This is a genomic window from Janthinobacterium sp. SUN118 (assembly GCF_030397695.1).
In the GTDB taxonomy this organism is placed as follows: Bacteria; Pseudomonadota; Gammaproteobacteria; order Burkholderiales; family Burkholderiaceae_D; genus Janthinobacterium.
Map to the genome: position 1 here is coordinate 1,158,815 of NZ_JAPUBV010000001.1, position 230,686 is coordinate 1,389,500.

Annotated in this window: 194 protein-coding genes and 1 tRNA gene (2 of these 195 cut by a window edge); 122 read left to right on the top strand and 73 right to left on the bottom strand. The window is 64.3% G+C overall.

Annotated features, from left to right (window positions below; genetic code table 11):
- Nucleotides 1-685, top strand: the 3' portion of a protein-coding gene (gene dapA / locus O0880_RS05305) for a 4-hydroxy-tetrahydrodipicolinate synthase (protein WP_071322487.1). 194 nt of this gene lie to the left of the window's left edge; only the last 685 of its 879 coding nucleotides appear in the window; its start codon lies beyond the left edge, outside the window; the stop codon is at nt 683-685.
- 80 nt (nt 686-765) lie between these two features.
- On the top strand, nt 766-1,959 hold the full coding sequence (bamC, locus tag O0880_RS05310) for an outer membrane protein assembly factor BamC (protein WP_289885464.1): 1,194 nt from the start codon (nt 766-768) through the stop codon (nt 1,957-1,959).
- 174 nt (nt 1,960-2,133) lie between these two features.
- On the opposite strand, the gene O0880_RS05315 is transcribed toward bamC, so the two are convergent.
- Nucleotides 2,134-2,388 (bottom strand): hypothetical protein, encoded by a 255-nt coding sequence (locus tag O0880_RS05315; protein WP_034783358.1) that lies wholly within the window; start codon nt 2,386-2,388, stop codon nt 2,134-2,136.
- 354 nt (nt 2,389-2,742) lie between these two features.
- Nucleotides 2,743-3,864, bottom strand: a complete 1,122-nt coding sequence (locus tag O0880_RS05320) for a cupin domain-containing protein (RefSeq protein ID WP_289885468.1) — start codon at nt 3,862-3,864, stop codon at nt 2,743-2,745.
- Nucleotides 3,865-3,957: 93 nt separating this feature from the next.
- Between O0880_RS05320 and O0880_RS05325 the strand changes: the two genes are divergently transcribed.
- Nucleotides 3,958-4,503, top strand: a complete 546-nt coding sequence (locus tag O0880_RS05325) for a peptidylprolyl isomerase (protein ID WP_071322490.1) — start codon at nt 3,958-3,960, stop codon at nt 4,501-4,503.
- A gap of 185 nt (nt 4,504-4,688) precedes the next feature.
- Here the strand turns inward: O0880_RS05325 and O0880_RS05330 are convergent, their stop codons facing one another.
- The 10 genes from O0880_RS05330 to cphA (O0880_RS05375) form a co-directional block, all read right to left on the bottom strand.
- Nucleotides 4,689-5,735 carry a hypothetical protein gene (locus O0880_RS05330; RefSeq protein WP_289885470.1) on the bottom strand — a complete coding sequence of 349 codons (1,047 nt, stop codon included), beginning with the start codon at nt 5,733-5,735 and terminating at the stop codon, nt 4,689-4,691.
- Nucleotides 5,732-8,422, bottom strand: a complete 2,691-nt coding sequence (gene mutS, locus O0880_RS05335) for a DNA mismatch repair protein MutS (RefSeq protein ID WP_289885471.1) — start codon at nt 8,420-8,422, stop codon at nt 5,732-5,734. Before mutS ends, O0880_RS05330 begins: the two co-directional genes overlap by 4 nt.
- 245 nt (nt 8,423-8,667) lie before the next feature.
- A complete protein-coding gene (locus O0880_RS05340; RefSeq protein WP_156894696.1) occupies nt 8,668-9,204 on the bottom strand; it encodes a hypothetical protein in 537 nt (178 codons plus the stop codon).
- Nucleotides 9,205-9,221: 17 nt separating this feature from the next.
- Nucleotides 9,222-11,480 carry a serine/threonine-protein kinase gene (locus tag O0880_RS05345; protein ID WP_289885474.1) on the bottom strand — a complete coding sequence of 753 codons (2,259 nt, stop codon included), beginning with the start codon at nt 11,478-11,480 and terminating at the stop codon, nt 9,222-9,224.
- Between the two features lie 214 nt (nt 11,481-11,694).
- On the bottom strand, nt 11,695-13,020 hold the full coding sequence (locus tag O0880_RS05350; protein ID WP_289885477.1) for an aspartate aminotransferase family protein: 1,326 nt from the start codon (nt 13,018-13,020) through the stop codon (nt 11,695-11,697).
- Between the two features lie 81 nt (nt 13,021-13,101).
- On the bottom strand, nt 13,102-13,998 hold the full coding sequence (locus tag O0880_RS05355; protein ID WP_289885479.1) for a MurR/RpiR family transcriptional regulator: 897 nt from the start codon (nt 13,996-13,998) through the stop codon (nt 13,102-13,104).
- 45 nt (nt 13,999-14,043) lie between these two features.
- Nucleotides 14,044-14,328 (bottom strand): hypothetical protein, encoded by a 285-nt coding sequence (locus O0880_RS05360; protein WP_156894697.1) that lies wholly within the window; start codon nt 14,326-14,328, stop codon nt 14,044-14,046.
- Nucleotides 14,329-14,629: 301 nt separating this feature from the next.
- On the bottom strand, nt 14,630-17,308 hold the full coding sequence (locus tag O0880_RS05365) for a TonB-dependent receptor (protein WP_289885480.1): 2,679 nt from the start codon (nt 17,306-17,308) through the stop codon (nt 14,630-14,632).
- Nucleotides 17,309-17,682: 374 nt separating this feature from the next.
- Entirely contained in the window at nt 17,683-20,253 is a 2,571-nt protein-coding gene (cphA, locus tag O0880_RS05370) for a cyanophycin synthetase (protein WP_289885483.1), read from the bottom strand.
- Nucleotides 20,254-20,434: 181 nt separating this feature from the next.
- Complete coding sequence (cphA, locus tag O0880_RS05375) at nt 20,435-22,612, bottom strand: cyanophycin synthetase (RefSeq protein WP_289885484.1); 2,178 nt, start codon at nt 22,610-22,612, stop codon at nt 20,435-20,437.
- 513 nt (nt 22,613-23,125) lie between these two features.
- On the opposite strand from cphA (O0880_RS05375), the gene O0880_RS05380 reads away from it, so the two are divergent.
- Both O0880_RS05380 and O0880_RS05385 read left to right on the top strand, forming a co-directional pair.
- A complete protein-coding gene (locus O0880_RS05380) occupies nt 23,126-25,396 on the top strand; it encodes an ABC transporter ATP-binding protein (protein ID WP_083411659.1) in 2,271 nt (756 codons plus the stop codon).
- 2 nt (nt 25,397-25,398) lie between these two features.
- Complete coding sequence (locus O0880_RS05385) at nt 25,399-25,869, top strand: DUF1854 domain-containing protein (RefSeq protein WP_071322501.1); 471 nt, start codon at nt 25,399-25,401, stop codon at nt 25,867-25,869.
- A 51-nt stretch (nt 25,870-25,920) separates the two neighbouring features.
- Here the strand turns inward: O0880_RS05385 and O0880_RS05390 are convergent, their stop codons facing one another.
- Nucleotides 25,921-27,435, bottom strand: a complete 1,515-nt coding sequence (locus O0880_RS05390) for an AMP nucleosidase (RefSeq protein ID WP_232251057.1) — start codon at nt 27,433-27,435, stop codon at nt 25,921-25,923.
- A gap of 121 nt (nt 27,436-27,556) precedes the next feature.
- On the opposite strand from O0880_RS05390, the gene O0880_RS05395 reads away from it, so the two are divergent.
- The 4 genes from O0880_RS05395 (at nt 27,557) to O0880_RS05410 (ending at nt 30,229) form a co-directional block, all read left to right on the top strand.
- Nucleotides 27,557-28,156 (top strand): TetR/AcrR family transcriptional regulator, encoded by a 600-nt coding sequence (locus tag O0880_RS05395; RefSeq protein WP_071322503.1) that lies wholly within the window; start codon nt 27,557-27,559, stop codon nt 28,154-28,156.
- Nucleotides 28,157-28,171: 15 nt separating this feature from the next.
- Complete coding sequence (gene map / locus O0880_RS05400) at nt 28,172-28,975, top strand: type I methionyl aminopeptidase (protein WP_289885493.1); 804 nt, start codon at nt 28,172-28,174, stop codon at nt 28,973-28,975.
- Nucleotide 28,976: 1 nt separating this feature from the next.
- Nucleotides 28,977-29,501 (top strand): hypothetical protein, encoded by a 525-nt coding sequence (locus O0880_RS05405; protein WP_289885495.1) that lies wholly within the window; start codon nt 28,977-28,979, stop codon nt 29,499-29,501.
- A gap of 77 nt (nt 29,502-29,578) precedes the next feature.
- Nucleotides 29,579-30,229 (top strand): heme-binding beta-barrel domain-containing protein, encoded by a 651-nt coding sequence (locus O0880_RS05410; protein WP_071322506.1) that lies wholly within the window; start codon nt 29,579-29,581, stop codon nt 30,227-30,229.
- 157 nt (nt 30,230-30,386) lie between these two features.
- Here the strand turns inward: O0880_RS05410 and O0880_RS05415 are convergent, their stop codons facing one another.
- On the bottom strand, nt 30,387-32,846 hold the full coding sequence (locus O0880_RS05415; RefSeq protein ID WP_289885497.1) for a hypothetical protein: 2,460 nt from the start codon (nt 32,844-32,846) through the stop codon (nt 30,387-30,389).
- A gap of 82 nt (nt 32,847-32,928) precedes the next feature.
- Complete coding sequence (locus O0880_RS05420; RefSeq protein WP_289885498.1) at nt 32,929-33,708, bottom strand: helix-turn-helix transcriptional regulator; 780 nt, start codon at nt 33,706-33,708, stop codon at nt 32,929-32,931.
- A gap of 96 nt (nt 33,709-33,804) precedes the next feature.
- Here O0880_RS05420 and O0880_RS05425 point away from each other — a divergent pair, with 96 nt between their 5' ends.
- Complete coding sequence (locus O0880_RS05425; protein ID WP_289885499.1) at nt 33,805-34,695, top strand: DMT family transporter; 891 nt, start codon at nt 33,805-33,807, stop codon at nt 34,693-34,695.
- Nucleotides 34,696-34,732: 37 nt separating this feature from the next.
- Nucleotides 34,733-35,329: a class I SAM-dependent methyltransferase gene (locus tag O0880_RS05430; RefSeq protein ID WP_289885500.1), complete on the top strand. Its 597-nt coding sequence runs from the start codon at nt 34,733-34,735 to the stop codon at nt 35,327-35,329.
- Nucleotides 35,330-35,341: 12 nt separating this feature from the next.
- On the opposite strand, the gene O0880_RS05435 is transcribed toward O0880_RS05430, so the two are convergent.
- Both O0880_RS05435 and O0880_RS05440 read right to left on the bottom strand, forming a co-directional pair.
- Nucleotides 35,342-35,851 carry a GAF domain-containing protein gene (locus O0880_RS05435; protein ID WP_289887292.1) on the bottom strand — a complete coding sequence of 170 codons (510 nt, stop codon included), beginning with the start codon at nt 35,849-35,851 and terminating at the stop codon, nt 35,342-35,344.
- Between the two features lie 66 nt (nt 35,852-35,917).
- On the bottom strand, nt 35,918-36,808 hold the full coding sequence (locus O0880_RS05440; protein WP_289885502.1) for a LysR family transcriptional regulator: 891 nt from the start codon (nt 36,806-36,808) through the stop codon (nt 35,918-35,920).
- Nucleotides 36,809-36,891: 83 nt separating this feature from the next.
- Here O0880_RS05440 and O0880_RS05445 point away from each other — a divergent pair, with 83 nt between their 5' ends.
- The 13 genes from O0880_RS05445 to O0880_RS05505 all read left to right on the top strand — a co-directional run bounded on the left by O0880_RS05445 (nt 36,892) and on the right by O0880_RS05505 (nt 53,329).
- Nucleotides 36,892-37,884, top strand: coding sequence for an aldo/keto reductase (locus O0880_RS05445; protein ID WP_289887293.1), 993 nt, complete (start codon nt 36,892-36,894; stop codon nt 37,882-37,884).
- Nucleotides 37,885-38,037: 153 nt separating this feature from the next.
- Nucleotides 38,038-38,859 carry a CheR family methyltransferase gene (locus O0880_RS05450; RefSeq protein WP_071326275.1) on the top strand — a complete coding sequence of 274 codons (822 nt, stop codon included), beginning with the start codon at nt 38,038-38,040 and terminating at the stop codon, nt 38,857-38,859.
- A complete protein-coding gene (locus O0880_RS05455; protein ID WP_289885504.1) occupies nt 38,852-39,472 on the top strand; it encodes a chemotaxis protein CheB in 621 nt (206 codons plus the stop codon). Before O0880_RS05450 ends, O0880_RS05455 begins: the two co-directional genes overlap by 8 nt.
- 106 nt (nt 39,473-39,578) lie before the next feature.
- Nucleotides 39,579-40,706 (top strand): hybrid sensor histidine kinase/response regulator, encoded by a 1,128-nt coding sequence (locus tag O0880_RS05460; protein ID WP_071322513.1) that lies wholly within the window; start codon nt 39,579-39,581, stop codon nt 40,704-40,706.
- Nucleotides 40,703-44,092 (top strand): PAS domain S-box protein, encoded by a 3,390-nt coding sequence (locus O0880_RS05465; protein ID WP_289885505.1) that lies wholly within the window; start codon nt 40,703-40,705, stop codon nt 44,090-44,092. Before O0880_RS05460 ends, O0880_RS05465 begins: the two co-directional genes overlap by 4 nt.
- 48 nt (nt 44,093-44,140) lie before the next feature.
- A complete protein-coding gene (locus O0880_RS05470; RefSeq protein ID WP_071322515.1) occupies nt 44,141-44,539 on the top strand; it encodes an MAPEG family protein in 399 nt (132 codons plus the stop codon).
- Between the two features lie 106 nt (nt 44,540-44,645).
- Nucleotides 44,646-46,361 (top strand): ATP-dependent DNA helicase RecQ, encoded by a 1,716-nt coding sequence (locus tag O0880_RS05475; protein ID WP_289887294.1) that lies wholly within the window; start codon nt 44,646-44,648, stop codon nt 46,359-46,361.
- Between the two features lie 90 nt (nt 46,362-46,451).
- Nucleotides 46,452-47,495 (top strand): ligase-associated DNA damage response exonuclease, encoded by a 1,044-nt coding sequence (locus O0880_RS05480; protein ID WP_289885507.1) that lies wholly within the window; start codon nt 46,452-46,454, stop codon nt 47,493-47,495.
- Nucleotides 47,488-49,119 (top strand): ATP-dependent DNA ligase, encoded by a 1,632-nt coding sequence (locus O0880_RS05485; RefSeq protein ID WP_289885509.1) that lies wholly within the window; start codon nt 47,488-47,490, stop codon nt 49,117-49,119. Before O0880_RS05480 ends, O0880_RS05485 begins: the two co-directional genes overlap by 8 nt.
- 10 nt (nt 49,120-49,129) lie before the next feature.
- The gene (locus O0880_RS05490; protein WP_289885510.1) at nt 49,130-51,607 is read left to right on the top strand and encodes a ligase-associated DNA damage response DEXH box helicase; all 2,478 of its coding nucleotides are present in this window, start codon (nt 49,130-49,132) and stop codon (nt 51,605-51,607) included.
- On the top strand, nt 51,604-52,272 hold the full coding sequence (gene pdeM, locus O0880_RS05495) for a ligase-associated DNA damage response endonuclease PdeM (RefSeq protein WP_289885511.1): 669 nt from the start codon (nt 51,604-51,606) through the stop codon (nt 52,270-52,272). The genes O0880_RS05490 and pdeM overlap by 4 nt, the downstream gene beginning before the upstream one ends.
- 200 nt (nt 52,273-52,472) lie before the next feature.
- Nucleotides 52,473-52,838 (top strand): KGG domain-containing protein, encoded by a 366-nt coding sequence (locus O0880_RS05500; RefSeq protein WP_289885513.1) that lies wholly within the window; start codon nt 52,473-52,475, stop codon nt 52,836-52,838.
- Between the two features lie 221 nt (nt 52,839-53,059).
- A complete protein-coding gene (locus O0880_RS05505; protein WP_289885516.1) occupies nt 53,060-53,329 on the top strand; it encodes a hypothetical protein in 270 nt (89 codons plus the stop codon).
- Between the two features lie 16 nt (nt 53,330-53,345).
- Here the strand turns inward: O0880_RS05505 and O0880_RS05510 are convergent, their stop codons facing one another.
- Nucleotides 53,346-53,945: a DUF2239 family protein gene (locus O0880_RS05510; protein ID WP_289885517.1), complete on the bottom strand. Its 600-nt coding sequence runs from the start codon at nt 53,943-53,945 to the stop codon at nt 53,346-53,348.
- Between the two features lie 91 nt (nt 53,946-54,036).
- Nucleotides 54,037-54,534, bottom strand: coding sequence for a pyridoxamine 5'-phosphate oxidase family protein (locus tag O0880_RS05515; RefSeq protein WP_289885519.1), 498 nt, complete (start codon nt 54,532-54,534; stop codon nt 54,037-54,039).
- A 263-nt stretch (nt 54,535-54,797) separates the two neighbouring features.
- On the opposite strand from O0880_RS05515, the gene O0880_RS05520 reads away from it, so the two are divergent.
- The 6 genes from O0880_RS05520 (at nt 54,798) to O0880_RS05545 (ending at nt 59,894) form a co-directional block, all read left to right on the top strand.
- The gene (locus O0880_RS05520) at nt 54,798-55,451 is read left to right on the top strand and encodes a PepSY-associated TM helix domain-containing protein (RefSeq protein WP_289885520.1); all 654 of its coding nucleotides are present in this window, start codon (nt 54,798-54,800) and stop codon (nt 55,449-55,451) included.
- A gap of 32 nt (nt 55,452-55,483) precedes the next feature.
- Complete coding sequence (locus O0880_RS05525; RefSeq protein WP_071322526.1) at nt 55,484-55,999, top strand: DUF2271 domain-containing protein; 516 nt, start codon at nt 55,484-55,486, stop codon at nt 55,997-55,999.
- Between the two features lie 12 nt (nt 56,000-56,011).
- On the top strand, nt 56,012-56,836 hold the full coding sequence (locus O0880_RS05530; protein ID WP_071322527.1) for a DUF4198 domain-containing protein: 825 nt from the start codon (nt 56,012-56,014) through the stop codon (nt 56,834-56,836).
- A gap of 30 nt (nt 56,837-56,866) precedes the next feature.
- Nucleotides 56,867-57,895 (top strand): FAD:protein FMN transferase, encoded by a 1,029-nt coding sequence (locus O0880_RS05535; protein ID WP_289885521.1) that lies wholly within the window; start codon nt 56,867-56,869, stop codon nt 57,893-57,895.
- Between the two features lie 13 nt (nt 57,896-57,908).
- Nucleotides 57,909-59,273, top strand: coding sequence for a sulfite reductase subunit alpha (locus tag O0880_RS05540; RefSeq protein ID WP_289885522.1), 1,365 nt, complete (start codon nt 57,909-57,911; stop codon nt 59,271-59,273).
- 69 nt (nt 59,274-59,342) lie between these two features.
- Nucleotides 59,343-59,894 (top strand): glutathione peroxidase, encoded by a 552-nt coding sequence (locus O0880_RS05545; RefSeq protein ID WP_071322530.1) that lies wholly within the window; start codon nt 59,343-59,345, stop codon nt 59,892-59,894.
- Between the two features lie 37 nt (nt 59,895-59,931).
- On the opposite strand, the gene O0880_RS05550 is transcribed toward O0880_RS05545, so the two are convergent.
- The 6 genes from O0880_RS05550 to O0880_RS05575 form a co-directional block, all read right to left on the bottom strand.
- On the bottom strand, nt 59,932-61,158 hold the full coding sequence (locus tag O0880_RS05550) for a DUF2325 domain-containing protein (RefSeq protein WP_289885523.1): 1,227 nt from the start codon (nt 61,156-61,158) through the stop codon (nt 59,932-59,934).
- Nucleotides 61,159-61,190: 32 nt separating this feature from the next.
- Entirely contained in the window at nt 61,191-61,529 is a 339-nt protein-coding gene (locus O0880_RS05555) for a hypothetical protein (RefSeq protein WP_289885524.1), read from the bottom strand.
- An 88-nt stretch (nt 61,530-61,617) separates the two neighbouring features.
- A complete protein-coding gene (locus O0880_RS05560; RefSeq protein ID WP_071322532.1) occupies nt 61,618-61,815 on the bottom strand; it encodes a hemin uptake protein HemP in 198 nt (65 codons plus the stop codon).
- 277 nt (nt 61,816-62,092) lie between these two features.
- Complete coding sequence (locus tag O0880_RS05565) at nt 62,093-62,899, bottom strand: helix-turn-helix domain-containing protein (RefSeq protein ID WP_071326277.1); 807 nt, start codon at nt 62,897-62,899, stop codon at nt 62,093-62,095.
- Between the two features lie 354 nt (nt 62,900-63,253).
- Complete coding sequence (locus O0880_RS05570; RefSeq protein WP_034750556.1) at nt 63,254-63,898, bottom strand: response regulator transcription factor; 645 nt, start codon at nt 63,896-63,898, stop codon at nt 63,254-63,256.
- Between the two features lie 155 nt (nt 63,899-64,053).
- The gene (locus tag O0880_RS05575; protein ID WP_289885525.1) at nt 64,054-64,521 is read right to left on the bottom strand and encodes a universal stress protein; all 468 of its coding nucleotides are present in this window, start codon (nt 64,519-64,521) and stop codon (nt 64,054-64,056) included.
- A 457-nt stretch (nt 64,522-64,978) separates the two neighbouring features.
- On the opposite strand from O0880_RS05575, the gene O0880_RS05580 reads away from it, so the two are divergent.
- Complete coding sequence (locus tag O0880_RS05580) at nt 64,979-65,848, top strand: protein phosphatase CheZ (protein ID WP_071322534.1); 870 nt, start codon at nt 64,979-64,981, stop codon at nt 65,846-65,848.
- A complete protein-coding gene (locus O0880_RS05585) occupies nt 65,848-67,722 on the top strand; it encodes a chemotaxis protein CheA (protein ID WP_071322535.1) in 1,875 nt (624 codons plus the stop codon). The genes O0880_RS05580 and O0880_RS05585 overlap by 1 nt, the downstream gene beginning before the upstream one ends.
- A gap of 76 nt (nt 67,723-67,798) precedes the next feature.
- Here the strand turns inward: O0880_RS05585 and O0880_RS05590 are convergent, their stop codons facing one another.
- Entirely contained in the window at nt 67,799-68,929 is a 1,131-nt protein-coding gene (locus O0880_RS05590; protein WP_289885527.1) for a S41 family peptidase, read from the bottom strand.
- Nucleotides 68,930-69,267: 338 nt separating this feature from the next.
- Here O0880_RS05590 and leuC point away from each other — a divergent pair, with 338 nt between their 5' ends.
- From leuC to O0880_RS05670, 16 genes are all read left to right on the top strand, one after another.
- The gene (gene leuC, locus O0880_RS05595; protein ID WP_071322537.1) at nt 69,268-70,671 is read left to right on the top strand and encodes a 3-isopropylmalate dehydratase large subunit; all 1,404 of its coding nucleotides are present in this window, start codon (nt 69,268-69,270) and stop codon (nt 70,669-70,671) included.
- A 68-nt stretch (nt 70,672-70,739) separates the two neighbouring features.
- A complete protein-coding gene (locus O0880_RS05600; protein WP_010400408.1) occupies nt 70,740-70,862 on the top strand; it encodes an entericidin A/B family lipoprotein in 123 nt (40 codons plus the stop codon).
- Between the two features lie 51 nt (nt 70,863-70,913).
- On the top strand, nt 70,914-71,561 hold the full coding sequence (gene leuD, locus O0880_RS05605; protein ID WP_071322538.1) for a 3-isopropylmalate dehydratase small subunit: 648 nt from the start codon (nt 70,914-70,916) through the stop codon (nt 71,559-71,561).
- A gap of 11 nt (nt 71,562-71,572) precedes the next feature.
- Nucleotides 71,573-72,643 carry a 3-isopropylmalate dehydrogenase gene (leuB, locus tag O0880_RS05610; RefSeq protein WP_289885536.1) on the top strand — a complete coding sequence of 357 codons (1,071 nt, stop codon included), beginning with the start codon at nt 71,573-71,575 and terminating at the stop codon, nt 72,641-72,643.
- Between the two features lie 45 nt (nt 72,644-72,688).
- Nucleotides 72,689-73,816, top strand: a complete 1,128-nt coding sequence (asd, locus tag O0880_RS05615) for an aspartate-semialdehyde dehydrogenase (RefSeq protein ID WP_289885537.1) — start codon at nt 72,689-72,691, stop codon at nt 73,814-73,816.
- A 244-nt stretch (nt 73,817-74,060) separates the two neighbouring features.
- The gene (locus tag O0880_RS05620) at nt 74,061-76,532 is read left to right on the top strand and encodes a FimV/HubP family polar landmark protein (protein WP_289885538.1); all 2,472 of its coding nucleotides are present in this window, start codon (nt 74,061-74,063) and stop codon (nt 76,530-76,532) included.
- 46 nt (nt 76,533-76,578) lie between these two features.
- A complete protein-coding gene (gene truA, locus O0880_RS05625) occupies nt 76,579-77,409 on the top strand; it encodes a tRNA pseudouridine(38-40) synthase TruA (RefSeq protein WP_198043876.1) in 831 nt (276 codons plus the stop codon).
- Nucleotides 77,410-77,437: 28 nt separating this feature from the next.
- The gene (locus tag O0880_RS05630; RefSeq protein WP_289885539.1) at nt 77,438-78,121 is read left to right on the top strand and encodes a phosphoribosylanthranilate isomerase; all 684 of its coding nucleotides are present in this window, start codon (nt 77,438-77,440) and stop codon (nt 78,119-78,121) included.
- On the top strand, nt 78,114-79,364 hold the full coding sequence (gene trpB, locus O0880_RS05635; protein ID WP_289885540.1) for a tryptophan synthase subunit beta: 1,251 nt from the start codon (nt 78,114-78,116) through the stop codon (nt 79,362-79,364). Before O0880_RS05630 ends, trpB begins: the two co-directional genes overlap by 8 nt.
- 81 nt (nt 79,365-79,445) lie before the next feature.
- Nucleotides 79,446-80,243 (top strand): tryptophan synthase subunit alpha, encoded by a 798-nt coding sequence (trpA, locus tag O0880_RS05640; protein WP_071322543.1) that lies wholly within the window; start codon nt 79,446-79,448, stop codon nt 80,241-80,243.
- Nucleotides 80,244-80,439: 196 nt separating this feature from the next.
- Nucleotides 80,440-81,312: an acetyl-CoA carboxylase, carboxyltransferase subunit beta gene (gene accD / locus O0880_RS05645; protein WP_071322544.1), complete on the top strand. Its 873-nt coding sequence runs from the start codon at nt 80,440-80,442 to the stop codon at nt 81,310-81,312.
- Nucleotides 81,313-81,415: 103 nt separating this feature from the next.
- The gene (folC, locus tag O0880_RS05650) at nt 81,416-82,714 is read left to right on the top strand and encodes a bifunctional tetrahydrofolate synthase/dihydrofolate synthase (RefSeq protein WP_289885541.1); all 1,299 of its coding nucleotides are present in this window, start codon (nt 81,416-81,418) and stop codon (nt 82,712-82,714) included.
- Nucleotides 82,715-82,738: 24 nt separating this feature from the next.
- On the top strand, nt 82,739-83,713 hold the full coding sequence (locus O0880_RS05655) for an SPOR domain-containing protein (protein ID WP_289885542.1): 975 nt from the start codon (nt 82,739-82,741) through the stop codon (nt 83,711-83,713).
- Between the two features lie 20 nt (nt 83,714-83,733).
- Nucleotides 83,734-84,222 (top strand): CvpA family protein, encoded by a 489-nt coding sequence (locus tag O0880_RS05660; protein WP_289885543.1) that lies wholly within the window; start codon nt 83,734-83,736, stop codon nt 84,220-84,222.
- 39 nt (nt 84,223-84,261) lie between these two features.
- Nucleotides 84,262-85,785: an amidophosphoribosyltransferase gene (gene purF, locus O0880_RS05665; RefSeq protein ID WP_071322548.1), complete on the top strand. Its 1,524-nt coding sequence runs from the start codon at nt 84,262-84,264 to the stop codon at nt 85,783-85,785.
- A gap of 69 nt (nt 85,786-85,854) precedes the next feature.
- Nucleotides 85,855-87,096, top strand: coding sequence for a cystathionine gamma-synthase family protein (locus tag O0880_RS05670; RefSeq protein ID WP_289885544.1), 1,242 nt, complete (start codon nt 85,855-85,857; stop codon nt 87,094-87,096).
- 85 nt (nt 87,097-87,181) lie between these two features.
- Here O0880_RS05670 and lexA read toward each other — a convergent pair whose 3' ends face one another.
- Entirely contained in the window at nt 87,182-87,817 is a 636-nt protein-coding gene (lexA, locus tag O0880_RS05675; protein ID WP_071322550.1) for a transcriptional repressor LexA, read from the bottom strand.
- A gap of 250 nt (nt 87,818-88,067) precedes the next feature.
- Between lexA and O0880_RS05680 the strand changes: the two genes are divergently transcribed.
- From O0880_RS05680 to O0880_RS05715, 8 genes are all read left to right on the top strand, one after another.
- Nucleotides 88,068-90,389: a zinc dependent phospholipase C family protein gene (locus tag O0880_RS05680; RefSeq protein WP_289885545.1), complete on the top strand. Its 2,322-nt coding sequence runs from the start codon at nt 88,068-88,070 to the stop codon at nt 90,387-90,389.
- A 134-nt stretch (nt 90,390-90,523) separates the two neighbouring features.
- The gene (rpsF, locus tag O0880_RS05685) at nt 90,524-90,910 is read left to right on the top strand and encodes a 30S ribosomal protein S6 (RefSeq protein WP_010400028.1); all 387 of its coding nucleotides are present in this window, start codon (nt 90,524-90,526) and stop codon (nt 90,908-90,910) included.
- A 20-nt stretch (nt 90,911-90,930) separates the two neighbouring features.
- Nucleotides 90,931-91,239 (top strand): primosomal replication protein N, encoded by a 309-nt coding sequence (gene priB / locus O0880_RS05690; protein WP_071322552.1) that lies wholly within the window; start codon nt 90,931-90,933, stop codon nt 91,237-91,239.
- A gap of 15 nt (nt 91,240-91,254) precedes the next feature.
- Nucleotides 91,255-91,545, top strand: coding sequence for a 30S ribosomal protein S18 (gene rpsR / locus O0880_RS05695; protein WP_010400024.1), 291 nt, complete (start codon nt 91,255-91,257; stop codon nt 91,543-91,545).
- 27 nt (nt 91,546-91,572) lie between these two features.
- Complete coding sequence (rplI, locus tag O0880_RS05700) at nt 91,573-92,028, top strand: 50S ribosomal protein L9 (protein ID WP_034783456.1); 456 nt, start codon at nt 91,573-91,575, stop codon at nt 92,026-92,028.
- 135 nt (nt 92,029-92,163) lie between these two features.
- Nucleotides 92,164-93,549 carry a replicative DNA helicase gene (locus O0880_RS05705; protein WP_071322553.1) on the top strand — a complete coding sequence of 462 codons (1,386 nt, stop codon included), beginning with the start codon at nt 92,164-92,166 and terminating at the stop codon, nt 93,547-93,549.
- Between the two features lie 94 nt (nt 93,550-93,643).
- Complete coding sequence (locus O0880_RS05710) at nt 93,644-94,270, top strand: DUF47 domain-containing protein (protein ID WP_010400015.1); 627 nt, start codon at nt 93,644-93,646, stop codon at nt 94,268-94,270.
- Nucleotides 94,271-94,309: 39 nt separating this feature from the next.
- The gene (locus O0880_RS05715) at nt 94,310-95,323 is read left to right on the top strand and encodes an inorganic phosphate transporter (protein ID WP_071322554.1); all 1,014 of its coding nucleotides are present in this window, start codon (nt 94,310-94,312) and stop codon (nt 95,321-95,323) included.
- Between the two features lie 46 nt (nt 95,324-95,369).
- Here the strand turns inward: O0880_RS05715 and O0880_RS05720 are convergent, their stop codons facing one another.
- Nucleotides 95,370-96,266 (bottom strand): MBL fold metallo-hydrolase, encoded by an 897-nt coding sequence (locus tag O0880_RS05720; protein WP_071322555.1) that lies wholly within the window; start codon nt 96,264-96,266, stop codon nt 95,370-95,372.
- A 189-nt stretch (nt 96,267-96,455) separates the two neighbouring features.
- Here O0880_RS05720 and O0880_RS05725 point away from each other — a divergent pair, with 189 nt between their 5' ends.
- The 8 genes from O0880_RS05725 to O0880_RS05760 all read left to right on the top strand — a co-directional run bounded on the left by O0880_RS05725 (nt 96,456) and on the right by O0880_RS05760 (nt 112,238).
- Nucleotides 96,456-98,078 (top strand): HD family phosphohydrolase, encoded by a 1,623-nt coding sequence (locus tag O0880_RS05725; RefSeq protein WP_071322556.1) that lies wholly within the window; start codon nt 96,456-96,458, stop codon nt 98,076-98,078.
- Nucleotides 98,075-100,330 (top strand): adenylate/guanylate cyclase domain-containing protein, encoded by a 2,256-nt coding sequence (locus O0880_RS05730; RefSeq protein WP_289885551.1) that lies wholly within the window; start codon nt 98,075-98,077, stop codon nt 100,328-100,330. Before O0880_RS05725 ends, O0880_RS05730 begins: the two co-directional genes overlap by 4 nt.
- Before the next feature lie 219 nt (nt 100,331-100,549).
- Complete coding sequence (locus tag O0880_RS05735) at nt 100,550-102,160, top strand: ShlB/FhaC/HecB family hemolysin secretion/activation protein (RefSeq protein WP_289885552.1); 1,611 nt, start codon at nt 100,550-100,552, stop codon at nt 102,158-102,160.
- Between the two features lie 16 nt (nt 102,161-102,176).
- On the top strand, nt 102,177-107,798 hold the full coding sequence (locus tag O0880_RS05740) for a YDG domain-containing protein (RefSeq protein ID WP_289885554.1): 5,622 nt from the start codon (nt 102,177-102,179) through the stop codon (nt 107,796-107,798).
- Complete coding sequence (locus O0880_RS05745; RefSeq protein ID WP_289885555.1) at nt 107,767-108,525, top strand: FecR family protein; 759 nt, start codon at nt 107,767-107,769, stop codon at nt 108,523-108,525. Before O0880_RS05740 ends, O0880_RS05745 begins: the two co-directional genes overlap by 32 nt.
- A 105-nt stretch (nt 108,526-108,630) precedes the next feature.
- Entirely contained in the window at nt 108,631-111,063 is a 2,433-nt protein-coding gene (locus O0880_RS05750; RefSeq protein ID WP_289885556.1) for a heavy metal translocating P-type ATPase, read from the top strand.
- Nucleotides 111,060-111,485 carry a Cu(I)-responsive transcriptional regulator gene (gene cueR, locus O0880_RS05755; protein ID WP_071322562.1) on the top strand — a complete coding sequence of 142 codons (426 nt, stop codon included), beginning with the start codon at nt 111,060-111,062 and terminating at the stop codon, nt 111,483-111,485. Before O0880_RS05750 ends, cueR begins: the two co-directional genes overlap by 4 nt.
- A gap of 24 nt (nt 111,486-111,509) precedes the next feature.
- The gene (locus tag O0880_RS05760) at nt 111,510-112,238 is read left to right on the top strand and encodes a glutathione S-transferase (RefSeq protein ID WP_289885557.1); all 729 of its coding nucleotides are present in this window, start codon (nt 111,510-111,512) and stop codon (nt 112,236-112,238) included.
- Between the two features lie 48 nt (nt 112,239-112,286).
- Here O0880_RS05760 and O0880_RS05765 read toward each other — a convergent pair whose 3' ends face one another.
- The 3 genes from O0880_RS05765 to yidD all read right to left on the bottom strand — a co-directional run bounded on the left by O0880_RS05765 (nt 112,287) and on the right by yidD (nt 114,303).
- Complete coding sequence (locus tag O0880_RS05765; protein ID WP_071322564.1) at nt 112,287-112,487, bottom strand: heavy-metal-associated domain-containing protein; 201 nt, start codon at nt 112,485-112,487, stop codon at nt 112,287-112,289.
- Nucleotides 112,488-112,571: 84 nt separating this feature from the next.
- Nucleotides 112,572-113,513 carry a bestrophin family protein gene (locus tag O0880_RS05770; RefSeq protein ID WP_289885559.1) on the bottom strand — a complete coding sequence of 314 codons (942 nt, stop codon included), beginning with the start codon at nt 113,511-113,513 and terminating at the stop codon, nt 112,572-112,574.
- Between the two features lie 268 nt (nt 113,514-113,781).
- Nucleotides 113,782-114,303: a membrane protein insertion efficiency factor YidD gene (yidD, locus tag O0880_RS05775; RefSeq protein WP_289885560.1), complete on the bottom strand. Its 522-nt coding sequence runs from the start codon at nt 114,301-114,303 to the stop codon at nt 113,782-113,784.
- Between the two features lie 196 nt (nt 114,304-114,499).
- Between yidD and O0880_RS05780 the strand changes: the two genes are divergently transcribed.
- Complete coding sequence (locus O0880_RS05780; RefSeq protein WP_289885561.1) at nt 114,500-116,182, top strand: serine hydrolase; 1,683 nt, start codon at nt 114,500-114,502, stop codon at nt 116,180-116,182.
- A gap of 63 nt (nt 116,183-116,245) precedes the next feature.
- Here the strand turns inward: O0880_RS05780 and O0880_RS05785 are convergent, their stop codons facing one another.
- The 10 genes from O0880_RS05785 to O0880_RS05830 all read right to left on the bottom strand — a co-directional run bounded on the left by O0880_RS05785 (nt 116,246) and on the right by O0880_RS05830 (nt 127,082).
- Entirely contained in the window at nt 116,246-116,920 is a 675-nt protein-coding gene (locus O0880_RS05785) for a site-2 protease family protein (protein ID WP_289885562.1), read from the bottom strand.
- A 140-nt stretch (nt 116,921-117,060) separates the two neighbouring features.
- Complete coding sequence (locus O0880_RS05790; RefSeq protein WP_289885563.1) at nt 117,061-118,878, bottom strand: PhoH family protein; 1,818 nt, start codon at nt 118,876-118,878, stop codon at nt 117,061-117,063.
- Between the two features lie 290 nt (nt 118,879-119,168).
- Nucleotides 119,169-119,612: a peroxiredoxin gene (locus O0880_RS05795; RefSeq protein ID WP_198043953.1), complete on the bottom strand. Its 444-nt coding sequence runs from the start codon at nt 119,610-119,612 to the stop codon at nt 119,169-119,171.
- 101 nt (nt 119,613-119,713) lie between these two features.
- Nucleotides 119,714-120,673 carry a xylanase gene (locus O0880_RS05800; RefSeq protein WP_289885564.1) on the bottom strand — a complete coding sequence of 320 codons (960 nt, stop codon included), beginning with the start codon at nt 120,671-120,673 and terminating at the stop codon, nt 119,714-119,716.
- A complete protein-coding gene (locus O0880_RS05805) occupies nt 120,673-121,725 on the bottom strand; it encodes a bifunctional UDP-4-keto-pentose/UDP-xylose synthase (protein WP_071322573.1) in 1,053 nt (350 codons plus the stop codon). Before O0880_RS05805 ends, O0880_RS05800 begins: the two co-directional genes overlap by 1 nt.
- A gap of 22 nt (nt 121,726-121,747) precedes the next feature.
- Nucleotides 121,748-122,665, bottom strand: coding sequence for a formyltransferase (locus tag O0880_RS05810; protein ID WP_289885565.1), 918 nt, complete (start codon nt 122,663-122,665; stop codon nt 121,748-121,750).
- On the bottom strand, nt 122,665-123,660 hold the full coding sequence (locus tag O0880_RS05815; protein WP_289885566.1) for a glycosyltransferase: 996 nt from the start codon (nt 123,658-123,660) through the stop codon (nt 122,665-122,667). The genes O0880_RS05810 and O0880_RS05815 overlap by 1 nt, the downstream gene beginning before the upstream one ends.
- 11 nt (nt 123,661-123,671) lie before the next feature.
- Nucleotides 123,672-124,808, bottom strand: a complete 1,137-nt coding sequence (locus tag O0880_RS05820) for a DegT/DnrJ/EryC1/StrS aminotransferase family protein (RefSeq protein WP_289885567.1) — start codon at nt 124,806-124,808, stop codon at nt 123,672-123,674.
- A gap of 211 nt (nt 124,809-125,019) precedes the next feature.
- The gene (locus O0880_RS05825) at nt 125,020-126,693 is read right to left on the bottom strand and encodes a glycosyltransferase family 39 protein (protein ID WP_289885568.1); all 1,674 of its coding nucleotides are present in this window, start codon (nt 126,691-126,693) and stop codon (nt 125,020-125,022) included.
- Nucleotides 126,690-127,082 (bottom strand): Mth938-like domain-containing protein, encoded by a 393-nt coding sequence (locus O0880_RS05830; protein ID WP_071322578.1) that lies wholly within the window; start codon nt 127,080-127,082, stop codon nt 126,690-126,692. The genes O0880_RS05825 and O0880_RS05830 overlap by 4 nt, the downstream gene beginning before the upstream one ends.
- Nucleotides 127,083-127,504: 422 nt before the next feature.
- Here O0880_RS05830 and O0880_RS05835 point away from each other — a divergent pair, with 422 nt between their 5' ends.
- Nucleotides 127,505-128,734 carry a pyridoxal phosphate-dependent aminotransferase gene (locus O0880_RS05835; RefSeq protein WP_071322579.1) on the top strand — a complete coding sequence of 410 codons (1,230 nt, stop codon included), beginning with the start codon at nt 127,505-127,507 and terminating at the stop codon, nt 128,732-128,734.
- Nucleotides 128,735-128,808: 74 nt separating this feature from the next.
- On the top strand, nt 128,809-130,131 hold the full coding sequence (locus tag O0880_RS05840) for a homoserine dehydrogenase (protein ID WP_071322580.1): 1,323 nt from the start codon (nt 128,809-128,811) through the stop codon (nt 130,129-130,131).
- Nucleotides 130,132-130,194: 63 nt separating this feature from the next.
- On the opposite strand, the gene O0880_RS05845 is transcribed toward O0880_RS05840, so the two are convergent.
- The 4 genes from O0880_RS05845 to O0880_RS05860 all read right to left on the bottom strand — a co-directional run bounded on the left by O0880_RS05845 (nt 130,195) and on the right by O0880_RS05860 (nt 133,672).
- Nucleotides 130,195-130,560 (bottom strand): ribonuclease E inhibitor RraB, encoded by a 366-nt coding sequence (locus O0880_RS05845; protein WP_083411661.1) that lies wholly within the window; start codon nt 130,558-130,560, stop codon nt 130,195-130,197.
- A 146-nt stretch (nt 130,561-130,706) separates the two neighbouring features.
- Complete coding sequence (locus tag O0880_RS05850) at nt 130,707-131,270, bottom strand: outer membrane beta-barrel protein (RefSeq protein ID WP_289885569.1); 564 nt, start codon at nt 131,268-131,270, stop codon at nt 130,707-130,709.
- A 168-nt stretch (nt 131,271-131,438) separates the two neighbouring features.
- On the bottom strand, nt 131,439-132,929 hold the full coding sequence (locus O0880_RS05855; RefSeq protein WP_289885570.1) for a sensor histidine kinase: 1,491 nt from the start codon (nt 132,927-132,929) through the stop codon (nt 131,439-131,441).
- A gap of 8 nt (nt 132,930-132,937) precedes the next feature.
- Complete coding sequence (locus O0880_RS05860) at nt 132,938-133,672, bottom strand: response regulator (RefSeq protein ID WP_071326280.1); 735 nt, start codon at nt 133,670-133,672, stop codon at nt 132,938-132,940.
- A gap of 214 nt (nt 133,673-133,886) precedes the next feature.
- On the opposite strand from O0880_RS05860, the gene O0880_RS05865 reads away from it, so the two are divergent.
- The 25 genes from O0880_RS05865 to O0880_RS05985 all read left to right on the top strand — a co-directional run bounded on the left by O0880_RS05865 (nt 133,887) and on the right by O0880_RS05985 (nt 158,777).
- On the top strand, nt 133,887-134,948 hold the full coding sequence (locus O0880_RS05865) for a porin (protein WP_289885571.1): 1,062 nt from the start codon (nt 133,887-133,889) through the stop codon (nt 134,946-134,948).
- A 3-nt stretch (nt 134,949-134,951) separates the two neighbouring features.
- Nucleotides 134,952-135,944: a tripartite tricarboxylate transporter substrate-binding protein gene (locus O0880_RS05870; RefSeq protein WP_289885572.1), complete on the top strand. Its 993-nt coding sequence runs from the start codon at nt 134,952-134,954 to the stop codon at nt 135,942-135,944.
- Between the two features lie 47 nt (nt 135,945-135,991).
- Nucleotides 135,992-137,089, top strand: a complete 1,098-nt coding sequence (locus tag O0880_RS05875) for an ABC transporter substrate-binding protein (protein WP_071322585.1) — start codon at nt 135,992-135,994, stop codon at nt 137,087-137,089.
- A gap of 203 nt (nt 137,090-137,292) precedes the next feature.
- Nucleotides 137,293-139,083: an iron ABC transporter permease gene (locus O0880_RS05880; protein ID WP_289885573.1), complete on the top strand. Its 1,791-nt coding sequence runs from the start codon at nt 137,293-137,295 to the stop codon at nt 139,081-139,083.
- A gap of 20 nt (nt 139,084-139,103) precedes the next feature.
- A complete protein-coding gene (locus tag O0880_RS05885; protein WP_289885574.1) occupies nt 139,104-140,177 on the top strand; it encodes an ABC transporter ATP-binding protein in 1,074 nt (357 codons plus the stop codon).
- Between the two features lie 893 nt (nt 140,178-141,070).
- Entirely contained in the window at nt 141,071-141,832 is a 762-nt protein-coding gene (locus O0880_RS05890) for a beta-ketoacyl synthase chain length factor (protein WP_289885576.1), read from the top strand.
- Complete coding sequence (locus tag O0880_RS05895) at nt 141,825-142,616, top strand: lysophospholipid acyltransferase family protein (protein WP_289885577.1); 792 nt, start codon at nt 141,825-141,827, stop codon at nt 142,614-142,616. The genes O0880_RS05890 and O0880_RS05895 overlap by 8 nt, the downstream gene beginning before the upstream one ends.
- Nucleotides 142,609-142,863 (top strand): phosphopantetheine-binding protein, encoded by a 255-nt coding sequence (locus O0880_RS05900; protein ID WP_071322591.1) that lies wholly within the window; start codon nt 142,609-142,611, stop codon nt 142,861-142,863. Before O0880_RS05895 ends, O0880_RS05900 begins: the two co-directional genes overlap by 8 nt.
- Before the next feature lie 29 nt (nt 142,864-142,892).
- Nucleotides 142,893-143,150, top strand: a complete 258-nt coding sequence (locus O0880_RS05905) for an acyl carrier protein (protein WP_071322592.1) — start codon at nt 142,893-142,895, stop codon at nt 143,148-143,150.
- Between the two features lie 3 nt (nt 143,151-143,153).
- Nucleotides 143,154-143,699 (top strand): hypothetical protein, encoded by a 546-nt coding sequence (locus tag O0880_RS05910; RefSeq protein ID WP_289885578.1) that lies wholly within the window; start codon nt 143,154-143,156, stop codon nt 143,697-143,699.
- Nucleotides 143,692-145,536, top strand: a complete 1,845-nt coding sequence (locus O0880_RS05915; protein ID WP_289885579.1) for an AMP-binding protein — start codon at nt 143,692-143,694, stop codon at nt 145,534-145,536. The genes O0880_RS05910 and O0880_RS05915 overlap by 8 nt, the downstream gene beginning before the upstream one ends.
- Nucleotides 145,530-146,618, top strand: coding sequence for a class I SAM-dependent methyltransferase (locus O0880_RS05920; protein ID WP_289885580.1), 1,089 nt, complete (start codon nt 145,530-145,532; stop codon nt 146,616-146,618). Before O0880_RS05915 ends, O0880_RS05920 begins: the two co-directional genes overlap by 7 nt.
- Entirely contained in the window at nt 146,611-147,366 is a 756-nt protein-coding gene (locus O0880_RS05925) for a glycosyltransferase family 2 protein (RefSeq protein ID WP_289885581.1), read from the top strand. Before O0880_RS05920 ends, O0880_RS05925 begins: the two co-directional genes overlap by 8 nt.
- Nucleotides 147,363-148,334: an acyltransferase gene (locus tag O0880_RS05930; protein ID WP_289885582.1), complete on the top strand. Its 972-nt coding sequence runs from the start codon at nt 147,363-147,365 to the stop codon at nt 148,332-148,334. Before O0880_RS05925 ends, O0880_RS05930 begins: the two co-directional genes overlap by 4 nt.
- Nucleotides 148,321-149,889 (top strand): aromatic amino acid ammonia-lyase, encoded by a 1,569-nt coding sequence (locus tag O0880_RS05935; protein WP_071322596.1) that lies wholly within the window; start codon nt 148,321-148,323, stop codon nt 149,887-149,889. The genes O0880_RS05930 and O0880_RS05935 overlap by 14 nt, the downstream gene beginning before the upstream one ends.
- Nucleotides 149,882-150,337, top strand: coding sequence for an acyl-CoA thioesterase (locus O0880_RS05940; protein ID WP_071322597.1), 456 nt, complete (start codon nt 149,882-149,884; stop codon nt 150,335-150,337). Before O0880_RS05935 ends, O0880_RS05940 begins: the two co-directional genes overlap by 8 nt.
- On the top strand, nt 150,334-150,945 hold the full coding sequence (locus O0880_RS05945; RefSeq protein WP_289885583.1) for an outer membrane lipoprotein carrier protein LolA: 612 nt from the start codon (nt 150,334-150,336) through the stop codon (nt 150,943-150,945). Before O0880_RS05940 ends, O0880_RS05945 begins: the two co-directional genes overlap by 4 nt.
- Before the next feature lie 5 nt (nt 150,946-150,950).
- The gene (locus tag O0880_RS05950) at nt 150,951-153,335 is read left to right on the top strand and encodes an MMPL family transporter (protein ID WP_289887299.1); all 2,385 of its coding nucleotides are present in this window, start codon (nt 150,951-150,953) and stop codon (nt 153,333-153,335) included.
- Complete coding sequence (locus O0880_RS05955; protein ID WP_289885584.1) at nt 153,335-153,889, top strand: DUF3261 domain-containing protein; 555 nt, start codon at nt 153,335-153,337, stop codon at nt 153,887-153,889. Before O0880_RS05950 ends, O0880_RS05955 begins: the two co-directional genes overlap by 1 nt.
- Nucleotides 153,890-155,080, top strand: coding sequence for a beta-ketoacyl-ACP synthase (locus O0880_RS05960; RefSeq protein ID WP_289885585.1), 1,191 nt, complete (start codon nt 153,890-153,892; stop codon nt 155,078-155,080).
- Entirely contained in the window at nt 155,077-155,550 is a 474-nt protein-coding gene (locus O0880_RS05965; protein WP_071326285.1) for a hotdog family protein, read from the top strand. Before O0880_RS05960 ends, O0880_RS05965 begins: the two co-directional genes overlap by 4 nt.
- Nucleotides 155,543-156,268, top strand: a complete 726-nt coding sequence (gene fabG / locus O0880_RS05970) for a 3-oxoacyl-ACP reductase FabG (RefSeq protein ID WP_232251060.1) — start codon at nt 155,543-155,545, stop codon at nt 156,266-156,268. The genes O0880_RS05965 and fabG overlap by 8 nt, the downstream gene beginning before the upstream one ends.
- Entirely contained in the window at nt 156,265-157,497 is a 1,233-nt protein-coding gene (locus O0880_RS05975) for a beta-ketoacyl-ACP synthase (protein ID WP_289885586.1), read from the top strand. Before fabG ends, O0880_RS05975 begins: the two co-directional genes overlap by 4 nt.
- Nucleotides 157,498-157,571: 74 nt before the next feature.
- Nucleotides 157,572-158,021 (top strand): excinuclease ATPase subunit, encoded by a 450-nt coding sequence (locus O0880_RS05980; RefSeq protein ID WP_071322602.1) that lies wholly within the window; start codon nt 157,572-157,574, stop codon nt 158,019-158,021.
- A 144-nt stretch (nt 158,022-158,165) separates the two neighbouring features.
- The gene (locus O0880_RS05985) at nt 158,166-158,777 is read left to right on the top strand and encodes a 4-phosphopantetheinyl transferase (RefSeq protein WP_289885587.1); all 612 of its coding nucleotides are present in this window, start codon (nt 158,166-158,168) and stop codon (nt 158,775-158,777) included.
- Here the strand turns inward: O0880_RS05985 and O0880_RS05990 are convergent.
- Genes O0880_RS05990 through O0880_RS06000 form a run of 3 tightly spaced genes read right to left on the bottom strand, consistent with a single transcriptional unit; the run spans nt 158,774 to nt 160,426 of the window.
- Nucleotides 158,774-159,559, bottom strand: coding sequence for a DUF2145 domain-containing protein (locus tag O0880_RS05990; protein ID WP_071322604.1), 786 nt, complete (start codon nt 159,557-159,559; stop codon nt 158,774-158,776). The genes O0880_RS05985 and O0880_RS05990 overlap by 4 nt on opposite strands.
- A 3-nt stretch (nt 159,560-159,562) precedes the next feature.
- Entirely contained in the window at nt 159,563-159,997 is a 435-nt protein-coding gene (locus O0880_RS05995) for a hypothetical protein (RefSeq protein ID WP_156894705.1), read from the bottom strand.
- Nucleotides 159,998-160,003: 6 nt separating this feature from the next.
- A complete protein-coding gene (locus tag O0880_RS06000; RefSeq protein WP_289885588.1) occupies nt 160,004-160,426 on the bottom strand; it encodes a hypothetical protein in 423 nt (140 codons plus the stop codon).
- Between the two features lie 160 nt (nt 160,427-160,586).
- On the opposite strand from O0880_RS06000, the gene O0880_RS06005 reads away from it, so the two are divergent.
- Nucleotides 160,587-161,330: a helix-turn-helix transcriptional regulator gene (locus tag O0880_RS06005; RefSeq protein ID WP_071322607.1), complete on the top strand. Its 744-nt coding sequence runs from the start codon at nt 160,587-160,589 to the stop codon at nt 161,328-161,330.
- A gap of 24 nt (nt 161,331-161,354) precedes the next feature.
- On the opposite strand, the gene O0880_RS06010 is transcribed toward O0880_RS06005, so the two are convergent.
- Both O0880_RS06010 and O0880_RS06015 read right to left on the bottom strand, forming a co-directional pair.
- Entirely contained in the window at nt 161,355-162,812 is a 1,458-nt protein-coding gene (locus tag O0880_RS06010) for a DUF3999 family protein (protein WP_289885589.1), read from the bottom strand.
- Complete coding sequence (locus O0880_RS06015) at nt 162,809-166,048, bottom strand: DUF2339 domain-containing protein (protein ID WP_289885590.1); 3,240 nt, start codon at nt 166,046-166,048, stop codon at nt 162,809-162,811. The genes O0880_RS06010 and O0880_RS06015 overlap by 4 nt, the downstream gene beginning before the upstream one ends.
- 231 nt (nt 166,049-166,279) lie before the next feature.
- Here O0880_RS06015 and O0880_RS06020 point away from each other — a divergent pair, with 231 nt between their 5' ends.
- Nucleotides 166,280-168,166 (top strand): MFS transporter, encoded by a 1,887-nt coding sequence (locus O0880_RS06020; protein WP_071322610.1) that lies wholly within the window; start codon nt 166,280-166,282, stop codon nt 168,164-168,166.
- Nucleotides 168,167-168,169: 3 nt separating this feature from the next.
- Here the strand turns inward: O0880_RS06020 and O0880_RS06025 are convergent, their stop codons facing one another.
- Both O0880_RS06025 and O0880_RS06030 read right to left on the bottom strand, forming a co-directional pair.
- Nucleotides 168,170-169,711: an ATP-binding protein gene (locus tag O0880_RS06025; protein ID WP_289885591.1), complete on the bottom strand. Its 1,542-nt coding sequence runs from the start codon at nt 169,709-169,711 to the stop codon at nt 168,170-168,172.
- An 8-nt stretch (nt 169,712-169,719) separates the two neighbouring features.
- Nucleotides 169,720-171,207, bottom strand: coding sequence for an ATPase domain-containing protein (locus tag O0880_RS06030; protein ID WP_071322612.1), 1,488 nt, complete (start codon nt 171,205-171,207; stop codon nt 169,720-169,722).
- Nucleotides 171,208-171,789: 582 nt separating this feature from the next.
- On the opposite strand from O0880_RS06030, the gene O0880_RS06035 reads away from it, so the two are divergent.
- The 5 genes from O0880_RS06035 (at nt 171,790) to O0880_RS06055 (ending at nt 178,358) form a co-directional block, all read left to right on the top strand.
- Entirely contained in the window at nt 171,790-172,866 is a 1,077-nt protein-coding gene (locus O0880_RS06035) for an efflux RND transporter periplasmic adaptor subunit (RefSeq protein WP_289885592.1), read from the top strand.
- Between the two features lie 15 nt (nt 172,867-172,881).
- A complete protein-coding gene (locus tag O0880_RS06040; protein ID WP_289885594.1) occupies nt 172,882-176,046 on the top strand; it encodes an efflux RND transporter permease subunit in 3,165 nt (1,054 codons plus the stop codon).
- Nucleotide 176,047: 1 nt separating this feature from the next.
- Nucleotides 176,048-177,496: an AdeC/AdeK/OprM family multidrug efflux complex outer membrane factor gene (gene adeC, locus O0880_RS06045; protein WP_289885595.1), complete on the top strand. Its 1,449-nt coding sequence runs from the start codon at nt 176,048-176,050 to the stop codon at nt 177,494-177,496.
- A 68-nt stretch (nt 177,497-177,564) separates the two neighbouring features.
- A complete protein-coding gene (locus O0880_RS06050) occupies nt 177,565-178,179 on the top strand; it encodes a TetR/AcrR family transcriptional regulator (RefSeq protein WP_289885596.1) in 615 nt (204 codons plus the stop codon).
- Nucleotides 178,180-178,281: 102 nt separating this feature from the next.
- Nucleotides 178,282-178,358: transfer RNA gene (locus O0880_RS06055), tRNA-Pro, on the top strand.
- 351 nt (nt 178,359-178,709) lie between these two features.
- Here the strand turns inward: O0880_RS06055 and O0880_RS06060 are convergent.
- Nucleotides 178,710-178,955, bottom strand: a complete 246-nt coding sequence (locus O0880_RS06060) for a hypothetical protein (protein ID WP_289885597.1) — start codon at nt 178,953-178,955, stop codon at nt 178,710-178,712.
- A 291-nt stretch (nt 178,956-179,246) separates the two neighbouring features.
- Here O0880_RS06060 and O0880_RS06065 point away from each other — a divergent pair, with 291 nt between their 5' ends.
- The 3 genes from O0880_RS06065 to O0880_RS06075 all read left to right on the top strand — a co-directional run bounded on the left by O0880_RS06065 (nt 179,247) and on the right by O0880_RS06075 (nt 183,659).
- A complete protein-coding gene (locus O0880_RS06065) occupies nt 179,247-180,629 on the top strand; it encodes a PLP-dependent aminotransferase family protein (protein WP_289887301.1) in 1,383 nt (460 codons plus the stop codon).
- Nucleotides 180,630-181,237: 608 nt separating this feature from the next.
- Complete coding sequence (locus tag O0880_RS06070; RefSeq protein WP_289885599.1) at nt 181,238-183,250, top strand: S9 family peptidase; 2,013 nt, start codon at nt 181,238-181,240, stop codon at nt 183,248-183,250.
- Between the two features lie 118 nt (nt 183,251-183,368).
- Nucleotides 183,369-183,659, top strand: coding sequence for a hypothetical protein (locus O0880_RS06075; RefSeq protein WP_071322649.1), 291 nt, complete (start codon nt 183,369-183,371; stop codon nt 183,657-183,659).
- 77 nt (nt 183,660-183,736) lie between these two features.
- Here O0880_RS06075 and O0880_RS06080 read toward each other — a convergent pair whose 3' ends face one another.
- The 3 genes from O0880_RS06080 to O0880_RS06090 all read right to left on the bottom strand — a co-directional run bounded on the left by O0880_RS06080 (nt 183,737) and on the right by O0880_RS06090 (nt 185,480).
- Nucleotides 183,737-184,270, bottom strand: a complete 534-nt coding sequence (locus O0880_RS06080) for a tail fiber protein (protein ID WP_289885602.1) — start codon at nt 184,268-184,270, stop codon at nt 183,737-183,739.
- A gap of 36 nt (nt 184,271-184,306) precedes the next feature.
- Nucleotides 184,307-184,840 carry a tail fiber protein gene (locus O0880_RS06085; protein ID WP_289885603.1) on the bottom strand — a complete coding sequence of 178 codons (534 nt, stop codon included), beginning with the start codon at nt 184,838-184,840 and terminating at the stop codon, nt 184,307-184,309.
- A gap of 106 nt (nt 184,841-184,946) precedes the next feature.
- Entirely contained in the window at nt 184,947-185,480 is a 534-nt protein-coding gene (locus tag O0880_RS06090) for a tail fiber protein (RefSeq protein WP_289885604.1), read from the bottom strand.
- Between the two features lie 611 nt (nt 185,481-186,091).
- On the opposite strand from O0880_RS06090, the gene O0880_RS06095 reads away from it, so the two are divergent.
- Nucleotides 186,092-191,236, top strand: a complete 5,145-nt coding sequence (locus O0880_RS06095) for a putative Ig domain-containing protein (RefSeq protein WP_289885605.1) — start codon at nt 186,092-186,094, stop codon at nt 191,234-191,236.
- Between the two features lie 84 nt (nt 191,237-191,320).
- Here the strand turns inward: O0880_RS06095 and O0880_RS06100 are convergent, their stop codons facing one another.
- The 9 genes from O0880_RS06100 to O0880_RS06140 all read right to left on the bottom strand — a co-directional run bounded on the left by O0880_RS06100 (nt 191,321) and on the right by O0880_RS06140 (nt 200,148).
- Nucleotides 191,321-192,034, bottom strand: coding sequence for a glycosyltransferase (locus tag O0880_RS06100; protein ID WP_289885606.1), 714 nt, complete (start codon nt 192,032-192,034; stop codon nt 191,321-191,323).
- Nucleotides 192,031-192,675 (bottom strand): class I SAM-dependent methyltransferase, encoded by a 645-nt coding sequence (locus tag O0880_RS06105; protein ID WP_289885607.1) that lies wholly within the window; start codon nt 192,673-192,675, stop codon nt 192,031-192,033. The genes O0880_RS06100 and O0880_RS06105 overlap by 4 nt, the downstream gene beginning before the upstream one ends.
- Nucleotides 192,672-193,442: a PIG-L family deacetylase gene (locus O0880_RS06110; protein ID WP_289885608.1), complete on the bottom strand. Its 771-nt coding sequence runs from the start codon at nt 193,440-193,442 to the stop codon at nt 192,672-192,674. The genes O0880_RS06105 and O0880_RS06110 overlap by 4 nt, the downstream gene beginning before the upstream one ends.
- 1 nt (nt 193,443) lies before the next feature.
- Nucleotides 193,444-194,487, bottom strand: a complete 1,044-nt coding sequence (locus tag O0880_RS06115) for an acyl-CoA dehydrogenase (protein ID WP_289885609.1) — start codon at nt 194,485-194,487, stop codon at nt 193,444-193,446.
- A 125-nt stretch (nt 194,488-194,612) separates the two neighbouring features.
- Entirely contained in the window at nt 194,613-195,221 is a 609-nt protein-coding gene (locus O0880_RS06120) for a hypothetical protein (RefSeq protein ID WP_289885610.1), read from the bottom strand.
- A gap of 673 nt (nt 195,222-195,894) precedes the next feature.
- Nucleotides 195,895-197,982 (bottom strand): methyl-accepting chemotaxis protein, encoded by a 2,088-nt coding sequence (locus tag O0880_RS06125; protein ID WP_289885611.1) that lies wholly within the window; start codon nt 197,980-197,982, stop codon nt 195,895-195,897.
- Nucleotides 197,983-198,040: 58 nt separating this feature from the next.
- Complete coding sequence (locus O0880_RS06130; RefSeq protein ID WP_289885612.1) at nt 198,041-198,838, bottom strand: TorF family putative porin; 798 nt, start codon at nt 198,836-198,838, stop codon at nt 198,041-198,043.
- Between the two features lie 284 nt (nt 198,839-199,122).
- On the bottom strand, nt 199,123-199,536 hold the full coding sequence (locus O0880_RS06135) for a hypothetical protein (protein WP_289885613.1): 414 nt from the start codon (nt 199,534-199,536) through the stop codon (nt 199,123-199,125).
- 432 nt (nt 199,537-199,968) lie between these two features.
- On the bottom strand, nt 199,969-200,148 hold the full coding sequence (locus tag O0880_RS06140; protein ID WP_071326290.1) for a DUF3563 family protein: 180 nt from the start codon (nt 200,146-200,148) through the stop codon (nt 199,969-199,971).
- A 503-nt stretch (nt 200,149-200,651) separates the two neighbouring features.
- On the opposite strand from O0880_RS06140, the gene fucP reads away from it, so the two are divergent.
- Nucleotides 200,652-201,959, top strand: coding sequence for an L-fucose:H+ symporter permease (gene fucP / locus O0880_RS06145; RefSeq protein ID WP_289885614.1), 1,308 nt, complete (start codon nt 200,652-200,654; stop codon nt 201,957-201,959).
- A gap of 50 nt (nt 201,960-202,009) precedes the next feature.
- Here the strand turns inward: fucP and O0880_RS06150 are convergent, their stop codons facing one another.
- Complete coding sequence (locus O0880_RS06150) at nt 202,010-202,903, bottom strand: LysR substrate-binding domain-containing protein (RefSeq protein ID WP_289885615.1); 894 nt, start codon at nt 202,901-202,903, stop codon at nt 202,010-202,012.
- A 160-nt stretch (nt 202,904-203,063) separates the two neighbouring features.
- Between O0880_RS06150 and O0880_RS06155 the strand changes: the two genes are divergently transcribed.
- Complete coding sequence (locus tag O0880_RS06155) at nt 203,064-204,560, top strand: acetyl-CoA hydrolase/transferase family protein (protein WP_289885616.1); 1,497 nt, start codon at nt 203,064-203,066, stop codon at nt 204,558-204,560.
- A gap of 117 nt (nt 204,561-204,677) precedes the next feature.
- Here O0880_RS06155 and O0880_RS06160 read toward each other — a convergent pair whose 3' ends face one another.
- On the bottom strand, nt 204,678-205,334 hold the full coding sequence (locus O0880_RS06160; protein WP_289885617.1) for a TetR/AcrR family transcriptional regulator: 657 nt from the start codon (nt 205,332-205,334) through the stop codon (nt 204,678-204,680).
- A gap of 298 nt (nt 205,335-205,632) precedes the next feature.
- On the opposite strand from O0880_RS06160, the gene O0880_RS06165 reads away from it, so the two are divergent.
- Both O0880_RS06165 and O0880_RS06170 read left to right on the top strand, forming a co-directional pair.
- Entirely contained in the window at nt 205,633-206,754 is a 1,122-nt protein-coding gene (locus O0880_RS06165; RefSeq protein ID WP_071322667.1) for a M14-type cytosolic carboxypeptidase, read from the top strand.
- A gap of 12 nt (nt 206,755-206,766) precedes the next feature.
- The gene (locus O0880_RS06170) at nt 206,767-207,231 is read left to right on the top strand and encodes a CYTH domain-containing protein (protein ID WP_289885618.1); all 465 of its coding nucleotides are present in this window, start codon (nt 206,767-206,769) and stop codon (nt 207,229-207,231) included.
- 196 nt (nt 207,232-207,427) lie between these two features.
- Here O0880_RS06170 and O0880_RS06175 read toward each other — a convergent pair whose 3' ends face one another.
- The 5 genes from O0880_RS06175 to O0880_RS06195 all read right to left on the bottom strand — a co-directional run bounded on the left by O0880_RS06175 (nt 207,428) and on the right by O0880_RS06195 (nt 214,371).
- Nucleotides 207,428-208,681, bottom strand: a complete 1,254-nt coding sequence (locus O0880_RS06175; protein ID WP_289885619.1) for a DUF2863 family protein — start codon at nt 208,679-208,681, stop codon at nt 207,428-207,430.
- Nucleotides 208,682-208,894: 213 nt separating this feature from the next.
- Nucleotides 208,895-211,615, bottom strand: coding sequence for an aconitate hydratase AcnA (acnA, locus tag O0880_RS06180; protein ID WP_071322669.1), 2,721 nt, complete (start codon nt 211,613-211,615; stop codon nt 208,895-208,897).
- A gap of 88 nt (nt 211,616-211,703) precedes the next feature.
- The gene (locus tag O0880_RS06185) at nt 211,704-212,255 is read right to left on the bottom strand and encodes a hypothetical protein (RefSeq protein ID WP_289885620.1); all 552 of its coding nucleotides are present in this window, start codon (nt 212,253-212,255) and stop codon (nt 211,704-211,706) included.
- A 13-nt stretch (nt 212,256-212,268) separates the two neighbouring features.
- Entirely contained in the window at nt 212,269-213,267 is a 999-nt protein-coding gene (locus O0880_RS06190) for an aldolase/citrate lyase family protein (RefSeq protein WP_289885621.1), read from the bottom strand.
- Between the two features lie 114 nt (nt 213,268-213,381).
- Nucleotides 213,382-214,371, bottom strand: coding sequence for a malate dehydrogenase (locus O0880_RS06195; RefSeq protein WP_034789110.1), 990 nt, complete (start codon nt 214,369-214,371; stop codon nt 213,382-213,384).
- A 455-nt stretch (nt 214,372-214,826) separates the two neighbouring features.
- On the opposite strand from O0880_RS06195, the gene O0880_RS06200 reads away from it, so the two are divergent.
- The 9 genes from O0880_RS06200 to O0880_RS06240 all read left to right on the top strand — a co-directional run bounded on the left by O0880_RS06200 (nt 214,827) and on the right by O0880_RS06240 (nt 222,256).
- On the top strand, nt 214,827-215,561 hold the full coding sequence (locus O0880_RS06200) for a GntR family transcriptional regulator (RefSeq protein WP_289887303.1): 735 nt from the start codon (nt 214,827-214,829) through the stop codon (nt 215,559-215,561).
- A 306-nt stretch (nt 215,562-215,867) separates the two neighbouring features.
- Nucleotides 215,868-216,290 carry a succinate dehydrogenase, cytochrome b556 subunit gene (gene sdhC, locus O0880_RS06205; protein ID WP_071322672.1) on the top strand — a complete coding sequence of 141 codons (423 nt, stop codon included), beginning with the start codon at nt 215,868-215,870 and terminating at the stop codon, nt 216,288-216,290.
- Nucleotides 216,290-216,655: a succinate dehydrogenase, hydrophobic membrane anchor protein gene (gene sdhD, locus O0880_RS06210; RefSeq protein ID WP_071322673.1), complete on the top strand. Its 366-nt coding sequence runs from the start codon at nt 216,290-216,292 to the stop codon at nt 216,653-216,655. Before sdhC ends, sdhD begins: the two co-directional genes overlap by 1 nt.
- A gap of 2 nt (nt 216,656-216,657) precedes the next feature.
- Nucleotides 216,658-218,439, top strand: coding sequence for a succinate dehydrogenase flavoprotein subunit (gene sdhA / locus O0880_RS06215; RefSeq protein ID WP_071322674.1), 1,782 nt, complete (start codon nt 216,658-216,660; stop codon nt 218,437-218,439).
- 9 nt (nt 218,440-218,448) lie between these two features.
- Nucleotides 218,449-219,159, top strand: coding sequence for a succinate dehydrogenase iron-sulfur subunit (locus tag O0880_RS06220; protein ID WP_071322675.1), 711 nt, complete (start codon nt 218,449-218,451; stop codon nt 219,157-219,159).
- Nucleotides 219,160-219,276: 117 nt separating this feature from the next.
- Nucleotides 219,277-219,558: a succinate dehydrogenase assembly factor 2 gene (locus tag O0880_RS06225; RefSeq protein ID WP_071322676.1), complete on the top strand. Its 282-nt coding sequence runs from the start codon at nt 219,277-219,279 to the stop codon at nt 219,556-219,558.
- A gap of 122 nt (nt 219,559-219,680) precedes the next feature.
- Nucleotides 219,681-220,985, top strand: a complete 1,305-nt coding sequence (gene gltA, locus O0880_RS06230) for a citrate synthase (protein WP_071322677.1) — start codon at nt 219,681-219,683, stop codon at nt 220,983-220,985.
- A 160-nt stretch (nt 220,986-221,145) separates the two neighbouring features.
- On the top strand, nt 221,146-221,487 hold the full coding sequence (locus O0880_RS06235; protein WP_289885625.1) for a helix-turn-helix domain-containing protein: 342 nt from the start codon (nt 221,146-221,148) through the stop codon (nt 221,485-221,487).
- 229 nt (nt 221,488-221,716) lie between these two features.
- Nucleotides 221,717-222,256 carry an NAD(P)H-dependent oxidoreductase gene (locus tag O0880_RS06240; protein WP_289885627.1) on the top strand — a complete coding sequence of 180 codons (540 nt, stop codon included), beginning with the start codon at nt 221,717-221,719 and terminating at the stop codon, nt 222,254-222,256.
- 15 nt (nt 222,257-222,271) lie between these two features.
- On the opposite strand, the gene O0880_RS06245 is transcribed toward O0880_RS06240, so the two are convergent.
- Nucleotides 222,272-222,772 carry a hypothetical protein gene (locus O0880_RS06245; RefSeq protein ID WP_289885628.1) on the bottom strand — a complete coding sequence of 167 codons (501 nt, stop codon included), beginning with the start codon at nt 222,770-222,772 and terminating at the stop codon, nt 222,272-222,274.
- A 117-nt stretch (nt 222,773-222,889) separates the two neighbouring features.
- Here O0880_RS06245 and O0880_RS06250 point away from each other — a divergent pair, with 117 nt between their 5' ends.
- The 6 genes from O0880_RS06250 to zapE all read left to right on the top strand — a co-directional run.
- Nucleotides 222,890-223,864: a LysR family transcriptional regulator gene (locus O0880_RS06250; RefSeq protein WP_071322681.1), complete on the top strand. Its 975-nt coding sequence runs from the start codon at nt 222,890-222,892 to the stop codon at nt 223,862-223,864.
- A gap of 255 nt (nt 223,865-224,119) precedes the next feature.
- The gene (locus tag O0880_RS06255; protein ID WP_071322682.1) at nt 224,120-226,972 is read left to right on the top strand and encodes a 2-oxoglutarate dehydrogenase E1 component; all 2,853 of its coding nucleotides are present in this window, start codon (nt 224,120-224,122) and stop codon (nt 226,970-226,972) included.
- Nucleotides 226,973-227,089: 117 nt separating this feature from the next.
- Entirely contained in the window at nt 227,090-228,346 is a 1,257-nt protein-coding gene (gene odhB, locus O0880_RS06260) for a 2-oxoglutarate dehydrogenase complex dihydrolipoyllysine-residue succinyltransferase (RefSeq protein ID WP_071322683.1), read from the top strand.
- Nucleotides 228,347-228,440: 94 nt separating this feature from the next.
- Entirely contained in the window at nt 228,441-228,830 is a 390-nt protein-coding gene (locus O0880_RS06265) for a PspC domain-containing protein (protein ID WP_289885631.1), read from the top strand.
- Nucleotides 228,820-230,250: a dihydrolipoyl dehydrogenase gene (gene lpdA / locus O0880_RS06270; protein WP_289885632.1), complete on the top strand. Its 1,431-nt coding sequence runs from the start codon at nt 228,820-228,822 to the stop codon at nt 230,248-230,250. The genes O0880_RS06265 and lpdA overlap by 11 nt, the downstream gene beginning before the upstream one ends.
- A gap of 92 nt (nt 230,251-230,342) precedes the next feature.
- Nucleotides 230,343-230,686, top strand: partial view of a cell division protein ZapE gene (gene zapE, locus O0880_RS06275; RefSeq protein WP_071322686.1) — the 5' portion only. 754 nt of this gene lie beyond the right edge of the window; 344 of the gene's 1,098 nt are visible here — the first part of the coding sequence; it begins with the start codon at nt 230,343-230,345; its stop codon lies beyond the right edge, outside the window.

A 230,686-nucleotide genomic window follows, 5' to 3' on the forward strand; every position in this document is an offset into this window, starting at 1 on the left:
GCACGCCAAGGGACGCATTCCTATCATCGCCGGCGCCGGTGGCAATTCCACGGCCGAGGCCATCAAGCTGACGCGCTATGCGAAAGAAGCGGGCGCAGATGCTGTTCTGCAAGTAGTGCCGTACTACAACCGTCCTACCCAGGAAGGCATGTACCAGCACTTCAAGGCCATCGCCGAAGCCGTCGACATTCCCGTCATCCTGTACAACGTGCCGGGCCGCACCGTTGCCGACATGAGCAACGAGACCATCGTGCGCCTGTCCGCCATCCCGAATATCGTCGGCGTGAAAGATGCGACCGGCAATATCGGCCGCGGCATCGACCTGCTGCGTTTGGTGCCGGCCGACTTCGCCGTGTATTCGGGCGATGATCCGACGGCCATGGCGCTGATGTTCTGCGGCGGCCACGGCAATATCTCCGTCACGGCCAACGTCGCGCCGCGCGCCATGCACGAGCTGTGCGTTGCCGCCATGGCGGGCGAGCGTGCCACGGCCATTGCCATCAATAACAAAGTTTTCCCCCTGCACCAGAAATTGTTTGTCGAGCCCAACCCGGTGCCCGTCAAATGGGCGCTGGCCGAAATGGGCATGATGCCGGCCGGCATACGTTTGCCGCTGGTGCCGCTGGCTGATAATTGTCATGCCACCGTGCGCGATGCCTTGCGTGACGCTGGCGTCCTGTCTTAAGCCCGGACTTCAAGCCCGGACTCGTATAGTCCGGACCTTCCCTGATTCAGCTGCTACTTAGCTTCTTATCCAGTAACGACATGACTAATTGCAAGAAAACCCAATCGGCGCCTGCCACCTTCGCCGTCCGCGGCATCGTCATCGGCGCCATCGCAGCCAGCCTCGCGGGCTGCGGCATGATCAGTTCGGTGGTCGGCGGCGACAAAGTCGACTACAAGTCGGTCAAGAAGGCCGGCACCCTGGACGTGCCGCCTGACCTGACGCAATTGCAGCAGGACAACCGCTATTCCTTGCCGGATTCGAAAAATGGCGTTGCCACGGCATCCGGCTACAACGCGCAGCGCAGCGCAGCGGCAGGCACGCCTGTCGTCGTGGGCGCCGATGGCGTGGTGGGCGTTGTGCCGGTGACGGCGGGCGGCGTCAAGGTCGAGCGCGCGGGCAACCAGCGCTGGCTGGTGGTCAAGCAGTCGCCTGAAGTGCTGTGGCCGCAGCTGAAGCAGTTCTGGGAAGATTCCGGCTTCACGGTCGCCATCGACCAGCCGACGGCTGGCATCATGGAAACCGAGTGGAACGAGAACCGCGCCAAGGTGCCGCAAGACTTTATCCGCAGCACCATCGGCAAGGCTTTCGATTCGCTGTACTCGACTGGTGAAAAAGACAAGTTCCGCACCCGCGTGGAACGCCTGGCCGATGGCTCGACCGAGATCTACATCAGCCACCGTGGCGTGGAAGAGGTCGTCACGGGCCGCGACAAGGAAACCACCACCTGGACCGCGCGTCCCAACGATCCGGGCCTGGAAGCGCAATTCCTCGCCAAGCTGATGACGCGCCTGGGCGCGGCCAGCGACGACGCGCAGGCGAAGACGGCTGTCGACGCCGCCATCGTGCAGCCGCAGCACGCCAAGCTGGTCGGCGACGCCGCCACGCCAACGCGCGCCATCGAAGTCGATGAAGGGTTCGACCGCGCCTGGCGCCGTGTCGGCCTGGCGCTGGACCGCGTCGGCTTCACGGTGGAAGACCGCGACCGCACGCAAGGCACGTATTTCGTGCGTTACGTCGATCCGGATGCGGTCAAGAAAGATGGTTTCTTCTCGAAACTGTTCAGCTGGGGCTCGTCGTCCGACAAGGACAAGGAAGCGCAGCGCTACCGCGTCCTGGTCAAGGCCGGCAATGGTTCGACCAGCCTGGTCAGCATCCTCAGCAACGAAGGCCAGCCGGCTACATTGCCAGTAGCCGAGAAGATCCTGGGCTTGCTGAACGATCAGTTGAAATAAGCCGTCCCTTGGCGGCAGGGCGTAAAACCTGCCGCATATTAAAAAGGCCGATCCGGGGAACCGGGCCGGCCTTTTTTAATATGCGGCTTCGTCCGTGGTTTTATCCTGCGGATAAAATCGCGGACGTAAAAAAGCCGGCCCGAAGGCCGGCTTTCTCTAGTGCAGGGTGCTAAATTACTTAGCAGCCGATGCAGCAGCCGAAGCAGCCGAAGCAGCGTCGGTAGCGGCCGAAGCGGCAGCCGAAGCAGCAGCAGCAGCGTCGGTAGCGGCCGAAGCAGCAGCGTCAGCAGCAGCAGCTGGAGCAGCTTCAACTGCTGGTGCTGGTGCTGGGGTTTCAACTACTGGTGCTGGTGCAGGAGCTTCTTCTTTTTTGCTGCAAGCAGCCAGAGCAACAACCATCAGGGAGGCGATCAGCAGGGATTTTTTCATTTGTTTTCCTTAATTATTTCAAAAAATAAATCAACATTGTTGCGATGAATAATTACCGGTAATTATCGCTCGTTAGGTCGTCTTCGAAGGCTTTTCGTACCAGGTGGTGCCTGCCAGACAACGGAAACTTCCTAACCGAATATTATAGCGATTTTTGGTGCGTCGCAATAGGAGCAAGAGGCAAATTCGCAACTATTTTGTGATATCGCAATAATTGCCACGGCAAATTGCAAGCAAGTGTAAGTGTTTTGCGAAAGCGCGACAAAACGATATAAAAATAATATGTTTTATTGCGCTAGCGCAGAAGCCGTTATCCCTGCTGCGGTAATACCACTTTTCCTATGCTGCACGCATTCAGGCCAGTTCGATCCAGCCATCCTGATACCAGGTATATAAGGCTTCCATCACATCGTCGGAAGCCTGGGCCACGGCGGCGCCGTCGAGGGCGCGGTCGTTGGCCAGGGTTTCCAGTGTCGCTTTGTCGGCCTTGCCAATGGCAAACGACTCGCCATTGATGAAGACATTCTTGCCACGATACAGCATTAGCGTCTTGCGCGACAACACGACACCCTTCTTCTGTGCGGCGTCCGCGAAGCGGCCCACCGTCAGGGGCTTCGACAGTGGCGTGAAAAACACATTGTGCTTCGGTTCGGACAGGTGTTCGCCCAGGAAGATGGTGACGTCCTCTTCCGTGAAGCGCACCTTGTTCATTTCTTCCGTGATGGTGGCGAGCATTTCGCGGGGAATCTCGGCCGGCTTGGCCGAGGCTTTCAGTTCCGGGTCGCTATAGATGCCCGGCAAGTCGATGGAATCGGCCATGAATTGCAGGAAGGCTTCGCCCAGTTCCTGGAACGATGGCGAACGGAAGCCGATCGAGTAGGTCTGGCAGTCGCCGATGGCGACGCCGTCGTGCGCGTAGTGGGGCGGCAGATACAGCATGTCGCCCGGTTCCAGCGTGAATTCTTCGTCGGGCGTGAAATTGCTGAGAATTTTCAGCGGCAAGCCGTCGATCAGGCTCAGGTCCTTCTGGGCGCCGATGCGCCAGTGGCGCTTGCCCTGGCCTTGCAGCAGGAACACGTCGTAGGAATCGAAGTGCGGGCCCACGCCGCCGCCGTCGGTGGCGAAGCTGACCATCAGGTCGTCCAGGCGCGCATCCGGCAGGAAACGGAACTGGCGCAGCAGGGCGTCGGCCTTGGCGCTGTGCAGGTTGGCGCCCTGCACCAGCAGGGTCCATTCCTTCTGTTTCAGCGAGGGCAGGCTGGTCAACGGACCTTGCTGCATGTTCCAGTGGCCGTCGGCATGGCTGACGAGGCGCGATTCGACGTGGTCCAGGGTGGCCAGCTCGGCCAGGGCCTTGAAATCGAACAGGGCCTTGAAGCCAGGCACGGCCTGACGGATCAGCAGGGGTTTTTTATGCCAGTAGTCGCGCAGGAATTGCGCTGGCGTGATATCGCCGAGGAGAGTTAATTTTTTCATGCGCCCATTATAACAACCGGAAATGCAGGAATGCGCCTGCCGTTGGCGGCGTAAAGGTATAATTTGCCAGCTTATACAATGAAAGGAAGCATAATGAAGATTGCCAAGAATACGGTCGTGACTGTCAACTACAAACTGTCAGACGCGCAAGACAATCTGATCGAAGACGGTCGCCAGCCTATGGTCTACCTGCATGGTGATTATGAAAACACCCTGCCGAAGATCGAAGAAGAGCTCGACGGCAAGGAAGTCGGCTATTCCAACACGATCCAGATCGAACCGGATGATGCTTTCGGTGAATACGATCCAGCCCTGGTCAAGGTAGAGCCGCGCAATCGCCTGCCTGAGCCGCTGGAAGTGGGCATGCAGTTCGAAGGCATGCCGGAAAGCGATTCGCCGGACGAAGAAGCGATGATCTTCACGGTCACCGATATCGCCGACGACAAAGTCGTGCTCGATGGTAACCATCCACTGGCCGGCATCGCGCTGCGCTTCTCGCTGACCGTCGCTGACGTACGCGAAGCCACCGACGAAGAAATCGCCCATGGCCACGTGCATGGCGCACACGGCCATGATCATGGCGACGAAGATGATGAAGGCGAAGACGGCGATCACTTCCGCACTCACCCAATCCACTAACACCTGACCAGACCTGCTGCGCGGCGCGCTTTGCGGCCGGCGATGCTCACCGTACTCCAGTACGGTTGCGCTTCCCGGCCGCGCCGCGCAGCTGCTCGCGACGGTTTTGTCGGGCGTCGTGGCGTTTGCTGGTCGTGACGCCTGTTGTTGGATAGATAAAGGCTGGCTGCGTGCCGGCCTTTATCTTATCGGCGCAGCGTCGATGCCCTGGCGCGTGCCTGGGCCGATGGCCTGACGGCACGTTGACGCACCTCAAAGAAGGGCGTCTTGCCGGGCCGTACGGCGATGGCGGCCCAGTCGTTGTCGATGCTGACGTGGCCCAGGTTGCCTTTCCAGCTGATTTTCGGCCCGCCGGCCCTGGCGGCGGCTTTCCTGGCCTTGCCTTCCTTGTTGTCCGCTTCGCCTTCCGTCCGTGTATCGACCAGCAAGACCTTGCCGCTGAATTTTTTCGCCAGGGTGCGGATCTGCTTGCGCGGGCTGGCAAAGCCATCCTGCTTCGAACTAAAGCTGGGCAGCAGCGAATTGTCGTCTTCATCGAGCACGCCCACGTCGCCGTCCGAGAACAGGACGATGCCGTCCAGTTGCTTGCGCTGCGCCATGGCGAACAGCCGTTGCAGCCACGAGCGGTTGGCCACCAGGCGGTCCTCGAACTCGCTGTTGCGTCCTGCTTCCGGCAAGAAATGGTTGTTATTCGCCGGCAGGTTCACGGTGGCAAACAGCACGCCGCCGTACTCCCAGTGGGCATTTTCCGCATAGCTGCGGAACTTCGCCGTCGATGACAGCCGCGACAGGGTCAGCTTGCGCTGGCCCAGGCTCTGGTCGTCGGCAAAATACACGTCGCGCAAGCGGTTCAGGCGCTCGATGGCGTTGATGCGGCCGCGCGAATTGCGGCAGTTGGCCCAGTCGCTGGCCGACAGCGAGACGATCAGCGGCGGTCCGCTGGCGTCGAGCAAGTCCTTGCGCTGGCCATACAGCTTGTCGCTGCACGATTCGCTGGCCGCCTTGATGCCCGTCGCCACGACGAAGGAGGCATTGAAGGTGCTCGTGTCGGCGATGGCTTTTTTCAGGGGGCCATCGTCCGGCCCCGCCTTGAAGGAGTGACCCAGCACGGCAAATTCGAAGCCGGCCTGGTCGCCCGGGGCGGCAAGCGCCATCTGCCCCTGCAGGCAGGCGGCCAGCAGGCCGGCCGCCAACAGGGGCAGGCGAACGATGCTGCGCCGCAGGATGGTCATGCGGCAGCCAGCCGTTTCAACTGATACAGCTGCTCCAGCGCATCGCGCGGCGTGAGCGCATCCGGATCGAGGTCGGCGATGGCGTCGAGCAAGGCTTGCTGCGCCGCGTTCAGTGCCGCCAGCGGCGCCGCCTCTTCTTCCTCTTCCTGCGCATACGGATCGGCTGACGGCAGGGCGAACAGGTCGCGCTGCGGCGTGGCGTCGAGCGCCTGCGCTTCCAGGCGCGCCAGGTGCTTGCGCGCGGCCTTGATCACGGGTTGCGGCACGCCGGCCAGCTGCGCCACCTGCAAGCCGTAGCTTTGCGATGCCGGTCCTGCCTGCACGGCGTGCAGGAAGACGATGCTGTCCTTGTGCTCGACGGCGGACAGATGCACGTTGGCGGCGCTCGGGTGACTGTCCGGCAGTTGCGTCAGCTCAAAGTAATGCGTGGCAAACAGGGTGAAACTGCGGCTGGTGTCGATCAAATGGCGCGCGATGGCCCACGCCAGGGCCAGGCCGTCGAAGGTCGAGGTGCCGCGGCCCACTTCATCCATCAGCACCAGCGAGTGTTCGGTGGCGCCGTTCAGGATGGCGGCCGATTCCGTCATTTCCACCATGAAGGTCGAGCGTCCGCCCGCCAGGTCGTCGGTGGCGCCGATACGCGTGAAGATGCGGTCGATGGGGCCGATGGTGGCGGAAGCGGCCGGCACATAGCTGCCCACGTAGGCCAGCAGCGTGATCAGGGCCACCTGGCGCATGAAGGTCGATTTACCGCCCATGTTCGGACCGGTAATCAGCAGCAAACGGCGCTCGTTGACGAAGCGGCAGTCGTTGGCGATGAAGCGTTCGATCTGCTTTTCCACCACCGGGTGGCGGCCTTCGACGATGTTGATGCACGGTTCGTCGACCAGTTGCGGCGCGGCCCAGTTGTGCTGCTGCGCGTGCTCCGTCAGCGCATTCAGGGTGTCGAGCTGGGCCAGGCCCTGTGCAATCGTCTGCAAAGTCCCGATGTGCGGCGCCAGCTCGGCCAGCAGCAGGTCGTACAGCAGCTTTTCGCGCACCAGGGCCTTGTCCTGCGCCGACAGGGCCTTGTCTTCGAACACTTTCAGTTCGGGCGTGATGTAGCGCTCGGCGTTCTTCAGGGTCTGGCGGCGGCGGTAGTCGTCCGGCACCTTGTCCGTCTGGCCGTGCGTGACTTCGATGTAGAAGCCGTGCACCTTGTTGTATTCGACGCGCAGGTTGGCGATGCCCGTGCGCGCGCGTTCGCGCGTTTCCAGGTCGAGCAGGAACTGGCCCGCGTTTTCCGACAGCGCGCGCAGTTCGTCGAGCTCGGCATCGAAACCGGTGGCGAAGACGCCGCCGTCGCGCACCATGGCCGCCGGTTCCTGCGCCACGGCGCGCACCAGCAAGTCCAGGCAGGCGGCAGGCGTCGCCAGCGCCGCGTGGATGGCGGCCAGCAAGCCGGTTTCGCCGCCCTGGCCAGGGCCATAGCAGCGGACCACGTCGCCGCGCAGGGCCGGCAGTTGCAGCAAGCCGTCGCGCAGGGCGGCCAGGTCGCGCGGACGCGCCGACAGCAGCGCGATGCGCGTGGTGATGCGTTCGATATCGGGCACTTGCGCCAGGGTGGCGGCCAATGGCCCCGCCGCTTCGCTCTGTGCCAGCGCGGCGATCGCTTCATGGCGCGCGCGCGCCACGTTCTGGTCGCGCCGTGCGTGGTGCAGCCAGTGGCGCAGCATGCGCGAACCCATGGCCGTGCGGCAATGGTCGAGCAGGGAAAACAAGGTGGGCGATTCCTGGCCGCGGATGGTTTCCGTCAATTCCAGGTTGCGTCGCGTGGCCGCGTCCAGGCCGATGAATTCGCTTTCCGTTTCCGTCGTCAGCGAGCGCACGTGCTGCAAGCCGCGTCCCTGCGTCGATTGCGCATAGCGCAGCAGGGCGCCGGCCGCGCCAAACGCGGCGCCGAGGCCATCGGCGCCAAAACCGGTGAGTGTCGCCACGCCCAGCTGGTCGAGCAGGGCCTTGTGGCCGCCCACCATGTCGAAATGCCAGTCCGGCACGCGGTTGATGTGCGTGCCCGCGTAGTCGTCGAACAGGTTGCCATTGTCGCCGCTCAGGATTTCCGCCGGCACGATGCGCTCGAGCTCCTGCTGCAATCGCACGGCCACGGTGGCGCTGTCACCGGAAAACTCCATCAGTTTCAGGGCGCCGCTGGCCAGCGACAGCCAGGCCAGGCCCGTCGTCACCGTCTTGCGCTGCGTGATGCTGCACATGGCCAGCAGCGGGCGCTCGGCCTTTTCCGGCAGCAAGTCCGCATCCGTCAGGGTGCCGGGCGTGACCACGCGCATGACCTTGCGCTCGACGGGACCCTTGCTGGTGGCCGGATCGCCGATCTGTTCGCAAATGGCCACCGACTCGCCCAGCTTGACCAGCTTGGCCAGGTAGCCGTCGAGCGAATGGAACGGCACGCCGCACATCTTGATGGGATTGCCGCTGGCCACGCCGCGCGCCGTCAGGGTAATGCCCAGCAGGCGCGAAGCTTTTTCCGCATCTTCGAAAAACAGCTCGTAGAAATCCCCCATGCGGTAGAAAACCAGCATCGTCGGATGGTTTTCCTTGATGCCCAGATATTGTTGCATCATGGGCGTGAGCTTTTCAGCCGTATTTTTCTTTGCCGCGGCGGCGTTGATTTCTTTTGGGACGGTGGTCATGTGTTCTTTGTCGTTGGTCCGGCGGCAGGGAAACGCATGCCTGCCGGGCTGTGGGTGGTGCTGTGCGCGCTCAAGTCCGGGCCCGTGGGCGAGGCTTGAGTCCAAGGCCGTCATTTTACCGCTTTCGGCCGCGGGGGCGACGTATTGCGTGCGGATGTGAAAAAGCCGCGCCGACAGAGGTCGGTGCGGCCTGGAAACTGCAGTTGATCCGGCCGGGGCAAGCTGCCCGCCGGCGAGCGCAGCGATTACATCTCGACGGAGCCGCCCACCGATGCTTCCGGGTCAAAACTGAAGACGCGCAATTCCGGCAAGTCCTGTTCGCCACGAATGATGCGCACGGTCAGTACGAACGAGAGTTCCCAGCGGCCCTTGCTCTGACCGACGTCCAGGTTGTGTTTCCATTCCTGGCGGATGCGGCGCAGGTCGGGCAGGGCAGGGTCTGGCGGCAGCAAGTGGGATTCGAAATCCAGCGGCACCTGATAGGTGGCGCCGACCGCCTGCAGGAAGGGCGACGGCAGCGAGTAGCGGGTGGGGACATCGGGTCCGATCTGGGTCAGCTGGGGCACGCTGATGAGGCAGCAATCGACGATCTGGAAGCTGGTAAAGCCACTCGCCTTGGTGCCGCAGCAATTGACTTCCAGGTAGACGTGCTGGCCTTGCTGGAAGTGCACGCCGCCCATGTACGGGCCGTGGCGCGGGTCGGCGCTGCCGTCGCAGGAAGTAAACGCATAGTCGAGTTGGTTGGTGATTTGGTCTGCATCGAAGTGGACAGATAACTTCATCCAGGGTTTTTCATACGTCATGTTTTCTGATTTCTTTCCATGTCAATAAGGAGCTTTTGGTAGCGAGCATCTCGCCGTAATGTCAACAGATCGGGTGCGGATTCGATCAGGTTGAGGGGGTAGCCGCGCTCTATCGCCTGGCTCAAGGCCGCCAGCGCTTCGTTGCGCCTGCCTATCAGCTCATAGGTCAGCGCTGCCCTGAAATGGATGTCTGGCAAGGTGTGCGCCAGCAGGACGGCTTGCGCCACGTGCTTGAGCGCATCGTCTTGCGAGCCCGCATAGGCCGAGTAGAGTGCCAGCCGCGAATTGATTTTCGGATCGTCCGGAGAGCGCTGCAGAATGACTTTGATCAGGGCGATTGCACGACGGTAGGAGTCGCGCGATAGTTCGACCTGGCCGGGAACCCAGCGCTGAGAGTCGCCCAGGTTGGCCCAGAGCAGGTAGTTGCCCGGATTGCCTTTGTTTTCCGAGACGGCATTTTTGAATGCCTGCATGGCTCCCAGATAGTCGCCCCGGTTAAACAAGGCATTGCCCAGGTTGGTATACAGTTCCCAGTCGGGATGCACCTGCAACCCTTGCTGCAGCACTTGCAGGGCTTCCTCACTGCGGTTCAGGCGCTCCAGGGTGGCGCTCAGCTGTGCGTACGCATTGGCCACGTGCGTGTCGAGCTGTATGGCTTGCCGAAACAGTCTTTCAGCTTCCGCGTAGTTGCCCTTGTTGTAATTAATCCTGCCCAGCATCGAAATGAAAGGACGGTCGTGCGGATAGCGCGCGATGGCCCTGTCCAGCAATTCGCGCGCCAGGTCGAACTGTTGTGCATGGGCGAGCAGGCGAGCCTTGCCGTACATGCCCAGCCGATTGTTCGGTTCCAGGTTCAATGCCGCCGTGATTTCCTGCAAGGCTTGCGGCTGCTTGCCCTGATGTTCGAGGACCCAGGCTTGCGCCACATGGGCCAGCGCCAGTTGATCGTCGGCCGCCAGCGCCTGCTTCGCGGCGATATCCGCGCGTTGCAGCCAGGTTTCATCGCGGCCGCTACCGATATAGCGCAAGGTGTAGGCCAGCGACAGGCCGGCATTCGCAGCGGCATGCTCCGGATTGTGCTTGAGGATGGTGCTGAAATGCCCGATCGCCTGCTTCTGCGCACTTTCCTGGTCAAAGGCGCGCATGGCCTCCATCCCGGCCGCCATGCTGGCCATTTCCGAATACGGCGCGGGCGCTTTCTCTCCCGTGATGAACGACTTGATGGCGGGAATTGCCTTGGGCAGCTGCCACCCCGCCAGCACGGCCAGCAGCGCCACGCCGGCGCCCCACTGCACGGTGCGCTTGCGCGGCACGGGCAGGTGGATGGCGATGGTGGACGGCGCATCCTCCTGTGCCGGTGCGGCCTCGGACTCAGGCACGGACACGGACGCGGGCGCGGCAGGCGCAGCCAGTTCGCCGCGCTGCGCGCCGATGGCTTCGCGTACGTCGCGCATGGTGCGTGGGCGTTCGGCCGGGTCGTGCGCCGTCATCGCGCGCGCGAGGGCGTCGATGGCGGGCGGCACCGTATCCGGCAGCGCGGGCCACGGCGCCGTCGCCTGCATGTGGGCGGCGGCCAGGGCCAGGCCGTTCAGGTGCGCAAAGTGGCGCTGGCCGGCCAGCATTTCGTACAGCATGGCGCCCAGCGCATATACGTCGCCGCGCGTGTCGGGCAGGCGGCCCATCAGGCGCTCGGGCGCCATGTAGGCGATGGTGCCCTGCAAGTCGCACAGGGTGGTCGTTTGCGTGGCTTGCGGATCGATGTGGCGCGCCAGGCCAAAGTCGAGGATGCGCACCTTGCCATCGGCCTCGAGCATCAGGTTCGACGGTTTCAGGTCGCCATGCACGAGATCCATGGCATGCGCCTCGTCCATCGCGTCGGCGATCTGGTAGGCGATGTCGAGCGCCGCTGCCAGGCTGGCTGTGCCGCCATGCATGAACTGGCCCAGGGTCTGGCCTTCGACCAGCTCCATGACGATGGACTGGCCCGTGCCCTGGCCCTCGATGGCGAAGATGCGCACGAAGGCCGCATGCTTGAGCGAGGCGGCCAGGCGCGCTTCATTGATCAGTTTTTGCGGATGCAGCACATCGGCTTGCGGCTTCAGGCGCTTCAGGGCCACGCTGCGGCACAGCTTGCTATCCCAGGCTTCGAATACATGGCCAAAACCACCTTCGCCCAGCAAGCGGCGCACTTCGTAGTGCTCGCTGATATTGTCGTCTTGCAGCAGGGGCTGACGCAGGGAGTCGAGCAGTTCCATATACCTTGGCGTGAGAATGCGGCGTCGCGGCATTCAGCATCGCTGGGGGTGAATGCGCAACTAGATTGATTTTGAGTAACTTCCTGATTTAAAACGATTGTTTCGGATAAGTCAATTCATATTGACAAGGAATGAACAAAAGACGCCGCAGGCCCTGCCTTGACGGCACTGCCTGCGGCGTCTTGCGCCCCTTTCTGGAAATGCCTTGCCGCCGCTATGGCGCCAGGCAGGCATCGATGGCCAGGCCCAGCCTGTCGACGATTTCATCGACATGGCGGGCGTCGATGATGTAGGGCGGCGCCAGCAGGATGTGGTCGCCGTGCAGGCCGTCGATGGTGCCGCCCATCGGGTAGCACATCAGTCCCGCCTGCATGGCTTGCGTCTTGATGCGCGCGTGCAGGCGCCGGGCCGGCTCGAACGGCCGCTTGCCGGTCCGTTCCTGCACCAGTTCCAGGCCCAGGAACAGGCCGCGGCCGCGGATGTCGCCCACGTGCGGGTGCTCGCCGAAGCGCTGGCGCAGGCGTTCTTGCAGCAGCTGGCCCATGGCGCGCACATTGTCCAGTAAATCGCGGTCCTCGATCTGTTGCTGCACGGCCAGCGCGGCGGCGCAGGCGGTGGCGTGGCCGATGTAGGTGTGGCCGTGCTGGAAGAAACCCGTGCCGGCGCGCAGGGTGTCGCGGATGGCGTGCGACACCAGCACGGCGCCGATGGGCTGGTAGCCGGCGCCCAGGCCCTTGGCGACGCAGATCAGGTCGGCCGTCACGCCTTCCTGCTCGCAGGCGAACAGGCTGCCCGTGCGGCCCATGCCGCACATGACTTCATCGAGGATCAGGAGGATGCCGTGGCGCTGGCAAATGTCGCGCATGCGCTGGAAGTAGCCGTGTACTGCGGGCAGGGCGCCGGCCGTGGCGCCGACCACGGGTTCGGCGATGAAGGCCATGACGTTCTCCGCGCCCAGCGCGGCGATATTGTCTTCCAGCTCCCGGCCCAGGCGCGCCACGTAGTCGCCGTCGGTCTCCTGCGCTTGCTGGTCGCGGTACGCATAGCACGGCGAGACGTGGGTGACGCCGATCAGCAACGGTTCGAATTGCTGGCGGCGCCAGGCGTTGCCGCCCGTGGCCAGCGCGCCCAGCGTGTTGCCGTGATAGCTCTGGCGGCGCGCGATGACGTGGCGTCGTTGCGGCTGCCCCTGTTCGACAAAATACTGGCGCGCCATTTTGAGCGCGCTTTCCACCGCTTCCGAGCCGCCCGAGACAAAGTAGACGCTGTCGATGCCGGCCGGCGCCCTGGCGACGAGGAAATCGGCCAGCTGTTCCATCGGCTCGCTGGTGAAAAACGCGCTGTGCGCATACGCCATGGTTGCAACCTGGTGTTGCACGGCCGCGATCACGGCCGCATCCGAATGGCCGAGGCAGGAGACGGCCGCGCCGCCGCAGGCGTCGAGATAGCGCTTGCCGCCGGCGTCGATCAGGTAGGGGCCGTCGCCGCCCACGGCGAGGGGATAGCTGGTATTCAGGCTGCGGTGGAAGACATGGCTCATGGCATCGCTTTCTTATCGGAAAGGGGAGAGGGCGATTATAGGATGTGCCACGCCGCATTGCAACGTTTGATGTTTTTGTCTTTAATTTACATCATCTGGTGTTTTATGCGCTTGCGCATACGCACCCAGCGCCCGCAGCTGGGCCTCGGCGGCGCCGATGGCGTGCACGGCGTCGTGACCCGCGCGCGCCACCAGCAGCTCGGCCAGGCTTTCCACGGCGGCGATGCCGGCCACGATGGAGGGGAAGAATGAGGGGCTGTCGACGGCGATGACGATGCTGGCGTCGGCCTGCATGGCCAGCGGCGACATGGCGCTGTCGCTGATGGCGACCACCGTGCAGCCGGCCTGGCGCGTCGCCTGCGCCACCAGCAGCGCTTCGCTCGAATACGGCGCGAAGCTGACGACGACCACCGCTTCGCCGGCCTGCAGGGCGCGCAGGTCCATTTCCAGCGTGCCGCCCTGGCCGCTCAGCAACTGCACGCTGGGGCGCAGCAAACGGTACAGGTAATGCAGGGTGTAGGCGATGGGATGGGCGGCGCGGAAGCCGGCCACGTGCACGCGCGACGCCGCCTGCAGCAGGCCGGCGGCCGCATCCAGGGCGGCATGGTTGGCGCTTTCCGTGGCGGCCAGGTTGCGCTGCTGCGCGGCAAATACCTCGGCGACCAGGTCGCCTTCCTTGCCGGCCAGCGCGTTTGCCTTTTCCGCATAGCCGCCGGAGCCGGCGCGCAGGCGCTCGACAAAGATGGCTTTCAGTTCTGGCCAGCCGGCAAAGCCCAGCTGCTGCGCCAGGCGCACCAGGGCGGCCGACTGCACCTGGGCGCGCGTGGCGATGCTGCGCATCGACGACACGGCCACCTCGTCGGGGTGGTCGGCCAGGTAGCGCGCGCCCGCCTGGAATTGCGGACTCAGTTCCGCAAAGCGCGCCTTGATCAGGGCCATCAGTGCCGCATAGGGGTCGTGGGGTGTCGCTGCCTGCATCGCCGTGCCTCAAGTCAATAGGGTGCGCCGATGGTACAGGATTCGTCAGCGCGCCGGTAGCGGCAAGCCCTGCGCCCGGGCGCCCGTGCGGGGGCGCAGGCGGGCGAACAGGTGCGGCCCGGCCGGACGCCGGCGCGGCCCCGTCGTCAGCACGCGCAAGGCTGTGGACAGGGGCACGTCATGGCAATGCAGGAACAGGGCGGCGGCGCCCGTGCCGGCCATTTCCTGCAAGGCCAGCGCATGCTCGACCAGTGCCGCCGTGCGCATGTCGAGCCGTCCGGGTATGTCGGGCTGAAATAATTGTGCATCGACGTGCCGTACATCGCGCATGTTGTCCCCGCCGGGTTCGATAATCGAACTGACAGCATAAAAGTCCCCGGCGGCATCATCTTGTGCCAAATCAATTCCTATGGCGAAGAGATTCCACAAGGCAAAAAAACGCCAACCGTTGCCGGCTGGCGCTGAAAACCCTCGCAAGGAAGAAAAATGATGAATTTCAACGACGTTTCGACGCCTGACAAAACCATCGCGAGCGGCAGCGAGGTGCGGCCGGGAAGCGCGGCGGCATTTTAGTGTCGCGAGCATCGCCGGGCGCAAAGCGCGCCGCGCAGCCGATCTGCTCAGGTGTCCACTAGTAGCTCCAGCGCAAGGACAAGCCTACGACCTTGTCATAGCGGCGCACATCGCGCACATATTCCGGCGAGTCGTGGTAGTCGTGGTAGGTCGAGTCGAGCAGGTTGTTGGCGTCCAGGGTCACCGTGGTGTTCGGGTTGATCTTGTACGAGATCGACGCGTCCAGGGTTTTCGTCGGCGCCACGGTCAGGTGGATGCCCTTGCCGCGGTAGTTGTAGTCATCGACATACTTGTCGCGCCAGCTGTAGGCCAGGCGCGCCGACCATGGACCCTGCTCGTACAGGCCGACGATGTTGGCCGACCACTTCGACATGCCCGTGAACGGGTGCGCGCTGCCGTCGATCTCTTCCAGTTCGCCCGTCATGTAGGTGGCGTTCGCCTGCAGGCCCAGGCCGCTCATCCAGCCCGGCAGCTTGTCGTAGAACTGCTGGTATGCCATCTCCATGCCCTGCAGATGGCCCTTCGACGTGTTGCGCGGACGCGTGATGTCGTATTCGATGCCGCCATACGTTTCCTTGGCCGAACCGGACAGGATGTAGTTCTTGAAGTTGTGGCGGAACACGGTGGCCGTGACGGAGCCCGTCTGCGCGAAATACCATTCCAGCGCCGCATCGAGGTTCTTGCCTTCCACCGGTTTCAGATCCGGGTTGCCGCCGCCGCCGGTCGGGCGCACCATGTCCAGGCTCTGGCTCAGGGTCACGCCCGGATTGAAGTCGGCGAAGTTGGCGCGCTGGATGGCCTTGCCTGCCGTGATGCGGCCGATCAGGTCCTGGCGCAGCATGGCTTTCAGGGTCATGCTGGGCAGGACATCCGTGTCGGAAGTCTGCACGCGCACGGGCGAGATGACGCCGTTTTGCGAGGAATTGCCCTGCAAGTCCTGCTTGGTCTGCACCACGCGCACGCCGAGCGTGCCATCGACGGGCACCTGGCCCAGGTCGAAGCCGATGCGCGCCTTGCCATAGATGGCGTTGGTTTTTTCCACGTCCTGGAAGTGCGTCAGCGGATCGTCCGGGCTGCGTGCGCTGCTGCCCGTGAATAACTGGCGCAGGGCGACCGTGTTATTGAGCATGAAGTCGCGGCACGGCGTGATCCAGCTTTGCAGGCCGAAATTGCCCGTGTTGTCGTGCGAGGTGCACGCCAGGCCGGGAATGGCGTCGGCAGTCATGGTCGACGTCAGGCCGCCCTGCACGTTCTTTTCGCGGATCGATTCGGCCTTGCGCCTGGCCACGCGCACGCCGGCCGAGAATTCGCGGAAGAAGGCCGCGCTCTCCATGTCGTAGGTGACGTCGCCGCGCCAGTCGGTGGAACTGCCCTCGTCGTGGCTGTGGTTATCGTAGAAGCCGAGCAGGGTGTAGTTCTTCGGATCGGCCATGTTGTAGCCGGGGTAGCTGATCTGCGCACCGCCGTTCACGTTCGTGCTGCCGATGACGCTGGCCGGATGCGCGAGGAAGTCGAGGATGGGGAATTCGCGCTCGAAGTTGCTCACCGTGCGCGCCAGTTCCGTGGTGGCGCGCAGCTGCGGCGTGATGTCCCAGCGCGCGCCGATGGCGCCCTGCGAACCGATCGAACGGTCGCGCCGCGCCTGCGTCGAGCCGAGCGTGAATGGCGACCAAGGGCCGTCGATCTTGCCCACCGTGGCTGCCTGGTTGGTGCCGGGGATCAGCGTGATGTCCGGGTCCTGGCCCCAGGGCAGCGAGCCGACGAAGAACTGGCTGTCGAATGCGTGCTTGATCAGCGTCGACATGCCTTCCGCATACACTTCCACCTGCGAGTTCGGGCGCCACTGGAAGGCGGCATTCGCCGCGTAGCGCTTGCGGTCGCCCACGGTGGGGATCATGCCGACGGAATCGGGGCCCGTGATGTTGCCCGCTTCCGGGCGCTTGACCGGTTCGGCGTTCCAGATCGTCTCGTCATAGTATTTGCTGCGCTGGTAGGACAGGCCGAGCAGGGCGCCGAATTCGCCGTACGGGGTTTTCCAGCGGTTCGAGACCATGCCGCTGACGTTCGGGTCCGTCGAGCCGGACTTGTCGCGGTGCTCGGCGCGCACATTGCCCGATGCCGTGAAGCCCTTGAAGTCGAACGGGCGGTTGGTGCGCACGTCGATGACGCCGGCCGTGCCGCCTTCGACCATGTCGGCGCCCTGCGACTTGTAGACGTCCACGCGCTGCAGCATGGCCGTCGGAATGTCGGCCAGGTACAGGCTGCGGCCCACCGAGGTAAACATCTCGCGGCCATTCAGCAGCGTCACCACGCCGGGCAGGCCGCGGATGATGACGGAACCGGCTTCGCCGCCTTCGCGGCGGATCTGCACGCCCGTCACGCGGCCGAGGATTTCGGCCACGTTCTTGTCGGGGAATTTGCCGATTTCATCGGCGACGATGGAGTCGACCACCTGGTCGTTGTTCTTCTTGATCGTCTGCGCGCTTTGGGCGGCGCGGCGTACGCCCGTGACGGCGACGACGGCGATGCCGGCATTGTCGGCTGCCGCCTGCGCGGGTGCCGCCGCTGCCGTCTCTGCCGCTTCTGTCGCCGGGGTCGCCACGGCTAGCGCCTGCTGCGCCCAGACGGAAGCACTGCTCAGCAGGCCGGCGCCGGCCAGCGCGGCCACCGTGGCCTTCAGGGTCAAGCGTGTGTTTTGCCGGGGCGTGGGAATGCCCGCTGCTATCAATCTGTCCATCTTGTCTCCACCTGTATTTTAGTTATGTTGAAAACGCTGCGGCAGCCGCCGCCAGAGCTGAAACGTGCTCGAGAATCATGGTAGGGGGAATGACTTTGCCCCACAAATCACTTCTTTTTCGATTCCCATACCAATTCCGGTATCCCTGCCGCATCCGCGCGCCCTGGCGCCAGGTGCCTGGCTTGGTCATGGCGGCGCGTGTCTGCCGCTGCGCGTTGCAAAGCCTCCACAGGCGGGATAAATGAGTTGGTGTCGTGCGCGGGATGCCGCGCCGAGGTGGCGCTGCAGCGGCGCTGCAGACTGGTGGCGACGGATGCGCGGGGACGAAAAAAAAGGCGGCTCGCAGGCCGCCCTTGTGCGCAACGAAGTCGCGCTTACGCTTCGGCGACGCGCTTGGCGATGTGCGCCAGCGCTTCTTCCACCTGGTCGATCAGGATCAGGCACAGATCGCCGTCGTTCAAGCGCGCCAGGGCCTTGTCGATGGCGACGAACTCGCCGTTGATTTCATCGATATGGCTGGTGCGCGTGGCGCCGTTCAGGCCCTGGCGCAGCAGTGCCACGACTTCGCCGTCGGCGCGGCCGCGCTGGCACTGGTCCTGGTACAGCAGGACGTCGTCGAACGCGGCGCCGAGGATTTCCGTCTGCTGGCGGATGTCTTCGTCGCGGCGGTCGCCGGCGCCGCTGATGACGACAAGGCGGCGCTTGGCCGGCATGCTTTCGACGGCCTGCACCAGCGCCAGGATGGCGTCCGGATTGTGGCCGTAGTCGGCGATCAGCGTGGCTCCACGATAATCGAAGACGTTGAAGCGGCCCGGCGCGTTGTCGGCTTCATTGGCAAAGGTTTTCAGGCCCAGCGCGATGGTTTTCCAGTCCAGGCCCACGGCCCAGGCGGCGGCCAGCGAGGCCATGACGTTGTCGACCTGGAAGCCGATGGCGCCATTGCGCGTGATCGGCACCTGCGACAGGGCGATCTCGTGGCGTTCCTGGCCCTGCGCCGCGACCAGCTTGCCGTCTTCCACGTACACCACGCGGTTGCCTTGCGCGCGGTGCGTGGCCATCACGGGGTGCGTCTTGTCGGCGGCGAAGAAGGTCACCGTGCCGCTGCAGTTCTTGGCCATGCGCGCGACGGCGGGGTCGGTGGCATTCAGCACGGCGACGCCGCTGTCGGCCACGTTCTGCACGATCACGCGTTTCAATACCGCCAGGTCTTCCACGGTGGTGATGTAGTTCAGGCCCAGGTGGTCGCCGGCGCCGATGTTGGTCACCACGGCGACCTGGCAGCGGTCGAAGGCCAGGCCTTCGCGCAGCATGCCGCCGCGCGCCGTCTCGAACACGGCCGCGTCCACGTCCGGGTGCAGCAGCACGTTGCGCGCGCTGCGCGGGCCGCTGCAGTCGCCGCTGTCGATCTGGCGGCCTTCGATGTACACGCCGTCCGTATTCGTCATGCCGGTGCGCAGGCCGGACGTCGTCAGCAGGTGGGCGATCAGGCGCACGGTGGTGGTCTTGCCGTTCGTACCCGTGACGGCGACGACGGGGATGCGGCCATCGTCGCCTTCGGCGAACATGGCGGCGATGATGGCTTCGCCCACGGGGCGCGGCTTGCCGAACGACGGCGCCAGGTGCATGCGCAAGCCCGGCGCGGCATTGACTTCCACGATGCCGCCGTTCTGTTCTTCCAGCGGCTTCAAGACGCTGTCGGAAACCACGTCCACGCCGCAGATATCGAGGCCCACCATGTGCGCGGCCGCGACGGCGCGCGCCGCCACTTCCGGGTGCACGTCGACGGTGACGTCGGTGGCCGAGCCGCCCGTCGACAGGTTGGCGTTATTGCGCAGGATCACGCGCTGGCCCACCGGCGGCACCGAGTCGGCCACATAGCCTTGCTTGGCCAGGCTGGCCAGGGCGATATCGTCGAAGCGGATCTTCGTCAGCGAGGTGGCGTGGCCGCTGCCGCGGCGCGGGTCGAGGTTGACCTGGTCGACCAGTTCGCGCACCGTGTGCTGGCCGTCGCCCACCACTTGCGGCGGGTCGCGGCGGGCTGCCGCCACCATCTTGTTGCCAATGACGAGCAAACGGAAATCATGGCCCGGCAGGTAGCGCTCGACGAGGATGTCGTCGCGGAATTCCTGTGCAGCGATGAAGCCGGCCGTCAGCTGTTCGCGCGTGGTGATGTTGACGGTGACGCCCTTGCCCTGGTTGCCATCCTTGGGTTTCACGACGACGGGCAGGCCGATGTCGCAGGCGGCCGCCCAGGCGTCGTCCGCGTCGACGACGACGCGGCCTTGCGGCACGGGCACGCCGGCCGAATCGAGCAGTTTCTTCGTCAGTTCCTTGTCTTGCGCGATGGCTTCGGCGATGGCGCTGGTGCCGTCCATTTCGGCGGCCTGGATCTTGCGCTGCTTGCTGCCCCAGCCGAATGTCACCAGGCTGCCTTCTGTCAGGCGGCGGAACGGGATGTTGCGGGCCACGGCGGCGTTGACGATGGCGCCAGTCGATGGACCGAGGCGCACGTCTTCATCGAGTTCCTGCAACTGGTGCAGGGCGCCGGCCAGGTCGAACGGCGCGTCCTCCAGCGCGGCGTGGCACAGCTGCTGCGCCAGCTCCAGGGCCAGACGGCCCACGGCTTCTTCCGAGTATTCGACGACGACCTGGAAGATGCCCGTTTCCAGGGTCGGCGTGGTGCGGCTGAAGGTGACGGGGCAGCCGGCTTGCGCCTGCAGGCCCAGCGCCGCCAGTTCCAGCACCTGCGCCATCGGCGCGGCGTTGTAATTGCCCAGCGGTTGCAGCGGGCTCAGTTGCGGAAAGCGCGCACGCAGGCGGGCTTCGAAGCCGGGCAGCTGGGCGATGTCGAGTTCCTGCGTGGTGCAGGAAACAATGGCTTCCACGGCGGTGTCGTGGCTCCAGAGGTTAGGGCCCCGCAAGGCCCGTACGCGAGATACTTCCATAATTAAACCGTAATCCTGTTGTGTTCTTGTGGGCCCGGCCGAAGCCGGACTTTTACGTCAAATTAAACCGTAGCGAGCGGATGGGATTTGTGGCCGAGAAGCGGAGCTGTGCGGATGCACAGTGAGCATCGGCGGCCGCAAATCGCGACGCGCAGTAGGTTTGGTTTGACGTCTCTGGTTTTCAGTTCCCGATGCAGCCGGGGGCCGCGTCGAAGGTGCGCAAGCCGGCGCAAATCAGTTCGACCGGCAGGTTCAGGGACCAGGCGGCGGCGGCCACGGCCAGCACGCTGTCGACGTTGCCGGCGGTGGCCGGTTTCAGCAGGTCCAGGCACAGCAGCACGGTTTCGATCGCGCCTTCGGCCAGCACGATGTGGTTGCCGCGCACGAAAGCGGCGCGCTGGCCAGCTGCCAGCTGCGCCGCGATCGCGGGCAGGCTGCCATCCTGCGCGTACAGCGTCACGGTGCCGTCGCACAGCTCGGCCAGTTCCAGCACTTGCGGGTGCGCCGCGTTGAGCACGGCCACGCCGGTCGGCACGACCACGTCGACCTGGCTGCGCACGACCTTGTACAGGCCGGCTTCGTCCAGCACGTCGAAATCCTTCACGCTATCGAGGCTGCCCATGTCCGTGACGATGCCGATCTGGCACTTGTCATAGGCCAGGCCTTCGGCCAGGATCATGCGCGGATTGCTCTCGAACAGGGCGGTCTGCACTGTGCGGTTGAGCAGCAGGCGCTGACCCGCATCCCAGTTCACGCAATCGCTGCTGACGACGCGGCGCTGGTCCAGGTACATGCCTTCGCTGCAGACGGCGCCCGTGTGCAGGCCCGACAGGTTGAGCAGCTTGCACAGCATGCGCACGATCAGGCTGGCACCGCGCGTGCCCGTCACGCCGATCAGCGGAATGCGGCCCGTTTCCTCGGCCGCGAACAGGTGGTCGACGATGGCCGCGCCGACAGGGCGCGGCTGGCCCACGCCCGGCTTGATGTGCGCCAGCAGGCCAGGGCTGGCATTGACTTCGATGATGGCGCCGCGCTGCTCTTCCAGCGGACGCGTGATGTCGGTGGTGACCAGGTCGATGCCGGCGATATCGAGGCCGACGACGCGCGCGGCCAGCAGGGCCGCATGCACGACGGATGGATGCACGTCGTCGGTGACGTCGATGGCCACGTTGCCGTTCGGCTGGATCAGCACTTTCTGGCCTGCCTGCGGCACGGACAGGGCGGTCATGCCCTGGCGCTGCAGTTCCAGCACGATTTCGCCCGATTCATGCGGCTTGACGGTGCCCAGCGGGAAGTCTTCGCCCTCGCCGCGGCGCGGATCGATATTGATCTGCGCGTTCACCAGTTCGAGCACGCTGGAGACGCCATCGCCATCGACCCACAGCGATTCGCCCTTGGCGGCGGCGATCAGCTTGTTGCCGACGACGAGCAAACGGTGTTCGTCGCCCGTGATGAAGCTTTCCACCAGCACGGCCGAGCTGTCGCCCTTGCGCGCGGCCAGTTCGTAGGCCGCCTTCACGTCGGCTTCCGTCATCAGGTTCAGCGAGACGCCGCGGCCATGGTTGCCGTCATACGGTTTCACGACGACGGGCACGCCGATATCCTGCGCTTCTTCCCAGGCCGCCTCGGCGCTGCGCACCAGGCTGCCTTCGGGCACGCGCACGCCGCACGATTTGAGCAGGAATTTGGTCAAGTCCTTGTCGCTGGCGATGCCTTCGGCAATCGCGCTGGTGCGGTCCGTTTCGGCCGTCCAGATGCGGCGCTGCGCGGCGCCGTGGCCCAGTTGCACCAGGTTGCCGTCGTTCAGGCGCAGCGAAGGGATGCGGCGCTCGGTGGCGGCATCGACGATGCTGGCCGTGCTCGGACCGAGGCAGCGCGCGTCGACCATGTCGCGCAGCGGCGCCAGGGCCGCTTCCAGGTCGAACGCTTCATCGTTGATGGCGGCCATCAGCATGGTGCGCGCGGTGGCCAGGGCGGCGCGGCCGACCTGTTCTTCGCGCGTGCGGAAGGCCATCTTGTAGACGCCGCGCTGGCTGGTCGAACGCGTCTGGCCGAAGCCCGTGCGCATGCCGGCCAGGTTTTGCAGCTCCAGCACCACGTGCTCGAGGATGTGGGCCGACCACGTGCCTTCGCGCAGGCGCTCGAAAAAGCCGCCCCGTTCGCCCACGCCGCAGCGGTGCTCGATCATGCCGGGCAGCCATGCCACCAGCCGTTCGTACAGGCCGGGCAGGGTGTTCGATGGGTAGTCTTCCAGTTCGCCGATGTCGACCCAGGCTTCAATCACCGGGCGGTAAGTCCAGATGTTGGGGCCGCGCAAGTGGGTGACGCGGGCAAATTCGATGTTCTTCTTCTTGATCATGTAAGTGGTTTCTTGATAACAAGCCAGGCGTCTGGGCGCCAGATACTTTATGTTGGCTCTACAGAGACTTTTCAGGCTCGTGCTTGGTTCTTTATCCCGGGTATGCGCAGTGTGCCACTTTTAGTGGCCTCTTGTCGCGTTTGCTGCTCGTATTCTGCTGGTGTTGTCATTCTAATTGTTACTAATTGTTGCCATACTTGTTATAAAGATACCGACTCTGGTCAAAGCTGGAGCATTTGCGCAACAGCGAGCTGTTGTATACTTGCCCATTACCCGGGCCGCGTTGCAAAAGCGCCGCGCCTGCCCGGCACTTCCTGCGACTGACTGGCGTTTTTTTGATGCGTTTTGCTATCCATTCCTTACCGGCATGCATCCATTCGATACAATACAGGAAATTGCCACTGGTGCATCCACCCCGCCATCGCGCAGTACACAAACATTGATCGGGCGTCTGCCCCATCCCCCAAATCCCGCCCCCGAAGGGCTTGGCCTCGAGCCGGAGTATGCTTTACGATGACAACTGAACTGAGTGTTCCTGCAACAACTATTCCCCTCACAGCGCTGCCGGAACACTGGCTGGCGGAAGTGGAAAGCAACCTTTCTCCAGGGGAGAACGTTTTAAGTAGCGTTGAGGTTGACCTCGATGCGCGATTACGTTTCACAAAAGGCATAATTGTTGTCACCGAGAAGCGTCTGCTGGCCCGTTCCCCCGGGGAAACCGCGTGGAAAAGCTGGTCTTTCCGCCCCGGACTGCGCCTGACGCACCACGACCACGCCGGTGTCGGCCACCTGGAACTGTTCGACGACCATGGCCGCCTGGCGTCCTGGCGTTTCACCCTGGGCCAGAATCTGCATGCGATCCGCGTGCTGGAGCAGTTCGTCGAGCGCCTCGACAGTCACCTGACGGGCCAGCCCGTGCTGGAAGCGGAGCAGGAAGTGTGCCCCAGCTGCAAGGCGCCGCTGGAGCCGGAGCAGGAAGAATGCCCGATCTGCGCCAAGGTGCTGCACACGCCGCCGTCGACGTGGACCCTGTTCCGCCTGTGGCGCTTCGCCCATCCCTACCGTGGCCAGCTGGCGCTGGGCTTCCTGTTGATGCTGCTGAGCACCGCCGCGCACATGATTCCGCCCTACCTGACGGCGCCGCTGATGGACAATGTGCTGATTCCATATCAAAACGGCAAGCACATCGATCCGTGGCTGGTGGTGTATTACATGAGCGGCTTGCTCGGTTCGGCCCTGCTGGCCTGGCTGCTGGGCTGGGGCAAGACGTATGTGCTGGCGCTGGTGTCCGAGCGCATGGGCGCCGACCTGCGCTCGGCCACGTATGAACACCTGATGAAGCTGTCGCTGGAATTTTTCGGCGGCAAGCGCACGGGCGACCTGATGGCGCGCATCGGCAGCGGCAGCGACCGCATCTGCGTCTTCCTCTCGCTGCACCTGCTCGATTTCGCTTCCGACGTGCTGATGATCATCATGACGGGCGTGATCCTGTGGTCGATGAACCCCTGGCTGGCCATCATGACCCTGGCGCCGCTGCCCTTCATCGCCTGGATGATCCACCTGGTGCGCGACCGTCTGCGCACGGGCTTTGAAAAGATCGACCGCGTGTGGAGCGAAGTGACCAACGTGCTGGCCGATACGATTCCCGGCATCCGCGTGGTGAAGGCGTTTGCGCAGGAGAAACGCGAAGCGGCCCGCTTCCGCGATGCCAACGCGCACAACCTGGCCGTCAACGACAAATTGAACAAGGTCTGGTCGCTGTTCTCGCCGACCGTCTCGTTCCTGACGGAGATGGGTTTATTGGTCATCTGGTGCTTCGGCATCTGGCAGCTGTCGCGCGGCGAAATCACCGTCGGCGTGCTGACCGCCTTCATCGCCTACAGCACGCGCTTCTATGGCCGCCTTGATTCCATGAGCCGCATCGTCTCCGTGACGCAGAAGTCGGCCTCCGCCGCCAAGCGCATCTTCGACATCCTCGACCACGTGTCGAGCGTGCCGGAGCCGGCGCAACCGGTCAAGCTGGAGAAGATCGAAGGCCGCATCGACTTGCGCGAAGTCGGTTTCCGCTATGGCAACCGCGCCGTCAACCGCGGCATCACCCTGAACATCAAGGCCGGCGAGATGATCGGCCTGGTGGGCCACAGCGGCTCCGGCAAGAGTACCCTGGTCAACCTGATCTGCCGCTTCTACGACGTCTCGGAGGGGGCCATTTTGCTCGACGGCGTAGACATCCGCTCGTTCGCCGTCTCCGACTACCGCCGCAATATCGGCCTGGTGCTGCAGGAGCCGTTCCTGTTCTTCGGCACCATTGCGGAAAATATCGCCTATGGCAAGCCGCATGCGACGCGCCAGGACATCATCGCCGCCGCGCGCGCCGCGCATGCCCACGAATTCATCCTGCGACTGCCGCAAGGCTATGATTCGATGGTGGGCGAGCGTGGCCAGGGCCTGTCCGGCGGCGAACGCCAGCGCATCTCGATCGCCCGTGCGCTCTTGATCGACCCGCGCATCCTGATCATGGATGAGGCGACATCGTCGGTCGACTCGGAAACGGAAAAAGAGATCCAGAAGGCGCTGGACAACCTGGTGCAGGGCCGCACGACGATCGCCATCGCGCACAGGCTGTCGACCCTGCACCGCGCCGACCGCCTGGTGGTGCTGGACCGTGGCCAGGTCGTCGAAGTGGGCAGTCACGACGAGCTGATGGCGAAAGAGGGCGCCTATTTCCGCCTCTACGAAGCACAGGCGCGCAACAACGAACTCGCCCTGGATGACAAGGAATAAGCATGGCCAGTACACACTTTACATTACGCCGCGACAGCTTCGGCAAGCTGGTGATGACGGCCGGGGACGGCCAGGAACACGAGGGCGTGGCGCCCGTGCGCGCCTTCCCCATCCAGTCGCCGGACGAGGGCATTTCGCTGGTGCTGGGCAATGGCAAGGAAGTGGCGTGGATCGACCGCCTCGACGCCTTGCCCGAGCCGACGCGCAGCCTGCTGCAGGAAGAGCTGGAAGGGCGCGAATTCATGCCCGAGATCGCGCGCGTGAAAAGCGTTTCCAGCTTCGCCACGCCGTGCACCTGGTACGTCGACACGGATCGCGGCGAGACGCAGTTCGTGCTGAAGGGGGAGGAAGACATCCGCCGCATCGGCGCCGCGTCGCTGCTGATCGCCGACAACCACGGCATCCACTTTTTGATACGCGACATGTTCAATATCGACAAGACGACGCGCAAGATCCTCGACCGCTTCCTGTAAGCGGCTGCGGATGAAAAACGGCGCCTGCATGGGAATGCAGGCGCCGTTTTTTTATTGGAACGCCACCTCGGCGAAGCTGCGCAGCTTGCGGCTGTGCAGCCGGTCCACGCCCTGGCGGCGCAGCAGTTCCACGGCGCGGATGCCGATGCGCAAATGCTGGTCGACGCGCTCGCGGTAGAAGTGGTTGGCCATGCCGGGCAGCTTGATTTCGCCGTGCAGCGGCTTGTCGCTGACGCACAGCAGGGTGCCGTAGGGGACGCGGAAGCGGAAACCGTTGGCGGCAATCGTCGCGCTTTCCATGTCCAGCGCGATGGCGCGGCTCTGGCTGAAGCGGCGCTCGGGCGTGCGCTGCGGCAGCAGTTCCCAGTTGCGGTTGTCGGTGCTGGCCACGGTCCCGGTGCGCATGATGTGTTTCAGGTCATGCCCGGTCAGCTGCGTGATCTCGGCCACCGCCGTTTGCAGCGCCTGCTGGATTTCCGCCAGCGGCGGGATCGGCACCCACAGCGGCAAGTCTTCGTCGAGCACGTGGTCTTCGCGCACATAGGCATGCGCCAGCACGTAGTCGCCCAGGCTTTGCGTGGTGCGCAGCCCGGCGCAGTGGCCGAGCATCAGCCAGGCGTGCGGACGCAGCACGGCGATATGGTCGGTGATGGTCTTGGCGTTGGCCGGTCCCACGCCGATATTGACCATGGTGATGCCGCTGCCGTCGGCGCGCAGCAGGTGGTAGGCGGGCATCTGCGGCAGGCGCGGCGGCGCGGCGCCCAGCAGGTCGTCGCTTTCGATGGCCAGGCCCACGCGGCGCGTGATCACGTTGCCCGGTTCGACGAAGGCGATGTAGCCGTCGTCGTCCGATGGCGCGGCATCGTCGGGCGCGCGCTCCATCATGGCGTGGCCGAGGCGGATGAACTCGTCGATGTAGAACTGGTAATTGGTAAACAGGACGAAGTTCTGGAAGTGCTGCGGCGAAGTGCCGCTGTAGTGGCGCAGGCGCTGCAGCGAATAATCGACGCGCGGTCCCGTAAACAGCGACAGCGGCTGCGCTTCGCCATGCGCCGGTTCGTGCGTGCCGTTGGCGATGCCGTCGTCCATGGCCGACAGGTCGGGCAGGTCGAACAGGTCGCGCATGGCCACGCGGCGGCCCGCATCCATGTTGCCTTCGATATGGTCATGTTCGGCGAACGAGAAATGCACGGGTATCGGCTGCGCGCTGACGCCCACTTCCAGGTGCACTTTCTGGCCGCGGTTATGGTTTTTCAGCAGCAGGGTAAACTGGTCCAGGTAGTAGTCGCCGAACAGGTCGGGGCGCGTCAGGGTGGTTTCAAACACGCCGGGGCCGGCGACGAAACCGTAGGCCAGCGGCGAGTCGGCGCGCGCCACCGTTTCCGTCTGGATGCGCACGAACGGGTAGCAGGCGCGCACGCGCTCGTGCATGTCCTCGCCGGCGACGAAGCGTTGCAGCGCATCGCGCAAGTGTTCGATGCTGCTGCGGTAAATGGCTTGCACCTGCGCCAGCGCCTGGCGTGGATCGTCGAAGCGGGCGGAGGCAATGAAGGGGGGCGTAAGCAAGCGAGTTCTCCTGTGAGGTTCGTGCATACCATTGTAAGGCAGCAAGGCAACTCTTGTTTGCCCCGTTTTCGCCGGACGGCAGCGCTTGACGAATTCAAATAGAATCTGTATTCTATTTGGTATGGTCAGACTAGCCAAATTCAACGAAAACAATTTCATCGACAGCGCGATCGCCGTCGCCGCCCAGTGCGGCGTGGGCGCCGTGTCGATGGCCGCCATCGCCGTCAAGGCCGGCGCGCCCATCGGTTCCGTGTATCACCGCTTCGATTCGCGCAATGCCATCCTGGCGCGCGCCTGGCTGCGCGTGAAAAGCGACTTCCGCGAGGAGGTGGCCAGCCGCTGGCTCGGCGGCGACACCTGGGCCGGCGTGCACGGCTTGCTCGACTGGTGCCGGCGCAAGCCCGTGTACGCGCGCTTCCTGCTGCAATGCGCGGACAGCCCCGATTTCAACGGCGGCCTCAGCGAGGAGCTGGCGGCCGCCCTGGAAGAGGAACAGGCGGCGCTCGACGCCTGCTTCGCGCGCTGCGCCGAAGCCATGCCCGGCAGCACCGAGCTGGATCTCGATCACATGCTGCTCAAATTCGTGCTGATCGACGCTCCCGTGGCCGTCGTCAAGCCCTACCTGACCCAGGAGCGGCCGATACCGGCCAGCGTCGACGCCATGCTGCGCGCCTCGCACGATGCCGTGCGCGGCTGGGCATTACACACCACCACACACTGAAAAAGAAAAATCTCCATGCGCTATTCCACCCAGCTTGAACACGGCAAGAAAATCCCCCTGCACGACGAAGAAGGCTTCGCCGGCATGCGCGCGGCCGGCCGCATCGCCGCCGACACGCTCGACTACATCACGCCCTTCGTCAAGCCAGGCATCTCGACGGCCAAGCTCGACGCCTTGTGCGAGGAATTCATGCGCGCCGCCGGCGCCATTCCCGCCACCATCGATTACCACGGCTACAAGCACGCCAGCTGCATTTCCGTCAACCACGTCGTCACGCATGGCATTCCGTCCGAGACGAAGATCCTGAAAGTGGGCGACATCCTCAACATCGACGTCACGCCGAAGTTCAACGAGTGGCACGGCGACACCAGCCGCACCTTCAAGGTGGGCGCCGTTTCCATCCTGGCCAACCGCCTCGTCAACACGGCGTATGAATCGATGATGGCCGGCATCAATACCGTGCGCCCTGGCGCCACGCTGGGCGACGTCGGCGCCGCCATCGAGGCGGTGGCCAAGGCGCAGGGTTTTTCCTCGGTGCGCGACTTCTGCGGCCACGGCCTGGGCAAGGTCTTCCACGACGCGCCGCAGGTGCTGCACTACGGCCGCGCCGGCACGGGCATCGTGCTCGAGCCGGGCATGATCTTCACCATCGAGCCGATGCTCAACGTGGGCAGCTACCAGGTCAAGGTCTTGCCCGACAAGTGGACGACGGTGACGAAAGACCGCTCGCTGTCGGCGCAGTTCGAACATTCGCTGGCCGTGACGGAAACGGGTTTTGAAATCTTCACCTTGACCGGCTTGCCGGATCCGCTGGTCTGACATGGATGCGGCGCGCCGGCAGCAGTTGACCGAGATCGTCGCCGCCAGGGCCGGCGTGGACGCGGCCTGCGCGGCGCGCCACCTGGCGCTGCACGATTACGAGGTGGCGGCCGCCCTGCGCGCCATCGATGCCGAGCGCTACACGCTGACGCAGCGCCTGCTGGTTAAATATGGGCGCGATCCCGAAGACGCCTTGCAGCACGTGGCGCTGGCCGTCCTGCAGCATGCGCAGATCGGCACGGACAGCGTGCTGCGCGCCGCGCGCATCGCGGCCCTGGCGCCGGAAGTCGTTTGCGTGGTGAGCCTGGCCGAGTGGCTGGCCTACGTGGACTGGGAAGGCTTCGACAGCGCCCTGTACGCGAATATCGAGGCCGTGGCGGCGCTGATCGCCGGCGAGCTGCAGCTGCCCGACGTCGCCGCCAACCTGCTGCAGGCGCGTGACGAAAGCGTGTTCGAGGCGCGGCGCCCCGCGCTGGCCGCCACCTTGATCGCGTTCATCGAACGCCACATCGCGCAGTTTCCCTGAGGGCCGGCGCTTTGCCGCCGGCGCGGCAGGTCTTACAATGGCGGCAGCACTGTTGCCCCATTTTGAAGACTTCCCCCATGAGCGATTTTCCCGACGATATTTATACCGAGCCGTCCGCCGACGTGCATACCCTGAACAACCTCGGTCCCCTGACCGGCATGGCCGGCATCTGGACGGGTACGCGCGGCCTGGACGTCAAGCCGAAGGCCGACGGCCCGCGCAAGCAGGCCTTCGTCGAGCGCATCGAACTGCAGCCGATCGATCCCGTCACCAACGGCCCGCAGCTGTTCTATGGCTTGCGCTACTACATCCACATCACCAAGCCGGACCAGGTCAAAACCTACCATGAGCAGGTGGGCTACTGGCTGTGGGAGCCGGCCACGGGCGCCGTGATCCAGACCCTGGCCATCCCGCGCGGCCAGATCGCCATGGCATCGGGCACGACGACGGCGGACGCCACCAGTTTCGAGCTGGTCGCCAGGCGCGAGTCGACGGCCTACGGCATCTGCTCGAACCCCTTCCTCGAACACGCGTTCACGACCGTCGAATACCGCATCAAGGTCGACATCCACGCCGACGGCAGCTGGGGCTATGACGAAGACACGGTCATGCTGATCCGCGGCAAGGACGAACCGTTCCACCACACGGACCGCAACCTGCTGACGAAGATCGGCGAGCCGACGCCGAATCCGATGGCGCTGCAGGCGCTGGCGGCAGCCGCAGCGTAAGCGTCACAAGCGGCGGCTCCTGCCGCCGTTCTGTTCCCAGTGGTAGCGCGCCGCGCGCGCCACTTCCCGGTCGCGGTCATCGCAGCCGCTCAGTTCCTCGAGTATTTCCAGCGGCATGCTCTTGTTATGCGCCACCCAGCATCGGCGGAAGCGATCACTATGGCTGTCCCTGCGCGACGGCCTTGATCGCGCGCTCCTCGCCCATGGCGGCGGCGATCTTCCAGCGCTGCATGGCGCTGGCGCGGTCCGGGCGTTTCAGGCCCGCGCCTTCCCAATCCATCAATCCCAGGTTGTAGATATCGCCGGCGCTGCCCTTGTCGGCGGCCAGCGTGAACCATTTGCGCGCTTCCTTGTGGTTGACGGGGATGGGCTGGCCGCGCACGTGGTACAGGCCCAGCACATGCATGGCTTGCAGATTGCCCTTGTGCGCCGCCTGTTTCAGCAGGTCGATGCCGCGCTGTACGTTGCGCGGCTCTTGCCAGCCTTCGGCCAGCATCACGCCTTTCGCCGCCAGCGCGTAGCTGTCGCCCTTCACCAGTCCCTTGCCGACCAGTGGCTTGGCGGCCACCTGGCGCGCCTGGCGCTGCTGCGCCGTCGGCGCGGTGGCGGGGCCGGGTTGGCCTTCGCCCATCAGCAGCATCCAGCCGTACAGGCCATACGCATTCGCATCGCCCTTGCCGACGAGGCTATCGAGCATGGCCAGCGCCTGCACCTTGTCGCCATTGTCGTACAGCTTGAGCGCCTTCGGCATGCTGGCTTCCTGCGGCGGGACGGCCGGCGCGTGCGGCGCCACGGGCGCCGAGGCCAGGGCCGTCGATTGCGGCACGGCAGCGGCGGGCACGCGCACGGGCAAGCCATAGCTGGCGGCCAGCACGGCCAGGCTGGCCGGCGCCAGTATCAGCACCTGGGCCAGCTGGTTGCGGCGGCCCTTGCCGGCGATGCGCATGGCCCGTTCGGCTTGCTGCTCGCCGCCCAGGGCCTCGCTGAGCACGGCCTTGACCTTGCGGTTGAACAGCCAGTAGCCGGCGCCTGCGATGACTAGCCCCGCCAGCGCCGCCATGCCGCGCCCGGCGAAGAACCAGGTGGCGATGGCGACGGCCAGCGCGGCCAGCGCGCTTTTCCACCAGAATTGCTTGGCCAGCCGCGTGTAGACCTGGCGCAGCGCACCGAGCACGCAGGTGCGCACATTGTTCGCATACTCGCTTGAGACGACGTCGACATGCGCGTGCTCCGTCTCGCCGCCGAGCACCGATTCGATCACGTCCGCATTCAGTTCCGAGGCGGCCACGTCGCGCAGCGGCGTCAATAAACCTTGCACGTGGGCCGAGAACAGGCCGTCGTCGGCGCTGCCGGCCAGCGCGTCGCTGAGCGCCTTGAGGTCGCCGCGCAGCAGCTTTTCCACGATGTCGTCGAGGGTCAGCCAGCGCAGGTCCGTGCCATACGCCACCAGGTGGTGTTTTTCCGCGTTGCACGCGGCATCGAGGCGCACGATGCGCAGCTTGCCCGCATACAGGGCGTCGACTTCCTGCGGCTGGTCTTCATTGTAAATGCTCACTTTCGCCAGGGCCACGCTGCTGGCGATCGCCGCCAGCGAGTGCACGCTTTCCTTGTCGCGGATGCGGCGCGCATCGTCGGGCGCCTGCTTGGGCAGGCTGACGCTGTAGCCGGGCGCCACGTGCACGTCGACCCAGGCCGCATTGCCCACCTTGCCGGAGCCGTCGCACGGATTGCAGCGCAAGTCGCCCACGCCGCTGCAGGTGCGGCAGGTGACGCTGCCGCTGGCGCGGCAAGTGCCGCAATTGACGTTGCCGGCGCCGTGGCAGGTGCTGCAACTGACCTTGCCATAGCTGCAATGGTAGCAGGAGCGGTATTCGGTGCGGTACTGCGGCCGCGTTTCGCTGTGGTAGCTGGTGTGCGAACTGCCGTTGCTGTAGGTGGTAGTGGGCACTTGCACCGTGATGTAATCGGTGACTTGCTCGGAGACGGTGCCGCTGCCGCTGCAATACGAGCACGACACCTTGCCGCTGCCGTAGCAGCCGTAGGCGTCGCAGCTGACGGTGCGCCCGCCGTGGCAGCTCCAGCACGTTTCCGTGGTCGCGCCGTGGCAGGTGTGGCAGCTGATGCGGCCCTTGCCATGGCAGTTGCTGCACGTGTCCAGGTGCCAGTGCTTGACGGCGTGCGGCAGATACAGTCCCGCCGCGACACCGTTGTAGGCCTGGGCCGCCTGGCGCAAGGCAGCGTCGAGCTTGCCCGCCGCGCGGCGCAGCCTGTCCTTCTCCTGCGCGTGAGCGAGTGCTCCCACCTCGTGCGGGCCGCAGCGGCAGTCGCTGCCCGACGGCGCGAAATAGCCATTGATGACGCGCTGCTCGAAGCGCGCCTCGAGCGCATAGTTCGCCTGCAGCGAGAATTCCTGCAACGCGTCTTCCTCGCCCAGCGGCGTGATGTCGTGCGGTTCGAAGCGCGTCTTTTCCTGCACCAGGGTGCGCAGCTTGCCCAGTACGGTGGGTGCTTCTTCCTTGTCCAGCTGGATGGGCGCCGCCGCCGTCACGGTCTCTGGCACTGCGGGCACGTCCAGGCTGCCGCCAGTGTCGCTGTCCGTATCGGTGGTTGGATTCATGCACGCATCCTTTTGCTCAGGAGAAAGATGTGGAGATTTTAGCATCCATGGCCTGGAAAGCATGCTGTTTAGTCCACGTTTTTCAGCGCATGCCGCGACGGAACTGGTCGGGCGTGCCGCCGCTCTGGCGGCGAAACATGGCGATGAAGGCCGAGGCCGTGCTATAGCCGAGTTCCAGCGCGATCGCCTGCACCGTGTCGCCCCGTTCCAGCAGCGGCAGCGCCGCCAGGAAGCGCTGGCGCTGGCGCCATTCGCCGAACGGCATGCCCAGCTCGCGCTGGCAGCGCCGGGCCAGGGTGCGCTCGGTCACGTGCAATTGCGCGGCCCACTCGGCCAGTGAGCGGTTACTGCCGGGGTCCGCCTGCAGGGCGGCCAGCAGCGCCGCGATGACGGGTTCGTCGCTGCCGGGCAGGTAGTTGCGGCTGCACGGCGCCAGCCGCAGCTGGTCGACCAGCACCTGCGCCAGCCGCTGGTCGGCGGCGCTGGCGGGCGTGGTGACGCCGCGCTCGGCAAAGTCGCCGAGGATGGCTTTCAGCAAAGGGCTGAGCACCAGCGCGCACGGCCGGGCCGGCAGCTGCGCGCACAGGCTGGCGTCGATGTAGGCGGAGTGAAAGCTCACATCCTGGCGGATATAGCCGTCGTGCAGGGTCTCGGGTGGTATCCATACGGCATACTGGGGTGGCGACAGGTAGCGCTGGCCCGCCACCATCATTTCCATCACGCCCGTGGAGCAATACGTGAGCTGGCCCCACGGATGGGTCTGATAACCGAACTGCTGGTGCGCGTGATAATCGTCGAGGCGAAAGTACACGGGATAGGGCAGGGCGTCGGAAACGGCGGGGAAATGCAGATTGGTGGCCATATTGTCCTGTTCTTCGCATGGATTGTCCGATATTCATTATATCCATGGAATCGGACCATGCGAAAATGGCGCTCATTGAAATCTGGAGTCCGCCGCATGAAAGCCAAGCATTACCTGTTTCCCGTGATCGCCGTGCTGATCTGGGCCATCAATACCATCGTCAGCAAGATGGCCGTCGGCGTGATCGATCCGGCCGCCATCTCCTTCTTCCGCTGGCTGCTGGCCGGCGTGCTGCTGGCGCTCGTGTTTGGCCGCGCCGTGTGGAAGCAGCGGGCCGTGGTGAAACCGTATCTGGGGAAATTGTTTGTGCTGGGTATGCTGGGCATGGTCATGTACCAGTGCCTCGCGTATATCGCGGCGCAGACGACGACGGCCACCAACATGGGCATCCTGGCCTCGCTGATGCCCTTGCTGGCCGTGGGACTGTCGGTGCTGCTGCTGGGCGAGGCAGCCACCGTGGGCGGCGTGTTTGGCGGCCTCGTGTCGCTGCTGGGGCTCGGCTACCTGCTCAGCCATGGCGACCCCGCCGCCCTCGTCGCGCATGGCGCGGCCGTCGGCGATGGCCTGATGCTGCTGGCCTGCCTGTCGTATGCCGGCTACGGCGTGCTGCTCAAGCGCTGGAAGATTCCGCTGAATAACTGGCATTCCTTGCTGATACAGGTGTGGTGCGCCGTGCCCGTGCTGTTCGTGTATTACCTGAGCCAGTCGGCACCGCCCGTCACCGGCGCCGGCTTGCCGCTGGTGCTGTTCGCCGGCATTCCCGCTTCCGTCATCGCGCCGTTCCTGTGGATGCATGGCCTGGCCAAGCTGGGACCCAGCCGCGCCACGACCCTGATGAACTTGCTGCCCGTGTTTACCGTCATCATCGCCATGCTGTTCCTCGGTGAAACCTTGCACAGCTATGATGTGATCGGCGGTGGCGTGACCCTGCTGGGCGTGGTGATGGTGCAATACCTGAAACGTCCGCTGCGCCGCGCGCAGGCGTGATTTTTTGCTATGCTGGCGTTTTCACCAAGGAGCGACCATGCCGAGCAAAGATGCCATCGATACCCTGCTGAGCGAACTGGAAGCGTTCGGCCATGCGAATGACGCCGCGCACACGGAACGCAGCCGGCGCATGCTCAATATCACGCGCGACACGGGCGAATTGCTGGCCGTGCTGATCCACGCGCGCGCTGCCCGCCGCGTGCTGGAAATCGGCACCTCGAACGGCTATTCCACCCTGTGGCTGGCGCGCGCGGCGCAGGCGCTGGGCGGCAGCGTCGTGACGGTGGAAAAGGCGCAGGACAAGTTCGACATGGCGCGCGCCAACTTCGAGCGCGCGCAATTGCAGGGCGTGATCGGCCAGCTGCTGGCCGATGCGGGCGAGGTGCTGCGCGATGCGGCCGACGGCGCCTACGATCTGATCTTCCTCGATTCCGCCCGCAGCCTGTACCAGCAATGGTGGCCGCAGCTGGACCGGGCCCTGGCCGCCGGCGGCGTGCTGGTGGTCGACAATGCCAGCTCGCATTATGCGGACATGGCGGACTTCCTGGACGGTATCCGCGCCGATGCCCGCTACACGAGTTGCCTGGCAAGCGTGGGCAAGGGCGAATTCATCGCCGTCAAGGCCGGCGCGTAGCCGGATGCCGGATCAGGCGGCGACGATGGCCGCTTCCAGCACGCGCACCAGCGATTCCACGCCCTGCACATCGACCTCGTCGAAGCGGCCCGTCAAAGGGCTGTCGAGGTCGAACACGCCGATGATGTGTTCTTGCGCAAACACGGGCACCACCAGTTCCGAGCGCGAATGGACGTCGCAGGCGATATGGCCGGGAAACGCGTGCACGTCGTGCACGACGATGGACTTGCCTTCGACCACGGTGGTGCCGCACACGCCGCGCCCCTTCTTGATGCGGATGCAGGCCGGCTTGCCCTGGAACGGCCCCAGCACCAGTTCATCGCCCTTCAGGAAATAGAAGCCGGCCCAGTTCAAGCCCGGCATGGTGTGGAAGACCAGTGCACTGAAGTTGGCCGTATTGGCGATGAAATCGCTCTCGCCCGCCAGCAGGCCTTGCAGCTGCGAGCGCAGGTCCGCATACATGGCTTGCTTGGCTGCGGGGGTATCGGTGGCGTAGGCGGCGTCGCTGATGGTAAACGTCATGATGGTGGCAGTGAAAAATGGGGAAGCCGCCATGGTAGCGCGTCTGGAGCCGCCGCGTGCGGGCCGTCACCTTTTCAGGTGGCTGGCCGCCAGCCGGCGCAGCACGGGCAGGGCGGCGTGGCCGCCATCGTCGCGCCAGGCCAGCCCGATGCCGGCCGCCAGTTCCTCGCCTTCCGCCAATTGCCGGTAGACCACGCCAGCCAGGCGCAGCGCGCGAAACGAGTCGGCCAGCAGGGCCATGCCCTTGCCGGCGGCCACGTCGCCCAGCAGCACATGGTGGTCGGGCGCCTCGCGCAGGAAGGCGGGCGCGAAGCCGTGGCGGCGGAACACGTGCTGGCAATGGTCGAAGAAGGCGGGCTGGCGCGCCCGTTCGAACCAGTAGACGGAGGCATGGGCAATGTCGGCCAGGCTGATTCTGCGTTTCTTCGCCAGGTGGTGTCCGGCGGGCAGGGCCAGCATCATGGGCTGGCGCGCCAGCGGCTGCACGGCCAGGTCGAACGTGGCGCTCGGCAGGGCGAGCAGCGCGGCGTCGAGCTGGCCCTTGCGCACGGCGGCCACCAGGCGCGGCGACGGCGCCGCCGTCAGTTCCAGGCGGATAGTTCCCAATTCTTGTTCCAGCGCCGCCAGCAGGGGGCGGAACAGGCCCGCTTCCACCGAGCTGGTCAGGCCCAGGCGCAGGCGGGCGGGCGCCGCGTCGCGCTGCAGCGACGCTTGCGCCGCGTCCAGCATGTCGAGGATGCGCAGCGCCTGCGGCAGCAGCGTGCGTCCCGCTGCCGTCAGGGCCACGCCCTGCGTGTCGCGTTCGAACAGGCGCGCCCCCAGCCTGTCTTCCAGCGCCTTGATGGCGCGCGACAGGGGCGGCTGGGTCATGTGCAGCTGCTCGGCCGCCTGGCGGAAATTCAGGCAGCGGGCGACGGCGCAAAACAGGTTCAAGGCATGGGTATCGAGGGCTCTCATACCTTAAAGGTATCACGAAATTGCTCATTCCTTCCCGGCCCGGCACGGTCCAGACTGGCTGCATTGACATGAGGGAGATGATGATGCAACTGCAACAACGACGGATAGGTAATAGCGGTTTGAGCAGCTCGGCACTTGGCCTGGGCTGCATGGGCATGTCGGAATTCTATGGCGCCACGGACGAGGCGCAATCGCTGGCCACGCTGGAAGCGGCGCTGGCGGCGGGCGTGACCCTGTTCGACACGGCCGACGCCTACGGTTTCGGCCACAACGAGCAATTGCTGGGACGCTTATTGCAGGGCCGGCGCGGGCAAGCCCTGGTGGCCACCAAGTGCGGCCTGGTGCGCGAGGCGGGCGGCTACGCGCGCCGCGTCGATAATTCGCCCGCCTACATCCGCCAGGCGTGCGAAGCGTCGCTGGCGCGCCTGGGCGTGGACGCCATCGACCTGTTCTATCTGCACCGGTTGAACCTGGAGACGCCGCTGGAAGCGTCGATGGGCGCGCTGGCGCAATTGCTGCAAGAGGGCAAGATCCGCGCCGTGGGCCTGTGCGAAGTGAGCGCCGCCACCCTGCTGCGCGCGGCAGCCATCTGCCCGGTGGCCGCCGTGCAGAGCGAATATTCGCTGTGGACGCGCGAACCGGAGCTGGGCGTGCTGGCCGCCTGCCGCCACGTGGGCGCCAGTTTCTTTGCCTACAGCCCGCTGGGCCGCGGTTTCCTGACGGGCACGATCACGGCGGCGGACAGCCTGGCCGCAGGCGACTTCCGCCAGTTCAATCCCCGCTTCGCCGCCGCCAACCTGGTGCACAACCAGGCCATCGCCGCCCTGGTCCAAGACATGGCGCGCGCCAAAGGCTGCACGCCGGCCCAGCTGGCGCTGGCCTGGCTGCTGGCGCAGGGGGACGACGTCATTCCCATTCCCGGCACCAAGCGTATCGCGTATCTGCAGGACAACCTTGGCGCGCTGGCCGTGGGCCTCGACGGGGCGGAACTGGCGGCCATGCATGCCGCCTTTCCGCACGGCATGGCGGCGGGCGCGCGCTACACGGACGAAGGCATGAAGGGCGTGGATGCCTGAGAAAAGTGGTCCGAGTGTACGCCAGCGTACTAAACGCCACCTTTTCCTGCGGGATAATCCACGGTGATCTGCTAGCATTCCGGCTGGCCCCATGCGCCCGCGCGGCGATGCAGGGGCCGGGCACGCAGCGTGGATAGAAGGGTGGATGTCAAATTGCTAGATGATGATATTTTCGATATCGAACTGAAGTTGTTGCTGGAAGGAATTTTGCTGAGGTATCAGCATGATTTCCGCGATTATTCCGTGGCCTCGCTGCGCCGGCGCATGCGCCAGGCCATGGAGCGCTTCGGCTGCGCCAGCCTGTCGCAATTGCAGGACCGCATACTGCATGAGCCGACGGTGTTCGCGCAGATGCTGCAGTTTTTCACGGTACAGGTCAGCGAGATGTTCCGCGACCCCGCGTATTTCCGCGCCCTGCGCGAAAAAGTCGTGCCCATCCTGCACACCTATCCCTCGATCAAGATCTGGGTGGCCGGCTGCAGCAGCGGCGAAGAGGTGTGGTCGCTGGCCATCCTGCTGGAAGAGGAAGGCTTGCTGGAGCGCAGCATGATTTATGCGACCGATATCAATGTCGAGGCGCTGGCCGCCGCCGAGGCGGGCATCTATTCGATCGACCGCATCGCCCAGTTCAGCGAGAATTACCAGCTGGCGGGCGGCAAGCGCTCGCTGTCCGACTATTACACGGCGGCCTACAAGGGCGCCATCTTCGACCGGCGCCTGCGCCGCCAGTTCGTCTTCGCCGACCACAGCCTGGCGACGGACAGCGTCTTTTCGGAGGTGCACATGGTGTCCTGCCGTAACGTGATGATTTATTTCAATAAAGACTTGCAGGACCGCGCCCTGGGCCTGTTCCATGAAGCGCTGGTGAACCGGGGCTTCCTGGGACTGGGCATGAAGGAAAGCCTGCATTTCAGCCGCCACGCCGCCAGCTTCCGCGAGCTGTGCCCGGCCGAGAAAATCTTCCAGCGTGCCTGACGCCATGCTGCCGACCTGCGACGTGGCGCCACCGCCGCCCGGCCTGCGCCTGATCGCCATCGGCGCCTCGGCCGGCGGCGTGGAGGCGCTCGGCACCGTGCTGCGCGCCTTGCCCGCCCGCTGCCGCGCCGCCGTGGTGGTGGTGCTGCACCTGGCGCCCGGCCGTTCCAGCCAGCTGCCGCAGCTGTATGCGCAGCGCTGCCAGCTGCCCTTGCGCGAGGCGCAGGACAAGGAACCGCTGCAAGGGGGTGTCGTGTACTTTGCGCCGCCCGACTATCACTTGCAAGTCGAACCCGGCGGCAGCTTTTCGCTGTCGCAGGAAGAACCCGTGCATTTTTCGCGCCCGTCCATCGACGTCCTGCTGGAGACGGCCGCCCAGGCGTACCGGCGCGCCATGCTGGCCATCATCCTGACGGGCGCCTCGGCCGATGGCGCGGCCGGCCTGGCGCGCGTGCGGCAGCTGGGCGGCAGCGCCTGGGTGCAGGACCCGGCGCTGGCCAGTTGTGGCATCATGCCGGCCGCGGCGCTCAAGCGGGCCGGCGCCGACCGCGTGCTGGATCTGCCGCAGATGGCGGCCAGCCTGGCGCTGCTCGAGGTGGCGACGGACAACTGAATGGGGGCGTGACAGTGCGTGTAATATATGCAAAGACTGAAACAATATTAATTTCTATACAGAAACACGATGGCATTCCGCCGTTGCGATGCCTGAAGACGAATCCGTGACCGCACCTATCCATATCCTCGTCGTTGACGACATCGCGCAAAACCTGGTCGCCGCCGAAGCCGTGCTGGCGCGGCCCGGTATTGTTGTCCTGAAAGCTACGTCGGGCGCGCAAGCGCTGGAGCTGTTGCTGACGCATGAAGTGGCGCTGGCCCTGATCGACGTGCAGATGCCGCAGATGGATGGCTTCGAGCTGGCCGAGCTGATACGCGGCAGCGAGCGCACGCGCAGCATCCCGCTGATTTTCCTGACGGCCGCGTCGCGCGAGCCCAGCTACAGTTTCCGCGGCTACGAAGCGGGCGCCGTCGATTTCCTGTACAAGCCGATCGACGTCAAGGCCTTGCAGAGCAAGGTGGCCGTGCTGGTCCAGCTGTATCAGCAGAAACGCGAACTGTCGGCCCAGCTCGACGAGCTGAAACATGCGCTGCACTTGAATGAACTGTTCACGGCCGTGCTGGGCCACGACTTGCGCACGCCGCTGTCGGTGGTGATGAATGGCGCCATGCTGTTGCCGATGATGAGCGACCACCCGAAAGTGATCGTCACGGCGCAGCGCATCGAAAGCAGCGCCAAGCGCATGGCGCGCATGGTCGACCAGTTGCTGGACCTGGCGCGCATCCGTTCGGGCACGATGGAATTGCGCAGCAGCATGCACGATTACCTGGCGCTGGCGCGCGCCATCGTCGACGAATTCGACACGGCCGGCCAGGCGTCGCCCGTCGAGATCAGCAGCGTGGGCGAGCTGCACGGGCAATGCGATGCGGGCCTGCTGTCGCAGGTTATCTCGAATCTGCTCAGCAATGCCATCACGCATGGCGAGGCGGGCACGCCGGTGCAGCTGGCGCTCGATGGCCGGTCCGCCGACAGCATCGAATTGCGCGTGATCAATCGCGGCGTCATCGCCGCCGCCTTGCTGCCGACCCTGTTCGAACCGTTTCAGCAGGCAGGCGAGAAGCGCAAGACGGGCCAGGGCCTGGGGCTGGGCCTGTACACGGTGAATATGTTCGTCAAGGCCCATGGCGGCACGGTCGAGCTGAGCTCGAGCGCCACGCAGGGCACCGTGGCCACCGTGCGCATCCCGCGCCACTGCCACGTCTGCGTGCAGCCTGAAGTGGTTGCCTCATGAATATGCCTGCCTGGCCGCGCGGCGGCGGCATCATGGGCGAGCTGGTGCGCCAGTCCGACTGGTCCGCCAGCGGCCTCGGCGCACTCGACGATTGGCCCGCCAACTTGCGCACCAGCGTAGACATCGTGCTGCATTCGCCGATGGCGATGGTGCTGATGTGGGGCCCGCGGCACGTGATGATTTATAACGACGAATACATCAAGATCGCCGGCGCGCGCCATCCTGAAGCACTGGGCGGCACGGTGCCGGCCATCTGGCCTGAAATCTGGGACTGGAATGCGCGCATCCTGCAGGCCGGCCTGCGCGGCGAGACGCAGGTGCACCGCGAATGCTGCTTGCCGCTGCTGCGCGATGGCCAGCCCGTGGAAGTCTGTTTCGACCTGTTCTACACGCCCGTGCATGGCGCCGACGGCCAGGTCGACGGCGTGCTGTGCACGGCGCTGGAACTGACGGCGCGCATGGAAGAAGGGCGCCAGCTGAAGCTGGTCACGGCCGAACTTGGCGAACGCAACAGCGCCTTGCAAGCCGAGGGCGAAGCCGTGCGCGCGGCGAACCGCCGCCTCGACGAAGAGCGTGCGCTGCTGCGCGCCCTGTTCCAGCAGGCGCCCAGCTTCATGGCCTTGCTGCGCGGGCCGCAGCATGTGTTTGAATTGGCCAACGAGCATTATCTGCGCCTCGTGGGGCGCGGCGAACTTGAGCTGCTGGGCAATTCCGTCGAGACCGCCCTGCCGGAAGTCAAGGGACAAGGCTTCATCGACCTGCTGGACCAGGTCTACCGCAGCGGCGTCGCCTACGAGGGGCGCCAGGTGCGGGTGGACTTGCTGACGGCCGATGGGCGGACGGGGCAGAGGTATGTCGATTTCGTGTATCAGCCGATCAAGGATGCGGATGGCGTGGTCAGCGGCATCCTCGTCGAGGGCATCGACGTCACCGAGCGCATGGAAGGCGAGGAACGCTTGCGCCTGGCCCAGCAGGCGGGCGGCATCGGCACCTTCGAGTGGTTCCCCGACACGGGCGCGATGGTGGTGTCGCCCACGTTCCGCCGCCAGTGGGGCATACCGGACGAGCAGGAAATCACGCAGCAGCTGCTGGTCAGCCTCGTCGATGCGCGCGACTTGACGAAGGTGGGCCCCAGCAAGCTTGAGCTGGCGCAAAATCCCCTTGAATATGTGGAGTACCGCATCCGCCGTCCGCTCGACGGCGAAGTGCGCTGGATCGCGCGCCAGGGCGAGGTGGTCGACGGCCGCGTGCCGGGCCAGCGCCGCTATGTGGGCGTGTCCTTCGACGTGACGGAACGGCGCCACATCGAGGATGAGCTCACTGCCAGCCAGGAGCGCATGGCGGCCATTTTCGGCCAGGCCTCGGTGGGCTTGTCGGAACTGGGTCTCGATGGCCGCTTCCAGCGCGTCAACGGCGCCCTGTGCCGCATGCTGGGCCGCCCGGCCGAAGAGCTGCTGAGCTTGAACATGAACGACATCCTGCATCCCGATGACGTGCCCGGCAACAACGTGCTGTTCCAGCGCCTGGTGGAAACGGGCGAGTCGTTCTCGCTGGAAAAACGCTACCTGAAGCCCGACGGCTCGCAAGTGTGGGTGTCGAGCAATGTCAGCCGCCTGGTCGACGAGCAGGGGCACACGCGTTCCCTGATCGCCGTCAAGACGGACATCACGGACCGGCGCCGCGTGGAAAAAGCGCTGCATGAATTGAACGAAACGCTCGAACACCGAGTCGAACAGGAAGTGAGCGAGCGCACCAAGGCGGAAGACGCCTTGCGCCAGGCGCAAAAGATGGAAGCCGTGGGCCAGCTGACGGGCGGCATCGCGCACGACTTCAATAATGTGCTGCAAATCATTTCCGGGAATTTGCATTTGCTGGCGCACCTGGCCGGTACCGATGGCCTGATGCGCCAGCGGCTCGACACGGCCATTGCCGCCGTCGAACGGGGCGCCAAGCTGTCGTCGCACTTGCTGGCGTTTGCGCGGCGTCAACCGCTGAAGCCCGTGGTGGCGGACCTGGCGCGTGTCGTGCGCAACATGGATGCGCTGCTGCGGCGCGCCTTGGGCGAAGCCATCGACATCGTGCTCGTCGGCGGCGGCGGGCTGTGGAATACCCTGGTCGACCGCAGCCAGATTGAAAACGTCATCCTGAACCTGGCCATCAATGCGCGCGACGCCATGGATGGCGTGGGCAAGCTGACCATCGAGCTCGGTAATGTCGTGCTCGATGAAAACTATGTGCAAAAGCTCGTCGACGTGCCGGCCGGCCAGTATGTGATGCTGTCGGTGACCGATACGGGCCATGGCATGAGCGGTTCCGTGCTGCAGCGCGCGTTCGAACCGTTCTTCACCACCAAGCCGGAAGGGGCGGGCACGGGCCTGGGCCTGTCGATGGCCTATGGTTTCGTCACGCAAAGCCGTGGCCATATCCGCATTTACAGTGAACCTGGCGTGGGCACGGGAGTCAAAATCTATTTGCCCCGCTCCCTGATGGCCGAAGCGGACGAAGAACTGGAATTGAGTGGCGTCGTCACGGGCGGCACGGAAACCGTGCTGGTAGTGGAAGACGATGTCGGCGTGCGCACGACGGTGGTCGACATGCTGGGCGCGCTTGGCTATACGGTGCTCAAGGCCGAGGATGGCGAAAGCGCGCTGGCCGTGCTGCACAGCGGCGCGCAAATCGATTTGTTGTTTACGGATGTGATCATGCCCGGCCCCGTCAGCAGCACGGAGATGGCACGCCAGGCGCGCGAGTTGCAGCCCGATATCGCCGTGCTGTTTACGTCCGGCTACGCGCAGGATGTCATCGTGCACGAGGGACGGCTGGACGCGGGCGTGGAATTGCTCAGCAAGCCGTACCGGCGCGAAGAGCTGGCGCGCAAGCTGCGTCACGTGCTGGCCAACCGCCAGCAGCAATTGCGCGCGCGCCAGTTCGAGCTGGCCGGCACCCCGGTAGCCGGTGGCCCGATGGCCAGCGCGCGCCAGGCCGGCACGCCGGGACTGGACTTGACGGGCCACGCATTGGTACCGCAGGGGGACATGCCGACATCGATGAAAATTCTCGTGGTGGAAGATAACCTCGATTCGCAACTGATGGTGTGCGAGCTGGTGGGCATGCTCGGGCATACGGTGAGCGGCGTGTCCGATGGCGAAGCCGCGTGGCAATTGCTAAGTGAGCAAGACTTCGATATCCTGTTTACCGACGTCAGCCTGCCCGGCATGTCGGGCATCGCACTGGCACGCATGGTGCTGCGCGAGAAACCGGACATGCGCATCATCTTTTCCACCGGCTATGGCAAGGAATCGATGGATGAACTGGGCTTTTCCGCCAGCGTCCTGCGCAAACCGTATGACTTGACGGAGTTGCAAGCGGCACTCGACCAATCCTGACGGGCACGCGCCTTCCCGGGCCGCCTGTCTCACCCTGCAGAGGCAAGCATGACCCCTGAACTGACTATGCTCGGCTGTACCCTGGTGCTGGCCCTCGTGCAAATCCTGCTGCCGGCGATGTTCCGCACGCGCGAAACGGGCACGGCCTACAATGTGGGCGCGCGCGACGACGACGGCCCGCCCGTGGGCAAGGTCACGCGCCGCCTGCAGCGGGCCCAGGCCAACCTGTTTGAAACCCTGCCCCTGTTCGCCACCGCCGTGCTGATCGCCCACGTCACGGCGCAGGAAAGCGCGCTGACCTTGTACGGCGCCGCCCTGTACCTGGCCGCGCGCGTGCTCTACCTGCCCCTGTACGCGTTCGGCGTGCCCGTCGTGCGCACGCTCGTGTGGTGCGTCTCGATCGCCGGCCTGCTGATGCTGTATTGGGCCATACTGTTCGCTTCGTGAATTCCTACAGCGGCTGTGGCGCCTGTCCTATGGCGGCGCGCCAGGCCCGGCCGTAAAGTGGCGGCAAGCTGGCGACGGGCGCCGGCATTTGACGGACCCCACCACGATGGCCACGACCGCTTCCATAGTGAAAGACACGGGCAGCGCCAGCCCCGATTCCCGGCGTGCGCGCCAGATCGCGCGCTTGCTGCGCGCGGTATTTGGCGTGCAACGGCTGCGCGCGGGCCAGCAGGAAGTCATCGACAGCGTGCTGGCCGGGCGCGATACCCTGGCCATCATGCCCACCGGCAGCGGCAAGTCGCTGTGCTACCAGCTGCCCGCCGCGCTGTTGCCGGGCGCAACCCTCGTGGTGTCGCCGCTGATCTCGCTGATGCAGGACCAGCTGGACAAGCTGCAGGCGCTGGGCATCACGGCCGTGCAGCTCAACAGCAGCCTGACGCGCGCCGAGGAAGACGCGGCCACCGCCCGCATAGCCGCAGGCGGCAAGCTCATCATCTTTTGCACGCCGGAGCGCCTGGCGACGGCCGCATTTCTGGCCCTGCTGGCCGGCGCGCCGCCGTCCCTGGCGGTGATCGACGAAGCCCACTGCATCTCCCAGTGGGGCCATGATTTCCGTCCCGCCTACCTGGAGATCGCGGCCGCCCTGCGCGCGCTGGGCCGTCCGCCCGTGCTGGCGCTGACGGCCACGGCCACCGACGACGTCGTGGCCGACATCCGCGCGCAGCTGGACGCGCCGAAGCTGCACGTCGTCAGCACGGGCATCTACCGCGCCAATCTGCGCTATGGCGTGATCCAGGTCACCAATGCAGGCGAGCAACAGGATACGGTCTTGCGCCTGCTGCGCGAAACGGCCGGCACGGGCATCGTCTACGCGGCCACCGTCAAGGCCGTTGTCGATCTGGCGGCACGGCTGGAGGGCCTCGGTGAAAGCGTCACCTGCTACCACGGCAAGCTGGCGGCGCGCGAGCGCAAGCAGAACCAGGAGCTGTTCATGGGCGGCGAGCGCCGCATCATGGTGGCCACCAACGCCTTCGGCATGGGCATCGACAAGCCCGACACGCGCTTCGTGATCCACCTGCAAGTGCCGGCCAACCTGGAAGCGTATTACCAGGAATCGGGTCGGGCCGGGCGCGACGGCTTGCCCGCCGACTGCACCTTGCTGTATTTCCAGGAAGACAAGCGGGTGCAGCAATTTTTCCTGGCGAAACACTATCCCACGGCCGACGAACTGGCCGCCATCGTGGCCGTCGCGCAGGAATTGCCGGCCACGTTCGCTTTTGACGCATTGGCATCGGGCTTGCCCGAGTTGTCCGATGGCCACCTGAAGGTGTGCCTGAAGCTGCTCAAGGATGGCAAGCTGCTGCGCCAGGACCGCCGGCTCGGCTACCGCCTGAAAGCGCCATCGGCCGGCTCGCCCACGTACGCGCAACTGGCGCGCATCTATGTCGACAAGCAGGAGCGCGACAGGCAGGCGCTCGAACAGATGGTGGCGTATGCGCAAAGCGGTTTTTGCCGCTGGAAACTGCTGCTCGATTACTTTGGCGATGCGGGCGACTTCGAGCGCTGCTGCACTTGCGACAATTGCCAGGCGCCGCCCGCGCTGGCCACGCCCATCGACCTGGACGAGGCTGCGGGGCCGTGCATGCGGGCGGATGCCGCGCCGTCGCCACCGCCCGTGCCGCCGATCGCCGTCGGCAGCCGCGTGCGCGTGCCGCGCTTCGATATCGGCACCGTGCTGTCGGTGGCGGGCGACCAGGTCACCATTGCCTTTCCGGAAGAGACGACGCGCACCTTCATGGCGGAATTCGTTGCCCCGGCGTGAGTCCAGTGTGCGCTGCCGGACAGATGGCCTGGCGCCAGCGCGCTAGACTCAAGCCATTCCAACGCTGTTCTTGACCGTGGGGAGCGAGGCATGGCAGACATGGTGGTGGTGCGCAAGGAAGGCCTGTATTGCGTGCCGGGGCAGTTCTACATCGATCCGTGGCGACCCGTCGAGCGCGCCATCATCACGCATGCGCATGCCGACCATGCGCGCGTCGGACACCGGCACTACCTGTGCGCGGCCAGCGGCGTGGCGGTGCTGCGCGCGCGCCTGGGACCGGTATCGATCCAGGGCCTCGCGTATGGCGAGACCGTCGACCATCACGGCGTGACGGTGTCGCTGCATCCGGCCGGCCACGTGCTCGGTTCGGCCCAGGTGCGCATGGAGCACGGCGGCCAGGTCTGGGTGGCGTCCGGCGACTACAAGCTGCAGCCCGATCCCACCTGTGCGCCATTCGAGCCCGTGCGCTGCGACACGTTCATCACGGAATCGACATTCGGCCTGCCCATCTACCGCTGGCAGGCACCGCAGGAAATCAACGACGAGATCAATCAGTGGTGGCGCAGGAACGCGGCCGAGGGGCGCACCAGCGTGCTGTTCTGCTATGCCTTCGGCAAGGCGCAACGCATCCTGGCGGGCCTTGACGCCGCCATCGGTCCCATTATCTGCCATGGGGCGGCGCAGGTATTGACGCAGGTCTACCGCGAATCGGGCGTGGCCTTGCCCGCCACCGTCATGGTGGGCGATGTCACGGACAAGGCCGCCTTGAAGACGGCCATGGTGATCGCGCCGCCATCGGCGGCCGGCTCGCCGTGGATGAAGCGCTTCGGCGATTACAGCGATGCGTTCGCCAGCGGCTGGATGCTGCTGCGCGGCGCGCGCCGGCGGCGTGGCGTGGACCGCGGCTTCGTGCTGTCCGACCATGCGGACTGGCCGGGCCTGATGCAAGCCATCACGGCCACGCAGGCCGAACGCATCATCGTCACGCATGGCTCGATTCCCGTGATGGTGCGCTGGCTGCAGCAGAACGGCTGGCAGGCGGGCGGTTTCGACACGGAGTATGGCGACGACGAGGCCGACGATGGCGCCGATGCGGCACCGGCGACGATGCAGGAGGGCGCGCCCCATGCGTGAATTTGCCCTGCTGTACGCGGAACTCGACGAAACCACGTCCACCAGCCGCAAGCTGGCCGCGCTGCAAGTCTACTTTCGCCGCGCCACGCCCGAGGATGCGGCCTGGGCCGTGTATTTCCTTGCCGGCGGCAAGCCGCGCCAGGCCGTGCCCACCAAGCTGCTGCGCGACTATGCGACCGAATGCGCGGGCCTCGACGCCTGGCTGTTCGACGAGGCCTATCACGCCGTCGGCGACCTGGCGGAAACCATCGCCCTGATCCTGCCCGCGCCCACGCGCCGCAGCGACATCGGCCTGGCCGAGTGGGTCGAGCGGCGCATCGCGCCGTTGCGCGGCGCGGCGCCGGAAGCCATCCGCGCAGCCTTGCTGGCGTACTGGGACGAGCTGGAAACGCGCGAACGCTTCCTGCTCGTCAAACTGATAGGCGGCGGCTTTCGCGTCGGCGTGTCGAAGCTGCTGGTGACGCGCGCGCTGGCCGGCATCGCCGCCATCGACAGCAAGCTGGTCGCGCAGCGCCTGATGGGCTGGACCGATGGCAAGGTCAGTCCCACGGGCGCGGGTTTTCTCAAACTGATAGGCGCGCAGTCGGACGACGAGCATGCGCTGCGCGGCGGCCAGCCATACCCGTTCTTCCTCGCGCATCCGCTGCAGGCCGCGCCGGCCAGCCTCGGCGACGTGGCCGACTGGCTGGTCGAGTGGAAATATGACGGCATGCGCGCGCAGCTGCTGCGCCGCGACGGTGCCAGCTGGCTGTGGTCGCGCGGCGAGGAACTGATCACCGAGCGCTTTCCCGAGCTGGCGCAGCTGTCCCTGCCGGAGGGCTGCGTGCTCGATGGCGAAATCCTCATCTGGCAACCGGGCGACGTGCCGGCGCCGTTTGCCGATCTGCAAAAGCGCATGGGCCGCAAGACGGTGTCGCCCAAGCTCTTGATGGAATTGCCGGCCGTGCTGGTGGCCTACGACGTGCTGGAACTCGATGGCGTCGATATCCGCCACCTGCCGCAGCGCGAACGCAGGGCGCTGCTGGAAACGCTGGTCGCCGGCGTGGCTTCTCCCGCGCTGCGCCTGTCGCCGCGCATCGCCGCCGACAGCTGGGAGGCGCTGGCCGCCATCCGCGCGGAATCGCGCGCGCGCGGCGTGGAAGGCATGATGCTCAAGGCCATGTCGGCCGCATATGGCGTGGGGCGCACGAAGGACGTGGGCACCTGGTGGAAGTGGAAGATCGATCCCTATGCCGTCGACGCCGTGCTGATCTACGCCCAGGCAGGCCACGGCCGGCGCGCCTCGCTGTACACCGACTACACGTTTGCCGTGTGGGATGCAGCAGGGGAGGGCGAACGCAAGCTGGTGCCGTTCGCCAAGGCGTATTCGGGCTTGACCGATGCGCAGATCGCGCAAGTCGACGCGGCCATCCGCAAGACCACCATCGAGAAATTCGGCCCCGTGCGCAGCGTCAAGCCGACCATGGTCTTTGAGATCGGCTTCGAGGGCATCGCCGCCTCGAGCCGGCACAAGGCGGGCATCGCCGTGCGCTTCCCGCGCATCCTGCGCCGCCGCGAAGACAAGGCCATCGCCGACGCCGACACCCTGGCCACCCTGCAGGCGCTGCTGGCCAGTGCCGCATGAGAGGCGACACATGAGCAAGAGCGCGCTGGCGCAGCGCATCGACGCGTGGTTTTCCGGACGCAGCTGGACGGTGTTTCCATTCCAGCGCGCCGTCTGGCGCACCGCCGCGCAGGGCAGCTCGGGTTTGCTGCACGCCAGCACGGGCTCCGGCAAGACGTACGCCGTGTGGTTCGGCGCCTTGCTGCGCGCCGAGCGGCTGCAAGGCCGGGGCGGAAAACAGGGCCGCAAGCAGGGCTTGCGCGTGCTGTGGATCACGCCCATGCGCGCGCTGGCGGCCGACACCGTGCGCGCGCTGCAGGCTTCGGGCGCCGATCTTGCTCCCGGCTGGCGCATCGAGGCGCGCACGGGCGATACCAGCGCCGCACAGCGGGCCCGCCAGGCGAAAGCCTGGCCCGAGGTGCTCGTGACGACGCCGGAAAGCCTGTCGTTGATGCTGAGCCAGGCGGATGCCCAGGCACGTTTTGGCTTGCTGGAAACGGTGATCGTCGACGAGTGGCACGAATTGATGGGCAGCAAGCGCGGCGTGCAGGTGCAGCTGGCGCTGGCCCGCTTGCGCCGCTGGAACGCAGCCGTGATGACGTGGGGGCTGTCGGCCACCCTGGGCAATCTGCGCCAGGCACAGGACGTGCTGCTGGGGGAGGAAAACGACGGCGTGCTGGTCGAAGGCAAGGTGCGCAAGCGCATCGTCGTCGACAGCTTGATCCCCGTCCATCCCACGCGCTTTCCCTGGGGCGGCCACCTGGGCCTGCAGATGCTGCAGCCGCTGATCGCCGAGATCGAGGGCAGCGCCACCACCCTGGTGTTTACCAACACGCGTTCGCAGGCGGAACTGTGGTACCAGCACCTGCTCGATGCGCGGCCCGACTGGGCGGGTCTGATCGCCCTGCACCACGGCTCGCTGGACCGCGCGGTGCGCGAATGGGTCGAGCAGCACCTGAAGACGGGAGCGCTGAAAGCCGTGGTCTGCACGTCCAGCCTGGACCTGGGCGTGGATTTCCTGCCCGTCGAGCGGGTGCTGCAAGTGGGCAGCGCGAAGGGCATCGCGCGCCTGGTGCAGCGGGCCGGGCGCAGCGGCCACGCGCCGGGGCGCATCTCGCGCGTGACCCTGGTGCCCACCAACAGCCTGGAATTGCTGGAAGCGGCCGGCGCCCGCGCGGCGCTGGCGCAGGGCCAGCTCGAGGCGCGGCCGGTGCCGGACAGGCCGCTCGACGTGCTGGTGCAGCACCTGGTGACGGTGGCGCTCGGCGGCGGTTTTCGCGCGCTTGAACTGTATGCGGAAGTGCGCGCGGCCTGGTCGTACCGCCACTTGAGCCCGGACGAGTGGCAATGGGCGCTCGATTTCGTCGCGCGCGGCGGGCAAAGCCTCACCGCGTACCCGGAATACCGGCGCGTGCTGCCCGACGACGACGGCGTGTACCGCGTGCCGGATGCGGCGCTGGCGCGGCGCCACCGCATGGCCATCGGCACCATCGTGTCGGAAGCGGCGATCCAGGTCAAGTTCATGAGCGGCGGGCGGATCGGCAGCATCGAGGAATCGTTCATTGCGCGCCTGAAGCAGGGCGATCATTTTTTGTTTGGCGGACGCATCCTGGAATTCGTGCGCGTGCACGAGATGACGGCCTATGTGCGGCGCGCCACGGGCAGCCGCGGCGCCGTGCCGCGCTGGCAGGGCGGCAAGATGCCGCTGTCGTCGGAACTGGCGCACGCCGTGCTGGACCAGCTGCAACTGGCGCAGCAGGGCCGCGCCAGCGGGCCGGAAATGCGCGCGCTGGCGCCGCTGCTGGCCATCCAGGCGCGCTGGTCCGCCCTGCCCACGCGCGCCACCCTGCTGGTGGAAACCCTGGCCAGCCGCGAGGGCCGGCATTTGTTCGTGTATCCGTTCGCGGGCCGCTCCGTGCATCTGGGCCTGGCGTCGCTGCTGGCCTACCGCATCGCCCGCGTGCAGCCGGCCACGTTTTCCATCGCCGTCAACGACTACGGCCTGGAGCTGCTGTGCGCCGGCGAGCCCGATTATGCGCCGCTGTTCGACGCGTCCACGGGTGCCGGGCTGGCCCTGTTCAGCACCGACCATCTGCTGGAAGACGTGCTGGCCAGCCTGAACGCGACAGAACTGTCGCAGCGGCGCTTCCGTGAAATCGCGCGCATCGCCGGCCTCGTGTTCCAGGGCTATCCGGGCCAGCCGAAAAGCGCGCGCCAGCTGCAGGCGTCGTCGTCGCTGTTCTTTGAAGTGTTCCGCAAGCACGATGCGGCCAATTTGCTGCTGAGCCAGGCGCAGCGCGAAGTGCTGGAGCAGGAGCTGGAACTGACGCGGCTGCGCGCCACCCTGCAGGAGCTGCAGGGCAGGCGGATCAGCCTGCAAGCGCTGGAACGGGCTACGCCGTTTGCCTTCGGCCTGATGGTCGAGCGCTTCCGCGAACAGCTGACGACGGAAAAATTGTCGGACCGCGTGGCGCGCCTGGTGAGCGCGCTGGAAAAGGCGGCCGCATGAACGGCCAGCGGCAAGCGCATTGCGCGGTGGAGCTGGCGGGCGAGAGCCTCTGGCTGCTGGCGCACAAGGCCATGTATTGGCCGGCGCGCAAGATGCTGGTCGTGGCCGACATCCATTTCGGCAAGGCGGCCGCCTTCCGCGCGCTGGGCGTGCCGGTGCCGCGTGGCACCACGACGCAAAACCTGCGGGCGCTCGACGCCTTGCTGGCCGCCCATGCCTGCGAGGAAATCGTCTTTCTCGGCGACTTCCTGCATGCGCGCGCCGCCCACGCGGCGGCCACCGTGGCGGCCATGCAGGCGTGGCGCGCGCGCCATCCGCGCTTGCGCCTGACCCTGGTGCGCGGCAACCACGATGTGCATGCGGGCGACCCGGCCTCCGCGCTGCGCATCCGCATGGTGGATGAGCCGCATACCGTGGGCGCCTTGTCCTTTTGCCACCATCCGGACACCGTGGCGCCCGGCTATGTGCTGGCCGGCCACGTGCATCCCGTATTTCATCTGCGCGCGGCAGCAGGTGGCCTGCGCCTGCCGTGTTTCCTGCTGGGGCCATCGCGCGCCATCCTGCCGTCGTTTGGCGCGTTTACCGGGGGCCACGCCGTGCGGCCGGGCGCCGGCGAGAGCGTCTACGTGACGGCCGACACGGCGATTTTCCGCATTCCGCCATGACCTGATGCGGCATGATACTTGTGGTATTTATTTTGATGTAACTGCGCCACCGGGGGCGGGACTCATCCTACATCAGCGCTTGCCATCCTCCTATTTCTTGCGGCCCATGTGCGCACTAAGATGAGGATTCCCTTGCCATGCGAGGGGACGAATTGCATGGTTTGCACTGTTTTCCGGTTCTATCGATCAAGGAGATCATCATGGCCACATCGAGCGACAATAAACAGCAAGGTAGTAAAAGCGGCAGCGCCAGCAGTGGCGGCAACAAGCAAAGCGATACCAGCAAACGCGGCTTCGCTTCCATGGACCCCGCCCAGCAGCGTGAAATCGCCAGCGAAGGCGGACGGGCCGCGCATGAAAAAGGCACGGCGCATGAATTCACGTCGGAAGAGGCGCGCCGCGCGGGCAGCCAAAGCCATAAAAATGACGCGAACCGGCAAAGCGCCGCCAGTTCGGGAGGCTCGCGCGACAACGCCAGCATGAACCAGGAGGGTAACCGCGACAACGCCAGCAAGCAAAGTGGCGGTGCCGGCTCAAGTTCCGGTTCCGGCTCGCGCAACAAATAGGCAGGCTAAATAGGCAGGCTTTATGGCGTCGTGAGCATGGCTGGCGGGAAGCAGGCATTTCCGCCGGCCGTTACGCATGCGTCTGCATTTTCCTGCATTTTTCGGCAGTGGGAAAATTTTGATGCAATGCAGCAGGCATGGACTATGATGAAATAGCTGCGCTGCCAAGCAGGTTTGTCGCCGGGTCCGCAGCCCACTCGCAGGCAACTCTCAGGGAGAAAATGATGGGCAATGCCAACACGCCGCATCCGGGCAACAGCCAGGGCGGCACGCCGTCCACGGCGGGCAGCAAGCAAAGCACGACGGTCGACGCTGCCGAAAGCTTTGTGCTGGTCGATAGCGAGCAGGGCCTTGATATCGGCGACGATCTGTTTTCCATCGGCGAGGTGCGGCGCGCCGACCGCTTGCCGCATCACCAGTCCGGCGTGGCTGGCCAGAACCGGCAGAGCGCCGATGATGCGCCCGACACGACGGGCAGTACCGGCGTCTGAGCTTCCCGCCCATCTTTTAACTGTCGGACCATCCCCGCTGGGCCAGCCGCAAGACGTGTTCGCGCACGTCGGCTGGCCACTCCTGCACGCAGACAAGGAAGGCGGGCTGCCGGCCCGCGAACAGGGCGCGGCTTGCTTCCTCGAATCCTGCCGCGTCGCCGGCCAGCGCGCTCATGAACTTGTAGGCCGCTTCGCGCGCCTGGCGCTGTTCATCGGCCGCCTTGTTGTCGCGCTGCGCGTGCTCCACCAGCTTGCGCAAGGCCACGGAAGCGCCGCCCGGTTGCGTCGCCAGCCATTCCCAGTGGCGCGGCAGCAAGGTGATTTCGCGCGCCACCACGCCCAGCTTCGGCCGGCCCGCCGTGCGCGCAGGAACGGGCGCCTGGTCTTCCTGCGCCGGCGTCTCGATGCGCGGCTGGGGCAAGCGCTGCAATACCTGTTCCAGGCTGCCATGCAGGTTCAAGTCCACCTGGCTGCCCGTGGCGTCGTCGAAAATCAGGATTTGCGCGGCGGGGTCGCGCGTGACCCATTCTTTCAACAGGCGCGCCACCGCATGCAAGGGGCCGGCGGCCACCTTGTGTTTGCCGGCAAAGGCGGTCAGTTGAGCGGGTGCGTGCATGTCTGGTCTCCAGTGGGTGAACATGCAGGTAATTTTACCCGGATTAAATTGAGTTAATAACACCCGGGTAAAATATTTTTACTGCGTTCCGCTACAGGTCGATGCGGCCATGTTCTCCCAAGTCCTTCGGCGTCTCCCCCGTGATGGCGGCCTTGGCCATCTCGAAGAATTGCGTCATCTTGCTGGCGCTGCTATCCCAGTACTCGGCCGACTGTATCGTCACCTTGATCAGCGACAGCTTCGGATCGTCGAGTCCGCCCGGGAACCACGCTTTCACCAGCGGGCTCCACAGCTCTTCCGCCTTGGCGCGGTCCTTCAGCAATTCCGCATGGCCGCAGACGGACACGTACAGGCTGTCGCCCGTGTCGACGAAGCTGACATTGACTTGCGGGTTGTTCAGCAAGTCGCGCGTATAAGCGGCCTCGTCTGAAACGAAAAACCAGATCCGGCCCTCGCCGTCGACCTGCTGCTGCGTCAGTGGCCGGCTGGTGAGAGTGCGCGTGTCGTCGCTGGTGGTGAGCATGCCGAACTTGACGCTCTTGATCTTGTCGGCGATGCTGGCCAGTTGTTCGCTGGAATACTGTGGCATGGTGTGCTCCCGTCGTGGTTGTCCTGAACAACAGCATAGGTGGACCCCGCGAATGGCTCTGTACGGCAGCTTACGTAGTGGGCGCGCTTTGTTTCAAAGCTGTTACAAAACGCTGCCCTTGCGCCGGCTCCCATGTATTGACTTAATAAATGATAATCATTATCATTTGTTGGATACTTTGCGCATGGACTCTGATTGAAGGATGGGAATGAAGCACAATGACTTGTCGCGCCACCTGGCGCGCTCCTTGCCGGGAGCGGTCCATGGCTAACGCGGGCGCCGCAGACAAGGCCAGGAACAATGCCAGCCGCGCCGTCTGGCTGAAGAATTTGCACCAATGGCACTGGATCAGCTCGGCGCTGTGCCTGCTGGGCATGTTTCTGTTCGCCATCACCGGCATCACCCTCAATCACGCCGGCCAGATCGAAGCCAAGCCGGCGATCACGCGGCAGAAGGCCGCATTGCCGGCGCCGCTGGTCACGGAACTGGCAGCGTATGCCGCCAAGCACGATGGCGCCAACGCCCCGATGCCCGCCGCCGCCGAAACCTGGCTCAAGCAGCAGTGGTCGCTCAACGCGGGCGGCCGTCCCGCCGAATGGAGCATCGATGAAGTGTATCTGCCGCTGCCCAAGGCGGGCGGCGACGCCTGGGTGCGCATCGGCCTGGAAGATGGCGCCGCCGAATATGAATTGACGGACCGGGGCTGGGTGTCCTGGCTCAACGACGTCCACAAGGGCCGCAACACGGGCGTGGCCTGGAGCTGGTTCATCGACATCTTTGCCGCCGCCTGCATCGTGTTTTGCCTGACCGGCTTGCTGATTTTGAAGTTCCATGCGGCCAACCGGCCATTTACCTGGCCGATGGTTGGCCTCGGTATCCTGATACCCTGCGCGATCGCCTTGCTGTTTATCCACTGATCGTTTTTATCCTTACTTTTTACAGGCACACCATGAAATTACGCTACTCCCTGGCGCTTGGCCTTCCCCTGATCGGCACTTCGGCGATGGCGGCCGACCTGGCCCTCAAGATTGAAATCCCACAACTGAACGTGGCCGAGTACCATCGTCCTTACGTGGCGGCCTGGCTGGAAACGGCCGACCAGAAGGTGGTTGGCAACCTGGCCGTGTTGTATGACGTGAAAAAGAAGGACAAGGCCGGTGAAAAGTGGCTGAAGGACATGCGTCAATGGTGGCGCAAGAGCGGCCGTGACCTGGCCATGCCTGTCGACGGCGTCAGCGGCGCCACGCGCGCGCCCGGCGAACATACCCTGACCTTCCCCGGCGCGAAAGCCCTGCTCGACAAGCTGCCGGCCGGTGAGTACCAGTTGGTGGTGGAAGCGGCGCGCGAAGCGGGCGGACGCGAACTGGTGCGCGTGCCGTTCCAGTGGCCCGTGAAGGCAGCCCTGGCCGTGCCTGCCAAGGGCAAGGAAGAACTCGCTAATGTCGTCGTCCAACTCAAACCATAAAGGCGCACCATCATGTTGAAACAACTGAACAAGCCATTGCTCGCGCTGGCCCTGGCCGGCCTGGCCATGAACGCCCACGCCCACCGCGGCTGGATGGTGCCATCGAGCACGATGGTGGAAAGCAAGGACGCCTGGGTGACGGTGGATGCCGCCGTCTCCGACGGCCTGTTCGAGATCGACCACCAGCCGCTGCGCCTGGACGCGCTGCAAGTCATCGGCCCGGACGGCGCGAAAGTGGCGCCGGCGAACACCGTCACGGGCCGTCTGCGCAGCGTCTTCGATGTCAAGATGGAAAAGCCGGGCACCTACAAGGCGGCCATCGTGTCGCAGAACGTGATGGCCAGCTACAAGCAAAATGGCGAACAGAAGCGCTTCCGCGGCAACGAGGAAACCTTCAAGAAAGACTTGCCGGCCGATGCGCAAGACGTGAAAGTCACGCGCACGGCAGCGCGCCTGGAAACCTTCTTCAGCAATGGCGAAACCAGCACGGAAGTATTCAAGCCGACGGGCGTGGGCCTGGAATTCGTGCCGGTCACCCATCCGAACGACTTGCGCGCGGGCGAGAAAGCCACGTGGCGTTTCCTGGTCGACGGCAAGCCGGCGGCGAATCAGGCGTTCAGCCTCGTGCCAGGCGGCGTGCGCTATCGCGGCGTGCTCGGCGAAATCCGCCAGAGTACGGATGCCAAGGGCGAAATCACTTTCACCGTGCCGGCCGCCGGCATGTATTACCTGAGCAGCACCTGGCCTGCAGCCGCTCCGGCAGCCGCCGGCCAGGCGCCAGCCATGCCCGAGCGCCGCATGACGTACGCGGCTACCGTGGAAGTGCTGCCGCAGTAAGCGGCGGTATCTTCGCGAGCGAGAGCGCCGATGCGCCGGGTCCTGCTGCCGCAGCATATTTCCGATCAGCTGGCGCCGCCCGGCGCCGCGATCCGGGATCTGCGCGGCCTGTCGATGGGCACCAGCTGGTCGGTGCGCCTGGTCGATGCCGCCATGCCGGGACGTGCCGGCAGCGCCGACTTGCAGCAGGGCTTGCAGCAGCAGCTGGATCTGGTCGTCGCGCAAATGAGCCACTGGAGCGAAGACTCGGACCTGGGCCGCTTCAACCGGGCCGAGCCGGGCAGCTGGCACAGCCTGCCCGCCGCCTTTTGCGAGGTGCTGGAGTTTGCCATGCAGGTGGCGCAGGCATCCGGCGGCGCCTACGATCCGTGCGCGGGCGCCCTCGTCAACCTGTGGGGCTTCGGCCCCAGCCACCGCTACGACGAGCCCGGTTTTCTTCCCCCCAAGCACGATACCGTCGCCTTGCTGCAGTCGCAGCGCCAGCGGCGCCGCCTGGAGCTGGACTTGCCGGCCCGCCGCGCGCGCCAGCCCGGCGGCTTGCAGCTGGATTTGTCGGCCATCGCCAAGGGCTATGGCGTGGACCGCCTGGCCCGCTACCTCGACAGCCAGGGCATCGGCCATTACCTGGTGGAAGTGGGCGGCGAGCTGCGCGGCGCCGGCAGCAAGCCCGACGGCCAGCCGTGGTGGGTCATGCTGGAACAGGTCGATGGCGCCGAGGCGGGACAGCAGCCGGCGGAAATGATGCTGGCGCTGCATGGCCTGTCGGTGGCGACCTCGGGCGACTACCGGCGTTTCTTCCAGGACGGCACGGCGCGCTTTTCGCATACGATCGACCCGCGCAGCGGCATGCCGATCGCCAATCAACTCGCTTCCGTTACCGTCGTGCATGCGCAATGCATGGCGGCCGATGCCTGGTCGACGGCCCTGACCGTGCTGGGTGCCGAGGCCGGCATGGCGCTGGCCGAGGAACAGGGCCTGGCCGCGCGCTTCCTGCAGCGCGACGGGCGCGGCTACCGCGAATTTTTGAGCAGCCACATGCTGGCCATGCTCGACGAATGAACAGTTTATTTCCATGATTTTTACGCACGATACGACGCGGCTGGCCTTGCTGGCCGCCCTGTCCCTCAGTTACGCGGGCGTCTGTCTGGCGCCGTGGCTGCGCGCGCGCGCCCGGCGCCGCGCATCCGATGCCGCCAGGGCCGCGCTGGCCAACAACCGTCCCTGGCTGGTGGCGTATGCGAGCCAGACGGGCAATGCCGAGGAACTGGCCACGCAAACGGCGCACAGCCTGCAACTGGCCGGCATCCCCGTGCGCCTGTGCGCGCTGGCCGAACTGACGGCCATTGATCTGCAACAAGCGGAACGGGCCTTGTTCCTAGTCAGCACCTATGGCGAAGGCGATGCCCCCGACAATGCGGCCGCCTTCATGGGGCGCCTGATGACGGGCGAGCTGGCGCTGCCGCAATTGCATTACGCCGTGCTGGCCCTGGGCGACCGCAGTTATGGCCATTTCTGCGGCTTTGGCCGCGCGCTCGAAGCCTGGCTGGCGGCGCAGGGCGCGGCGCGCCTGTTCGAACGCATCGAGGTCGACCGCAGCGCCAGCGCCGCCATCGAGCAATGGTTCCAGCACCTGAGCCACCTGGCCGGCACCAGCGATGCGCCGGACTGGAGCGCCCCCGCCTTCGGCGACTGGCGCCTGACGCACAGGCGCTTGCTCAACCCGGGCAGCGCCGGCGGCGCCATCTATCACGTGGAGCTGGCGCCGGCCGCAGGCAGCTTGCCGGAATGGCAGTCGGGCGACCTGGTGCAGGTGGCCGCGCCGCTCGAGCCGTCGCAGCCGCGCGAATATTCGATCGCCTCGGTCCCGCGCGATGGCGGCGTGCACCTGCTGGTGCGCCAGCATGCGCATCCGGACGGCAGCCTGGGCCTGGCGTCGGGCTGGCTGACGGCGCAGGCGGCCATCGGCGACGTGGTGCAGCTGCGCCTGCGCCAGCACCGGCGTTTCCGCCTGGAAGACAATGCCCGGCGCCCCCTGATACTGATCGGCAATGGCAGCGGCATCGCCGGCTTGCGCGGCCACCTGAAAAGCCGCGTGCTGGCGGGCCAGCGGCGCAATTGGCTGATCTTTGGCGAGCGCAACGCGGCCCACGATTTCCATTACCGTGAAGAAATTGAACGCTGGCATGCGAGCGGCGATCTGCCGCGCCTGGACCTGGCGTTTTCGCGCGACCAGGCCGAGCGGACCTACGTGCAGGACCTCCTGCGCGGCAATGCCGACGAAGTCAGGCTCTGGCTGGAGCAGGGCGCCGCCATCTACATCTGCGGCAGCCTGGCCGGCATGGCGGGCGGCGTCGACCAGGCGCTGCAAGAAATGCTGGGCCGGCCCGCGCTCGACGCGCTGGCGGCCGAAGGGCGCTACCGGCGCGACGTCTACTGATTTTTTTCCGGCGCCAGCGCGTTCGCGCGCAGGCGGCTATGATGGCTGTTTCACCCAGGGAGTACCATCATGAGCGAGAGTATCTACGACATTCCCTTGCGCCGCATCAATGGCGAAGCCAGCAGCCTGGACGCGTATCGCGGCAAGGTCGTGCTGGTGGTCAACGTGGCTTCCGCCTGCGGCCTGACGCCGCAGTATGCGGGGCTGGAAAAACTGTATGAAGACAAACAGGCCGACGGCCTCGTGGTGGCCGGTTTTCCCGCCAATGAATTCGGCGCGCAGGAGCCGGGCGGCAACGACGAGATCGCTGACTTTTGCCGTGGCACCTTCGGCGTGCAATTTCCCATGTTTGAAAAGATCGTCGTCAAGGGCCCGGGCCAGCATCCGCTGTACCAGCGCCTGGTGCAGGAGCAGCCGCGCGCGCAGGAAAAGCCGGGCAGCGATTTCCGCGCCAAGCTGGCTGGCTACGGCATCACGCAGGAGCAGCCGGACGACGTGCTGTGGAACTTCGAGAAGTTCTTGATCAGCAAGGAGGGCAAGGTGGTGGGGCGTTTCGCGCCCGACACCACGGTCGACGACGCACTGCTGCGCGACGCCATCGAGCGCGAGCTGCAGGCATAGCGGCGCTGCGGGCGGCATGCGCCGCCCGTGGCTGGTCTTACTCGGCAGCGTCCAGCGCGGCCGGTTCCATCTCGCCGCTCACTTCCTGCAAGCCGCGCGCCAGGCTGGAGATGCTGGGGTTGTCGATGAAGACGCAGCGCTTGCCCGTGCGCTTGCAGTAATCCTTCACGCGCCAGTAGGCGCTGTGGCTGATGCAGCCGGTCTGGCAAATCACCAGGTCGGCCGCCGCCAGGCTCGAATCGAGCAGGTTGGCATTGTCTTCCAGGCCGCCGTCGTGGTGGGCGAACTGCGCGCCGACGCGTTCGATCAGGGCGCGGTAGGTGGCGACATTGCCGCTGCGTCCACCTACGCACAGCACGCTTTGATCGACGAGGCGGATCGGCATCTTCAGCTTGCCGCCCGTGGGCACTTCCAGCTTCGGTGCCGGCGGCGGCGCGGCGGCGCCCGGGCGCGGCTGGGCCTGCTTCAATTCCGTGATTTGCTGGCGCAATTCCTTTTCGCGCTCATCCATCTGCGCCAGGCGCTCGACCAGGCGCGTGCGCGATTCCAGCGCCGGGATGGCCGCCTGCAATTGCGTCAGTTCGGCGCGCAAGCCGTCGATCACGCTATCCTTGCCGATCGATTCGGCCCGCGTGCGCAGCAGCACGGCTTCCTGGCGTTCCAGGTCGCCCGTCTTTTCCAGCAGCATGGCCTGGCTGCGCTGTTGCAGCTTGGCCAGTTCGTGCGTCAGGCGTGTATTTTCTTCCTGCAAGGCCGTAAATTTGCCCATGTCGGCGCGCACGCAGGCGCCGGCCTGGTGCTGGATCATGTGCAGGTCGCGGCACATCTGCTCTTCCAGCTCGGCGTCGCAGCGCGGGTGCGTCAGGCCCGCCCAGAAGGCGCCCGACACGTCGCCATTGGCGACGGCCGTGCGCCACAGCTGGGCCACCTGTTCCGTCGTCTTGGCGCCGCGAAAGCGCAGGATCACGGGAGCGTAGCGGCGTTCGAGTTCCTTTTGCAGCGCTTCCGACAGGCGGTTGCGCGCGCCGCATTCCGTCACGGCGCCCACGTGCACTTCGTAATCGTCGGCCAGCACGCGCCCGCCCGTCATTTTGCCGACCAGCTTGCGCAAGTAACCGAGCGGCAAGCCGACGCCGACCAGCGGGCAATGGCAGGTATGCGACAGTTCCCACAGCCGCCGGCGGCGTGAGGCGAGCGCGGCCGTATCGGCCTCGCCGCTGGAACAATTGCTGATGACTGGCAGGGACTTGTCTTTGTCACACATGGCGATATCCTGTTGGGCGGTGGAGATGGTGTTTACTGCGGCAGCGGCGAAGCGGGGCGCTTGGCGCTCAGCATGCGTGCCAGTCGTTCGAGGAGCGTGCTTTTCGGTGGCATGGGCCGCTGCAGCGCGACGAGCGCGGCCCATTGTTGCGACAGTTGCTGGCAAGTGGCTTGCAGCACCGGCCCCAGGTCGGGCAGGCCGGACAGCACTTGCAGATGGCGTTCGATCACGGACGCCAGTTGCGGACACGGCGCCTGTCCGGCGCTGCCCGCATGGTAATGCGACATCAGGTGCAGCACGGCCGACAGCATCAACTCAGGCTGTTGCCCATTCACGGCAGAAAACTTCGAAGAAGGTCGGTCGGTCGCCATCAAACGCTCCTGTGCGGTGGTTTGGCTGGCTGGCGCCCACGAAGGGCACGACTGGCTAGCGAGTGTGGTGGCTGGCTGCGGTGCTGGATCAGGCAGTCAGGATCAGCTTGTTCAATTGGGTGACGCGCAGGCGGTAAATCTTGCCGCTGTGTTCAATCTCCACTTCGCGGCCCTGTTGCAGCAGCGCTTCGCTGGTGATGCGGCGCGCCGGCTGCGCCACGCTGACGGGAGGGCGGACGTGGGCGCTGGCGGCATCCTGGATCAAGGCTGGTTTTGAGCTTTGCATGTTGGGCTTTCTTTGTCTCAGTTGAGAATGATTCGTATTTGCATTATTGTTGAATGTGGCCCGAAAAGCAAGGCTTATTTGTGGCGAATCCGCGCTTTTTTAGTGCGGCATGGCACGCAAGTTCATTGCGCAGTAGAAATGCTGGCGCGGCTGCGCTGCAGGGGAGGCGCCCGGAAGGCGCGTGCGGGGAGGGCGGCAAAAAAGACCCGGAACGGCGTTGCACGCCGCAGCCGGGTCAAGCCTGTGCCAAGCTTGAAGAAAGAGGGATGGTCCTATCTCAAATGGTGGCCAGCAATTGCGCCGAGACGTCGGCCGCGGCGGCCGTGTCGGCCTTGAGCTTGGCGGCGGCCAGCTGCTTGGCGCGCGAGCGCGAGGGCGGCAGGCGGCGCAGGGTTTTCAGCGCTTCCGGGTCCTTGATGCCGATGGTGCGCTGGTCGACGGTGATCAGGCCGATCTCGTTGAAGGCGGACAGGGTGCGGCTGACCGTTTCCAGCGTCAGGCCCAGGTAGCTGCCGATTTCATGGCGCGTCATGCGCAGGTTGAACAGTTTGCTCGAATAACCCATCTGCGCGAAGCGGTCGGCCAGCGAGACGAGGAAGCGGGCCACGCGCGCCTCGGCGCTGAGGGCGCCCAGCATGCCGATCATGGCCTGTTCGCGCACCAGTTCGCGGCTCATCACGCCGTACATGACGTTTTCCAGCTCCATGTGGACACGGCCCAGCGCCGTGAGTTTCTTGAATGGCAGCAGGATCAGGTCGCAGTCGGACAGGGCCACGGCTTCCGAGGAATAGTGGCGCGAGTGGATGCCGTCGACGCCCAGCATGTCGCCTTTCATGGGAAAGCTCAGTACCTGTTCATTGCCGAACTCATCGATGAGGACGGTTTTCAGGAAGCCCGAGTTGACGATATACAGGGTGTCGAACGGCTGGCCGATCGTGTGCACGCGCTGCCCCGTCTTGAATTGCACGTGCTGGAACAGCAGCTCGTCGGCGGCGATGGTGCAGGCGCTGGAGATATGCAGCAGATCGCATACCTCCTTCAGGTTCGACCACAGCCGCCCCTGGCGCTGGCGTCCCGCTTCCATCGGGGTCGATGGGGCCAGCGGCGACGAGGCAGGGCGGGTTTCAGACGTGTGCGTGGACAGCATGTTCATCTCCTGGTGACAGGTAGTTCAGAGTTGAATGACGGAGTGCGCCAGGGCGGCGGGCACGGCGCGAGGGTCTGCGGCGCGCGTCCTGGCAGTTAATGCTCAATTCGCTGAAGACTTGCTGTGTGATGAAATAACTTCCCAGCAACTTGATTACTGGTTTCAGTATGCCAACAAGCGTATGGAATTCATATCAGCAGTGGCTGAATATGGCGGTAGGAGCTGCGGTAGGGGAAGTAGGATTGTTCCTACAGTTGCCGGCGGTGGCGCGCCGCCGGCCGAGACCGGCTGTCAAGTCTTGAAGGGGGACAGCAGCCGGTGGGCCACCGCGTATTGCACCATTTCTGATAAGGAACTCATGCCCATCTTTTGCATGATGCGTGTCTTGTGCGTGCTGACCGTCTTCACGCTCAGGTGCAGGTTGTTGGCGATCTCGGTGATCGACTTGCCTGCCACCAGCAGGGAAAACACTTCGAATTCGCGGTCCGACAGCTGTTTGTGCAACAAGCTTTCATTCGGCATCATGATGTTGAGCACCAGCTGCTCGGCCACCTCGGCGCTGATGTAGGGGCGCCCCGATGCCACCTTGTGGATGGCGCCCACCAGCTGCGTGCCCGCGCTTTCCTTGGTCAGATAGCCTTGCGCGCCGGCGCGGATGGCGCGCACCGCATATTGCTCTTCCTCGTGCATGGTGAGGATGAGGATGGCCAGCTTCGGCGCTTCGCTGCGGATCTGGCGGATCAGGTCGACGCCGCTGCGGCCAGGCATCGACAGGTCGAGCAGCAGCAGGTCGAAGCCGCCCTGGCGCACATGGTTGAGTACTTCAAAGCCATCGATGGCTTCGCCCACGATGTCGATGTCCGGCGCGCCGTCGAGGATGCGCTTCAATCCTTCGCGCATGATGGTGTGGTCGTCGGCAATCACAATGCGTATCATAGGCGGGCAATCTGGAAGCGTGCAATCTGCTGTGTCCGTTACCGGACAGTCAAATGTTAAGAAACGAGAAATATTGTCATATTAACTGAAAATGGCTGCGGGCTTGCCCTTTTCTCAAGCTGCCGGTGCGCAGCCTCTCCCTGTCATGGGACTCCTCATTTGGGCTGCGGTTCCTTGATCAGCCTGTGCACCAGCACGGGCAGCTTCGAATGCGACAGCACCTTGTTGGTCACGCTGCCCAGCAGCAACTGGCCCCAGCCGCTGCGGCCGTGCGAGCCCATGAAGATCAGGTCGCAGTGCTGGAGTTGCGCCACTTCCACGATTTTCAGGGCAGGACTGTCGGAAAAGGCCGTCAGGCCCGTCGCCTCCAGGCCCCGCTTGGCGGCCGCATCGAGGATCGGCTGCCAGTGGTCGGCGCCCGCCTTGCGCATGGCGATGCGGTATTCCTCTTCGCTGGGATAGCTGGGCGGGATGATTTCGATGTACACGGGATACTGGTATTCCGGCGCCACGTACACGGCGAGGATGTCGGCGTGCATCTGTTCGGCAAAGGCGACACCGGCGCAGGCGGTCAGGTTGGAGACGGTGGAACCGTCCGTGGCGATCAGAATTTTCTTATACATGGCAGCTCCTTTGGCGGTGGACCAGCGCGCGCGACGCCTCTTATTGTAGACGCGGCGACAGCATTGTTTTCATGTAAAGACTTGATAATTGTCAATACTCTTGCACCTTCAGTATAGACAACATTGATAGAAAGATCGTGTTTTTGGCCGCGCAGGCTGTGGCGCGCGTGGCGCGCGGGCCAGGATTTCTCGCGCGATGCGTGGTCTTGCCTGCACGCCAATGGTAGTATTTCAAAATACAACAGCAGGAACACTTATTTCCTGGTGGAAAAGCTCTTGCAGGCCCGCTTTGCACCAGGAAGCGCGTTTTGAGATTTACCAACAGGGCGGCGCCCTGCTACACTCGCACCATCGCAGCGGTATTGCCTCAAATCATCTTAATCGAGAAATTGCGGGTATCAGTCTGTAAAACGCACAGTTCAGGCGGAATTTTGACAAATTATGGAGAAGCAGGGATATGACCAACGCCGCTGATGATTTCGATGCATTATTCGATGAAGTATCTGCGCAAAGCGCGGCCGCGGCCCAGCCCGCGCCTGCCGCCGCGCCCGCCCCCGCCGTGATCGCGGATGACGATTTCGACGCGCTGTTCGACGCCGTTTCGGCCAGCGCCGCCGTGCCGGCCCCGGCTGCCGTCGCCGCGCCTGCCGTGGAAGCGGCCGCCGCGCCGGCAGCGCCAGAGGCGCCCGCCGCAGCTGGCGAAGCCGCCGACCCTGTCGACCAGTCCGACAAGCCGATGTTCGAGCGCCTGGGCGGCATCGTGCGCCTGTTGCACGATTCGTTGCGCGAACTGGGCTACGACAAGGCGCTGACGGAAGCGTCGTCGCAGATCGTCGACGCGCAGGACCGCCTGGAATACGTGGCCACGCTCACCGAGCAGGCGGCCAACAAGGTCCTCAACACGCTCGACGAAGGCATGCCGGCGCAGGATGTGCTGTCGAAGAAGGCCAAGGACATGGACAGCCGCTGGACGGCCCTGTTCGACGGCAAGCTGAGCCTGGAAGAATTCAAGGCCCTGGCCGGCGACTCGCGCCAGTTCGCGCAAGCCGTTGCCGAGGCGACGGAAGCGGAAAAAGCGCGCCTGCTGGAAATCATGATGGCCCAGGACTTCCAGGACATCACGGGCCAGCTGATCAAAAAAGTGGTGAACATCACCAAGACGGTGGAGCACGAGCTGGCGCAGTTGCTGCGCGACAACGCGCCGGCCGAAGTGCGCGAGAAACTCGCGCAGAAGCAGGACGCGCCGCTGATGCAGGGCCCTTCCGTGCCGTCGGTGGCGCTGGACCAGGATAATGTAGACGACCTTCTTGCGGATTTGGGATTCTAATGGACGATATGCTCAAGGATTTCGTCGTCGAGGCGATGGATCTTGCGGTTAATGTTGAAGAGCACTTATTGCGTCTCGAGCGCGATCCGGACAACAAGGAAACACTGAATGCCGTGTTTCGTTCTTTCCACACCATCAAGGGCGGCGCCGGTTTCATGGGCTTGCCTGCGCTGGTGGCGGCTTGCCATCTGACGGAAAACCTGTTCGACGCGCTGCGCACGGGCGCCGCGCCGGTGACCCCCATCGCCATCGAGGCGGCGCTGCAGGCATCCGGCTTCGTTGCCGACCAGCTGACGGAACTGGCGAACGGCGCCGCGCCGGAAAGCCTGCCGGCCATGCCGGAAGAGCTCGAACACATCCTCACCAACGCCATCGAAGGCAAGGGCATGGACGCGCCAGCGCCTGCCGCCGCCGTGGTGGTGGAAGCCGTCGTGGCCGAAGTGATCGTGGCCGCGCCTGCCGCTGCTGCCGCCACAGCCAGCGCCGATGGCCTGGACTGGGAAGGCATGTATAACGCCGTCGTGCCGGAAGGCAGCCAGCTGGCCGCCGCGCCGGCCCCGGTCGCCGCTGCCGTTACTGCCGCTGTTGCCGCCGCGCCTGCCGCTGCGGCCGCCGCCAAGCCGGCCGGCAAGAACTGGGATGGCGTGGACCGCCGCGAAGAGCGTCCCGACGTGCGCCACGCCGCGCCCGTCAAGGAAGACAGCATCCGCGTCGACGCCGTCAAGCTCGACGCGCTGCTGGAAGTGGCCGGCGAATCCGTGCAGGCCGCCAACCAGGCTGCCGTGCTGCTCGAGCGCCTGCTGCAATTCAAGTTCGAAGGCCAGGCCGCCACCCTGATGGCGACGCTGGCGGAAACTTTGGAACGCGCGTCGCGCTACTCGACGGAACTGCAGCGCGCCACCCTGGCCACGCGCATGCAGCCCGTGGGCCGGCTGTTCCAGAAATTCCCGCGCCTGGTGCGCGAACTGGCGAAGGACCTGGGCAAGGATGTCGAGCTGACCATCGAGGGCGCGGAGACGGAAGTCGACCGCGTGGTGGTCGACAGCCTGTACGATCCGCTCGTGCACATGCTGCGCAACTCGCTCGACCACGGCGTCGAATCGCCGGAAGCGCGCCTGGCCGCCGGCAAGCCCGCCAAGTCGTATATCTCGCTGAAAGCATGGCAGGAAGCCAACAGCGTGATGATCGTGCTGCAGGATGACGGCAAGGGCATGGACCCGGTCTTCCTGCGCAGCAAGGCCCAGCAAAAGGGCCTGATCAGCGAAAACGCGCAATTGAGCAACGATGAATGCTTCCAGCTGGTGTTCCTGCCGGGCTTCTCGACCAAGGAAGTCGCGTCCAGCGTCTCCGGCCGTGGCGTCGGCATGGACGTGGTGAAGACGGCCGTGGAGAAAAACCGCGGCGCCATCCACATCGAGTCGGCGCTGGGCAAGGGCACCAAGTTCGCCATCCGCCTGCCGATCGAGCTGTCGATCGTGCCGACCATGCTCGTCTCCACCTCGGGCGCCGCGCTGGCGCTGCCGATGGCGGTGGTGCAGCGCGTCGTCGAGTTGCCGGAAACCTTCATGGAAGTGGGCGGCGCGCCCGTGCTGAAGGACCAGGGGCGTCCATTGCCCGTGCGTTCGCTGGCCGGCGCTCTGGGCTACGAGTCGTGCAGCGAGCGCGTCGGCATTGTCGTCGCCGCGCCGCAGCCGTACATCCTCGCCGTGGAAGCCGTCGATGGCACGGCCGACCTCGTGATCAAGCCGATGACGGCCATCACCGTGGAAGGCATCACGGGCACGGCCCGCTCGGCCGAAGGCGAGCTGGTGCTGGTCGTCGGCCTGTCGTTCCTGATGGATGGTTGCCGGGGCAGTGTCCGCTTGGCGGCCTGAGGACGGCTGACAATATCGTTGTACCCATGAGTAAGCCCGCTACGTGTAGCGGGCTTTTTTCATGGCGCCAGCGGCGTCACATGTTATCCGGACGTAATGTGCCGCCTTCCAGCCAGCGCTGCACGCGCACGATTTCCTGGGCGCGCGCAGCCTCGTCCTTTGGCGGCGGCAAATAGATGTCGGGCATGATGCCGCCCAGGTCCACCTGCAGCTGCGGCAAGCGGGCCGAGCGTGAGGTGGCGTATTGCAGCTGGCGCACGCCGGACGGCAGCGCGTGCAGGCGCAGGTTGGAATAGTCGAGTGCGCCATGGCTGTTACGGCCGATCAATTTCACGTGAAAACTTTGCCGCGCCGCCAGCAGGAATTCCTCGCAGGAACTGGCGCAGTCGCGGTCGATCAGCACGGCCACGCGCACGGGCCGGCGTGGCTCCGGCGTGTCCTGGCGCGCGTAGCTGACGACGTCGTCGCCGTTCTGCGCCACATACTCGCCCGGCTTGACGGAGCGCATCTGTGTCACGGCCTGAGCCGCAAAGTCGGCGCACGCCTTGTCGCCCGGCGCCAGCAAGGCGCAGACGCACTCTTGCCCCGCGATATTGGCCGGCGTGGACAGCCATTCGGCGCCCAGTCTGACCGTTTCGTCCGAGCTGATCCATTGCAGCAGCGGCGCATACGTGCCGTCGCTGCCGCCGCCGTTGCGGCGCACGTCGAGGATCCAGTTGGGGCGTGACGCCAGCGCCGCGCGGTGGGTGTCGAGCAGGGTGGCCACGGCAGTCCGGTAGCGGCCGTGGAAGCTGGGCAAGTTCAGCAGCACGGTATTGTCGGACAAGACTTGCAGCGACGGTTCCTTCGATGGCGCAGGCTGTCCCGGCGCGGCAGGCTGGGCGGGGGATGGCTTGGCCACGTCCTGCGCGCTGCCGCCTTTCACGTGCAGATGGCCTTTGCGCCACATGCCCACATAATTTTCCAGGATGGCATCGCAGGCCTTGGCGTCGGCGGCAGTGGCCGCCGCCGTGCTTGCCGTGGCCAGCGCCAGGTCGAAATACGCCTGCCCTTTTTGTGCCAGGTGGGCGCGTGCGCCCGTATCGTTTTCCAGCAGGAAAGGTGGGATGGCGCGCAAATCCTGCACGCACAGTTCGCCCGGCGTGGCCGCCGCCGCATGCGCGTTGGCCAGGGTGAGGGCGGCCAGCGCCCAGGAATGCAGTTTCATTCAGGTCCCCATCGGATGTGGACGCGTGCGGGTGCGCGCGCCGTTCATTATTGTCGAAACACGATACACGAAAGATTGAGGAAAAAATATCATTTTCTGGCGATGCCGTCGGTCGTTCGGCGGCCCGCCCGCGGATGGGTGCGCCATGCCGCCCATAGGCAGTTATCGGCAATTTTTAGCCCATATCCAACAAATGAGCCGAACTTTGTATCGCCAATCCCACGCTTTTGCCTGTTTCGGTTCTGTATTCCCCGATATATGGCATAATCCTTGTGGATCACCGTATGACTTGGTATCACTTGATCACTTAAACAGGCTGTGGCAACGCTGCATATATCATGATGAAGACGCTTTACGACAAACTTTGGGAATCCCACGTTGTTCGGGCCGAAGATGATGGCACGACAATTCTGTACATCGACCGGCACTTGCTGCACGAAGTCACCAGCCCGCAAGCCTTCGACGGGCTCAGCGTGGCGGGCCGCCAGCCATGGCGCATTTCCGCCAACCTGGCCGTGGCCGACCATAACGTGCCCACCACCAGCCGCGTCGACGGCATCGCCGACCCCGTTTCGCGCCTGCAGGTGGAAACCCTGGACAAGAACGCCCGCAACTTTGGCTTGACGTACTTCAACATGAACGACAAGCGCCAGGGTATCGTGCATGTGATCGGCCCTGAGCAGGGCGCGACCCTGCCCGGCATGACGGTGGTGTGCGGCGATTCGCACACTTCCACGCACGGCGCCTTCGGCGCGCTGGCGCACGGCATCGGCACGTCCGAGGTCGAACACGTGCTGGCCACGCAAACCTTGCTGCAAAAGAAATCCAAGTCCATGCTGGTGCAGGTCGACGGCGCCATGCCGGCCGGCGTGACGGCCAAGGACATCGTGCTGGCCGTCATCGGCAAGATCGGCACGGCCGGCGGCACCGGCTACTGTATCGAGTTCGGCGGCTCGACCATCCGCGCGCTGTCGATGGAAGGCCGCATGACGGTGTGCAACATGGCCATCGAGGCGGGCGCCCGCGCCGGCATCATCGGCGTCGACGACACCACCATCAATTACGTCAAGGGCCGTCCGTTTTCGCCGGCCGGCCCGCACTGGGAACGCGCCGTGAGCTACTGGCGCACCCTGCATTCGGACCCGGGCGCCCGTTTCGACCTCGTCGTCACGCTCAACGCGCAGGACATCGAGCCGCAGGTGACCTGGGGCACGTCGCCCGAGATGGTGGTCGGCATCGATGGCCGCGTACCGGACCCGGACAATGAAAAAGACAGCGTCAAGCGCGACGCCATGGAAAAGGCCCTGGTCTACATGGCCCTGAAGCCGAACACGCCGATTGCCGACATCCGCATCGACAAGGTCTTCATCGGTTCCTGCACCAATTCGCGCATCGAGGACTTGCGCGCGGCGGCCGCCGTGGTGCGCGGCAAGTACCGCGCCTCGAACGTCAGCCTGGCGCTGGTGGTGCCGGGCTCGGGCCTCGTCAAGGACCAGGCCGAACGCGAAGGACTGGACCGCATCTTCAAGGATGCCGGTTTCGAGTGGCGCGAGCCGGGCTGTTCCATGTGCCTGGCCATGAATGCGGACCGCCTGGAGCCGGGCGAACGCTGCGCCTCGACGTCGAACCGCAACTTCGAAGGCCGGCAAGGGCAGGGCGGACGCACCCACCTGGTGTCGCCGGCGATGGCGGCCGCGGCGGGCATCGCCGGCCACTTCGTCGACGTGCGGGGATTGCGATGACGGCAGGGACTGGCGCCGCTGGTTTACACTAGCGCCTTCAGTCCCTTATTGATTATCGAGAAATCATCATGAAAAAACTCTTCGCCCTCCTCATCGCCACCGTCATCCTGTCTGGCTGCAACACCGTCTCCGGCATCGGCCGCGATGTGCAGAAAGTCGGCCAGGTTGTCACTGGCGCCGGCGGAAAATAAACCGCGACGTGCCGGCGCCCTGCGCCGCCCGTCCTACCGAGTAGAAACAGCATGGATAAATTTACGATTTACGAAGGCCTGGTCGCGCCGCTGGACCGCGCCAACGTCGACACCGACGCCATTATCCCGAAGCAATTCCTGAAATCGATCCACCGCAGCGGTTTCGGCCCCAACCTGTTCGACGAATGGCGCTACCTCGACCATGGCGAACCGGGCCAGGACAACAGCCGCCGCCCGCTGAACCCCGAGTTCGTGCTCAACGAGCCGCGCTACCAGGGCGCTTCGATCTTGCTGACGCGCAAAAATTTCGGCTGCGGCTCCTCGCGCGAGCACGCGCCGTGGGCGCTGGACCAGTATGGCTTCCGCGCCATCATCGCGCCATCGTTTGCCGATATCTTCTTCAACAACTGCTACAAGAATGGCCTGCTGCCCATCGTGCTGTCGGAAAGCCAGGTCGACCATCTGTTCAATGAAGTCAAGGCCTTTCCCGGCTACAAGCTGGTGGTGGACCTGGAGCAGCAGTGTGTGCGCACCAGCAATGGCTCCGTCTCGTATCCATTCGAGATCGACGCCTTCCGCAAATATTGCCTGATGAATGGCCTCGACGATATCGGCCTGACCCTGCGCCATGCGGACGATATCCGTGCCTTCGAAGAGCGCCACCTCGCCAACCAGCCTTGGCTCGCCAACGTCATTTAATCGATAAAAATATGAAAATTGCAATCTTACCCGGCGACGGCATCGGTCCTGAAATCGTCGCGCAAGCCGTCAAGGTCTTGAATGTGCTGGGCGAGGCGTTCGAGCTGGAAACGGCGCCCGTGGGCGGCGCCGGCTATGCGGCCCATGGCCACCCCTTGCCGGAAGGCACCTTGGCCCTGGCGAAGGCGGCCGATGCCGTGCTGTTCGGCGCCGTCGGCGATTATCAGTACGACAACCTTGAGCGCCAGTTCCGTCCGGAGCAGGCGATTTTGGGCCTGCGCAAGAACCTGGGTCTGTTCGCCAACCTGCGTCCAGCCATTCTGTATCCGGAACTGGCCGGTGCCTCGACCCTGAAGCCGGAAGTGGTGTCCGGCCTCGATATCCTGATCATCCGCGAATTGACGGGCGACATCTATTTCGGCCAGCCCCGCGGCGTGCGCGAGTGCCCGGACGGTCCGTTCAAGGGCCAGCGCGAAGGCTACGACACCATGCGCTATGCGGAAGGCGAAATCCGCCGCATCGCCCACGTGGCTTTCCAGGCCGCGCAAAAGCGCGACAAGAGGCTCACCAGCGTGGACAAGGCGAACGTGCTGGAAACCTTCCAGTTCTGGAAAGATATCGTCATCGACGTGCACAAGGAATACCCGGACGTTGCGCTCGATCATATGTATGTCGATAACGCGGCCATGCAGCTGGTGCGGGCGCCGAAGAAATTCGACGTCATGGTTACCGGTAACATGTTCGGCGACATCCTGTCGGATGCGGCCGCCATGCTGACGGGCTCGATCGGCATGCTGCCGTCCGCGTCGCTGGACGCCAACAACAAGGGCCTGTACGAGCCATCGCACGGCTCGGCGCCCGACATCGCGGGCAAGGGCATCGCCAATCCGCTGGCGACGATACTGTCGGCGGCCATGATGCTGCGCTATTCGCTGAACCGCGAGGAACAGGCAAATCGCATCGAGGGCGCCGTCAAGCAAGTGCTGGCGCAGGGGCTGCGTACGGCCGACATCCATGAAGCGGGCACGACTTTGGTCGGTACCGAGGCGATGGGTGATGCAGTTGTAAAAGCACTGGGATAAAATAGTCTAATGACGGCAGTCGCCGTCTCATCTTGAGGAATGGTAATGAAATTAGTTGGCTTGGTAGGTTGGCGCGGTATGGTCGGTTCGGTCCTGATGCAGCGCATGCAGGAAGAGGGTGATTTCGCCCACATCGAACCGGTGTTTTTCACCACCTCGAACACGGGTGGCGCGGCGCCAGCCATGGCGAAGAATGAAACCATCCTCAAGGATGCCAACAATATCGCCGAACTGTCCAAGTGCGACATCATCATTTCCTGCCAGGGCGGCGACTACACGAGCGCCGTCTTCCCGCAGCTGCGCGCGGCCGGCTGGAACGGCTACTGGATCGATGCCGCATCGACCCTGCGCATGGAAAAAGACGCCGTCATCGTGCTCGACCCCGTCAACCTGCACGTCATCAAGGATGCGCTGGGCAAGGACGTCAAGAACTACATCGGCGGCAATTGCACCGTCTCGTGCATGATGATGGGCCTGGGCGGCCTGTTCCAGCACGATTTGATCGACTGGATGACGTCGATGACCTACCAGGCGGCATCGGGCGGCGGCGCGCAGCACATGCGCGAACTGCTGACGCAATTTGGCACCATCAACAGTTCCGTCAAGGCGCTGCTGGAAAACCCGGCCTCGGCCATCCTGGAAATCGACCGCCAGGTGCTGGCCACCCAGCACGGCTATTCCGCGGACGAAATCAAGCAATTCGGCGCGCCGCTGGCCGGCAACCTGATTCCGTGGATCGACAAAGACCTGGGCAACGGCCAGTCGAAGGAAGAGTGGAAGGCCGGCGCGGAAACCAACAAGATCCTCGGCCGCGGCATCGACTTTGGCACCAAGGAAATCCCCGTGGACGGCCTGTGCGTGCGCATCGGCGCCATGCGCTGCCATTCGCAGGCGCTGACCATCAAGCTGAAGAAAGACGTGCCGCTCGATGAAATCAACGACATCATCGCCAGCAATAATCAATGGGTGAAATTCGTGCCGAACACGCGCGAAGCGTCCGTGCGCGACCTGTCGCCGGCCGCCGTCACGGGCAGTCTGACCATTCCAGTCGGCCGCGTGCGCAAGATGAGCATGGGCGGCGAGTACCTGTCCGCGTTCACCGTGGGCGACCAGTTGCTGTGGGGCGCGGCCGAGCCGCTGCGCCGCATGCTGCGTATCCTGCTGGACGCGTAATGGCAATAAATTGCTGATCAGAATCAAGCCGGGGCTGTTTTCCCGGCTTTTTTTTCGTCCTGAGCCCGTCAAGGCTCAACCATGCGGAGCTTGCATAGCTCTGGGCATGATGATATGTTGATACCTCTGGAAAAGTAACAGTTTTCCCATGTCAACTAAGATGCCGCCAATTATGCCTGTACACACTCGTCCCCGGGTCGCCTCCCTTGCCATCAAAACACTCAGCAGCGCTGTCGCTTGCGCGGTGTTATTGTCACCGGCGGCATCCGCAGCCGAGCTGGGCAAGATCACGGTGCTGTCCGCCGCCGGTCAGCCGCTGCGCGCCGAGGTCGAATTGTCGGCCGTCAAGCCTGACGAGGCGACAACCCTGCTGGCCAAGCTGGCGCCGCCGGACGCCTACCGCCAGGCCAACGTGGAATTCAACCCCGCGCTGAACGCACTGACGTTTGCCGTGGAAAACCGCAACGGCAAGCCCTTCATCCGCATCAGTTCGGCGCAACCGGTGGCCGAGCCGCTGGTGGACCTGCTGCTGGAGCTGAGCAGCAAGAATGGACGCCAGGTGCGCGAATATGCGTTCGTGCTCGATACGCCCGAGGCGCGCCAGACGCGCGGCGTGCAGGTCATGGCTCCGGCCGAACCCGGAAAGGGCAAGACCGCCGCCACCGCTGCCGCCAATACCGCTCCGCCAGCGGCGCCGAAGAAGGCGGCCGGCGAATACAAGGTCAAGGCGGGCGATACCCTGAGCCGCATCGCCAGCGAGCTGAAACCGTCGGGCGTTTCGCTCGACATGATGCTCGTCGCCCTGTACCGCGCCAATCCCGATGCCTTCAAGGGCGAGAACATGAACCGCATGCAGGCCGGGCGCATCCTGGCCGTGCCAGGCGCGGAAGCCATTCGCGCCACCGACGCGGCCGAGGCGAAGGGCGTGGTGACGGCGCACGCCATCGATTTCGAGGCGTACCGCAACAAGCTGGCGGGCCAGGTGGCGCAGAGCAAGCCGGTCAAGGCGGCGCAGGCGACGCAAAGCACGGCCGGCAAGATCGGCGCGACGAAGGTGCAGGAAAAGCCGACGGCCGTGAGCGAAGCGCAAGACAAGCTGAAGCTGTCGAAAGCGGAACCGGCGGCCAAGGCCCCCGGCAAGAGCGCGGTAGCCAGCGAGGAAGACAAGATCGCCAAGGCCAAGCAGGTGGATGAGGCGGCCGCGCGCGTCAAGGAACTGGAAAAGAACGTCAGCGACCTGGAAAAGCTGATGGCGGTGAAGAGCAAGGCCATGGCCGACAAGAGCGCGCCATCGCCCGCCAAGCCGGCCGAGGCCAGTGCCGCGGCCAGCGCCAGCGCCGTTGCCAGTGCCCCGGCCGAAGCGCAGCCGCCGGTGCCGAAGGCCAAGCCGGTTCCGCTGGTCAAGAAAGCCTCGCCGCTGGAACCGACCATTACAGATAAGATCAACGATCACCTGGGCGCCATCGGCATCGGCCTGGCCGCCTTGCTCGCTGCCGTGGCGGCGCTCGTCGTCGCGCGCCGGCGCAAGGACACGCCGCCGGCCGAGGCCGACGTGGCCCCCGTGCTGGAACCTGAACCGCCAGCCGCGCCGCCGGCGGGCGTGGCGCCGGAAGACCAGCAGTCCGAGGCGAGCAATCATTTGTTCGGCGCCGGCGCTGCCGCCGCCGGAGCCGCTGCCGTGGCGGGCGCCAGTACCCTCGATGTCAATGAGGTGGACCCCGTCGCCGAAGCCGATGTGTATATCGCCTACGGCCGTGATGGCCAGGCGGAAGATATCCTCAAGGAAGCCTTGCGCATCCATCCCGAACGCCATGCGGCGCGCCTGAAACTGCTGGAAATCTATTCGGCGCGCAATGACGTGCGCGCGTTTGAAGACCAGGCCAGCGAGCTGTACAGCCTGACGCGGGGTCAGGGCGAGGAGTGGCCGCAAGCCGCCGCGCTGGGCCTGGCGCTCGATCCATCCAACCCGCTGTATGGCGATACGGACGGCGACGCCGTCGTCAGTCTGAGCAAGGGCGCCGGCGATGACTTGCGCGGCCAGAGCATGGATTTGCCTGACGACACGGCCCTGGCCGACCTGGCGCCAGCCGAGCCGGCGGCCGTTCCCGCGCGCGATGCCCGCGATCCGCTCGACTTTGACCTCGACAGCCTCGATTTCGAGCCCGTCTCCACCAGCGACCCCATCGTCATGCCCGGGCCTGATGCCAAGCCGGCAACGGCTGCGCACGATGCGCAGTACGACGCCAGCATGGATTTCGGCCTGGACCTGGAGCCGCCAGCCGGCCCCGTGAATGGCGTGGGCGCGGGCCTGACGCCGTTGCCCGATCCATTGAAAGACGTGGACCTGGCCCATTTCGACCTCGATGAACCGGTAGCGCCGGCGGCGGCGCCGGTAGTGGCGGCCGAGCCATCGATCGACAACTTGTTTGACGCAGCGCAAACACCGGCCACGCCGCCGGAAACCATCCCGGCCGCGCAGGAGTTCGACCTGTCCGGCATCGACCTGGACCTGAACGACGCCAAGACGGCCAGCGCCGGCGTGGATGACCCGCTGTCGGCCATCCACATGGAAATGGATACCAAGCTGGACCTGGCAATCGCTTACCAGGAAATCGGCGACAAGGAAGGCGCGCGCGAGCTGATCGATGAAGTCATCAAGGGCGGCAGCGAAGAGCAGGTGAAAAAAGCCAATACCATGCGCGCGCTGTTGAGCTAGTGATACCCGCCGGCGCGGCAAGCTGCGGCGCCGGTATAATGCTTCGATGCAAAATATTACGACAGCAACGCCATTGAAGCGCATCGCCCTGGGTCTGCAATACGACGGCATGGCCTGGCATGGGTACCAGAAACAGGAAGATGGGCAAACGGTGCAAGACCAGCTGGAAAATGCGCTGGAGAAGTTTGCCCGCGTGCGCCTGGCCACCACGTGCGCCGGCCGCACGGACACGGGCGTGCATGCGCTCGAGCAAGTCGTGCATTTCGATACCGAGCTCAATCGCGACGTGCACTCCTGGGTGCGCGGCGTCAACGCCTTCCTGCCCAAGTCCATCGCCGTGCGCTGGGCCAAGGAACTCGATGGCGATCCGACGGTCAATGATTTCTTCCACGCCCGTTTCAGTGCGCGCGCCCGCACCTATCATTATGTGTTATATAACAATCCCACGCGTTCGCCGCTGGTGGAAGGGCGCGCCGGCTTCTTTTTCCGCCCGCTGGACGTGGAACTGATGCGCCAGGCCGTGCAGCCCTTGCTGGGCTGGCACGATTTCACGGCGTTTCGCGCCGCACAATGCCAGGCCAAGTCGCCGGTCAAGCTCATGCATGACATCCAGATCGAGCGCCGTGGCGAACTGATCGTCTTTAGCATCACCGCCAACGCCTTTTTGCACCACATGGTGCGCAACCTGGTGGGCTCGCTCGTGTATGTGGGCTCGGGCCGTGAAAAGCCGGAATGGCTGGGGCAGTTGCTGGAACGTAAGGACCGCCATGCGGCGGCGCCCACCTTCATGCCGGACGGCCTGTACCTGGCGAAGATCGATTACGACCCGAAGTGGAACTTGCCGCAAGATGGCAGCAGCGCCTTGCCCTGGTTTTGATTGATATCAAGTCGAATAGAGGAACAACATGCTACGCACACGCATCAAAATCTGCGGGCTGACCCGCGTTGAAGATATCCAGGCCGTTGTGGCGGCGGGCGCCGATGCCATCGGTTTCGTGTTTTATCCGAAGAGCCCGCGCCATGTGACGCCGGAGCAGGCTGCCGCCCTGATCGCCGCCGTGCCGCCGTACGTGACGACGGTGGGGCTGTTCGTCAATGCCAGCGTGGAAGAGGTGCGGGCGACAAAGGCTGTGGCGCCCTTGTCCCTGCTGCAATTTCATGGCGACGAGACGCCCGAGCACAGCGCCGCGCTCGCCAGCGCCGTGAATATGCCATTTACGCAAGTGTTCCGCGTCAAACCCGACACCCGCTTTGAAGATTTGCTAGAATACGAACAGCGCTATCGCGCCGCCAGTCCCTTGTTTGCCAGCCTCTTGCTGGATACCTATGTGGATGCGTATGGCGGTGCAGGAAAGGTATTTGATTGGTCCCTCATTCCAAAAGAACTCGCGCCTCGGGTCGTTTTAAGTGGTGGCTTGAGCGTACAAAACGCGACTGACGCAGTGGTGCGCGTGCGCCCTTACGCCGTCGACATCAGCAGTGGTGTCGAAGCGTCCAAGGGCATCAAGGACGCATCCCGCATCCGCGCGTTCATCGCCGCGGTGCAGGATGCCGATGCCATCATTGCCAGAGGAAACCACCATGAATGACCATACCAACGCGCGCGGCGCCGCCGCCGCACTGTTCCACGCTACCGACTACCCATTTCCTGACCTGCGCGGCCATTTCGGCCCGTATGGCGGTTCGTTTGTCGCCGAAACCCTGACCCACGCGCTGGCCGAGCTGAAAGACGCTTACGCGCGCTACAGCGTCGACCCGGAATTCCTCGAAGAATTCCGCTACGAGCTGAAGCATTTCGTCGGCCGGCCGTCGCCCATCTACCACGCCAAGCGCTGGTCCGGGATGGCGGGCGGCGCGCAAATCTATTTCAAGCGCGAAGACTTGAACCACACGGGCGCGCACAAGATCAATAACGTCATCGGCCAGGCCCTGCTGGCCAAGCGCATGGGCAAGCCGCGCATCATCGCCGAGACGGGCGCCGGCCAGCATGGCGTGGCCACGGCCACCATCTGTGCCCGCTTCGGCCTCGAATGCGTGGTCTACATGGGCAGCGAAGACGTCAAGCGCCAGGCGCAGAACGTGTACCGCATGAAATTGCTGGGCGCCACCGTCGTACCCGTCGAATCCGGCTCCAAGACCCTCAAGGATGCGCTGAACGAAGCCATGCGCGACTGGGTCACCAACATTGAAAACACCTTCTATATCATCGGCACCGTGGCCGGCCCTCATCCGTATCCGATGATGGTGCGCGACTTCCAGTCCGTGATCGGCGAGGAATGCCTGGTGCAGATGCCGGAAATGACGGGCCGCCAGCCCGATTACGTGCTGGCCTGCATCGGCGGCGGTTCGAACGCCATGGGCATCTTTTATCCGTATATCGACCAGAAGGACGTCAAGCTGATCGGCGTGGAAGCGGCCGGCGAAGGGCTGGACACGGGCAAGCACTCGGCCTCGCTGACGGCCGGCTTCCCGGGCGTGCTGCACGGCAACCGCACCTATCTGTTGCAGGACGAGAATGGCCAGATCATCGAGACGCATTCCGTCTCGGCCGGCCTCGACTACCCGGGCGTGGGCCCGGAACACGCGTGGCTGAAAGATTCGGGCCGCGCGCAATACGTGTCCATCACGGATGACGAGGCGCTGCAGGCTTTCCACGACTGCTGCCATATCGAAGGCATCATCCCGGCCCTGGAATCGTCGCACGCGCTGGCCTACGCGGCCAAGCTGGCGGCCACCTTGCCTAAAGACAAAATTGTACTGGCCAACCTGTCGGGCCGTGGCGACAAGGACATGCATACGGTGGCGGAACGCATGGGTTTGAATTTCAGTTAAGCAGCTGACAAGCCCTGGCAGGTCGGGTCGGCGCGCAGGCGCTTCACCCGACATTTCTCACTGACTACACGAAAGCATCCCATGTCCCGTATCGCCACTACCTTTGCCAACTTAAAATCCCACAACAAGACCGCCCTGGTCACGTTTATTACCGCCGGCGACCCCGGCCCCGACGCCACCGTGCCGCTGATGCACGCGCTCGTCGAGGGCGGCGCCGACGTGCTGGAGCTGGGCGTGCCGTTTTCCGACCCCATGGCCGAAGGCCCCGTCATCCAGCGCGCCTGCGAGCGGGCCTTGAAATTCAACGTCGGCATCCACGACGTGTTCGGCTATGTGCGCCAGTTCCGCGAGACCAACCAGACGACCCCCGTGGTGCTGATGGGCTATGCGAACCCCATCGAGCGCATCGGCAGCGCCGCGTTTATTGCAGCGGCGCAAGCGGCCGGCGCCGACGGCGCCATCGTCGTCGACTATCCGCCGGAAGAGTGCGAGGAATTCGCCGCCGCCATGCGCGAGGCGGGCCTCGACCTGATCTTCCTGCTGGCGCCCACCTCGACCGAGGAGCGCATCGCGCAAGTGGCCAAGGTCGGCGGCGGCTTCAGCTATTACGTGTCGCTGAAAGGCGTCACGGGCGCCGGTAACATTGATACGGAACAGGTGGCAGAACGCCTCGCCGCCATCCGCCAGCATGTAAAATTACCCATCGGCGTAGGCTTCGGCATCCGCGATGGCGCCACGGCCCAGGCCGTTGCCAAGGTGGCCGATGCGGTCGTGATCGGCAGCCGCATCATCCAGGAAATTGAAAATGCGCCGGAAGGCGGCGCCGTGGACGCCGTGCGCAGCTTTACGGCCGGTATCCGCGCCGCACTGGATGCCTGAGCAAGCTTGTCGTTTATGCCATCAAGGTGGCGGCAAAGTTCGACAGCCCGGCGATAAACGGCTACACTTCGGCCACTGATTTGCCTGTCATTGTGCAATAGATAAAATTTTTGGCGGCGTCCTGCGGGGCGCTGCCGTTTACCGTCTGCCGGGGGCGTCCACCGACGCCACCCCTACAAGGGCCCAAGGAGAAAATATGAGTTGGTTGGAAAAACTGCTGCCACCGCGCATACAGCGCTCTGATGCTGGCGCACGCAAGACCATGCCGGAAGGCCTGTGGGTCAAGTGCCCGTCCTGCGAAGCCGTGCTGTACCGTACGGACCTGGAATCGAATCTGCACGTGTGCCCGAAATGCGACCATCACATGCGCATCCGCGCCCGTGAGCGCCTCGACAGCCTGCTCGACGCCGGTGGCCGTTATGAAATCGGCCAGGAAATCCTGCCCGTCGATACGCTGAAGTTCAAGGACAGCAAGAAATACCCGGACCGCCTGAAATCCGCCATGGAAGCGACGGGCGAGACGGATGCGATGGTCGTCATGGGCGGCGCCATCATGAGCCTGCCAGTGGTCGTGGCGTGCTTCGAATTCGAATTCATGGGCGGCTCGATGGGCTCCGTCGTGGGCGAGCGTTTCGTGCGCGGCGCGCAGATCGCGCTGGAACAGAAAGTGCCGTTCATTTGCATCACCGCCACCGGTGGCGCGCGCATGCAGGAAGGCTTGCTGTCCCTGATGCAGATGGCCAAGACCACGGCCATGCTGACCAAGCTGTCGGAAAAGAAATTGCCATTCATCAGCGTGCTGACCGACCCGACCATGGGCGGCGTATCGGCCTCGTTCGCCTTCATGGGCGACGTCGTCATTGCCGAGCCCAAGGCGCTGATCGGCTTTGCCGGCCCGCGCGTGATTGAAAACACCGTGCGCGAAAAATTGCCGGAAGGCTTCCAGCGCGCCGAATTCCTCGTCACCAAGGGCGCCGTCGACATGATCGTCGACCGCCGCAAGATGCGCGAAGAAATCGCCCGCCTGCTGGCCTTGCTGCAAAACCAGGCCGTCGAAGTCCTGGCGTAATTCGCCAAAGTAATAGGCCGGGCGGCGTCCCCTGGACCCGCCCGGTTGCCACGTCCTACCGTCTCCGCGCCCGGCGCATCGCATCCTCATCAAGAAGTCTCCCATGCAAAACCTCCCCATCACCCTGCCAGACTGGCTCGCCATGCTGGAAACCCGGCATTCGGAAACCCAGATCAACATGGGCCTGGACCGCGTGCAAGCCGTCAAGGCGCGCATGCAGCTGGCTTTTACCTGCCCCGTGATCATGGTGGCGGGCACGAATGGCAAGGGTTCCACCTGCGCCATGCTGGAATCCGTGCTGTTGCGTGCCGGCTACAAAGTGGGGCTGTACATCAAGCCGCATTTCCTCGATTTCAACGAGCGCGCGCGCGTGCTGGGCGAGATGGCCAGCGACGAACAGCTCGTCGCCAGCTTCAACTTTGTTGAAGCCGTGCGCGGCGACACGCCACTGACGTATTTTGAATTCACCACCCTGGCCATTTTGCAGCTGCTGTCGCAAGCAAAGCTGGACGTGGCCATCCTGGAAGTGGGCCTGGGCGGGCGCCTGGACGCCGTCAACGTGATCGACGCCGACGTGGCCATCGTCACCAGCGTCGATATCGACCATACGGATTACCTGGGCGACACGCGCGAAGCCATCGGCTTTGAAAAGGCCGGCATCTTCCGTCCGGGAAAGGCGGCCATCTGCAGCGACCCCGTGCCGCCGCAGTCGCTGATCGACCATGCCGAAGCCATCGGCGCCGACCTGTGGCTGATGGGCCGCGACTTCAATTATTCGGGCGACAAGCAGCAGTGGAACTATGGCGGGCGCGAACAGCGCCGCAATTCGCTGGCCTACCCGAGCTTGCGCGGCGCCAACCAGATCCTCAACGCGACGGCCGTGCTGGCGGCGCTGGAAGTGCTGAAGCTGAAACTGCCGGTGGGTGCGCAGGAAGTGCGCACGGGCCTCGTGACGGTGGAATTGCCGGGCCGCTTCCAGGTCTTGCCAGGCCGCCCCAGCGTGATCCTCGACGTGGCGCACAACCCCCACGCGGCCTCGGCGCTGAACCAGAACCTGGGCAATATGGGTTTCCACCCGTACACCTACGCCGTCTTCGGTTCCATGCAGGACAAGGATATCGATGGCGTACTGGCCGCGATGGCCGAGCATGTCGACCACTGGTGCCTGACGGGCCTGCCTTCGCCGCGCGCGGCCACGGCATCGGAACTGGTGGCCAAGGTGCAAATCATGCTCGAAGATAAGCCCGACAGCAGCGAACATACTGTGTCTATTTTCGATGATCCGGCACAAGCTTTTGCAAATGCAATGAGCCGGGCCGGTGAGAATGATAGAATTGTGGTCTTTGGTTCTTTCCTCACCGTTGCCGGCGTGATGAAGGCCCGAAAATCCTCACTTCACTGAAACGCACTCGACTGAAAATCACGCATGGGCTTGTTCTCGAAACTGTTTAAAAACAAGCAAGAATCCTCTGGCGAAGACAGCGGCTTTTATGTCCCTGGCGAAGCACAGTCGCCGACCCGCAAGCGCGCCGCCAACACTGCCGGTGGCGGTGGTTCGCGCCGTGGCGGCAAGGAAGCGCCGGATCCGGTCTTGCCTGAAAAGAAACGCGCGCGCCGCCGCCTGGTCGGGGCCATCGCCCTGGCCCTGGGCGTGGCCGTCGGCTTGCCGATGCTGCTCGACTCCGAGCCGAAGGCGCCCGTCAACGATATCGCCATCGACATTCCGTCGAAAGAGAAGGTCGCCGCAGCGCCCGCGCCCGCTCCCGTGCAGGCCGTGCCGGCCCAGGCGTCGGCAGCGAACAATGGCCTCGACCAGTCCGAGGAAATCGTCGATGCGCCGCTGCCTCCGGCAGCCAAACCTGCTCCGGCGCCCGTGCTGGCCACGGCCCAGCCCGTGCCGGCCAAGCCCGCCTATGTAGAGCCGAAAGCGGAACCGAAACCCGTCAAGCCCGAACCGAAACCCGAGCCGAAGCATGAAGCGAAGCCGGAACCGAAGCACGAACCCAAGCCGGAATCCAAGCCCGAGCCCAAGCATGAAGTGAAGCCGGAAGCCAAGCCCGAAGCGAAACCGGCCAAGCCGGCGCAGTCTGCCGACGATGCGGCGCGCGCCCTGGCGATTCTGGAAGGCAAGCCGCTGGACAAGCCGCAAGAGAAGGCGCACGACGCCGGCAGCGGCAAGTTCGTGGTGCAGGTGGCGGCCCTGGCGACGCAGGACAAGGTGGACGAATTGCAGGAAAAACTGCGCGAAGCGGGCATCAAGTCGTACACGCAGAAAGTCTCCAGCCCTGCAGGCGAGCGCATCCGCGTGCGAGTGGGGCCGTTCGGCAGCCGCGACGATGCGGAAAAGACGCGCGCCAAGCTGCAAAAGCTGGGCCTGGGCGGTAGCCTGGTGCCGGCGTGATGATGCAAGGCTGAACGCGCGTGACGATCTTCGATTACCTGGTGCTGTTCGTGCTGGTGACGTCCGTGCTGATCAGCATGATGCGTGGCCTGGTCAAGGAAATACTGTCGCTGGTCAGCTGGATCGTGGCTTTCGTCATTGCCAATGCGTATGGCGCCACCCTGGCGAAATTCCTGCCGGAAGCCGTGCCGGGCGAAGCGATCCGCCTGTTGCTCGCTTTCGTGGTGCTGTTCATCGGCGTGCGCATTCTGATGGGATTGCTGTCCATGACGGTCGATGCGCTCGTCAAGGTGACGGGACTGAGCCTGGCCGACCGCACCCTGGGCAGCCTGTTTGGCCTGGCGCGGGGCCTTGTGATCGTGCTGACCGCCGTCATCTTGTGTGGCATGACGTCCATCCCGCAGCAGCCACTCTGGAAAAACGCGCTGCTCAGCCCGGTCGCGGAACAGGGCGCGCGCGCCATCAAGCCTTATCTGCCTGCCGCCTACGCGCAGCATGTGAAATTTTGAAATTTTTTTAAAATCAGTAGCACAGTTTAGGAGCACACCATGTGTGGCATCGTCGGCGTCGTTTCCCATCAACCTGTCAATCAATTGCTCTATGACGCATTGTTGCTCTTGCAACATCGCGGCCAGGACGCGGCAGGGATTGCGACCAATCACAGCAGTATGTTTTCCATGCACAAGGCCAACGGCCTCGTACGTGACGTCTTCCGTACGCGCAACATGCGTTCGCTGCAAGGCACAACGGGTATCGGCCACTGTCGCTACCCGACGGCCGGTTCGTCGAGCGAAGAGGAAGCACAGCCGTTTTATGTGAATGCGCCGTTCGGCATCACGCTGGCGCACAATGGCAACCTGACCAACTGGGAACAGTTGAAACAGGAAATGTTCAAGAACGACCGCCGCCACATCAATACCGATTCCGACTCGGAAGTGCTGCTCAACGTGCTCGCGCATGAAATCCAGGAAGCGACGACGGGCCTGAACCTGGACCCGGACGCCATCTTCAAGGCCGTGACCGTGCTGAACCGTCGCGTCAAGGGTGGCTACGCTGCCGTGGCGCAGATCGCCGGCGTGGGCTTGCTGGCCTTCCGCGACCCGCACGGCATCCGTCCGCTGTGTCTGGGCATCAATGAAACGGAGCAGGGCGCCGAATACCTGATCGCGTCCGAATCCGTAGCCCTGGAAGGCATGGGCTTCCGCTTCGTGCGCGACATCGGCCCCGGCGAAGCCGTCTTCATCGATGCCGACAAGCAATTGCACAGCCGCCAGTGCGCCGACAACGCCAGCCTGAACCCGTGTGTGTTCGAGTTCGTCTACCTGGCCCGTCCCGATTCCGTCATCGACGGCGCTTCCGTGTACGCCACGCGCCTGAAAATGGGCGAATACCTGGCCGAAAAGATCCGCACCGAATTGCCCGGCGTGCATATCGACGTGGTCATGCCGATCCCCGATTCCTCGCGTCCGGCCGCCATCCAGCTGGCCATGGCGCTGAACATCGAGTACCGCGAAGGCTTCATCAAGAACCGCTACATCGGCCGCACCTTCATCATGCCGGGCCAGGCGGCGCGCAAGAAATCCGTGCGCCAGAAGCTCAACGCGATCCCGTCCGAGTTCAAGGACAAGGTCGTGCTGCTGGTCGACGATTCCATCGTGCGCGGCACCACCAGTCGTGAAATCGTGCAGATGGCGCGCGAAGCGGGCGCGACGAAAGTCATCTTCGCCTCGGCCGCGCCTCCGGTAATCTACCCGAACGTGTACGGCATCGACATGCCGACGCGCGACGAACTGATCGCCTATGGCCGCACGACGGAAGAAGTGTGCCGCGAAATCACGGCCGATTACCTGGTGTACCAGGATATCGGCGCGCTGAAGCAGGCGATTGCCGACGTCAACCCGGCCCTGACCAGTTTCGAGGCGTCGTGCTTCGATGGCGTGTACGTGACGGGCGACGTGTCGCAGGAATACCTGGACCGCCTGGAGTACGCGCGCCACCATCCGAAGGCGGCAGCGCCCGAGGATACGCCGCGTTCCCAGCTGAACCTGAACCTGGCGACGACGGAAGCATAATCGTCCAGCCCGGCCTGCGCCGGGCTTTTTTTTGTCTGACTTTTTCACTGCCTTGCGCACCACCCGACCATGAGCGACAACAAGACTTACGGCTTTACCACCACCATCCTGCATAACGACCGTCGCAAGGGCATCGAGCACGGTTCGCTGCACAAGCCCGTGCACACGTCCGTCGCGTTCGGCTACGGCGATGCGCGCCAGCTCGCTTCCGTGTTCCAGGGCAAGGAGCCCGGCTTCCGCTACGGCCGCCAGGGCAATCCGACCGTTTCCGCGCTGGAAGACAAGGTCAACAAGATGGAGGACGGCGTGGCCACGCTGTGCTTCGCCACCGGCATGGGCGCCATCGGCGCCGTCGTGCAGGCGCTGCTGCGCGCGGGCGACCACGTCGTGTCGTCGGCTTTTCTATTCGGCAACACCAACAGCCTGTGGCAGACGGTGACGGGGCAGGGCATGGCCGTGTCGTTTGTCGACGCCACCGATGTGGCCAACGTGGCGGCCGCCATCACGCCGGCCACGCGCATCGTGTTTGTCGAAACCATCGCCAATCCGCGCACGCAGATCGCCGACCTGGCGAAGATCGGCGAGTTGTGCCGCGAAAAAGGCATCCTGTATATCGTCGACAACACCATGACGACGCCGTATTTGTTTCGTCCGAAAGCGGTGGGCGCGGGCCTGGTGGTCAATGCGCTGACCAAGTCCATCGGCGGCCACGGCAATGCACTGGGCGGCAGCTTGACGGACACGGGCGTGTTCGACTGGACGCAATATCCGAACATCTTTGACAATTATAAAAAGGCGGCGCCGGCCCAGTGGGGCATCGCGCAAATCCGCGCCAAGGCCTTGCGCGACTTCGGCGCCTCGCTGGGACCGGAAGCGGCGCACCATATCGCCGTCGGCGCGGAAACCATGGCCTTGCGCATGGACCGTACCTGCTCCAACGCCCTGGCGCTGGCGACCATGCTGCAGGCGGATCCACGCGTGGCTGCCGTGCATTATCCGGGCTTGGCCTCGCATCCGCAGCACGCGCTGGCAACGGACTTGTTCCGCAGCTATGGCTCCCTGTTCAGCTTTGAGTTGAAAGACGGCATCGACTGCTTCGATTTCCTCAATCGCCTGAACCTGGCTATCCCGGCCAGCAACCTCGGTGACACGCGCACCCTCATCATTCCCGTTGCCCACACGATCTTTTACGAGATGGGCGCCGAGCGCCGCGCCAGCATGGGCATCGCCGAATCGCTGATCCGCGTCTCCGTCGGCATCGAGGACGAGGCGGATCTGCTCGAGGATTTCCGTAATGCGCTGGAGGCATAAAACGCCCGGGCGATAAAAAAGGGCCGCAACAGCATGACTGTTGCGGCCCTTTTTGCGTTTTACGTGCGACAGCTGCCAGGAAAAATCAATGCCAGCTGCGCATCAAGCCAACTGCCAGCCCTTCCAGGGCGAATTCGTCTTCGGGCGACACGGTAATGACCTTGAAATCGGGGTTTTCCGGCAGCAGTTCGATGACGGAGCCCGTCTTCTTGTAGCGCTTGACGGTGACTTCGTCGCCGATGCGGGCGACGACGATCTGGCCATTCTTGGCGCTGTCGACCTTCTTGACTGCCAACAAGTCGCCATCCATGATGCCGGCGTCGCGCATGGACCAGCCGCGCACCTTCAGCAGGAAGTCGGGCTTGGCCGAGAACAGGGCAGGATCGACGTTGTAGCTCGCTTCCAGGTTTTCCTGTGCCAGGATGGGCGAACCGGCCGCCACGCGGCCGATCAGCGGTAGCGACATCAGCAGGGCCGCCGGCACCTTCGATGGCAGCGTTTCGGCCGCCGCGCCGATCAGGCGGATGCCGCGCGACGTGCCCGGCGAAATCTCGATCGCGCCCTTGCGGGCCAGGGCCTGCAAATGCTCTTCGGCCGCATTGGCCGATTTAAAACCCAATTCATTGGCAATCTCGGCGCGGGTGGGAGGAAAGCCCGTATTTTCAATCGCGTCCTTGATCAGGTTCAGGATTTGTTCTTGTCGTGCTGTCAGCTTGATCATGAGCGGTGGGTGCATACTAAAATGCTGTCTATATGAACAGTCTGTATTTTTGTACAGTATCGCCGACTATGCAAGCCCAATTTCACCATTTCGCAAAATAATTCAACGATCGGCTTGTTCCTGGCGCGATCACTTCAATTTATTGCCAATTTGCAATTTTCTCTGCTAGTATGCGCATGATATTTTTTTGGCAATGTGGCATCCGGGCCATGTGTGCCTCTCTTCATCCGTAAAACTATAAAAGGATTCCATGATCGACCGATGTGGTAAGCGTTTCACCTTGCTGGCTGGCTTGCTGGGCATCTTATTTGCCGGGAATGCGTGCGCCTTTACCCTGGGCACGCATGTCTGGGTGGGGCAGCAGGTCATCAACGATCTGGCGGACGATGGCAAGATCACTATTGTATTGCAGGGAAAGCCCGTCACCCTCGAAGTGCCCGCGCATGTGCGCAGTGCCATCCTGGCGAACCAGACGGAGTTCTTGCTGGGGAATATAGGTCCCGACTCGGCGCCGGACATTCTCGTCGGGCAAACCATCGTCCATCCCGGCATCGAAGACGGCTGGAAGACCAACGACTGGCTGCGTTTCCTGCTCAACAGCGCCAGGGGTAACGCCGCGGGCACGGCATACGCCTATGGCTACCTGGGGCATGCCTCGGCCGACATGTTCGCCCACACGTATGTCAATCAGTATGCGGGAGACATCTTTGACCTGGCCGATGAAACGCTGGTGGAGCAGCGGCATATTGCTCTCGAGGGCTTTATCGGGAGGCTGACGCCGCCGTTGCGCGACCACACGGGCAAGCAGCTTGGCGCCGTGCGCGCCTTGATCAAGCCCAGTGATGCATTCGGCACGTTTGTGCGCGACACGCTGGTGCTCAACGATACGGTGCAGGAGCAATACAGCCGCGGCAAGTATGGACGGCATTTGGCGGCCTACCATGCCTACCGCAAATCCATCGACGCGATGGTGGCCAATCCTGCGTGGAACCAGCTCGACGTCGCGGTCGTGCGGCTGTTTGCGTCGAACTGGGGCGTGGCGCTGTCGTCGAACGACGCGCAAAAGATCATCGACAAGGCCAATGTCATCATCCCCAAGGTACAGGCGGGCGAGGACCGCATCCAGTCCCTGGCAAACGATCTGGTCAATGCCACGCAGCATCTTGACGATGCCCTGTTCAGCGGCGTGAAGAAGGCCACGCAGACCGTGTTCAGTGTCGAGCAGGAGATACTCCAGCTGCACCTGCAGATTTCCAGCAAGGAAAGCGAGTTGCGCCGCAAGGCAAGTTGCCCGAAAGAATGGCAGGATCCGTTCGGCCATCGTGCATGTCAAAAAGCAAACGATGTGATCGACTCCATCAATGGCTCGGTCAATGCGGCCCTGGGCTCGCTCAATGGCAAGCTGGCGGCCAAGCGGCAGCAGCTGTTGCAGGCCAGTATCGCCGTGCGCGATGCTGCGGTGGCATCGCAAAAGCTGGTGCAGATCGTCAGCAATGCCGCCATTGATTTCAGCCAGCGCATGGGGCAGAACACGTCGCCGATCAAGGGGCCGCTGATAGGCTGGCGCAATGATGTCGATGTTGCCATGCGTGAATATGTGAAGGCGACGAGCCAGTCATTGCTCAATTCCACGGACCGGGCGGCCAGCGCGACCGAGCCGCTGTCGCGCTGGTTCGATTGCTATCACATGAGCATTCTCGGTGTGGCGCAGGAGCTGTCCGGGTGCGAGCTGCGCGACGGCGCCAGGAATGTGGTCTGGGCGGTGGACCGGGCGCTCAAGCTGGCCGAGGACCTGGCGTTTGCCGGGGACCTGCTCGGCTTGCCGACGCCTTCCGAGATCCGCGCCTGGCGCGACGAGCAGATTGCCAGCGCCAAGGATCGCCTGGTGGCGGAAATCTTCGACCGCCTGCTGCCGCGCGAATTGCAGGATATCCTGGCGCTGTTCAGCAAGGACATGGACGATGCCGCCCTGAACGACTATTTCAGCCGCCCCGAGCGCCATAATGACAAGAATCTGCTGATGATTCCCGACCTTGCCGCGCGCGTGCGCGCCGAGATGCGCGTGACGGACGGCGCCTTCGATCCGCAGCGATATGCGGTGGCCTATAACGCCGTCGTGCTGGCCAAGCTGTCGCTGCTCGATACGGCGGGCCTGGTGGTGCTGGGGCAACTTGCTGGGGCGGCGCCGGAAGCGGGGCGCTCCGTGTTTGCGCAGACCGATAACGTCATCGCCGACGCCATCGCCAGCATCGACGGCAATCACCAGTGGATGGCCGTGCCGCCGCCGCGTCCGAACGCCGTGGGCGCGCCGTATGCGCAGCCGGCGTCCTACGCCGCCCCGGCCGGTTTCGTGCCATGGCGTCCCGCCGTGCGCAGCGCGCTGTTCCGCGGCTTGTTCAAGGGGCCGCTGTCGTCCGGTGTCGACGTGGCTGGCGAGCTGGGCTTTTCGGCGTTGTTGCCAAGTGACTATCCTTACCGTCCTTGCAGCGGATATCCGTTCCCGGACAGCGCTGCGGACCAGGCTTGCCAGGGCACCAAGATCATGCCGGTGCTGCAGTTGCTGCTGGACTAGCGGCCAGGCCCCCGCGCCAGCATGCGCGGGGGCTTGATCGTTGGCGTAAAACCGGCTATACTCTCCGGCTGACCTTCCCACACCTGTCTTGACGCCGGGGTGGGCGATTATCAATCCGACCTGAAGGAGTTTGCATGCGTCATTATGAAATAGTCTTTATCGTCCATCCGGACCAAAGCGAGCAAGTGCCCGCGATGATCGAACGCTACAAAGCCAGCGTAACCACCCGCGGCGGTTCGGTTCACCGCGTGGAAGATTGGGGCCGCCGTCAAATGGCTTACTCGATCCAAAAGCTGCCTAAAGCACACTACATCTGCCTGAACATCGAATGCGACAACGAGACCCTGGTCGAGTTGGAAACAGCATTCAAATTCAATGATGCCGTGTTGCGTCACCTGACCGTTAAAATGAAGAAAGCTGAAACAGCTCCTTCGCCGATGATGAAATCGGTACAACGCGAAGACGCGGCCAAAAGCCACCGCACCGAAGCACCAGCAGCCGCTCCAGCCGCAGCAGCTTAATTCTTGACCAGGATCGTGCGCTGAACCAGCTACAAGTAACCGCCATCATTGCCGAGCGCGAAATATTGCGCTATACCCCGGCAGGGCTGCCGATTGTGAATGCAGTATTGCAGCACAGTTCGCAGCAGATGGAAGCAGGAATTGCCCGTTTGACCGAGTTTGATGTTGCCGCGCTTGCCGCTGGCGAAATCTCAGGCCGGTTCAGCCAGGCAAGCTTGGGCGGGGTATATCAGTTCACGGGTTTCCTGGCCAGGAAAAGCCGCAACAGCAAGAGTTTGGTGTTTCACATCATTGATTTTAGTGCAGTCACCCCGACTAGCGCATTTTAGATACAGGAGCCTGACATGGCATTCGGTAAAAAGTTCGACAAAAATAAGCTCAAGCTTAAAGAAAAACGCAAACAGCAAAACCCTTTGTTCAAACGTAAGAAGTTCTGCCGCTTCACGGCAGCTCACGTTGAGCAAGTCGACTACAAAGACGTCGACACGCTGAAAGACTTCGTCCAGGAAAACGGCAAGATCATGCCAGCACGCCTGACCGGTACCAAAGCGCACTACCAGCGCCAAGTCGACACCGCAATCAAGCGCGCCCGCTTCCTCGCGCTGCTGCCATACACCGATCTGCACCACGCTTAATCGGTCAGATATTCCTGGAGAAGAACTATGCAAATCATTCTGTTAGAAAAAGTTGTTAACGTCGGTAACCTCGGCGAAGTCGTCAAAGTCAAAGACGGTTACGCACGTAACTTCCTGATCCCGCAACGCCTGGCACGTCGTGCTACGGCAACCGCTGTGGCTGAATTCGAAGTCAAGCGCGCCGAACTGGAAAAAGCTGCTGCCGCCAAACTGGCCGCATCGCAAGCCCAGGGCGAAAAACTGAGCGGCCTGACCGTTCAAGTTGCTCAAAAAGCTGGCGTCGATGGCCGTCTGTTCGGTTCCGTCACCAACTTCGACATCGCTGAAGCGCTGACCAAGCAAGGTTTTGCTGTTGAAAAAGCACAAATCCGCATGCCTACCGGCCCGCTGAAGATCGTTGGCGAGCACAACGTTTCGGTTGCTCTGCACACCGACGTGGTCGTGGAAGTCGTTATCGCTGTCGTACCAGACGCGAACGCGTAATCGTCTGCGGGCCTGGCCCGCAAGCGTTGCCGCACTATGAAAAGCCGGGTTCGCCCGGCTTTTTTGTGGCCTTTTTTTCGCTCAATTTCAGCCCTTTATTTTTGCCGACACGCCGAAGCGGGTATAATTCGCGCCATGAACGCCCCCTCTGATCCGCAACTGGATTCCCTCCGTATTCCGCCGCATTCGATCGAAGCAGAACAATCCGTCATCGGTGGTCTGCTGCGCGACAATGCCGCCTATGACCGCATTGCCGACTTCATGCATGCGGAGGATTTCTATCGCTATGACCATCGCATCATCTTCGAGCAAATCGTCAAGATGGTTAACGCTTCCAAGCCAGCCGATGTCATTACTGTTTTTGAAACCCTGACCCAGCTCGGCAAGGCCGAGGATGTGGGCGGACTCGCTTACCTGAACGCCATGGCGCAAAACACGCCATCGGCCGCGAACATCCGGCGCTACGCCGAGATCGTGCGCGACCGCGGCGTGCTGCGCAAACTCATCACCGTCGCCGACGATATCTCCGGCACGGCCTTCAGCCCGCAGGGCAAGGAAGTCAAGCAGATGCTTGACGAGGCCGAGTCGAAGATCTTCGCCATCGCCGAAGAGGGCGCGCGCGGCGCCCAGGGCTGGACCGCCATCCAGCCGCTGCTGACGCAAGTGGTCGAGCGCATCGACGAACTGTACAGCCGCGACAACCAGAGTGAAATCACGGGCGTGCCCACCGGTTTCATCGACCTCGACCGCATGACCTCGGGTCTGCAGCCGGGCGACCTGGTGATCGTGGCGGGACGTCCTTCGATGGGCAAGACGGCGTTTTCCGTCAACATCGGCGAAAACGTGGCCATCGACAGCGGCTTGCCCGTGGCCGTGTTCTCGATGGAGATGGGCGGCGCCCAGCTGGCCATGCGTATGCTGGGCTCGGTTGGTCAGCTGGACCAGCACCGCCTGCGCACGGGCCGCCTGAACGACGAAGACTGGCCGCGCCTGACGAATGCGATTCAAAAGATGAACGACGCCCAGTTGTACATCGATGAAACGCCGGCGCTCAATTCCATCGAATTGCGCGCCCGTTCGCGCCGCCTGTCGCGTCAATGCGGCAAGCTGGGCCTGATCATCGTCGATTACTTGCAGCTGATGTCGGCCAATACTCCCGGCGACAACCGCGCCACGGAGATTTCCGAGATTTCGCGGGGCTTGAAAGGCCTGGCGAAAGAACTCGGCTGTCCCGTGATCGCGCTGTCCCAGCTGAACCGCTCGCTGGAACAACGCCCGAACAAGCGTCCTGTCATGTCCGACTTGCGCGAATCGGGCGCTATTGAGCAGGATGCCGACGTGATCCTGTTCATTTACCGCGACGAGGTGTATAACCCCGACTCGCCGGACAAGGGAACGGCCGAAATCATCATCGGTAAACAACGTAACGGTCCAATCGGCAGCATCCGCCTCACCTTCATGGGGCAGTACACCAAATTTGGCAATTACAGTGGTGGCCTGGCGCTTTACCAAGGCGACTAAGACTCAGCAGCACTGGCAATTCCATCGGCCGCCCCCGACAAGGGGGCGGCTTTCTGTAGTAAATAACACGACTCAATGCTTAACGGAGAATGACATGTTTGGACGCTTGATGCCCACTGAGGGCAAGTTTTTTGAATTGTTTAACCAGCACGCGGAACTGTGCGTCAAGGGCGCGAAAGAGATGCTCGGCCTGATGACCAATTTCGACGACCTGGAAAACCGCGTGCATGCGATTGAAAGCATCGAGAAACAGGCGGACAAAGTCACCTACGCCACCGTGGAAATGCTGCACAAGACCTTCATCACGCCGATCGACCGCGACGACATCCATCAGCTGATCACGCGCCAGGACGACATCCTCGACCTGCTGGAAGACGCGGCGCAGACCGTGTCGCTGTACGACCTGAAAGCAGTCACGCCGGAAGCCAAGCGCCTGGCCGAACTGGTGCTGGCCTGTACCGAAAAAGTGCGCGACGCCGTCGCCATGCTGCACAACATGGACAACTCGCGCAAGATCGTCGCCATCTGCGAGGAAATCGACCGCCTGGAATCGGATGCCGACCACGTGATGCGCGCCGCCATGTCCAAGCTGTTCCGCGACGAGCCGGACGTGCGCAACCTGATCAAGCTCAAAGCGATCTATGAAATTCTGGAAACCGTGACAGACCGTTGCGAAGATGTGTCCAACATTATCGAAGGCATCATCGTCGAAAACGCGTAACAGCGTCTGTCCTGAAACAGAATCAGAAAAGAAAAATCCATGCAAACCATCCAAATGAGCATCTACGTGCTAGGCCTGCTTGTCATCCTGGCGCTGCTATTTGACTTCATGAACGGCTTCCACGATGCCGCCAACGCGATCGCCACGGTGGTCTCGACGGGCGTATTGAAACCGCAGACCGCGGTTGCCATGGCTGCCACCTTCAACTTCGTCGCCATCTTCGTCTTCCACCAGCTGACCGTGGCCGCCACGGTGGGCAAGGGCACGATCGACCCCGCGGTGATCGACCAATATGTGATATTTGGCGCCCTGATGGGCGCCATCGTGTGGAACCTCGTCACCTGGTACTACGGCATTCCATCGTCGTCCTCGCACGCCCTGATCGGCGGCCTGGTGGGCGCCGCCGTGGCCAAGTCGGGCACCGGCGCGCTGATCTCGGCCGGCCTGTGGAAGATCGTGCTGTTCATCGTGCTGTCGCCGGTGCTGGGCTTTTTGTTCGGCTCGCTGATCATGCTGCTGGTGTCGTGGATTTTCGTGCGCTCGACGCCGCGCCGCGTCGATAAATGGTTCCGCCGCCTGCAACTGGTGTCGGCCGCGGCGTACAGCCTGGGCCACGGCGGCAACGATGCGCAAAAGACCATCGGCATCATCTGGATGCTGTTGATCGCCGCCGGCTACTCGAGCACGACGGACGCCATGCCACCGATGTGGGTCATCATCTCGTGCTACACGGCGATCAGCTTCGGTACGCTGTTCGGCGGCTGGCGCATCGTCAAGACCATGGGCCAGAAGATCACCAAGCTCAAACCGGTCGGCGGCTTCTGCGCCGAAACGGGCGGCGCCATCACCCTGTTCGTCTCGACGGCGCTGGGCATCCCGGTGTCGACCACGCACACCATCACGGGCGCCATCGTCGGCGTCGGCTCGGCACAGAAAATGTCGGCCGTGCGTTGGGGCGTGGCGGGCAACATCGTCTGGGCCTGGATCTTCACGATCCCCGCTTCCGCGTTTGTCGCCGCCATCGCATGGTGGATTGGCCGCCATATCATGTAATGGATAGCCAACGCCAGTAAAAAGGGAGCCTTGCGGCTCCCTTTTTTCATGCCCCGGCCAGTTCCACCGTCAGCCCCTCGTAGGCGAGGAACACTTGCAGGCTGCCCAGACGGCCCGCATGGCGGCCCATCACGTCGGCAAACACGGCTTCCAGTTGCTCGTCGCTGCGGGTCGGCTCGTGGTGGGTGCAGTACAGGCGCCGCGCGCCGCAGCGCAGAGCCAGTTCGAAGGCGGCATCGAAAGTGCCATGGCCCCAGCCCTGCTTGCCCGGGTATTCCTCGCGCGTGTACGAGCAATCCATGATCAGCGCCTCGACGCCGTCGACCAGCGCGTCGATGCTGGCCTGGCGCTGCGCATTGCGCGCCGCGCAGGCCGCGTGTTCGGCGTGGCCGGGCGGATGCGGGTTGTAGAACGGTTCATGGTCGCCGCTGAAAAACAGCGAGGCGCCAGCGCAGTCGATGCGGTAGCCGAGGTTGACGACCGGGTGGTTCATCTCCGCGCCGCGAACGCGCGCGCCGCCCACGTCGACGGCTTCGCCGGGCGCCAGGGTGCGGTACTCGATGCTGGCCGCCATGGCCGCCTCGCTGACGGGGAAATAGCTGTCCTGCAGCTGCACCGCCATCACGTGCTCGATGCCGCGCCCGCTGCGCGCGTCGAACGCGCCGTGCAGGCGCATGCGGTTGCCGGCCACGAACAGGGGCGAGAACATGGGCAGGCCGTGGATGTGGTCCCAGTGGCTGTGCGTGATGAAGACATGCGCGTCGACGCGCTGGCCTGCAGGCAGCTGCTGCGCCAGCGAAAAGATGCCGCTGCCCGCATCGAGGATAATCAGGCTGTCGTCGTCGGTGCGCACTTCGATGCACGTGGTGTTGCCGCCATAGCGGGCCGTGCGCGGACCGGGGGAGGGGATGGAGCCGCGCACGCCCCTGAACGTGAATTTCATTCAGTACCTTGTTACTGTGTAATTATTGTTGATTCTATTCTAATTAATGAGATTGGCGGCAATATTTGTGTGTGTTGCAACACGGCAATTTATTTCATTTTGATGTAATTGAGTAATGTACAGTGCGCGGGGTGGCCGTTACACTGGCGCTTGCCGACTTCCCTTTTTCCTTACCTGATCGCGTCCCATATGCCTCAGCTGCACCCTGAGAAAATCGCCCACAGACTGGAGCAATTGACCGAGCTCAGCGTCGCGCTAGGCGATGGCCTGGGCGGTCAGGGGCGCGACATCGGACCGCTGCTGCAGCGCATCGTGCTGCTGGCAAAAAGCATGAGCGGGGCCGATGGCGCCACGCTGTACCGGCCCGCCGCGGACGGACGCCAGCTCGATTTCCACATCAGCGTCAACGACAGCCTGGGCATCGGGCAGGGCAACGACATCGGCTTGCCAGGCGTGCCGCTGTTCGATGGCGCCGGGCAGCCGAATCTGGCCTCGGTGGCCGCGTATGCGGCCAACCAGCGCCGCAGCGTGAATATCGCCGACGTCTACCGCGACGAGGCCTTCAATTTCTCCGGCATGCGCGCCTTCGACCGCCACCACGGCTATCACACGCAGTCGATTCTGACCGTGCCGATGAACGACCACGAGGGCGACCTGATCGGCGTGCTGCAGCTGGTGAACGCCAAGGATGCCGAGACGGGCCAGGTGCGCGCGTTTTCTTCCACCGACCAGCGTTTCATCGAGGCGCTGGCGGCGCAGGCGGGCGTGGCGCTGACGAACCAGCTGCTGATCTCCCAGCTGGAAGAGCTGCTCGAGTCCCTGGTCACCCTGATCAATATCGGCATCGATGAAAAGTCGCCGTACACGGGCCGCCATTGCCAGTTCGTGCCCGAGCTGACCATGCTGCTGGCCGACGCCGCGCATGCGACCGACAGCGGGCCATTGGCCCAGTTTCGCCTCAGCGACAATGAACGCAAGCAGCTGTGGCTGGCTGGCCTGCTGCACGACTGCGGCAAGATCACCACGCCCGTGCACGTGGTCGACAAGGCCACCAAGCTGGAAACCATCTTCGACCGCATCGCCCTGATCGACACGCGCTACGAAGTGCTGCTGCGCGACGCCGAGATCGCGGCCTTGCGCCAGCAGGCGGCGCAGCCGCAGCAGCAGGACGCCATCGCGCAGGCGCTGGAGCAGGAGCAGGCCGCGCTGCGCGAGGAGCGCGACTTCATCCGCCGCGCCAACGTGGGCGGCGAAGGCATGGCGCCGGCCGACCAGGAAAGGGTGCGGCAGATCGCGCGCCGGCGCTGGCGCGCGGCCGACGGCGAGCTGCGCGACTTCCTCGATGCCGACGAGACGGAAAACCTGACCATCCGCTTCGGCACGCTGACGGCGGCCGAGCGGGCCATCGTCAACAACCATATCAGCGTCTCGATCCGCATGCTCGAAGCGCTTCCATGGCCGAAGCACCTGCAGAAGGTGCCGGAATACGCGGGCGGCCACCATGAACGCATGGATGGCAAAGGCTATCCGCGCGGCCTGACCAAGGAGCAGATGTCGGTGCCGGCGCGGCTGATGGCCATCGCCGACATCTTCGAGGCGCTGACGGCGCGCGACCGGCCCTACAAGAAGGGCAAGTCGCTGTCCGAATCCCTGCGCATCCTCGGCAATTTCAGCCTGAACGGGCATATCGACCCGGAACTGTTCGATGTCTTCATCCGCAGCAAGGTCTACCTGACCTTCGCCGAAAAGCACATGCATCCGAGCCAGATCGATGCCGTCGACGAGGCCTCCATTCCGGGCTATACCCCTTGAAGCTGGCGCCGGCCCTGCGCAAGCATGGCGCGCGCTGGCTGCTGGGCGTGGCGCTGACCGTGGCCGCCGCCATCCTGTGCCTGGCCGGCAACGCGAATATCGCGCGGCTCGACGCCATGCTCGGCGACTGGCGCATGCGCGCCGAGGCGCCGCAGCTCGACAGTCGCATCGTCATCGTCGACATCGATGAAAAGAGCCTGGCCCGGGTGGGGCGTTTTCCGTGGAGCCGCGACATCCAGGCAAAGCTGGTGCGCCAGCTCACCGGCCACTATGGCGTGGCGGCGCTGGGTTTCGATATCTCGTTTCCCGAAGCGGACACCAGTTCCGGCTATGCCGTGCTCGAAACGCTGGCGCGCGGCGAACTGGCCGGCGTGGCGGGCTTGCCGGCGCAGCTGGAAAAACTGCGCCCGGCGATGGATTACGACGGCCAGTTCGCCGACGCCATGCGCGGCCAGCCCGTGGTGCTCGGCTACAGCGTCTCGGAGCGACAAAAAAAGGGCGTGCTGCCGGCTCCCGCATTTACCGTGGCAGACCTGAACGGGCGCACGGTGACGGCCTACACGGCGCCCGGCTACGAAGCCAATATCGCGCCGCTGCAGGCGGCCGCGCGCGGCGCCGGCATCTTCACGGCGCTGACGGACGCCGACGGCGTGGTACGCTCCTCGACGCTGCTGCAGCGCATCGGCGACGGCTACTATCCCTCGCTGTCGCTGGCCACGGCCGCCGTCTACCTGCAGGCGCGCGCCATCGCCCCGCGCTTCACGGCCACGGCCGATACCCTGTCGGCGCGCGAACTGGCCAACGGCGGACTCGAACACATCGTGCTGTTCGCGCCGCGCGGGGCGACGGCCATTCCCGTGGGCGAGGCGCTGACCACCACGGTGCAGTACCGCGGCACGGGCGGCCCCGCCGGTGGCGCCTTCCGCTATGTCTCGGCGTCCGACGTGCTGGCCGGCAGCGTGCCGCCCGCGCTGCTGCAGGGCGCCATCGTGCTGGTCGGCACCACGGCGCCCGGCCTCAACGATATCCGCGCCACGCCTGTCAACGCCGAATATCCGGGGGTGGAAGTGCACGCCAACCTGATCAAGTCCATCCTCGATGGACGCTTCAAGTCGCGGCCCGATTACGCGCTGGCGCTCGAACTGCTGCAGGTGCTGGCGGTGGGCCTGCTGCTGGCCGGTGCGCTGGCCGTGCTGCCGCCGGCCGGCGTGATGCTGCTGACCCTGGGGGCGATGGCCGCCGCCATCGCCGTCAACCTGTACCTGTATGCGGCGCGCGACCTGGTGCTGGGCGGCGCCGTGGTGCTGCTGCTGATCGTCGCGCTGTTCATCGTCAACCTGGCCTGGGGCTACTTCTTCGAGGTGCGCAAGGGGCGCGCGCTGGTGGCGCGCTTCGGCGAATACGTGGCGCCCGAACTGGTGGCCGAGATGGCGGACAATCCGCAGCGCTACACCATGGATGGCGAGAACCGCGAATTGACGGTGCTGTTTGCCGACGTGCGCGGCTTCACGGCCATTTCCGAGCAGCTGGCGCCGGCCGCGCTGCGCGAATACATCAATACCTACCTGACGGCCATGTCGCAGGATATCCGCGACAGCCATGGCGGCACGCTCGACAAGTACATCGGCGACGCCGTGATGGCCTTCTGGGGTGCGCCGGTGGCCTTTGCCGACCACGCCAGCCGGGCCGTGGCCAGCGCGCTGCTGATGCAGCGCAGCGCGGCGCGCCTGAATGCGGACTTCGCCGCGCGCGGCTGGCCGCCGCTGCGCATCGGCATCGGCATCAATACGGGCGCCATGCATGTGGGCGACATGGGCTCGCGCATCCGCCGCGCCTATACCGTCATGGGCGACAGCGTGAACCTGGCCGCGCGCCTGGAGGGCGCCAGCAAGCTGTATGGCGTGGGCATCGTCGCGGGGGCGGCCACGCGCGCGGCGGCGGGCGACTTCCTGTACCGCGAACTGGACCTGGTGCGCGTGCAGGGCAAGCAGCAGGCGGTGGCCATCTTCGAGCCGCGCGGCTTGCTGGCCGACGCCGATGCGCAGGAGCTGGCGCAGCTGGCGCGCTGGCATGCCGCGCTGGCCCTGTTGCGCGCGCGCGACTGGGAAGCGGCGGCGGCCGAGGTCGCCAGCCTGCAGGCGGATTTCCCCGAAGACGGCGTGTACCGGCTGTATGTGGCGCGCCTGGCGCATTACCGCGCCGCGCCGCCGCCGGCCGGCTGGGATGGCGTGACGGCCTTGAGTAGCAAGTAACCATCTGATTTGCCTTGCAAACTGCTGTCAATTCCATCATCTTTCCAGTTTGTCTGCATGATGTAGGCAGCAACGCCATGAAATTCGCAAGAAAACGTCAGAAATTTCTGACTGGAAACTAAAAGCCGTCTAAAATTTGTCTTCAATCCATTGCCGGATAGAGTGCCGCTGGCGCCTGCGGGGCCAAGCGCTTGTCCGGTTACACAAGAAATCCTTCACATGACATATCGTTTGGTGCACCTGCTTGCGGGTTCCGCGCTGCTGTTCGCCGTCGGCGCCGCCGGCGCTGCCGTTTCCATGGATGAGGCCACGCCGGCCGCGCAGGACAATGGCGTGCCGCATTTCGACATCAGCCGCTTTGACGTGCAGGGCAATACCCTGCTCGGCGACGCCCAGGTACAGGCGCTGCTGGCCCCGTTTACGGGACCGCAGCGCGATTTTTCCCACCTCGCGCGTGCCGTCGAGGCGCTGGAAGCCGCCTACCGGGCGCGTGGCTACGGCGCCGTGCAGGTGCAGCTGCCGGAACAGGAACTGGAACGCGGCGTGGTGCGCCTGAGCGTGCTGCAAACGCCGCTGGGCAAGGTCGCCATCAGCGGCAACGTGCATGTCGACGAGGCCAACGTGCGGCGCGCGCTGCCGGCCCTGCGCGAAGGCGAGACGCCGAATTTGAACGCCCTGTCGCAAAGCCTGCGGCTGGCCAATGAAAACCCGGCGCGCAAGATCGAAGTACGGCTGCAGGCCGACGAGCAGGCGGGCGCCATCGACGCCATCGTCGCGGTGGCCGATGAAAAGGCCTGGAAGGCCATGCTCAACGTGGATAACACGGGCAACGCGCAGACGGGCAAGACGCACGTGGGCGTGGTGCTGCAGCATGCCAACCTGTGGGGGCGCGACCATGTCGCCAGCCTGCAGTACACGAGCAGCCTGGAAAAGCCGGACAAGGTTGGCGTGTATGGCGCCGGCTACCACTTGCCGCTGTATGCGCTGGGCGACTCGATGGACTTTTTCGCCAGTTATTCGAATGTCGACTCGGGCAGCGTCTCGGCCGGCATTTTCGACCTGGCCGTCAGCGGCCAGGGCAGCATGGCCGGCATCCGCTACAACCAGAACTTTGCCCGCCGCGACGATTTCGAGCCCAAGCTCGTGTACGGCATCGACTACAAGGCCTACCGCAACAGCGTGCAATTGTTCGGCATGGAACTGGGCGCCGACGTCACCGTGCATCCGCTCAGCGTCAGCTACATCGGCAACTGGACCCTGCCAACAGGCGAGACCAGCGTGGCCGTCACGTTCGCGCATAATATTCCCGGCGGGAAGCATGGCGCGCAAGCCGATTTCGACCGCGTGCGCGCGCATGCGAAGGCTGGCTACAACACCTTGCGCCTGAGCGCCAGCACGGCGCGCGTACTGAGCAACGACTGGCAGTGGCGTGCCCTGTTCAACGCCCAGGCCACGCCGGACGCGCTGGTGCCCGGCGAGCAGTTCGGCGCCGGCGGCGCAGCGTCCGTGCGCGGCTTTGCCGAGCGCGAGGTGTCGAATGACTCCGGCGCCAGCCTGAACCTGGAACTGTACACGCCGAACTGGTGCGGCCAGGCCCTCGGCTACCAATGCCGCGCGCTGGCTTTCTACGACACGGCATGGCTGCGCCGCAACCATGCGCTGCCCGGCGAAAGCGCTTCCCAGGGCATAGGCAGCGCGGGACTCGGCCTGCGCCTGATGCTGAACCGCTACGCCAATCTGCAACTCGACTACGCCCATGTCGTCAATGGCGGCGACACGGGACAGCGCGGCGCCAACCGCCTGCATTTCCGACTCGCCTTGGCTTACTAGTATCAGGATGAACACCATGCACAATCACGTCCACCCCGCTTCCGTTTCCGCCCCGCCGCCGTACGGGCCGCCATTGCGCCGCACGGCGCTGGCGCTGCTGCTGGCCGGCTGCTTCGGCGCGGCGCAGGCCAACCCGACCCTGCCGCAAGTGGTCAGCGGACAAGCCACGTTCAACCAGCAGGGCAACGTCTTTTCGATCACGAACACGCCCAACACCATCATCAACTGGCAAAGCTTTTCCATCCATGCGGGCGAGATCACGCGCTTCATCCAGCAAAACGGCAATAGCGCCGTGCTGAACCGTATTACGGGACAAGACCCCAGCAAGATCCTGGGCAGCCTGGAATCGAACGGCAAGGTCTTCCTGATCAATCCGAACGGCATCGTCTTCGGCCAGGGCGCGCGCGTCGACGTGCATGGCCTGGTGGCGTCCAGTCTGGGCATGTCGAACGAGGATTTCCTGGCCGGCAAGCGCCAGTTTACGGCAGGCAGCGTGGCCGGCGCCGTCGGCAATGCCGGGGTGATCAATGCGGGCAAGGGCGGGCAAGTGCTGCTGATCGCGCCAAACGTGGAAAACACGGGCATCATCACGGCGCCGAACGGCGAAGTGATCCTGGCGGCCGGGCGCAGCGTGCAGCTGGCCGACCCGGGCAACCCCGAGTTGCGCGTGCTGGTGTCGGCACCCGACGACCGGGCGCTGAACCTGGGCCAGATCATCGCCCAGGGTGGCGGCATCGGCATGGCCGGCGCCCTGCTCAGCCAGCGCGGCGTGCTCAACGCGAACAGCGCCGTCGTCAGCGAGAACGGCAAGATCGTGCTCAAGGCCAGCGGCAAGGCGCTGCTCGAGGCGGGCAGCGTCACCAGCGCCACGGGCGCGGCCGGCAAGGGCGGCGAGATCCGCGTGCTGGGCGACCAGGTGGGCTTGCTGGGCAACGCGAAAATCGATGCCAGCGGCGCCACGGGCGGCGGCACGGTCTTGCTGGGCGGCGACTACCAGGGCAAGAATGCGGCCGTGCAGAATGCGCGCCAGGTGCTTGTCGGCAAGGACGCCAGCATCGCGGCCGACGCCACCGGCAGCGGCAATGGCGGCAAGGTCATCGCCTGGGGCAATGACACGGCCCAGGTGCACGGCAGCATTTCCGCGCGCGGCGGCGTGCAGGGCGGCGATGGCGGCTTCGTGGAAACGTCGGGCCATGCGCTGGCCGTCGACGGCATCCGCGTCGATACGGGCGCGCGCGCGGGGCGCGGCAAGCGCGGCACCTGGCTGCTCGACCCCTACGATATCGACGTGGTGCAGGGCGGCGGCGGCAACCTCGGCGACGTGGACGAGTTTGCCGAAGGCCCGCCTGCCAGCAGCACCAGCATCGGCGCCGACGTGATCTCGGGCGCCGGCAGCAATGTGATCTTGCAGGCCCAGCACCGCATCAATTTCAGCAGCGCCGTCAACATGGTCAATCCCGGCATCGGCCTGAGCGCCACGGCCGGCGAGACCATCAACGTGTACGCGGCCATCAGCACCAACGGCGGCAGCGTGACCCTGTCGGCGAACGACGCCAGCAGCGGCGGCGCGTACGGCCCCGGCTCGAACGTCCACCTGAACGCGGCGATCACGACGCATGGCGGCAGCGTGTCGCTGTCCGGCGCCAGCGTGGCCGGCACCGGCGTGGTCGATGTCGGCAACGGCAACCTGTCCCTGCGCGCCAACCATGCGGGCGGCGAAATCAACCTGACGGGCGGCGGCGCGCGGCTGGTCGGCAGCGGCGTCGCCGGCCAGAGCGTCACCTTGCAGGCGGACAGCATCACGCTCGGCGGCACCCTGAATTTCGGCGGCAGCGGCGCCGGCGCCAGCGTGACGCTCAAGCCGCTGAGCAGTGCGCGCGGCATCGACCTGGGCACGAAGTCGGGCGGCGCCCTGGGCCTCGATGCGGCGGAGCTGGCCGGCATTGCGGCGGCATCGCTGAGCATCGGCGACGGCAGCAATACGGGCGGCATCCACATCTCGAATGCGCTTGCCGTGGCGGGCGACCTGCACGTCAATTCAGCTTCCGCCATCACGGCCACGGGCGCCGTCACCGTCGGCGGCCGCTTCTTCCTCGACGGCGGGGCCTGGACGCAGAACGGGCCGAACCTGGCCGTGTTCTCCGCCGGCCAGTTCGCCATCGCGCCAGGCGCCAGCTTCCTGCGCGCGACGGGAGGCGATGGCGGCACCGCATCGCCTTACCTGATCGCCGATATCTACGGCTTGCAAGGCATCGGCAGCCTGAGCCTGGGCAACAGCTACCGCCTGGCCGGCAATATCGACGCCAGCGGCACGACAAGCTGGAACCAGGGCGCCGGCTTTGCCGCCATCGCCGGCGGCAACGGCGCCGGCTATGCGGGCACGTTCGACGGCGCCGGTTTCGCCATCCAGGGCTTGTACATCAACACCAGCAATGCGACGACGACGTCCGGCGTGGGCCTGTTCGGCAAGGTGCAGGGCGGAACGGTGCGCAACGTCACGCTGCAAGATGGCAGCGTGACGGGAAGCAACAATGTCGGCGCGCTGGTCGGCATGAACGTGGGCGGCACGCTGGACAATGTGCACAGCGGCGCCACGGTCAACGGCGCCAATACGGTCGGCGGCCTGGTCGGCAGCAACGGCGGCACCCTGCGCAATGCCAGCGCCAGCGGCAATGTCACGGGCGTCAATGCGGACAACGCGGGCAGCATCGGCGGCCTGGCCGGCGCCAACCTGGCAGGCGCCAGCATCGACGGCTCCTATGCCACGGGCGACGTCACCGGCGCGCGCGACAAGGTCGGCGGCCTGGTGGGCAACAACGATGGTGCGATTTCGCAGGCCTACGCCACGGGCGCCGCCCGCGGCGCGGCGGCTATCGGCGGCCTGGTGGGGCGCAATGGCGGCAGCATCAGCGATGCCTACGCCACGGGCGCCGTCGGTGCGTCGGTGAATAGCGATCCCATCGTGACGAAGGAAAACCTGGGCGGGCTGATCGGCTGGAGCGTGGCGGGCAGCAACGCCAGCCACGTCTACAGCAGCGGCGCGGTGGCCGGCGGCGGCTTTGCCGGCGGCACGGTGGGCGGCCTGGTGGGCCGGGCCGACGCGGGCGCGGGCGTGGCGTATGGCTACTGGAACTATGAAACGGCGGGCACGCAGATGGACCAGGGCGGCGCCACGGGCCGCACGACGGCGCAGATGCAGCAGCAGGGCAGTTTCAACGATTTCAATTTCGGCAGCGTCTGGCGCATCTACGACGGCTACACGACGCCGATGCTGAAAGCCTTCCTGAAACCGCTGCAAGTGAACGTGTCGGGCAATGCTACGAGCAAGGTCTACGATGGCCAGCTGGCCAGCTTCCTCGGCAGCCTGAGCTATGTCGGCTTGCTCGATGGCGATACGGGCGCCAACGGCAGCCTCGGCTACGGCAGCGCGCGCAACGTCGGCACGTACGGCTTGACGGGCTTGTGGTCGACCAAGTACGACATCAGCCTGGGCGGCACGACGACGCTGGCCATCACGCCGCGCATGCTGACGGTGAGCATCGGTGGCGGCAAGGTCTATGATGGACAGCTGGGTTTCGGCGGCGCCACCTTTACCTTGGGTAACGTAGTCAACGGCGACAGCGTCAGCGCCACGGGCACGGCGCTGTTTGCCGACAAGAATGCGGGCAGCGGCAAGGCCGTCAACGCCAGCGGCATCAGCCTGGCCGGCAATGAAGTGGGCAATTACAGCGTTGCCGATAGCGCCAGCGGCTTTGCCGACATCGGCCGCGCCGTCCTCAACGTGGGCAACGTCAGCGCGGCCGGCAAGGTGTACGACGGCACGACCAGTGCCAGCCTCAGCGCCCTGCTGGAAGGCCTGGTTGGCAATGACCAGGTGGCGCTGTCCGGCGCGCTGGCCAGCTTCGCCGACAAGAACGTGGGTGCCGGCAAGAACGTCAACTACAGCTACGGCGGCGGCAATCTGCAGGGCGCCGATGCCGGCAATTACGTGCTGGCCAGCGGTAGCGGCAGCACGACGGCCGATATCACGCCGCGCGCGCTGAACGTGCATTTCAACGGCGTCAACAAGACCTACGACGGCACAACGGGCGCCACGCTGAATTTTGGCGATGACCGCATCGCTGGCGACAGCCTGAACGTGTCGGCCCTGGCCCGCTTCGGCGACAAGAATGCGGGCGTGGGCAAGAGCGTGTCCGTGACCAACCTGGGCCTGGACGGCGCCGATGCGGGCAATTACGTGCTGACGTCGACGGGCGGCACGACGCAGGCGACGATTGCGCAAAAACAATTGTCGACCTGGATAGGCAGCGGCAACGGCTTGTGGAGCGATGCGGCCAACTGGGATGGCGGCGTGGTGCCGGAAGGCGCGAACGTGCTGGCCGTCGACTTCTCGAACAGCAAGGGCATCGTTACCTACAGCGCGGCAGCCGGCAGCACCATCCTGAAGAACCTGAACTCGGCGTCGGGCTTGCTGCTGACGGGCGGCAGCCTGACCCTCGGTGAAAGCGTGCTGGACCGCTCCGTGCTGAGCGGCCTGGCCGGCCTGGAAATCAGCGGCGGCAATTTGCTGCTGAACGGCAGCCTGTCGGCCGACCGTTATGCGCAAAGCGGCGGCTTGTTGAGCGGCAACGGCAACCTGGCCATCGCCAACCGCTTCAGCCAGGCGGCCGGCGCCATCAACCTGGCGGGCCAGCTGGCCATCAGCCAGGCCAGCGGCGACCTGCGCTTTGCCAGTGTGACGGCGCGCGATGTGCGCCTGAGCGCCCTGAACGGCGCCATCGGCCAGGACGGCGCCATCGTCGCTGTCACCCTGGACACGCAGGCGCAGAACGGCGTGGTGCTGGACCATGCGGGCAACCGGGTGGGCAGCTTTAGCGCCAGCAATAGCGCGGGTGGCGGCATTACGCTGAAGAATACTTCCGCTCCCGGCAGCCTGGCGCTGGGCACGCTCGTCACGGGCGCGGGCAATATCGCCATCGACAATACCGGTGCCATCTCGGCTGGCAACATCAATGCGCATGGCGGCAACGTGGCGCTGACGGCGCACAGCCCCGTCACCGTCAACGGCAAGATCGAGGGCAACGATATTGCGCTCAATGCCAGCACGGACGTGGTGCTGGGCGATGGCGCGCAGTTGCTGGCGGCGCGCGACATCAGTTTGACGGCCGGGCGCGACATCAACATCGAGGGCAATTCCCGCATCGCCAGCGGCGGCAGTTTTGCCGCCCAAGCCGACGCCAACGTGCGCCTAGGCGGCACGGCCAGCTTCGCCGTGCCGGCGGCGGGCAGCATGAGCTTGCTGGCAAAAACGGGCGGCATCACGGCTGCTTCCGGCGTGCGCATCGCGCGCCAGCGCGCCGACGTGAGCTTGCTGGCACCCGGCGGCACGGTGGACGTGCCCGATGCCATCTTCCTGCCCGCCACCACGGCCGTCATCGACAGCAGCGTGAGTGCCGCCATCGACGAAGCCTTGCGCATCATCAAGCAGGCGGACCGCGCAAATGCGCCACTGGCCTCGGCGTCTCCGGTGCAGAAGACCGATGACAAGAAAGCGGACAGCAAGGATGTTGCCGGTGCCACAGATAAATCTACAGGATACAAATACGATGATGCAGTCAAAAAAACCTATTGCAACTAAATGGCTGAGCCATGCACTGCTGTGGCTGGCGCTGAGCTGCACGGCCGCGCACGCTTGGGCCGGACAGGTGGCGGGCACGGTGCTGCAATTGAGCGGCCCGCTGATGGTCAAGAAGGCCGATGGCAAGGTGAAATTGCTGGCCATCAAGTCCGAAGTCGAGCAGGGCGATACCTTGCTGACGGAAAAGGACACCTATGCCTTGATCAAGCTGATCGATAACAGTGAAATCACACTGAAGCCGAATACCAGCTTTGTGATCGAGCAATTCACGTACACGGCCGAGCAGCCCGACGGCGACCATGCCGTCTTCAGCCTGCTCAAGGGCGGCTTGCGTTCCGTGACGGGATTGCTCGGCAAGCGCAACAAGGAACGCTTCGAGATGAAGACGCCGGCCGCCACCATCGGCATCCGCGGCACGACGTTTATTGCCAGCTACGTCGCGCCATCGGCAACGCCGCTGCCGCCGTCGCCAGTACAGGGCGTGGCGCCCGGCCTGTATGTGCACGTGCTCGATGGCCTGATTCAGGTCAGCAATCCGTCTGGCGCGCTCAATTTTGCCCCTGGCCAGTTCGGCTTTACCCCCAGCTTCAAGCAGCCGCCCGTGATGCTGCCCGTCAATCCAGGCCTGCCATTCACGCCGCCGCCGGTCTTCTCGGCCTCTCCGCTTTCTTCCGGCGCATCCGCAGGCGGCGCCCGGCCGGCAGCCATCGATTGCGTCGTGCGCTGAGGTGTTGATATGGCAAGCCCCGCACGCGAGAAATAGGGCTTGACCTTCCCATCGTTGGATAGCAGATCCTGACCGCATTAGTTCATTTACCGTACAGGATCTGCCATGCATCAGACCGCACTTGCTCCCGCATCACCGTCACCAATTCCCGCCGCGCACGCGCAGGCGCTGGCCATCGAAGGCATGAGCTGCGCCTCGTGCGTGGGCCGCGTGGAAAAAGCCCTGGCCGCCGTGCCCGGCGTCAGCCAGGCCAGCGTCAACCTCGCCACTGAAATTGCCAAGGTCACGTCCGACACGCCCATCCCCCTGGCGACCCTGCAGGCCGCCGTGGAAAAGGCCGGCTACAGCGTGGCGCAGCACGACATCGACCTGGCTATCGCCGGCATGACGTGCGCCTCTTGCGTGGGCAGGGTGGAAAAAGCCTTGCTGAAAGTACCCGGCGTGCTGGCGGCCAGCGTCAACCTGGCAACGGAAAGCGCGCGCGTCAAGGTCACGGGCGGCGTCGATGCGGCCACCCTGGTCGCCGCCATCGACAAGGCCGGCTACGAGGCGAAGGTGCCCGCCGCCAGCAAGGCCGGCGCGCCCGCTGCCGCGCCGAACCGCGATGGCGTGAAAGTGGCGCTGTCCGCCATCCTCGCCTTCCCGCTGATGCTGCCCATGCTGGTCGAGTGGGCCGGCATCCACCTGATGCTGCCCGGCTGGCTGCAATTCGCGCTGGCGACGCCCGTGCAATTCTATTTCGGCGCGCGCTTCTACAAGGCGGGCTGGAAGGCGGCCCGCGCCGGCAGCGGCAATATGGACTTGCTGGTGGCGCTCGGCACCAGCGCCGCGTACGGCCTGTCCGTCTACCAGTGGCTGACGGCGGGCGAGATGCTGCCGCACCTGTATTTCGAGGCGTCGGCCGTCGTCATCACCCTGGTGTTGCTGGGCAAATGGCTGGAAAGCCGCGCCAAGCGCCAGACGGCGTCGGCCATCCGCGCCTTGCAGGTGCTGCGTCCGGATTCGGCCCGCGTGCGCCGCGACGGCGTCGAACTCGATGTCGCCGTGGAACAGGTGAAACTGGGCGACCTGGTGGTGATACGCCCAGGCGAACGGGTGGCCGTCGATGGCGTGGTGGTGGAGGGCGCCAGCCAGATCAACGAATCGCTGATCACGGGCGAGAGCTTGCCCGTCGACAAGCATGTGGGCGACAAGGTCACGGGCGGCTCCATCAATGCGGACGGCTTGCTGCTGGTGCGCACGCAGGCCGTGGGCAGCGAGACGACGCTGTCGCGCATCATCCGCCTGGTGGAAGATGCGCAGGCGGCCAAGGCGCCCATCCAGCACCTGGTCGACAAGGTCAGCGCGATTTTCGTGCCCGTGGTGCTGGTGCTGGCGCTGCTGACCATGCTGGGCTGGTGGTTCGCTACCGGCGAGCTGGAGAACGCCATCATCAACGCCGTGGCCGTGCTGGTCATCGCCTGTCCGTGCGCGCTGGGCCTGGCCACGCCGACGGCCATCATGGCCGGCACGGGCGTTGCCGCCCGCTACGGCATCCTGATCAAGGACGCGGAAGCGCTGGAAGTGGCGCACGCCGTCACCACCGTCGTGTTCGACAAGACGGGGACCCTGACGGTGGGCAAGCCCGCGCTGGCGGCCCTGCATGCGTACGGCATCGAGGAAACACGGCTGCTGCAGCTGGCGGCCAGCATCCAGCGCGGTAGCGAACACAGTCTTGCGACGGCCGTGCTCGATGCGGCCAGCGCGCGCCACATCGAACCCTTGCCCACGACGGCCCTGTCGGCCTTGCCGGGCCGCGGCCTGGCGGCGCAGGTCGACGGCCTGGACTTGAAACTGGGCAGCACGCGCCTGATGCAGGAATTGCAGGTGGACATGGCGCCGCTGGCGTCGCAAGCCCTGGCGCTGGAAAACACGGGCAACACGATTTCCTGGCTGGCGTCGGGCGATCAGTTGCTGGGACTGTTTGCCTTCAGCGACCAGGTCAAGCCGAATGCGCAGGCGGCCATTGCCCATTTGCATGCACTGGGCATCCAGACGGTGATGTTGACGGGGGACAATCAAGGCAGCGCCGACGCTGTCGGCAAGGCACTGGGCATCGATACGGTGGCGGCGAAAATGCTGCCCGCCGATAAAACCGCTAAAATCGAAGCGCTCAAGCGTGACGGCGCCAAGGTGGCCATGGTGGGCGACGGCATCAACGATGCGCCCGCGCTGGCGGCCGCCGACGTGGGTATCGCCATGTCGACGGGCACCGACGTGGCCATGCACGCGGCCGGCATTACCCTGATGCACGGCGATCCGGCCCTGGTGGCGGACGCCATCGATATCTCGCGCCGCACCTACAGCAAGATACGGCAGAATCTGTTCTGGGCATTCATTTATAACCTGATCGGCATTCCGCTGGCCGCCTTCGGCCTGCTCAATCCCATGGTGGCGGGCGCGGCGATGGCCTTCAGTTCGGTCAGCGTGATCAGCAATGCCCTGTTGCTGCGCCGCTGGAAAGCGCGCAGCGCGCATACCAAGGAGTCAGTACTATGAATATCGGACAGGCCGCCAGCGAAACGGGCGTATCGGCGAAAATGATACGCTACTACGAAAGCATTGCATTACTGAAACCCAGCGCGCGCAGCGACGCGGGCTACCGCATTTACACGCCAAACGACTTGCACGCCTTGCGCTTCATCAAACGGGGCCGCGTGCTGGGCTTTTCGCTGGAACAGATACGCGAGTTGCTGTCGCTATGGCAGAACGACCAACGCGCCAGCGCCGACGTGAAGGGCATCGCGCTGGCGCACGTGGCGGATTTGAATAAACGCATCGCCGAACTGACGGAGATGCGCGACACCCTGGCGCACCTGGCGCAATCGTGCCACGGCGACGACAAGCCCGATTGCCCGATCCTGCAAAGCCTGGGGCTGGCGGGCGAGGAAGCCGCCGACGCCAAGGCGTGCTGCCATTGAGGTAAAACAACAACAGGAGGATGCATGGCTTACGCACTGTATTACTGGCCCACGATACAGGGGCGCGGCGAATTCATCCGATTGGCCCTGGAAGAGGCGGGCGCCGATTACCGCGATATCGCCCGCCTGCCTGAACGCCAGGGACAGGGCATGCGCGCCATGCTGGCCTGCCTCGATGGCGACAGCATGCCCCATGCGGCCTACGCACCGCCCGTGCTGCGCGATGGCGAACGGCTGATCGGCCAGACGACGAATATCCTGTACTACCTGGGCCGGCGCCTGGGCCTGGCGCCGCGCGCGGAAGAGGGCCGGCTGTGGCTGAACCAGTTGCAGCTGACCATGGCCGACTGGCTGACGGAAGTGCACGACACGCACCACCCGCTGTCGATGAATCAATATTATGCGGAGCAAAAGCAGGCGGCCATGCTGCGCAGCGCGGATTTCCGCGCCACGCGCCTGCCCAAGTTCCTCGGCTACTTTACGCAGGTGCTGGCGAACAATCCGCGCCGGGGCGGCTGGCTGGTGGGGGCGAAACTCACGTATGGCGACCTGTCGCTGTTCCAGATGCTGGCTGGTTTGCGCTATGCGTTTCCGCAAGCCATGGCGCGCCTGGCGCCGGCCTATCCCGCCTTGTCCGACTTGCACGACGCCGTGGCGGCGCGGCCCAACATTGCCCGTTACCTGCGCTCGCAGCGGCGCATTGCCTTCAGCGAGGAAGGCATCTTCCGCCATTATCCGGAACTCGACGGGTAAACGACAACAGCCGGCGCTGGGCCGGCTGTCGCGATGCTGCGGTGGCGATTACTGCGCGCGGGTGACGGGGAAGCCCGCGTCCACGATGGCGGCGCTGATGGCGCCCAGTTCGCTCGACGATTCCACCGTGACGCTCTTGCTGGCCAGGTCGACCTGCACCTGGGCGGCGGGGTCGATGCCTTGCACCGCTTTCGTGACCGAGCCGACGCAATGGCCGCAGCTCATGTTTTCAACTTGTAACTGATACATGACAAGCACTCCTTGAATGATTAAGTGGTCCCACTGTAAGCCTTCCCCCGATGGTAAGGTCAAGGAAAAAGTCAGTCGTGCGCATCAGGCCAGCAGGTAGTCGACCGGCTGCATGGGCGGCGGCAACGGCGTGTCGTGCAGCGATTCGCGCAGGCTGATCTCGATGGCGCGGCACATGGCGCTCAGGGGCAGGTCGTTGGCATCCTCGCCGAACGGTTCCTCGATCTCGTCGCCGAGGGCATCGAGGCCAAAGAAGGTGTAGGCGACGATGGCGACGACGAAGGGCGTCATGAAACCGAGCGAATCGACGAGGCCGAACGGCAGCAGGAAGCAGTACAGGTAGGCCGTGCGGTGCAGCAGCAGCGAGTATGAAAACGGAATCGGTGTGCTGCGGATGCGCTCGCACGAGGCGCCGGCGCCCACCATGGCCGACACCGTATTGTCGAGCTGGGCGGCGAGGATGCTGTCGATCCGCCCCTGCTTGACGCAGTCGGCCAGGTCGTGGCCCATCTGCAGCATCAAATAGTCGGACGGATTCGACGATGCACATGCGGTCGCCCATTCCGCCGGGCGCAACAGCGGTTGCAGGTCGGCCGGGCCGCGCGTGTCGCGCAACTGGTGGCGCAGGGCGTGGCAAAAGGCGATGGTGCGGTAAATCATGCGCACGCGCACGTCATCGAGGCCCAGCTTCGCGTGGGCCACCGTGTCGCTGCGTATCATGCTCTGGCATTGGCGCGAGAAGTTACGGCTGCGCAAGACCAATTCGCCCCACAGCTTGCGCGCTTCCCAATAGCGGTCGTAGGCGGCCGTGTTGCGAAAGCCGAGGAAGATGGCCAGCGGCAAGCCGATCAGGGTAAACGGGATGGTGGTCAGGATGACCTTGTGGTCGAACAGCGTGCCATGGCACCAGGTGACGAGGGTGGCGATCAGGGTATTGACGATCAGGGTGGTGCGGATGCGCGGCAGGACGGAGCCGCGCACGACGAGGAACAGCCGCAGTGCCGAAGGACGCTCGCGCACGATCATGATGCGCTCCCCGTTGCGGGCCGGGCCGGCGGTACATGCCGCGCCCTGTTCTTGTTATTGAAAAACCATGGTGTGGAATGGCAGAGAGGCAAGTGCCGGGGACAAAAAGCCCGCAGTGTGTGCGGGCTGAGCTGGGTGTGCATGGGAGGCAGTGTAGGGGAGACGGCATGAGTATAGGCCGCCGTTCCGCTGCCGGCCAATTCACAGTGATAATGGGTATTATTCATTTCATGAATGAATATTTCATTTGTAAGTTAGTGTGTGAATTTCAATGGCCTGCATCCCGTCCTTGCCGGAGCCTCTTGCGGCGTTCTTCCTGCTGCCGCTTCAATGCGGCACTGGCGGCATAATCGTTGCGGAACCACTTCGGGGTCTTGCTGCGGCCCGGCCAGTTGCAGTTGAGCACATTTGCTACGTCGGCGCAGTCGCAGGCACAGTCGAGCAAGGGGATGTCGCAGTCGCAATACCCCGCCTGTGCCTGGCGGCGCGCACTGCGCCGTTCCGGTAGCGGCAGCGCCAGGTGCTGGCGGTGCCGTTCTCCGCAGGCGCGCAAGCGCCGTTGCAGCAAGGGCAAGCCTGTGCGCAAGCCATGGCGGGCGATGACCCGGTAGCCGTAGGCGGAACAGCTGTCGCGCCCCGTCAGCACGCGGTAGGCGCAGGAAAACCCTTTCCATGGCGATAAGCGGCGCCGGTAGGTACGGATGGCCCACAGGGCCAGGTGCTTGCCACAGATATCGAGCGTGAGAATGATGCCTCCTTTGCGATGGCCGTCAGACAGTGCTCCGAGCATACGACAGCTATGCCGAAATGCATAGCGCTGGGCCAGCATGAATTGTCAATGTGATAAATGGATAGAATTGCCCAGTCTGCGTCTGTTAGGCTGAATGAGCGATTTGGAAATATTTCCTATGGCAAACCCGCCCGCCCGATAGCCGCCGCCAGGGGCCCGGTCCTGCACGTTCATCCTTCTTTGGAAAGCGGTCTACATGTTTAAAGTTTCCAGCATCTGCCTCGCCACCCTGATCCTGTTGCAAGCACCGTCCGCCTGGGCCGACCAGCCCGCTCCACTGAGCCAGCGGCAGCAAGCGCTGGCGGCGCAGATCGACGCCAGCATTGCGCCGTATTACCAGGCCACGGAACCCGGCGCCGTCGTCATCGTCGTCAAGGATGGCCAGCCCCTGTTGCGCAAGGCGTATGGCCTGGCCAGCGTGCAGGATAGCCAGCCGCTGACGCCCGACATGTCGCTGCGCCTGGGGTCGATTTCCAAGCAATTCACGGCCGTCGCCATCCTGTTGCTGGCCGACCAGGGCAAGCTGGCCGTCACCGATGACATCAGCAAATTCCTGCCCGACTATCCGACCCACGGCAAGCAAATCACGATCGCGCAGCTGCTCGCGCACACGTCCGGCATCCACGACTACACACGCAAGCCGGAATTCGTGCCCAACAGCACGAAAGACCTGAGCGTGGCGCAGATGATCGATTTCTTCAAGAACGATCCGCTCGACTTCGAACCGGGCACGCAGTGGCGCTACAGCAGCTCCGGTTATTTCCTGCTCGGCGCCATCATCGAAAAGGCCTCGGGCCAGCCGTACGCCACCTTCATGGAACAGCAGATCTTTGTGCCGCTGGGCATGAACGACACGGCGTATGAGGGCCACGAGCGCCGGCCCGCCAAGCGCGCGGCCGGGCATATCCGCTCGGGCCCAGCCTATGCGCCGAACTTGCCCTTGAGCATGACGCAGCCCTATGCGGCCGGCGCGCTCGTTTCCACCGTGGATGACCTGGCGCGCTGGGATGCGGCCATCTCCGACGGCAAGCTGCTCAAGGCGGCCACCTGGGAGCAGGCGTTCACGCCGGCCAAGCTGAACGACGGCACGGCGACCCGCTCCGGCTACGGCTGGAAGGTGGGCACATGGCAAGGCACGCCTTTCATCTACCATAGCGGCGGCATCAATGGCTTTGCCACGTTCGCCATGCGTTTACCGAAGGAAAAAGTCTACGTGGCCGTGCTGGAAAACTCGGATACGGGCCTGGTCGACCCTGACGTGGTGGCGCGCAAGGCGGCCGCCGTCGCCGTCGGCCGGCCATATCCCGAGATCAAGGTCATCACGCTCAAGCCCGCCATCCTGGACGCCTATGCGGGCGTGTACGCCATCAACGAGAAGGCCGGCTATACGATCCGCAATTTCGAGGGCCAGCTGCTGTTGCAGCGCACGGGCCGCCCCGCGCAACGCCTGCTGGCGTACTCGCCGAATGGCTTCCTGATTGAAAATACGCTCACCACAGCCGAGTTCGAGCGGGGACCGAAGGGCGAGGCGCAGCTGATCCTCAATGACGGCGGCGAATCGAAGTCGGTGCACGAGCGCGCCAGCGCCGCCAAGCCGGCGCGTGCCGTGGTCGCCATGACGCCTGCCCAGTTCGATGCCTACGTGGGCAAGTACGCGCTGGCGCCCGAGGTTTTCCTGGAAGTGACGCGCGAAGGCGACAAATTCTTCGCCCAGGTGACGGGTTTCCGCAAGCTGGCCATGTTGCCGATGAGCGATACGGCTTTCTTTTCGAATGAAGTCGATGCGGAAGTGCGTTTCAGCAAGGATGCCAGCGGCAAGGCCGAGCAGCTGGTATTGCGCCAGGAAGGGCAGGACATGCCGGCCAGGCGCGTGAACTGAGCGTCGTTCCCCTGCCTGCCGGCCAGCGCCGGCTGGCGGCAGGCATCGTCTTGGCGGTGGGGCTTACGCTCCCGCCGCCTTCCAGCCATACCAGCCGAACGCCGCCAGCCACGCCAGCACGATGGCCAGTCCCGGCAGCAGCAGCCACTTCGTCACGCTCTCTTCCCACGCCACATATGGCTTGCCGCCACGCAGCAGGGCCAGCAGCGCCTGGCCGCCATTCAAGCCGGCAAATGGCAACAGGTTGAATGCGCACAGTTTGACGGCGAACAAGGCGAATACCGCGGCAAAGCTGTGCGTACGCGCAAACGTTTCGCCTTTCCCCAGCAGTTCTTGCGCCGTGCCCATGGGAGCCAGCGCGCCTTCGACGATTTGAGTGAACGCGGCCATGAAGCTGTCCCAGCCCTGCATTCCCAAAATCGCCAGCGCCAGTGCCAGCAGCACGGCCACGCCGCTCAGCGGCAGCAGCCACTGCTTCCACAGGGGCTGGAAGTTATAGGCGTCGAGACAGGGATCGTCGTCATACAACTCTTCTTCGCGCGTATCTTTCAGCACCACGCTGCCGGCCAGGGGCAGCAGCCTGATCTTCACTTTCCCCAACGCCAGCAAGGCTGGCCCGACGCCATAGCTGACGCTGCGCACCGTGATGCCGAACAGCCTGGCGCAGCCCGCCATGACGGAAATGTGGATGAGCATGAAGATGATAAAGCAGAGCAGCAACTGCAGGGCGGGAGGCATCGGATACGGTATCGTGAAAGACAGGGAGCGGTATTAAAGCATGTCGCCAAGGAAACGGCGCGCACATGAAAAAAGCCCCGCCTGCAGCGCTGCAGGCGGGGCTTTCTGATAGGGAGGCGGCTGGCGCCGCCGGGTAAAACTTACAGCACTTCGCTGGCGTGGTCGGCCAGGCGCGAACGCTCGCCGCGGGCCAGGGTGACGTGGCCGCTGTGCGACCAGCCCTTGAAGCGGTCGACCACGTAGGTCAGGCCGCTCGAGCCTTCCGTCAGGTACGGCGTGTCGATCTGCGCGATGTTGCCCAGACACAGGATCTTCGTGCCGGGACCGGCGCGCGTGACCAGGGTTTTGACTTGCTTCGGCGTTAAGTTTTGTGCTTCGTCGATAATGAGGAACTTGTTGACGAAGGTGCGGCCGCGCATGAAGTTGAGCGACTTGATCTTGATGCGCGAGCGGATCAGGTCCTGCGTTGCCGCACGACCCCATTCGCCGCCATCGGAGTCGGACTTGTTCAGCACTTCCAGGTTGTCGTCGAAGGCGCCCATCCATGGCGACATCTTTTCTTCTTCCGTACCCGGCAGGAAACCGATGTCTTCGCCGACAGGCACCGTCACGCGGGTGACGATGATTTCATTGTAGAGCTTGGTTTCCAGCACTTGCGCCAGGCCGGCGGCCAGGGCCAGCAGGGTCTTGCCGGTGCCGGCCTGGCCCAGCAGGGTGACGAAGTCGCATTCCGGGTTCATCAGCAGGTTCAGCGCGAAATTCTGCTCGCGGTTGCGCGCCGTCACGCCCCACACATTGTTCTTCGTGTGGCTGAAGTCGCGCAGGGTCTGCAGCACGGCCGTCTTGCCGTTGATCTGTTTCACCTGGCCGTAGAACGGCGCTTCGCCGTTTTTCGGTTCCAGGTAGATGAACTGGTTCACCAGCATCGACGGCACGAACGGGCCCGTCACGCGGTAGAACGTGGAACTGTAGCCATTCTTGCTTTCCTGCCAGGATTCCATGTCCTTGCCGTGCTTGTTCCAGAAATCGTCCGGCAGCTGCACGATGCCCGAGTACAGCAAGTCCGTGTCTTCCAGCACATGGTCATTGAAGTAGTCTTCGGCCGGCAAGCCCAGGGCGCGCGCCTTGATGCGCATGTTGATGTCTTTCGACACCAGCACCACGGGGCGGCCTTCCTGTTCCGATTCCAGCGAGCGCACGACGGCCAGGATCTGGTTGTCGGCCTTGCCGACTGGCAAGCCTGCCGGCAGGTCGGCGCTTTGCAGGCGCGTCTGGAAGAACAACCGGCCCTTGGCGTCCTTGTTGCCCAGCTTGGACAGCGGGATGCCGTGTTCGATGGCGTCGTCGTCCGTGTTGCTGATCAGGGCGTCCAGGGTGCGCGATACCTGGCGGGCATTGCGCGCCACTTCCGTCATGCCCTTCTTGTGGTTATCCAGCTCTTCCAGGGTCATCATCGGCAGGTACACATCGTGTTCCTCGAAGCGGAACAGCGACGATGGATCGTGCATCAGCACGTTGGTGTCGAGCACGAACAGTTTGGACAGGCCGCGCTGGTCGGCGGCGCGGCTGACGGACGACTTGAGCTGTACTTCGACTGCCTTGTGCTTGGCCGGATGCGGCTGCTCTTGCTTGACGGACTTGATCGGCGTGACCTTGGCGCTCGGCGCCTCGGCCTTGGCTTTCGCCGCCGGCTTGGCCTTGGGGGCGGCGGCAGGCGCGGCTGCCACCGGCGCTGGCGCAGGCACGGGCTTGGCGACCATCAGGGCCGCCACTTGCTTGATCTTGGTGGCCGCATTGCGGACCGGCTTGGCTACTTCGGCGATCGCCGCTTCAATAATTGGTGCGGCCACTTTCTTGGCTGCCGGGGTTTTGGTGGCCGGGCGCGCTGCGCCTGCGGTTGGGTAATCTTGGGTGGCCAGGATGGTGGCTGGCTTGCTCGGTAATTTTGGCAGTGGCATCAGGATCTCAATCAAAAAATTTCTGGAATGAATCGCCCATGGGCAGCCAGCTTCTGGCGGCACTTCTCATGGGGTGGATGCGGGGGAAACAACAATGCTACAGGACGAATAACTGCCGGAAGGCCGGCGGCATGGCCGGTCATGGACGCCATCGGCGGGCTACAGGCCCGCCTGGCGGAGTGGGTAGAGGCGCTTCGTTGACTCAAAATGGCGATAGATACCGTGAACTGAACTGCGGTTGAACCAGGCTCGCTGGAAGCCGACAACGCGCATTGGATCAAAACAGACGATCAATTCAGATGCGCTACGAATTCCAGCACTTCTTCCACGTGAGTTGCGACCTTCACGCCTCTCCATTCTTTCACCAATCGGCCCTGGGCGTCAATCACAAACGTGCTGCGTTCGACGCCGCGCACGGTCTTGCCGTACATCTGTTTCATCTTCATGACGTTAAACAGCAGGCAAACGGCCTCGTCGGGGTCGGAAATGAGCTCGAATGGCAGCTCCAGCTTGGCCTTGAAGCTTTCGTGCGAGCGCAGGGAATCGCGGCTGATGCCGTAGATTTCCACGCCGGCGGCGACGAATTGCGGATAGGCGTCGCGAAACGCGATGTTTTCGGTGGTGCAACCCGGGGTATTGTCCTTCGGATAGAAAAACAGGACCGTGGCCTTGGCCGGACGGCCCAGCAACTGAAAGGTTTTGCCGCTGGTCATTGCGGCGCTAAAGTCGGGCATGCTAACGAGGGATTGGCTATCAGCCACAGGTTCTCTCCTGAACGGTGATCATCAGCGCTGTTTTTAAACTGGCAACGCATCCAGGTGCAACAATACAGCATTCAGGCCGCTTTGCCCTGCACAATCAGGCGTCCCGAACGGCCTGGCAGCTCATCCCAGGTGATGGGGCAAACGGGCAGGTCGGTATTTTTTATCTTTTCATAATAATCGCCCATCGATGCGAACTGGTAGCCCTGGGCCTTCCAGCCAGTCAGCAATTGTTCGAAAATGGGGGCGAGTTTCTGTCCTTCAAGTTCCGCATGCAAGGTATACACGTGGTCGCGCGGCATGTCCGCCGTCAGCGACAGGATATGCGCGGCCACATTGCCGGTCGTGATCAGCTTGCCGTCGATTTCGCAGCCCAGCAGCTCGTCCAGGGTGGGCAAGGTGGTTGGCAATTGCACGCACTGGAGTATCGTGTTGCCATTACGCACGCGATGCGGACCTTGCGACGGTTGCGCCATGGCGCCGCGCGCGTCGAGCATGGCGCGGCCATCGGAAGCGTAGCGGTAGCCGGCCGTGTCGTGCTCGACAAAGGCGCTGACATTCATCTGCCAGCCGGCCGCGCCATGCGTGTGCGGCTTGACGCCGAACACCTGCGCGTAGCGGTTGGCGGCCTTGCGCATCATGGTGATGGTCCAGGCGGCGTTGCGTTTGGCCACGTTGTCTTGCCACAAGGTGTGGTCCCACGTGTGGATGCCGCACTCGAAACCGGCGTCGCGCACGGCGCGCAGTTGCGCCGCGCATTGCTTGCCGATATCGGGGCCCGGCAGCAAGGTGCCATACATCAATGTTTTCAAGCCATAGTGCTCGACCACGGACGTCCGCGACACCTTGCTGAAAAAGCCGGGCCGCAAGGCGCGCCGCAAGGCCCAGCCCGTATGGTCGGGGCCCAGCGAGAACAGAAAGGTGGCGTTGGCCTGGTGCGCGCCCAGCATGCGCACCAGGTTGCCCATACCTTCGCGGGTGCCGCGATAGGTATCGACGTCGATTTTCAGGGTCAGGAACGGCTTGCTCAACATTAATCCATCAAGGCTTTGGCTTGGGCTACCTGGCTGCGGTAGGCGTCAAAAATATTGCGCAGGGAATCGGCCATGGTGGTGGTCGGCGCCCAGCCCAGCTCTTCGCAGGTATTCGTGATTTTCGGCACGCGGTTCTGCACGTCCTGGTAGCCGGCGCCATAGTAGGCGCCCGAGGTCGTTTCCACGATTTTCACGTGTTTCGCGCCTTCGGCGTATTCCGGGTATTCGGCAGCCAGGGTCAGCATCATGCCGGCCAGGTCGCGGATCGAGTAATTGTTGACCGGATTGCCAATGTTGTAAATCTTGCCGCTGGCGATGCCGTTCTTGTTGGCGATGATGCGGATCAGCGCATCGATGCCGTCGTCGATGTAGGTGAACGCGCGTTTTTGCGCACCGCCGTCGACCAGCGAGATGTTCTCGCCGCGCACGATATGGCCGAAGAATTGCGTGACCACGCGCGAAGAACCTTCTTTTGGCGTGTGGATCGAGTCCAGGCCGGCGCCGATCCAGTTAAATGGACGGAACAGCGTGAAGTTCAGGCCTTCCATGCCGTAGCCCCAGATTACGCGGTCCATCAGCTGCTTGGCGTTCGAATAGATCCAGCGCGGCTTGTTGATCGGGCCGCAGATCAGTTCCGAGTTTTCCGGATCGAATTCCTCGTCGTGGCACATGCCGTACACTTCCGAAGTCGACGGGAAGACCAGGTGCTTGCCGTACTTGGCGGCCGAGCGCACGATCGGCAGGTTGGCTTCGAAGTCCAGTTCGAACACGCGCAGCGGCTGCTTGACGTAGGTCGACGGCGTTGCGATGGCCACCAGCGGCAGGATCACGTCGCATTTCTTGACGTGGTACTCGACCCATTCCTTGTTGATCGTGATGTCGCCTTCGAAGAAGTGCATGCGCGACTTGTAGTTTTCATTGTCCAGCAATTCCGTGATGCGGTCCGTGTTCATGTCCATGCCGTAGACATGCCAGTCGGTGGTTTCCAGGATGCGCTTGGACAGGTGGTGGCCGATGAAGCCGTTGACGCCTAAGATGAGGACTTTTTTCATGTGAGATTCTCGTATGTGATGTTCAGTGTGTGCTGACGCTGGTGGTCAGTCTTTCTTGCAATTGCTTGGCCGAAATCGTCTCATCACCGGCCTTCAGTGCGGAAATGGCCAGCATGCGGCCGTCACCGCAGACGCCAAAGATGCAATTATCCACCACCGCCAAGCCCGCTGGCAAACTTCCCGCAGTCTGCTTGCTCAAACGGGCTGTGACGATGGTGTAAACGACATGATTGATTTCGGTAAACGCGCCAGGATAAGGGGGCGCGACGGCGCGGTGCAGGTTGTAAACCTGTTGCGCCGGCAAGCTCCAGTCAATGCGGCCATCGTCGGGCTTGCGCCCGCCGAAGTAGCCGCCCTGGCGCAAATCGTTCGGCTGGCGCGGCGCCGTGCCATCGAGCAGGGCAGGCAGCACGCCCCACAGGGTTTGCTCGGCGGCCACGGTGACCTTGCCGAAGACTTCGAAGGCCGTGTCGTCGGGCAGGATGGGCACGGCCGTCTGCGCCACGATGGCGCCGGCGTCCGGCTTGACCGTCATTTCATGCAGGGTGGCGCCCGTTTGCGTGGCGCCATGCAGCACGGCCCAGTTGACGGGCGCGCGGCCGCGGAACTGCGGCAGCAGCGAGCCGTGCATATTGTAGGCGGGAGCGACTTCCAAGATGCTAGCTGGCAACATGTGACGGTAGTAAAAACTGAACAGCATGTCCGGTTTGGCCGCCTGCACCTGCGCCAGCAGTTCCGGTGCGCGGGCGTCGCCCGGCGTAATGTAGGGGATGCCTTCGGCCTGGCACAGGCTGGCGACGGATTCGAACCACAGGTTTTCCGCCGGGTTGTCTTCGTGCGTGACGACCAGGGCGATATCGACGCCGCCCGCCAGCAGCACCTTGATGCAGCGCACGCCGACATTGTGGTAGCCGAAGACGACGGCGCGCGGGGCGGCCATCAACGGCCCACCTGGCGTTTTTCCAGGCGCACATACGATGGCGCCTCGGCTTCCGCCTGGGTCATGCCGTCCTGCAAGATGGTCTGCACCACATAGCGGGGACGGGCGCGCACTTGCTGGAAGATGCGTCCCACGTATTCGCCCACCAGGCCGATGCCGAACAGGATCACGCCCATGAAGAAGAAGGCGATGGCAAACAGGGTAAACACGCCTTCGGCTTCCGCGCCCAGCAGGAAGCGGCGCACGAGCAGGAAGAGCACCAGCAGCGCCGAGCCCAGCGACAAGGCCATGCCCAGCATGGAAAAGATTTGCAGGGGAATCAGCGAAAAGCCCGTGACCAGGTCGAAATTGAGGCGGATCAGGCTGTACAGCGAGTATTTCGACTCGCCGGCGGCCCGTTCCTCGTGTTCGACGATGATTTCCGTGGGTTTGCGGGCAAACGTGTAGGCCAGCGCCGGCACGAAGGTGTTCACTTCGGCGCACTGGTTGACCAGGTCGATCACATTGCGGCCATACGCGCGCAGCATGTTGCCCTGGTCCGTGATCTTGATGTTGGTGATGCGCTCGCGCAGGCGGTTCATCATTTTCGAGGCCAGGGTGCGCCACGCGGAATCTTGCCGCTTGCGCCGGATCGAGCCCACGTAATCGTAGCCTTCGCGCATCTTCGCCACCAGGTTGCCGATTTCCTCGGGCGGATTCTGCAGGTCGGCGTCGAGCGTGATCATGATCTGGCCGCGCGAAGCCTCGAAGCCGGCCAGGATGGCCATGTGCTGGCCGTAATTGCCGTTGAACAAGACGACGCGCGTGACGTCGGGCCGCTGGCGGAACTGCTCGGCCAGGATGCTGACCGAGTTGTCGCGGCTGCCGTCGTTGACGAAGATGATTTCGTAGCTCGCCTGCAAGGCGTCGAGCGCCGGATACAGGCGGGCGAACAGGGCGGCCAGGCCATCCTGCTCGTTGTAGATAGGAATGATAATGGACAGTTCAGGTTTCATCGGCGCACTGCTCACTTGATGAGGATGGATTTGACGGTGGCGACGGCGCGTTCCACGTCCTGTGGCGTCATGGCGTAGAACATCGGCAGGGTCACCGTCAGGCGGCCTATTTTTTCCGCGACAGGGAACATGCCTTCGGTAAAGCCGCGTTCGCGGTACATGGTAAACAAGTGGATCGGTGCGTAATGATAGCCCGTTCCCACGTTCTGCTGCGCCATTTGCTGCATGAACGTGGCGCGCGTGCCGGGGCCATTGTCGGGCAAGATGATCTGGAACAAGTGCCAGTTGCTGTTGTCAAAGTCTTGCACGGGCAGCTGGGCGCCGCTGAGCGCTTCGAAGTCGCTGCCGAACTGTTCGAAATAATGGCGTGCCAGCGCGCGGCGGTGGGCCGTGATGGTGTCGATATTGGCGAACTGGCCCAGGCCGATGGCGGCCATGATGTCGCTCATGTTGTATTTGCCGCCCAGCACATCGACGTCGATGCCGTCGACGCCGCTGCGCGTGACGCCCTGCAGCCGGTATTTCTCGGCCAGCCGCGCTTCTTCCAGGTTGTTCAGCACCAGTGCGCCGCCTTCGCCCGTGGTGATGTTCTTGTTGGCCTGGAAGCTGAACGAGACGAAATCGCCGAATGCGCCGATGCGCTTGCCTTTCCACTCGGAGCCGAATGCCTGCGCCGCGTCTTCCACGACGCGCAGCTTGTACTTGTCGGCGATTGCGTACAGGCGGTCCATGTCGACGGGCAGGCCCGACAGGTAGACGGGGATGATGGCTTTCGTGCGGGGCGTGATGGCCGCTTCCAGCTTGTCAAGGTCGATATTCCGGGTGACGGGATCGATGTCGGCAAAGACGGGCGTGGCACCCACCTCGATGATGACGTTGGCCGTCGCTACCCACGACACGGGCGTGGTGATGACTTCGTCGCCGGGGCCGATGCCGGCGATGCGCAGCGCGATTTCCATGGTGCAGGTACCCGAATTGAAGGTGCGCACGGGACGCCCGCCGAAATACTCGGACAGCTGGGCTTCGAAGGCCTGGACTTTCGGGCCGCTGGTGATCCAGCCGGAGCGCAGCACTTCGCCGACGGCGGCGATCGTCGCTTCATCGATGGTGGGTTTGGAAAAAGGCAAAAAGGGCAGGGGAGAGGTCATGGGTCGCTCGTCTTGTTCTTGGGTAATAGTGTGTCGGTGTATCGGAGTCGCGGAAGCCGCCGGCGCGATCAACGTGCGCTGGCTGGCATGACTATTCTAAAGCGTTAATCTGACGGCGCAGCCGGTTCAGCGGGAAAAATCCCGTTGATGCGGGGATGGGGCAAGCTGGCCGGGGGCGCGATCGGTCTTGCCGCGCGCCCCTGTAAAATGTTTATTTGTTCACAATGACCATGCGGCGCGCATCCTCGGCAATGACACGCATGGGGACGCCACGTTGTTGCAATTGTTTGTAACGGTCCAGGCTGATGATGGCCATGTCGTGCACGCCGGCGTCGGCATCGCGCGTCCATTGCGCGATGAAAGGCTCGATGGTCGGCATGGACAGCTCCGGCTGCTGCTTCAGGCCAAACGTGAACTCATCCCAGTAATCGACGAGGATCACGGGGCGCTGCAGGTAATACGTCAGCGACTGTTCATAGATGCCCACCGAATACAGCTTGGTATCGGCCGTCAGTTCGGCCTGGATCTGCGGCAGCAAATCGGTGCCCGCGCGGTTCTGGCCATACAGCTCGGAGCCGGCCAGGATGCAGTGCGTGGCGAGGAAGCCGGCGCCGGCGATGGTCAGCACGGTCATGTCGCGGCGTAACTGGCGCGCATGCAGCAGGGCCAGTGCGCCGCCGGCGAGGGCAAAGAAGCCGGCCGCCATCAGCCATGGCTGGTAGCCCTTCAAGGCGATCAGGGCGGCGGGATCGCGCGCGCTGGCCTTGCCGAAGGCGATCGGTCCGCCGATCAGGATGGCCGCGCCCAGCACGCACAGCAGGCCGGCGGCCAGCATGCGCTGGCGGCGCGAGGCCGATTCCAGGTACAGCGCCACCAGCAGCGCCAGCGCCGGGAAGATCGGCACGATGTAGCCGGGCAGCTTCGAGGTCGAATAGCTGAAGAAGAAGAAGATGAAGACAGCCCAGATCAGCACCATCAGGCGCGGCTGGAAGGCGCCGTCCTGGCGCTTGAAGGCGGCCGCCAGGCTTTGCGGCAGCACGCCTATCCATGGCAGGATGCCGGGAATCAGCAGCAGCAGGAAGTAATACCAGGCGCCTTCGCGCTTGTGGCCCTTCATCAGGAAGCGCTGGAAGTGCTCGTGGATGAAGAAGAAATGCGGCTGCTCCGGATTGCGCAGGGCCACCAGCACGAACCATGGCGTGGCGATGGCGAAGAAGATGAGCAAGCCCTTGACCAGGTGCAAGCGCGTCCAGATGCGCCAGTCGCGCGCGCACAGCGAGTACAGCACCAGCACGGCGCCGGGCAGCACGATGCCGATCAGGCCCTTGGCCAGCACGGCCAGCGCCATGCCGGCCCAGCAGACCAGCATCCAGTTGCGCCGTTCAGCGTGGGTGGCTTCGTCGCGCTGGGCGATCAACAGGCTGGTCAGGGTCAGGGTCATCATGCCCGACAGGCCCATGTCCAGCGAATTGATCTGGCCGGAAGCGAGCCAGAACAGGCTCGATGCCAGCACCAGGCCGGCATACAGCCCCACGCGCGGGCCGAAGACCTTCTTGCCCGCATACGCCGTCATGCAGACGCCGAGGATGCCGCACAGGCCCGTCCACAGGCGTGCCTGCCACTCGCCCAGGCCAAAGGCGGCGAAGGTCAGCGCGTTCATCCACGTTTGCAGCGGCGGTTTTTCAAAGTATTTGATGCCGTTCAGGCGCGTGGTGATCCAGTCGCCGCTGACGAACATCTCGCGCGCCATCTCGGCGTAGCGGCCCTCGTCGGGCGGCACCAGCGTGCGAACACCCAGTGCATACAGGGTCACGACGATGAAAACGCCCAGCAGGGACCACATCAGCACCCGCGAGCTGTGCAGCTCATTGACGTTGATTTTCATGTGGCGCTGCCTGCGCCAGGCGTCAGGATCAGGGCCAGCGTGACTTTGCGGCCTTCGCCCATGAGGATGTTGTAGGTGCGGCAGGCGGCCTGGCTGTCCATGCATTCGACGCCGATGCGGCGCATGGTTAGCGCGGCCGTCAGCTTCGGATGCACGAAGCGCTGGCGCTCGCCGGTGCCGAGAATGACCACGTCGGGGGCATCGGCCAGGATCTGGTCGAAATGCGCTTCGCTCAACTGTTCAAAACTGCCCACATCCCAGGCCCGCGGCGGCATTTCCGGCATGACGATCAGGCTATAGTCATAAGGCTGGGCATTGATTTCCACGCCGTTTACATCGTAGCCGGTGACGGTTTGGTATTGTTGGGTGCTGCTGGCATGAAGTTTCATGGCGATGGGGCTGAGGGTGTCGGTTGATCGGTGCGCGCGCCGTGCGGAGGTGCGCTGCGGCCAAGGGCGTTAGCATGCCATAAATGACAGAAAAGAGCGACTGTAAAGCAACATCCTTTCCAATTTGCAATGTTTGGCGTGGCCGCATGCAAGGGCGTTGGCGCCATGGTAATAGGTAAAGATTAAGGGAAGATGAAGGAGGCGGGGCGGGAAATGTCCGCCGGGCGGGCCGGCGTGGCAGAATTGGCTCTAAATGCTGCAGTCCGCCATGTTTAATTTGATAAAATGGCCTGCTTTCGGCGAGAATGGTTGTTTTCGCCTTGCAGTCTCTCGTATTGCAGTCTCATGGGTTCATAGTTCTGGCGCGGGCCATACGCCGCAAGCGTAAGGCCGGCAGCGCCGCATCACGACAGGGATTTATTTTGCGACCGATTCAGAAATCGAATAAATTGGCGGACGTCTGCTACGACATCCGCGGCCCGGTCCTGGAAAAATCCAGGCAAATGGAAGAAGAAGGCCACAAGATCACCAAGCTCAATATCGGCAACCTGGCCGTATTCGGCTTCGATCCGCCCGACGAGATCGTGCGCGACATGATGCTCAACCTGCAGAACGCGGCCGGCTATACGGATTCGAAAGGCATGTTCGCGCCGCGCAAGGCCGTCATGCACTATACGCAAGGCAAGAATATCGCCGGCGTGACCATCGACGACATTTACCTGGGCAATGGCGCTTCCGAACTGATCGTGATGTCGATGAACGCGCTGCTCAACAGCGGCGACGAAGTGCTGGTGCCCGCGCCCGATTACCCGCTGTGGACGGCCGCCGTCAGCCTGTCGGGCGGCAATCCCGTGCATTATGTGTGCGACGAGCAGAACGAATGGTATCCCGACATCGAGGACATGCGCCGCAAGATCACGCCGCAGACCAAGGCCATCGTCGTCATCAACCCGAACAACCCCACGGGCGCGCTGTACCCGGTGGCCGTGCTGCTGCAGATCGTCGAACTGGCGCGCCAGCACCAGCTGATCATTTTCGCTGACGAAATCTACGACAAGGTGCTGTACGACGAAGCCGAGCACGTGTCGATCGCCTCGCTGGCCGACGATGTGCTGTTCATCACCATGAACGGCTTGTCGAAGAATTACCGCTCCTGCGGCTACCGCTCCGGCTGGATGGTGGTCTCGGGCGAAAAGCGGCACGCCAAGGATTACATCGAGGGCCTCAACATGCTGGCCTCGATGCGGCTATGCGCCAACGCGCCGGGGCAGTTTGCCATCCAGACGGCGCTTGGCGGCTACCAGAGCATACAAGACCTGGTGGGGCCTGGCGGGCGCCTGTTGAAACAGCGCGACCTGGCGCACAAGCTGCTGACCGATATTCCGGGCGTCACCTGTGTCAAGCCGAAGGCCGCGCTGTACATGTTCCCGCGTCTGGATCCGGAGATTTACCCGATCGCCGACGACCAGCAGTTTGCCTATGAATTACTGGCCGAAGCCAAGGTCCTGATCGTGCAGGGCACGGGGTTCAACTGGATCGCGCCCGACCATTTTCGCGTCGTCTTCCTGCCTAACTCCGATGACCTGACCGAGGCCATGGGCCGCATCGCGCGCTTCCTCGAAGGTTACCGCAAGCGTCACAGCCGGGGCTGAACCGGCCAGCAGCAATCTCGATCAACCTGGCGCCGCACTCGGCGGCGCCACTTAATGAGCAGTCAAGCATAACTATGAAATCCATCAAGATCGGCCTGCTGGGCCTGGGCAATGTCGGATTCGGCACGTTCAGCGTCCTGCAACGCAACCAGGAAGAAATCAAGCGCCGCGCTGGCCGCGGCATTGAAGTCGTCGCCGTCGCCGTGCGCGACGTGGCGCGCGCCGAGGCGCTGATCGCCGGCGCCTGCAAGGTCGTCAATGACCCGATGCTGATCGTCAACGATCCCGAGATCGACATCGTCGTCGAACTGATCGGCGGCTACGACCTGTCGAAAACCCTGGTCATGCAGGCGATCGCCAACGGCAAGCACGTGGTCACGGCCAACAAGGCCCTGCTGGCCGTGCACGGCAATGAAATCTTCGCCGCCGCCCAGGACAAGGGCGTGATGGTGGCCTTCGAGGCGGCCGTCGCCGGCGGCATCCCCATCATCAAGGCGCTGCGCGAAGGCTTGACGGCCAACCGCATCGAATGGATCGCCGGCATCATCAACGGCACCACCAATTTCATCCTGTCCGAGATGCGCGACAAGGGCCTCGATTTCGCCACCGTGCTGAAACAGGCGCAGGAACTGGGCTACGCGGAAGCCGATCCCACCTTCGACATCGAAGGCGTCGATGCCGCGCACAAGGCCACCATCATGTCGGCCATCGCCTTCGGCATCCCGGTGCAGTTCGACAAGGCCTACGTCGAAGGCATCAGCAACCTCAATGCCGTCGACATCCGCTATGCCGAGCAGCTGGGTTACCGCATCAAGCTGCTGGGCATCACCAAGCGCACCACCGTCAACGGCGTGGAAGGCATCGAGCTGCGCGTGCATCCGACCCTGATCCCGGCCAAGCGCCTGATCGCCAACGTGGAAGGCGCCATGAACGCGGTGCTGGTGCACGGCGACGCCGTCGGCGCCAGCCTGTACTCGGGCCGTGGCGCCGGCGCCGAGCCGACCGCCTCGTCGGTGATCGCCGACCTGGTCGACATCACCCGCCTGGCCACGGCCGATCCGGAACACCGCGTGCCGCACCTGGCGTTCCAGCCGAACGCGATGACCAACATTGAAATTTTGCCGATGTCGGAAATCACCACCAGCTACTACCTGCGCATGCATGTGGCCGACCAGCCTGGCGTGCTGGCCGACCTGACGCGCATCCTGGCCGAGCGCGGCATCTCGATCGACGCCATGCTGCAAAAGGAACCGGCCGAAGGCGAGACGCATACGGACATCATCATGCTGACGCACCAGACGCAGGAAAAGAACGTCACGGCCGCCATCGGCAAGATGGAAGCGCTGAGCAGCGTGGTCGGTACCGTCACGAAGATTCGCCTGGAAAACCTCAGCTAACCAGCTTCGGCGATCCATGCAAAACGGCGCCCGCGGGCGCCGTTTTTTCATTCTGGAACAGCCTTACAGCTGCGCAACATCCGGCGCGCCGACGGGTCCCACGTCCATGCCGTCATAGCTGGCCAGCTGGTTTTCCTGGGCAAACGCCATCAGTTCGCCATTGCGCGCGTGCAGGCTGTCGACGCCGTGCACTTCGGCTTTTTCCACGTGCAGCACCCACACGGGCGGCGCCGCCGGATCGTCGAGTTCCGGCTGGTACAGTTCCACGGGACGATAGCCCTGCAGCGCCAGCAGGGAAGCGGCCTGCTCCAGCGGCTCGGACGTAGGGTTGGTGAAGTAATAGCCCCACAGCAGCGGCTGGGTCAAGTCCCACGGCGCGTTCTCGGCGATATTGGCGAACAGTTCGCTTACGTCTTCTTTGGTCATCATGGCAGTCTGCCTTCATTAAAATCTCAGGGCGCGATCTTAACATCGGTGCCCATGGCGCGCCATGCGCCCATAAAAAAACCGGCTTTGCAGCCGGCTTTTCTTATCCACCCTTGCAACGGCAGGATACTGAGACGCGCAAGCGCGTATCAGAACTTGTAGCGCAGGCCGATCGACAGCAGGTCCGCTTTCAGCGTGGCGCCGTCTTCGCTCGCTACCTTGCCGAAGTTTTCGTATTCCGCAACCAGCGACAGTTTTTTGTCGAAGTGGTAAGCCGCGCCGATACCGAACAGGGCGGAGGTTTTGTTGTGCGATTCACTCTTGCTGAAATTCAATGCGCTGACGGTGAGTTTGGCGTGGTTTTGCGCAACGCCAGCCTTGGCGAACAGCGAGAACTGTTCGTTCAGCGGCAGGGTACCGGTGGCGGCGACGTAGAATGCATGGTTCTTGATTGCCGATTTCATGTCGTCAATGTTTTGCGACAGCTTGCCGAAATCGACGTAGCCGGCTTCCGCGCCAAAGTTCTGCGTGAAGTCGTAGCCAGCGTAGACTTTGTAGCCGGTATCGTTGTCCTTGCGCGAACTTTCTTGATCTGCAGATACTTTCAGTTCCGCGCGGCCGATATTCGCGCCGGCGTAGATGCCTTCGGCTTGGGCGAACAATGGGAATGCCAGGGCGGCGCCAACGACTGCTGCAAACAATTGCTTTTTCATATTAATCCTAGGTAATTAATGCGGAGAGACTGTCTCGCCGCTTAATGGGAGCCGAATTGTATAGGGATGAATATGTTTATGTAAGGCAACTGTTTTAAAAGCATTGAAAATATATCATGTGTTGTTTTTTGGTAGCAATTGCTGCCAAAGAGGCATTTGCGCAGGCCGTCATGTTAGGCAGCTGAAATGCACGCTGACTTTCAGCCCGTGCCCATTGGCGGCCGTCGCCAGTTCCAGCCGGGCGCCGTGCAGGGCGGCAATGTCGCGCACGATGGCCAGGCCCAGTCCGGCGCCGCCAGGATTGCTCTCGAGTGCCGCGCCGACCCGGTAAAACGGCGTAAACACGCGTTCGCGTTCGGCGGGCGGGATGCCGGCGCCGCTGTCTTCCACTTCCAGTACCGTTTCATTGCCGTCGCCGTCATGTTCCGCCACGCGCACGCGCAGGATCACGCTGCCGTCCTGCGGCGTGTAGCGCAGGGCATTGTCGACCAGGTTGGCCACCAGTTCGTGCAGCAGCAGCGCCTGGCCATGCACGGGCGCTTCGTCGGGCGCTTCCAGCGACAGGTCGATATTCTTGCCGACGGCGGTCATGGCCATTTCCAGGCCCACCTGCTGCGCCACGTCGCGCAGCGGGACGGTGTCCATGGCCAGGGTGTCGCCGCCATGCTCGATGCGCGCCAGGGTCAGCAGCCGGTTCGCCAGCAGCACGGTCGAATCGGTCGTGGCGGCAATCGAGCGCACGATGTCGCGCAGGGCCGCCATGTCGGGCGGCCCGCCCGCCTGGCGGTCGCACTCGCGCAAGGCCAGTTCGGCCTGTGTTTTTAGCACGGTCAGGGGCGTGCGCAGCTGGTGCGAGGCGTCCGCGATGAAGCGGCGCTGGCTGGCGATCAGCTGCTGCAGGCGCGACATGGAACCGTTCATGGCGCTCACCAGCGGGCGCATCTCCTTGTGCACGAGTGCGGGATCGACGTCGGACAGGTCGGACAGGGCGCGCGTTTCGACTTCCGTTTTCAATCGCATCAGCGGCTGCAGCACCAGGCGCACGGCAAACCACACGAGAGCGCCCATCACCAGTATCATCGCCGCCTGCCAGCTGAGCGTATCGAACAGGATCTGGTTCGACAGGCCGCGCCGCGCATCGAGGGTTTCCGCCACCTGGATCAGGGCGATGCCGCGCATCGAGTCGTCATACACGGGTTGCAGCAAGGCCGCGATGCGTATCGGCTTGCCGTGGTAATCGGCATGGTAAAAGCGCACCAGGGCCGGGTAGTTCTGCGAACGGGGCACGTTCTTCGGCACGGGCGGCAAGTCGCCATAGCCGGAGACCAGCTCGCCGTTGATGCCCGTTACCTTGTAGTAGATGCGTCCCAGGGTATCGGTTTCAAAGCTGTCGAGCGCCACGTAGGGCACTTCGGCCACCACCTTGCCGCCGACGATGGAGACGCGCTCGGCCAGCGCGCGCGTCGACGCCAGCAGCGAGCGGTCGTAGGCCATGTCGGCCGCGTCGAGGGCGTTGCGGTAAACAAAAACGGCATCGAGCAGCACCAGCATGACCAGTGGAATGAGCAGCCAGCGCAGCAGCTGGCTGCGCAGGCTGCCCAGCGGCCGGCCTTGCGCCCAGCGCCGGCGCAGGCGCTCGAGCAGGGGCAGACGCCGCATGGTGGCGCTCATTTTGGCGCGGCAGGCGCCATGGCGCTGCGTGGCTGCAGCAGGTAGCCGATGCCGCGCAGCGTGGTGATGACGGCGCCGTCGGGCGAGCCGCTTTCGACGCCGCCTTCCGCATTGCTCTCGAGTTTTTTGCGCACGCGGTGGATGTACAGTTCGATGGCGTCCAGGTTGGCGTCGTCGGCCAGGGCGAAGACTTCGTCGAACAGCTTTTCCTTCGAGACGGCGCGGCCCGAGCGCGTGATCAGCGCCTCGAGCACGGCGTGTTCGCGCGGTGTCAGGGCCAGCGCCGCGCCGCCATAGCTGAACATGCGCGTGACGGTATCGAAACTGAGCGCGCCGCAGCTATGCACGAGCGCCTCGTTGCCCTGGCTGCGGCGCAGCAGGGCCTTCACGCGCGCCTCCAGTTCGGCCAGCTCGAACGGCTTGGCCATGTAGTCGTCGGCGCCCAGGTTCAGGCCCTGCACTTTTTCGTCCAAGCCGCCGCGCGCCGTGAGTATCATGACGGGAGTCTTGCCGCGCGTGCCGCCGCGCGCGCGCAGGCGGCGCAGCACGTCCAGGCCATCCATCTTGGGCAGGGTCAGGTCGAGCAGCACCAGCGAGTACTCCTGCGTGTGCAGCAGGGCGTCGGCATCGGCGCCGTTGTGGGCGGTCTCCACCGTCAGGTGCGCGTCGCGCAGGGCCTTTGCCAGCCAGTGCGACAGCTCCAGATGGTCTTCCACTAATAATATGCGCATGGTCTCCGCCATTCGTTTGAATGGTTGCAGTGTAAGCCTGTCGGCGCGCCGCCGACAGGGGCGGCGATGAATATGTTTGTGCCCCTTGTGGCTGGCCGGCGACACCTGTCAGTCTGAAAGCGAATTGAAAGGATCGCGCTCATATAGTGTGATCCTGATTCATGAAATTGATCAGGCATATCACTAATAACTATATCTAAGGGAGACACGTTACATGAAGAAATCCGCATTCTCGCTGGCCGCCATGGCAGTCCTGGCCGCCGCCGGCAGCGCCCAGGCCCAGTCGAACGTCACCCTGTACGGCCGCCTCGATGCCGGCATCAGCAACACCAGCAACGCCGGTCCGAACAAAAGCTCGATGACGCAAGTCAGCTCGGGCGGCATGAATACCTCGCGCTGGGGCATCCTGGGCAGCGAAGACCTGGGCGGCGGCCTGAAGGCCGTGTTCAATCTGGAAGGCGGCATCCTCGTCGACACGGGCGCCGCCGACGGCGCGCTGTTCAAGCGCCAGGCGAATGTGGGCCTGGAAGGCGCGTTTGGCCGCGTCGTGCTGGGCCGTTCGTTTACCACCGTGTACGACTTCGTGCTGCCGTTCGATCCGATGGCCTATGCGCCGTTCTATTCGTGGGCCACCTCGGCCCATGCGACGGGCCCGAGCAAGTACGGCATGACCACCGCCTTCGACAACATGGTCAAGTATTCGGGCAAGACCGGCGACTTCAACTACGGCGCGTCGTACGGCTTCGGCGAACAGACGACGGGCAGCTCGGACAGCGCCAAGCTGTCGACGGCGCTCACCTACAAGACGGGTCCCGTCAGCCTGCTGGCCACGTATGAGCAGGTCAACGGCAATGCCATCGCCGGCGGCGCGCGCGACAAGACCACCGTGTACCACCTGGGCGCCATGTATGACGACGGCCCGTGGAAGGTGCAGGCGGCGGCGCGCGACTACAAGCTCGATCCGGCCGCTGCCGGCAAGGCCGACGTGCGCGGCACCCTGTACTGGGGCGGCGTCAGCTACAAGACGACGCCGGTGATCACCCTGACCGGCGTGATCTACTACCAGGACGTGAAGAACGTGGCGGCCAACCTCGATGCGGATCCGATCATGTACGTGGCGCGCGTGCGCTATGCGCTGTCCAAGCGCACGGACCTGTACGTGGCTGGCGCCTATGCCAAGGCCAAGCACAATCAGCTGGTCAGCCTGTCGCGTGACGACGCCGGTTTCGGCGACACGCAGCGCGGCCTGATCGCCGGCATCCAGCACCGCTTCTAAGGCATGACCATGCTGCGCTCCCTGTTCCTGTCGTTGCTGTGCCTGTTGCCCGCCGTCGCGGCGGCGCAGGCGCTCGCCCCGGCCGAATGCGTGGTGCCGTCCAAGCCGGGCGGCGCCATGGATTTGACGTGCAAGCTGGCGAAGAAAGGCCTGGCGCAGGAGGGCGCAGCGGGCGTGGCCGGGGCAGCGGCAAGCCCCATGCGCATCAGCTATCTGCCCGGTGGCATCGGCGCGGTAGCCTGGCACTCGATGGTGTCGCAGCGCCGGCGCGCGGAGCCGAACACGTTGGTGGCGTTTTCGGGCGGCTCGCTGCTCAATCTGGCGCAGGGCAAGTTCGGCAATGCCAAGGCGGGCGACGTGCGCTGGGTGGCGGCGCTGGGTGCCGACTACGGCATGATCGCCGTGCGCAGCGATTCGCCGTACAAGACGCTGGGCGACCTGATCGCCGCTTTGCGCCAGCATCCGGACACGGTGCTGATCGGCGTCTCCGGCACCATCGGCAGCCAGGACTGGCTGAAGATGGCGCTGGTGGCGCGCCACGTGGGCATCGATCCGAAAGTGCTGCGTTTCGTCGCGCTCGAAGGCGGCGGCGAAGTCTTCACGGCGATGCAGGCCGACTACGTGCAGGTGGTCTCGGGCGACACGTCGGAAGCCACCCTGAACGCCAGCGCCAACCATGCGCGCGTGCTGGCGGTGTTGTCGGAGAAGCGCCTGCCCGGCGTGCTGGCCGGCGTGCCGACGGCGCGCGAGCAGGGCGTCGACGTGGTCTGGCCCATCATCCGCGGCGTCTGGATGGGGCCGCAGGTGCCCGAGGCGGATTACCAGCGCTGGGTGGCCACGTTCGACCGCGCCATGGCCACGCCGCAGTTCGCCGAATGGCGCGCGCAGGCCGGCCTGTATCCATTCGCCCTGACGGGGCCGAAGCTGACGGCGTATGTCAGGAAAGCGGTCGATGAGTATGCCAGGCAAGCCACCGAGCTTGGCCTGATGCGCTGACCGCCATTCCATTTAAAAAAATCTATTTCACAGACGGAGACAACCCCATGCAAACCAAGATCCTGCTTCAAGCCGCCATCGCCACCGCATTTGCCAGCCTGGCCGGCGCCGCGTTCGCGCAAGTGCCGCCCGGCTATCCGGCCGACTACCAGAAAATCATCGACGCGGCCAAGAAGGAAGGCAAGGTGGTGATCTACAGCGCCACCGACAGCAAGGCCGCAGCACCGTTGATCAAGGATTTCAGCGCCCTGTATCCAGGCATTTCGGTCGAATACAACGACATGAATTCCACCGAAGTGTACAACCGCTTCATTTCCGAAGTGGCGGCCGGCGGCAATACGGCCGACGTGATGTGGTCGTCGGCGATGGACTTGCAGATGCGCCTGGCCTCGGACGGCTACGCGCTGAAGTACAAATCCGTGGAAGCGGCCAAGATTCCCGGCTGGGCGATGTGGGACGACCAGGCTTACGGCACCACGTTCGAGCCGGCCGCCATCGTCTACAACAAGCGACTGCTCGATCCGAAGGAAGTGCCGAAGAACCACGACGACTTCGCCAAGCTGATCGCCACGCCGAAATTCAAGGACAAGGTCACCACCTACGACATTGAAAAATCGGGCGTGGGCTTCATGTTCATGGCGCAGGATGCCAAGGAGTACCCGCAATTTTTGGCGCTGCAAAATGCGTTTGGCACGGCCAAGGTGCGCGTGCAGTCGTCGACGGGCACCATGATGGAGCGCATCTCCTCGGGTGAAAACCTGATCGGCTACAACGTGCTGGGCTCCTATGCCCTGGTGCGCGCCAAGACCGACCCGTCGATCGGCGTGGTGCTGCCCAAGGATTACACCCTGATCCTGTCGCGCGTGCAGTTCATCAACAAGAACGCGAAGAACGTCAACGCCAGCAAGCTGTGGCTCGATTACATCCTGTCGCACCGCGGCCAGACCATCATCTCGAACGGCGCCAAGCTGTTTGCCATCCGCGCCGACGTCACGGGCGAGACCACGTCGGCTGACCTGATCAAGGAAATCGGCGCGGCCAACGTCAAGCCGATCCCCGTGCATCCGATCATCCTGCAATTTTTGGGGCCTGCCAAGCGCATGGCCTTCCTGAAGCAGTGGAAAGAAACAGCCGGCAAGAAGTAGGAACCTCCGAAAACCCATTGCGCGTCGCGATTTGCGGCCTCCGATGCTGACTGTGCATTCGCACAGCTGCGCTTCCCGGGCCAACGGGAGCGCCGAGCCTCATCGCTGCTCGCCACGGGTTTTCTGGAGTTCCCAGGCCGTCTTAGCCGCCCGCGAGCCTGGCTTGCGGGCGCACGCCGCACCCTTCATTCATTGGATTCATCATGCAAACTGCTATCTTGCCGCTGCCTGCACGGTCGCGTTCTCCCTTGTCGCGCCTGAACTGGCCGCGCGGCGTGGTCGTGGCGATCACCCTGGTCGCCATCTTCCTGCCGCTGTTCCTGATTTTTTACCAAAGCTTTTTGAACGCGCCCTTCTTCATGCCGGTGCGCGAATTCGGCTTTGACTCCTACCGTTTCATCTTCGATGATCCCGATTTTTCGATGGCCTTCAAGAATGGCCTGATGCTCGCCTTCGGCCTGACCGTCATCGCCGTGCCGCTGGGCGGCATGCTGGCCTTCCTGATGGTGCGCACGGACTTGCCCGGCCGCGGCTGGGTGGCGCCCATGCTGCTGGTGCCGATCTTTGTGTCGCCGATGGTGATGGGCTTTGGCTACGTCGTCTCGATGGGCCCCGTGGGCTTTTATTCGACCTGGGCCAAGGAGCTGCTGGGCTTCGTGCCCTGGAATATTTATTCATTCACCAGCATCGTCATCATCGCCGGCCTGACGCACGTGCCGCACGTCTACCTGTACGCCTCGTCGGCCCTGAAAAGCCTCGGTTCGGACGTGGAAGAAGCTGCCCGCGTGGCCGGCGCCTCGCCGGTGCAGGTGATGATGAACGTGTCGCTGCCGATGATCATGCCGGCGCTCGCGTATGCGGGCGTGCTGGTGTTCTTCCTCGGCTTCGAGGTGTTCGGCCTGGTGCTGGTGCTCGGCGACCCGGAAGGCCATCTGGTGCTGCCGACCTATCTGTACAAGCTGACGAACAAGCTGGGCACGCCGTCCTACCACCTGATGGCCGCCGTCGCCGTCTGCCTGGTGATGGTGACCATGCCGCTGGTGATGATACAGCGCTGGCTGCTCAAGTCGGCCAACAAGTATGTGTCGATCAAGGGCAAGGGCGCGCGCAGCAAGGCCATGCCGCTGGGCCGCTGGAAGTGGCTGGCGTTCGCGCTGCTGGCCGGCTGGCTGATCTTCACCATCATCCTGCCGCTGACGGGCATCGTGCTGCGCTCGTTCGTGCAGTACTGGGGCGAGGGCGTGCACCTGGCCGACGTGCTGACCCTGCAGCATTTCCGCGATATCTTCGACCAGCCGTCGCTGGTGCGCGGCATCGTCAACACCATCCTGATCGGCGTCGTCGGCGGTGCCCTGGCCGTGGGCTGCTACAGCTTCATCGCGCTGGCCATGCACCGCAAGCAGGATGGCATCACGCGCCTGCTCGACTACAGCGTGCTGGTGCCGCGCGCCGTGCCGGGCCTGCTGGCCGGCCTGTCCTTCCTGTGGGTGTTCCTGTTCGTGCCGGCCTGGCTCGACGGCATATTGAAAGGCATGGACAACGGCGTGGCCCTGTGGCTCAGCGGTCACGTGATTCCCGTGCTGCGCGAACTGCGTTCGACCATCTTCGCCCTGTGGCTCGCGTATTCGGTGGTGTGGATGGCCTACGGCATGCGCCTGATTTCCACCGCGCTGCTGCAGGTGGGGCCGGAACTGGAAGAGGCGGCGCGCGCCGTCGGCGCCAGCCGCGGCCAGGTGACGCGCGACGTCACCCTGCCGCTGATCAAGTACGGTTTGCTGGGCGCCTGGCTGATGGTGTTCCTGATCTTCGAGCGCGAATACTCGACCGGCGTGTACCTGCTGTCGCCGGGCACGGAAGTGATCGGCGCCATGCTGGTATCGCTGTGGGCGGGCGGCTCGACCGACCTGGTGGCGGCGCTGTCCTTCATCAACATCACCCTGGTGGCCATCGGCCTGGGCATCGCGCTGCGCTTTGGCGTGAAGTTACATAACTAATTAGAGACTGAGACAAGATCATGAATGAACTGACCGTCAATGAACTGCACCTGGACTATGGCACCGGCGCCTCCGCCAACCCCATCCTGAAGGGGGTCTCGATGCACCTGAAAAAAGGCGAAGTGGTCGCCTTGCTGGGGCCTTCGGGCAGCGGCAAGACCACCTTGCTGCGCGCCGTGGCCGGACTGGAAAGCCCGAAGGCGGGCACCATCGAGATCGGCGAGCGCAATGTCTACGACGGCGCGAAGCACTTCGAGATGCCTGCCGAGCAGCGCAACCTGGGCCTGGTGTTCCAGTCGTACGCGCTGTGGCCGCACAAGACCGTCTTCGACAACGTCGCCTACGGCCTCAAGCTGCGCAAGATGGGCACGGCCGATATCGCCGGGCGCGTGAAGGAAGTGCTGACGCAGCTGGGCCTGGGACATCTGGGCGAGCGCTATCCGCATCAGCTGTCCGGCGGCCAGCAGCAGCGCGTGGCGATCGCCCGGGCGCTGGTGTACAACCCGCCCGTGATCCTGCTCGACGAACCGCTGTCGAACCTCGACGCCAAGCTGCGCGAGGAGGCGCGGGCGTTCCTGCGCGAACTGATCGTGCGCCTGGGCCTGTCCGCGCTGATGGTGACGCATGACCAGGGCGAGGCGATGGCCATTTCCGACCGCATCCTGTTGCTCAATAACGGCAAGATCGAGCAGCAGGGCACGCCGCAAAGCATGTATGAAACGCCCGATACCCTGTTCACGGCGGAATTCATGGGCAGTAACAACCGCCTGCCCGGCAAGGTGGTGCAGCGCGACGGCAACGCCGTGCGCCTGCTGGTCGACGGCGCCGCCATGCAGGGCGTGGCGCGCGGCGCCAACGTCGGTGCCGAAGTCACTACCATGATCCGCGTCGAGGAAGTGAAAATCAGCGCCACCCCGGTGGACAACGCCATCGAGCTGCCGCTGCTGACCTGCATGTACCTGGGCGACCGCTGGGAATGCCTGTTCGAGCGCGGCGGCGCCGAGAACATCAGCCTGCGCGCGTATTCGCGCCACAAGCTGGAAGCGGGCAAGTACTGGCTGCATATGCCCGCCGATAAGCTCTGGGTGTTTTAACGGCAGGGCGCCGGCCTGGCCGGCGCCCCCTAAGCACCGGCGCCGCCACCGTCACGACCGGCGCCCTGCGCGCCATGGCCTTGCCGCGCCTGCCTGCATGGCGCGCGCGGGCCGGTTCTTCGCCGGCATCGCCCCGGGCCGCCGTTCCAGCCCCGATTTCCTGCATGCCGCTCCCCGCCACCTGGCCGGCGCCGACTTCTGCAGCGCCTTGATGCTGATGCCGGCCGTCGCCTTTCTGCCCCGTTGCACAGAGTGGCAAGCCACCCAGGCACGCTCATGCTGGTCCTATTCCCCGCTGCTATTGCCGATCGCTCCATTCTTCTCCATGGCGGAAAGGTGACGCCGCCAGAGTTGAATCTGTTGGCGGCCATGGGCATAAAGCAAGCGCTCTATATTGTTACTGCAGCGTAGCCGGTGTAATCCTCGCTGACATATGTGGAGGGCATCGTGGCATGCCGCGTGGCGGGAATGGGGGATGCCAGTTTTTTGGGATTTTGTATAGACGGCGCGCTGGCCGGTGGCGTCCGATGCCCGCGTTTGCCGCGCCACCGCGCCATGCTGTGCGTGTTATCTAAAAACAACGCTCTCGTGGTCGTAAAAGAGCGCTTCTTTTTATTGTTGATAAAAAAGCCTCTTTTTTGAGAATGCAGCTTGTTTGCTGGCGAGCGACGCTTTTTTCCTCGGAAGATAATAGATGGGATGTTACAAATAGTAACTGGGGCGGCGTATTCCGTAAAACAGGGTTTTAGGCTCCCCATTTAAAAAGTTGCCGCAGGGCCATTTATTTTAGTTATTTTGACTTCCTTAGTTTATAATTTGAAAAGAACGCCGGCGGGGCTTTTTGCGCAGTTTTGACGTGAGTTCGCCCTTTTTTTGAGCTCAGGAAAATGCATATGCGCACCGATGGTGTCCGTTTTTCAATTGTCAGACATGCCGCCTGGGCGCCAGGCCTGGAAACGCAGCAGCAGTGGCAGGCGTGGGCGCAAAGCACCTTGCCCGTTGCGCCGATTGCCGTCGCCGGCGAGCCTGGCGTGCGCGCGATGGCGCCGATGCTGCGCCGCCGCGCCGGCCAGCTGGGCAAGATGGCACTCGAAGTGGCGTACGCCTGCCTGGGCGAACAGCGCGATATTCCGTTGGTCTTTTGCTCGCGCCATGGCGAGGTGGCGCGCGCCGTCGAACTGTTGTCGGCGCTGGCCCAGGGCGAGCCCTTGTCGCCGACCGCGTTCGGCATGGCCGTGCACAATGCCAGCGCCGGCCTGTTTTCCATCGCCCGCGCCGATACGGCGAACCAGCTGGCTGTCGCCGCCGGTGCCGCCAGCCTCGAGGCCGCAGTGATCGAGGCGTGCAGCCTGCTGGCCGATGGCGCGGCGCAGGTATTGCTGGTGCTGGCGGAGTGTCCCTTGCCGGTTCCATTCGAGGCCTTTGAAGATTGCCATGAGCAGCCGCATGCATTTGCCTGGCTGCTGCAGGCCGAGGCTGCCCCGCACACGGGTTTTGGCCTGACGTGGCGCGCCCGCGGCAGCGACGACGCGTTGCCGGTGGCGGCCGATGCCATGCCCGGCAGTCTGGCCGTGCTGCGTTTCATGCTGGGCGAAGCCCGCGTGTTCGAACATGCGGCCAACCGCCAGACCTGGCGCTGGAGCCGCCATGCATAAGCTGGGGGCTGTACGCGCCGGCCTGTCGATAGCCTGGCGCACCATCGCGACCGCATTCAGTTTTGCCGCTTTTGGCCTGGGCGGCTTGCTGTTGCGCGTGCTGGTGTTCCCCTTGTTGCAGTTGCTGGTATGGCGGCGCGAAACGCGCATTGCCTGCGCGCGCGCCGTCATCCGCTGGAGCTTCCGGTTTTATATCGGACTGATGCGTTTTCTCGGCGTGCTGCGCTACGACTTGCGCGGTCTCGACAAGCTGGAGCGGGGCGGCTTGCTGATCCTGGCCAATCATCCGACCCTGATCGACACGATTTTCCTGATGGCGTATGTCAGGCAGGCCGATTGCATCGTCAAGTCCGATTTGTGGAACAACCCGTTTACGGGCGGTCCCGTGCGCGCGGCAGGCTATATCAACAATACGGGCGGCGCCGAACTGGTGGACGCTTGCCTGGCATCGCTGGCACGCGGCAACAACCTGATCATTTTCCCGGAAGGCACGCGCACGCCACGCAGCGGCGAGGTGGTGCTGAAGCGGGGCGCGGCGAATATCGCCGTGCGCGGCCGCCGCGACGTGACGCCCGTGCTGATCCGCTGCCTGCCCAGGACCCTGGGCAAGGGCGAGCCGTGGTGGCGCGTGCCGGCCCGCCGCGCGCATTTCGAGATCGCCGTGCAGGACGACCTGGCGATCGACGAGTTTACCGGCGGTGGCGCCAGCGACGTGATGGCGGCGCGCACCTTGACCACTCATCTGCAACATTACTTTAGCGGGAAACAGGAACAACATGCTTGAACAAGAAGTGAAGGAACTGATCATCGAGGCGCTGCAACTGGAAGACATGAGCGCTGCCGATATCGATACGGATGCGCCCCTGTTTGTCGAGGGCCTGGGACTCGATTCGATCGATGCGCTGGAACTGGGCGTCGCCCTGCAAAAAAAATACGGCATTTCCCTGTCGGCCGATTCGGCCGATACGCGCCGCCACTTTGCCTCGGTACGGGCGCTGGCGGCCATGGTTGACACTCACAGAAAGAAGTAAGGAGCAGCAAAATGGTAGATATGAGCGCAATGAGCCGCGATGAACTGTACGCGTGGGTAGTCCAACTGCTGGCTGAAATGTTCGAGCTGGACCCGGCGGCCCTGACGCCGCAGTCGAATCTGTATGCGGAACTCGATATCGACAGCATCGACGCGGTCGACCTGGCGGTCAAGTTGAAGCAGTTGACGGGCAAGCGCCTGCAGCCGGAAGTGTTCAAGACCATCCGCACGATCGACGACGTGGTCGAGGCGCTGCGCGCGATGTCGGCGACGGAACAGGCGGCATAACGCGTGCTGCTCAATGCCGTCGCGTTGCTGCTGACCGTACTGTATCCGCTGGCGATCTGGTTCGGTCACGGCCAGGTCGAGCCGCGCTGGCTGGCGCTGCTGCTGTTGCTGGCCGCCGCCTGCCGCCTGCCCGCGCTGAAGCTGCAGCGCGCCGCGCGCTGGTCGGTGGCCGCCGCGCTGCTGCTGGCCGCCATCGCCCTGTGGAGCAACCTGCTGCTGCCGCTGAAACTGTATCCGGTGCTCGTCAACGCCGTCTTGCTGGCGACCTTCGGCTACAGCCTGTGGGCGCCGCCGTCGGTGGTGGAGCGCCTGGCGCGCCTGCGCGAGAAGGATTTTCCACCCGCGGCCGTGCGCTATACGCGCCGCGTGACGCAGGTCTGGTGCGGTTTCTTCATCGTCAATGGCGGCATCGCGCTGGGCACGGCGCTGTGGGCCAGCGAAGCCGTCTGGTCGCTGTACACGGGCGTCATCGCCTATGTCCTGATGGCCCTGTTATTTGGCGGCGAGTATCTCGTCCGCCTGCGTTTTAAGCGTTTGCACCATGTCTGAATCCTCGTTGCCGGAAGTACCCGTGCCTGAAACACGTTCGCCGATTTCCCCGCTGGCGCGCCTGGCGCTGGCCATGCATGGCCGCCCGCCAGCCATGCCAATCGGCTGGCGCGATGGCGCCATGCTCGATCACGCGCATGTTGCCGCGCGCATGGCGGCGTGGGCCGATCTGCTGGAGCGCCAGGCAGGCCGCCATTTCGCCCTGTACCTGGACGACAGCATCGAGTTTGGCGCCGCCTTGCTGGGCGCCTGGCAGGCGGGCAAGACCATCTGGCTGACGGCCGATACCTTGCCGGCCAGCTGCGCTTCGCTGGCCGCGTCCGTGGATGGCTTTCTGGGGCAGTTCCCGGCCGCGCATGCGCCGTTGCCCCTGCCAGCGGACAGCCTGGCCGAGCGCGCATGGACAGTGCTCGCCGACGATTTTCCGGCGCTGGTGGTGTACACCTCCGGCAGCACGGGCGCGGCGCAGGCCATTCCGAAAAAACTCTCGCAACTGGCCAGCGAAGTGGCCACGCTGGAGCAGCTGTTTGGCGAACACGCCGATGGCGCCGCCGTCGTCGCCACCGTCTCGCACCAGCATATCTACGGCTTGCTGTTCAAGGTGTTGTGGCCGTTGGCCGCCGGGCGCGCCGTGCATGCGCACAGCGTGGATTATCCGGAGCAGCTGGCGGCCTTGCTGGCGCGCGGCCCGTGCGTGCTGGCCGCCAGTCCCGCGCACCTGAAGCGCCTGCCGGAACACCTCGACTGGTCCGGCGCGCGCGCGCAGCTGCGCGCCGTGTTTTCGTCGGGCGGTCCGCTGGCCCTGGACAGCGCGCTGGCGGCGGGCAATCTGCTTGGCCGCGTGCCGCGCGAAATCTATGGCAGTTCGGAGACGGGCGGCGTGGCCTGGCGCCAGCGCGCGCCGGAGCGCCCTGACGACGAAAGCTGGCAGGGCTTTCCCGGCGTGGACTGGCGTTTGCTGGACGACGGCGCGCTGGAAGTGCGCTCGGCGCACCTGGCCGATGATGGCTGGCTAGGCCTGGCGGACCGCGCGCGGCAAACGGCGCCAGGGCGCTTCCAGCTGCTGGGGCGCAGCGACCGCATCGTGAAGATCGAGGAAAAACGCATTTCGCTGAGCGCCATCGAGGCGGCCTTGCTGGCCACGCCGCTGGTGACGGATGCGCGCGTGCTGCTGTGCGACGCGCCGGCGGGCGAGCGCCAGAAGGTGGCGGCCTTTATCGTCTGCAGCGCCGCCGGTCGCGCGCTGCTCGACGCCGAAGGCAAGCTGGCCCTGAATCGCCAGCTGCAACTGGCGCTGGGCGGCCAGGTCGACGCCGTCGCCTTGCCGCGCCGCTGGCGCTACCTGGAGCAACTGCCCATCAATGCGCAGGGCAAGACGACGCAGGCGCTGCTGCTGGCCCTGCTGGCGCCGGTGGACAAGCCGCCGCGCCTGCCGCATGCGCAGCTGCTCGAGCGCTCGGCCGAGGGCGAGACGCCACGGCTGCTGCTCGAGCTGCGGGTGCCCGCGAACCTGTTTTATTTCGACGGCCATTTCACGGACGCGCCCTTGCTGCCTGGCGTGGTGCAGGTGGAGTGGGCGCTGCACTTTGCGCGCCAGCACCTGGAATTGCCCGCGCATTTCCGCGCCATGCACGCCTTGAAATTCCAGCAGCCGGTGCTGCCGGACCGTCCCGTGCGGCTGGCGCTCGAATATGACGCGCTCAAGGCCAGCCTGCAGTTTCGCTATCTGTCGGACGCTGGCCAGCATGCCAGCGGCCGCATCCTGTTTCACCCGAATGCCGCTGCCGTTCCCGGTGGCGGCGCCGATACACCCACTCCAGCAGCGAGCGCATGTTAGATAAAAAATTCTCACCCGAACGCCAGACCGCCTTTGCCGCCCGTTTCGAGGCGCAAAAAATCGCTTTCGGCCCCGTCGTCTTTCAATGCGTGCGCTATGCGTGGAAACGCGGCATGCTGCAGGCACTGGCCGACACGGGCCACAGCGGCCTGACGATCGCCGACATGGCTGCCAGCGGCCGCTGGACCGAGTATGCGTTGAAAGTGGCGCTGGAGTCGTGCCTGTCGGCCGGCGTCGTATCGCTGCGCGACGGCGCGTATGTGCTCGACAAGGTAGGATTTTGCATGCTGACGGACAGCATCACCCAGGTCAACCTGGACTTCATGCATGACGTCTGCTACCAGGGCTTGTTCGACCTCGACCGCTCGCTTGACGCCGAGCAGCCATTGGGGCTGGCCGCGCTGGGCGACTGGCCAACCTTGTACCAGGGCTTGTCGGCGCTGTCGGAACCGGCCAAGGGCAGCTGGTTCGCCTTCGACCACCATTATTCGGACACCTCGTTCCCCGAGATTTTCCCGGACGTCTTCGCCACGGCGCCGCGCCGCATCATGGATATCGGCGCCAATACGGGCAAGTTCGCCAGCGCGGCGCTGGCCTACCATGCAGGCGTGGAACTGCACCTGGTCGACCTCGAGCGCCAGCTGGCGGTGGCCGAGCGGACACTGACTGACGCTGGCGTGCGCGAGCGGGCCCATTTGCACGCCTGCGACCTGCTCGACGACGCGGCGCCGCTGCCGCCCGGCATGGACCTGATCTGGATGAGCCAATTCCTCAGCTGCTTTTCCGAGCCGGCCATCGCCAGCATCCTGCGCCGCGTGGCGCAGGCGCTGGGGCCGAACGGCCAGGTGCTGATCATGGACACCTTCTGGGACCGCCAGCAATACGATATCGCCGCCTACTGCCTGATCAACACGTCGCCGTACTTCACGGCCATGGCCAGCGGTAACAGCAAGATTTACCAGAGCGCCGACTATATCCGCCTGGCGCAGGAGGCCGGCCTGGAATTGCTGACCACGCGCGACGGCATCGGCTATTGCCACTCGCTGCTGCGCTTTGGCCGCGCCGGAGCCCGCGGTGACTGAAGTGCGTTTTCATCCCTGCATCGTGATCCCCGTGTTCAACCATGAGCATGCGATCGGCGCCGTGGTGGAGCGCCTGCTGCCGCACGGCGTGCCGCTGATCCTCGTCGACGACGGCAGCCTTGACGCCGGCGCGCGCACCCTGGATGCGCTGGCCGCCGCGCATCCGACGCGCGTGACCCTGCTGCGCCACGCGCGCAACCAGGGCAAGGGCGGGGCGGTCTTGACGGGCTGCCGCCACGCGCATGCGCAAGGCCACAGCCATGCGCTGCAGATCGACGCGGACGGCCAGCACGAGACGGACGATGTGCCGCGCTTCCTGGCGCAGGCGCAGGCCACGCCGACGGCGGTGGTGGTCGGCTATCCCGTGTACGACGCCTCGGTGCCGAAGGCGCGCTACTACGGCCGCTATGCGACGCATGTCTGGGTGTGGATCAATACCCTGTCGCTGCAGATCCGCGATTCCATGTGCGGCTTCCGCGTCTATCCGCTGGCGCCTTTCATGGTACTGGCAGAGAGGCGTCAGCTGGGGCAGCGCATGAATTTCGACACCGACGTGCTGGTGCGCCTGTACTGGGATGGACTGGAGATGGCGAACCTGCCCACGAAGGTTGGCTATCCCAGCGACGGCGTCTCGCATTTCGAGCTGTGGCGCGACAACGTGCTGATTTCGTGCATGCATGCGCGCCTGTTCTTCGGCATGCTGTGGCGCGCGCCGCGCCTGCTGGCACGCCACTGGCGCGCGCGATGACGACGGCGTCGCACCAGCCGCGCGGACACTGGTCCGACTTTAACGAAATCAGCTTCGTGGCCGGCATGCGCCTGCTGTTCTGGATCTGCCGCGTCTTCGGCCGCTGGCCATTTCGCATCGTGCTGTACCCGGTGCTGGCCTGGTACGTGCTGACGCATGCCCGCGCGCGCCGCGTCTCGCGTGCGTATCTGCAGCGCGTCGCGGCCTGCGGCGGCTCGGCGAATCTGAGCGTGCTGCGGCATTTTGCCGCGTTTGCGGAAACCATCCTCGACAAGATGCTGCTGTGGGGCGGGCTGTACGACACGCGCAGCGTGAGTCTGCACGGCGTCGATGGCGAAGACGGCGTGAATCGCTGTCTGGATGAGGGGCGCGGCGCCTTGCTGGTGTGCGCCCACCTGGGCAACCTCGATCTGTGCCGCGTGCTGTCGCAGCGCAATGCGCGCCTGAAGCTGACGGTGCTCGTGCATACGCGCCACGCGCAGGCGTTCAACCGCATGCTGGAGCGCCTGAACCCCGACAGCCAGCTCAATCTCATGCAGGTGACGGAAATCACGCCGGCCACGGCCATGTTGCTGGCCGAGAAAGTGGCGCAGGGCGAGTTCGTGGTGATCGCCGGCGACCGCATTCCCGTCTCGCCCCAGCCGCGCGTGGCCGTGGCGCCGTTCCTGGGGCAGGCGGCCGCATTCCCGGTCGGCCCGTACGTGCTGGCCAGCGTGCTGCAATGCCCCGTGTATTTGCTGTTTTCGATGCGCATCGGCCAGCGCTCGGAAATTCATTTCGAACTGTTCCGCGAGTCCTTGCATTTGCCGCGCAAATCGCGCGAGCCCATGCTGGACGAACTGGCCGCCGCCTACGCGGCGCGGCTGCAGCACCACTGCCTGCGCGCGCCGCTGGAATGGTTCAATTTTTACGATTTTTGGCAACTCCCCGATACTTCAAGACTGGATACTCCCGATGCACCTCGCTGACCTGAAAAACACCCGGCGCGCCGTCCGCTTCGACCGCGAGCGCCTGCGCATCGAAGACATTACCGATATCGCGCATGGCCGGGCCAGCGCCGAACTCTCCAGCGACCCGGTCTTTCGTGCGGCAATCGCGCGCGGCGCCGATTTCCTCGACCGCCTGCTGCGCGAGGATGGCACCATCTATGGCGTGACCACCGGCTACGGCGATTCGTGCACGGTGACCGTGCCGCCGGAACTGGTGGCCGAGTTGCCGCACCACCTGTACACCTATCACGGCTGCGGCCTCGGCGAATTCTTCACGCCGGCGCAGACGCGCGCCATCATGGCCACGCGCCTGGCGTCGCTGAGTAAAGGATTTTCCGGCGTCAGCGTGGAACTGCTGGCGCAGATCGCGCGCCTGCTCGACGCCGGCCTGCTGCCGCTGATTCCATCGGAAGGGTCGGTCGGCGCCAGCGGCGACCTGACGCCCCTGTCCTACCTGGCGGCGGTGCTGTGCGGCGAGCGCGAAGTGTGGCGCGACGGCGTACAGGTGCCGGCGGAGCAGGCGCTGCGCGAAGCGGGCATCACGCCGCTGCGCCTGCGGCCGAAGGAAGGCCTGGCGATCATGAACGGCACGGCCGTCATGACGGCGCTGGCCTGCCTGGCGTATGAGCGTGCCGAATACCTGACGCGCCTGACGACGCGCATCACGGCCATGGCCTCGTTCGCGCTCGACGGCAATGCGCATCACTTCGATGAAACCCTGTTTTCCGTCAAGCCGCATCCGGGCATGCAGCAGGTGGCGGCCTGGCTGCGCGCCGATTTGCCCACCGATTCCTGGGAACGCAACGGCAAGCGCCTGCAGGACCGCTATTCGATCCGCTGCGCGCCGCACGTGATCGGCGTGCTGGCCGACGCCTTGCCGTGGCTGCGCTCGTCCATCGAGAATGAGCTCAACAGCGCCAACGACAATCCCATCATCGACGCCGAAGGCGAGCGCGTGCTGCATGGCGGCCATTTCTACGGCGGCCATATCGCCTTCGCCATGGACAGCATGAAGAACACGGTGGCCAACCTGGCCGACTTGCTGGACCGCCAGATGGCCTTGCTGGTCGACAGCCGCTACAACCAGGGCTTGCCGGCGAACCTGTCGGGCGCCACGGGACCGCGCGCGGCCATCAACCACGGCTTGAAGGCACTGCAGATCAGCGCCTCCGCCTGGACGGCCGAAGCGCTGAAACTGACCATGCCGGCCTCGGTGTTTTCGCGCTCGACCGAATGCCATAACCAGGACAAGGTCAGCATGGGCACCATCGCCGCGCGCGACTGCCTGCGCGTGCTGGAACTGTGCGAGCAGGTCGCTGCGGCCCTGCTGATCACGGTGCGCCAGGGCGTCTGGCTGCGCTGCAAGGTCAATCCCGACGTGCCGCCGCAAGCGGCGCTGGCAGCGATGCTGGAGGCGCTGGCCGCCGATATCGCGCCCGTCGAGGAAGACCGCCGTCTCGATCCGGAGCTGCGCGTGCTGCTCGAACGCATGCGCGCCCAGGCCTGGCCGTTGTACGGAGCCGGCAATGACTGAGACGCATAAGGTGCGCGGCAAGAGGGCCACGCCCAGCCGCTGGCATGCCGAAGTGGAGATGCAGGTGCAGTTCTTCGACCTGGATCCGATGGAAATCGTCTGGCATGGCCGCTACGTCAAATACCTCGAAGTGGTGCGCTGCGCGCTGCTTGACAGCATCGGCTACAACTATGTCGACATGAAGGCGTCCGGCTATGCCTGGCCCGTGATCGACATGCATTTGCGCTATGTGGCGCCCGCGACGTTCGGCCAGCGCCTGACCTTGCGCGCCGACCTGGTGGAGTGGGAAGACCGCTTGAAGATCGAGTACCTGGTCAGCGACAGCGCGACGGGCAAGCGCCTGAACCGCGCCAGCACGACGCAGGTGGCCGTCGACATCGCCAGCGGCGAGATGTGCTTTGCCTCGCCGCCGATACTGTTTGAAAAATTGGGATTGAAGGCCGTATGAAAAAACATATCAAAGTCCTGCTGGCGGGTTTGTGCCTGATGGCGATGGCGCCGCTGCATGCCGCCGCACCCGTGGCGAAGATCGAGGCCATGCTGGCCAAGCCGCATCAGCTGTGCGGCCGCTTTGACCAGAGCAAGCAGCTGGCGGGCATGAAGAAGGCGCTGGCGTCGAATGGCCGCTTTTGCGTGGTGGCCGGCAAGGGCGTGCTGTGGCGCACCTTGCAGCCGTTTCCGAATACCCTGCGCCTGACGCGCGACGAGATCGTGCATTTCCAGGGCGAGCGCGTGGCCATGCGCCTCGATGCGAAGACGGAGCCGGTGGTCAAGATGATCAACAGCGTGCTGTTTTCGCTGCTGGCCGGCGACCTGGCGCAGCTCGACACCCTGTTTGAAGTGGATGGCAGCATCGATGGCGGCACCTGGCAGGTGGCGCTGAAGGCGCGCCAGCCGGCGCTGGCCAAGGCGATCGGCAGCATCCGCCTCGATGGCGGCGCTTTCGTGAAAAACATCAGCATCAGCGAGGCGAGCGGAGACCGCACCAGCATCGTGTTCTCGGCGATTGAAACGGGACCGGCCGCCATCACGCCACAAGAGGCGGCCCTGTTTTGACTTCCCTGACGAACCGCGGCCGCAATGCCGGACGCCTGCTCGCCATCGCCTGGGCGCTGGTGGTGGCGCTGCTGCTCGCGCATAACGCCTATCTGTGGCTGGGCAAGCGCATCGTGCCCGATACCGACATTCTCGCCTTGCTGCCGGTGCAGGAGCGCGACCCGGTGCTGCAGGCATCGTTTACGCACATGGTCGACGCGGCGCAGCAGCGCGTGGTGGTGCTGGTCGGCGCCGCCGAGTGGAGCGATGCGAAGCGCGCGGCCGACGCCTACGGCGCCGTGCTGGCACGCCATGCTGGCCTGTTCCAGTCCACGCCGCTCGACGAGCAGACGCAGAACGACTGGCTGGCGCTGTTCCAGCAGCATCGCTTGACCTTGCTGACGGCGCCGCAGGAAACGCAGCTGCGCCAGGAAGCGCCCGCGTTCTGGCGCGACGCCGCGCTGAGCCAGCTCTACAGTCCGTTCGGCGGGCCGAAGCTGGGCGCCTGGCAGGACGATCCGTTTGGCCTGTTCGGCGGCTGGGTGCAGGAGCGCGCGCAGGAAACGCCCGTGCGTCCGCGCGACGGCCACCTGTTCGTCGCCGACGGCGCACGCCAGTATGTGCTGCTGCCGATGACCCTGAGCGTGCCGGCCTTTTCGCTGGGGGCGCAGGAAACCGTGCTGCCGCTGCTGGCGCAGGCCGAAGCGGCGGCGCGGCTGGCCGTGCCCGGCGTGGAAATCATCAGCGCCGGCGTGATCCTGCATGCGGCCGCCGCCAGCAGCCAGGCGGCGGGCGAAATGTCGACCATCGGCCTCGGTTCGCTGGCCGGCATCATCCTGCTGACGTGGCTGACCTTCCGCTCGATCAAGCCGATTTCGCTGATCCTGCTGTCGATCGGCATCGGCTGCCTCGGTTCCCTGTCCGTATGCTGGCTGCTGTTTGGCAAGATACATTTGATGACGTTGGTGTTCGGCGCCAGCCTGATCGGCGTGGCGCAGGACTACGGCATTTACTTCCTGTGCAACCGCCTGGGTGCCGACCCCGCCCTCGATTCGCGCACCTTGCTGCGCCGGCTGCTGCCTGGCCTGGGCTTGACCCTGCTGGCGGCCGTCATCGGCTACATGGGGCTGGCGCTGACGCCATTCCCCGGCCTGCGCCACATGGCCGTGTTCTCCGCCCTCGGCCTGGTGTTCGCCTGGCTGACGGTGGTCTTCTGGTTCCCCGCGCTGATCAACGGCGGCACCCTGAAGAGCGGCACCCTGGTCGAACGCTATGGCGCCGCCCGCGCGCGCTGGCCGCTGCTGCGCGCCAACCGCGCCACCCTGATTGGCGGCGTGTTGTTCATCCTGTTCGCGGTCTTTGGCATCAGCCGCCTCGGCGTCAACGACGATATCCGTTTGCTGCAAACGCCGCCCGCGCACCTGATACGCGACCAGATGAAGCTGAGCAAATTGCTCGATGCGCCCACGCCGGTGCAGTTTTACCTGGTGCGCGGCGATAGCGCGGAAGCCGTGCTGCAGCGCGAGGAAGCGCTGAAACAGCGGCTGCTGCCGCTGATCGCGCAAAAGCACCTCAGCGGCTACCAGGCCATGTCGAACTGGGTGCCGTCGCTGCAGACGCAGGCGGCGCGCCGCGCGCTGCTCGATGCCGCCATTTTGCAGCCGGGCGCCGCGCTCGACCTGCTGGCGCAATCGGTCGATGAAGGACCGGAATGGGCCGGCAAGGTGCGCGCGCAGCTGGCGCAGGCGGGCGCGCCGCTGTCGATAGACGCCTTCCTGGACGTGCCGGCCAGCGAGCCGTGGCGCCACCTGTGGCTGGGCAAGGTGGAAGGCGGCCATGCCTCCATCGTCGCCCTGCGCGGCATGCAGTATGCGGCCATTCCGCTGCTGGCGCGGGCGGCCGACGGCTTGCCCGGCGTGCAGTGGGTCGACAAGGTGGCCGAGATTTCCTCGGTGCTTGGCCGCTACCGCGTCTACATGGGCGCCGTCGTGCTGGGCGCCTATCTGGTGGTCTTCGGCTTGCTGCTGCCGCGTTACCGCCGCCGTACCTGGCGCGTGCTGGCGCCCACGGCGCTGGCCAGCGTGGCGGCCCTGGCCCTGCTGGGCTACCTGGGTCTGCCGCTGCAGCTGTTCCACGTGCTGGCGCTGATGCTGCTGCTCGGCGTCGGCGTCGATTACGGCATCTTCATGCAGGAGCATCCGGACCGCCGCAACAACACGCCGTGGCTGGCCGTGGGCCTGTCGGCTGCCAACACCATTCTGTCTTTCGGCTTGCTGGCCCTGAGCAAGACGGCCGCATTGCAGGCATTTGGCCTGACCATGCTGATCGGCACGGCGCTCGTGTGGCTGCTGTCGCCATGCTTTGCCGAAGCCGACAACCGTAGCGCGGCCGATGCCGCAGGAGAAATCTGATGTTTTCACACTGTCAACGATGGGCGCCGGCGCTGCTGCTGGCACTGGCCGGCTGCGCCAGCGCACCCGCGCCCGCACCGGCGCGCCTGGGGCTGAAGCTGGCGCCGGCGGCGCTGGCCGCCACGGTCAGCGTGCAGCAGCACCTGGTCGTCGAACGGGCAGGGCGCATCGACGAACTCGATGCGGCGCTGGAAGTGGAACCGTCGCACCTCGACCTGGTGGGCCTGGCATTCGGCCAGCGCGTGCTGTCGCTGCATTACGACGGCAAGGAGATGACATCGTGGCGCCACCTGATGCTGCCGGCGCAGGTGCGCGCGGAAGACGTGCTGGAAGACATGCAGCTGACCCTGTGGCCGCGCGAAGCGATCGCGCAGGCCTTGCCGGCCGGCTGGCGCATCGAGGACAGCGGCTTGCGCCGCACGCTGTTCCTGCATGACGAAGCGGTGACCGTGATCGATTACAGCGGCATGCCGCGCTGGAGCGGCACGGTGGTGCTCGACAACCTGCGCTACCGCTATCGCCTGACGATACAGAACGCCCCGGAAGGAAGCTGAATGCCTGGCTTGACCGTGTATTTGAATGACTGCGGCGTCGTCTGCGCGCTGGGCGCCAGCCGCGAAGAAGTGCGCGCGCGCCTGTTCGCCGCGCACAGCGGCGTGGTGCCCGTCGATACCCATACGCCGGGAAGAGTGCTGCCGCTGGGCGTGGTCGCTGCGGCCTTGCCATCGGTGGCGGGGCACGGCATCGCCGCGCGCAGCCGCAACAACCGCATGGCGCTGGCCGCGCTGGCGCAGATCCGCCCGGCCGTGGAGCAGGCCATCGCCCGCTACGGAGCGGGCCGGGTGGCCGTGGTGATCGGCACCAGCACCTCGGGCATCGCCGAAACGGAAGGCGCGATTGGCCGGCAAGTGGCGGGCGACGGCTTGCCGGACGCCTTCCACTACGGGCAGCAGGAGATGGCGTCGCCGGCGCTGATGCTGGCCGATGAACTGGGCATCGACGGCCCGGCGCTCGTGCATTCGAGCGCCTGTTCGTCGAGCGCGAAGGCGATGGCCAGCGCGGCGCGCCTGATCCGCATGGGCCTGTGCGACGCCGTGCTGACGGGCGGCGTCGATACCCTGTGCGGTTTTACCGTGGCCGGATTTTCCGCGCTGGCATCCGTCAGTGAACGGCGCTGCAATCCGCTGGGTGCGAACCGCGACGGCATCAATATCGGCGAGGGGGCGGCCCTGTTCCTGATGACGGCGCAGCCGGCCACCGTGGCCTTGCGCGGCTGGGGCGAATCGTCCGACGGCCACCATATGTCGGCGCCCGATCCCGAAGGCGGCGGCGCGCGGCTGGCCATCGCCCAGGCATTGGCGCGTGCGGGCATCGCGGCGTCGCAAGTCGATTATGTGAACCTGCACGGCACGGCCACGCCGCAGAACGATGCGATGGAAGCGCGCGTGGTGTCCGACCTGTTCGGCGCCACGGCGATGGCCAGTTCCACCAAGCCGCTGACGGGCCACGCGCTGGGCGCGGCGGCGGCCATCGAGGCCGCGCTGTGCTGGCTGGCGATGCAGGACGATAACGCCGAGGGGCTGCTGCCGCCGCACCTGTGGGATGGCGTGCCCGACGAGTCCCTGCCGCCGCTGCGCCTGGCCTTGCCCGGCGCGCGCCTGGGACGCCCGCTCGATTGGGCGCTGAGCAATTCGTTTGCCTTCGGCGGCTCGAACGCCGCCCTGCTGTTCGGGAGGGGAGCATGAGTTTTCCGGATATCCGCGAGCTGGTGCCCCATTCCGGCGCCATGGTGCTGCTCGACCGGGTGGTGTCGGCCGACGCCGAAAACCTGTGCGCCGAAGTGGCCATCCATGCCGGCAGCGTGTTTTATGACGCGCCGTCGGCCGGCGTGGGCAGCTGGGTCGGCATCGAATACATGGCGCAGGCGATCGCCGCGCATGCGGGCTACCTGGCGCGCCAGGCCGGGGCGCCCGTGAAGATCGGTTTTTTGCTGGGGGCGCGGCGCTACGAGGCGCAGGTGCCCCTGTTTGTGGGCGGCAGCGTGTTGCAGGTGCAGGTACAACAGGCCTTGCAGGGCGAGAATGGACTGGGCGCGTTCGAGTGCCGTATCGAGATGGCGGGCGCCGTGCTGGCGCAAGCGACGATTACGGTATTCCAGCCCGAGGATGCAAAGCAATTTCTGCAGGAGAGTATGAATGGAGCGCAGCATGAGTAAAAGTGTATTGGTGACGGGGTCGTCGCGCGGCATCGGCAAGGCCATCGCCTTGCGGCTGGCGCGCGACGGGTTTGACGTGGTGCTGCATTGCCGCAGCGCGCGCGGCGAGGCCGACGCGGTGGCGCAGCAGGTGCAGGCGCTGGGACGCGCGGCGCGCGTGCTGCAATTCGATATCGGCGACCGTGCCGCGGCAGCCGCCGCGCTGGAAGCGGACATCGCCGAACATGGCTGCTATTACGGCGTCGTCTGCAACGCCGGCGTGGCGCGCGACAATGCGTTTCCCGCCATGTCGGGCGAGGACTGGGACATCGTCCTGCAAACGAACCTCGACGGTTTCTACAATGTGCTCAACCCATTGGTGATGCCGATGGTACAGCGCCGCAAGCCAGGGCGCATCGTCACCATGGCCTCCGTCTCGGGCCTGATCGGCAACCGGGGCCAAGTCAATTACAGCGCGGCCAAGGCCGGCATCATCGGCGCCACCAAGGCGCTGGCGCTGGAGCTGGCCAAGCGCGCCATCACCGTCAACTGCGTGGCGCCGGGCTTGATCGAGACGGACATGATCAGCGACGTGCCGCTCGACGAGGCGCTGAAGATGATCCCCGCGCGCCGCGTCGGCACGCCGGAAGAGGTGGCGGCCGCCGTCAGTTTCCTCGTCGGCGAGGAGGCGGGCTACATCACGCGCCAGGTCATTTCCGTGAACGGAGGCATGGCATGAGCCGGCGGGTAGTCGTGACCGGCATGGCCGGCATCAGCCCGATCGGCAACGACTGGCAGACCATCCGCCAGCGCCTGGGCGAGTACCGCAACGCCGTCGTGCGCATGGGCGAATGGGCCGATTACGAAGGCTTGAACACGCAGCTGGGCGCTCCGGCCGCGCCGTTCGCGCTGACGGAGCGCTACAACCGCAAGGCCGTGCGCAGCATGGGACGCATCGCGCTGATGGCCACGCGCGCCAGCGAACTGGCGCTCGAGCATGCTGGCCTGGCCGGGCATCCACTGCTCAAGAGCGGCGACATGGGCATTTCCTTCGGCTCGTCGGCCGGCACGCCCAGTGCCATCGGCGACTTTGGCCGCATGATGGAAGAGCGCACCACCAAGGGCATCAACGCCACCACCTACATCAAGATGATGGCGCACACGGCGCCCGTCAACATCGGCGTGTTCTTTGGCGTCACGGGCCGCGTCATCACCACCTCGAGCGCCTGCACTTCGGGCAGCCAGGGCATCGGCTACGCCTACGAGGCGATCGCCGGCGGCAAGCAGCTGGCGATGATCGCCGGCGGCGCCGAGGAGCTGTGCGCCACCGAGGCGGCGGTCTTCGACACCCTGTTCGCCACCAGCACGCGCAATGACGCAGGCCATACGACGCCGCGCCCGTTCGACGCCAGCCGCGACGGCCTGGTCATCGGCGAGGGTGCCGGTTGCCTGATCCTCGAAGAATTCGACCATGCGCAGGCGCGCGGCGCGGCCATCCACGCGGAACTGGTGGGCTTCGGCACCAACAGCGATGGCTGCCACGTGACCCAGCCGAATTCCGCCACCATGCGCCAGGCGATGCTGCTGGCGCTGGCCGACGCGGGACTGCAGCCGTCCGATATCGGCTACATCAACGCGCACGGCACGGGTACGCAGCAGGGCGATATCGCCGAGTCGCAAGCCACGTTCGAGGTGTTTGGCGACCGCACTCCTATCAGTTCGCTGAAAAGCTACATGGGCCACACCCTGGGCGCCTGCGGCGCGCTGGAAGCGTGGATCAGCATCGAGATGATGCGCGAAGGCTGGTTCGCCCCCACCATCAACCTGCAGCAGGTCGACCCGCAATGCGCGCCGCTCGATTACATCGCCGGCGAAGGCCGGGCGATCGAGTGCGAGTATGTGATGTCGAATAATTTTGCCTTCGGCGGCATCAACACGTCGCTGATTTTCAAGCGTTACCGGCCATGATGCCTGCTTGTGCCGACGCAAGCGGCGCACATGGCTCCTTTTGTACTATGACTTTATCTTTCAAGGAAAACAGCATGAAAACAATGATGATCCTGGCCGCCATGACGGCGGCATTGGCAACCGCCTTGCCTGCGCAAGCGGCGGACAACAAGCACATGATGTCGATCGCCGGTGCGATGGCCGCCAACGACGCGCAAGGCCGCCTTGGCGATGGCGTGCAGTTCTTCTTCGGCGACCAGCCGACGCCGCCGATCGCCACGCGCATCAGCAGCGACAAGACCAGCCAGAAGACCAATGGCGTCGGCAAGTCGGCGGAAACGTCGTGCAACTGGGCTTTCCTGTCGGCCATGCTGGCGCTGCAAAAGCGCGCGCAGTCGGTGGGCGCCGATGCGGTCGTCAATATCGTCAGCAACTACAAGAATGTCGAAAATTCCAGCACCACGGAATTCGAGTGCCATGAAGGCACGATGATGACGGGCGTGGCATTGAAGGGCGAATTCGTGAAGTTGAAAGACGCTAAGTAAGCAGCAGGGCAGACCGGCGGCGCGCAGGCGCCGGCAAGGCGGTCAACACACTGGCAGCGACGGGCAACCGCGCTGCCATTTTTTTTGCCGGACCGGCGCCGGCGATTTATGGCAGACTGCGCCTTTGCGCAGCCACATACGTCCATGACCTCAACCACCTCTGCCACCGGCGCCAGCATCTGGCTGCTCGATTCCCGCGGCATTGACGCCGCGCAGCTTGGCCAGTATGAAGCGTGGCTGGGGCCGGCCGAAACGGCCCGTTACGCGCGCTTTGCGCGGCCGCTGCGCCGGCGCCAGTTCCTGCTGGGACGTGCCTTGCTGCGTGCGGCGATGGGAAAACTGCTGGACATGCCGCCGCCGGCCATCGTGCTGGAAGAACGGCCGGGCCAGGCGCCGTTGCTGCTGTCGCCCGAGGGTGGCGCGCATTTCAGCATTTCCCACAGCGGCCACTGGGTCGCCTGTGCGCTGAGCCGTACTGCGCCGCTGGGGCTCGATATTGAAGTGTGCGACCCACGGCGCGACGTATTGGCGCTGGCGCGGCAGGCGTTTGGCGCGGAGATGGTCGCCGAGCTGGAAGGCATGCCGCTTGAAGCGCGGCTGGCGGCGTTTTACCGGCGCTGGAGCGAGGCGGAGGCGCGCTACAAGCTGGGCATGGATGCGGCAAGCTGCGTGACCTTGCCCCATGCCGAGCTGTCCATCGTGCTGTGCAGCGCGGCGCCGCTGGCGCACGCGCCGGTCTTGATGGTGCCGGACTAATTGCCCCGCACGACGATTTCCTGTACCTGCGGTTCGCGCTGGCGCATGAAGCGGGTGATGGAGTCGACGGTGACGACGTCGATCTGGCGCGTCATGCGGCGCTCGAACGGGTGATCGTCAAAGGCGATATTGGCACGGAACATGCGCGCGCCCAGGCGCGTGGCGGCGGGGATGCTGAGCGTTTGCGGCGCGTAGCTGGCGCCGCGCAGCCAGCCTTGCGCTTCGGCGCGCGTCTCGATCTTGCCAGGCTCATTGCTGGCGGCGGCCAGGGTTTCCAGCACCCATTGATTCGAGTTCTGGTACTTGGTGGAAAACGGGTAGGCCAGCATATTGTAGTGCGCCTCATGCAGGCGCTTGGGCGTGTTGCTGGCCAGCAGGCGCGCCAGTTGCTGCTGCGTATCCTGGCCTGGAATCAGGATCAGGGTTTCATACATGAACACGTCATCCATGAAGAAATTGCCCAATCCCTCGTTGTACAGCGACGATTGCGCCGTGCCGCATTCATTGAGTTCATGCACCACCAGCCAGCGGCCCTTCGGGTGGTCGCGCCAGGCCAGCGCCATGTGCGAATAGCGCACATTGTATTTCGACAGATCCTGGCCGGCGCGCGCCACCAGCGCCACTTGCGCGCCCGAGGCGTCGAGCGCCTGCAGGGTCTTCTGCGCCAGGTCCATCGACTTGACGAGGGTGGTCGCGTCGGTCGGCTTTTCCTCGCACGAGCGTCCCGCGTGGGCGGCACCGGCCAGGGCCAGGCTGAGGACGATGACAGTCAGGCGTTTCATGGTTTACGCTTTCGAATGGTGGAGGATGGCTTTGCCGGCCGCATTCGGCAGGTAGGCGATGGCCTTGCCCGACAGCATCAGCATATGGCCCGTCGAGACGGCCACGACGTCGACTACCGTGCCGGCCGCCAGCGACAGGCCTTGCGTGGCTTGCTGGCTCAGCTTGACGGAGGCCGTGGCCGCTTGCGCGCTGCCTCTGGCCGTGCTTTTCAGCACCAGGACGCTGCCGTCGGCCACGTCTTCCACCTTGTCGATGACGATTTCACCGGCGGCGGCCAGCACCGACATGGAGCCGACCAGCACGATGGCCGACGCCATGCTGGCATTGTCGGAGGCGTTGGTGGTATCGGAATTGGCGGCCTGGGCCAGCGGCGCCACGGTGGCGGCGCACAGCAGGGCAGTGGCCAGCAGATGTTTCATGGAAGTCAGGTTTTTCATGGTGATTTACACTTTGGAATGGTGCAGCAGTGCCTTGCCCAGTTCGTTCGGGATGAAGGCGATGGCCTTGCCGGACATGACCAGCATGTGGCCGGTGGACAGCGCCGCCACACTGACTACGGTGCCGGCCGCCAGCGACAGGCCCTTGGCTGCCTGCGTGCTCATCTGGATGGAGGCGCCGCCCGCTTCGGACGCGCCCTTCAGCACGATGACGATGCCTTCGCCCACGGTTTCCACGCTGGCGACGACCACCTGGCCGGAAGCGACCAGCATCGACAGCGAGCCGGCGACGACGACGGCCGAACCCTGGCTGAGATTTTGCGAGCCTTTCGACAGATTCTCGGAAGCGGCGGCGTGCGCCAGGCCGGGGGCAGCCACGGAAAGCGTCAACAGCGACAGGGACAGGCAGAGGGGCAGCAGGCGTTTCATGTGTTTCTCCTTCAAGTGTGCCAAGTGGCAACGCCATCATTGTAGACTGTGGGCAATTGGTCAATGAAAACGCTACTCGTAGCGGGTAGGCATACTGCGGGTAGCGTTTTCCGCTACTTTTTTGCTTGCCGAAGCAATGCCATTTTTATAAAGGAAGTGCATGCCGCAAACCCACGCCCTGATCGAGGCCTTGAAACGCCTGTTGAAAGCGCGTTCCGTCACGTACGCCGAACTGGCCCAGCGCATCGGCGTGTCTGAAGCCAGCGTCAAGCGGATGTTTTCGCAGAAGCAATTTACCCTGCAGCGGCTGGACCAGATCCTGGTGGCCGTCGGCAGCGATTTCCAGCAGCTGGCGCTGGCCGTGCAGGCGGCGCATGCGGCGCCGACGCTGATCACGGGGCTGACATATGCGCAGGAAAAGGAAATCATCGACGACACCAGGCTGTTCGTGGTGGCCGTGTCCGCCCTGAATTTGCTGCCGCTGGAGCAGATCGTCGCCATCTACGACATCAGCGAGGCGCAAGCCGTGAAATACCTGCTGCGCCTCGACAAGATCGGTTTTCTGGAACTGCTGCCGAATAACCGGGTCAAACTGCTGGTGGCGCGCACGTTTGCCTGGATACCGAACGGTCCCATCCACACGTATTTCAAAAAGGAAGCGTATGGCGATTATTTGAATTCGCAATTCGATGGCGAAACGGAACTGCTGCGCCTGGTGAATGTGATGCTGTCGAAGAAATCCACGGCGGCCTTGCTCGAGCGATTGAAGCAGGTGGCGGTGGAGTTTTCGCAGCAGCACCAGGAAGACGCGCGCCTGCCTGGCGATGAGCGTCTGGCCATCAGTTTCATGCTGGCGGCACGACCGTGGATGCCGCAGACGTTCAAGGCGTTGCTGCGGCAGTGAGGCAGCGATATCGCGGCCAAGCGGTTAATGTTCCTGCTTGTCGCTACTGCCTTGTTCCTCTTTCATCTGCGTCAGCAAACGCCAGGCGAAAAAGCCCAGCACGGCCACGCCCAGCAAGAGCGCGGCCCACAGCGCGGCCAGGCGCCATGGCGCACCGGTGTGAGCCGATGCTGGCGCGGCGTCGCTTGCGCCAGCGCGCGCCGTCAACGCGCCCACTGTGGCAATCGGCAGGGCCTGCAATTCGCCGTCGCGATAGCCGGGCGCCACCTGTGACAGCGGCTGCGCCACCGGTTGCGCGTCGACTTTTCCGAACACCAGGTGATATGGCCCCTTGCCGCCGGCCAGGAACACCAGCGTATCCGGCGTCCAGCCCAGGCGCAACAGCGGCACGCTGGCCGGCATCGCCGTACTTTGCGACTCGGGCCGTAGCACCCATTGCGTGGTGTGCACCACCGGCATGGTCAGGTCGCCGGAGACGCGTTCCTTGCCAGCCTCGCTGATGCGGTAAAAGCTGGTGCTCAGTAGCGGCTCAAAATATTCGCCATTTGCCGGCCGCGTTTGCCGGTGCAGGGACAGCCGGCGCTGCGGCACATGAGTACTCTGGCGATACACGCCCAGCGTGACGGGCAGCACCACGTTGCTCTCCTTGAATTGCAGCGCAATGCTGTCGGCGGGAATGGCGATCGGCGTGGCATACGCCCACTCGCCGGCAAGTTTGCCTGGAGTACCTCGCAGCACGATGCTCGCGCGTGGCGGCGCCGCCTCGGTTTCGCTGACGGCTTGCGCGGCAATCGCTGCAAACACCAGCGGCTGGCCTTCCTGCCAGCTCAGGCGCGCATAGCGGAAAGCGCGCGGCGCAAAGGCAATGCTGTCGTTGGCCAGCGTTTGCGTGTCGCTGTTGCTGAGCCAATTCAAGGTGGTGGTGCCGATCGCATCCCATTGCTTCAGGTCGTCGCTCACTTCCAGCAGTACTTGTGCACTGTAATTATCCGTGCGCTCTGGTGGCGTGAAGCGCAAGGCGGCGATGCGCTTGTCTGGCGCTTGCTTGCCCAGGTCCAGGATCAGCGCTTGCAGCGCCGTCGTGCTGGTTGCCGCGCCGGCGCGGGTGCTGACCGATAGCAAGCGGCCATCTTCCGCCGTACGGATGTCGATGCCTTGCAAGCCGTCGCCAGTTGCCGGTGCGCCCGTCACGGGGAAAATACGGGCTGGAATGGCTGTCCGCTGCGTCGCCGATTGCGCAGGCGGCGCACCGATGGCATAGGCCAGGCGCTTGCCGTCGCCATCGAACAGCCGCACGTCGGCCAGGCTGGGCGAGCTGGCGTGCAGGTAGACTTCTCGGGGCAATGTGAACCTGACGATGCCCGCGCCGGCCGCCACGGTCACCGGCATGCTCCAGCCGTAGTCCTGCGGCCTGTCCTGGGACGGCGCGGCCAGCGCGGCGCCTGCCATTAACGCGATGCCGAACGTGAGTGTGGTTTTCATGCTGCTCCTTGTTGCGGTTCGGCTGGCACTGGCGCGGCAGCCTTGGGGAAGGGCGCCAGGTAGCCGATCAGGAGCATCAGCAAACCGACGCCCACGAAGGACACGATGCGCTCGATGCCGCCCACGTTCGACAGGTCGATCAGGAACAGTTTCAAGACGACCAGCCCCAGCAGCACGGCGCCAAGGCTCCACTGCTGGCGCCGCTGGTGGCGGGCCGCGTGGCGCATCAGCAGCAGCGCCGTGATGCTCCACACCAGCGACAGCATCGCTTGCACGAACTGCGAAGCCAGCATGGCGTCGAAGGTGTATGGCACGCCCAGGTAGTGCGAGACCGTGCGCAGCAGCATCAGGTTGAACCAGACATACACGCTGCAGGCGGCCACGACAGGCAAGCGCGCCTGCCACAGTGCGGGCAGCGGCAACTGGCCCGCCGGCAGCAGGCGGTAGCTGGCGATGGCCAGCAGGATGGCGAAGCCCGTGCTCAGGTCCAGCGGATTGAGCAGCGGCAGATAGGGCAGGGGCGCCATGGCGCCATCGTCGAAGACGTTCCACGCGGCGATCAGCAGCAGCGACCAGGCTGCCCCCAGCGGTATCAGATAGCGCTGATACCACGCGGCAAGCGGCGCCACGGGCCAGGCCGTCGCGCGGCAGCGGCGGATCAGCCAGGCCAGCGCCAGCATCATGGCCCAGGCCGGCAAATAACGGGCCCAGGCGGGGCTGACGTTGCCTTCATGGCGCGCCAGCCAGGCGTTGACGTGCATGGCGCCGACCGGCCACAGCATCAGCCACGGCGCCGCCGTGCGGATGGTATGCAACAGGCGCAGCGCGCGCACGTCGAGTTGCCAGCCGGCCTTGGGCCAGGCCAGCAGCAGGTACTCGCCGGCAGCCAGGGCGGCCGCCAGGGCCAGCCAGGACAGGCCCGTGGGCAGGTAGTCGCGCAAGTACAGCGCCAGCAGCAGGTTGGCGCTCCACAGGCCCAGGCCGATCCACGCTGCCACGCTGAACCAGCGCAGCTGCGGCCACGCCAGGCGCCGCGCCAGCAGCGCCAACACGGGCGTCGTCACGCTGACGGCAATCAGGTACAGCGCCAGCCAGTGTTCGCCCGCGTGCGGCTGCATGCGCAAGTCGCCATCGATCAGGCGCAGCAGCCAGCTGGTGCATGGCACGAGGATGGCGGCAAACCACAGCAAGCCGCTCCAGACCAGCAGGGGGCGCGCTGCCAGGGCCGGCAGCGCGTCGCCGCCGCGCGCGCGCCGCTCGGTGAACCAGGCGCTGGCAAAGGCGGCGGCGCCCAGCAGCAGGGCGCTGAGGAAGGAGCCGTCGAACAGATTGGCCGGGTGCTGGTCCCAGGCCCAGCTGGCGCGGCTGAGCAGCACCAGGCCCGCCAGCACCTGCACGGCCAGCAGCAGGGCGCGCGGCGCATGCCATTGTTCGCGCCGCGCCAGCCAGGCCAGCAGGGCCGCCACGCCCAGCGCGCTGACGGTCAGCAGATTCAATTGGGTGGCCGCCTCCGTGCGCAGCAGGATTTCGCTCCAGATGCCGCCCAGCAGCCAGGCCGTGGCGGCGGCCAGGAACAGCACGGACAGGCTGCTCATGAATTCCGGGTACAGGGGGCTGCCGTGGCGGCGGAAGCTGTAGGCCATCACCAGCGCGGCGGCGGCCAGCAGCGCGCAGCCGAGCCAGATGTTGGCGTGCAGGGCCGATGCCGCATCGAGTTCCTGCATGGCGATGAGGAAGGAAGCCCAGGCGGCCGCCTGCACCAGCAAGCCGAAGGCCCAGGCCAGGGTCTGGCGCTGGCGCAAGCCGACCCAGACGATGCCGGCGCCTTCCAGCGCCCAGGCGGCCGATGTCCAGCGGCCGTCGAGGGCGAACGGGATGGCCAGGGTGCCGAAGACGATGCCCAGCGCGAGAAAGGCTTCGGCCAGCAGGCGGAAGCCATCGCGGCGCCACAGCGCCACGGCCAGGCCCGTGTAGCACAGGCCGGCGACCAGCGCGGAAAAGGCCAGGCCGAACGGGAAATGCTGGACCAGGCCATATTGCAGGCCCATGGCCGCCAGCGGCGTGCCGAAGACCAGCGTGCCATCGACGTAGTGCCTGAGGCGCGGCGCCTGGCGCGCGCAGTAGGCGATCGCGATGCCGACGTAGAACAGCACGAACAGGATGAGGAACAGCTGCGTCGACAGGTAGTGCTCGGGCGTGTAGCGCAGCAAGCCCCAGGTGGTGGCGACGACGAAGGTGAAGCCAAAGCTCAGCACGTTCAAGACCCGCCAGGCGCGTTTCAGGGCGATGGCGAAGACGCCCGCGTTGAGCAGCGCGTAATAGCTGAACAGGCCGATATGGTTGCCGCTGCCCGTCGACACCAGCAGCGGCACGGCAAAGCCGCCGACGATGCCGAAGACGGCCAGCCAGACGGCGTTTTGCAGCACGGCCAGCAGGCACGTAAACACTGTCAGCACGAACAGCACGGCAAAGGCCAGGCCGGCCGGTATCAGTTCATACAGGCGGAAGGCGCCAAAGGTCACCAGCATCAGGATCGCCAGCGCCGTGCCCTGCAGCGGCAGGCTGATGCCGGGGCGGCTGAGGCGGATGCGCCAGGCCCAGGCCAGCAGGGCGATGTCGGCCAGCACGATGGCGGCCAGGCGCAGCTCGATGGGCACGGTCACCTGGGCCGACACGTACTTGAGCAGGAAGCTGACGCCGAGGAAGAGGATCAGCAAGCCCAGCTTGGCCACCAGGTTGCCCGTGAATAGCCAGTTCTTCGCCTTGGCAACAAGGCCGTCCGGACGCGCGATCCACGATGGCGTGTTGACTACGGCAGGGGCCGCAACGGACTTGGGCGCAGGGGCGCTGGCTGCGGGCGTCGCGGCTGCCGTGCTTGCCGCGTTTGCTGGCGCTGGCTTGTCGAGCGGGACGGGGCTGGCGGGGGCGGACGGCACAGTACTGGCCAGCGCGTCCGGGCGGGCCGTGGCGGCCACCGGCGCCGGTGGCGGCGTGGGGACCGGCACCGGCATGGCAGCGGCGGGCGTGGCCACCGATGCGATGTCAGCCGTGGACGCGGCGGCAGGCATGGCGGGCCGGCCTTCCAGCGCCTGCAGGCGGGCCTGCACGCTGTCGACGTCCTTGCGCAGGCGGGCCGTCAGCAACTCCAGATCGGCCACTTTCCGGCGGTACTGCAGCACCTGCACGAAGGCGGCGATCAGCAAGCCAAATATGATCAGCGTTATCAATCCAAACATGGGGCAGCTTTCCTGGATGGCAGGGCGAAGGCGCCCTTTGTATGCGCACATTACCTTATTATCAAGAAACAGGCGATTTTTGTGGCACCAGGGAAAGTATCAAGGCGGAGGCCAGCATGGCGCGGCACGGTGCTTTCCGTATTGACGCTAAGCAAGATGGCGACATTCAGATTGTCGTGCGCAAGATAGTGCTGTATTTTAGCAATTCCTTAATGTCCGGTTCCCCATGCCATGAGTCAAAGCAGCCAGTTTTCCTTATTGTCGCAGCGCCGTTTCGGGCCCTTCTTCTGGACCCAGTTCTTTGGCGCCTTCAACGACAATCTGTTCAAGACGGCGCTGATGGTGATCCTCGCCTATGATGCGCTGAGCTGGACCACGCTCGACCCGTCCACCATCACCAACCTGATACCCGGCCTGTTCATCCTGCCCTATGTCGTGTTTTCGGCGACGGCGGGCCAGCTGGCCGACAAGTTCGAAAAGGCGGGCCTGGCCCGTTTCGTGAAATGGATGGAGCTGGCCATCATGGCCGTGGCCGCCGCTGGGTGGATGACGCATACCCTGTGGCTGCTGGTGGCGGCCGTGGTCGGCATGGGCGTGCATTCGACCCTGTTCGGCCCCGTCAAGTATGCGTATCTGCCGCAGCAGCTGAAGCCCGAGGAATTGGTGGGCGGCAATGGCCTGATCGAGATGGGCACCTTTGTCGGCATCCTGTTGGGCGAGATCCTCGGCGCCGTGTTGATCGTGCACAAGCCGCTGGGCGTGGAACTGGTGGCCGGCGCCACCATCGCCGTGGCCCTGTTCGGCCTCATCGCCAGCTACCGCGTGCCGCGCACGCCCGCGCCCGAGCCGGAACTGAAGGTGAGCCTGAACTTCGTTGCCGAATCGTTCCGCAACCTGAATTTCTCGCGCAAGAACCGTCCCGTCTTCCTGGCCATGCTGGGCAATTCCTGGTTCTGGTTCTACGGCGCCCTGATCCTGGCGCAGTTCCCCGTCTACTCGAAGGATTTCCTGCATGGCGACCACAGCGTGTTCGTGCTGCTGCTGACGGTGTTTTCGGTCGGCATCGGCACCGGTTCGCTGCTGTGCGAGCGGCTGTCCGGCCACAAGATCGAGATCGGCCTGGTGCCGTTCGGCTCCATCGGCCTGTCGCTGTTCGGCATCGACCTGTATTTCGCCAGCAATGCGTATGCGAATACGCAAGTGGTCGACGCGCTGGCGTTCGTCAGCCAGGCCGGCGTGCCGCGCATCCTGCTCGACATCGTCATGATCGGCGTCTTCGGCGGCTTCTTCATCGTGCCCCTGTTTGCCCTGATCCAGACGCGCTGCGACCCGAAACATATCTCGCGCACGATCGCCGGCATGAATATCCTCAACGCCTTGTTCATGGTGGCGGCCGCCGGCGTGGCCATCGTGCTGCTGGGACAGGGCTTCACCATACCCCAGCTGTTCCTCGTCACGGCCATCCTGAACGCGCTGGTGGCCGCGTATATCTTCTCGCTGGTGCCGGAATTCCTCATGCGCTTCCTGGCGTGGATTCTGATACAGACCGTGCACCGCGTGAAAGTGGTCGATGGCGAGCGCATCCCCGCGGAAGGCGCGGCGGTGCTGGTATGCAACCATGTGAGCTATGTGGACGCCATCGTCATCATGGCGGCCAGCCCCCGTCCCATCCGTTTCGTCATGGACCACCGCATTTTCAAGATGCCGCTGATGGGCTGGATTTTCCGTACGGCCAAGGCCATCCCCATCGCGCCGGCCAAGGAAGATCCGTTCCTGATGGAAAAAGCCTTCATCGATATCGCGCAAGCGCTGCATGAGGGCGAGCTGGTGTGCATCTTCCCCGAAGGCAAACTGACGCGCACGGGCCAGATCAGCGAGTTCAAGGGCGGCATCGCCAAAATCGTCGAGCGCAGCAAGGTGCCCGTGATTCCGCTGGCGCTGCGCGGCTTGTGGGGGCATCTGTTGAGCCATCGCAATGGCCACCTGTTCGAGCGCGCCTTCAAGGCGGGCTTGCGCTCGCGCCTGTCGCTGGCCGTGGGCATGCCCGTGGCGCCCGAGGCCGCCACGCCGGAATTGCTGCAGCAACGGGTGCAGGAGTTGCGCGGCAAGTGGAAATAGGCCTCATTCTGTCCGCGTAGCCCCGCCGGCGGCCCCGCGCGCCAGGTGCTGGCCCAGCAGGGCGGTGATGGCGGTGAAATCGACCGGTTTCGTCAGGTGATGGTCATACCCGGCCTGCGCCGTGCGCTGGCGCGCATCGCACTGGCCCCAGCCGGTCAGCGCGATCATCAGCACGTCGCGCCCCTGCGCCCGCTGGCGCACCTGGCGCGCCGTCTCGTAGCCATCGATGCCCGGCATGCCTAGGTCCATCACGATCAATTGCGGCCATGCGGCGTCGACGGCCGCCAGCGCCTGTTCGCCGCCATACGCGACACTGGCGGCATAGCCTTCCAGCTGGAACAGCGCCTGCAGCGAATCGGCCGCGTCGCGGTTGTCGTCCACCACCAGCACCTGCACGGCATGGCCGTGGCCGGCCGGCGTGGCGTCTGCCGCCTGCGGCGTGCCTGTGGCGGCTTCGGCCACGCTGGCGGGCAGGGTGACGACGAAGCGGCTGCCGCGCCCGGGGCCATCGCTATGCGCTTCGATGCTGCCGCCATGCATTTCAGCAAACTGGCGCGCCAGGCTCAGTCCGATGCCCAGGCCGCTGGCCATCTGGCCCGCCACCGTGCGGCCCTGTTCGAACATGGAAAAGATGCGCGGGATGGCGTCCTGGTCGATGCCGATGCCATCGTCTTCCACGGCCACCCGCAGCTGGCCAGCGGCCACGTGCGCCGTAATGTGGATGTGGCCGCCATTTGGCGTGAACTTCACGGCGTTCGCTACGATATTGGCAAAGATCTGCACCACGCGCGCATAGTCGGCATACAAGGTCACGGTCGCTGGCGGCAAGTCGAGCGCGATGCCGATGTGGCGGCTGGCGGCGGCCGGCTGGCACAGCTCGATCACATGGCCGATCACCTGTTGCAAGCTAATGTTCTTGCGCTGCAGCACCACCTTGCCGCTGGTGATGCGCGCCACGTCGAGCAAGTCATCGACGAGCCGCGTCAGGTGCGTGACCTGGCGCTCGATCACGCCTTTCACCGTGGCCACTTGCGCCGATTCCGGATACAGGTTGCTGAGCAGGGCCACCGAGGTCCTGATGGGCGCCAGCGGATTGCGCAGTTCATGGCCCAGGCTGGCAAGGAATTCATCCTTGCGCTGTTGCGACTCGCGCACCTGATACTGGCGCTGGCGCGCGCGCAGCATGGCATGGACCGAGGTGATCAGGGTCAGCACGTGCACGGGGCGTTCCAGCAGGGTCAGGTTGCCCAGGGTGGCGATGGCTTGCCGCAGGGGCAGGGAATCGAGCCGCGCATGCGTGAGCAGGAGGATGGGCAGGTCGGACCACTGCGGCTGGTGCCGGGCGTAGTCGTCGAGCACCTGGCAGGCGCCCGCATGCAGCGCCTCGTCGACGGTCAGCACGCCGCCCGCGCCCAGCGCCAGTTGCCCGGCCAGCTCGGCGACCGAACGGCAGGCCTGGCTGGCGATGGCGGCGCTGGCCAGTACCTGACCGGCCAGCGCCGCATCCTGGCCGGCCGGCGCGTAGATCAGGATGCGCTGTTCCATGGCGAGCCCTAGGGAAATGGCGTGCCGCCGATGGTGGGCATGCCCGTCAGGATGCCGTGGAAACCGGCCAGGGCCGGGCCGATGCGGATGCCCTGCGCGGCGATTTCAAAGCGGCGGATGCTGCGCTCGTGCGCGCTGCCGCGTTTCTTGAAGACGGAAATGGCTTGCCGCACCTCGCCCTCCGTTTCGTAATAGCGCAGCATGATGACGCTGTCGGCCAGGTAGCTGGCGTCGGCCGAGGTGGTCATGGACGTGCCCAGCATGTTTTGCTGCACGCCGACGAGCAGGGTGGCCACGCCGCGCTGGCTCAGGTAATTGAGCAGTTCATGCAGGTAGGTGCTCTGGAAGCGCTCATCGGGCACCGCATGCATGTAGCCGTTCAGGCTATCGATGACGATGACCCGGGCGCCCCGCTCCGCCGCGTCGACCACGGCCTGGGCGAATTCGCCCGGTGTCAGCTCGGCCGGATCGATCTGCTGTGCGCTCAGCAGGCCGATGTCGAGCGCCGCCTGCAGGTGCATGCCCACGTTGTCGGCCCGGCTCAGCAGCTTGCTGCGCGCTTCCTCGAACAGGAACATGGCGCACGGCTCGCCGCGCGACGTGGCCGCGTGCACGAATTGCGCCGCCAGCGTGGACTTGCCGCTGCCGGCCGGGCCGGAAATGAGCGTGCTCATGCCTTCCTCCAGGCCGCCGCCTGTCATGGCGTCGAGAGCGGGCACGCCGCTCGACAGCCGGCGGTGGTCGCCGTCGCGGCGCGTGTCGGCCGCCACCAGGCGCGGGTAGACGATGAGGCCGCCATGGGCGATGCGGTAATCGTGCGTGCCGCCGCGAAACGCCACGCCGCGGTATTTCACCACGCGCACGCGACGCCGGTCGTTGCCATAGGCCTGGTTTTGCAGCTCCAGCGAGATCACGCAATGGGCCACGCTACGCACTTGCAAGCCGTCGTCGAGGGCGGAACGGTCGTCGATCAGCAGGGTGGTGCAGTGCCGGCTGGCCAGATATTGCTTGAGCGCAACGACCTGGCGCCGGTAACGCAGCGGGTTCTCCGCCAGCAGCTGCAGTTCGGACAGCGAGTCGAGCACCAGGCGGGCGGGGCGGTGCTTTTCGATGGCGGCCAGGATGCGCTGGTTGGTCGAGGCCAGCTCGATTTCGGATGGGTGGAAGATGGTGTACTGGCGTTCGGGGTCGAGCATGTCGTCGCTGGGCGCCACTTCTTCGATGGCAATGCCGGCCAGGTCCCAGCCGTGCGACAGGGCGGCGGCGCGCAATTCGGCTTCCGATTCGGCCAGCGCCAGGTACAGCACCGGTGCGCCGGCGCGCGCGCCTTCGACCAGGAATTGCAGCGCCAGCGTCGTCTTGCCCGTGCCCGGTTCGCCTTCGACCAGGTACAGGCGTTCGGCAAGCAGGCCGCCGGCCAGCACGGTATCGAGACCCGGCACGCCCGTCGACAGCAGTGGCGGCGCAAGCTGGCCGGCCGCGTCCTGCGGTGGCATTGTCGCCTGCGCCTGTGCTGTCATCGCCGCGCTCCCTGTCATGGCCAGCTGTGGACAGCCATCGTAGCGCACCTGCACCGATCATGCCTTTTCGATACCATTGGTAAATATTTATCGCGGTGCCGAAGGCTGGCGTAACGGGTGTTGCGCACATGTCGGCGACTTCAGCAAAGAACGCCTTACCCTGCTACAGTATTCACTCAATCCAACTTTCCCGCTTTGCCGTTTTGCCGCAGCCAGCCTGATTTCCGACTGATCCTGCTGGCGCGCCACCCCTGTTGTTGCCGTCATTTCATTGCATCATTGATAATAAAATTCGCTTGATAGTTACTATGTTTCAATTGTAACGATGCTTGACGATTTTAGAATGATCGTTCATTCTTTGATCTGCGTTAATAAATTTAGTCATTTCTAACGACACTAGCCAGCTTCTTTTTCAGAAAGTCCAAGATGCAACCAACCTTTTCCTTGACGTCGCCGCGTACGAGCGGCGCTATTGCCGTTCTGTGCGCCACTGTAATCATGGCCGGCTGCAGTAAAAAACAGGAAGCACCTCATGCGCAGCAAGCGCCACAGGTGGTCGTGTTTACTGTTAATCCGGCCGCGTTGCCGATGAGTGCCGAATTGCCCGGCCGTACGAATGCCTACCAGGTCGCCGATGTGCGTCCGCAAGTTGGCGGCTTGATCCAGAAGCGCCTGTTCGTCGAGGGTAGCGATGTGAAAGCGGGCACGGCCCTGTATCAGATCGACCCGGCCACCTACCAGGCTGCCACCAATTCGGCCAAGGCCGCCCTGTCGAAAGCCAAGGCCAACCTGCTGACGGCCGGCCCGAAAGCCACGCGCTACAAGGAGCTGGTGGCCATCGAAGGCGTGAGCCGCCAGGAATACGATGATGCCGTGGCCGCCTTCGAGCAAGCCAAGGCAGACGTCGAGTCCGCCACCGCGGCGCTGGAATCGGCGAATATCAACCTGAAGTACAGCACCGTGACGGCGCCGATCAGCGGCCGCACCAGCCGCTCGACCGTGACGGCCGGCGCGCTGGTCACGGCGGGCCAGGCGGAAGCCCTGACGACCGTGCAGCAACTGGACCCGATCTATGTCGACGTGACGCAGTCGAGCACGGACCTGCTGCGCCTGAAGCGCCAGATGGCCGATGGTTCGCTGAAAAAAGTCGGCGAAGGCCAGGCCAAGGTCGACCTGATCCTGCCGGACGGCAGCAAGTACAGCGAACCGGGCAAGCTGCAGTTCGCCGGCGTGACGGTCGATCCGACCACCGGCAACGTGGTCTTGCGCGCGCTGTTCCCGAACCCGAAAGGCGAATTGCTGCCAGGCATGTATGTGCGTGCACAGCTGGAAACGGGCGTCGACGAGAAAGCCATCACCGTGCCGCAAGTGGGCGTGACGCGCAACCAGAAAGGCCAGGCCACGGCCTTGATCCTGAACAAGGAAAACAAGGTTGAGCAACGCATCCTGACCACCAGCGGCACCATCGGCACCGACTGGCTGGTGACGTCCGGCCTGGCCGCAGGCGACCGCGTGATCGTGGAAGGCTTGCAAAAAGTCAAGCCAGGCGCCCCTGCCGTTGCCGTGCCGGCCAAGGCCGCTGACGCGCCTGCCGCTGCAGCCTCTGCCGCAGCATCGGCTGCCAGCGCCCACTAATTCAGGAGAATATTAATGGCCCGTTTTTTCATTGACCGCCCGATTTTTGCCTGGGTGGTCGCGATCGTCATCATGCTTGCCGGCGTGATTTCGATCCTCAGCCTGCCGATCGCGCAGTACCCGAGCATCGCCCCGCCGTCGATTTCGATCAGCGGCTCCTACCCTGGCGCCTCGGCCAAGACCGTGGAAGATGCGGTCACCCAGGTCATCGAACAAAAGATGAAGGGCATCGACGGCTTGCGCTACATGGCCTCGTCGAGCGATGCGACTGGCGGCATCAGCATCACGCTGACGTTTACCAGCGGCACCAATCCTGACATCGCCCAGGTGCAGGTACAGAACAAGCTGCAGCTGGCCACGCCGCTGCTGCCGACGGCTGTCACGCAACAGGGCCTCGTCGTGTCGAAAGCCACGAAGAACTTCCTGATGGTGTTCGGCTTCATTTCCGAAAACGGCAAGATGGACCAGACCGACTTGAGCGACTATGTGGCCGCCAACGTCGTCGATCCGCTGAGCCGCGTGGCGGGCGTGGGCGATGTGACGCTGTTCGGTTCGCAGTACGCCATGCGCATCTGGCTCGACCCGGCCAAGCTGCAAAGCTTCAACCTGACGCCGGCGGACGTGATCACGGCCGTGCAGGCGCAGAATGCGGAAGTGTCGGCCGGTGAACTGGGCGGCACGCCGTCCGTCAAGGGCCAGCAGCTGAACGCCACCGTGTCGGCGCAGAGCCGTCTGCAAACGGTGGAACAGTTCGGCGCCATCTTGCTGAAAACCACCACCGACGGCGCCATGGTGCACCTGAAGGACGTGGCCAGCATGGAACTGGGCCGCGAGAACTACAACACCGTGGCCCGCTACAACGGCCATGCGGCCACCGGTGTGGCGATCAAGCTGGCGACGGGCGCGAATGCGCTCGACACGGCCAACGCGGCGAAAGCCATGCTGGGCAACCTGAGCAAGCAATTCCCTGAAGGCATGAGCTACCAGGTGGCGTTCGACACGACCCCGTTCGTGAAACTGTCCATCGAAGAAGTGGTCAAAACCCTGGTCGAAGCGGTCATCCTGGTATTCCTCGTGATGTACCTGTTCCTGCAGAACTTCCGCGCCACCCTGATCCCGACCATGGCCGTGCCGGTCGTGCTGCTCGGTACCTTCGGCATCCTGAATGCGTTCGGCTATTCGATCAACACCTTGACCATGTTCGCCATGGTGCTGGCCATCGGTCTGCTGGTCGACGATGCGATCGTGGTGGTGGAAAACGTCGAGCGCGTGATGAGCGAAGAGGGCCTGTCGCCGCTGGAAGCGACGCGCAAGTCCATGACGCAGATCACGGGCGCGCTGGTCGGTATCGCCATGGTGCTGTCGGCCGTGTTCGTGCCGATGGCCTTCTTCGGCGGCTCGACGGGCGTGATTTACCGCCAGTTCTCGATCACGATCGTGTCGTCGATGGTGCTGTCCGTCGTCGTCGCGCTGGTGTTTACGCCGGCGCTGTGCGCCACCCTGCTGAAACCGGTCGAAAAAGGCCATCACGCGACGAACAAGGGCTTCTTCGGCTGGTTCAACCGCAGCTTCGACAGCAGCAGCAACAAATACCAGGGCATGGTTGGCGCCATGATCACCCACCGCGCCCGCTCGATGCTGCTGTACGTGCTGTTGCTGGCCGGCCTCGTGTTCATCTTCATGCGTCTGCCTACGTCGTTCCTGCCGGAAGAAGACCAGGGCATCCTGTTTACGCAGATTCAATTGCCGACGGGCGCCACGCAAGAGCGCACCCTGAAAGTGATCGAACAGGTCGAAGACCACTTCATGAACAGCGAGAAAGACAACGTCGCTTCCGTGTTTGCCGTCGCCGGTTTCAGCTTCGGCGGTAACGGCCAGAACACGGGTATCGCCTTCGTGCGCCTGAAAGACTGGGCTGAACGCAAGGCCGTGGAGCAAAAGGCGCCTGCCGTGGCCGGTCGCGCCATGGGCAAGTTGTTGCAGATCAAGGACGCGATGGTATTTACCTTCGCCCCGCCTGCCGTGCTGGAACTGGGTAACGCCACCGGTTTCGATATGCAACTGCAGGATATCGGCGGTGTCGGCCATGACGCCCTGATGGCGGCGCGTAACCAGCTGCTGGGCATGGCTTCGCAAAACCCGGCCATGGTGGGCGTGCGTCCGAACGGCCAGGAAGATACGCCGCAGTACAAGATCGAGATCGACCAGCAGAAAGCCACCGCGCTGGGCCTGCAGATCGCCGAGATCAACCGCGTGCTGAGCGTCGGCTGGGGTAGTTCGTATGTCAACGACTTCCTCGACCGTGGTCGCGTGAAGAAAGTGTTCATCCAGGGCGATGCCAGCTCGCGCATGCAGCCGGAAGACTTGAACAAGTGGTTCGTGCGCAATACCGCTGGCCAGATGGTGCCGTTCTCGGCCTTTGCCACCGGCAAGTGGATTTACGCGTCGCCACGCCTGGAACGCTACAACGGCTTGCCGTCGGTAGAGATCCTCGGTACGCCGGCGCCGGGCCAAAGCACGGGCGCCGCCATGAACGCGATGGAAGAGATGGTGGCCAAGCTGCCGCCTGGCATCGGCTTCAGCTGGACCGGCGTTTCGCTGGAAGAGCGCGAATCCGGTTCGCAGACGCCGCAGCTGTACGCGCTGTCGCTGCTGATCGTCTTCCTGTGCCTGGCCGCGCTGTATGAAAGCTGGTCGATTCCGTTCTCGGTGCTGCTGGTCGTGCCGCTGGGCGTGATCGGTGCCGTACTCGGCACGTGGATGTTCGGCCTGTCGAACGACGTGTACTTCCAGGTGGGCTTGCTCACGGTGGTGGGCCTGTCGGCGAAGAACGCGATTCTGATTGTCGAGTTCGCCAAGGAAATGCAGGAATCGGGCATGTCGCTGATCGACGCGACCTTGCATGCGGTGCGTCTGCGTCTGCGCCCAATTCTGATGACCTCGATTGCCTTCGGTCTCGGCGTGTTGCCACTGGCTATTTCCAGCGGCGCCGGTTCCGGCAGCCAGAACGCCATCGGTATCGGCGTGCTGGGCGGCATGTTGACGGCCACGTTCCTCGGTATCTTCTTCGTGCCGGTGTTCTTCGTGCTGGTGCGCGGCTTCTTCTCGAAGTCGGACGCGCCCACCACGCCGGCGACGCCTGGTGCGCCAGCCGTCACGCTTTCTAAGGATGCGCATTAATATGAAAAAAACGCTACTCTCCATGGCGGCACTGGCCTTGCTGGCCGGTTGCAGCCTGGCTCCCACGTACGAGCGTCCGGCAGCGCCGGCGCCGACGGCGTGGCCGACCGGTCCTTCCTACAAGGCCGACACGGCCGCCGCCGACGCCAAGCCGGTGGCGGACGTCGCCTGGCGCGAGTTCTTTGCCGATGCGCGCCTGCGCCAGGTACTGGAACTGGCGCTGGCCAACAACCGCGACCTGCGCGTCTCGATCCTGAACATCGAGAAGGCGCGCGCCACCTACGGCATCGAACGCGCCGCGCTGATCCCGACCCTGTCGGCGTCCGGCGGCCAGTCGGCCACGCGCATCTCGAAAAACGCCAGCCCGACGGGCGAAGCGTCCATCAACCGCCAGTACACGGCGAACCTGGGCGTGTCGGCGTACGAGCTGGACTTCTTCGGCCGCGTGCGCAGCCTGTCCGACAGCGCGCTGGAGCAATACCTGGGCACGGAAGAAGCACGCCGTGCACAGCAGATCAGCCTGGTGGCCGAAGTGGCCAGCACCTATCTGAACCTGGTGGCCGACCAGCAGCGCCTGCGCGTGGCGCAGGACACGCTGAAGAGCCAGCAGTCGTCGTATGACCTGGCCGTGCGCCGCTTCAGTGCCGGCGCCACCTCGGGCCTGGACAAGTACGATGCCCAGACCAGTGTCGAATCGGCCCGTTCCGACGTGGCCGTCTACACGAGCCAGGTTGCGCTGGATCAAAACGCGCTGGTCCTGCTGGTGGGCGGCCCCGTGCCGGCCGACTTGCTGCCGCAAGCCGAGTTTGGCGCTGTGACGGCGCTGACGGACATTCCGGCCGGCGTGCCGTCGGACGTGCTGCAACGCCGTCCCGACGTGCTGGCGGCGGAGCGCACCCTGCGCGCCGCGAATGCCAACATCGGCGCGGCGCGCGCGGCTTTCTTCCCGCGCATTTCGCTGACGGCGACGGCGGGTTCGGTCAGCGACAACCTGTCCGGCCTGTTCAAGGGCGGCAGCGGCACCTGGAGCTTCTTGCCGCAGATCAGCTTGCCGATCTTCGATGGCGGCGTGAACCGCGCCAATCTCGATATCGCCAAGGTGCAGCGTGAAATCTCCGTGGCGCAATACGAAAAGGCGATCCAGGTCGCCTTCCGTGAAGTGTCCGATGCGCTGGCCCAGCGCGGCACGATCGACGAGCGCCTGCAGTCGCAGGAGTCGCTGGTCGAAGCGTCGACGAAGAGCTACACCATCCACGATGCGCGCTACAAGCAGGGCGCCGAGTCCTACCTGAACGCCCTGGTGGCCCAGCGCGCGCTGTACACGGCGCAGCAAAGCCTGATCACGGCGCGCCTGGCCAAGTCGACCAACCTGGTGACCCTGTACAAGGTGCTGGGCGGCGGATGGCAACCTGAGCAGACAGCCGTCGCGGCGGCTGGCGGCGTCCAATAATCACGGGGACGCCGACGCCGGCCTTGCCCCTGTCCGCAGGGGCAAGGCCGGCGCGCTACTGGAAAATCATGAACCAAGTTGAAAAGAAGCATCCGGATCCCGAGCGCGCCAACACGCGGCGCAAGCAGGTGCTCGATGCGGCGGAGAGTTGCTTCAGCCGCCGCGGCTTCCACGGCGCCAGCATGGCCGAGATCTCGAAAGCGGCCGGCATGAGCGCGGGCCACATCTATAATTACTTCGACAGCAAGGATGCGATCATCGCCGCCTTCGTCATGCAGAATACGGAACGGGTGTCGAACCTGATGCAGGACCTGGCGCAGCGCGAAGACCCGCTGCAGGCCGTGATCGACAATGCGGGCGAGCATGTGCTCGAAGCGCTGGACCCGAAAACGTGGATGATGCCGCTGGAAATTTTTGCCGAGGCGTCGCGCAATCCGGCCATCGCCGAGATGCTGCAATGCTCGGACCAGCGTTCGCGCCAGCTGTTTCTCTCCATCATCCGCGATGCGCGCATCAAGCGCGGCTTGCCGGCCGACGAGGAAATGCTGGAAGGCCGGCTGAATGCCCTGGTCGCCATTTACCAGGGCTTGCCCGTGCGCTTCATTCATAATCCGATGGTGAAGGTCGAGCCGCTGATCGCGGGCTTTCGCATCGTCCTGACGGCGCTGCTGCTGAACGAATAGGGCGCTTGCCGGGGCCATGCAAAAAAGTTTGCGCAGTTCGATATGAATCATGCGGAAAGCATGGCAAAAACCTAAAAGCCTCTGCTATAATTCCCACCTCGTCGGGGCGTAGCGCAGCCTGGTAGCGTACATGCATGGGGTGCATGGGGTCGGAAGTTCGAATCTTCTCGCCCCGACCATTAGATTCAAGGAGTTACGGCGCAAGCTGTATAGAAACCCAGCACTGTATATTAGATAATTGTCTAATATCGGTGCTGGGTTTTTCCGTTTACGCGTGACAGATGGGCAGCCTACATCCAATGCCGCCGGGCAGGGCCGCTGAGAAGAGGTAACATCAAATCAAATCCAGCGGCAATGTGCCAATGCCCAGGGCCGCATCGGCAGGCGGGGCAGGGCCCGCGCTGGTAATGGCATCGGCATCGCCACGCGACGATTAATCGGCAAGCCATCAGGGGCTAACAGCGATGTGCCTCATCGCCGCTGCCCGATCGCCGCCGCATCACCGGATTTCGGCCGGCCATTTCTTGCCATCAGGGGAAGGTCATCTCCAAACCGGCCATCCTGACGACGACGAAGGTGACGATCCCCAAGGCCAGCAGCGATAGCATGAAGATGGCGACCACCTTGCCGCTCGCGCGCAGCACCGCGCGATTCTGCTTCGCCTTGTCCTTGTCCTTCTTCCCTTGATCGTAATGCCACTTGATGGCGAAGAACATGCCCGTGCAGAGCACGAGAGCCTTGAACGTCACGAAGACTATAGGGGTCCAATCCATCATTTTGAGTATTTCCAGTCTATTACTTGACACTATCTACCATGAGGAGCGCTACCTCAAAACGCTGCGTCAGCAGCTTCTGTTCCAGCCATCCCCCCAGGCATCCTGTTTGAATCTTTCATTATAGCTAGCCATGAAATAACAATGGCATCCGGCGCAGTGGTTTGCCAATGCAGATGAGAGAGGAGAAAACGTCGGCAACGGCCATGCAAGAATGGTATTGCTCCACGTTCTGAAGCATACTACTTGAAAACAATTTCCATACATTGAGACAAAATGTCCCAGTTGAAAACCATGCAAGATGAAGATTTGACTATCTGGTTGCCGCGATTGGCCGGGAACAGGGGGCCACGTTTCTTGCAGATTGCGGATGCCTTGCAGGCGGCGGTGGCAGACGGATCGTTGGCCCCGGGGGACCGCCTGCCTCCGCAGCGCCAGCTGGCGGCACGGCTGGATGTCGACCTGACGACGATCACGCGCGCCTACGACGAAGCCAGGCGCCGCAACTTGCTGGAGGGCCGCGGCGCCCGGGGCACTTATGTCGCGGCGCCAAAAGTCGAATTGACCGCGATCCTCGACCTGAGCATGAATACCCCGCCACCGCCGGATGGCGTGGACTTCGACGATATGTTGAAACAAGGTCTGTCTCAAGTATTGATGAGGGCAGACAATGAATTGCTGATGACTTACCACTTGGGCGGGGGAAGCGAGTCCGACCGCAAGGCTGGAGCCACATGGCTGGCGCCGATGTTTGGACATCTGGATGCCGGGCAGCTGCTTGTCTGTCCGGGTGCGCAGGCGGCGATCGCCGCGTTGATCCTTGCGCTGACGGCGCCTGGCGACGTCATCCTGGCGGAGCCCGTGACTTATCCCGGTTTGCGCGCCGCAGCGACCCAGTTCGGCCGGCACGTCGTTGCGGTGGCAGCGGACAGGCACGGGATGGTGCCTGAGATGCTCGAGGAAGCGTGCCGCCAGCACAAGCCCGGGCTGGTCTACCTCAATCCGACACTGCAGAACCCGACCGCCATCACCATGCCGGAACGCCGGCGCAAGGAGCTCGCCGGCATCGCAAAGCGCCGCAATGTACGCATCGTCGAGGACGATCCCTACTGGCTCCTTGCCGATGCCCCGCCGCCGCCGATTGCCACGTTTGCCCCGCAACAGGTGTACTACATCGCAACCCTGTCGAAATGCCTGACGCCCGGCTTGCGGGTCGCCTTCGTGCTGATACGCGACCCGATCGAGCGCGAACGTTTCCTGGTCGCGCTAAGGTCATTTGCGCTGATGGCCGCCCCTCTGACGGCGGCCCTGGCCACGCAGTGGATACTCGACGGTTCGGCTGACGGATTGATGGAAGGCGTGCGCAGGGAGGCGCGCCTGCGCCACCGGATGGCTCGCGATATTCTGGCGGGACGCTACAGCGGCCTTGGCGACGGCCTGCATGTATGGCTCGAGTTGCCGGCGTACTGGAACTCTACGCAGCTTGCGCGGGCCGCCGCCAGCTCCGGCATCGCGGTCACGCCGGCGGAGGCATTCGCAACGGGCAGCGCATACGTGAATGCAATTCGCATCTCCTTGGGCAGCATCAAGGACCGTGGACGCTTGCAGGCGGGTCTTCAACGACTGTCTCATCTGCTTGCGCGGCAGCCCGAATCGTTCAGCGCTGCTGTGGTTTAACTGTCCAGGAAACACTGTCAGCGGCCGCCATCAGGTGTACGGCGGCAGCTTGGCCGGGATGCCGCCGGCGGCACCGAGCGACCGCCATGTCGCATTCCGCTGCAAAGGGCGGACTGCCCGGGCCCGACCGGCGCACAGGCAGCAGCGAGACTGGCGCAGTTTGCTGGCGCGGCCCGCAAGCGGGTGGCCAGGTCGAGCTGTTGGGGAAGGTTCCGCCACTTGAACGCGACCGCGGCTGACCGCGGCATGCGCGAACGGTGGCCGGTCTGGATGTCGTCGCAATCGCTTGCACGTCGGCTGCCAGGTTCAGCATTTTTACTCCGCCATTGCCGTCATTGCCGCAAGCGCCAGGAAGCCCGAGCACATGCGGCGGCGCGATTTGGCGCATCTGTCGCTATCGGGCAGCAGGCTGGCCGACAACGCGATATGCAGGCGCATCGGCTTGCCGTGCAGGTTCGACAGATCGCTTCATCCCCCGTTTTCTCCATCCTGTCCCCCGATTTCCGTCTCCGGTCGCCGTAGTCAAGCTGGCAACACGGCTTTCGCCTATGATTTGCTGGCACATGCACGTGTGCTGTTTCCCTTCATTTATCCACCATGAGGTGTCCATGATTCGCTATGTCCTGCCTGTCCTGTTGTTCGCCAGCGTGTTGCCGGCGCACGCCCAAGCCCCGGCCGGGGAGGTGCCGCTGATCGAGCGGGCGAAGATTTTTGGCAATCCCAGCAAGTCCGGCGGCAAGATCAGCCCGGATGGCCGGTGGCTGTCCTGGATCGCGCCGCGCGACGGCGTGCTCAACGTGTGGGTGGCGCCGGCCAGCGATCCGTCCCAGGCGCGCCCGCTGACGCAGGAAAAGCTGCGGCCCATCCGCAGCAGCTTCTGGTCGCCCGATTCGACGACCCTGCTGTTCATCCAGGACAAGGGCGGCGACGAGAATTTCCTGCTGTATGGCGTGAACGTGGCCAGCGGCAAGCAGATCGATTACACGCCGTTCGAGAAAACCCGCGTGCGCGTGATCCAGATCAGCAGCAAGGTGAAGGACCGCATCTTGATTGGCATCAATAACCGCGATGCGCGCTGGCACGACGTGTACAGCCTGGAGCTGGCCAGCGGCAAGCTGACCCTGGTGCAGCGGAACGACGGCTATGGCGGCTACGTGGCCGACGAGCTGCTCAATCTGCGCATCGCCAGCAAGGCGCGCGGCGATGGCGGCACGGCGTATTACCGCGTCACGGACGGCAAGGTCGAGGCCACGCCGCTGGCCGATGTGGGCCTGGAAGACGCGCAGACGACGGCGCCGCTGGCGTTTACGGCCGACGGCAAGACCCTGTACTGGACCGATTCGCGCGGCCGCAACACGTCGGCGCTGCTGGCGCAGGACGTTGCCAGCGGCAAGAGCACGCTGGTGGCCCAGGATGCGCGCGCCGACATTTCCGACGCGCTGTATGACACGCGCACGGGCCGCGTGCAAGCCTATGCGGTCGAGTACCTGCAGCAGGACTATTTGCCGCTGGGTGAAGACTTGAAGGACGACCTGGCGTTCCTGAAGAAACATACGCCAGGCCAGTTCACGGTGACGTCGCGCACCGATGCCGATGATAAATGGCTGGTCGCCGTCGACGCCGTCACGGCGCCGGTGTCGAGCTGGCTTTACGAACGCAAGGGCAGGAAGCTCACGCGCCTGTACGTCACGCGTCCCGAGCTGGAAGGCGCGCCGCTGATGCCCATGCATGCGCAGGAAATCAAGGCGCGCGACGGGCTGACCCTGGTGTCCTACCTGACCTTGCCGCAGGCGTCCAAGGCGGGGCCAGGTGGCATGCCGTCGCAGCCGGTGCCGATGGTGCTGCTGGTGCACGGCGGGCCGTGGGCGCGCGACACGTACGGCTACAATGGCTATCACCAGTGGCTGGCCAACCGCGGCTATGCCGTGCTGTCGGTGAATTTCCGCGGCTCGACGGGTTTCGGCAAGCAGTTCATCTCGGCCGGCGACCTGCAATGGGGCCGCAAGATGCATGACGACTTGCTCGACGCCGTGCAATGGGCGGTGCAGAGCGGCGTCACCACCGCCGACAAGGTGGCCATCATGGGCGGCTCGTATGGCGGCTACGCCACGCTGGCCGGCATGGCGTTCACGCCGACGACGTTTGCCTGCGGCGTCGACATCGTCGGCCCGTCCAACCTGTTTACCCTGCTGCAAACCATCCCGCCGTACTGGGAAGCGGGCAAGCAGCGCTTCTACAAGCGCATGGGCGATCCGAACACGGAAGAGGGCAAGGCGCTGCTGAAGGAACGCTCGCCGCTGAACTTTGCGCAGAATATCCAGCGCCCGCTGCTCATCGGCCAGGGCGCGAACGACCCGCGCGTGAACGTGGCCGAATCGGACCAGATCGTGGCGGCCATGGCGGCCAAGAACATTCCCGTCACCTACGTGCTGTTCCCCGATGAAGGCCATGGCTTCGCGCGGCCCGTGAACAACATCGCCTTCAACGCCGTGACGGAAAATTTCCTGGGGAAATGCCTCGATGGGCGCGCCGAGCCCATCGGCGCCACCCTCAAGGCCTCCACGGCGCAGGTCAAGCACGGCGCCGGGTATGCGCCAGGGCTGCAGGAGGCGATGCGGTAAACGCGTGCGGCTGGCGGGAGCCGTACGTGCGCGGCTCCCGCATTAAAAGAGTTTCAATGGGACAATGATTCATTTAGAATAAGTCACTGTCCTGCCAATACTGAAACGGAAACGCACCATGGATATCCTGACCCTCGAGCATTTTGCCCCGCGCCTGAATGAAACGTTTGTTTCGGTCAGCGACGGCAACGCGCCGTTCATCCTGGTGGAGGCGCGTCCGTTGCCGGCGTCGACCTTGCAGGGCATGTTGCGCCCGCCGTTCAGCCTGCTTTTCCGCAACTCTTCCGCCATCGTCTTCAACCAGAAAATTTTCCAGCTGCAGCATGACGCTTTCGGCGAAGTGGGGATTTTCCTGGTGCCGGTGGCACGCGACAATCACGGCTTCCTGTACCAGGCCGTGTTCAACTAGGTTCTTGCTCCGCGTGTCCTGACGCGGCTGGAAACAAGGCAGGCTGCGCGCCTGCCTTGTTTCCCTTGCCGCCTGCTTCAGTCGAACCTGGGGAACTCTCCCTGCAATGCAATGCAGTAGTTCAACGCCAGCAAGGGCTGGCGGTTCTCGTGCGCCTGGTTGCCACCGGTCATGCCGACGACGTTGGGTGCCAGCCTGGTGTCGGGAGTGATGCTGAGCGTCATCGCCGTCGTCTTGCCCGGTGCCAGCAGCAGTGCGTCTGTGACGGGGATATTGCTTTGCAGGCTAGCCGTCGGCTGGCGGTTGACCGTCATGACATGCCGGTGCGCCGGCATTTCCTGCGCCGTCAGCGTCACGCTTGCGGCGCCAAGGGATTCGCCGATGTCATATTGCGACAGGCCGGGTCCCGTGCCCTGGCTGAACGCGGCGCGGCCGACCAGGTTGGGGAGCTGGAAGGTAGTGCTGCCATTGCCGCCATAGGTGGTGCCGATCAGCGCATACAGGGCGCTGTTCTGGTTCACTGACAGGGTGGCGCCGTTGCACAGCGCCCAGCCTGCTGGTGGATAGTTGAAACCGAAGATCTGAATCTCGCCAAGAAATGGTGATGCCACGATTTTTCTCCTGTGAAGTCGGGTGGACTGTCGTCGTTACTGCTGCGAAGGGAAGACGCCCTGCCATGCAATGCAAAATGACACGGCCAGCGTCGGCATGCGGTTTTCATGGGGGAGGTTGGTGCCGGTGAGGCCGCAGGCGACGTTCGACAGCACCGTCGGCGTGGACCCAGTGGCACTGGTCGCGTACATATTGTCGCCGTTGGTGGCGGCGCCCAGCGCCACGGTCGGCCCCGGCGTTGCGGCGTTGGCGGTGGTGTTGGTGGCAAAAAAGGTGTGCGTGTGCTGGGGAATCTGATCTATTGTCAAGGAGACCTGCTCGCTGCCACCGGTTGCGCCGATGGTGCGCGGCGTCAAGCCTGGCCCCTGTCCCTGATGCAAGGGCAGCTGGCCGCGCAAGTCCGGCACGGCAAAGGTGTTGACGCCGTCGCCACCATAGGTGGTGCCGAGCAACATGAACAACACTTGATATTCAGAAATAGGTTTCAGGCTGCCGTCACAGGCAAACCACCCGGTGGGTATGCGTGGAAAGGCAAACTGGCGAATTTCACCTACGTAACAATCAGACATGGCTTACTCCGTAAAAAGGCGGGACACGGTTTGTAGCACCTGGGAAAACCGGCTGCGCTTCGCGGCCACAAGGCACTGCCGCGCGCGACGGTGTTGTCAGGCGAGGTCAGTTGCGCGAGGGGTAGACACCGCTCAAGGCAATGTTGAAGTTGATGACGCGGAAGGGTTGCATATTAATATGCGGGCCGTTACCGCCTGCCGTAGCCAGCGTCTGTTGCGCCAGCGCAACCTGCGGTCCCGTCGCGGCGACGTAAATCGATTCCGCTCCGCTGCCGGCATACAGTGCGCCAGCGGGATTCTTGAGCGTTCCTGCGGTCGTCAGCGCGCTGGCCGCATGGTTGTGCGCAGGCATCTGGCTCGCTAGCAAGGTGACAGCTTCTGAACCGCCCGGCGTGCCCTGGGTGAGCGGAGTGGGTTGCCAGCTGCCGTCCACAGAGGCTCCTGAACCGAAAGGCGTGCGGCCGCGCAAATCGGGCAAGCCGAAGGTCGATTGTCCATTGCCGCCGAACTGGGTGCCCAGCAGGGCAAACAGGGCCGCATTCTGTTGAACGGGCAGGAGTTGCCCGTTACAAGCGGCAAATCCCCTGGGTGCGAAAGCAAAACCGGCCATCATGATTTGGCCTACAAAGACGTCAGACATGGTATTTCTCTCCCCATAACTGTTGTGAAATGGAATACAAGGCTAATACATTTACCAATAGCAATTGATTTACATTAAAATATCTTTTTTGGGCAACATCTTTTAGTTGCTTTATTTGCTACTCGTAGTAGCATACGTTGATGTAAAGCAAGCGTCAATAGCGTGAGGAATCCTTTTTCGGGGCCGTTGACAGTAGCTGAAATCGCCATGAATGGTGGCATATTGCCTTGTGCCAGAGCCGTACCTTCCTCACCCAAGAAATGTATCGAAGGAAAATAATGTTTCTAAATCTTAGTGAATCTGGTTGCCAGTCGGCCACCGTCAGTGGCATGGAAGTCTTGGCTGCCGGGAAGCGCGGCGCCGTGCGTGCCGCGCTCTTGCCGCCCTGGCTGATGCGCATGGCGGTGGCCATGCTGTTCATCCTGATGGCCTTGTATTCGCAGCATGCGCGTGCGGCCACTGCATGCACGAATCCGGTCAACGTCACCATTTCAGCAGGGGGGATCGTTCTGGATGACTATAATCCCAATGGTTGCACGTTTGGTCTGACGGCGATACAAGTTCCGCCGATACATGGCAACATCGTACAAGATCCGGTCAGTACGAATATCGTGCACTATGTTAATAGAGCGAGCGACAACGCCACCTTTGATACCTTTACTGTCGGTGACGATAGTCTGAACCCCATCGTTTATAACGTCACGATACTGTCCAGTACGCCAATTGCCGGCGCCGCCAGCGCTACGGTGGCTTACGGCAGCAGCGCCACATCGATCCCTCTGAACCTGAGCGGCGCGGCAGCGACATCGGTGGCGGTGGCCTCCGCCGCCGCGCATGGCACGGCGACGGCCAGCGGCACCAGCATCACCTACACGCCGACGGCAGGCTATGGCGGACCGGACAGCTTCACTTATACGGCCACCAACGGCAGCGGCACCTCGGCGCCGGCAACCGTGACGATCACGGTGGCCGGCCCCACCATCACGATTGCGCCAAGCACCCTGCCGGCAGCCACCGTGGGCGCGGCCTACAGCCAGAGCGTGACCGCCTCGAACGGCTTCGCGCCGTACGGGTATGCGATCAGCGCCGGCACCTTGCCGGCCGGCCTGACCTTGAATGCCGCCACCGGCGTGCTGTCGGGCACGCCGACGGCCGGCGGCAGCTTCAACTTCACCGTGCGCGCCACGGACAGTTCGACGGGCAACGGCCCGTATTCGGGCGCGCGCGCCTACTCGCTGACGGTGTCTGCGCCGACGATCAGCGTCACGCCGACGGTCATGCCGGCGATGACGGCCGGCGTCGCCTACAGCCAGTCCATCAGCGCCGCCGGCGGCACGGCCCCGTATACCTATGCCATCACGGGCGGCAGCGTGCCGACGGGCCTGAGCCTGGCGGCGAACGGCACCCTGTCGGGCACGCCGACGGCAGCGGGGCCATTCAACTTTACCGTCACGGCCACCGACAGCAGCACGGGCACGGGTGCTCCTTACACGGGTTCGCGCGCCTATTCCGTCACGGTGGCGGCGGGTGCGCCCGTTGCCGGCGCCGCCAGCGCCACGGTGGCCTTCGGCAGCGGCTCGACTGCGATCCCCCTGAACCTGAGTGGCGGCGCGGCGACGTCGGTGGCCGTGGCGTCCGCCGCCTTGCATGGCACGGCGACGGCCATCGGCACCAGCATCACCTACACGCCGACGGCCGGCTACGGCGGGCCGGACACCTTTACCTACACCGCGACCAATGGCGTCGGCACCTCGGCACCTGCCACCGTGACGATCACGGTCGCCGGCCCCACCATCACGATTTTGCCAAGCACCGTGCCGGCAGCCACCGTGGGCGCGGCCTACAGCCAGAGCGTGACCGCCTCGAACGGCTTCGCGCCGTACGGGTACGCGATCAGCTCCGGCACCTTGCCGGCCGGCCTGACCTTGAATGCCGCCACCGGCGTGCTGTCGGGTACGCCGACGGCCGGCGGCAGCTTCAACTTCACCGTGCGCGCCACCGACAGTGCGACGGGCAGTGGCCCGTATTCCGGTGCACGCGCCTACGCGATGACGGTGTCGGCGCCGACGGTCGCGGTGGCGCCAACGACCTTGCCGGCGATGACGGCCGGTGTTGTCTACAGCCAAAGCATCACCGCCACCGGCGGCACGGCACCACATAGCTATGCTATCGCCGCTGGCAGCGTGCCGACGGGCCTGAGCCTGGCACCGGATGGCACCCTGTCCGGCACGCCCACGACGGCAGGCCCGTACAACTTTACCGTCACGGCCACCGACAGCAGCACCGGCGCCGGACCATACACGGGTTCGCGCGCCTATTCCGGCACGGTGGCGGCCGGCGCGCCCCTTGCCGGCAATGTCAGCACCGCCGTGGCCTATGGCAGCGGCGCCAACCCGATCACGCTGAACCTGAGCGGCGGCGTGGCGACGTCGGTAGCGGTGGCGTCCGCCGCCTTGCACGGCACGGCGACGGCGAGCGGCACCAGCATCAGCTACACGCCGGCGGCAGGGTATGCCGGGTCGGACAGCTTCACCTATACGGCGACCAATGGCGTCGGCACTTCGGCGCCGGCCACCGTGACGATCACCGTGGGCGTACCGAGCGTCAGCCTGACCCCGGCCACCTTGCCGAATCCGGTGGTGGGCGTCTCGTACAGCGCGACTTTGACGGCGGCGGGCGGCACGGCGCCGTACACCTACAGCGTGAGCAGCGGCAGCCTGCCGACTGGCCTGAGCCTGAACGTCGCCACTGGCGTGCTGTCCGGCACGGTGAACGTGGCCGGCAGTTTCACGTTCAGCCTGCGCGTCAGCGATAGCAGCACGGGCGTGGGAGCGCCGTTCAGCGCGACCAATAGCTACACCGTTACCATCATCACGCCGACGATCACGGTCGCGCCGGGCACGCTGCCGGCAGCGGCAGCGGCCACGGCGTACAGCCAGCAGCTGACGGCCAGCGGCGGCGTGGGGCGGTATGCTTTTACGGTAACAAGCGGCAGCCTGCCGGCCGGACTCACGCTGAACAGCAGCGGTTTGCTGAGCGGCACGCCGACGGCGGCGGGCAGCTTCACGCTGACCGTGCAAGCGGAAGATGTGCACGAGTTCACCGGCACGAAAACCTATACCTTGGCTGTCTCGTCGGCCACCGTCAACATTCCGCAGGCCAGCCTGGCCAATCCGACGGCGGCAACGCCATATAGCGCGACCCTGACGGCGGCGGGTGGCACGGCGCCGTACACCTATAGCGTCAGCAGCGGCAGCCTGCCAGCTGGCCTGAGCCTGAATGCGGCCACTGGCGTGCTGTCCGGCACCACCAATGTCGCTGGCAGCTACACCTTCGCCATCAAGGTCACCGACAGCAGCACGGGCGTGGGCGCGCCATTCAGCGCCACCAACAGCTATACGCTCGTCGTTGCCGCGCCGACCCTGACCCTGACGCCAGCGAGCCTGACCGGCATCCGCGTGGGCGATGCCTACAGCCAGGCATTCACGGCGGCCGGCGGCGTCGCGCCGTATGCGTTTGCGCTCACCGGCGGCACCTTGCCGGCCGGCCTGGCGCTCGATACGGCCACGGGCATCATCAGCGGCACGCCGACGGCGGCCGGCAGCTTTGCCTTCACCTTGCAGGCGAAGGATGCCAACCAGTTCACGGTGCAGCAGGCATTGACCCTGCAGGTGAACCAGGCGCCGCCACCGGTGAAAAATGAAACGGCGACCACCGCGGCCAACGAAGAAGTGAGCCTCAGCATCGCTTCCAGCGATGGCAGCCCGATTACCGACGTCACCATCGTCACGCCGCCGCAGCATGGCCGTGTCACGATCGTCGCGACCGGTGCAGCGGGCGGCGGCAGCGGCCGCGCTTTCAAAGTGACGTATGTGCCGAATGCTGACTACTTCGGTCCCGACAGCTTCAGCTACACCGTGACGGGGACGGGCGGCATCTCGGCACCGGCCACGGTCAGCCTGACGGTCGCGCCGCAGCCAGTACCGGTGCCGGTACCGAAGACGGTCAAGCTCGAACCAGGTGCATCACTGACCCTGCACGTGACGGAAGGCGCCACGGGCGGCCCGTTCACGGCGGTGGCCATCACGACGGCGCCGACGAGCGGCACGGCGGTGGTCAGCGGCATGGACATCATCTACACGCCAGCCGCCAGTACCAGCGGCGACATCAGCTTCAGCTACACCCTGTCGAACGCTTTCGGCACTTCGGCGCCGGTGAAAGCCAGCGTCACCGTCAATCCGATGCCGCAGGTGGTGAGCCAGAGCGCCACGGTGGTGGCCGGCCTGACGGTCAATGTCGACTTGACGGCGGGCGCCACGGGCGGCCCGTTCACGGCAGCCAGCGTGCTGAGCATCGCGCCGGAAAGCGCCGGCAAGGCGGTGGTGCGCGACGTCGGCACGGCCGGCAAGCCTGTCTATCAGCTGAGCTTTACGGCCTCGGGCAAGTTTGCCGGCGCGGCCGTCGTCAGCTACACCCTGAGCAATGCCTTTGCCACCTCGAAGCCGGGCGTGGTCAACGTGACCGTGACGGCGCGACGCGACCCGTCGACGGATCCGGAAGTGATCGGCCTGCAGGCGGCGCAAGCCGATGCGGCGCGGCGCTTCGCCAGCGCGCAGCTGTCGAACTTCACGCAGCGCCTGGAAAGCCTGCATGGCGACGGCTGGGGACGTTCCAGCTTTGGCCTGAACCTGACGCCGCCTAGCGACAGCGGCAATCCGACCGCCACGCTGGCGCGCTGGCAGGAGCAGGAGGCGGACCGCGTGTTCGGCACGACGACGGTAAAACCGTACATGCGCAAGGCAGCACTGCGCCAGACGGACGCCGCTTATGGTGGCGAGCGTCAGTCGGCCGGTGTGGATGTCGGCCAGGCCGCGAATGGCTTGCCGGATATGCCGCAGCGTCCTGACACGCAGAAGCAGGCCTTGTCGTTGTGGCTCGGCGGCGCGGTCGACTTCGGCCAGCAGTACGTGAATGGCCGCCAGACGGGCTTCCATTTCCGCACCAATGGCATCAGCGTGGGCGGCGATTACCGTTTGAGCGACCTGGCCACCGTCGGCGCCGGCGCCGGCTTCAGCCATGACCGCAGCGACGTGGGGCAGAACGGCAGCAAGAGCAGCGCCGACAGTGCCGTGGCGGCCGTGTATGGCAGCCTGCGTCCAAGCAAGGGCGTCTTCCTTGACGGCGTGCTTGGCTACGGTACCCTGCAGTACGATGCCTCGCGCTACCTGACGGACGGCAGTGGTTACGCCACTGGCGAGCGCGACGGCAAGCAAGTGTTTGGTGCGCTTGTCGGCGGTATCGAGGTGCGCAATGAAACGTGGATGTGGTCGCCATACGGCCGCGTGGAACTGATGTCGGCCAAGCTCGATCCGTACACGGAGAAGGCACCCGGCATCAACGCGCTGAGCTACTTCAAGCAGACGGTGCGCTCGCGCATCGGCGCGCTGGGCGTGCGTGCCGAGGGCCTGTATGTGGGTGGCCTGGGGACGTGGTACCCGCGTGCGCGTCTCGAGTACCGTCACCAGTTCCAGGGTGCCGACGATGCGCGCCTGGCGTATGCCGACCTGGCGGCGGATGGTCCCGTGTACGTGATCCGCACCTTGCCGCAGCAAACGGGCAACTGGACGGCGGGCCTGGGCGTGAAGCTGTTGCTGTCGAACGGCATGACCCTGACCCTGGACTACAACAGCAATCTGAACATGGATAGCGGGCGCAGCCAGTCGGTGATGTTCGGCATCGCCATGCCGCTCAAGTAATCAGGTAGCGCGGGCAACCGCGCAGGCCATTCCTCATCGCCGGACCGGGAAACACTCCCGCTCCGGCGATTTTTTTTGCTTCGCTTACGTGGCTTGCGCCGCCGCCACGCCCAGCGCCGCCACCACCTGCAGCAAGGTGTCGCCGAAGCCGCCCCTGGCCCTGGCATTGCGGCGGGCGCTGGTCGTCACGCGCGGCGCGGCGCTCCAGGCGATGTGCGCGCCGCATGCCTGCAGGGCCGCCACCAGCGCCACGTCCTCGCTGCAGGCCAGGGGCGCGAAACCGCCGGCGCGCAGATACATGCTGGCGCGCACGCCGAGATTGGCGCCGTGGATATGGCGATGGCCGTCGGCGTCCGTATATGTGTGCCTGAAATGCTCGCGCAGGGCGTCCGCATGGCCGGCATGCGGCGACCAGTCGTCGACGGCGACCGTGCCGCAGACGGCATCGGCGTTCAGTGCCAGCTGGGTGCTGAGCCAGGCCGGCGAGACGCGCGTGTCGGCGTCCGTAAAGGCCAGCCAGCGCGCGCCGCGCTGCAGCAGCACCCTGGCGCCGGCGGCGCGCGCGGCGCCCACGTTGCGCGCATTGACGGCGATGCAGTCGAGGCGCCAGCGCCAGTCCGTCTGCATGGCGTGCGCCAGCACGATGCGCTGCGACTTGTCGCTGCAGGCATCGAGCACGATGAGGATGCTGACGGCTTCACCGAGCAGCAGTGGCCAGGTGGCGGCGGTGCGCAGCGCATCCAGGCAGGCGTCCAGACATCCTTCTTCGTCGTGCACGGGGACCACGACGCCGATCATGCGAAGCCCTCGCGCTGCGCCACCGAGCGCGCATCGTTCGACCAGACGCCGAGCAGGAAGTCGGTTTCCTCGTGGCGCAGCAGGCGGTGCAGGCCGGGCGCATCCTGGAAGGCCGCATGCACGCGCACGGTGGACTGGATGCGCTGGGCAAACGGCGCGCGCCAGTGGCAGGCGACGATGCTGCCGCCCGGCGCCAGGCCGGCGACGCTGTGCTCGACCACGCGCGCCAGTTCCTCGGGCGACAGATAATAGGCGATCTCGCTGATGACGATGAGGTCGAACTTGTCGCCGCCCGGCAGGATGCGCGGCCAGTCCTGCGGCAAGCGGTGGCGCGCGAAGCTGACGTTGCCAGCGTGGCCTGCCTGCTCCAGCCTGCGCTGCGCCAGCTGCAGCGCTTCTGCGGACAGATCGGCGGCCAGCACGCGCTCGCAGCGCCGCGCCAGGTCCACGGTCAGTTCGCCGTTGCCGCAGCCGGGCTCATAGGCGTGGCGGTAGCGCTGCTGCGGAAGGCTGGCCAGCAGCAGGGCGCGCTTGCGTTCCTCGTACCAGCGCTGGCGCACCAGCCACGGGTCGGCGTCGTGCCGGTACAGCTGGTCGAAATAGGTGCCGCGCGGGTCGTCCGGCGTGGTGGAAGCGTTCATAGAAAATACACCTCGCGCGCATGCAGCAAGCGTTGCAGGGCGTCGTCGCCGACGATGGCGGGACGGCCTGTCGAGGGATCGGCCTGCATCTGGCTGGCGAAGCAGCGCAGGGCGGCGCGCTTGCGCTGCAGGATGGCGTCCGGCAGCGGCAGGCTGCGCGCACGGTGCCACGGCACGCGGGCATCGCCCGGCGCGGCCCAGTGCCATCCCCAGACGGGCATTTCCACCAGGGTGGCGCCGCTGGCCGAGCACGCCGCAGCACAGGCCCAGCCGCATGCCTCATGATCGGGGTGACCGTCCAGGCGCCAGGTCGTGAAGACGACGTCGCCCGGGCGCAGGTGCGCTGCCAGCATGGTGCTCAGCTGCGGCGTCATGCCCGTCACGCCGCCGTCCGGCAGGCGCAGGCGCAGCCAGGGAGGTGCGGCCAGTCCGAGCGCCTGCAGCGCCAGCGCCGACTCCCTCGGACGCACCTGGCGCAATCGTTCCTGCGGCCACAGCGGGGAGTCCGGGTGGCTGGCGTCGCCATCCGTGACGGCCACCAGCAGCAGCGCGCTGCCCTGCGCCGCCAGCAGTTGCAGCAGGCCGCCGCAGGCGAGGATTTCATCGTCGGGGTGGGGCGCGACGATGACGGCGCGCGCGCCTGGCGGCACCAGTTCGCCCGCGCCGATGGCCGGCAGCGTGGACCATCCCGGCCACGCCTGCCAGGACTGGTCCGGCGTGCCGCGGCCTTCGATGCGGCGTTCCTGCGGGGCGGTGCCGGCGCGCATGTCAGAGCGTCCAGGGATGCTCTTCGGCGCCGGCGACGATGCCGCCCAGCACGGCCTGGTCGCGTTCCGCGTGGCTCTGGCGCAGGAAGACGGGCAGGTCGGCCGCCAGGCGCGCGAACTGCGCATCGCGGCACAGCGGGCCGGCGCCCAGCGCGCGCGTGGCCAGGTGCATGACGAGGGTCGCGGCGTCTTCCACCGCCAAGCGCAGGCGCAGGGCCAGGCCCATGGCGTCGCGCTGCGGATGGCGGTCGATGTCGGCGGCGCCTTCGCGCAACAGGGCCGCGGCGGCATGCAGCGCGCAGTCGATGCGGCCCAGCTGCGCCAGGCGGATCGGATCGGGCGCGGCATGCTGCGCGCGCGCATGCAGGTGGCTGGCGATGGCGCAGGCAGCGCCATACCAGGCGGCCGCGATGCCGGCGCCGCCATGCCAGAAACCGGGGCGCTCCAGATACGCGCCGGGCGCGCCCACGGGAAAGGCGCGCGCGGCGGAAAAGGTCACGTCGACGCTGTTGCAGGCGGCCATGCCGACCGCCTGCCAGCCCTCGTCGGTGACGTGCACGCCCGGCTGCGCCAGGGCGATGGAGGCGAGGCAAGCCTGGCCTTCGTCGTTCCAGCAACTGACCAGGGCATGGCTGAGTCCACTGGCCCCGGAACACCAGGCCTTGCGCCCATCGAGCACATAGCGGCCGTCGGCCGTTTGCTGCAGCTTGACGCGCGCGCCCGGCATTTCCGCGCACCAGACGCCCCAGCTGCTGCCGGCCGGCGCGCCGGGACCGTCGATTTCGGCCAGGATGGCCAGCGCATCCGTATGGCCCTCGTACAGTTTCAGCAGGGAGAGGTCGATGGCGGCGACGGCGGCCAGCGCCTGCCAGCGTTGCAAGGTGGCGCCGTGGCCGGGCAGCGGCAGTCGGTCGAGGCCCGCGTCGAGCAGGCGCCGCAGGTTGTCGATGGGAGGTAAGCCGGTGGCTGGCACAGGCAGCGCGGCGGCAAGGGCGGCGTGGCTGAAACCTTGGCTGGACGGCGGGGTAAGGGCGATGGACGACATGGCAAGCTCCTGTTTTTTCAACAGGATAGCCTTGTATTTTTGCAATGTATGTTCGATTCTGCACATAGGCGATCGAAGCGGTGCACGTGCAGGGCCGGGCGGCCCTGCGATACCTTCAGCGCCGCCTATTTTTTCACATAGTGCATGTCGAGCACATACGCGCCATTTTTCTGCATCACCGTGAACAATTCGTTGCCGCGCAAGGACAAGCCGCCGGGGATGCTTTGCGCCGCCTGTGTGCCTTGGTCCCAAATGCAGGACTCGCCATTTTCCACGTCCACACACCATTGTTGCTGGCCAAGCCGCAGGACATATTTCACGCTGGCACCTGTCACCTGGAAGGTGTAAGCGGGAACCGAGGACGTGATCTTGTCGATGCGCAAAGTCGATGCCGGGGCATTTTGCGACAGCTGGACCTGGATGTCGGCCGCGCCGTCCGGCTTGCCGGTGATCTTGGCGCTCATGTTCTCTGTCGCCACCACGGTTCCGGAGCAATCGGCCTTGAAGTAAGTTTCGCCGTAGGGCGTCAGTTCCAGTGCGCCGCTGCCATCGCCCTTGAACGCGATGACGAGGGACTGGCGGTCGTGATCGTCGCAGGCCGATTGCCAGGTGCCCACGTAGGCGGCCAGTGGCGACGTGGCGGGAACGCCCGCATCGCCGCTACCGCCGCCACCGCCGCAGCCCGCCAATAGTGTGGTGCTCGACGTCAACAATACTGCCCATATTTTTTTCATGCGTAATCCTTTTAGTCCGGCAAGCCTGCGTGCCGAGAGCGCGGCAATATTATAGGCAAGCGGGCGCCCGCCAATTCTCACCGAATGTAGTAGAAGGTTGATTTAAATCAATATTTATTTCATATCGGCATGCCGCCGCACACACTGTGCGTCGCGGCAGGCGCGTCCGGCCGGCTGCGGCTGCCGGCGTCCGCTTGTTTGCGCGTCGCTACGGCGCCCGCTGCGTCGTCCGCCGCATCCGGCGAGAGCACGTGCCGCTTGTCGCCTTCAGGTAAAGGGTACCCGCTTGCGTCATGGCGTGGAGCGCTGCCGCATCGACGAGGGGCCGGCCTGCATGCGGCACCAGGCTGGCTGGCCCAGGTCCAGCATGTATGGCAGGCCAGTGCCGGTGACGTGCGTCGTATGCGCGAGGGGGAGGGACGGGGCTTGTCGCTGCGCATGGTGTTCGCGGCGACAGTGGAACCGGGCTTGAGCTGCTTCTGCCGTACCGGGCATAGGCGGCAGCGATTGGCGGACATGTCTTGCGTGGCGTGCGGGCTATCCGCGCCATCATATGAAGTATTGACTGCGGTAATTCTTGCAGTGTTTCGATTGGAAACGCACGCAAAACCGCCTGCGCGCCGCGCCGTCCCGCAAATGCCACATTGTTGCGGGACGGCGCGGCGCAGTCAGCTTAAAACTCTTCCCAGTCGTCGCCGGCCGGCGCCTTGGCTGGCGCGCGTTCCGCCGCCGGCGGCTTGGCGGCGGCCAGGCGTTTGGCCGGCGCGGGCGCCTTCGCGGCCGGAGCGGCGCGCGGCGTGCCGGCCGCCGTCGTTGCCGCCGGCGCGGCCTGGTGCAGCTGTTCGCCCAGCTTGAAGACGCTGACCACGTCGGCCAGGTGGCTGGCCTGGTCTTGCAGGCTTTCGGCGGCCGCTGCCGCTTCCTCGACGAGGGCCGCGTTCTGCTGCGTCACGCCATCCATTTGCGCCAGCGCCTGGTTGACCTGGGCGATGCCGTCGCTTTGCTCGGTGGTGGCGACGCTGATGTCGGCCATGATGGCGGTGACCTTGCGCACGCTGTCGACCACTTGCTCCATGGTCGCGCCCGCTTCGTCGACGAGCTTGCTGCCGGCTGCCACCTTGCCCACGGAATCGTCAATCAGCAGCTTGATTTCCTTGGCCGCGGCGGCGGAGCGCTGCGCCAGGTTACGCACTTCCGTGGCGACGACGGCGAAGCCGCGTCCCTGTTCGCCCGCGCGCGCCGCTTCCACGGCTGCGTTCAGGGCGAGGATGTTGGTCTGGAAGGCGATGCCGTCGATCACGCTGATGATGTCGACGATCTTGTTCGACGAGTCATTGATCGACGTCATGGTCGCTATGACCTTGCCGACCACTTCGCCGCTCTTTTGCGCCACGCTGGAGGCGGACGCTGCCAATTGGTTGGCCTGGCGCGCATGGTCGGCGTTTTCCTTCACGGTCCCCGTCAGTTCCTCCACCGAGGCAGCCGTTTCTTCCAGCGAGCTGGCCTGCTGTTCCGTGCGGGCCGACAGGTCGTTATTGCCTTGCGCAATTTCCGCGCTGGCGCGCGCCACATTGTCGGCGCTGGCCTGCACCTGCAGCAGCACGGCGTGGATTTTTTCCACGAACTGGTTGAAGCCCTTGCCGATGACGGCCAGCTCGTCGGTGCCCTTGACTTCCAGCTTGACGCGCAGGTCGGCGTCGCCGCTGGACAGGTCCGTCATGGTGCGGCCCAGGGTGCGCAGCGGGCGCGTCAGCTGGTTGACGACGAGGATCAGGATGCCGGCCGTGGCGGCCGCGCACAGCAGGGCGACGATCAGGGTGTAGGTCATCAGTTCGCGCGCCGAGGCGGTGGCCACGCTTTTCGGGAAGCTCAGCTGCACGCTCCACGGCGCGATATCGGGGTGGATCTGCAGCGGCTGCAGCAGGTGGATGTAGCCGTTCGCATCCTCGTATTCGTAGGACTGGCCCTGGCGCACTTTGTCCAGGCCGGCGGCCGGCACGTCGTCGGCCTTCTTGCCCAGGCGTTCAGGCACCGGGTGGCTCGCGTACAGGCCGCCGTTCGAGATCAGGGCCAGCTTGCCGCCCTCGATGACCTTCAGGTCGGCGAGGATCTTCGCCAGGCGCGTCAGCATGAAGTCGGCGCTGGCCGTGCCCTTGAAGCTGCCATCGATCATGATCGGCGCCACCAGCGAAGCCATCAGCACATTCTTGCCGTCGACGGGGTAGATGTACGGTTCCGTGAAAAACGTCTTGCCGGTGCGCTTGGGCACGTCATACCAGTCGTTGGCGCCCGGTTTCGGGTCGAAGACGATGGGTTCGACTTGCAGCTTGCCGCCGGCGCCCCGCGTCCAGTAGGGCATGAAGCGGCCGCTGGCGTCATAGTTCGGCTTCTGGTTGGCGAATTCCGCATCCTTGCCGTCGAGCGCGTTCGGCTCCCACGTCACGGCCGAACCGAGCAAGTCTTCCGAACTCGACAGCGTAGCCTTGGTCAGTTCATTGATCTGCTCGCGCTGCATGGGCAGGTTGGCGCTTTTCGTGCCGCGCATGGCGCCGGCCAGGCTGGAAACGCTGGACAGGTTGCTGGCGATGCGCGCCTGCAGCGCGCCCGACACTTCGCGCGCCGACGTGCGCGCCAGCTCCAGGGCGGCCGCCTCGGCGCTGGCGCTGCTCTTGTAGCCGATCACGGCTGCCGTGACGCCCAGGCTGAGGATGGCCAGCGCGGTGGCCGCGACGCAGATTTTGCTGTTGAGAGATAGTTGCATGATGGCTATTCCTTGGTGAGGAGGGAAATCGGTGTCATGGGCAACGCGGGTGGCGCGCCTAGAAAGTCTTGCTGACGGCCACCACGAAGGTGGACGCCGCTGGGTTCGAGGTGTCGAACCGGCCCGCCGCATTCGGCACGCCCAGCGTGTAATGGTCGTAGGCATCGGTGGCGCCCCAGGCGCGCGTCCAGGCGCCGCTCACGCTCCAGCCGCCGTCGAAGGCGCGCGTGATGCCCACCTTGGCGTCGCGCCAGTTCCAGATGGCGTTGCCCGTGCCGGCCACCCGGCCATTGCCGGCGTGCAGGTTCAGGGTGAGGCTGTGGCCCAGGTCGACATTCGCGCCGACGTCCAGGTAGCCTGTGCCGCGCGCATCGGTGATGCCGAAAAAATCCGGCGTGACCGTGCGGTTGTACTTGGCATACAGCATCTGGTAGCTGAGGCCCAGCGACAGTTCGCCATAGTCGTACTTGACGCCCGTGGCGCGATACACGGCGCCCGGATACTTGTAGTAATACGCGAGCACGCTGTAGCCCAGCTCGCCCACGGTGCCGCTGTAGCCGCCGTACAGGTCCCATTCGACGCGGGCGTCCTGGATATAGCGGTCGCTGACGGTGGACGCCCAGGTGCCCAGCGACCAGCCGCTGGGGTGGACATAGTCGGCGCCCGCCTGCAGGGCCGGCTTGCCCCAGGTCTGGCGAAAGCCGCGCGAAATGTATTGCGAGGCGAGGCTGGCGTTGGCGCTGAAACTGGCGACCGCGGTGGCGGCCTCGCCGGCTGGCGCCGTTTGTGCTTGCGCGGGCAGGGCCGCCAGCGCGAACGCGGCGCAGCCCAGCAGGGATGTGGTCAGGGATGGCATGGTTGATCGCATGTCAGTCGGCTCCGTATTTGCTGGCAGCGGCCGTTGTGGCGCGCCACCTTGGTGGTTGCAGCAACAATGCAGCAAAGATGCGGAATGGACTTGGTTGTGGCAGGACGGTGTTGCAGTGGTGCATATCGGCAGGCCGGCAGGGGGCCGCGCCAACATGCACACATTCTCACCAAACGTAACTGAAAGGATAGGGGGTATGACTAGTGCAAGTCAATAATGTTGCGCTGCGGAAATCGTAAGTTGTTGTTTAGTGGCACTTTTTCATGCGCTTGTCACAATTCGGGCCGGCCCCGCTGCGCCGCCGCTTGCAGGGCGGCCAGCAATGCGGGCAGGGCGCCAAGCAAGCCATCGACGTCCGCCGCCGGCAGCGTCGCGTGCGCCTCGACCTTGCCCGAGGGCTGGCCCCACAGCACTTGGGCGCTCAGCTGGGCACCGCTGTCCAGCCCGGAGGCGCTGACCAGCAGCGCCACTTCTTCCGGCTGGTCGTCTGGCACGCCGTCGCGCAGGCAGGAAATGCCGAAGTGATACTCCTCGAAGGTGCTGGCCGTGCCGCTGGAAAAGGCGAAGACGGAGGCGAGCACCTGCGGCGCGCCGGCCGTGATCCGCGGCAGCGCTGCGCGGAAGCGGGGCAGCAAGTCGTTTTCCAGCTGGACGACCAGCGGATGGGTGTGGCTGAGGACGGTCATGGCAGAGCTCTGTATGGCGCTGGGGCGCGGGCCGCCATTATAGGATTGAAGCGGCGATGCTGCGCGTGGTAAAAATCACTCGGTAGCATTGCGTAGTAAAACTAGATGTATTGACAGGAAAACGTGCAAAAGCTCAGGAAAATGGCCTGACGCACTGCAGCATGGCTAGCCGGGTGGGTGGCGATGCCATCCGCCTCGGGCCCCGCTGTCGGCAGGGGCGCGTTGATGCCGGTTCGCCGATCAGGCGCCGGCCTGGTGCGCGCCGTGTCGCGCAGGCTGCCGCGCTGGCGAGGATGGCGATGGGTGTGGACAGGCCGTAGCCCATCCCGTGCTCAAGCGCAAGGCGAGCAGGATGGCGCTATCGGTGGCATTGCGGTCGTGCTGTAGCAGCGGACTGCAAACGGATGATGGGAGCGGGAACTGCGGCAGCTATTAACGGCTCAGGCCACTCATCCAGCTTGGCTGCGGGTTGGCGCGTGCCAGTTCGCGCATGCGGTATTCCAGGTCGTAGCGGTCGGTCGATTCGGCCAGGTAGGCTTCTTCATAGGCGCGTTCGCGGCGGTCGCTGCCTTGCGTCAGCCAGGCGCCGAGGCGTTTGGCGGCGTGCGTCAGGGTGGCGATGATATTGTTGTTTTGCGTCGTGTGATAGGTAAATGCGGTAGACATGGCAGACTCCTTGTGTGGCGTGCCGCGTTGTGCTGCACTGCAACATAAGTATACCAATTCCAAGATATAAGGCTACTTTTGATTTCAAATAACGGCTATTCATTTTTAGAATAACAGCGGGGAAAGCTGCGCATTATGGGGCTTTCGGGCATAATGCGGGCGCTGTATCGTAGTTTTACTACAAGACTGTTATTGCCCGAATGTTGTTTTTATACGCGCTCCGCAAGCACGCTGCCTCCCTAAAACAATGTTCCGACGAGAAACGGTCGGCCGTGCGCCTGCCGCGCGCGAGTTGCGCCATGCCTGCCTCGTATTGCTGATGGCAGTCATAGCCTGCGCTGATGTCTGGCGCGTGCTCTGGCGTGGACTCTTGTGCGTCCCGGTGCTGCCCGGATGGAACCGCTTCCATGCCTGGCAAGACAAAACTTGGATTTGAAAATGGAGAAGGTATGGAATACGTAAAGCAAGGCCAGGGCGTCCAGTCCGCACAGGCCGGCACGCAAAACAATACAGGCGCCCTGATCATTGTCACGGTGCTGTTTTTCATGTGGGGGTTGCTGACATCGCTCAATGATGTGCTGATTCCCCATTTGCGCTCGATCTACACCCTGACCTATGTGCAGGCGATGCTGGTGCAATTCTGCTTCTTTGGCGCTTACGCCATCGTTTCCTTGCCGGCAGGCATGCTGATCAAGCGCATCGGCTACCAGAACGGCGTCGTCACGGGCTTGCTGATCGCCGCCGCCGGCTGCGCCATGTTTTACCCGGCCTCGACAGGCAGCTATGCGCTGTTCCTGCTGGCCTTCTTCATCCTGGCGGCCGGCATCACCGTGTTGCAGGTGGCCGCCAATCCGTATGTGACGGAACTGGGCGACCCGCAGACGGCGTCGAGCCGGCTGACGCTGACGCAGGCGTTCAACGCGCTGGGCACCACGGTGGCGCCGGCCCTGGGCGGCATGCTGATCCTGTCGGGCACGGTCCTCACGGTGCAGCAGTTCGACCTGCTGCCGGCCGTCGAGCAACTGGCCTACCGCGCCAAGGAAGCGGCCGCCGTGCAGGGGCCGTACCTGGTGCTGGCCGCCACGCTGGTGATCCTGGCCGTGCTGTTCGCGCTGGCAAAATTGCCGAAGATTTCGCATGCGGACGATGCCGCCAGCCTGGCGCAGGACGGCCAGAAGGTGTCGATCTGGTCGCACCGCCGCCTGGTGCTGGGCGCGCTGGCCATCTTCCTGTACGTGGGCGGCGAAGTGAGCATCGGCAGTTTCCTCATCAACTTCCTGGGCGAGAGCCATATCGCTGGCCTCAGCCATGCCGACGCCGCATATTTCGTCAGCTATTACTGGGGCGGCGCCATGCTGGGCCGTTTCGTCGGTTTCGCCGTGATGCGCTATGTCAGCCCGGGCAAGACCCTGGCCTTCAATGCCGCCATCGTCATCGCGCTGATCCTCGTCGCCGTCTTCTCCAGTGGTCACACGGCCATGTGGTCGCTGATCGCCGTCGGCCTGTTCAACTCCATCATGTTCCCCACCATCTTCAGCATGGCGCTGAACAAGCTGGGCGCCCAGACGGGCCAGGGTTCGGGCATCCTGTGCATGGCCATCGTCGGCGGCGCCATCGTGCCGTTCATCCAGGGTTTCCTGGCCGATTCGATCAGCCTGCAGCTGTCCTTCATCGTGCCGGCCCTGTGCTACACGTTCATTTTGTACTTCGGCTGGAAATATGCCGGCATGTACAACGAGGACGCGGCCGCTAAATAAGCGCCGCGCAGCAGTTATAGAAAGGGTGGCCTCGGCCACCCTTTTTTGCGTCAATGCGCGAACTTCGTGCCCAGCACGTCCTGGCACACTGCGAGCCAGGCGCGCGCCGCGTGCGACAGATAGCGCCCGCTCCAGATGTGCGCCACCTGCCAGGCCAGGTCCGGCTCGACGATGCGCACGGCTTCCAGCGGTTCGCCGGCCAGGCGGTGGATGAACGGTTCCGGCAGCAGGGCCACGCCCAGGCCGGCCGAGGCCATCGCCACCAGCCAGTCCCACTGGCCGCTCTGGGCGGCGATGCGCGGTTCGAAGCCCGCCTGCGCGAAATGCTGGCGCAGGCTGCGCGTGAGGGCGAACTCATCTTTCAATAGCACCAGCGGCAGCTCGGCCAGCGCCTTCAACGGCAGGGTCGTGCGCTGTTTCTGGAAGGTGCCCGGCTCGGCCAGGGCCCAGATCGGGTAGCTGGCGATGGCCACCGCCACGAGGTCGAGTTCCGGGTCGGCCGGCAGCACCGTCATGCCGATTTCCAGCTCGCCGGCCGCGACCTTGCGTTCGATCTGCTGGCCCGTGTCTTCCTGCAGGGTCAGGCTGATATGCGGGTGGCGCGCGCGGAAAGCCTTTAAAACAGGCGTGAACAGGACATTGATCATGGGCGGGATGCCGACCGTCAGGCTGCCGCGCTGCAAGGCCTGCGTGTCGCGCACTTCCAGCGTCAGCTGGCGCATATTGGCCAGCATTTCCTGGCCATGCTGGTAGACGATGCGGCCCGTGTCCGTCAGGGTCAGCTTGCGCCCGTCGCGCACCAGCAGCTGGGCGCCGACTTCATCTTCGAGCTGGCGCACCATCTTGCTGATGGTGGACTGGGTCAGGTGCAGCGATTCGGCCGCCTGCGTAAAGCTCGACAGGCGCACGGTTTCCACGAAATAGCGCAGGGAACGGATATCCAAGATGGGGCTCGCCTCGGCGCGGCATGAAAATATCGACTGGATATGACGAAATTAATTCATGCCATGCATGTGGTCGGGATTTTATACTGAATCCCACTTATGGGGTTGGTGTATGACAGCCATCCAGTTTGAGAATATTAAGAATATCAGGAGCATCACGATGTACGAGGACCGTATCCGCCACCCAGGCTTGCTCAGTAAAATCATGAGCGCCGATGAGGCAGCCAAGTTGTTCCATAACGGCATGCGTGTCGGCATGAGCGGTTTTACCCGTGCCGGCGACGCCAAGGCTTTGCCGCGCGCACTGGCCGAGCGTGCCCTGCAGGACCCGCTGTCCTTGACCCTGATCACGGGCGCCTCGCTGGGCAACGGCAGCGACGGCCTGATGGCGACAGCGGGCGTGCTGGCGCGCCGCATGCCGTTCCAGGTCGATCCTGTGCTGCGCGGCAAGATCAACCAGGGCGAAGTCATGTTCATCGACCAGCACCTGTCGGAAACGGCCGAGCAGCTGCGTTCGGGCAACCTGGCCGCCGTCGACATCGCCGTCATCGAGGCGACGGCCATCACGGCCGCCGGCGCCATCATCCCGACCATGTCGGTGGGCAACTCCGCCGCCTTTGCCCAGCAGGCGACGCAAGTCATCATCGAAATCAACCTGTCCACGCCGCTGGCGCTGGAAGGCTTGCACGACATTTACATTCCGCAAACCTTGCCTGGCCGTGAGCCGATACCGCTCACGCGCGTCGACCAGCGCCTGGGCAGCACGGCCATCGCCATCGACCCGGCCCGCATCGCCGCCATCGTCATCACGGACAGCCCCGACAGCCCGTCGAACGCCTTGCCGCCCGATGCGGAAACGCAGGCGATCGCCGGCCACGTGATCGCCTTCCTGCAAGGCGAAGTGGCGGCTGGCCGCATGGGGCCGGAATTGCTGCCCTTGCAGGCGGGCATCGGCACCATCGCCAACGCCGTGCTGCACGGCCTGATCGGCTCGCCCTTCCGCGACATGACCATGTATTCGGAAGTGCTGCAGGACAGCGCCATCGAGCTGCTCGATTCGGGCCAGCTGGCGTTCGCTTCGGCTTCGTCGATCACCCTGTCGGCCCCCGTGCACCAGAAGCTGATGGAGAATATCGACCACTACCGTTCGAAGATCGTGCTGCGCCCGCAAGAGATCAGCAACCACCCGGAAATCGTGCGCCGCCTGGGCATCATCGCGCTGAATACGGCGCTCGAGTTCGATATCTACGGCAACGTCAATTCCACGCACGTATGCGGCACGCACATGATGAACGGCATCGGCGGCTCGGGCGACTTCGCGCGCAATGGGCAAGTGTCGATGTTCGTGTCGAAATCGGCGGCGAAGGGCGGACGCATTTCCAGCGTCGTGCCGATGGTGTCGCATGTGGACCATACGGAACACGACGTCGATGTGCTGGTGACGGAATGGGGGTATGCGGACTTGCGCGGACTGGCGCCGCGCGAACGGGCGCCGCTGATCATCGAGCGCTGCACGCATCCCGATTACCGCGCGCAGCTGCGCGCCTACTACGATGCGGCGTGCCAGCGCGGCGGCCACACGCCGCACCTGCTGGAACAGGCGCTGTCCTGGCATGCGCGCTACCAGGAAACGCAGAGCATGCTGGAAGCACCATAAAGTCAGCGCCGCGCGGAGAAAGGCAGGGCAGGGCGGTTCATCACCGCGCCTGCCTTTTTTTCGCGTCGGTTTCGATTGTTGCCTTTTCCGGCGCAGCGGTTTGCGCCGGATCAAACGTCAAGGCGCAAAGCGCAGGCCGATGCCTGTCGTGACGACGGCCAGCAAATCGTCGATATGCGCGTTCATTTCCGGGTGCGGCGTCCACGGGTCGCCCGCATCCATGACGATGCGCAGCGAGACAAGGCCGTGCAGCGCCTGCCAAAAGATCTGCGTCATCGCGTGCAGGGCGCTTTCGTCATTGCGCACCTTGCCCGCTTGCGCCAGTACGGTGAACAGGTGCAGCGCGTAGGCATACGGGTCCTGTTCGATATTGCCATGCTCCACGAGGGCGGCGTCGACTTCCGCATGCGGGCGCAGTTCCATGAAGATCAGCGAGTATTCGTCCGGATGCTGGAAGCCATACTCGACGTAGGCGCGGCCGACGAGGGCGATGCGCTGCCACGGGTCGTCGCTGTCGGCGCAGGCCGTGCGCATGGCGCGCACCAGTTCCAGCAAGTCCTTGTCCATGGCCTGGGCGATCAGGGTGGCCTTGTCGCGGAACAGCGCATACACGACCGTGGTGGAAAATCCGGCTGCTTCGGCCACCTTGCGGATGGAGACGGCGCGTGCGCCGCCCTTTTTGATGAGATCCTTGACGACGTCGATGATGTGCTCGCGCCGCGCCTGAGCTTCGCGTAACTTTCTTTCCTGAATATTAGTTAACTTCTTGTCCACGACTCTTTCCTGGCGACTCTATGAAAGAAAGAATTATAGGGGGGCGGCCTGGTGCCAATGTGTCAGCCGCTGTTACAAATCAGTTTTTTGTCCGGTAGATGCAACAGCCGGCCGATTTTTCGCGCTTTTGCCCGGCACTTTTCCATCGATGCCCCGGATTGGTGCATGAATCGTCCTGTCAGGCTTTGCGAACGGGGCCAAAGGGCGGAAAATAGCGGGATAGCTTACACTGCGTTTTGCGCAACGGCGTGGCCCACGAGGCAACGCCGGAACACTTACATTTGGACGGGATCTTTACATGACCATTAAAATCAGCCAGAACTTCGACTCGGGCGCCATCGACGTGGTGAGCGCCACCAGTGCCGGCGCCATTGACCTGAACTTGCGCAAGGACAGCCACGCCGACATCCACCAGTGGTTCCACTTCCGCCTGCAGGGCGCGCGTGGCCAGGCATGCACGATGCGCTTCCTGAACGCGGGCCAGGCCACCTATCCGGCCGGCTATGAAGGCTACCAGGCCGTGGCCAGCTACGACAGCGAAAACTGGTTCCGCGTGCCGACGGCGTTCGACGGCCAGGTGATGACGATCACGCACACGCCGGAACTCGACAGCGTGTACTACGCCTACTTCGAGCCGTATTCGTGGGAACGCCACCTGCGCCTGCTGGGTGAAGTGGCCGAGCATCCGCTGGCGCGCGTGTCCGACCTGGGCAGCACGGTCGACGGCCGCGACATGAACATGGTTACCATCGGCAATCCGCAGGCGGAAAAGAAGATCTGGGTCATCGCGCGCCAGCATCCGGGCGAATCGATGGCCGAATGGTTCGTCGAAGGCCTCATCGACTCGCTGCTCGACGACGCCAACCCGATCGCGCGCAAGCTCTTGCAGCGCGCCGTGTTCCACATCGTGCCGAACATGAACCCGGACGGCTCCATCCGCGGCAACCTGCGCACGAATGCGGCCGGCGCCAACCTGAACCGCGAATGGATGACGCCTACGCTGGAAAACAGCCCGGAAGTGCTGTGCGTGAAAAACAAGATCCACGAAACGGGCGTCGACATGTTCTTCGACATCCATGGTGATGAAGCGCTGCCGTACAACTTCGTGGCCGGCAATGAAATGCTGGAAAACTTCACGCCGGCGCAGGCTGCGCACCAGAAGGCCTTCATCGAGCGCTACAAGCAGGCCAGCCCCGATTTCCAGGACAAGTTCGGCTATGCGGCCAGCAAGTACAAGTCGGACATGCTGACGCTGGCGTCGAAATACATCGGCCATCACTTCCAGTGCCTGGCGCTGACGCTGGAAATGCCGTTCAAGGAAAACGCCGACTTGCCCGATCCGGCCGTCGGCTGGAACGGCGCGCGCAGCGCGGCCCTGGGCGCGGCCATGCTGCAGCCTATCCTGCTGTCGCTGGATTGAACGGCGTTGTTCATGGGTATCGAGATCGAGCGTAAATTCCTGCTTGCCGGCGACGCCTGGCGCGGCCTGGGCCAGCCGGTCCTGCTGCGCCAGGGTTACCTGTCGTCGGCGCGCGAGCGCGTCGTGCGCGTGCGCATCGAAGGCGAACAGGCGATGCTGACCATCAAGGGCGCCAACGTGGGCGCGTCGCGCGGCGAGTGGGAGTATCCGATTCCGCTGGCCGACGCGGTCGAGCTGCTCGACGGCCTGTGCGAGCAGCCGCTGATCGAAAAATACCGCCACCGCATCGAACACGCGGGCATGGTGTGGGAAGTCGACGAGTTCCTCGGCGCCAATGCCGGCCTGGTGGTGGCCGAGATCGAACTGGCATCGGAAGACCAGCCGTTCGAGAAGCCCGACTGGATCGGCGCGGAAGTATCGGGCGACGCGCGTTACTACAACGCAAACCTGATCCGCCACCCGTTTTCACAGTGGTGATGGTGGATGACTGGACGTGGTAATGAAAAAGGCGAAACCTCGGTTTCGCCTTTTTTTGCATCAGGGGTATTGTCGAATCACGCCGTACCGGCTAATCCGGCCTACGGCCCTTGCCGGTTCCGTAGCAGCGCAGGTCGGATTAGCGTCGCAGGTCGGATTAGCGCGTAGCGCGTAATCCGACAACAGCATTACAGCATCAATGGAAATGCTCGGTGCCCTGCGGCGTATCCTCGGGCATTTCTGCATGCGCCAGCTCGCCCACGGGGTCGGCAAACAGGGGCGCGCCGCAATCGTCGCAATATTCGCCGACGAAACGCTCCGCGTGGCGCTTGATCTGCGTCACGCCGGCCGCGTTGAGATGCTCGATAATTTCATCGACGGGCGTCTTTTGCTTGTCCAGCGCGGCGATGCCGACCTGGATCAGGCCTTCGATCGGCGTGCCATCCTCGTCTTCCTGGCCGTACAGGGGCCAGACGATGCCGTAGATGACGTCCGGCGCCTGGCGCAGGGTGAAGGCGATGCGGTACTCGTCCACCTGGCCGTCGGCCGCTTCCTCGCCGAAGCCGGCGATGACGGCGCGCAGTTCCGACGGCTCGATGGCCAGGGTGTGTGTCAGGTAATGCACGGCGGCGCGCACGGAGACGGGGCGTATCAGCTTGTCCGCTTCGCGGCAGGCCACGTAGTACGCTTCCGGCAGCAGCAGTTCCAGGCCGCAGCCAGGCAGCAGGCGGGCGATGGTCGGCGTCGCCTGCGTGCGCCATTGTTCCAGGGCGGCGCTGCGCTCGGCGATGAAGTCGAGCTGGCTGGCCGGCGTTTGCCAGCGGAACAGCGGTGCGCCAGCAGGGGCCGCCACGGCCACCAGCAGGTAGCGCGTGTCGGCCAGGAAGGGCGCCGTTTCCGCCTCCTTGCTAGATGGCTTGACGGCCGTGCCTTTCAGCGCGGCCTGCGCCAGCTTCTGCGTCTTGGCATAGGTCTCGACGTGGCTGCGCGGCAGCTGGTCGATCGAGTACAGGGTGGGCGCCATCGCCATCTTCGTGCCGTCGGCCAGCAGGTGGGCGGCAAAGTGGGCGGACAGCACGCCGTGCGCGTCGCCGGCCATGGGACCGGAGGCGATGGAAAAGCGCGTCCACGCGAGGATGGGCACGGCCACCAGCAGGGCGTCGTAGCGCACGTCCTCATGCACGATGACGGTCGATTCGCTGACGGCTTCAACGCAGTCCATCAGCACGTCGTAGGCGTTCAAGTCTTCCTTGAACAGGCTGCCCAGGGTGTTGTCGATGGTGTCCTGGTGGCCGGTTTTGAGTAATTTCTGGAGCTGCGTATCCAGGCTGTGTTCCCAGGACCGCTCTTCGAGACGGCTGGCTGCCTGTACGATCGCCTGGGCAAAGGTGACCAGGCGCTGGCTGTCGGCAGTCAGTTTATGGGATGAATCTTTGGAAGGACGACGCATAGCGGGATAAGAGTCTCGGAAAGTGAAAAAAATGGATCAGTCAAACAATGATAAACCCTTATAACCGTATTGTAGAGGATTCGGCGGCACGCAATACGTAAGCTGTCTGTAGATCATGCCAATCGTCGCAATTTCAAGCCGTCACGGGCCTGCCGGCGAAAAAAAAGCGCCGGTCGGAACCGGCGCTTTCATCTTACATCACAGCTGGGCTGATTACTCGGCCAGCAGTTGACGCAGCACGAATGGCAGGATACCGCCGTGCTTGTAGTAATCGACTTCGATCGGCGTATCGATGCGCAGCAGCACTTTCACGTCGACGCTGGTGCCGTCGGCGCGGTGGATCACCAGGGTGGCCAGTTGCTGTGGCTTGATTTCGCCTTCGAGGCCTTTCAGGTCGAAGGTTTCATTGCCGGTGATGCCCAGCGTCTGCACGCTGTCGTCGCCGATGAATTGCAGTGGCAACACGCCCATGCCCACCAGGTTCGAGCGGTGGATGCGTTCGAACGAACGGGTGATCACGGCTTTCACGCCCAGCAGCTGGGTGCCCTTGGCTGCCCAGTCGCGCGACGAGCCCGTGCCGTACTCTTCGCCGCCGAAGACCATGGTTGGCGTGCCTTCAGCAACATATTTCATCGCTGCATCGTAGATCGACATTTCTTCGCCGGAAGGCTGGTGGATCGTGATGCCGCCTTCGACCGCCGAACCGTCTGCCTTGGCAGGGATCATGCGGTTCTTGATGCGCACGTTGGCGAACGTGCCGCGCATCATGATTTCATGGTTGCCGCGACGCGAGCCGTAGGAGTTGAAGTCCGCTTTCAGGACGCCGTTTTCCTTCAGCCACTTGCCTGCAGGACCGTTTTCCTGGATCGAGCCGGCTGGCGAGATGTGGTCGGTGGTGATCGAGTCGCCGAACACGCCCAGTGCGCGCGCGCCTTCGATGCCGGTGGCCACTGCCGCTGGCGTCATCGAGAAGTTGTCGAAGAACGGTGGTTCCGCGATGTAGGTCGATTTCGGCCAGTTGTAGACTTGACCGGACACGGTGGTGACTTTTTCCCACAGCTTGCCTGGCGCGCCCTTGACGTCGGCGTAGTTATCCTTGAACACCTTGGCGTTCATGGCGAACTTCATCATGGCCGACACTTCAGCCGAGCTTGGCCAGATGTCGCCCAGGTAGATGTCCTTGCCGCCCTTGCCCTTGCCGACTGGCTCGGTCATCAGGTCGCGCGTCATGTTGCCGGCGATGGCGTAGGCGACGACCAGCGGTGGCGAGGCCAGGAAGTTCGAGCGGATGTTCGGGTGAATGCGCGCTTCGAAGTTGCGGTTGCCCGACAGCACGGCCGAAGCGACGATGTCGTGGGTGGCGATGGCGGCGTTCAGCTCGGGCGTCAGGTCGCCGGCATTGCCGATGCAGGTGGTGCAGCCGTAGGCGGTGACGCCAAAGCCCAGTTTTTCCAGGTAGGGCAGCAGGCCGGCGGCCGTCAGGTACTCGGTCACGACGCGCGAGCCGGGAGCCAGCGAGGTCTTGATGTGCGGAGCGACTTTCAGGCCCGCTTCCACGGCTTTCTTGGCCAGCAGGCCGGCAGCCAGCATCACGCTCGGGTTCGAGGTGTTGGTGCACGAGGTGATCGCGGCGATCAGCACGTCGCCGTTCGACACTTTCACGCCATTCGTCGTTTCGTACACGGCGGCCAGGTCGGCCGGATTCTTGTTGAAGCCGTTTTCGGTCGTCGGCTTGGCGAACAGTTCCGCGAAGTTGGCCTTGACGTTGCCGATTTCGATACGGTCTTGCGGGCGTTTCGGGCCGGCCAGCGACGGAGCGACCGACGCCAGGTTCAGTTCCACCACGCGGGTGTAGTCGATGTCGCCCGCTTTCGGTACGCCGAACAGGTTTTGCGCCTTGAAGTAGCCTTCGAACGCGGCGATTTCAGCCTTGCTGCGGCCGGTGCCCTTGAAGTAATCGATGGTGGCTTCGTCGACTGGGAAGAAGCCCATGGTCGCGCCGTATTCCGGTGCCATGTTGGCGATCGTCGCGCGGTCGGTCAGGGTCAGCGATTCGGTGCCTTCGCCGAAGAATTCGACGAACTTGCCGACGACTTTCTCTTTGCGCAGCAATTCGGTGATGGTCAGTACCAGGTCGGTGGCGGTGCAGCCTTCGCGCAGCGCGCCCGACAGGTTGACGCCGATGACGTCAGGCGTCAGGAAGTAGACCGGTTGGCCCAGCATGCCGGCTTCCGCCTCGATGCCGCCCACGCCCCAGCCGACCACGCCGATGCCGTTGATCATGGTGGTGTGCGAGTCGGTGCCGACCAGGGTGTCGGGGTAGTACACGTCGCCGGCTTTCTTGCCTGCGTGGTGCACGCCGCGCGCCAGGTATTCCAGGTTGACCTGGTGGACGATGCCGAAGCCTGGTGGCACGACGCCGAAGGTGTCGAACGCTTGCATGCCCCATTTCATGAACTGGTAACGCTCGTTGTTACGCGAGAATTCCAATTTCATGTTCAGGTCCAGCGCTTTCTTTTCGCGGTAGTGATCGATGGTCACCGAGTGGTCGACCACCAGGTCGACCGGTACCAGCGGTTCGATCTTCTTGGCGTTGATGCCCATCTTGGCGGCCACGTTGCGCATGGCGGCCAGGTCGGCCAGCAGCGGTACGCCGGTGAAGTCTTGCAGCACGACGCGCGCCACTACGAACGGGATCTCGTCGGTGCGCTCGGCGGTCGGGCCCCAGTTCGCCAATTGCTTGACGTGTTCTTCGGTGACTTTCTTGCCGTCGCAGTTGCGCAGCACCGATTCGAGCACGATGCGAATCGACACCGGCAGGCGGGAGACATTGATGCCCAGGCTTTTTTCCAGCGCAGGCAGGGAATACAGCTTGCCCTTCTTGCTGTCCGAAATATTAAAGTCCTTGAGCGTGTTCAGAGTGTTGCGGGACATGACCTCTCCTTGTTGGGTATCGTCTATTTATTGATTATTCAGGGTACAAAACATGACTGAGCCCCCGAAGAGGCCCTTGCTACGCACATCAGCCGCCGGTTGCCGGCAGCACGCCCAGCGAGGCCGGGGCTTCCACCAATGCCGCCGGCTTGGCTTGCTCCGCATCCTTGCATTCGTTGGCCAGCTGGCGTCCCTGCTTGGAATCGAGCAGCATGCCCTTGGCCGGAATGCCGATCCAGACCAGGCCATACAGGCGGTTTTCGAAGCGGTTGGCGCCGGTGGTGGTGCCAACGCGGCTCAGGCGGTGCAGGCGCTTCTTCCAGCGCAGGGCGATGTGTTTGTCATCCGTGGCATTGGTGTAGATGGTAATCTTGTTGCCCAGTTCGCAATTGAAGTCCGTGGAGGCGGAGCCTGCGGTGTCCGGCTCGTCGGATTCTTCCTTGTCGATGACCGACATGGCCAGTGGATGCGCTTCCTTGGCGGCAGCTTTTGCCTTGGTGGTCTTGGCCTTGGCCTTGACCACCTTGGCTTTTGCCGGCGCCTTGGCGGTGTCCGTGGCGGCGAAACTGGCTGGCGCCAGCGTGAGGGTCATCGCGCCCAGCGCGACGCTGCAGGCAATTGCTAATTTGGAGATGGACATCGTGTAATTCCTGTCAGTTTTCAGTGGTGCTGGAAGAGGGGGTATTGAGTAATGCCGCGGCCGCCTCGGGCAGGCCCAGGCCCGCCAGTTTGGCGCGTTGCAAAACGGTCCAATAATATCGGTAGCTGGCGCGGTCGTGCAAGCGGCCATTTTGCGCGATCGGGCCCCAGTTGGCGCGCAGCGCCTCATTCAGGATATTGCTCGCCTCGTTGACCTCGGACAGGCGCGGCGTGAAAGCCTTGATGATGGGCTTGATCTGGTCCGGATGGATGCTCCACATGCGCGTATAGCCGAACTCGGCCGTCGCGCGCTGGGCATCGTTGGCCACCACGGCCGAATCGCGCACATCGGTCGTCACGTTATGCGACGGCACCTTGCCATGCGCGTGGCAGGCGGCGGCCACTTCGAGCTTGGCGCGCACCACCAGCGGATGGGTGAACTGGCCCGGCGTGCGCATGGCGGCGGCCGGGATGGCGCCGTAATGGGCGGAGACGAAATCCATGATGCCGAAGGACAGGCATTCGACCTGGGGCAGGGCGGCGATGGCGTAGGCGTCGCGCAGCGCGCCGTGCGTCTCGATCAGTACATGCACGGGCAAGTCGTCGCGGCCGGCGCGGCGCGCGTGCAGGTTGATCAGGTCGATGGCCAGCATGGCGTCCTGCACGCCGCCCACCTTGGGCACGGCGATGTAGGCCAGGCGGGATGCGGCGGCACAGATGAGTTCCACGTCGCGCGCAAAGAACGGGCTGTCGACGTCGTGCACGCGCACGCCGATGCGGTTGAATTGGTTGTCGTCGCTGGCCAGCAGGCCGGCGATCATCTGCGCGTGCGCTTCTTCATTGCCGGCGCTGGCGCCGTCTTCGCAGTCGAACGTGATGTCGAACAGGGGCCCAAGCTCTTGTTGCAAAGCAATCGATTTACGCATCAGCTTTTCAGAGCCGGCGTAGTGGTCGCAAGCGGCGAGCAACAGCGGCTGGCGTTTGCCTTGGAATAAAACCTCGGAAGGGTGCATGCTTAAGGCATTTCTGCAGGTAAAGACTACTTGATAAAACAGCCGCGCCGCGACGTGCGCGGAGCGGCCTGCTTGGCGGGCGGCGAAACATACGCCGCGCCGCCAGGACTGGATTTATGCCAGCAGGTGTTTCACGCCTTCGCGCTCTTCGGTCAGCTCTTTCAGGGTCAGGTTGATGCGCTCTTGCGAGAATGCATCGATTTCCAGACCTTGAACGATGGTGTACTCGCCGTTGTCGGTGGTGACAGGGAAGCCGAACACGGTGCCTTCAGGAATGCCATACGAGCCATCCGAAGGAACGCCCATGGTGGTCCACTTGCCGGCGGTGCCCAGCATCCAGTCATGGATGTGGTCGATGGCGGCGTTCGCTGCCGACGCTGCCGACGACAGGCCGCGCGCTTCGATGATGGCCGCGCCGCGCTTGCCGACGGTAGGCAGGAAGGTGTTGGCGTTCCATTCCTGGTCGTTGATCAGGTCTTTCACAGCCTTGCCGTTCACGGTGGCGAAGCGGTAGTCGGCGTACATCGTTGGCGAGTGGTTGCCCCAGACGGTCAGCTTCTCGATATCTTTCACGGCGGTGCCGGTCTTGGCAGCCACTTGCGACAGGGCGCGGTTGTGGTCCAGGCGCAGCATGGCGGTGAAGTTTTTCGCTGGCAGCGATGGCGCCGATTTCATGGCGATATAGGCGTTGGTGTTGGCAGGGTTGCCGACCACCAGGACTTTCACGTTGCGCGAAGCGACGGCGTCGAGCGCCTTGCCTTGCACCGTGAAGATCTGTGCGTTCGCTTCCAGCAGGTCCTTGCGTTCCATGCCTGGACCGCGTGGGCGCGCGCCGACCAGTACGGCCACGTCGACGTCCTTGAATGCGGTCAGCGGATCGGAATGGGCGGTCATTTCCGTCAGCAGCGGGAAGGCGCAGTCGTCGATTTCCATCATCACGCCCTTGAGCGCCTTCTGGGCTTTTTCGTCCGGGATTTCAAGCAGTTGCAAGATGACAGGCTGGTCTTTGCCGAGCATGTCGCCATTGGCGATGCGGAACAACAGGGCGTAGCCGATCTGGCCGGCGGCGCCGGTCACTGCAACACGCATTGGGGTTTTAGCCATGATGAATCTCCAAAAATGGGAAAGAAAACGGGCTTGAAGCTGGGCTTACGCTTATCCGGAAAAACTATAATGATACCAAAACCGGCCGGCGCCACCGAATTGCTGGTGTACGCTGCCGTCACGCCTGTGCTGCTCGAGACCAGAGTGGCTGGCCGACAACATAAAACGCTGGCTCACAAGTTTTATCGAGGGCAGTTTAGGCCTCCGATCTCTATCTGTCAATCATATCTTATGTCTTATATAAGACAGATAACTGCGAGTGTTTTACTGGACGCGGGCAGTGATTTGTGTTGAAATGTCGGACTATGAATTCCGCCTCGTCCAATCTGACCAACAATGCCACTGCTGCAAGCGGGGCGGTCAGTCCGACCGCGGGCACCCCGGCCGCGCCTGCTGCCGCACCGGCCGCCAGCGTTTCCACCCCTGTCGCCAGCGTCAATACCACTGCCGTGGTCATGCCTGCGGCGAACGCCTCGCCCACCTTCAGTCCCTTATATCAGCAGATCAAGGCGCTCATCACGCAGAGCCTGCAATCGGGCGAATGGAAGCCGGGCGAGCTGATCCCCAGTGAAGTCGAACTGGCCGGCCGTTTCAAGGTCAGCCAGGGCACGGTGCGCAAGGCCATCGATGAGCTGGCCGCCGAGAACCTCGTCATGCGCCGCCAGGGCAAGGGCACCTTCGTTTCCACCCACCATGAGGCGCGCGCGCATTTCCGCTTCCTGCGCCTGGTGCCGGACGAAGGCGTGCCGCATTATCCAGAAAGCAAGTTTATCGAGGTCAAGCGCGTGCGCGCGCCGGCCGACGTGGCGCGCCTGATGGACCTGAAGTCCGGCGACGCCGTCATCTTCATCAAGCGCGTCCAGTATTTCGACGGCGTGCCGACGATCGTCGAGGAACTGTGGCTGCCGGGCCTGATCTTCAAGGGCCTGACGGCCGAGCGCCTGGTGGAATACAAGGGGCCCATGTATGGCCTGTTTGAAACGGAATTTGGCACGCGCATGATACGTGCGTCCGAGCAGATCCGCGCCGTGTGCGCCGACGCGGGCGCGGCGCAACTGTTGAATATCGACCTCGGCACGCCCTTGCTCAGTTCCGAGCGCGTGTCGTTTACCTACGGCGACAAGCCGGTCGAACTGCGCCGGGGCTTGTACCTGACCAGTCGTCATCATTATCAGAATGAACTCAGCTGAAGCAGCGGGGCGCCCGCGGGCGCCCGCACAAGCGGCAAGGCTGAAGTACATCGCTTGTAAAGTGCGCGCCGCAAGGCGGGCGCTGGAGACAACAGAGTGCGCAGGCAAAGCGTGGCCAGCCCCGGCGGGCTGTGCTTTGCCTGCGATTCTGTAACTAAATTACGTGAACTACGGAAAGTAGCGCGGTATTTTGTAGTAAAAAACCATTTTGGTTATATGTAACAATAGATATTGGTATGGGTTGCGAAAATCGGCGAAAATCGCGGCTTCAATATTTAGTTGAAATTCAAAGGGGAGGTTTTTGTTATGTCTGAAGCCGTAAGAGAAGTACCAAAAAAAGAACGGCCGCAATTCCGTAACATCCATGTTACCGAATTGTCGAATTACCGCATGGCTATCGGCGCCATCGTCTCGATCCTGCATCGTATCAGCGGCATCATCATTTTCGCCCTGCTGCCGTGCATCCTGTACATGCTGGAACTGAGCCTGCGTTCCGAAATGTCCTACGCCTACTTCCAGGGCATCGCCTCGCACTGGTTCGTCAAGCTGATCACCCTCGCTCTGGTCTGGGCCTTCCTGCACCACTTCTGTGCCGGCATCCGCCACCTGCTCATGGACGTGCACGTCGCCGCCGAGAAAGAACCCGCGCGCAACACGGCCAAGTTCGTGCTGGTGATCAGTCTGGTACTGACCGCCCTGGTCGCATTGAAACTGTTTGGAGTATTTTAATGGCAAACAATAACATCGGACCGAAACGCCTCGTCGTCGGCGCCCACTACGGCTTGCGCGACTGGCTGGCGCAACGCGTCACCGCCCTCGTCATGGTGGCCTATGTCGCCATCCTGCTGATCGCCTTCCTTACCGGCAGCAACTTCAGCTATGAAGGCTGGGCAGGATTGTTTGCGCAGCAATGGTTCAAATTATTCAGCCTGGTGACGTTCGTCGCCCTGTTCTACCACGCATGGGTCGGCGTACGCAATATCTGGATGGACTACGTGAAAAGCGTTGGCCTCCGCATGACCCTGCAAATTGCCACCATGCTGTGGTTGATCGCTTGTGCCGCCTGGACGGTACAGATACTCTGGAGTGTGTAATCGTGGCAGCATATAAATCTGCAATCCCTACCCGCCGCTTTGATGCGGTAATCGTTGGCGCCGGCGGCTCCGGCATGCGCGCGTCGCTGCAACTGGCTGAAGCCGGCCTGAACGTCGCAGTGTTGTCCAAAGTTTTCCCGACCCGCTCGCACACTGTCGCGGCGCAGGGCGGTATCGGCGCGTCGCTCGGCAACATGGCCGAAGACAACTGGTTCTGGCACATGTTCGACACCGTCAAGGGCGGCGACTATCTGGGCGACCAGGATGCCATCGAATTCATGTGCCGCGAAGCACCGAAAGTCGTGTACGAACTGGAACACTTCGGCATGCCGTTCGACCGCAACCCTGACGGCACCATCTACCAGCGTCCATTCGGCGGCCACACGGCCCATTTCGGCGAAAAGCCGGTGCAGCGCGCTTGCGCGGCAGCCGACCGTACCGGTCACGCCCTGTTGCACACCCTGTACCAGCGCAATGTGCGCGCCCGCACGCACTTCTTCGTCGAATGGATGGCGCTTGACCTGATCCGTGACGCCGAAGGCGACGTGATCGGCGTGGTCGCGCTGGAAATGGAAACCGGCGAATGCATGATTCTGGAAGCAAAGACGACGGTCATGGCAACGGGCGGCGCAGGCCGCATCTTCGCCGCCTCGACGAATGCCTTCATCAACACCGGCGACGGCATGGGCATGGCGGCACGCGCCGGCCTGCCGCTGCAGGACATGGAATTCTGGCAGTTCCACCCGACCGGCGTGGCCGGCGCGGGCGTATTGATCACCGAAGGCGTGCGCGGCGAAGGCGGCATCCTGATCAATAGCGAAGGCGAACGCTTCATGGAGCGCTATGCGCCGACCCTGAAGGATCTGGCGCCGCGCGACTTCGTGTCGCGTTCGATGGACCAGGAAATCAAGGAAGGCCGCGGCTGCGGTCCGAACAAGGACCACGTGATGCTGGACCTGCGCCATATCGGCGCCGACACCATCGCCAAGCGCCTGCCGTCGATCCTGGAAATCGGCCACAAGTTCGCCAACGTCGACGCCACCAAGGAACCGATTCCTGTCGTGCCGACGATTCACTACCAGATGGGCGGCATCCCGACCAACATCCACGGCCAGGTCGTCACCCCGACCGGTCCGGATAATTCGGCCAAGGTCGTCAACGGCCTGTACGCGATCGGCGAATGCGCCTGCGTCTCGGTGCACGGCGCCAACCGCCTCGGCACGAACTCGCTGCTGGACCTGGTGGTCTTCGGCCGCGCGGCCGGCAACCACATCGTCAACAGCGGCCTGAAAGCCAAGGAAAACAAGCCTTTGCCAGCCGACGCTGCCGATTTCGCCATGGGCCGCCTGGCGCGCCTGGAAAACTCGACCGGCACGGAAACCGTGCAGGGCGTGGCGAACGAAATCCGCGCCACGATGCAGAAATACTGCGGCGTGTTCCGTACCGACGCGATGCTGGCGCAGGGCGTGGTTGAAATCATGAAGCTCGACGAGCGCCGCAAGCACGTGTCGTTCAAGGACAAGTCGATGGTCTTCAACACGGCCCGCGTGGAAGCGCTGGAACTGGACAACCTGATCGAAACGGCGAAAGCGACCATCGTCTCGGCAGCCGCCCGCAAGGAATCGCGCGGCGCCCATGCCCAGGACGACCACCCGACCCGCGACGACGACAACTGGATGAAGCATACGCTGTGGTATTCGGAAGGCAACCGACTGGAATACAAGCCAGTCGTGACCAAGCCGCTGACGGTAGATACCTTCAAACCGAAACCACGCACTTTCTAAGGCTATACCATGGCACGCACTCTCAAATTTAAAATCTACCGCTACGATCCTGACCAGGATGCCAAGCCGTACATGCAAGACCTGACGGTCGAACTGAAAGACACCGACAAGATGCTGCTCGACGCACTGCAGCGCATCAAGTCGGACGTCGATGACTCGCTGGCCCTGCGCCGCTCGTGCCGCGAAGGCGTGTGCGGTTCGGACGCGATGAACATCAATGGCAAGAACGGTCTGGCCTGCACCACCAACCTGAACGAGCTGACCGAGCCTATCGTGCTGCGTCCGTTGCCAGGTCTGCCAGTCATCCGCGACCTGATCGTCGACATGACGCAATTCTTCAAGCAGTACGATTCGATCAAGCCGTTCCTGATCAACGATTCGATCCCGCCTGAAAAAGAACGCCTGCAAACGCCGGAACAGCGCGAAGAACTCGATGGCCTGTACGAGTGCATCCTGTGCGCCTGCTGCTCCACGTCGTGCCCGTCGTTCTGGTGGAATCCGGACAAATTCGTCGGTCCTGCCGGCCTGCTGCAAGCCTACCGCTTCATCGCCGATTCGCGCGACGAAGCCACCGGTGCGCGTCTGGACAACCTGGAAGATCCGTACCGTCTGTTCCGCTGCCATTCGATCATGAACTGTGTCGACGTTTGCCCGAAAGGGTTGAACCCGAACAAGGCGATCGGCAAGATCAAGGAATTGATGGTACGCCGCGCGATCTGATTCGTCTGATCGCGTCCGCCGGGCGCCGTTTGCCGGAAGAGGGTATCCTCGCTTCCTGGCAGGCGGCGCCTGCAAAGCAGCACCGTGCCGCAAGGCACATGTAAAGTGGTAAACCAAATGACAGAATCAATTTTGTCCTCGCATCAGGCCGACCCGGCCAACCGCGCCCGCCTGCGCTGGCGTTCACGCCGTGGCCTGCTGGAAAACGACATCATCCTGACCCGTTTTCTCGATGCGTATGAAACCGAATTGACCGATGAAGAAGTTGACGCGCTGACGCGTTTGCTGGATTTATCGGACAATGCGTTAATGGATCTGGTACTGGCCCGTAAAGAGCCGGAAGGCGAAGTCGATCTGCCGCATGTGCATGCACTGCTGCAACGACTGCGCATTGCCTAGACGCCTGGGCGATATATTGCAAACGGTGCGAGTGGCGCGCTGTAGCAACGCCGAATTGCGTTGCGAATTGCAGCCAGAATTTTTGATTTTAATTTCGACTCACTCCCGAGAAGGAAGAGCCCATGAATACCTCTGACACAAAAGCTACCCTGTCGTTCTCCGATGGCAGCCCATCGCTTGAATTTCCCATCTACAAAGGCACCGTAGGCCCGGACGTCATCGACATCCGCAAGCTGTACGCCGGTAGCGGCAAGTTCACCTACGACCCAGGCTTTATGTCGACCGCCTCGTGCAATTCGTCGATCACCTACATCGACGGCGACAAGGGCGAACTGCTGTACCGCGGTTACCCGATCGAACAGTTGGCCGTCAACGCCGACTTCATGGAATCGTGCTACCTGCTGCTGAACGGCGAATTGCCGAACGCGGCGCAAAAAGCCAAGTTCGTCGACACCGTGACCAAGCACACGATGGTGCACGAGCAGATGCAATTCTTCTTCCGTGGCTTCCGCCGCGATGCGCATCCGATGTCGATCCTGGTCGGCACCGTCGGCGCGCTGGCGTCGTTCTACCATGATTCGCTGGACATCAACGACCCGCGTCACCGCGAAGTGTCGGCCATCCGCCTGATCGCCAAGATGCCGACCCTGGTCGCCATGACCTACAAGTACTCGATCGGCCAGCCGTTCACGTACCCGCGCAACGACCTGTCGTACAGCGCCAACTTCATGCACATGATGTTCGCCAACCCGTGCGAAGACTACAAGGTCAACGACGTGCTGGTGCGCGCCCTGGATCGCATCCTGATCCTGCACGCGGACCACGAGCAAAACGCCTCGACGTCGACCGTCCGCCTGGCCGGTTCGTCGGGCGCCAACCCGTTCGCCTGTATCGCTGCCGGCATCGCCTGCCTGTGGGGCCCTGCCCACGGCGGCGCCAACGAAGCGGCACTGAACATGCTGAAGGAAATCGGCACCGTCGAGAACATCCCTGCCTTCATCGAGCAAGTCAAGGACAAGAACTCCGGCGTCAAGCTGATGGGCTTTGGCCACCGCGTGTACAAGAACTTCGACCCGCGCGCCAAGCTGATGCGTGAAACCTGCTACGAAGTGTTGAACGAACTGGGTCTGCAAGACGACCCGCTGTTCAAGCTGGCGATGGAACTGGAAAAGATTGCACTGAACGACGAATACTTCGTTTCGCGCAAGCTGTACCCGAACGTCGACTTCTACTCGGGCATCGTGCAATCGGCGCTGGGCATCCCTGTGTCGCTGTTCACCGGTATCTTCGCCATGGCCCGCACCATCGGCTGGATCGCCCAGTGGAACGAGATGATCGCCGATCCGGAACAAAAAATCGGCCGTCCGCGTCAGCTGTTCGTCGGCTCGACCACGCGCGAAGTACTGCCACTGGCCAAGCGCGCCTAAGTTTCGCCGCATAGCCGTTCCTGCCGGGCCTTGCGGCCCGGCGCGCAAAAGCGAGCCCGAGGGCTCGCTTTTTTCATGCGCGCTTTAAAAATAGCCGATCAATAGCCGCTGGCAGGCAATGCTGCTACGCTCCACCCAGGCAAACCGGAAACAGAACGTGATGAATGAAGACATATGCGCGCCCAGCGGCGTAACCCTGGGCGAGACGGGATTCGGCTACACCCTGTCGCTGATCGGCGGCAAATACAAGATGCTGATCCTGTACGCGCTCGCTGAAAACAAGGTCCTGCGCCACAATGAACTCAAGCGGCATCTCGGCGGCATCGCCTTCAAGACCCTCAGCGTCGTGCTGAAGGAGCTCGAAGCCGATGCGCTGATCATCCGCAAGGAATACCCGCAAGTGCCACCCAAGGTTGAGTATTTCCTCTCCAGCAAGGGGGCATCGCTGATCCCCGTGCTCCATACCTTGTGCGAGTGGGGCGAACGGCACCAGCCGGCCTGACGCGCAGGTTGAATTGTTCCTTGCCGGGGCTTTCTCGCGTGGTGGTCACTTACTTTTCCTATTGTATGCGTAGTAACTGTGCGTACTTGTGAAAAATACCTGCCATGGGTATGCTGCATACGCCTCTGGAGGCGCGATGGCGCGCTTCGGGGCAGGGTGGCGGCTTGCCTGCTTTCCGGTGCATGCGGTGCGGCGGCGCCACCGACCCCACACCCATGAAAGAAGCACTATGAAAACGCTGGTTATCGTCTTCCATCCCGCGATCGACAAATCCGTGGCCAACAAGCGCTGGCTGCAGGAATTGGCGCGCCATCCGCAGCGCTACACAATCCACCATGTGCATCAGGCTTATCCTGACGGCAACATCGATGTGGCGCAGGAGCAGGCGCTGGTGGAGGCGCACGGCAACGTGGTCTTGCAGTTCCCGCTGTACTGGTTCAACTGTCCGCCATTGCTGAAGAAGTGGCTCGACGACGTATTGGCGTATGGATGGGCGTATGGCACGGGCGGCGTAGCCTTCAAGGGCCGCAAGGTGGCCCTGGCCGTCACTGCGGGCATTCGCCAGGAAGACTTCACGCCGGAGGGCAAGTGGAGAGTCACGCTGGCGCAGTTGCTGGCGCCTTTTGACGTGACGCTGGACTATGTGGGGGCCGAGAAGCGCCCGTTCTTTGCTTTCTATGGCGCGGAAGACGGGCCAAACGAGGCGGGCTATGCGGAGCGGCTGGAGAGCAGCGCGCACGACTATGTGCGCTTCCTGGCGGCGCTGTAAGTCTGGCGTACTGGCTCAGTCGAATTCCGCCAGCAGCGTTTGCAGGCACACGCTGACGCCTTCCAGCGGCAGGCTGGCGCCATTGTGGATGTGCGGCACGACGATGCGGCGCGGCGCGTTGTGCTTGAGAATGCCGCCCCAGTGGGCGACGCGGGCGCCGGCCTGGCGGCGGATCGCGGCGACCGTGTCGCCACTGGCGAGGATGCGCGCCAGCGGAAAGGCCGCTTGCAGCACGCCCAGGCCGAAATACGCCTGCGGTTCGGCGTTGCTGATATAGATGGCGCTCAGGCGCCTGCCGGCCGCCTGTATCGTTTGCGCCACGTGCACGGCATCGCTGTGCAGGAATTGCGCGTTGACGAGGATGGCTTCCTGCGAACCGCTCAACAGGATGGAGGGTGAGCGCGTACTACCCAGGCGTTCGATGGCAAAGCCGCCGTCGGCGCGGCGCGGGGCACGGCGGTCGCCCAAGGGCCTGCCGGCGCCCTGGCGGTCATGCAGGGTGGAGTTCGACAACATGTGTTTTTCTCGTTATTTGTTATCACCAGCACATATTATCCTTTCGACTATGTGCGACAAATAGGGTAGATTGCAATACTTAGTTGCATGAATCGAGCGAATCAAGGGAGTGCCCGCATGGACCGTATCACCGCCGCACAAGTGTTTGTCGCCATCGCCGAGCGCGGCAGCATGGTCGCCGCCAGCGATGCGCTCGACATGTCGCGCGCCATGGTGACGCGCTACCTGGCCGAGATGGAGCAATGGGCGGGGGCGCGCCTGCTGCACCGCACCACGCGGCGGCTGAGCCTGACGGATGCGGGCGACGCCACGCTGGCGCGCTGCCGGCAGATGCTGGAACTGGCCGGCGCCATGGCCGTCACCGCGCCCGGGGGCGCCGACACGCCGCACGGCTTGCTGCGCATCACCTGCTCGCAATCGCTGGCGCAGACGGCGCTGGCTGGCGCAGTGACCGCTTACCTGCGGCGCTACCCGCGCGCCGCCGTCGACCTGCAGATGGAGAACCGCGCCGTCAACCTGGTCGAGCAGCGCATCGACCTGGCGATCCGCATCACGAATGCGCTCGAACCGAACCTGATCGCGCGCCAGCTGGCCAGCTGCGCTTCCGTGGTGTGCGCCGCACCATCGTACCTGGCGGCGCACGGCACGCCACGGCGGGCGGAAGACCTGGCCCTGCACAACTGTCTGACGTATACCTATTTTGGCAAGAGCCTGTGGCAGTTCACGCACAACGGGGAAGCGCTCACTGTCCCCGTCAGCGGCCGCCTGTCGGCGAATGAGTCGCTGGTCCTGCTGGTGGCGACGGTGGCGGGGGCGGGCATCGCCATGCAGCCGCGCTTTTCGGCCACGCCGCTGATCGCCAGCGGGCAGCTGGTGGAGCTGCTGCCCGCATACCAGCCGCAGGACATGGGCATCTATGGCGTCTATACGTCGCGCCAGCACATGTCGCCGCTGCTGCGCACCATGCTGGACTTCCTGGTGGAGTGGTTTGCCGGCGATCCCGATTGGCTGGCAGCCATCGCGGCGGGGCCGTTGCCGGGCAGACCAGTTGGGCGCAAGCGGCATGCCGGCAGGGCCGCCGATGTGTTGTAAGCATAACAGTGACAGGCTTGCAAGCCCGGGAAAATCAACAACAGAGCTTACATTTGCTTGCCAAATAAAATTCAACGAGCGGTTGTTGCGTTACAATACCGCGTGCTATTCTAAATGACGGTATGCAGAATGCTGGTGCAATAAAAAAGCCCTTCCCCACAACTTGATGTGCAATCCGCTAACCGGTCAGGCCGTGTCGCGGAAGGTTAGATTAACCCGCTAATCTCGCGAAGCGCGAAGAAAGGTGAGCAATATATGCAGCAATTAACGACCAACTCCTACCTGTTTGGTGGGAATGCTCCGTACGTGGAAGACCTGTACGAGGCGTATCTGAACAATCCAGGCTCGGTGCCCGATAACTGGCGTTCTTACTTCGATGCCATGCAGCACGTGCCTGCCGTCGACGGTACCAACAAGCCTGACGTGGCGCATGCCTCCGTCGTCGCCTCGTTCGCCGAGCGCGCCAAAGCGGGTCCGATCCGGACAGTGACCGCTTCCTTCGATGCTGAAATGGGCCGCAAGCGCGTCGCCGCCACGCAGCTGATCGCCGCTTACCGCTACCTCGGCACGCACTGGGCCAACCTGGATCCGCTGCAACGCCAGGAACGTCCGATGATCCCGGAACTGGACCCGAGCTTCTACGGTTTCACCGATGCGGACATGGACACCGTGTTCAACATCAGCAATACCTATTTTGGCCCCGAGACCGCCACCCTGCGCGATCTGCTCAACTATCTGCGCGACACCTACACGCGTTCGATCGGCGCCGAATTCATGTACATCTCCGACCCGGCCGAGAAGCGCTGGCTGCAAGAGAAGCTGGAATCGATCCGCTCCACCCCGAATTTCACCCCAGAGAAAAAAATCCACATCCTCGACCGCCTGACCGCGGCTGAAGGCCTGGAACGCTATCTGCACACCCGCTACGTGGGCCAGAAGCGCTTCTCCCTGGAAGGCGGCGAAACCTTCATCGCCTCGATGGATGAAACCATCCAGCGCGCCGGCGAAAAAGGCGTGCAGGAAATCGTGATCGGCATGGCCCACCGCGGCCGCCTGAACGTGCTGGTGAACACCCTGGGCAAGGCGCCGCAGGAACTGTTCGAAGAATTCGAAGGCAAGCATGGCGACGACCTGCCTGCCGGCGACGTGAAGTACCATCAAGGCTTCTCGTCGGACATCTCCACCGCGGGCGGCCCGGTCCACCTGTCGCTGGCGTTCAACCCGTCGCACCTGGAAATCGTCAACCCGGTGGTCGAAGGTTCCGTCAAGGCCCGCATGGACCGTCGCGGCGACGTGCACGGCGCGCAAGTGCTGCCTATCCTGGTGCACGGCGATGCCGCTTTCGCCGGCCAGGGCGTGGTCATGGAAACGCTGAATCTGGCGCAAACCCGCGGCTACGGCACGGGCGGCACGGTGCATATCGTGATCAACAACCAGATCGGTTTCACCACCTCGGATCCGCGCGACTCGCGCTCGACCCTGTACTGCTCGGACGTCGTCAAGATGATCGAAGCACCAGTCCTGCACATCAACGCCGATGATCCGGAAGCCGTGGTCCTGGCGACGCAGATCGCGCTCGACTACCGCATGGAATTCAAGAAGGACATCGTCCTCGACATCATCTGCTACCGTAAGCTTGGCCACAACGAGCAGGATACGCCGGCACTGACGCAGCCGCTGATGTACAAGCGCATCGGCCAGCACCCGGGCACCCGCAAGCTGTACGCGGACAAGCTGGTAGCGCAAGGCGTGATTCCTGCCGACGGCGGCGACAAGATGGTTGCCGCTTTCCGCGACGCCATGGACGCCGGCAAGCACACGGTCGATCCAGTCATCTCGAACTTCAAGAACAAGTACGCCGTCGACTGGCTGCCGTTCCTGAACAAGAAATGGACCGACTCGGCCGATACGGCCGTGCCGATGACGGAACTGAAACGCCTGGCCACGCGCATCACCACCGTGCCGGAAGAGTTCAAGGTCCACTCGCTGGTCGAGAAGGTCCTGGGCGACCGCGCCACCATGGGCCGCGGCGAAATGAACCTGGACTGGGGCATGGGCGAACACCTGGCCTACGCTTCGCTGGTATCGTCCGGCTACGCCATCCGCCTGACGGGCCAGGATGCGGGCCGCGGCACCTTCGTGCACCGCCACGCCGTGCTGCATGACCAGAACCGCGAGCGCTGGGATGCGGGTACCTACATTCCGCTGCAAAACGTGTCGGACAACCAGGCACCGTTCACCGTCATCGACTCGGTCCTGTCCGAAGAAGCCGTACTGGCCTTCGAATACGGCTACTCGACCGCTGAACCGAACACGCTGACGATCTGGGAAGCCCAGTTCGGCGACTTCGCCAACGGCGCGCAAGTGGTGATCGACCAATTCATCAGCTCCGGCGAAGTGAAATGGGGCCGCGCTTCGGGCCTGGTCATGATGCTGCCGCACGGTTACGAAGGCCAGGGTCCTGAGCACTCGTCCGCGCGTCCTGAGCGTTTCCTGCAGCTGTGCGCCGACAACAACATGCAAGTGGTGCAGCCGACGACGGCGTCGCAGATCTTCCATTTGCTGCGCCGCCAGATGGTGCGCCAGTTCCGCAAGCCGCTGGTCATCCTGACGCCGAAGTCGCTGTTGCGCAACAAGGATGCCGGTTCGCCGCTGACCGACCTGGCCAAGGGCGGTTTCCAGACCGTCATCGGCGAAGTCGACGAGAAAATCGATGCCAAGAAAGTCAAGCGCGTCATCGCCTGCTCGGGCAAGGTCTATTACGACCTGGTCAACGCACGCAAGACACGCGGCCAGACCGACACGGCGATCGTGCGCCTGGAACAGCTGTATCCGTTCCCGCACAAGTCGTTTGCTGCTGAACTGAAGAAGTTCCCGAACCTGGTCGAAGTCGTATGGGCCCAGGACGAGCCGCAAAACCAGGGCGCCTGGTTCCAGATCCAGCACAACATCTTCGAAGGCCTGGAGTCGGGTCAGCGTCTGGCGTATGCCGGCCGTCCTGCTTCGGCGTCGCCTGCCGTCGGTTACTATGACAAGCACTACGCCCAGCAAAAAGACCTGCTGGAAACGGCATTCTCGAAGCTGAAGGGCTTTATCCTGACCAAGTAAGTGGCGGGACAACGGGCGCTGCGCGGTTTGCGCGGCGCCTGACCAGTATATGATGACGGAGCGCCGCCCTTGCTACGCAGGGGCGGCGCCGCAATAACAAAATAAACGGAGTTTTACATGGCACAAATCGAAGTCAAAGTTCCCCAGTTGTCGGAATCGGTTGCGGAAGCGACCCTGCTGGCATGGCACAAGAAAGTCGGCGAACCAGTCGCGCGCGACGAAAACATGATCGATATCGAAACCGACAAAGTTGTGCTGGAACTGCCTGCGCCAGCCGCTGGCGTGATCATCCAGATCATCAAGGATAACGGCGCCACCGTCGTTGCCGGCGAAGTCATCGCCATCATCGATACCGACGGCTCGGCCAAGGTCAGCCCGATGGAAGTGTCGGCCGTTGCCGCGCCAGCCCTGGCTGCCGCCGCACAAGACGCTTCGACCGCTTCGGCGCCTGCCGCCGCCACCAAAGGCGACGTGGCCATGCCTGCCGCCGCCAAGATCCTGTCCGAAAAAGGCCTGTCCGCTGGCGACGTCGCCGGTTCGGGCAAAGATGGCCGCGTGACCAAGGGCGACGCCCTGGCCGCTTCCGCCAAGCCTGCCGTTGCGCCGCTGGCGCCAGCCGCCGCCAAGCCGGCTCTGCAGCAAGTTGCCACGCCGTCGGCCGCCAGCCTGGGCGACCGTCCGGAAGAGCGCGTGCCGATGAGCCGCCTGCGCGCACGTATCGCCGAGCGCCTGCTGCAATCGCAATCGACGAACGCCATCCTGACCACGTTCAATGAAGTGAACATGCAGCCGGTCATCGACCTGCGCAACAAGTACAAGGACAAATTCGAGAAAGAGCACGGCGTCAAGCTGGGCTTCATGTCCTTCTTCGTCAAGGCTGCCGTCGCCGCCCTGAAAAAGTACCCGATCATCAACGCCTCCGTTGACGGCAACGACATCGTTTACCACGGCTACTTCGACATCGGCATCGCTGTCGGTTCGCCGCGCGGCCTGGTCGTGCCTATCATCCGCAACGCGGACCAGTTGTCGATCGCCGACATCGAGAAAAAAATCGGTGAATTCGGCGCGAAAGCCAAGGAAGGCAAGCTGACCCTGGACGACCTGACTGGCGGCACGTTCTCGATCTCGAACGGCGGCACCTTCGGCTCCATGCTGTCGACCCCGATCATCAATCCGCCACAATCGGCCATCCTGGGCGTGCATGCGACCAAGGACCGCGCCGTCGTGGAAAACGGCCAGATCGTGGTGCGTCCGATGAACTACCTGGCGATGTCCTACGACCACCGCATCATCGACGGCCGCGAAGCCGTCCTGGGCCTGGTGGCGATGAAAGAAGCGCTGGAAGATCCTGCACGCCTGTTGCTGGACCTGTAAGCACCGTAGCACCCCGGCGTAGCCGCCGGGGCAATGTAGTTGGTACCCCTTGCCAGAAGACGCAGCTGGCTGATCTCAATGAAAGAGGATTCCTATGAACGTCTCTGAAGAAATCAAGCGTCTGCACGAGTTGCACCTGGCGGGCGCCCTGAGCGACGCGGAATTCGCGCAAGCGAAAGCCAAGCTCCTGAGCAATATCAACCTGGACAAGCCGGACAGCACGTCCGGCGCCGGCGCCGGTCCCGCTGTCGGCCCGGCGAACGACCTGGTGCAGGAATTCAACCGCCTGCGCCGTTCGCGCAACGACCGCTGGCTCGGCGGCGTGTGCGGTGGCCTGGGACGCGCTTCCGGCATGGAAGCGTGGATCTGGCGCCTCGTGTTCGTCCTGTTTACATTGACCTTCGGCTTCGGCGTGGTGATTTACCTTCTATTGTGGATTTTCGTACCAGACGAAGAGATTGGAATAACAAAACATGAGTACTAAACAATTTGACGTAGTTGTCATCGGTGCGGGCCCTGGCGGCTACATCGCCGCCATCCGCGCAGCGCAGCTGGGCTTTTCCGTCGCTTGCGTCGACGAGTGGTCGAACGCCAAGGGCGGCGCCGCTCCTGGCGGTACCTGCACCAACGTCGGCTGCATCCCGTCGAAAGCGCTGCTGCAATCGTCCGAGCATTTCGAACACGCGGGCCACAGCTTCGCAGAGCACGGCATCGACGTCGCCGGCCTGAAGCTGAACCTGGGCCAGATGCTCAAGCGTAAAGATACCGTCGTCAAGCAAAACAACGACGGCATCCTGTACCTGTTCAAGAAGAACAAGATCGCCTTCTTCCACGGCCGCGCCGCTTTCGCCGCTGCCGCCGCCGGCACGTATGACATCAGCGTCACCGGTGAAGCCAACGAAACCCTGAACGCCAAGCACGTGGTCATCGCCACGGGTTCGAACGCGCGCGAACTGCCGGGTGCACCATTCGACGAGAAACTGATCCTGTCGAACACGGGCGCATTGGCCATCGACGCCGTTCCAGCCAAGCTGGGCGTGATCGGCGCCGGCGTGATCGGCCTGGAAATGGGCAGCGTCTGGCGCCGCCTGGGTTCCGAAGTCACCGTGCTGGAAGGCCTGCCGGTCTTCCTCGGCGCCGTCGACGAGCAGATCGCCAAGGAAGCGTCGAAGCTGTTCACCAAGCAAGGCTTGAAGATCAACCTCGGTTGCAAGATCGGTGCGATCACGCCAGGCAAGAAAGACGTCACCGTGGAATTCGTGGACGCCAAGGGCGAAGCGCAAAAAGCCGTGTTCGACAAACTGATCATCTCGATCGGCCGTACGCCGAACACGAATGGCCTGGGTGCCGACAAGGTCGGCCTGCAGCTGGACGAGCGCGGCTTCATCGCCGTCGACGGCGACTGCAAGACCAACCTGCCGAACGTATGGGCAGTGGGCGACGTCGTGCGCGGCCCGATGCTGGCGCACAAGGCCGAAGAAGAAGGCGTTGCCGTGGCCGAGCGTATCGCCGGCCAGCATGGCCACACCAACTTCAACACGATTCCGTGGGTGATCTACACCTCGCCGGAAATCGCGTGGGTCGGCAAGACCGAGCAAACCCTGAAGGCCGAAGGCATCGCCTACAAGGCGGGCACCTTCCCGTTCATGGCCAATGGCCGTGCGCGCGCGCTGGGCGACACTTCGGGCATGGTGAAATTCCTGGCCGATGCGACCACCGATGAAATCCTCGGCGTGCACATCGTCGGCCCGATGGCCTCCGAACTGATTTCCGAAGCCGTCGTGGCGATGGAATTCAAGGCCTCGGCCGAAGACATCGCACGCATCTGCCACGCCCACCCATCCCTGTCGGAAGCGACCAAGGAAGCGGCATTGGCAGTAGACAAGCGTACGCTGAATTTCTAAACGCTAGAGTACCTTGCAGCGGGCCGGCAAAGCAGTTTCTGCCTTGCCGGCCCGTTTGCGCTATGTCCAGAAACCCAGTTGAATCGAATCCCATGAACGTTGAAGAGTTTTACCAGCACGCGTTGCAGAAGCGCGATTTCAAGGCCGATGCCGCCCAGCGGCGCGCGGTCGACCGCCTGCAACTGTGCTACGACGAGTGGGTGGCCTACAAGGGCCAGCGCTCGAGCACCTTCAAGCGCCTGATCAACCGTCCCGCCGTGCCGAAAGGCGTGTACATGTGGGGCGGGGTAGGGCGCGGCAAGTCGTTCCTGATGGACAGTTTTTATTCCGTCGTGCCCCTGGTGCGCAAGACGCGCTTGCACTTCCACGAATTCATGCGCGGCGTGCACCAGCAGCTCGATGAATTGAAGGGCGTGGCCGATCCGCTCGACGAGGT

Coding starts and splice junctions, on each gene's coding strand:
- bamC (WP_289885464.1), top strand. CDS start 766: ATGACTAATTGCAAGAAAACCCAATCGGCGCCTGCCACCTTCGCCGTC.
- O0880_RS05315 (WP_034783358.1), bottom strand. CDS start 2,388: ATGAAAAAATCCCTGCTGATCGCCTCCCTGATGGTTGTTGCTCTGGCT.
- O0880_RS05320 (WP_289885468.1), bottom strand. CDS start 3,864: ATGAAAAAATTAACTCTCCTCGGCGATATCACGCCAGCGCAATTCCTG.
- O0880_RS05325 (WP_071322490.1), top strand. CDS start 3,958: ATGAAGATTGCCAAGAATACGGTCGTGACTGTCAACTACAAACTGTCA.
- O0880_RS05330 (WP_289885470.1), bottom strand. CDS start 5,735: ATGACCATCCTGCGGCGCAGCATCGTTCGCCTGCCCCTGTTGGCGGCC.
- mutS (WP_289885471.1), bottom strand. CDS start 8,422: ATGACCACCGTCCCAAAAGAAATCAACGCCGCCGCGGCAAAGAAAAAT.
- O0880_RS05340 (WP_156894696.1), bottom strand. CDS start 9,204: ATGAAGTTATCTGTCCACTTCGATGCAGACCAAATCACCAACCAACTC.
- O0880_RS05345 (WP_289885474.1), bottom strand. CDS start 11,480: ATGGAACTGCTCGACTCCCTGCGTCAGCCCCTGCTGCAAGACGACAAT.
- O0880_RS05350 (WP_289885477.1), bottom strand. CDS start 13,020: ATGAGCCATGTCTTCCACCGCAGCCTGAATACCAGCTATCCCCTCGCC.
- O0880_RS05355 (WP_289885479.1), bottom strand. CDS start 13,998: ATGCAGGCAGCGACACCCCACGACCCCTATGCGGCACTGATGGCCCTG.
- O0880_RS05360 (WP_156894697.1), bottom strand. CDS start 14,328: ATGCGCGATGTACGGCACGTCGATGCACAATTATTTCAGCCCGACATA.
- O0880_RS05365 (WP_289885480.1), bottom strand. CDS start 17,308: ATGGACAGATTGATAGCAGCGGGCATTCCCACGCCCCGGCAAAACACA.
- cphA (WP_289885483.1), bottom strand. CDS start 20,253: ATGGAAGTATCTCGCGTACGGGCCTTGCGGGGCCCTAACCTCTGGAGC.
- cphA (WP_289885484.1), bottom strand. CDS start 22,612: ATGATCAAGAAGAAGAACATCGAATTTGCCCGCGTCACCCACTTGCGC.
- O0880_RS05380 (WP_083411659.1), top strand. CDS start 23,126: ATGACAACTGAACTGAGTGTTCCTGCAACAACTATTCCCCTCACAGCG.
- O0880_RS05385 (WP_071322501.1), top strand. CDS start 25,399: ATGGCCAGTACACACTTTACATTACGCCGCGACAGCTTCGGCAAGCTG.
- O0880_RS05395 (WP_071322503.1), top strand. CDS start 27,557: ATGGTCAGACTAGCCAAATTCAACGAAAACAATTTCATCGACAGCGCG.
- map (WP_289885493.1), top strand. CDS start 28,172: ATGCGCTATTCCACCCAGCTTGAACACGGCAAGAAAATCCCCCTGCAC.
- O0880_RS05405 (WP_289885495.1), top strand. CDS start 28,977: ATGGATGCGGCGCGCCGGCAGCAGTTGACCGAGATCGTCGCCGCCAGG.
- O0880_RS05410 (WP_071322506.1), top strand. CDS start 29,579: ATGAGCGATTTTCCCGACGATATTTATACCGAGCCGTCCGCCGACGTG.
- O0880_RS05415 (WP_289885497.1), bottom strand. CDS start 32,846: ATGAATCCAACCACCGATACGGACAGCGACACTGGCGGCAGCCTGGAC.
- O0880_RS05420 (WP_289885498.1), bottom strand. CDS start 33,708: ATGGCCACCAATCTGCATTTCCCCGCCGTTTCCGACGCCCTGCCCTAT.
- O0880_RS05425 (WP_289885499.1), top strand. CDS start 33,805: ATGAAAGCCAAGCATTACCTGTTTCCCGTGATCGCCGTGCTGATCTGG.
- O0880_RS05430 (WP_289885500.1), top strand. CDS start 34,733: ATGCCGAGCAAAGATGCCATCGATACCCTGCTGAGCGAACTGGAAGCG.
- O0880_RS05435 (WP_289887292.1), bottom strand. CDS start 35,851: ATGACGTTTACCATCAGCGACGCCGCCTACGCCACCGATACCCCCGCA.
- O0880_RS05440 (WP_289885502.1), bottom strand. CDS start 36,808: ATGAGAGCCCTCGATACCCATGCCTTGAACCTGTTTTGCGCCGTCGCC.
- O0880_RS05445 (WP_289887293.1), top strand. CDS start 36,892: ATGCAACTGCAACAACGACGGATAGGTAATAGCGGTTTGAGCAGCTCG.
- O0880_RS05465 (WP_289885505.1), top strand. CDS start 40,703: ATGAATATGCCTGCCTGGCCGCGCGGCGGCGGCATCATGGGCGAGCTG.
- O0880_RS05470 (WP_071322515.1), top strand. CDS start 44,141: ATGACCCCTGAACTGACTATGCTCGGCTGTACCCTGGTGCTGGCCCTC.
- O0880_RS05475 (WP_289887294.1), top strand. CDS start 44,646: ATGGCCACGACCGCTTCCATAGTGAAAGACACGGGCAGCGCCAGCCCC.
- O0880_RS05480 (WP_289885507.1), top strand. CDS start 46,452: ATGGCAGACATGGTGGTGGTGCGCAAGGAAGGCCTGTATTGCGTGCCG.
- O0880_RS05485 (WP_289885509.1), top strand. CDS start 47,488: ATGCGTGAATTTGCCCTGCTGTACGCGGAACTCGACGAAACCACGTCC.
- O0880_RS05490 (WP_289885510.1), top strand. CDS start 49,130: ATGAGCAAGAGCGCGCTGGCGCAGCGCATCGACGCGTGGTTTTCCGGA.
- pdeM (WP_289885511.1), top strand. CDS start 51,604: ATGAACGGCCAGCGGCAAGCGCATTGCGCGGTGGAGCTGGCGGGCGAG.
- O0880_RS05500 (WP_289885513.1), top strand. CDS start 52,473: ATGGCCACATCGAGCGACAATAAACAGCAAGGTAGTAAAAGCGGCAGC.
- O0880_RS05505 (WP_289885516.1), top strand. CDS start 53,060: ATGATGGGCAATGCCAACACGCCGCATCCGGGCAACAGCCAGGGCGGC.
- O0880_RS05510 (WP_289885517.1), bottom strand. CDS start 53,945: ATGCACGCACCCGCTCAACTGACCGCCTTTGCCGGCAAACACAAGGTG.
- O0880_RS05515 (WP_289885519.1), bottom strand. CDS start 54,534: ATGCCACAGTATTCCAGCGAACAACTGGCCAGCATCGCCGACAAGATC.
- O0880_RS05520 (WP_289885520.1), top strand. CDS start 54,798: ATGGCTAACGCGGGCGCCGCAGACAAGGCCAGGAACAATGCCAGCCGC.
- O0880_RS05525 (WP_071322526.1), top strand. CDS start 55,484: ATGAAATTACGCTACTCCCTGGCGCTTGGCCTTCCCCTGATCGGCACT.
- O0880_RS05530 (WP_071322527.1), top strand. CDS start 56,012: ATGTTGAAACAACTGAACAAGCCATTGCTCGCGCTGGCCCTGGCCGGC.
- O0880_RS05535 (WP_289885521.1), top strand. CDS start 56,867: ATGCGCCGGGTCCTGCTGCCGCAGCATATTTCCGATCAGCTGGCGCCG.
- O0880_RS05540 (WP_289885522.1), top strand. CDS start 57,909: ATGATTTTTACGCACGATACGACGCGGCTGGCCTTGCTGGCCGCCCTG.
- O0880_RS05545 (WP_071322530.1), top strand. CDS start 59,343: ATGAGCGAGAGTATCTACGACATTCCCTTGCGCCGCATCAATGGCGAA.
- O0880_RS05550 (WP_289885523.1), bottom strand. CDS start 61,158: ATGTGTGACAAAGACAAGTCCCTGCCAGTCATCAGCAATTGTTCCAGC.
- O0880_RS05555 (WP_289885524.1), bottom strand. CDS start 61,529: ATGGCGACCGACCGACCTTCTTCGAAGTTTTCTGCCGTGAATGGGCAA.
- O0880_RS05560 (WP_071322532.1), bottom strand. CDS start 61,815: ATGCAAAGCTCAAAACCAGCCTTGATCCAGGATGCCGCCAGCGCCCAC.
- O0880_RS05565 (WP_071326277.1), bottom strand. CDS start 62,899: ATGGAAGCGGGACGCCAGCGCCAGGGGCGGCTGTGGTCGAACCTGAAG.
- O0880_RS05570 (WP_034750556.1), bottom strand. CDS start 63,898: ATGATACGCATTGTGATTGCCGACGACCACACCATCATGCGCGAAGGA.
- O0880_RS05575 (WP_289885525.1), bottom strand. CDS start 64,521: ATGTATAAGAAAATTCTGATCGCCACGGACGGTTCCACCGTCTCCAAC.
- O0880_RS05580 (WP_071322534.1), top strand. CDS start 64,979: ATGACCAACGCCGCTGATGATTTCGATGCATTATTCGATGAAGTATCT.
- O0880_RS05585 (WP_071322535.1), top strand. CDS start 65,848: ATGGACGATATGCTCAAGGATTTCGTCGTCGAGGCGATGGATCTTGCG.
- O0880_RS05590 (WP_289885527.1), bottom strand. CDS start 68,929: ATGAAACTGCATTCCTGGGCGCTGGCCGCCCTCACCCTGGCCAACGCG.
- leuC (WP_071322537.1), top strand. CDS start 69,268: ATGATGAAGACGCTTTACGACAAACTTTGGGAATCCCACGTTGTTCGG.
- O0880_RS05600 (WP_010400408.1), top strand. CDS start 70,740: ATGAAAAAACTCTTCGCCCTCCTCATCGCCACCGTCATCCTGTCTGGC.
- leuD (WP_071322538.1), top strand. CDS start 70,914: ATGGATAAATTTACGATTTACGAAGGCCTGGTCGCGCCGCTGGACCGC.
- leuB (WP_289885536.1), top strand. CDS start 71,573: ATGAAAATTGCAATCTTACCCGGCGACGGCATCGGTCCTGAAATCGTC.
- asd (WP_289885537.1), top strand. CDS start 72,689: ATGAAATTAGTTGGCTTGGTAGGTTGGCGCGGTATGGTCGGTTCGGTC.
- truA (WP_198043876.1), top strand. CDS start 76,579: ATGCAAAATATTACGACAGCAACGCCATTGAAGCGCATCGCCCTGGGT.
- O0880_RS05630 (WP_289885539.1), top strand. CDS start 77,438: ATGCTACGCACACGCATCAAAATCTGCGGGCTGACCCGCGTTGAAGAT.
- trpB (WP_289885540.1), top strand. CDS start 78,114: ATGAATGACCATACCAACGCGCGCGGCGCCGCCGCCGCACTGTTCCAC.
- trpA (WP_071322543.1), top strand. CDS start 79,446: ATGTCCCGTATCGCCACTACCTTTGCCAACTTAAAATCCCACAACAAG.
- accD (WP_071322544.1), top strand. CDS start 80,440: ATGAGTTGGTTGGAAAAACTGCTGCCACCGCGCATACAGCGCTCTGAT.
- folC (WP_289885541.1), top strand. CDS start 81,416: ATGCAAAACCTCCCCATCACCCTGCCAGACTGGCTCGCCATGCTGGAA.
- O0880_RS05655 (WP_289885542.1), top strand. CDS start 82,739: ATGGGCTTGTTCTCGAAACTGTTTAAAAACAAGCAAGAATCCTCTGGC.
- purF (WP_071322548.1), top strand. CDS start 84,262: ATGTGTGGCATCGTCGGCGTCGTTTCCCATCAACCTGTCAATCAATTG.
- O0880_RS05670 (WP_289885544.1), top strand. CDS start 85,855: ATGAGCGACAACAAGACTTACGGCTTTACCACCACCATCCTGCATAAC.
- lexA (WP_071322550.1), bottom strand. CDS start 87,817: ATGATCAAGCTGACAGCACGACAAGAACAAATCCTGAACCTGATCAAG.
- O0880_RS05680 (WP_289885545.1), top strand. CDS start 88,068: ATGATCGACCGATGTGGTAAGCGTTTCACCTTGCTGGCTGGCTTGCTG.
- rpsF (WP_010400028.1), top strand. CDS start 90,524: ATGCGTCATTATGAAATAGTCTTTATCGTCCATCCGGACCAAAGCGAG.
- rpsR (WP_010400024.1), top strand. CDS start 91,255: ATGGCATTCGGTAAAAAGTTCGACAAAAATAAGCTCAAGCTTAAAGAA.
- rplI (WP_034783456.1), top strand. CDS start 91,573: ATGCAAATCATTCTGTTAGAAAAAGTTGTTAACGTCGGTAACCTCGGC.
- O0880_RS05705 (WP_071322553.1), top strand. CDS start 92,164: ATGAACGCCCCCTCTGATCCGCAACTGGATTCCCTCCGTATTCCGCCG.
- O0880_RS05710 (WP_010400015.1), top strand. CDS start 93,644: ATGTTTGGACGCTTGATGCCCACTGAGGGCAAGTTTTTTGAATTGTTT.
- O0880_RS05715 (WP_071322554.1), top strand. CDS start 94,310: ATGCAAACCATCCAAATGAGCATCTACGTGCTAGGCCTGCTTGTCATC.
- O0880_RS05720 (WP_071322555.1), bottom strand. CDS start 96,266: ATGAAATTCACGTTCAGGGGCGTGCGCGGCTCCATCCCCTCCCCCGGT.
- O0880_RS05725 (WP_071322556.1), top strand. CDS start 96,456: ATGCCTCAGCTGCACCCTGAGAAAATCGCCCACAGACTGGAGCAATTG.
- O0880_RS05735 (WP_289885552.1), top strand. CDS start 100,550: ATGACATATCGTTTGGTGCACCTGCTTGCGGGTTCCGCGCTGCTGTTC.
- O0880_RS05740 (WP_289885554.1), top strand. CDS start 102,177: ATGCACAATCACGTCCACCCCGCTTCCGTTTCCGCCCCGCCGCCGTAC.
- O0880_RS05745 (WP_289885555.1), top strand. CDS start 107,767: ATGATGCAGTCAAAAAAACCTATTGCAACTAAATGGCTGAGCCATGCA.
- O0880_RS05750 (WP_289885556.1), top strand. CDS start 108,631: ATGCATCAGACCGCACTTGCTCCCGCATCACCGTCACCAATTCCCGCC.
- cueR (WP_071322562.1), top strand. CDS start 111,060: ATGAATATCGGACAGGCCGCCAGCGAAACGGGCGTATCGGCGAAAATG.
- O0880_RS05760 (WP_289885557.1), top strand. CDS start 111,510: ATGGCTTACGCACTGTATTACTGGCCCACGATACAGGGGCGCGGCGAA.
- O0880_RS05765 (WP_071322564.1), bottom strand. CDS start 112,487: ATGTATCAGTTACAAGTTGAAAACATGAGCTGCGGCCATTGCGTCGGC.
- O0880_RS05770 (WP_289885559.1), bottom strand. CDS start 113,513: ATGATCGTGCGCGAGCGTCCTTCGGCACTGCGGCTGTTCCTCGTCGTG.
- yidD (WP_289885560.1), bottom strand. CDS start 114,303: ATGCTCGGAGCACTGTCTGACGGCCATCGCAAAGGAGGCATCATTCTC.
- O0880_RS05780 (WP_289885561.1), top strand. CDS start 114,500: ATGTTTAAAGTTTCCAGCATCTGCCTCGCCACCCTGATCCTGTTGCAA.
- O0880_RS05785 (WP_289885562.1), bottom strand. CDS start 116,920: ATGCCTCCCGCCCTGCAGTTGCTGCTCTGCTTTATCATCTTCATGCTC.
- O0880_RS05790 (WP_289885563.1), bottom strand. CDS start 118,878: ATGCCACTGCCAAAATTACCGAGCAAGCCAGCCACCATCCTGGCCACC.
- O0880_RS05795 (WP_198043953.1), bottom strand. CDS start 119,612: ATGCCCGACTTTAGCGCCGCAATGACCAGCGGCAAAACCTTTCAGTTG.
- O0880_RS05800 (WP_289885564.1), bottom strand. CDS start 120,673: ATGTTGAGCAAGCCGTTCCTGACCCTGAAAATCGACGTCGATACCTAT.
- O0880_RS05805 (WP_071322573.1), bottom strand. CDS start 121,725: ATGAAAAAAGTCCTCATCTTAGGCGTCAACGGCTTCATCGGCCACCAC.
- O0880_RS05810 (WP_289885565.1), bottom strand. CDS start 122,665: ATGGCCGCCCCGCGCGCCGTCGTCTTCGGCTACCACAATGTCGGCGTG.
- O0880_RS05815 (WP_289885566.1), bottom strand. CDS start 123,660: ATGAAACCTGAACTGTCCATTATCATTCCTATCTACAACGAGCAGGAT.
- O0880_RS05820 (WP_289885567.1), bottom strand. CDS start 124,808: ATGACCTCTCCCCTGCCCTTTTTGCCTTTTTCCAAACCCACCATCGAT.
- O0880_RS05825 (WP_289885568.1), bottom strand. CDS start 126,693: ATGAAAATCAACGTCAATGAGCTGCACAGCTCGCGGGTGCTGATGTGG.
- O0880_RS05830 (WP_071322578.1), bottom strand. CDS start 127,082: ATGAAACTTCATGCCAGCAGCACCCAACAATACCAAACCGTCACCGGC.
- O0880_RS05840 (WP_071322580.1), top strand. CDS start 128,809: ATGAAATCCATCAAGATCGGCCTGCTGGGCCTGGGCAATGTCGGATTC.
- O0880_RS05845 (WP_083411661.1), bottom strand. CDS start 130,560: ATGATGACCAAAGAAGACGTAAGCGAACTGTTCGCCAATATCGCCGAG.
- O0880_RS05850 (WP_289885569.1), bottom strand. CDS start 131,270: ATGAAAAAGCAATTGTTTGCAGCAGTCGTTGGCGCCGCCCTGGCATTC.
- O0880_RS05855 (WP_289885570.1), bottom strand. CDS start 132,929: ATGCGGCGTCTGCCCCTGCTCGAGCGCCTGCGCCGGCGCTGGGCGCAA.
- O0880_RS05860 (WP_071326280.1), bottom strand. CDS start 133,672: ATGCGCATATTATTAGTGGAAGACCATCTGGAGCTGTCGCACTGGCTG.
- O0880_RS05865 (WP_289885571.1), top strand. CDS start 133,887: ATGAAGAAATCCGCATTCTCGCTGGCCGCCATGGCAGTCCTGGCCGCC.
- O0880_RS05870 (WP_289885572.1), top strand. CDS start 134,952: ATGACCATGCTGCGCTCCCTGTTCCTGTCGTTGCTGTGCCTGTTGCCC.
- O0880_RS05875 (WP_071322585.1), top strand. CDS start 135,992: ATGCAAACCAAGATCCTGCTTCAAGCCGCCATCGCCACCGCATTTGCC.
- O0880_RS05880 (WP_289885573.1), top strand. CDS start 137,293: ATGCAAACTGCTATCTTGCCGCTGCCTGCACGGTCGCGTTCTCCCTTG.
- O0880_RS05885 (WP_289885574.1), top strand. CDS start 139,104: ATGAATGAACTGACCGTCAATGAACTGCACCTGGACTATGGCACCGGC.
- O0880_RS05890 (WP_289885576.1), top strand. CDS start 141,071: ATGCGCACCGATGGTGTCCGTTTTTCAATTGTCAGACATGCCGCCTGG.
- O0880_RS05895 (WP_289885577.1), top strand. CDS start 141,825: ATGCATAAGCTGGGGGCTGTACGCGCCGGCCTGTCGATAGCCTGGCGC.
- O0880_RS05900 (WP_071322591.1), top strand. CDS start 142,609: ATGCTTGAACAAGAAGTGAAGGAACTGATCATCGAGGCGCTGCAACTG.
- O0880_RS05905 (WP_071322592.1), top strand. CDS start 142,893: ATGAGCCGCGATGAACTGTACGCGTGGGTAGTCCAACTGCTGGCTGAA.
- O0880_RS05915 (WP_289885579.1), top strand. CDS start 143,692: ATGTCTGAATCCTCGTTGCCGGAAGTACCCGTGCCTGAAACACGTTCG.
- O0880_RS05920 (WP_289885580.1), top strand. CDS start 145,530: ATGTTAGATAAAAAATTCTCACCCGAACGCCAGACCGCCTTTGCCGCC.
- O0880_RS05930 (WP_289885582.1), top strand. CDS start 147,363: ATGACGACGGCGTCGCACCAGCCGCGCGGACACTGGTCCGACTTTAAC.
- O0880_RS05935 (WP_071322596.1), top strand. CDS start 148,321: ATGCACCTCGCTGACCTGAAAAACACCCGGCGCGCCGTCCGCTTCGAC.
- O0880_RS05940 (WP_071322597.1), top strand. CDS start 149,882: ATGACTGAGACGCATAAGGTGCGCGGCAAGAGGGCCACGCCCAGCCGC.
- O0880_RS05945 (WP_289885583.1), top strand. CDS start 150,334: ATGAAAAAACATATCAAAGTCCTGCTGGCGGGTTTGTGCCTGATGGCG.
- O0880_RS05955 (WP_289885584.1), top strand. CDS start 153,335: ATGTTTTCACACTGTCAACGATGGGCGCCGGCGCTGCTGCTGGCACTG.
- O0880_RS05960 (WP_289885585.1), top strand. CDS start 153,890: ATGCCTGGCTTGACCGTGTATTTGAATGACTGCGGCGTCGTCTGCGCG.
- O0880_RS05965 (WP_071326285.1), top strand. CDS start 155,077: ATGAGTTTTCCGGATATCCGCGAGCTGGTGCCCCATTCCGGCGCCATG.
- fabG (WP_232251060.1), top strand. CDS start 155,543: ATGAGTAAAAGTGTATTGGTGACGGGGTCGTCGCGCGGCATCGGCAAG.
- O0880_RS05975 (WP_289885586.1), top strand. CDS start 156,265: ATGAGCCGGCGGGTAGTCGTGACCGGCATGGCCGGCATCAGCCCGATC.
- O0880_RS05980 (WP_071322602.1), top strand. CDS start 157,572: ATGAAAACAATGATGATCCTGGCCGCCATGACGGCGGCATTGGCAACC.
- O0880_RS05985 (WP_289885587.1), top strand. CDS start 158,166: ATGACCTCAACCACCTCTGCCACCGGCGCCAGCATCTGGCTGCTCGAT.
- O0880_RS05990 (WP_071322604.1), bottom strand. CDS start 159,559: ATGAAACGCCTGACTGTCATCGTCCTCAGCCTGGCCCTGGCCGGTGCC.
- O0880_RS05995 (WP_156894705.1), bottom strand. CDS start 159,997: ATGAAAAACCTGACTTCCATGAAACATCTGCTGGCCACTGCCCTGCTG.
- O0880_RS06000 (WP_289885588.1), bottom strand. CDS start 160,426: ATGAAACGCCTGCTGCCCCTCTGCCTGTCCCTGTCGCTGTTGACGCTT.
- O0880_RS06005 (WP_071322607.1), top strand. CDS start 160,587: ATGCCGCAAACCCACGCCCTGATCGAGGCCTTGAAACGCCTGTTGAAA.
- O0880_RS06010 (WP_289885589.1), bottom strand. CDS start 162,812: ATGAAAACCACACTCACGTTCGGCATCGCGTTAATGGCAGGCGCCGCG.
- O0880_RS06015 (WP_289885590.1), bottom strand. CDS start 166,048: ATGTTTGGATTGATAACGCTGATCATATTTGGCTTGCTGATCGCCGCC.
- O0880_RS06020 (WP_071322610.1), top strand. CDS start 166,280: ATGAGTCAAAGCAGCCAGTTTTCCTTATTGTCGCAGCGCCGTTTCGGG.
- O0880_RS06025 (WP_289885591.1), bottom strand. CDS start 169,711: ATGGAACAGCGCATCCTGATCTACGCGCCGGCCGGCCAGGATGCGGCG.
- O0880_RS06030 (WP_071322612.1), bottom strand. CDS start 171,207: ATGCCACCGCAGGACGCGGCCGGCCAGCTTGCGCCGCCACTGCTGTCG.
- O0880_RS06040 (WP_289885594.1), top strand. CDS start 172,882: ATGGCCCGTTTTTTCATTGACCGCCCGATTTTTGCCTGGGTGGTCGCG.
- adeC (WP_289885595.1), top strand. CDS start 176,048: ATGAAAAAAACGCTACTCTCCATGGCGGCACTGGCCTTGCTGGCCGGT.
- O0880_RS06050 (WP_289885596.1), top strand. CDS start 177,565: ATGAACCAAGTTGAAAAGAAGCATCCGGATCCCGAGCGCGCCAACACG.
- O0880_RS06060 (WP_289885597.1), bottom strand. CDS start 178,955: ATGATGGATTGGACCCCTATAGTCTTCGTGACGTTCAAGGCTCTCGTG.
- O0880_RS06065 (WP_289887301.1), top strand. CDS start 179,247: ATGCAAGATGAAGATTTGACTATCTGGTTGCCGCGATTGGCCGGGAAC.
- O0880_RS06070 (WP_289885599.1), top strand. CDS start 181,238: ATGATTCGCTATGTCCTGCCTGTCCTGTTGTTCGCCAGCGTGTTGCCG.
- O0880_RS06075 (WP_071322649.1), top strand. CDS start 183,369: ATGGATATCCTGACCCTCGAGCATTTTGCCCCGCGCCTGAATGAAACG.
- O0880_RS06085 (WP_289885603.1), bottom strand. CDS start 184,840: ATGTCTGATTGTTACGTAGGTGAAATTCGCCAGTTTGCCTTTCCACGC.
- O0880_RS06090 (WP_289885604.1), bottom strand. CDS start 185,480: ATGTCTGACGTCTTTGTAGGCCAAATCATGATGGCCGGTTTTGCTTTC.
- O0880_RS06100 (WP_289885606.1), bottom strand. CDS start 192,034: ATGATCGGCGTCGTGGTCCCCGTGCACGACGAAGAAGGATGTCTGGAC.
- O0880_RS06105 (WP_289885607.1), bottom strand. CDS start 192,675: ATGAACGCTTCCACCACGCCGGACGACCCGCGCGGCACCTATTTCGAC.
- O0880_RS06110 (WP_289885608.1), bottom strand. CDS start 193,442: ATGCGCGCCGGCACCGCCCCGCAGGAACGCCGCATCGAAGGCCGCGGC.
- O0880_RS06115 (WP_289885609.1), bottom strand. CDS start 194,487: ATGTCGTCCATCGCCCTTACCCCGCCGTCCAGCCAAGGTTTCAGCCAC.
- O0880_RS06120 (WP_289885610.1), bottom strand. CDS start 195,221: ATGAAAAAAATATGGGCAGTATTGTTGACGTCGAGCACCACACTATTG.
- O0880_RS06125 (WP_289885611.1), bottom strand. CDS start 197,982: ATGCAACTATCTCTCAACAGCAAAATCTGCGTCGCGGCCACCGCGCTG.
- O0880_RS06130 (WP_289885612.1), bottom strand. CDS start 198,838: ATGCCATCCCTGACCACATCCCTGCTGGGCTGCGCCGCGTTCGCGCTG.
- O0880_RS06135 (WP_289885613.1), bottom strand. CDS start 199,536: ATGACCGTCCTCAGCCACACCCATCCGCTGGTCGTCCAGCTGGAAAAC.
- fucP (WP_289885614.1), top strand. CDS start 200,652: ATGGAATACGTAAAGCAAGGCCAGGGCGTCCAGTCCGCACAGGCCGGC.
- O0880_RS06155 (WP_289885616.1), top strand. CDS start 203,064: ATGTACGAGGACCGTATCCGCCACCCAGGCTTGCTCAGTAAAATCATG.
- O0880_RS06165 (WP_071322667.1), top strand. CDS start 205,633: ATGACCATTAAAATCAGCCAGAACTTCGACTCGGGCGCCATCGACGTG.
- O0880_RS06170 (WP_289885618.1), top strand. CDS start 206,767: ATGGGTATCGAGATCGAGCGTAAATTCCTGCTTGCCGGCGACGCCTGG.
- O0880_RS06175 (WP_289885619.1), bottom strand. CDS start 208,681: ATGCGTCGTCCTTCCAAAGATTCATCCCATAAACTGACTGCCGACAGC.
- acnA (WP_071322669.1), bottom strand. CDS start 211,615: ATGTCCCGCAACACTCTGAACACGCTCAAGGACTTTAATATTTCGGAC.
- O0880_RS06185 (WP_289885620.1), bottom strand. CDS start 212,255: ATGTCCATCTCCAAATTAGCAATTGCCTGCAGCGTCGCGCTGGGCGCG.
- O0880_RS06190 (WP_289885621.1), bottom strand. CDS start 213,267: ATGCACCCTTCCGAGGTTTTATTCCAAGGCAAACGCCAGCCGCTGTTG.
- O0880_RS06195 (WP_034789110.1), bottom strand. CDS start 214,371: ATGGCTAAAACCCCAATGCGTGTTGCAGTGACCGGCGCCGCCGGCCAG.
- O0880_RS06200 (WP_289887303.1), top strand. CDS start 214,827: ATGCCTGCGGCGAACGCCTCGCCCACCTTCAGTCCCTTATATCAGCAG.
- sdhC (WP_071322672.1), top strand. CDS start 215,868: ATGTCTGAAGCCGTAAGAGAAGTACCAAAAAAAGAACGGCCGCAATTC.
- sdhD (WP_071322673.1), top strand. CDS start 216,290: ATGGCAAACAATAACATCGGACCGAAACGCCTCGTCGTCGGCGCCCAC.
- O0880_RS06220 (WP_071322675.1), top strand. CDS start 218,449: ATGGCACGCACTCTCAAATTTAAAATCTACCGCTACGATCCTGACCAG.
- O0880_RS06225 (WP_071322676.1), top strand. CDS start 219,277: ATGACAGAATCAATTTTGTCCTCGCATCAGGCCGACCCGGCCAACCGC.
- gltA (WP_071322677.1), top strand. CDS start 219,681: ATGAATACCTCTGACACAAAAGCTACCCTGTCGTTCTCCGATGGCAGC.
- O0880_RS06235 (WP_289885625.1), top strand. CDS start 221,146: ATGAATGAAGACATATGCGCGCCCAGCGGCGTAACCCTGGGCGAGACG.
- O0880_RS06240 (WP_289885627.1), top strand. CDS start 221,717: ATGAAAACGCTGGTTATCGTCTTCCATCCCGCGATCGACAAATCCGTG.
- O0880_RS06245 (WP_289885628.1), bottom strand. CDS start 222,772: ATGTTGTCGAACTCCACCCTGCATGACCGCCAGGGCGCCGGCAGGCCC.
- O0880_RS06250 (WP_071322681.1), top strand. CDS start 222,890: ATGGACCGTATCACCGCCGCACAAGTGTTTGTCGCCATCGCCGAGCGC.
- O0880_RS06255 (WP_071322682.1), top strand. CDS start 224,120: ATGCAGCAATTAACGACCAACTCCTACCTGTTTGGTGGGAATGCTCCG.
- odhB (WP_071322683.1), top strand. CDS start 227,090: ATGGCACAAATCGAAGTCAAAGTTCCCCAGTTGTCGGAATCGGTTGCG.
- O0880_RS06265 (WP_289885631.1), top strand. CDS start 228,441: ATGAACGTCTCTGAAGAAATCAAGCGTCTGCACGAGTTGCACCTGGCG.
- lpdA (WP_289885632.1), top strand. CDS start 228,820: ATGAGTACTAAACAATTTGACGTAGTTGTCATCGGTGCGGGCCCTGGC.